This is a genomic window from Pelagovum pacificum (genome assembly GCF_016134045.1).
In the GTDB taxonomy this organism is placed as follows: domain Bacteria; phylum Pseudomonadota; class Alphaproteobacteria; order Rhodobacterales; family Rhodobacteraceae; genus Oceanicola; species Oceanicola pacificus_A.
Window position 1 is genome coordinate 1 of the sequence record NZ_CP065915.1, and the last position, 222,686, is coordinate 222,686.

Genomic DNA, 222,686 nt, shown 5'->3' on the forward strand with positions numbered 1-222,686 from the left:
ATGACGAAGGAAGAGTGGAGCGAGCTGAAGCAGGAATTGCGTGGCGCGGTCGGGGACAGCAACTATTCCCACTGGATCGAGCCTCTTTCCTTCAGCTCGCTGAATGATGGTGTTTTCACGGTTGCGGTGCCGACGACGTTCATCGGCAATTACGTGACGCAGAACTTCTCCGAACAGATCATCTACCAGCTCAACCGCGTCGGTAAGGACGTGGAGCGCATGACCTTCGTCGTGCGGGCCGCCGATGTCGCCAACACCGGGGCGGCCCCTGTTGCGGCCCAGCCGAAGAAACCGGACTCCGAAAGCGCCAAGCTCGACCAGCGGCTCACCTTCGACACCTTCGTCGTCGGCAAGCCGAACCAGCTCGCCCATGCCGCCGCGCGCCGCGTCGCCGAAGGCGCGCCCATCGTCTACAACCCGCTGTTCCTGTACGGCGGCAACGGCCTCGGCAAAACGCACCTGATGCACGCGATCGCCCACGAGATGCGTCAGAACCAGCCCGACCTGGACGTGCTCTACCTCTCGGCCGACCAGTTCATGTATCGCTTCGTCACCGCCCTGCGGGAGCGGAAGATGATCGATTTCAAACAGATTTTCCGGAACGTCGACGTGCTGATGGTCGACGACATCCAGTTCTTCGCCGGCAAGGACAGCACGCAGGAAGAGTTCTTCCACACGTTCAATGCGCTCGCCGACCAGGGCAAGCAGATCGTCATCTCCGCCGACCGCGCGCCGGGAGAGATGAAAGACATCCAGAACCGGATCATGTCGCGGCTGGCCAGCGGCCTCGTCGTCGACCTCCACCCGACGGATTACGAGCTTCGCCTCGGCATCCTGCAGTCCAAGGTCGAGGCCTACCTGCGCGACTACCCGCAGCTCGAGATCGCGGATGGCGTGCTCGAGTATCTGGCCCACCGGATCAGCAACAACGTTCGCGTGCTCGAAGGGGCGCTGACCCGGCTGTACGCCTTCGCGTCTCTGGTCGGTCGCAAGATCGACCTCGAGCTCACGCAGGACTGCCTGTCGGATATCCTGCGGGCGTCCGACAAGAAGATCACGATCGACCAGATCCAGCGCACCGTGTCCGAGCATTACAACATCCGCCTCGCCGACCTGATCGGCCCGCGCCGGATGCGCTCGCTTGCGCGGCCGCGGCAGGTGGCGATGTGGCTGTCCAAGCAGCTCACCAACCGCTCCCTGCCCGAGATCGCCCGCCGGTTCGGCGGCCGGGATCACACCACGATCATGCACGGCATCCGCAAGATCGACGAGCTGCGTCAGACCGACAGCGGCATCGCCGACGACCTGGAAATGCTGCGGCGGTCGCTGGAGGACTGAGCGTCGCTTGACGGCGTTGCAACACTTGCCGACTGTCACACAAAACCGCTTGAGCCGGTGGGGGATTAAGGTAGCTTTGCCCTCCCGGGACGGACGGTCCGGCAACGACGGAGCGAGGGCATGAAATTCTCCATTGAACGCGGCGCTCTGCTGAAGGCCGTCGCCCAGGCGCAATCGGTTGTCGAGCGCCGCAACACGATCCCGATCCTTGCCAACGTGCTGATCGAAGCCGAGGGCGAGGCGGTCCAGTTCCGCGCGACCGATCTCGACATCGAGGTCGTCGATCGCGCTCCGGCGCAGGTTGAGCGGGCCGGCGCGACGACGGTATCGGCGGTGACGCTGAACGAGATCGTCCGCAAGCTGCCCGACGGTGCGCTGGTCACCCTGTCCGAGGACGGGGCGAGCGGTCGCCTGCAGATCATGGCAGGCCGGTCCAACTTCTCGCTGGCGACGCTGCCGCGCGAGGATTTCCCGGTCATGGCCTCGTCGGAATACACGACGAACTTCGCCTGTCCGGCCCCCGTTCTGCGGCGGCTGTTCGACAAGTCGAAATTCGCGATCTCGACGGAAGAGACGCGCTATTACCTGAACGGTGTCTACATGCACATCGCCGAGGGTGATGGCGGCCGTGTGCTGCGCTGCGTCGCGACCGACGGCCACCGGCTGGCACGGATCGACGCAGAGCTTCCGGCGAGTGCCGAGGACATGCCCGGCGTGATCGTGCCCCGCAAGACGGTGGGCGAGCTGCGCAAGCTGCTGGATGACGACGAGATGGAAATCGCCGTGTCCGTCAGCGAGACGAAGATCCGCTTCGCGACGCCCGACATCACGCTGACCTCCAAGGTCATCGACGGTACGTTCCCGGACTACAGCCGCGTCATTCCGAGCGGCAACACCCGCAAGCTCGAAGTCGATGCCAGCGAGTTCGCCAAGGCCGTCGACCGTGTCGCCACCGTCTCGTCCGAGCGGAGCCGCGCCGTGAAGCTGAGCCTCGACGAGGACCGACTCGTGCTCTCGGTGAATGCGCCCGACAGCGGCAATGCCGAGGAAGAGCTCGCCGTCGCCTATGCCGACGAGAAGCTCGATATCGGGTTCAACGCCAAGTACCTGCTCGAAATTGCCAGCCAGGTGGACCGCGAGAACGCCGTGTTCCTGTTCAACTCGTCCGGCGACCCGACGCTGATGCGCGAGGGCAGCGATACCTCCGCCGTCTACGTCGTCATGCCGATGCGGGTCTGACCAGGTGTCCGCTTGCGGACAGCCGTCTGACCTTATGACAGCCAGCGAAATCCCGATCCGTCGGGATTTTTGCTGAGCGCCGCATGGGCACGCTCGCCGTCACCCGGCTGACCCTCAGCCATTTCCGCAGCCACAAGCGGGCCGTGGTCGAAACGGACGCGCGTCCGGTTGCGGTCTACGGTCCGAACGGCGCGGGCAAGACCAACCTCTTGGAGGCGGTTTCGATCCTCTCTCCCGGGCGCGGGTTGCGCCGTGCGAGCGCGGAGGAGATGACCCGCCGTCCGGAGGCCCTCGGCTGGAAGGTGACGGCGGAACTCGACGCACCGGGTCGCCCGCACGAGGTGGAGACATGGTCCGAAGGCGGAGCCGCGCGGCAGGTCAGGATCGACGGCAAGGCCGCGCCGCAGGTGGCGCTGGGCCGGATCGCGCAGGTGCTCTGGCTGATCCCGTCGATGGACCGGCTCTGGATCGAGGGGGCGGAGGGACGGCGGCGCTTCCTCGACCGTGCCGTGTTGAGTTTCGAACCCGACCATGCCGCCGAGACGCTGACCTACGAGAAGGCGATGCGGGAGCGGAACCGCCTTCTGAAGGACGAGGTGCGCGACATGCACTGGTACGGCGCGCTCGAGGCCCAGATGGCCACCGCAGGGGCGAAGATCCACGCGGCCCGGCTGGCGACACTGGAAGAGCTCCGCGCGGCGCAGGACGGGGCTGACACGGCGTTCCCTGCTGCCGCGCTGTCGCTGATCCAGCCCGACGGCGGCCTGCCAGGCGACGAGGAAGACCTCAGGCGTGCGCTTGCGGACAACCGTCCGAGAGACATGGCCGCCGGGCGCACGCTCCTTGGCCCGCACCGGACCGACCTCGCGGCGGTCTACGAAGCGAAGGGCGTCGACGCGAAGGATTGCTCCACCGGCGAGCAGAAGGCGCTGCTGATCTCGCTGATCCTCGCCAACGGTCGGGCCTTGGCCGCGCGGACGGGCGCGCCGCCGCTGTTGCTGCTGGACGAGGTGTCGGCCCATCTGGACGCGACACGGCGGGCGACGCTTTATGACGAGATCGTTGCGCTCGGCGCGCAGGCGTGGATGACAGGAACCGGCCCGGAGCTGTTCGAAGAGCTTGGCGACCGGGCGCAGAGGATCGAAGTCCGTGAAACGGACGGTATCAGCGAGGTAGGCACGCCATGAGGGCGGTGTTGGAGCATTTTGGCCTGTCCGGCCCGCCGCTCGGAGAAGGCGGGGAGGCGCAGGTCTGGGCACTGGACGAGGCGCGCGTGCTGCGGGTCTGGCGCGGCGGCGGCTTTGACGACCAGACCGAGCGGCGCAAGGTGCTGCACGATGACCTGCAGCCGGGCGCTCGTGCGGCGGGCATTGCGATTCCGGACGTGCTGGAGACCGGCGAGACGGATGGCCAGTACTGGACAGTCGAAAGCCGCCTGCCGGGCCGCCCGCTGAGCGTGGTTCTTGAGGGCGATTGCGACCGGGAGGCGCTGGTCTCCGGCTACATGGAGACCGCCATTCGGTTGGGAGACCTGCTGGGCGGCACGACCCACCGCGAGATCTGCCACGAGGCGCCGCTGTCCTCCGATAACGGGCCGACATTCCTGCGGCTGCTGGCGGAGCGGTCGCTGACGGCGTCGCCACTGGACATCCCCGCGCCCGATCCGGGGCTCGGCGACGGGCCCGTCGGGCTGGTTCATATGGATTACTACCCGTCGAACCTTATGGCGACGGAGACGGAGATCACCGGCGTCCTCGATTTCGGCTATGGCTGCTTTCTGTCGGACCGGCGGCTGACGCCGCTTGTGGCGGCGGTTGCGCTCAGCCGCTACGTGACACCGGGCGCAAGGGAGGCCGACCGTGCGTTCGCCGTGCGGTGGCTTGAGGCGCGTGAACTCGGACACCTGACCGTCAAGGTGCAGCCGTGGATCGCCGCCTATTGGGCCTTCGCGATGAACGACGAGCCGGTGGTCGAGCGGTGGATCCCGGCGATGCTGGAAGGGAGAGGTCTGGATGAAGATTGAACGGATCGAAGAGATGCGGCTGGATCGCGCCAAGGAAGCCGAAGCGGAGTCGCTGATCCAGCTTTGCTTCCCCCGCGCCGGGTTCGGCGGGCGCAGCTTTCATGGTCAGCGGCACCATGTCCGCATCCTCGCCTGGGACGATGGCCTGGTCGGGCACATGGCGATGACTTACCGCGCGATCCGCGTCGGCGACCGCCTGGTGGACATGGTCGGGTTGGCCGAGGTCTGCACTCATCCCGACCGCCGGGGCGAGGGGATCGCGGGTAAGATGCTGGAGGCCGCCATAGCCGAGGCGAAGGCCAGCCCCGCCTCCGTCTTCCTGCTGTTCGGGAACGCCGGGCTTTATGCCGCGAACGGTTTCGTGGCGAAGCAGAACCCGCTGCGATGGCTCGATCGCACGGGCGCGCGCACGAACGAGGTGAAGGAAGGCCCGTCCGACGGGCTCATGGTCATGGCGCTGGACGACACGCCGTGGGACGACGACGCGCTGGTCGACGTGGCCGGCAGCATGTTCTGAAGAGCGTGAGATGACCGTCACCGCCTCGCAACTCGCCCTCTATGCCGGGGCGCTGTTCATACTGTTCCTGACGCCGGGGCCGGTGTGGGTCGCCCTCGCCGCGCGGGCGATGTCGGGCGGCTTCCGCGCCGCGTGGCCACTGGCGCTTGGTGTGGTCGTGGGCGACGTGCTCTGGCCGTTCCTCGCCATCCTCGGGGTGACGTGGATCGTCGGCGTGTTCGCGGGTTTCATGACCGTGCTGCGCTGGGTGGCCTGTGTGACGTTCCTCGTCATGGGCGTGCTCGTCTGGCGCAATGCGGACAAGAGTATCGCAACGGACAGCCGTCTGACGCGGCCCGGGATGTGGGCCGGGTTCATGGCCGGTGTCGCGGTGATCCTCGGAAACCCGAAGGCCATCCTGTTCTACATGGGCGTGTTGCCGGGGTTCTTCGATCTGACGGCCCTGACCATCGCCGACATGGCGGCGATCGCGGCCTTGTCGGCCATCGTGCCGCTGCTCGGCAACCTCGCGCTCGCCAGCATGATCGACCGGGCGCGGCGGCTTCTGACCTCGCCCACGGCGCTGCGCCGGACCAACCGGACGGCGGGTGGAATGCTGATCGCCGTCGGCCTCGTCATCCCGTTCACCTGAGCCGCGGAGAGGGCTCTCGGAGGGCCTTCCGCGGTGTCGGCCGGGCGTGGCGCGGATCTACCAAATATTGTGTAGTTCGCGTGACAATGCCGCCCGGAAATCGTATATGATGGGCAGTAATAACAAGGACGACCAACATGGCAGAACCGGAGCGCATACCGGAAGAATACGGCGCTGATTCCATCAAAGTTCTCAAGGGCTTGGAAGCCGTCCGCAAACGTCCGGGCATGTACATCGGTGACACGGACGACGGCAGCGGTCTGCACCACATGGTGTACGAGGTCGTGGACAACGGCATCGACGAGGCTCTGGCCGGTCATGCCGACCATGTGAAGGTCAAGATCCACGCGGATTCCTCCGTCTCTGTCTTCGACAACGGGCGCGGCATTCCGGTCGACATCCACCAGGAAGAAGGCGTCTCGGCGGCCGAGGTCATCATGACCCAGCTCCACGCCGGCGGTAAGTTCGACCAGAACAGCTACAAGGTGTCCGGCGGTCTGCACGGCGTCGGCGTGTCCGTCGTCAATGCGCTGTCCGTCTGGCTGGAACTGCGCATCTGGCGCAACGGCAAGGAACACGTCGCCCGGTTCGAGCATGGCGAGACCGCCAAGCACCTCGAGGTGGTCGGCGAAGCAAAGGGGCTGACCGGGACCGAAGTGCGGTTCCTCGCCTCGACCGACACGTTCTCCAACCTCGACTACTCGTTCGAGACGCTGGAGAAGCGCCTGCGCGAACTCGCGTTCCTGAACAGTGGCGTGCGTATCATCCTCGAGGACGAGCGCCCGGCGGAGCCGCTCCGCAGCGAGCTGTTCTACGAAGGCGGCGTGAAGGAGTTCGTGAAGTATCTCGACCGCTCCAAGACCGCGATGCTGCCCGACCCGATCCACGTCGAGGGTATGCGGGACGACATCACCGTCGAGGTCGCGATGTGGTGGAACGACACCTACCACGAGACGGTGCTGCCCTTCACCAACAACATCCCGCAGCGCGATGGCGGCACGCACATGGCGGGCTTCCGGGGCGCGCTGACGCGGACGATCACCAAGTACGCGACCGACAGCGGCATCGCCAAGAAGGAGAAGGTCAGCTTCACCGGCGACGACATGCGCGAGGGGCTGACCTGCGTGCTGTCCGTGAAGGTCCCCGATCCAAAGTTCTCCTCCCAGACGAAGGACAAGCTCGTCTCCTCCGAGGTCCGGCCTGCGGTCGAAAGCCTCGTCAGCGAGAAGCTTTCCGAGTGGTTCGAGGAGAATCCGAACGAGGCGCGGATGATCGTCGGCAAGATCGTCGAGGCGGCGCTGGCCCGCGAAGCCGCCCGCAAGGCGCGCGAACTGACCCGCCGCAAGACGGCGATGGACGTGAACTACCTCGCCGGCAAGCTGAAGGACTGCTCCGAGAAGGACCCGACGCTCACCGAGCTGTACCTCGTCGAGGGTGACTCCGCCGGTGGCTCCGCCCAGACCGGCCGGGACCGGCGCACGCAGGCCATCCTGCCGCTCAAGGGCAAGATCCTGAACGTTGAGCGGGCGCGGTTCGACAAGATGCTCGGCAGCCAGGAGATCGGTAACCTCGTTATGGCGCTCGGCACCGGGATCGGGCGGGACGAGTTCGACATCTCCAAGCTGCGCTACCACAAGATCGTCATCATGACGGACGCCGACGTCGATGGGGCGCACATCCGCACGCTGCTGCTGACGTTCTTCTTCCGCCAGATGCCGGAGCTGATCCTCAACGGTCACATCTACATTGCGCAGCCACCGCTTTACAAAGTGACGCGCGGCCGGTCGGAGGTCTACCTCAAGGACCAGCCGGCGATGGACAACTACCTGATCGAGCAGGGGATCGAGGGCGCCGCCCTCCGCCTCGGCTCGGGCGAGGAGATCGTCGGGCAGGACCTGCGGCGCGTCGTCGAGGACGCACGGTCGCTGCGCGGGGTGCTGGGGTCGTTCCCGACGCACTACCAGCGGCACATCCTCGAACAGGCCGCCATCGCCGGGGCCTTCGTGCCCGGCGCGGTAGATGCCGACCTCCAGGGCGTGGCCAACGACGTGGCCGCCCGGCTCGACCTGATCGCGCTCGAATACGAGAAGGGCTGGCAGGGGAGGATCACGCAGGACAAGGGCATCCGTCTTGCCCGCATCCTGCGCGGCGTGGAAGAGGTCCGCACGCTTGACGGCCCGATGCTCCGCTCCGGCGAGGCACGGCGCACCGGCAGCTTCACCAAGGCGCTGCAGGACGTCTACAGCGTGCCGGCGACGCTCTTCCGCAAGGATCGCAAGCAGGTGATCTACGGGCCGCTCGACCTTCTGAAGGCGATCCTCGAGGAAGGCGAACGCGGTCTGACGCTTCAACGCTACAAGGGTCTGGGCGAGATGAACCCGGAGCAGCTCTGGGAGACGACGCTCGATCCCGATGCGCGGACCTTCCTGCAGGTGAAGATCGGCGACAGCACCGAGGCCGACGACATCTTCACCAAGTTGATGGGCGACGTGGTGGAGCCCCGCCGCGATTTCATCCAGCAGAACGCGCTGTCGGTGGAGAACCTGGACTTCTGATGCCGGGACGCACGGCGCACATCGGATGATGGGGGCGAGTGCGTATCGGATGACGGGGTGGGGTGCGCATCAAGCGCGCACCCTACGATTTGTTGCGACGACCCGGGACACGTAGGGTGCGCGTTCAATGCGCACCCCCGAATGCCGACCAAAGCGCCTCGGGACGATGCCGATCTGACGGGTAGAGGCACAGATGCAGGACACCTCGGGCGCGGGCGCCCGCGCCACGATTTCCCTGACACTCGCCGCGCTGTTCTGGTCGGGCAATTTCATCGCGGGGCGGGCGCTTGGCGGAAGCGTGCCGCCGCTCGAGTTGAACGTGATCCGCTGGCTCATCTGCCTCGCGCTGCTGCTGCCGTTCACGCTGCCCGCATTGGTGCGCCATCGCGCCGTGATCCGGCGGGACCTGCGGCTCATCCTGCTGCTCGGCCTTACCGGCATCGCCGGGTTCCATACCCTCGTTTACCAGGCTCTGCGCCTCACCCCGGCGGTCAACGCGCTGCTGATCCTGTCGCTCGCGCCGGTGGTCACTGTCGTGGGCGGAGCGATCTGGAACGGTTTCCGGCCAAGCGCGATGCAGATCGCGGGGCTGGTGGTGTCGGCGATCGGGGCCCTCGTGATCCTGCTGTTCGGCAGCGGCGGGCAGGACCAGCTGGGCCGGTTAGATACCGGGACACTCTGGATGCTGGCCGCGATCGTCGTCTGGGCCGCCTACTCGCTGCTGCTCCGCCGGCGACCACCGGACTTGCCGCAGGACGTGACACTGGCGGCGAGCATCATCGCGGGGCTCGCCATGATGGTGCCATTCTGGCTGTTGTTCGGAGTGCAGCGGTTCGAGCCGACCTTCGGCGTGGTCGCGGCGATCCTCTACATCGGGATCTTCGCGTCGCTGCTCGGGTTCCTGTTCTGGTCGTGGGGTCTGGCGCGGATCGGGCCGGAGCGGGCGGGCCAGTTCATCCACCTGATGCCGGTCTTCGGTGCCGTTCTTGCGGTGGTCCTGCTGGGCGAGCGGCTGCTGCCTGCACATGGACTCGGCGCCGCTCTGGCGGTCTGCGGCATTGTCCTGGTGAACCGGAGACCAACGCCGAAGTCTGGGTAAGTCCCTGAAAAGAAAAGCGGCGCCGGGGTAACCCGACGCCGCTTTCCGGATGGTCTGACGATTACTCGCCGGCGCCGAAGACGGCGTGATGCATCACGTGGAACAGGACGTTCTGCTCGAGCGTGCCGGAGACGAGGTGCGCGAACGGACCCTTGGCGTAAGCGGCCACGTCGACGCCCGAGTGGGTCTCGGACGACATCGGGACCAGCGCCTGCTGGAGGTAGTCGGGGTCGGTCACGGTCTCCTGGTCGACGTCCGGACGCTCACCGGAGAAGGTGCCGTCTTCCTGTTCGATCAGGACGGAGCCGGCGCCGTTCAGGTAGCCCACGATCGAGTAGGGCTTGCCGTCGGCGGCGAGGACCAGCTCGTCGGTGTGCTCGATGCCTTCCTGCGCGATGTCGTAGCAGAGGCCGGTGATGTCCGAGCCACGGCCGCAGTAGCCGTTGAACGCGATGGCGTGCTCGTGGTCAGCCGTGACGATGAGCAGCGTGTCCTCGTCATCGGTCATCTCGTCGGCGATGGCCACGGCCTCGGCAAAGGCGACGCCGTCGGTCAGGGTCCGGTAGAGGTTCCCGGCGTGGTTGGCGTGGTCGACGCGGCCAGCCTCGATCTCGAGGTAGAAGCCGTCTTCGTTGGTGGAGAGATACTCGATCGCGGCGGCGGTCATCTCGGCCAGCGAGGGCTCACCGGTGCGGTCGTACTCGTACATCATGTGGCTGTCTTCGAAGAGGCCGAGCACCGGGGCGGAGCCGTCGAGGGACAGGGCGTCGAACTCTTCCTGGTTGGACGCGAACTGCGCGCCGAGGTCCATCGCACGAGCCACGAGGTCGCTGTCATCGGCGCGGCTGCCGGTGATCTCGCCGTGGGCCGTTCCTTCGGGCGCGAAGTAACGGCCACCGCCGCCGAGCGCGAAGTCGATGACGCCGGCTTCCATCTGGTCGATCAGCTGAGTGGCGATGTCGCGGGAGCTCTCGCACTCTTCCGGCACGGCGTCTTCCCAGTTGCGGTTCGCGGTGCGGGCATAGACTGCTGCCGGGGTCGCGTGGGTGATGCGGGCAGTGGAGACGATCCCGACGGATTTGCCGGCTTCGGTCATCATCTCGGAGAACAGGTCGAGCCCGTTGTCGGCCTCGGTCGTGCAATCGTCGTGGATCGCGTTCTCGCCGAGGTTGATCAGGTTGAAGCGCTGCTTCACGCCCGTGTTCAGCGCACCGGCGGTCGGCGCGGAGTCCGGCGTCTGGGCGTTGATATTGTAGGTCTTCACCAGCGCGTTGTAGAAGTCGTTGCCTTCGTAGGGCAGGACGTAGTCCTCGCCGAGGCCGCCTTCCTGCTGACCCATGAAGAGCCGCGTGGCATAGTTGGTGGAGACGCCGTTGCCGTCGGCGACGAGGACGATCACGTTGCGTGCGGTGTTGGTGTTCGGCTGACGGTCCAGGATTTCCTGGATCGTTGTCTGGCCGGCGACGAACCAGTCGCTGCCGGACTGGGCGAGGTCCTGGGCGTTGGCCGACGTGGCCGCGGTGAGGGCCAGCGCGGAAACTGCAAACCTGATGTTCATTTGATTTCCCCTGCAGAATGTTGCCCGGGCGGAATAGGCCCGTGACCTCTCAGGTTGGCGACAATGATGTAACAAGAGGGTAACGGTCCGAAAAAAGTCCCGTTATGTTATAATGTTACGTGATGGGGTGCCTTCTTCGCGACCCCACTGTAGACAATGTCAGAGGGCCGGAGGAGGAGCCGCAAGATCATGTCGAACCCCTGCATCATCTGTGTCGCGATCACTGGCTCCCTGCCGAAGAAGGCGAACAACCCGGCGGTGCCGATCACCGTCGCCGAACAGGTCGAGAGCGCGCAGGAGGCCTTCGAGGCGGGCGCAACGATCTGTCACGCGCATGTCCGCAACGATGATGAGACGCCGTCCTCCGATCCGGAGAAGTTCGCGCGTCTGAAAGAGGGGCTTGAGGCGCATTGCCCCGGAATGATCGTTCAGTTCTCGACCGGAGGCCGGTCCGGTGCCGGTCAGGCGCGCGGTGGGATGTTGCCGCTCGGCCCGGACATGGCGTCTCTTTCGGTCGGATCGAACAATTTCCCGACGCGGGTCTACGAGAATCCGCCGGATCTCGTCGACTGGCTGGCGTCCGAGATGGCGATGCACGGCGTCGTGCCCGAGGTCGAGGCGTTCGACCTGTCACACATCCTGAGAGCGGCGGAGATGGCAAAGGCCGGGCAAATCCCGCCCGTCCCCTACGTACAGTTCGTGATGGGCGTGAAGAACGCCATGCCTGCCGACCGGGAGGTGTTCGACTTCTACATCCGCACGGTTCATCGTCTTTTCGGCGATGACGCGCCGTGGTGTGCTGCCGGGATCGGGGCGAACCAATTGCTTCTGAATGAATGGGCGATCTCGTCCGGTGGTCATGCGCGGACCGGGCTTGAGGACAATGTCCGGCTCGATCGGGAAACTCTGGCACCATCGAACGCGGCGCTGGTAAAGCGGGCGGTCGAGATCTGCGACAGATACGAGCGGCCGGTCGCTACGCCGGCACAGGCGCGCGAGATCCTCGGCCTGCGCCCGATCGCCTAGCAGCGGCGGTATTCGGTCACGTAGTCCGGCAACAGGATGACGAGGTCGCCTTCGTCGTCGGTCATCAACAGCATCCGTGTCGTCCACTCGTAGCCTTCGCCGGAGCAGGTCGCATCGAAGACCTGGCTGTTGCCGAGGCCGGGGATCGGGGTGAGCGGGGTCAGATCGCAGGCGCTTTCCCACCACGCGATGTGGTTCTCGGTGATCGTGACCTGCCCGTCGCTCGTCGCGCTGCAGGCGCCGGACAGATCGTAGAACCCCTTGAGGTCGGTCGTTTGTGCAGTCGCACTGGTGGCGATGGTCAGGGCGGCGACGGCCGCAATGAAATGTCTCATGCTGAAATCCCCTTGGTCTGGGCACAGGTTACTGGTGACCGGCGCGCGCTCAAACGGCGGTTTTCCCGACCCGAGGCTGACAGTGGCGATCCGATGGTCGATACAGGCCCGAACGAGAGGGAGACCCGGATGCTCAAACTTGCCGACGTGATGGCCGCGCGGAAACGGATCGCCGGCATCGCGGATCACACGCCGCTCGTCCCGTCGCCCTCCCTGTCGGGGAAGACCGGGCAGGAGGTGCTGCTGAAGCTGGAGCTTGCCCAGCCGACCGGCGCGTTCAAGCTGCGCGGGGCGCTGAATGCGGTCGGCGGGCTCGGCGGGGACGTCGCCGGGGTGACCTGCTGTTCCACCGGGAATCACGGTCGGGGCATCGCCTATGCCGCGCAGCAACGGGGCATCCGCGCCGTCATCTGCATGTCGAGCCTCGTCCATCAGGCCAAGGTCGACGGCATCCGGGCGCTCGGTGCAGAGGTCCGCATTCATGGCAGGAGCCAGGACGAAGCGCAGGAGGAGTGCCTGCGGCTGGTGGCGGAGGAGGGGCTGATCGAGGTGCCGCCGTTCGACGATCCGCTGGTGATCGCCGGGCAGGGGACCATCGGGCTGGAGCTGCTGGAAGCGCGACCGGACCTGTCGGCGATCCTCGTCCCGCTCTCCGGTGGCGGCCTCGCGGCGGGCGTCGCGCTTGCCGCAAAGGCAATCCGGCCGGACATCCGGCTGATAGGCGTGACGATGGACCGGGGGCCGGCGATGTATCACTCGATCCGCGCCGGAGCGCCCGTCGACGTTGAAGAAGTGCCGAGCCTCGCCGACTCGCTCGGCGGCGGGATCGGGGAGGACAACCGCTGGACGCTGCCGATGTGCCGCGACCTGCTCGACGAGACCGTGCTGGTCACGGAGCAGGAGATCTACGACGCCGTCCGCGTCCTCTATTTCGAGGACCGGCTGGTGGCGGAGGGCGCGTCCGTCGTCGGCTCCGCCGCACTGCTGACCGGGAAGGTTTCGCTCGACGGGCCGGCCGCGGTGCTGGTTACGGGGCGCAATGCGGACATGGCGCAGCACGCGCGGATTATCGCGGGCGAGCGGGTGGCGCTTGGTGACATCGACGTCGGCGGACCAGCGGCCGTCTGACACCTGCGCCGAAGCGTCTCGACGCTCTGCCGGGGACGTGCTTTGCTCCCGCCCGGAAGAGGAGACTTGCCGATGGATATGCCGAAGAACGCCTTCAAGGCCGCGCTGAAAGCCGGGAAACGCCAGATCGGCCTGTGGGTCACCGTCTCCGACCCCGCCCAGGTCGAGATGCTTGCGGCCTGCGGTTACGACTGGCTGATGCTCGACACGGAGCATTCGCCCGCGCAGGTGCCGGATGTCCTGTCGATGATGCAGGCCGCCGCCCCCTATCCGGTGTCCTGCGGCGTCCGGCCGGGCTGGAACGACACGGTCGAGATCAAGCGCTTTCTCGATGCGGGGGCGCAGACGCTGCTGATCCCCTACGTCCAGAACGCCGAGGAGGCCCGTGCCGCCGTCGCTGCCGTGCGCTATCCGCCCGAGGGCGTTCGTGGTGTGTCCGGTGCCTCGCGGTCGAGCCGGTTCGGCATGGTGAAGGGCTACCTCGACAAGGCCGCGGAGGAGATTTGCCTTCTGGTGCAGGTCGAGTCGGTCGAAGCACTCGGCAAGATCGAGGAGATCGCCCAGGTCGAGGGCGTCGACGGGATCTTCATCGGTCCCGCCGACCTCGCCGCGTCGATGGGCCATGTCGGTAATGCGTCCCATCCCGATGTGAAAGCCGCGGTGCTCGACGGTCTGCGTCGGATCAAGGCGGCGGGAAAGCCACCGGGGGTCCTGACTCTCGACAACAGTTTCCTCGGCGATTGTGCCGAGGCGGGCGCTCAGTTCATCGCCGTCGGGCTCGACATGATCCTGCTGCGCGAGGCAGCCCTGTCGCTGCGCGCCGAGTGGGCGGACTGAGCTAGACCACCTTTCCGCGTGCCACGACCGGCGCCGGGACGAGCGGCGTACCGGAGCGGTGAAGCTGCACTTCGTCCATCATGTTGCTGACGACGCAGCAATGGTTCGGGATGATGCGGAGCCGGTCGCCGACCTTCAGCCCGATGGTATCGGCGCGCAGCACGCCGTGTTCTTCCGACAGTCCCGCGATCCGCAAGTCGGGCCGGCCGAGCACATGCCCGTGCCCGTCGAGGCCGAGCAGGTCCGACGTCAGCACCTTCGAACCGGCGTCGATCACGGCGCGATCCGCGGACGGGACGGAGACGACCGTGACCAGCACCGTGAGGGCGCAATCGTCGATGGCGCAGGTGCCCGCTTCGACCAGAGAGCGGTCGTTATAGACGTAGGTGCCGACCCGGTATTCGGTCGCAACCGGAGCTTCGTGCGCCCGCCACATATCGGGGGAGCCGCCGCTCGACACCGTTTCGGGTGGCAGGCCGGCGTCGGTCATGGCGGTGACGATGGCCGACAGCTTCTCCTGCGTGCCGGCCGTGTCGCGCTTGGGCGGGTAGGTCATGATCCCGCCGAAGGTGAGGTTCGGCGCGGCGTCGATGCGGCGGGCAAGCTCGACCGCCTTTTCGGGCGACGTCACGCCGCAGCGCTCCGCCCCGGTGTCACACTCCACGAGGACCCGCAGCGGGGTGGCCCCTTCGAACCCCGCGTCAAGCCCGTCGATCACCGCGATACTGTCGGCGACGGAGGCGAGCGTCACGCGCTCCGCCAGCGCGCGCAGCCGCGCGACCTTGGCCGGGCCAAGGATCGGATAGGTGATGAGCACATCGTCGATCCCGCCCTCGGCGATCATCACTTCGGCTTCCGAGAGCTTCTGGCAGGTGATCCCCCGCGCCCCCGCGGCGACCTGTTGCCGAGCAAGGAACGGCAGCTTGTGCGTCTTGATATGGGGGCGAAGCGCGATGCCATGCTCGTCGCAATAGGCCTGGTAGGCGGCGATGTTGCGCTCCGCGATGTCGAGGTCGACGAGGACGGCGGGCGTGTCGATGTCATCGAGGGTCATGCGTGCGGATTCTCCACGATGGGCCACAGCGGCCTTGTCAGGTTGCGGTACTCGGTCTTCGCCGGGTCGCTGGGGTAGGGCCCTTCGACGGCGGCGTAGTAGATTGCGCTGGCAACCGGGGCGAAGGCGCCGTGAAAATGGTTGGTCGACTTCACCACGAGGATCTTCGCGTCGTCGATCCCGAGGTTCGTGAAGAGGTCGGGGGAGAACGCCTGCGCCCGGTTGGAATTGAGCACGACCCGGATGCCGTCCCAGCCGATCACCGCCGCATCGCCGAGCGGCACGACCGAGGTGCCGAAGCTCTGCGTCGCCGCCCGTTGCAGGCACAGGACCCGGACGCGGGCATCGACGGGCGCGCCTCCTATCGCGGTGGTCTTGCCGCCGAAGCGCAGGTCGAGCTCTGCCCCTTCGCCGGCGGCGAAGCACAGGCGCACCGCCATCGGGTCCCAGATCGTGCCGAAGGCGATGGAGGTGAGACCCTGCCGGATCGCCTCGTGCAGCATCAGCGTCGAGTCTCCCGACGTGCCGCCGCCCGGGTTATCCCAGACATCTGCGACAACGACCGGTCCGGTGTCGTGCGTCGCCGCCTTCGACAGGGCGACGTCCGGCGCCTGCATGTCGAGCCGGGTGGTTCCCCGGAACGACCAGAGCTCCTCGGCCAGCCGCTTGGCGAGGGCGGCGCCCTCGTCCGCCTTGCCGTCGGTGATGGTGATGATCTTCGCGCCGAGGTTCGGGCTGTCGCCCGCCATGAACCCGTGGATCATCGAGACGGACAGCGCCTCGCCCGCCGCTTCGAGCGCCTTCATCCGGTCGACGAAGCCGCGCATCGGCTGGATCGAGGTCGGGAACATGTCGATCATTTGGGGGTCTGCGACCGACAGGACCGGTGCGATCTCACCCCGCGCGGCGGCGAGCGTAAGGTCGACGCAGGCCTCGCCGGTTTCGACGAAATCGGTGTGCGGAAACTCCTTGAACACCGTGATGATGTCCGCGTTTTCCACCCGTTGAGGTGAAAGGTGACTGTGCGGATCGAAGGTCACGCCGATCTTCGCGTCCGGCGCCAGCCGGCGTGCTGCCGCGATCAGCTCGCCCTCAGGGTCGAGGCATCCGTCCGCCAGCATCGCGCCGTGCAGGCCGAGCACGACGGCATCGACCGGCAGCGCCGCCTCGAGTTGACCGAGGATCTCGTCCCGCAGTCGGGCCCATGTATCGCGGTTCAGCAGACCGCCCGGCTCCGCCCAGGTGGCCGTGCCCTCGACCAGGTCGATCTCTCCGGCCGCGGCCCGCCGCCGCAGGGCGGGAAACACGGCGGAGCAGAGCGTCGGCGTCTCCGGGTGCTCACCGGGCGGGGCATAGAAGCTCTCCGCGAAGTCGGTGAAATCGGTCCGCAGTGGCGAAAAGGTGTTCGTCTCGGTGGCGAGGGAGGCGACGAAGACGCGCATGTCAGGGGTCCTTCGAAAGGCAGTTGCCTATCGCTATGGGCAGCCGGGCCGGGTTGCAACGGCAAGGGGCTTTCGCCGGGGCCGTGATGGGCTAAGCTGCCGACATCGCATCAGAGGAAGCATCTCATGGCCAAAGTGTCCGGCTACTCGCGGCAACAGATCGCGCTTCACTGGGCCGTGGTCGTCCTTGTCGGGTTCCAGTTCGTCGCCCACGACGGCATGGAACATGCGTGGCGGGACGGCACGACCGGACTCGGCGCCATTGCCCATGTCGCGGTCGGCCTGACGGTGCTCGTTCTCATGCTGGTTCGCCTTGCCATCCGGTTGCGTCGTGGCGCGCCGCCGCCCCCGGAAAGCGACAAGAGCATCTTCAGGATCGCGGCAGATGTGACCCACTGGGCGTTCTACGCGCTTCTCATGCTGATCCCGCTGTCGGGTGCGTTGGCGTGGTTCGGCGGTCTGGAAGCCCCTGCGGAAGGGCATGAAGTCATGGGCAACCTGCTGCTCGCCGTGATCGCGCTCCATGCCTTCGCGGCCGTGTTCCACAAGCACATCACCGGAACGCGCGTGCTCGACCGGATGGTCTATCCCTCGGACTGAGCGCCGATGTGCCGCTCGCCCCGGGCGCGGGCGAGGGCGATCTGCCGCTGTCGCTCCCGGAACCGGGCCTTGTCCGCCGCAGAGGTCTCATCCACGCAGTGATGGCAGGAGACGCCCTCCTCGTACCCGTTGCGGGCGCGATCCTCGGGCAACAGGGGGCGACGACAGGCATGGCACAGGATGTGGGGGCCTTCCTTCAACCCGTGCCCGACCGATACCCGACCGTCGAACACGAAGCATTCGCCGTGCCAGAGGCTGTCGTCCTTCGGCGTCGTCTCGAGGTACTTCAGGATGCCGCCCTTGAGGTGGAACACGTCCTCCACGCCCTCGGACAGCAGGAAATTGGTCGATTTCTCGCAGCGGATGCCGCCCGTGCAAAACATCGCGACGCGCTTGCCCTCGAACCGTTCCCGGTTCCGGCGCCACCAGTCGGGGAAGTCGCGGAACGACGCGGTGCCCGGATCGATCGCGCCCTCGAAGCTGCCGATGGCCACCTCGTAGTCGTTGCGCGTGTCGATGACGGCCACGTCCGGGGCCGAGATCAGCGCGTTCCAGTCCTCGGGATCGACATAATGCCCGACCGAGGCGGTCGGATCGACGTCCGGCTGGCCCATTGTCACGATCTCGCGCTTCAGCCGGACCTTGAGCCGGTTGAACGGCATCTCCTCGGCCGTGCTTTCCTTCCACTCGAGCGCATCGCAGCCGGGCAGGGCGCGCACGGCCCTGATCGCTGCATCGATCCCCTCGCGTGTGCCGGCGATGGTACCGTTCACGCCTTCCTTTGCCAGCAACAGCGTGCCGCGCACGCCAGCCGCCTCGCACGCGTCGAGCAATGGCCCCCGCAGCGCTGCTGGATCGGCGAACGGGGCGAAACGGTAGAGGGCTGCGACGATGACCATGCGCGATGCTTTAGATCGGTTCACCATCAGAACGAAACCCCGTTTGGGGAGGATGCGTTGATCGTGATACAAGGGAAAGACGGAGGAAAAATCATGAAACACGTCGCAGACAAGTCTCACCATCAGGCTCCCGCTCAGCGGATGCGCCAGTACCTTCGCATCCAGACGTCCCGTCACCCCGACCGGGCGAGCCTCATGCTCCAGCGTCGGCTTCGTAAGTCCGACACGTCGCGCCTCACGCGGGAATTCCTGCGCATTGAGCGGGGCGAGTACGCCTAAAGCGTCACCGACATCCCGCCGTCGACGAACAGCGTCTGACCGTTGACATAGCTCGAGGCGGCGGAACAGAGGAAGACGCAGGCGCCGCGCAGTTCCGGCAACTGGCCCCATCGGCCCGCCGGCGTGCGGCGCCCGATCCATGCCGTAAACTCTTCATCGGCGACGAGTGCGGCATTCAGAGGCGTATCGAAATATCCGGGCGCGATCGCGTTCACCTGAATATTGTGCTGCGCCCAGTCCGCCGCCATCCCCTTGGTCAGATTGGCAACTGCCCCTTTCGACGCCGTGTAGGGCGCAATCGTCTGACGGGCCAGTGCCGCCTGAATCGAGGCGATGTTTACCACCTTGCCCTCCCCCCGCGCGATCATGTGCCGCGCGCAGGCCTGCCCGACGTTGAACACGCTGGTGACGTTGGTCCTCATCAGCCTGTCGAACGCGTCTTCGGGAAAATCCTCGAGCGGCGCGCGATGCTGCATTCCCGCGTTGTTGACCAGAATGTCGATCGGGCCCTCAGCGGCTTCGTACTCATCGACAGCCCTGCGTACCGCGGCATGATCGGTTACGTCGAACGACAGTTGAGCGACGTAATGCCCTTCTGACGCAAGTCTTTCTGCCGTCGTCGCCAGCTTCTCCGAATCCCGTCCGTTCAGGATCACCTTGGCCCCGGCCTCCGCCAGTCCGGTGGCGAGCGACAGCCCGATTCCCTGCGATGACCCCGTGACGAGCGCCGTGCGCCCTTCGAGGGAAAAGATCGAATTGGTCATGAAGCTGTCCTCCCGGACGCTAATCATGGCCTCGTGTTCATCATTTCGAAAGACCCTGAGGGCAGAAACACCCAGGATACCTCGCAAGGGAACGGATGATATGACGGTGCCGGTTTCTCCTGGTGATTTCGCCAGCCACTCGAGGCTCGCCGCCGGTGAGGTTCCGTTCGCGATAGAGGAACTGTTCTTCTCTCGCACCGACGGGCGCGGGATCATCAAGGGTGGCAACGAGGTCTTTCAACGGGTGTCCGGCTATCCCTTCGAAGAACTCATCGACGCGCCGCACAGGATCGTCCGGCATCCAGACATGCCGAAGGGCGTCTTCCACCTCCTGTGGGCTCGGCTGAAGCGCAATCTGCCGACAGGCGCCTACGTGAAGAACCTCTGCAAGGACGGCCGGCACTACTGGGTCTATGCGCTCGTCTCCCCGATCGAGGGGGGATACCTGTCCATCCGGCTGAAACCTTCCAACCTGCTGCGGCCTAAGATCGAACAGATCTACGCGACCATGCTGGAAGAAGAGAACGCGGGTGCGACCCCCGAGCAATCCTCCGAACGTCTGCTGGACCTGCTGCGTGACGCCGGGTTTTCCCGATACGATGCGTTTCAGGCCCGTGCCATCGGGCTCGAATCCGAAGCGCGCAATGCCGCGACCGACCGCCTGGTGGATCATCGCCTGCAACGGTTCATGGCGATGTCCGACGCTATCCGCGAGGTCGAGACGGAATCGGAAGGCATGATGCGGGCGTTCGAGGCGATCCGCACGATCCCTCTCAACATGCGCATCCTCGCCTCCCGGCTGGAAAGCGCCGGCGGCCCGATCAGTGCGATCTCCGTCAACTACGGATCCATGTCGGACGAGATGGCCGCATGGGTCCGCGATTTCGTGACCGGTGACAACAGTGCCTTCGCCCGCATTCAGGGGGCGATCCTAAACGGGTTGTTCCTGCATGGCGTCAGCCAGCTCACCGATGAGATGGCCGCGATCTACCGGAATGAGGAAAACCGGAACGACGCGGTCGATCCGGAGCTAGAGGTCGCGACCCTCGAAGCGCTCAAGCGGCACTACGCGGAGCAGGGCGCGGCGGAGCTGAAACAGATCGAGCTAGAAGCCGGACGACTGTCGCGCAGCGTTCTCGACATGAAGCGGCACATCACCGGCCTGAGCTCGACGCGCATGATGTGCAAGATCGAGAGCGCGACGTTGTCCAAGTCGGGCGAAACGCTTGTCGGCATCGTCGATCAGCTCGACTCGAGCCAGGACGGTATCGAGGAGCGGCTGGCGCGGATCACGGAACTCAACCACCTGGTGCAGGCGAACACCTCAATGCTGCGCGCCGGGATGGGGCGGGTCTGACGTTTCGCCTCGGCTGTGAACCGGGACAGTGTGTGGCAGCCGGTGTGTATGGCACCTGACTTTGTAGGTCTCTTTGAAGGCGTCGATGTGCGTGGCGGAAGGTTTGGGTTATCCTGCGGTCCTTGACCCGGGGTGTTGCAACGCGGGATGGCAGAGGTCGCGGGGCGGATGGCAGAGCATTGCTCGCTCAGCTCGCCACACTATCAGAAAACTCCGCTCACCACGTCACGCCACTGAAGATCGCTGCCTTCTCGGCTCATCGCGCCCCGGGTTAGGTCGCGCGTTGAGGTCATCAAGCGACAAGAGACGGCGTCGGCTCACCGCGTCACGTCGAAAAGCAAAACGCCGCCCGCTCAGTGCGGACGGCGTTACAGACCTTGGCGTTCGACCAATGGATCAGGCGCGGACCAGTGCCTCGTAAGAAGTGACCATGTCCTTCGCGAGCGCGCCGACTTCGAAGTTGTAGTCGCCGATCTTGCCGACGGGGGTCACTTCCGCGGCGGTGCCGGTCAGCCAGCATTGCTCGAAGCTCTCCAGTTCGGAGGGTTCGATGTGGCGCTCGACGACTTTGACCTGGCGCTCCTGCAGCATGCCGATGACCGTCTGGCGGGTCAGGCCGTTCAGGAAGCAGTCGGGCTTCGGGGTGTGAACCTCGCCGTCCTTCACGAAGAAGATGTTCGCGCCCGTCGCCTCGGCCACGTAGCCGCGATAATCGAACATCATCGCGTCGGAACAGCCCTTCGCCTCGGCCTCGTGCTTGGACATGGTGCAGATCATGTAGAGACCCGCCGCCTTCGCCTGGCTCGGTGCGGTTTCGGGCGAGGGGCGCTTCCAGCGCGCGATGTCGAGCTTGGCGCCCTTCATCTTCGCGTCGCCGTAGTAGGCGCCCCATTCCCACGCCGCGACGGCCATGCGGACCGGGTTCTTGCGTGAGGCGACGCCCATGTCCTCGCCCACACCGCGCCACGCGACGGCACGGACGTAGGCGTCGGTCAGGCCGTTCGCCTGCAGAACCTGCTGCTTGGCGGCGTCGATTTCATCGACGGTCCAGGGGATTTCGAAGTCCAGAAGCTGTGCCGAGGTGCGCAGTCGCTCGGAATGCTCACGGCCCTTGAAGATCACGCCGTTGTAAGCGCGCTCCCCCTCGAACACGGAGCTCGCATAGTGCAGGGCGTGGGTCAGAATGTGCACATTCGCCGCACGCCAGTCGATCAGCTCGCCATCCATCCAGATCTTGCCGTCGCGATCGTCGTACCCGCCCGCCATCATTTCCTCCTGCGGAAGTTTGCGTTTGTTTCGCGCTTAGGTCCGGTTCGGACATAAAGTTGCGTGAAATCGACGACTCGCTACCAGTGCCCCCTTGGAATGTCAACAAGGCTGACGTATTGTCGCGACAAAATTGACCAAAGCGGAGACGACATGTCGACCACCGATCCGGCGCGCGAAGGAGAGAGCCTGCTGTTCCTCACTGACGAGCAGCTGCGCAAGGGTATCGAGGCCATGTTCTTCGCCTACCGGGGCTTCACCGCCGATCCCGACCGCATCCTTGCGGAGCTGGGGATGGGCCGGGCGCACCACCGGGCATTGCATTTCATCCATCGTTCGCCGGGCACGACGGTGAATAACCTGTTGTCCATCCTCGGTGTTACGAAGCAGTCTCTCAATCGTGTGTTGCGGTCGCTGGTCGAGGACGGTCTGGTCCAGAGCAAGGTCGGGGACAGGGACCGGAGGGAACGTCATCTGCAACTCACGCCCGAGGGCCGCGCGCTGGAACAGCAATTGTCCAACGCGCAGCGCGAGCGTATGCGCAGCGCCTACCGTGCCGCGGGACCGGCCGCGGTCGCGGGCTTTCGGCAGGTGCTCGAAGCGATGATGGACGATGACGTGCGTCCCTACTACGAGGCACTGAGGGATCGGGGAGGATGAGCCGTTGGACGACGCGCATATCCTGATAGTGGATGACGACGAACGGATCCGGGGACTTCTGCAGAAGTTCCTGGCCCGCAATGGATTTCTCGTCAGCTCGGCCCGTGACGCCGCCCATGCCCGCCGCCTGCTGGCGGGGCTGGAGTTCGACCTGATCGTGCTCGACGTCATGATGCCGGGCGAGGATGGCGTCAGCCTCTGCCGCGATTTGCGCACCAGGATCGTCACGCCGATCCTGCTGCTGACGGCCAAGGGCGAGACGGGCGACCGGATCGCGGGGCTCGAGGCCGGGGCGGACGATTACCTCGGCAAGCCGTTCGAGCCGAAGGAGCTGTTGCTGCGTATCAACGCGATCCTGCGCCGGGTGCCGGCGGCGGAGCCAGCGGTGGTCCTGCCGAAGGTGCTCCAGCTCGGCCCCTGCCGGTACGACATCGAGCGGGGAGAGATGTGGCGCGGCGAGGACCTCGTCCGGCTGACCGCGACCGAGAACCAGCTGATGCGCATCTTCTCGGGTCGTCCGGGCGAGCCGCTGAGCCGCACGACACTTGTGGAGGAACTGGGCCGGTCAGGCGGGCAGGCACAGGAACGTGCGGTCGATGTGCAGATCACCCGCCTGCGCCGCAAGCTCGAGAATGACCCGAAACAGCCGCGCTACCTTCAGACGGTGCGTGGTGCGGGATACATGCTCGCGCCGGACTGACGTCCCGAACGCGCTTGCACCCGGACGGCGATTGCCGTTCCCTCCGCCCCATGTCCACGGCTCTCATCACACACCCCGACTGCCTCAACCACATCACACCGCCCGGCCACCCCGAGCAGGTCGCCCGCATCGACGCGGTGCTGAACGAGCTGGAGGAGTTCGATCTTGTCCGGGTCGGCGCCCCGCTTGTCGCCGAGGATGACCTCCTGCGCGTTCATCCCAAGTCGCATGTCGACGCCATCCGCGAGGCGATCCCCGAAAGCGGGCTCGTGTCGCTCGACGCTGATACGCATGTCACGCCGGGCTCTCTCGCCGCGGCCTTTCGCGCGGCGGGGGCAGTGGTCAAGGGCGTCGACATGGTCATGGCAGGCGAGGTGGCAAACGCCTTTGCCGCCGTCCGTCCACCCGGCCACCATGCCGAGCGGGAGACGGCGATGGGCTTCTGCCTGTTCGGCTCCGTCGCGGTCGCGGCGAAGCACGCGCTCGACCATCACGGGCTGAAGCGGGTCGCGATCATCGACTTCGATGTTCACCACGGCAACGGTACGCAGGATCTGGTCGAGGACGACCCGCGCATCCTGTTCTGCTCGACCCATCAGTCGCCGCTTTATCCCGGCACGGGCGCGGCGGACGAAACGGGTGCGCATGACAACGTGGTGAACGTGCCGCTGCCGAACGGCACCGGCTCCGTCCCGTTCCGGGCGGCGATCGAAGAACATGTCCTCCCCCGGATCGAGGCCTTCGCTCCGGAACTTCTGCTGATCTCGGCAGGGTTCGATGCACACGCTCGTGACCCGCTCGCCGGTATGAGGTTGTGGGAAGAGGATTTCGCATGGGTCACGCACCGGATATGTGACATTGCCGACGCCTGTGCGGGCGGCAAGGTGGTCTCTGCCCTCGAGGGCGGTTACGATCTGTTCGCCCTTGGCCGCAGCGCGAGGGCCCACGTTAAAACGCTGATGGAGCGAGGCGAATGAGTGACAAACCCGTCGAGGAGATGACCTTCGAAGAGGCGATGAAAGAGCTCGAAGCCGTCGTGTCGCGGCTGGAGCATGGTGACGTGCCGCTCGAGGAGTCGATCTCTTTGTACGAGCGCGGCGCGGCCCTGAAGGCGCGCTGCTCGGAAAAGCTGAAGGAAGCCGAAGAGAAGGTGGCCAAGCTGACGCTCGACGCCGACGGCCGCCCGAAAGGCACCGAGCCTCTCGATGCCGGCTGACATCGACGCGGGCCTCGCCTCGGCCCGAGAGGTCGTGGCCGGGGTGATCGCCGGACGACCCGATTTCGGTCCCGAGCCGATCGACGCCGCGATGCGCTACGCACTGGACGGCGGCAAGGGGATGCGGGCGTTCCTCGTGATCGAGGGCGCGCGGCTGTGCGGGACCGGGGCAGGGGCGTCGGGTCCCGCGGCGGCGGCGATCGAATGTATCCACGCCTATTCACTGGTCCACGACGACCTGCCCTGCATGGACGACGACGATCTGCGCCGGGGGCGCCCCACGCTGCACCGCAAGTGGGACGAGGCGACGGCGGTTCTCGCCGGTGATGCGTTGCAATCCCTGGCGTTCGAGCTGGTCCTCGACGCGGGCTGCGACGACGCGACGAAGGTCACGCTCACCCGCTCGCTGGCCGAGGCCGCGCGTGGCATGGTCGGGGGGCAGGCGCTCGACATCGCGGCGGAAGAGGCGGAAACGCCGCTGACGCTCGACGAAATCGAGGCGTTGCAGGCGCTCAAGACCGGCAAGCTGATCAGATGGTCGGCTACCGCCGGGGCGCTGATCGCCGGTGCCGACGCCGCGCCGTTCGACGCCTACGGGCAGGCGCTGGGTCTCGCGTTCCAGATCGCGGACGACGTGCTCGATGCGACGGGGGACGCGGCGGAAGTCGGCAAGGCGGTCGGCAAGGACGCCGCCGCCGGGAAGGCCACGTTCGTGTCGCTGCTGGGTGTCGACGGTGCGAGAGACCGGGCGCAAGCCCTTGCCGACGCGGCGGTCGCTGCCCTTGACGGCTATGGCCCGGAGGCAGATACGCTCCGCGACCTCGCGCGCTTTACCGTGACGCGGCGATCCTGACCTTTCCGCACCAATCGATTATGCTACATTTCAAGGCACCATGAACACACGCCCGGAAACTCCGACCCTCGACAAGGTCCATCTGCCCGCCGACCTGCGCCGCCTGTCCGACGCCGATCTGCATCGGGTCGCGGACGAACTGCGGGCCGAGACGATCTCTGCCGTAAGCGAGACGGGCGGTCACCTCGGTGCCGGCCTTGGCGTGGTCGAACTCACGGTCGGCATCCACGCGGTGTTCGACACGCCCCGGGACAAGCTGATCTGGGACGTGAGCCACCAGTCCTATCCGCACAAGATCCTGACCGGTCGTCGCGACCGTATCCGCACCCTGCGCCAGAAGGACGGGCTCTCGGGGTTCTGCAAGCGGTCCGAGTCGGAATACGATCCGTTCGGGGCCGCGCACTCCTCGACCTCGATCTCCGCGGGCCTCGGCTTTGCCACGGCACGGGACCTCGGCGGTGATCCGGGCGACGCAATCGCCGTGATCGGTGACGGGGCGCTGTCGGCCGGGATGGCCTACGAGGCGATGAACAACGCCGGCCACATGGGCAAGCGGCTCATCATCATCCTCAACGACAACGAGATGTCCATCGCCCCGCCGGTCGGGGCCATGTCATCCTACCTGTCGCGCCTCTATGCCGGCGCGCCCTTCCAGGAATTGAAGGCCGCAGCCAAGGGCGCGGTCAGCTTCCTGCCGCCGCCGTTCCAGGAGGGCGCGAAGCGGGCGAAGGACATGCTCAAGCACCTCGCCGTCGGTGGCACGCTGTTCGAAGAACTGGGGATTTCCTACCTCGGCCCGATCGACGGCCATGACCTCGACCAGGTGCTTGCCGTGCTGCGCACCGTGAAGGCGCGCGCCGACGGGCCGATCGTGATCCACGCGATCACGAAGAAGGGTAAGGGCTACGCCCCGGCCGAGGGTGCCGCCGACAAGGGGCACGGGGTCGGCAAATTCGACGTGGTGACCGGGGAGCAGAAGAAGGCGAAAAGCAATGCGCCATCCTATACCTCGGTCTTCGCAAAGGCCCTGACCGCCGAAGCGGAGAAGGACAGCAAGATCGTCGCCGTCACCGCCGCGATGCCGGACGGCACCGGCCTGAAGAGCTTCATGGACCGGTTCGCCTCGCGCTGTTTCGACGTCGGCATCGCCGAGCAGCACGCCGTGACCTTTGCCGCCGGCCTCGCCGCCGGTGGGATGAAGCCGTTCGCGGCGATCTACTCGACCTTCCTGCAGCGCGGCTACGATCAGATCGTGCATGACGTCGCGATCCAGCGGCTTCCGGTGCGCTTCGCAATCGACCGCGCCGGTCTGGTCGGGGCCGACGGTGCGACGCACGCGGGCGCGTTCGACGTGGCATTCCTGTCCAATCTGCCCGGGTTCACCGTGATGGCCGCCGCGGACGAGGCGGAGCTGGTGCGCATGGTTGCCACCGCCGCCGCGCACGACGAGGGCCCGATCGCCTTCCGCTTTCCGCGCGGTGAGGGGGTCGGGGTCGAGATGCCGGTCGACGCGAAACCGCTGGAAATCGGCAAGGGCCGCATCGTGCGAGAGGGGAGCCGCGTTGCGCTGCTGTCCTTCGGCACCCGCCTTCAGGAAGCCGAAGTCGCCTGCGAGAAGCTCGCGCAGCGTGGGATCACCCCGACGCTGGCCGATGCGCGCTTCGCCAAACCGCTCGACCGGGAGATGATCCTGTCACTGGCCCGCGACCACGAGGCGCTCATCACGCTGGAAGAGGGCGCGGTCGGCGGCTTCGGCAGCCACGTGGCGCAGCTTCTGGCGGACGAAGGCGTGTTCGACCGGGGGCTCGCCTACCGCTCCATGGTGCTGCCTGACATCTTCATCGACCAGGCCAGCCCGCGCGACATGTATGACGTCGCGGGCCTGAACGCCGAGCAGATCGAGGCGAAGGTGCTCGCGGCGCTGGGTGTGGAAATGATGTCGAAGCGGGCGTGACACGGAAGGTGCGGACGATGGGTGCGCATCTGGCGCGCACCCTACGGTAGTCGCTTCTCGATCGCTTCCAGACGGGACAGGACCTCGTCCCGGTAGGTGTCGGTGCGCAGGTTGTCCTCTTCGGAATGGGCGTCCTGCATCGAGTTCACGATCAGGCCGACCAGCAGGTTCACCACCGCGAAGGTCGTCAGCAGGATGAACGGCACGAAGAATGCCCAGGCGTGGGGGTAAACCTCCATCACAGGGCGCACGATGCCCATCGACCAGCTCTCCAGCGTCATTACCTGGAACAGCGAATAGGCCGACTTGCCAAGCGAGCCGAACCACTCGGGGAAGGCCGCGCCGAACAATTTCGTCGCCATGACCGCGCCGATGTAGAAGATGATCCCCATCAGCAGGAAGACGCTGCCCATGCCCGGCAGGGCGGTCACGAAGCCCTCGACCACGCGCCGCAGGCGCGGTGCGGTGGACATGACCCGCAACACCCGCAGGATGCGCAGGGCCCGCAGCACCGAAAGGCCCTGTGTCGCCGGGATCAGCGAGATGCCGACGATCACGAAGTCGAAGATGTTCCAGCCGTCCCGGAAGAAGCGTCCGCCGTGCGCATAGAGCTTCGCCGCGATTTCCAGCGTGAAGATGGCGAGGCAGATCCGGTCCAGCGTCAGGATCAACGGACCCGCGACCTCCATCGCCTCGGACGAGGTTTCGATCCCGAGGATGACGGCGTTGAAAAGAATGACCCACAGGATGGCAGTCCGTACCTTCGGCTGGTCGAGAAAGGCGGCCAGTCGCGCGCGTGATGTCATGGGGGTCCCCTGCTGTGTTTCCCGTTATCTGGAGAGGTCAGTGCTCGGCTTCAAGGAGGGCGCGCAGACCAGTCCGGTAGTCGGGGTAGAGCAGCGACACGCCGAGCTCGCGCTTGATGCGGTCGTTTCGCACCTTCTTGCTTTCTGCGTAGAAGGAGCGCGCCATCGGCGTCATGTCCGCCGTCTCGAACGGTTCTTCGGGCGGCAGGGGCATCCCGAGCAGCTCTGCCGCGTAGGCGATCACGTCCTGCGGTGGGGCCGGGTCGTCATCGCAGACGTTGTAGGCCGCGCCGGGGTTGGGCTGGGCGATGGAGGCCGCGACGGTGCGGGCGATATCCTCGACATGGATGCGGGAGAAGACCTGTCCCGGCTTCACGATCCGGCGCGCCGTGCCTTTCCTCACCTTTGAAAAGGGTCCGCGCCCCGGCCCATAGATGCCGGCAAGCCGGAAGAAGTGCACTGGCAGCCCGGTGTCGCGCCACTGTGTCTCCGCCAGAACCCGCAGGCGCCCCCGGCGGGTCGAAGGGGTCAGGGGCGTCTCCTCGTCGATCCAATTGCCGCCGTGGTCGCCGTAGACGCCGGTCGTCGACAGGTATCCGACCCAGTCGAACCGGTAGGGCGACAGGTCATGGTCCCTGAGCAGCGGATCGCCGTTCTCGTCCGGCGCGGCCGACAACAGGAGGTGACTGGCCTCTGCCAGATAGGACGACAGGTCAGTGCCGGGCCAGATCAGCGGCGTCACGCCCTCGGCTTCGAGGCGCGCAGCTTTCTCTTCCGAGCGGGTCGTTCCGACGATGTGCCAACCCTCCGGGATCAGGAGGCGGGCGAGAGCGGATGCGGAATAGCCGTGGCCGATGGAGAGCAGAGTTCGTGTCATCCCGGTCGAGATGGCGCGGAACCCCGCGCCTGGCAAGGTGTCGTTCCGGAAGCCGCGCTGCGCAATGGCATGTTTCCGGGTCAGAGCATCGCGAGCGTGCGGTCGCAGCGGTCACCGTCGTAGAACGCCTCCAGCACCTCGCCGAAGACCTCCGGCGTGCCGGGAAGCGCGTCGAACAGGGTCATCGAGCTCCGCAGCTTCAGCGCGTCGACCTGTCCGAAGATCGTCGCGGCCGGTGTTCCCTCATGCGGCAGGATCACGGTCGCCATTTCGACCAGTCGCGGACCGAGCATCGGATGGGCGAAATAATCGACTGCCTCGTCCCGGTCCTCGATTCCGTAGAATCGACCGGTTTCCGATCGGCCGAGGCCGCGGAGTTGCGGATAGATGAACCACATCCAGTGGCTGCGCTTCCGTCCAGCGATGATTTCCGCCCGCGCGGTCTCATACGTGTCCTGTTGCGCGGAGAGAAAGCGGGAGAGGCCGGGCATGGTCACACCGACAGCAGGCAAAGCAACGCGCGCTCTGCCTGCCTTAGCTCTGCCCGCTCGGGCAGTTTTCGGGACAGGCGCAGCCGCTCCTTGTCCTCGGCCTCGGCCAGCGCGATCACCTCGGGGTGGATGTAGCTGTTGCGGGCGATGGTCGGCGTGTTGTGCAGCCGCTCGGCCGCCGCCTCCGACATGGCCCGGATCGTCAGTGGACCTTCCTTGAGCGCGACGATCAGGGCCGCTTCCGAACCGGCCCATGTCCGGAAGGTCTTGGCGGTGAAGCCCTCCGTCCCGGTGATCTCCGCCAGCCGCGCGTTGACGGCCTCGGAACTCACTTCGTGCGCCGTACCGTCAGGGCCGACCCAGCTCGCCAGCGTGGCGCCGGGCAGATCGTGCAGTTTGCCGAGCACTTTCATCAGCCGCGCGTCGCGAAGACGGCGATCGACAAGCTGCCCGCCCTTCGCACGGTACTTCAGGTGCAAGGTGCCATCGTCGAGCTCGATATGACGGTTCTTCAGCGTGGTCGCACCGTAGGTCTTGTTCTCCCGCGCCGAGTCGGGCGCGCCGATCCGGAGCGACAGCCGGTCGATCATCGCGATGACGGCGGCGATCGCGTAGTCCCGGTCCCCCACTTCGCCAGCGAGGTCGGTGCGAACGCGTCGCCGGATCGCAGGCAGCGCCTCTCCGAACGCCGCGAGGCTTTCGAACTTCGTCGCCTCCCGCCATGCCCGCCAGTCGGGATGATAGCGGTATTGCTTGCGCGACCGCGCGTCGAGGCCGGTGGCTTGCAGGTGCCCATTGGCGCGCGGCGAAATCCAGACACGCTCGTACGCCGGCGGCACGGCAAGCGCCTTGATCCGGTTGCGCTCCGCCTCCTGATCGATGCGGGTGCCGTCCGGCGCGATGTAGGTGAAGCCCCGGCCTTTACGATGGCGACGAATGCCGGGACGATCATCAGGGTAGTAGATGAGGGCGGGACGCGGTGTCATGGTGAGCCGCAAACCCCCGAAGCGGGGCGGGGGTTCCCGCCGCTGTCTTGTCCCTGTCGTCAATCTGGGGGAGAAATACCGAACCGATTTGATTGAGAGCCGCATGCACACCGACCAATCCCTGCCAGTCCTGTCCCCCGACGTTCCGCCCGCCGAAGGTTTCACCGACGCCGAGGCCGCCGTCGCGCGACTGGAAGAGCTCTACCGGGCCTCGGTCGATTTCCTGTGCGAGGCGTTCAACCGAACGATGAAGGACGGCAAGCCCGACCGGCGCTACCGCGCCTTCTATCCCGAGGTGCGGTTCGTCTCGTCGAGCTACGTGTCCGTCGACAGCCGCCTGTCCTTCGGCCACGTCAGCCAGCCCGGCGTCTACGCGGCAACGATCACGCGGCCCGACCTGTTCGCGAGCTACCTGAAGCAGCAGATCGACCTGCTGATCCAGAACCACGAGGCCGCGGTCACGATCGGCGTGTCGACCACGCCGATGCCCGTTCACTTCGCCGTGTCGAACGATTCCAGCATTTCCGTCCCGCAGGAAGGTGCGGCGGATTTTACGCTGCGCGACGTCTTCGACGTGCCGGACCTGAACACCACCAACGACGACATCGTCAACGGCACCGGCTTCACCTACGACGACGGGGCGCACCCGCTTGCCCCGTTCACCGCGCAACGCGTGGACTATTCGCTCGCCCGGCTGAGCCACTACACTGCAACCGACGCGAGCCACTTCCAGAACCACGTCCTGTTCACAAACTACCAGTTCTACGTCGAGGAGTTCGAAGCCTTCGCCCGTGCCGCGCTTGCTGATCCGTCGCTCGGCTACACGTCCTTCGTGTCGACCGGCAACGTGGAGATCACGGACCCCGACACCGAGATCCCGATCCCGGCGAAGATGCCGCAGATGCCGTCCTACCACCTCAAGCGCGAGAACGGCATGGGGATCACGCTGGTCAATATCGGCGTCGGACCTTCGAACGCAAAGACCGCGACCGACCACATCGCCGTGCTGCGCCCGCATGCGTGGCTGATGGTCGGGCACTGCGCCGGCCTGCGCAATTCGCAGCGGCTCGGCGATTTCGTCCTCGCCCACGCCTACCTGCGCGAGGACAAGGTGCTGGACGACGACCTTCCCGTCTGGGTGCCGATCCCGCCGCTCGCCGAGATCCAGGTCGCGCTCGAAACCGCGGTCGCCGCCGTGACCGAGTACGAGGGCTACGACCTCAAGCGCATCATGCGGACCGGCACCGTCGCCAGCCTCGACAACCGGAACTGGGAACTGCGCGACCAGTCCGGCCCGGTGCAGCGTCTCAGCCAGTCCCGCGCCATCGCGCTCGACATGGAAAGCGCGACGATCGCCGCGAACGGTTTCCGCTTCCGGGTGCCCTACGGCACGCTGCTGTGCGTTTCCGACAAGCCCCTGCACGGCGAGCTGAAGCTGCCCGGCATGGCGTCCGATTTCTACAAGACACAGGTCGCGCGGCACCTGATGATCGGCATCCGGGCGATGGAAATCCTGCGGGATATGCCGCTTGCGCGGATTCACAGCCGGAAACTGCGATCCTTCGAAGAGACGGCGTTCCTCTGAAATCCGGCGTCGTTGGGCGGAATAACGCGTATCTTGCGTCTCTTCTCGGCCACAGAACGCCGGATCAAGGGCTGAAAACGCAAGTTTTCTTGGAAAAAACGCTTTGGCGACGTTGTGTGCGCCCACTACATGCCGTTAGATACCGCCACCGAGGCCCAATTTATCGGGCAGTGTAGGAGACAAGAACATGGCGAAACCCATGACCAAGACCCAACTCGTCGCCGCTCTGGCCGAAGAGATGGGCAGCGACAAGAAAACCGCGACCGCCGCGCTTGATGCCGTGACCGGCGTCATCACCAAGGAAGTGTCCGGCGGCGGTGCCGTCACGCTCCCCGGCGTTGGCAAGATCTACTGCCGCGAGCGCCCCGAGCGCATGGTCCGCAACCCGGCCACCGGCGAGCAGATCAAGAAAGACGCGGACAAGGTCGTCAAGATGACCATCGCGAAGGCCCTGAAGGACAGCGTCAACAGCTGAGCCTCGAGGCAGAGAATTTTCGGGAAAGGGTCGCCTTGGGCGGCCCTTTTTCGTTTGGGCTGCTTGCACGCAGGACCACCCTCTCCCCCTCACCCAACCCACTTCCCCTCACCCAACCCTCTCCCCCGAGGGGAGAGGGCTTCGGTTGTGCCCGATTGCCAGGCGATCGCTCCCCTGGGGGAGGGCTTCGGTTGTACTCCATCGCCAATCCATCGCGCCCCAACCCTCTCCCCATGGGGGAGAGGACAGGGTGAGGGGACGCCCCCACCCGACACCCCAGAACCAAATTCCCCTCTCGCCTCTTTCCTTTTCGAGCCGGCTCCGTCAGAGCCGACCTGCAAGACGAAGAGGTGTGAAGATGGACAGGCGCGCGGTCGCGATGGGAATTTTGTTCGCGTTGATGTGGGCCTCTGCCTTCACCTCGGCGCGGATCATCGTGCAGGCGGCCCCGCCGCTGACGGCGCTGGCGCTGCGCTTCCTGATCTCCGGCCTCGTCGGCGTGATCTGGGCAAAGGCGATCGGCCAGAGCTGGCACCTCACCCGCAAGCAGTGGATCGCCGTCGCGGTCTTCGGCATCTGCCAGAACGCGCTCTACCTCGGCATGAACTTCGTTGCGATGCAGACGGTCGAGGCCTCGCTCGCCTCCATCATCGCCTCGGCGATGCCGCTTTGCGTCGCGCTGGCCGGCTGGGCGCTCTTCGGCCAGAAGCTTCCGATGCAGGGCCTGCTGGGCTTGATCGCAGGTGTGGCCGGGGTCGTCCTCATCATGGGCACGCGGCTGTCGGGCGGGGCTGACCTGACCGGCGTGATCTTCTGTCTCATCGGGCTTGCGTCGCTTTCCACCGCGACGCTGTCCGTGCAGGGGGCCTCTTCGGGCGGCAATTACCTGATGATCGTCGGGCTGCAGATGCTGATCGGCTCTGCTGCGCTCTGGGTTCCGGCTATCGCGCTCGAGACCTTCAGCGTCGATCTGACATGGCAGGTCGCGGTCGCTTTCCTCTACACCACGCTGGTTCCCGGCCTTGCGGCGACGCTGGTCTGGGTGATGCTGGTCAACCGGATCGGCACCGTGCGGGCCTCCGTGTTCCACTTCCTGTCGCCCTTCTTCGGCGTCGCCATCGCAGCCGTCGTGCTGGGTGAGGCGATCGGCGCCTCGGACCTCGTCGGCGTGGCGATCATCGCGGCCGGCATCCTCGCCGTGCAGCTGGCACGGCAGAAAGGCTGACGCCGGCCGCCATGGCTCAGGCGGCGCGTGCCTGCGTGTCGCGCGCGACGACGTTCTGCATCGATGCCCGCGCGGTGACCCGCGCCACCCAGTCCCGGAAGGCGGGGATTTCGGGCACTTCGTCAGGGAAGTAGGTGTAGGGCGAGACCACCAGGAGGTCGGCCACCGTGAAGCCCTGCTTCAGCAGATATGGACGTCCGTCCGACAGGGTGTCGGCGATCCGGGCGTTCATCTCCTCGACACCGCGAAAGCCGGCCTGGAAGATCGGCCCGTCGACCTTCGCGGCGTGAACCATGAGGACCGGCTCCATCACGTCGCCATACCATGCCAGCCAAGTCAGGAAGGCGCCGCGTTCCGCCGAACCCGGCGCCGCGATGGCGGGCGCATCGGGAAACACCTCGCTGAGGTAGGACAGGATCGCTGGCCGCTCGGTGACGATCTGGCCGTCGTGGTCGAGCGCGGGCACCTTGCCGTCGGGGTGGGGGTTCGCCGGGTCGCGGCCGCCGGAGCCGTCCTGTCGCCGGATATCGACGATCCGGATTTGGACCCGGTCGAGCAGGTCCATCTCTTCAACGGCCGCCACGATGGCGGACGAGCGGGAAAACGGGGCGTGGTAGAGCGTGATCATCTTGACCTCCATTCGATCTCTGGGGTCACTATGCACCGACACCCCTGACAATTTCCGACAGGACCGAGATGGCCCGAAGCGATCGCCTGTTCCGCCTCATGCACTTGCTTCGCAGCCTGCCGCCACCGGTGACGGCGGAACGGCTGGCGCGGGAAACCGGGGTCTCGGTCCGCTCGCTCTATCGCGACATCGACACGCTTCGCGCCTCGGGCGCGCGGATCGAAGGCGAATCGGGCTACGGCTACACGCTCGCCGAAGACCCGGCGCTGCCGCCGCAGGCCTTCACCCGGCTGGAGCTCGAAGCGGTGTTGATGGGACTGCAGGAAGTCCGCCAATCCGGCGATACAGAGCTTGGCGCTGCCGCGGAAACGGCGATGGCAAAACTTGTCGCCCGCCTGCCCGACCGTCAGCAAATGGAGGCGCATCACGCGGTGCAGCATCTCTGGCGCAGCGGACGCCGCGACATTCCCGCACAACCGACCGCCGTGCTGCGGCAGGCCTGCTGGGACGAAGTGGCGGTGGACCTCGAATATTCCGACAAGCAGGGGCGGGTCACGCAGCGGCGCATCTACCCGATGACCCTGGTCTACATGGATGAAGTGTTGAACGTCGTCGGCTGGTGCTGCCTGCGGCAGGATTATCGCGAGTTCCGCACCGACCGCATTCTCAGCGCCGAACGAACCGACGAAAGCTTCCGCCCCCGCCGCGTCGCCATGCTGCGCGAATTCGTGGAGCGTGTCACCGCGGCGCGGGCGGCACAGCGGTGAGCCGCTGCGCGGCTCGCCGGTTTCCGGAACGCTTTGCGGCGTGAGCCAGCCTGTCGACCGTGGACCTTTTGAGCGGGTCGCCCAGCCTCCGGCGGGAATATTTGCAGGCCCGAAGAAGATCAGAACTTTCTCAACCTATCGGACGTAGGACCATCGCCACGGTACAGGCGGGAACGCCGATGACCGTGCCCGAAGAAGGCCCCCGGTACGGCGCATGGCGACCCACTGCCGGGGGCTGGACCTGAACTTATTCGGGCCGGAAATATTCTCGGGCGTGAATTGCGGCAGCAAGAGGGGCTGAAAGCACCCTGCACGTGGATCATGGGCGCCGCAGGCGCGCTTTTGAATCAGCGCCCGGCTGTCAGCTCGGCCCGATCTTGCCCCGGATGCCGCCGGTCTGCCCCCGGTCGAGCAGAATGTGGTCGAGGATGACGGCCGCGACCATCGCTTCCCCAACCGGCACGGCGCGGATGCCCACGCAGGGATCGTGGCGACCCTTGGTGACGACCTCGATCGGCGTGCCGTCCTTGCGGATCGACTGGCGCGGCGACAGGATCGAGGACGTCGGCTTCACCGCAAAGCGCAGCACGATATCCTGACCCGTCGAGATGCCGCCGAGGATGCCGCCGGCGTGGTTGGTGCTATATTCCGGGCCGTTCTCGCCCATGGTGATCTCGTCGGCGTTCTCGCGTCCGGTGAGCGCGGCAGCGGCCATGCCCTCACCAATCTCGACGCCTTTCACCGCGTTGATCGACATCGCCGCCGCGGCGAGATCCGTGTCGAGCTTGCCATAGACCGGTGCGCCGAGGCCGGCGGGCGCACCGCGAACCACCACTTCGATCATCGCACCGACGGAGTTGTGGTCCTTGCGCCGCAGGTGGTCGAGGAAGTCGGCCCACTCGCCGACGACACCGGCGTCGGGACACCAGAAATCGTTGTTCTCGATCTCCGCGCGGTCGAACCGGTTCCGGTCAATGACCTTCGGGCCCATCTGGACCATGTAGCCAAAGATCTCAACCTCGGGCGCGAGCTGCTTCAGCGCCTGCCGCGCCACGCCGCCGGCCGCGACGCGTGCTGCCGTTTCGCGGGCGGAGGACCGGCCGCCGCCGCGATAATCGCGGATGCCGTATTTCTGCCAGTAGGTGATGTCGGCGTGGCCGGGGCGGAACGTCTCGGCGATCTCGCCGTAATCCTTGGACCGCTGGTCGGTATTGCGGATCATCAGCTGAATCGGGGTGCCGGTGGTGCGACCCTCGAACACGCCGGAGAGGATCTCCACCGAGTCCGGTTCCTGCCGCTGCGTGGTGTGCTTGGACCGGCCCGGTCGGCGTCGGTCGAGCCAGAACTGGATATCCGTCTCGGAAAGTGGCACGTTCGGCGGGCAGCCGTCGACCGTTGCCCCGAGGGCGGGCCCATGGCTTTCTCCCCATGTGGTCACGCGGAAGAGGTGTCCGTAGCTGTTCAGGCTCATGAGCCGGCGCTCCATCTGTCTTCGGTTGGCGCGTAGCCGAAGTGCAGCCGCGAGGCAAATCGGAAACGCTTTCCGGCGAGTTGCCGAAGACCGTTGACAGGCCGGTCGTCATTGATTGACCTGTCAGTCAATATTCGCGGACCCGGCTTTCTGCGCCTCGGGCCGGGCCGTTCACCCTCGTGCGAGGTCGCAGGGAGACGATATGAATGACAAGATAAAACAGGAGAAGTTGTGGATATTCCCGAAGGTCCACAAACCGGTATTCGGGATCTCGGCCCTTCTCATCGTGGCCTTCATCATCTTCGGCGCCGTGTTCAACGATGCCGCGAACGCACTTTTCGGCGGTCTTCAGGGCTTTCTCGCGGGCAAGTTCGGCTGGCTGCTGATCATCGAGGTGAACGTGCTGCTGGCCTTCGTGATCTTCCTCGCCCTTGGTCCTTTCGGGGACGTAAGGCTTGGCAAGATGGACGAGGACCCGGAGTACGATCTCTTCAGCTGGACCTCCATGCTGTTCAGCGCAGGCATCGGTATCGGCCTCATCTACTGGGGCGTCGCGGAGCCGATGTATCACTACTTCGCCGCCCCCCTTCAGGAGCCGGAAACGGTCGCCGCCGCGCAGGAGGCGATGTCGATCTCCTTCATGCACTGGGGCTTCCACGCCTGGGCGATCTATGCCGTCGTGGCCCTGGCGCTCGCCTACTTCCACTTCCGCAAGGGCCTGCCCCTGTCGATCCGCTCGGCGCTCTATCCGCTGATCGGTGAGAAGATCTACGGCTTCTGGGGTGACCTGGTTGATATCGTCGCCGTCTTCGGCACGATGTTCGGGATCGTCACCTCCCTCGGCCTCGGCGCGATGCAGGTGAACTCCGGTCTCGAGGTTGTCTTCGGCGTTCCGGTCAACACCGGCGTTCAGATCCTCATCATCGCGGGCATCACCGCCATGGCGACCATGTCGGTCGTCGCGGGTCTCGACGGCGGGATCAAGCGGCTGTCGAACATCAACGTCATCCTGTCGATGGTTTTCCTTGCTTTCATGGTGATCGTCGGCCCGACGCTGTTCATCTTCGACACCTTCGTCGACAATTACGGCAACTACCTGAAGGACCTGATCCGTCTCGGCACCTGGAATGAGGGCTGGGTCGGCGGCAACGATGCCGGTAACTGGCAGAACGCCTGGACCATTTTCTACTGGGCCTGGTGGGTCAGCTGGGCGCCCTTCGTCGGCGTGTTCATCGCGCGGATCAGCCGGGGCCGCACGGTCCGGGAGTTCATGTTCGGCGTGATGCTTCTGCCCTGCACGATCATGTTCTTCTGGTTCACCGCTTTCGGCGGCACCGCGATCGACATCTCGCTCGGCGGGGACCCGACGCTGGTGGAGGCCACGCAGGAGAACTACGCCAACACGATGTTCGCCCTGCTTGAGTACTTCCCGTTCTCGGGCCTGACATCGCTGTTCGCGACCGTGCTGGTCATCATGTGGTTCGTGACCTCCTCGGACTCCGGCAGCTTCGTCATCGACATGCTGACCGCGGGCGGGGACCCCGATCCGCCGAAGATCCAGCGGATCTTCTGGGCTGTCACCGAGGGTGCGGTGGCGTCCGTGCTGTTGGTCGCAGGGGGGCTGAACGCGCTCCAGGCGGCGGCCGTGGTGGCGGGCTTCCCGTTCGCCGTCGTGCTGGCGCTGATCGCGATCGGCCTTTGGAAGGCACTGCGCTGGGACAGCCTCATGGTCCACCGGCACCGTCAGCGGTTCCGCAACGACAGCGAGGCCGACCACAACATGCCCAACGACCTGCCCGGCGTGCTTGGCGCGCAGCCCGAGGTGGCGAACAAGCCCTCGCGCGGCGGAGAGCAGTCTCCGGCAGAATAAGACAGGCGCCGGGACGGGGTATCTCCCTCGTCCCGGCGCAGGCCAGGACTGCGGACCGTGCCATTCCTGCCCGAATATCAGGCGTTCGCCCTCGCATGCGCCATAGCGGTTTTGCGATTATGTAACCTCGTGCCATCCTGAAGTCCCTCAACAGTGGAGTCAGGCCGATGGCTGATATTGCGAGCAAGGGAGGCGGCGGCGCCTCGCTGACGACCAAGATCATGGTCGGGATGGGAGCGGGCGTCGTGCTCGGTGTCATCCTCAACCAGATCGGATCGGAGTGGATCGACACCTACATCGTGGAAGGCCTCTTCTGGATGGTCGGCACGATGTTCGTGAACGCGCTGAAGATGCTCGTCGTGCCGCTCGTCTTCTTCTCGCTCCTGTGCGGTGTGACCGGTATCGGCGACATCCGGGTGCTTGGCCGGGTCGGGTCGCGGTCCTTCGGGCTTTATCTGCTGACCACGGCGATCGCCATCGCGGTGGCCATCACGCTGGCGCTCATCATCGGGCCGGGCAAGGGCTTCGACATGACCGGCGTCGACACGTCCGGTGTCAGCGCGGCCGAGGCGCCGTCCGTCTGGCAGGTCTTCGCAGGTATCGTGCCGACCAATCCGATCGCCGCCTTCGCCAACGGCGAGATGCTGCAGGTGATCTTCTACACCTGCGTTCTCGGCATCGCGGTGCTGATGATGGGGGACCGGTCGGAGCCTTTCGTCGCGGCCTGCGAATACATGAACGAGGTGATGATGAAGATCGTCGCCATCGTGATGATGTTCGCGCCCTACGGTGTCTTCGCGCTCATCTCTCGCACCTTCGCGGAACAGGGGATCGAGCTGTTCGTGCCCGTGATCCTCTACGTGGTGACACTCGTCGGGGCGCTGCTGCTCCACCTGTTCGGGACGCTGTCGCTGCTGCTGAGGACGCTGGCGGGCCTGAACCCGATCACGTTCATGCGGAAAATGCGCCCGGCGCAGATCTTCGCCTTCTCCACGGCGTCGTCCAACGCGACGATCCCGGTCACCTACCGCAGCGTGACGGAACGGATCGGCGTCGACGGGTCGGTTGCGTCCTTCACCGTTCCGTTCGGCGCGACGATCAACATGGACGGCACCGCGATCATGCAGGGCGTGGCGACGGTGTTCCTCGCCAATGTCTACGGCATCGACCTCGGCATCGCGGGCTACCTGACGGTCATCGGTATGGCAGTGCTCGCCTCCATCGGCACGGCGGGTGTGCCGGGCGTCGGCCTCGTCATGCTGACGATGGTGCTCACCCAGGTCGGCTTGCCGATCGAAGGTGTCGCGATCATCCTCGGCGTCGATCGTCTGATGGACATGATCCGCACAGCGGTGAACATCACCGGCGACGCGGTCGTCTCGACCATCGTGGCGAAGGGAGAGGGCAAGCTCGACATGGCCGTCTTCGACAACCCGGACGCCGGGGTGATCTACGACGGCGCCATCGGCGTCGACCCGGAGGCCGAGGCGCGCCTTGCCCGTGTGGCGCACAAGCCGGCCGAGTGACGCTCGTCCATGGCATCGCCGGCCATGCGTCGGCGATGTCGTGGCGCGACCGACGCGGCTGCCACTTGAAGGTCTGCTGCGGGCGCTCTAGGTCTCTGCCTACCTCGGGGGGCCCGGTAAACCGGGCTGAGATTGCGCGTGCGACGCGCTGACCCGTTGAACCTGAACCGGCTCGCACCGGCGGAGGGAAGGTAACGGGCAAAGTCCTTCACGCCTTTTTTCCGTCCGGCGATTGGAGGATTTGATGCTGAGAGCGACCACCATCGCGGGACTGACGTTTGCTGCCACGACAGCAGGCGCGGAAACCCTGACCATCTACGCTTACGATTCGTTTGTCCCCGACTACGGGCCCGGCCCCGCCGTGGCAGAGGTCTTCGAGGAGCAATGCGGCTGCGAGGTCGAGTATGTCGCCGCCGGCGACGGCGCGGCGCTTCTGTCCCGGGTCCGGCTCGAGGGCGCGCGCAGCGGCGCCGACATCGTGCTCGGCCTCGACAGCAACCTAGTCGCGCAGGCGCGGGAAACCGGCCTCTTCGCGCCCCATGGCGTCGATGCAGAGTTCGATCTGCCCGTGACATGGGACGACGATACCTTTCTGCCGTTCGACTGGGGCTACTTCGCCTTCGTCGGCAATGAGGGGACCGAGGCGCCGTCCAGCCTGCAGGAGCTTGCCGACAGCGACCTGCAGATCGCCATTCAGGACCCCCGGTCCTCGACACCCGGCCTTGGCCTCGTCCTCTGGGTCGAGCAGGCTTATGGCGAGGAGGCCGGCGCGCTCTGGTCCGACCTCGCCGACAACGTGCTGACCGTGACCCCCGGTTGGTCCGAGGCCTACGGCCTGTTCCTTGATGGAGAAGTCGACGCGGTGCTGTCCTACACCACTTCGCCTGCCTACCACTCGATCGCGGAAGAGGATGACAGCAAGGTCGCCTGGGCCTTCGACGAAGGGCACTACGTTCAGATCGAAGTCGCGGCGGTCCTCGAGAGCTCCGACCAGCCCGAACTGGCCCGCGAGTTCATGGCCTTCATCGCCTCCGACGGCTTCCAGTCCGTAATCCCGACGACGAACTGGATGTACCCGGTGATCGAACCGGAAGGCGGCCTGCCCGACGGTTTCGAGGCGCTCGCCCAGCCCGAAAGCGCGCTGCTCTACCCGCCGGAAGAGGCACAGGCGGTGCGTGAGGCAGCCATCGACACGTGGCGCGGGGCGCTCGCGCAATGAGCCTGACGCGGCCCGGTCTCTGGGCCGCCGGACTTCTTCTGCTCCTGACGCTCGGCACCGTGGGTGCCGTCGCGTGGCGGGCGGAGTGGTCCGGCGCTTTCGGCCCGGCGGACTGGGCCGCGATCCGCTTCACGTTGCTGCAGGCGCTGGCCTCGGCCGCGTTGTCGGTGCTGTTGGCGGTCCCGGTCGCCCGCGCCCTGTCGCGGCGGCGTTTTCTGGGCCGCAGCGTGCTGGTCACACTGCTTGGCGCGCCCTTCATCCTGCCGGTCGTCGTCGCGGTGATGGGCCTGCTCGCGGTGTTCGGACGACGCGGACTGGTGAGCGACGGGCTGGCCCTCATCGGGCTGCCTCCGCTCGACATCTACGGCTACGAGGGCGTCGTCCTTGCCCATGTTTTCTTCAACCTGCCGCTTGCCACACGGATGCTGCTGCAGGGCTGGCTGTCGATCCCGTCCGAACGGTTCCGTCTTGCCGCGTCGCTCGGCGCGCCGGTGGGGCGACTGCTTGAATGGCCGATGATCCGGTCGGTCGCGCCGGGGGCGTTCCTCGTGATCTTCCTGATCTGCCTGTCGAGTTTCGCTGTCGCGCTGATCCTCGGCGGTGGTCCCCGCGCGACGACGGTCGAGCTCGCCATCTATCAGGCGGTGCGCTTCGATTTCGATCTCGAGCGGGCGGCGCTGTTGGCTTTGGTGCAGTTCGCAATCTGTGCGGCGGTCGCGGCGGTCGCTTTCGCGGTGACGGTGCCCGACGGGCTCGGCTCCGGCCTCGACCGGACGGTGAAACGCTGGGACGGGAGCCGCTGGGCCGACGCGTTCTGGATCGCGCTCGCCGCGCTGTTCTTGTTGTTGCCGCTGGGCGTGATCGTTGCCGGCGGGATCGCCGGACTGCCGGACCTGCCTGGCAGCCTCTTCGCCGCCTCGGTTCGGTCGGTGTGCGTCGCGCTCGCCTCTACCGTCATCGCGCTGGTGCTGTCGCTGGCCCTCGCCCTGCGGAAAGGGCCGGTCTCGTCCCTCGCCGGGGTGCTCCCGCTCGCTGCGTCGCCGCTGGTCGTGGGGACCGGCCTGCTCATCGTGATTTACCCGCTCGCCTCGCCCGCCAGTGCGGCACTTGCGATCACGGCGCTCGTCAACGCGCTGATGGCCGTTCCCTTCGCCGTACGCATCGTGACGCCCGCTGTCCGGCAGGCGGAGGCCTCCTACGGGCGCCTTGCGGATGCGATGGGGCTCACTGGCTGGGCGCGCCTGCGCATCGTTCTGCTGCCACGCCTGAGACGCCCGCTCGGCTTTGCCGGGGGGATCGCGGCTGCGTTGTCGATGGGCGACCTCGGCGTGATCGCCTTGTTTGCAGGGCCCGGTGAGGAAACGCTGCCCCTCGCGATGTATAGACTTATGGGCGCGTTCAGGACCGACGCCGCCGCCGGTGCGGGGTTGGTCCTGTTCGCGCTGAGCCTCACGTTGTTCTGGGCCTTCGACAGGGGAGGGCGCGTCGATGCTGACGCTTGAAGATATCACCGTGACGCTCGGGGACTTCACGCTCCGCGCAGACACCAGTGTGCCGCAAGGTATCACCGCCGTGATCGGCCCCTCCGGCGGCGGCAAGTCGACCTTGCTGTCGGCGATCGGCGGCTTCGCCGAGGTCGAGGGGCGGATCTATGTCGATGGTCAGGATATTACCGGGCGACAGCCAGCCGAGAGGCCCGTCGCGACCCTGTTTCAGGACCACAACCTGTTCCCGCACCTCACCGTCGCGCAGAACGTCGGGCTTGGCCTCGTGTCGAAGCTGACCCTGCCGACGGGTGTGCGTGAGGAGGTGGACGAAGTGCTGCGCCGCGTCGGCCTGTCGGGGATGGGCGACCGGAAGCCCGGTGCGCTGTCGGGTGGCCAGCAAAGCCGGGCCGCACTGGCCCGCGCGCTCGTGCAGGACAAGCCGGTGGTGCTGTTGGACGAACCCTTTGCCGCGCTCGGGCCGGCCCTCAAGGCGGAAATGCTGGACCTCGCGCGGTACGTGCTTGCCGCGCCCGGCAGAACACTGCTGATGGTGACCCACGATCCCGGCGATGCGGAGCGCGTTGCGGAGCATGTGTTGCTCGTCATGGACGGCGCGGTTTCCGGTCCCCATGATCGCGCGGCGCTGATGGCCGATCCGCCGGAGGCGCTGCGCACCTATCTCGGAGGGTTTGAATGAGGGCGTTCCTGTTGTTGCCGATGCTCGCCGGTTGCGCGTCTACGGCCGAGCCGGAGCCGCCGGCCTATGCCGTGCCGGCCCCCCTGTCGGCAATGTCGCTGGAGACGGACTGCGTCGCCGCGGTTGCGGACGCGACCGACAACTCGCAAAGGGCGCTGCATGTCACGGCGATCACGCCGCTCGAAACCGGAGTGGAGGTCATCGTGGAAGCGCCCGCGGAGGTGTGGGTCTGTCGGACAGGTGGCGGCCGGGAGCCGGAGTTGAGCCGGCGCTGAGAGGACCGGGGCGCAGGTCGGTGGAACCAGTCGAATTCGAGGCATCTCGTCAGTAATTCAGTGGATCAAATCGACCGAAAACAATCTTTTCTCAATACCTTCTCACCCAAAATTTTCGTCGAAAATTTTTGGACTGGCCCGAATGAAAACTGGCCCGGATGAAAACTGGTCGGGATGAGGAGCGGGCGTGTGCGATCCTCAATGACCACGAACAAAGAATCGCCTTGTCCCGCAATCATTTCGCCGCGCTAAGACATCGGCGGCTGCACCATTCGATGCAGCCGCCAGTCCGTCGGTCAATCCTACGGTTCAATCCGCAAGAAAGCCCAACAGCGCACCGTTGAAGGCGTCCGCGTGGCTCGTGTTGCAGCCATGCGGTGCGCCGGGCAGGACGACCAGCCGGCTTCCGGCGATCGCCTCGTGTGTCCGTTGCCCGGCCCCCTCGAGCGGCACGATCCCGTCGGAATCGCCGTGCAGGATCAGCGTCGGCACGGTCACTTTCTTGAGGTCCTCGCGGAAATCCGTTGTCCCGAATGCCTCCATGCAGCCGAGCGCAGCTGTCTGGTCGGACTGCCGGCACAGGGCTATGGCCTTCTTCCGTTCGTCCTCGGACACTTGCAGCGTGTCACCGGCAGAGAAGAAGTTCTTGGTGAACCCATCGAAGAAGACCTCGCGACTGTCGCGCAGCCCACGCTCCATCTTCTCGGCGGTTTCGCTGTCGAGCGGTCCGTTCGGATTGTCGTCCGACTTCATCATGAACGGCGGTACGGCCGCAGCGAACACGATGGAATGCAGCCGATCCTCGCCGTGGTTGGCGACGTAGCGGGCAACCTCACCACCGCCCATCGAGAAGCCGACCAGGGTAACGTCACTCAGGTCCTTCTCTTCCAGCAGGTGCGCGAGGTCGGCGGCAAGCGTGTCGTAATCGTATCCGCTGTCGGGCTTCTCGGACTGGCCGAAGCCGCGACGATCATAGGTGATGACGCGGAAGCCGGCTTCGACGAGGTCGGGCACCTGCTTCTCCCATGCCGCACCGGAGAGCGGCCAGCCGTGGATCAGCACGATCGGACGACCGGAGCCGCCGGTATCTTCGACGTGGAGGCGAACGGGGGTGTGGGACGTATCCATCATGGGCTCTCTCTCCAGAGTTTCATGTCTGGCCGTTGAACGAGAGCGGACGCTCCGCTGTTCCGTCACGAAACCGGGCGCGGCAAAGCAAAAGGCCCGCCGGAGAGGCGGGCCTTTTCGAAGTTCGCGCAGTGGAAAGCTCAGCTTTCCTTCACGGCTTTCTTGTGCGGCGCCCAGATGCGCTTGTTCGTCAGGTAGAGCAGCACAGACAGGATCACGAGGAAGATGACCCCGGTCAGGCCGGCCTGCTTGCGGGCGACGAGCTTGGGCTCAGCGGTCCACATCAGGAACGCGGCGACGTCCTTCGACATGGACTCGACGTCGTTGGCGTGGCCGTCGGCAAACTCGATCGCGCCGTCGGACAGCGGCGGCGCCATGCCGATCCAGCTGCCGGGCACGGTGCGCTCACCGTCTTCGTCGAGGCAGCTCTCGGGGTAGCCGCCGGGTTCGAACACGGTGTTGTAGTAGCCGCTCATGTTGGCGTCGGCGGCACATTCCGGCGTTTCCTCGTAGTGGGCGAGGAGCGACGCGATATATTCCGGACCGCCCATGCCCTTGAGGAACTGGTTGACGCCGAGGCCGTAGGGACCGTGGAAGCCGGCGCGGGCCTTTGCCATCAGCGACAGATCGGGCGCGCCCTGCGTGTGGTTCCGAGGGAACTTGTCCGTCGGAGTCGGCTCGCGGAAGTCGCCGGTATCGGGGTCGATCAGCTCGTCGTTGTTGTCGGCGTCGGCAATGAAAAACTGCGCCGCGTAGGCCCGCATCTGATCCTCGGGGAGGGCGGGGCCGCCCTCGTCCGAAAGGTTGCGGAAGGCGACGTAGTGCAGACCGTGACAGCCGGCGCAGATCTCGGTGTAGATCTGCAGACCGCGCTGCAGCTGGTTGGTGTCGAAGCTGCCGAACGGCCCCTCGAAGGGGAAGTCGTAGTCCGTGACGTGAGCCTCTCCGCCTGCGGCGGTCGCCAGGCCCGGGGCGAGGAGACCAAGTGCCGTGGCGGCGGTCAGGGTGAGCTTGCGAAGCATCGTGGCGTCCTTTCTCACTCGGCCGGGTTCACGACGGTCTTGGTGCCGCCGGACTTGGAGTAGTGGTTGGCGAAATCTTCTTCGATCGTCGCGGGCGTGGCGACCGGCTTCTCCAGCACACCGAGCAGCGGCAGGATGACCAGGAAGTAGCCGAACCAGTAGACCGCACCGATCAGCGCGATGATCGGGTAGATGCCTTCCGCCGGCATTGCGCCCGCCCACATCAGGACGATGAAGTCGACGCAGAGCAGCGCGAACCACCACTTGAACATCGGGCGGTAGCGGCCCGAACGGACGGTCGAGGTGTCGAGCCACGGCGCCAGTGCCATGACCGCGATCGCGCCGAACATGGCAAGCACGCCGAAGAACTTCGCATCGACGATGCCGAAGGTGATCCAGTTCGTGAACATCACGACCCAGACGTCGGCGGTGAAGCAGCGCAGGATCGCGTAGAACGGCAGGAAGTACCATTCCGGGACGATGTGGCTCGGCGTGGCGAGCGGGTTCGCCTCGACGTAGTTGTCGGGGTGGCCGAGGAAGTTCGGCATGAAGCCCACGATCGCCATGAACACCACCAGCACGATGGCCAGCGCGAACAGATCCTTGATCACGAAATAGGGCCAGAAGGGCAGGGTGTCCTTGGCCGCTTCCTCTTTCGAGCCGCGGCGGACCTCGACGCCCGTCGGGTTGTTGTTGCCCGTCGAGTGGAAGGCCCAGACGTGAACGATCACGAGACCGAGGATCACGAACGGCAGCAGGTAGTGCAGCGAGAAGAAGCGGTTCAGCGCGGGCTGACCCACGGCGGATGCGCCGAGCAGCCACGTCTGGATCGACTCGCCGATGAACGGGATGGCGCCGAAGAGGCCGGTGATGACCGCCGTGCCGTGGAAGGACATCTGGCCCCAGGGCAGAACGTAGCCCATGAAACCGGTCGCCATCATCAGCAGGTAGATCAGCATCCCGACGATCCACGTCACCTCGCGCGGGGCCTTGTAGGACCCGTAGTAGAGGCCGCGGAAGATGTGCATGTAGACCGCGAAGAAGAACAGCGAGGCGCCGTTCATGTGGAAATAGCGGATCATGTGGCCGCCGTTCACGTCACGCATGATGTGTTCGATGGAGTTGAACGCCATGTCCACATGCGGCGTGTAGTGCATCACCAGAACGACGCCGGTCGCGATCTGAAGCACCAGCGTGAAGACGAGAACGATCCCCCAGATCCACATCCAGTTGAGGTTCTTGGGGGTCGGGATCATCAGCGTGTCGTACATGAGTCCGACGACGGGAAGCCGCTTGTGCAGCCACGTCTCGATGCCCGTCTTCGGCTCGTAGTGATCGTGCGGGATACCAGCCATGTGCCGCTCTCCTTAACCGAGTTGGATCGTGGCTTCGTCGACGAACTCGGCGACGGGCACGGGAAGGTTGCGGGGCGCCGGGCCACGGCGGATGCGGCCGGCAGTGTCGTAGTGCGACCCGTGGCAGGGGCAGAACCACCCGCCGAAGTCACCGGATTCGCCGAGCGGCACACAGCCGAGGTGGGTGCAGACACCCATCTGGACGAGCCATTCCTCGGGGTTGTCGGAGCCTTCGCCGAACGGGGCGAGCGCCCGGTTCGCGTCCGTCGCGGGGGCGGAGGCATCGAGGTTCTCGTTATTGGCGAGCGGATCGGGCAGCGACGACGGGTCGACCCCGTTCGCGGCCTCGATCTCTTCCGCCGTGCGGCGGCGGATGAACACCGGCTTGCCCTGCCAGAGCACCGTCAGCTGCGAGCCGGGCTCGACCGTGCTGATGTCGACGCGGATCGAGGACAGGGCCTGCACGTCGGCAGACGGGTTCATCTGGTTCACGAGCGGCCAGACAGCGGCACCGGCGGTGACGGTCGCAGCGCCGGCGGTTGCATAATAGATGAAGTCGCGGCGGGTGCCCTGGGCTTCGTCTGCGTGTGACACGTCAAACATCTCCGTAGTTGCGGGCCCGGACGGGCCACGGACGGCTTCGGCAGGCGCGAAACTCCGCCGACCGGTCGGGCCGGGTTCTACATGCCGCCCCCTGAGCCGTCCAGCGTGGAAAGCGGTTCACTATGTCGCATTGGGTCAATTTCCACCCTCGCGCAAGCCCGCGTGATACCGGGCGAGTTTGCCATGTTGCCGATCGGTCCGTAAGGGGGAGCGATGTCGCGCTTTGCCTTCCTTCTCATCCCGATCGGACTGGCCGGTCCACTCCAGGCCGAAACCGAACTCGCCTTTCACCTAGGTGCACAGGGCGCAGCACCGGGTGACGTCCGGATCGACGATCCGGTCGCGGGACGCGACACGCTCGGCGTGGATTGGGAGGGGCGGTCGGCCTCGGCGCCCGTCTATTATGGCCTTCGCCTGACCCGATGGTCGGAAGAGACGGGGTGGGGCGTAGATTTCGTCCATGCGAAGGTCTACGCGCCCGCAGACGATCGAGCCGCCGGCGGCTACGACGTGCTGGAATTCACCGACGGCCTCAACCTTTTGACCCTGAACGCCTATCGGCGCTGGCCGGACGCGCTCGGGCCGGCAACGCCTTACCTCGGCGGTGGCATCGGTATCGCCGTGCCGCACGTCGAGGTCACGCGCGGCGGTTCCGTCACGGAAGGCTATCAAGTCACCGGTCCGGCAGCGACGTTGCTCGCCGGACTGCGGCTGCCGGTCGGCGACCGCTGGACCGTGTTCGGCGAATACAAGGCAAGCTGGAGCGACAACCGCGCTGACCTCTCCACCGGTGGTACGCTCGAGGCGGAGATCGTCACGCACGCTCTGAACGCCGGCGTCGCCTGGCGGTTCTGACGGATCAGGCGGGGGGCTTCGTGTCGACCATCGCCGGCCGCTCGGAGAAGGCGGCTTCCCAAGCGGCAAGTTGCGGACGGGTCGCGCGCCAGTCGCGGCCCGGATGGCGAAGATCGAGATAACCGAGCATGCAGGCCACCGCGACCTGCGCCATGTCGACCGGTCCGTTCAGGTGGCTCATCCAGCGGGCTTCGAGCGCATCCAGCGCGCGCGCCACCTTCTGCCACTGTGCTTCGATCCAGTCCGCGCTCTTGCCGTCGGTCCCCTTGAAGCGGGCCTCGTAGACCATGCCGACCGCTGCATCCATCGCCCCGTGCGCAGTCGCCTCCAGCGTCAGCACTTCCCAGAGCCGCGCCGTCGGGTAGAGCCCGGCGTCCGAGATCTGGTCGAGGTAGCGGGCGATCACCCGGCTGTCGTGCACCGCAGGCCCGTCGGGCCGCGCCAGCGTCGGGATCTTGCCGACCGGATTGGCGGCCGCGAGCGCGGCATTGGTATCGAGCGCGTTGGTGCTGATCTCAAGCTCCTCGACCATGTCGGTGATGCCGGCCTCCCGGATCATCACGCGCACGGTACGCACGAAGGGCGAGGCGGGAGACATGAAGAGCTGCATGGGCTGCATTTACGGGCCTTTCATTGAAGTTGCGCCGATCCTGACCGCCCCGCGACCGGGAGTCGAGCGGTCAGCCCTCGCGCATCAGCCGGGAAAGCGCGCCGACCTCCACTCCGAATCCCTCCGCCAGCCGGTCGGCAGCGGCGTGGCGCACCTCCTCGGCCTTGTTCTGGCCGAGCTTGAAGGTCGAATCGATCCGCTCGATCGTCAGCCGGAATGGCAGGATCATCCGCAGGAAACGCGTCAGGACCTCGTCGGACATCTTGTCCATCGTCCAGGGTGTCTTGGGCGCGAGGCGGGATTCGTAGGCCGCCGACTGACGCGCCAGCAGGTCCGGCATCGTCTCGGGCGGCAGGGGCTCCAGCCGCCCGCGCAGATGGATGGCGACGTAGTTCCATGTCGGCACCTGGTCCTCGATCCCGTACCAGTCGGGTGAGACGTAGGCATCGGGACCCTGCACGGCGATCACCGCCTCGACCGAACCGAGCCGGGCGATCGGGTTCGACCGGACGAGGTGCAGATCAGCCCTCGCCCCGTCCTCCGCCAGAAGGAAGGGGACGTGCGACAGAAGCGGTCCGCCGTCGTGGTTCACCGCCAGCGTGCCTAAAGCGCGATCCCGCGCGAGATCGAGCGCACGGGCTTCGGATTCGGAACGGAAGATCGGGTTGGGATGCATGATCCGCCTCCGGCGGGAGGTATTTGTGGCCAGATGAGAGAGCGGTTGCCCTCAGGCGGCGAGCTGGTGCCCCTCGACCGCGCGGATGGTCGCGGGGACGATGCGGCTCTCGGGCTGGTCGGCCGAAAAGGTGACTTCGGCGAACTGCTCGGTCCGGCCCATGCGGGCGTTTTCCATCAATACCATGTGCTGACGGCCCACCTGCCCGCCAAGGTGACGCGCCACGGCGGCGTCCCCGGCGGCGCGCAGTCGCGCGGCACGCTCCTTGATGAGCTTGCCGTTCACCGCCGGCATCCGGGCCGCGGGCGTGCCCTGCCGGGCGGAGTAGGGAAAGACGTGGAGCCAGGTGAGGCTGCAATCCTCGACCAGCTTCAGCGAATTCTCGAAATGCGCCTCTGTCTCGGTCGGAAAGCCGGCGATGATGTCGGCACCGAAGGTCATGTCGGGCCGCAGGCGCAGAGCTTCTTCGGTGAAGCGGATCGCGTCGTCGCGCAGGTGGCGGCGCTTCATGCGCTTCAGGATCAGGTCGTCGCCATGCTGCAGGCTGAGGTGCAGGTGGGGCATCAGACGCGATTCGGTCGCGATGGCGTGCATCAGGTTCTCGTCCACCTCGATCGAATCGATCGAGCTGATCCGCAGGCGTGGCAGGTCCGGCACCAGCTTGAGGATCCGCATGACGAGGTCGCCCAGCTTCGGCTGTGCCGGCAGGTCCGCGCCCCAGCTGGTCAGGTCGACGCCGGTCAGCACGACCTCGTTGTATCCCGATTGAACCAACCGCTTGATCTGGTCGACGACGACTCCCGCCGGAACCGAGCGAGAATTGCCGCGGCCATAGGGGATGATGCAGAAGGTGCACCGATGGTCGCAGCCGTTCTGAACCTGTACGTAGGCGCGCGACCGCGTGCCGAACCCGTCGATCAGGTGGCCCGCCGTTTCGCGCACCGACATGATGTCGTCGACCGCGACTCGCTCCGTGTCGCCGATCAGGTCGGGAGTCATGGAGGCCCAGGTCTCGGGCATCATCTTCTCGGAATTGCCGATTACCCGAGTGACCTCGGGCATGTCCGAGAAGGTCTCGGGCTCGGTCTGCGCGGCGCAGCCGGTGACGATCAGCGGCGCGTCCGGGTTCTCGCGGCGCAGGCGGCGGATCTCCTGCTTGGCCTTGCGCACGGCCTCTGCCGTCACGGCGCAGGTGTTCACCACCATCGCGTTGGTCAGACCCGCCTGTTCGGCGAGCGCCTTCATCGCTTCCGTCTCGTAGGCGTTGAGACGGCAGCCGAGCGTCGAGAACCGCGGCGCGGTCATCCGTACCAGACCCCGTCGTACACGTGCGCGGCGGGGCCCTTCATCCAGACCCCGTCGTCGGACCAGCGGATCTCAAGCTCTCCGCCGTCGAGCTCGATCGTGACCTGCCGTCCGGTCAACCCGCGCCGGGCCGCCGCGACGGTCACCGCACAGGAGGAGGAGCCGGACGCCTCGGTGATTCCCGCGCCACGCTCCCAGACCCGCATCCGGATCCGGCCGTGGTCGAGGACCTGAGCGATCTGAACGTTGGTGCGTTCGGGAAACAGCGGGTGATGCTCGATGGACGGGCCGAAGGTGGCGAGGTCGATGGCGCTCACGTCCTCGACGAAGAAGGTGCAGTGCGGATTGCCCATGCCGGTGGCGACCGGGTCGCCTTCGATCGGCAGGTGCAGCGAATCAACCTCTTCGGACAACGGGATGTCGCGCCAGTGCGTATCCGGGTGGCCGAGATTCACGGCGACTTCGCCGTCGGGGCGTCTCAGTGCGTGCAGGATGCCGCGTTCGGTGGTCATGCGCAGCATGTCCTGCCCGGTGCGGTTCATCATCTGCGCCGCGACACAGCGAGTCGCGTTGCCGCAGGTCGCCGAGCGGCTGCCGTCGGAATTCCAGAAAGACAGGTGAAAATCGCCGCCCTCCTCGGACGGGCCGATGATGACAAGCTGGTCGAAGCCGATTCCCCGGCGCCGATCGGCCATCGCTGAGAGAATCTCCGAATCCGCCTCGACGGCACCAGCACGGCCGTCGATCACGACAAAGTCGTTCCCGAGCCCGTGCATCTTCATGAAAGGCAGACCTGATCTGGCAAGCGTACGCATGCCGCTCATATAGATGAGCGATCATGTTGAATCCAAGACCATTCGTTTCCGGGCTTGACCGCAGAAATTGCTTTTTCTATGGAGGCGCCTCGTGGGCCGTTAGCTCAGTTGGTAGAGCAACTGACTTTTAATCAGTGGGTCGCAGGTTCGAATCCTGCACGGCTCACCACTGAACCTCCCGGAACAACTTCGCGGTTCGTTCGCGCGAAATGTCGGCGAGGCCGCTTTTCGAATCACAAAGCCGCACCGCCGCCCGGGTCATCGCGCATTGATGCCCCGTGCGGCGGCGCGCCCTGTTATTTGTCGAGTGTCGCGGCGGACAGCTCGACCGCCGCCTCACAGTGCAGGTCGGCCGAGGACAGGCCGGCGTACAGCTTGTAGGTGCCACCGGTGATCCGCCATTTTCCCGCGTCGACGTCGAACCATGCGAAGGCCCGCGGCGCTAGCGGGATGGTCAGCTCCTCCGACTCACCCGCGGCGAGCACGACCTTGCGGAACGCCTTCAGCTCCCGCGCCGGGCGGGGCAGCGGCGCGTCGCGCTCTCCGACGTAGAGTTGTACTACCGTGCTGCCGTCGCGCTCGCCCGTGTTGCGCAGCGAGACGGTCGCCTCCACCCCGTCGCCAGAGGCCGAGACGGTCAGCCCCTCAACTGCGACCGTGCTGTAGCCGAGGCCGAAGCCGAACGGGAACAGCGGCGTGGTGCCCTGCTGCTCGTAATGGCGATGGCCGATGAAGACGCCTTCCTCGTAGCGCACCTTGCCGTCGAGACCGGGGTAGACTTCCGGATCCTGGCTGTGGGTCGGGTTGTCCGACCACCGGGCCGGGAAGGTCTGGGGCAGTCGGCCACCCGGTTCGACGTCGCCGGTCAGCACATCGGCGATGGCGTTGCCGCACTCCTGCCCCGGATACCACGCCTGAAGCACCGCCGGGACCTCGTCGAGCCACGGCATCTCCACCGGGCCACCGGTCTGAAGCACCACGACGGTCGAGGGATTGGCCGCGGCGACCGCGCTCACCAGTTCGTCCTGCCGGCCCGGCAGCGCGATGCCGTCGAGGTCGGAGCCCTCGGTGTCCCACTCGCCGGAGCGACCGACGAAGACCAGCGCCACGTCCGCGTCCTTCGCCGCCTCGGCGGCGGCGGCGATGTCTGCATCGCCGAGCCGGCGCGACACGCCGAAGCGCCAACCGGTCAGGTGCAGGTTGTCGGCAGGCTTGGTGCGCATCTCGACCACGATCTCCACCGTCTGGCCGGCGGCCAGGTCGCGAGTCGCGGTGATTTCGTCACAACCTTCCTCGAAGAAGGTGCGCCCCTTGGTCCAGCTGTCCCAGACGTCGATCGCTTCCTCGCCGTCGATCAACATCCGCGCATAGGCCGCGGCATGCAGGCCGAAGCTGTAGGTCCCCGCCTCCTCGGCGGTGAAACGGGCAGTGATACGGGCGGAGAAATGCTTCGCGTCGACCTTGCCGGCGGCCACACCCTCCAGCCAGAAGGCGACGGAAGGGCCCATCGTCTCGCTGTGGACCGGCTCGCCGGACAGCGATTCGTTGTCGAAGAAGTCGACCGACAGCCCGTCCTCGATCAGCGGCTCCCATCGGTGGTTCTGGCAGCCCTGCGCGAAGGTCAGCGCCTTCGCCCCGAACCGCTCGACCAGCCCGTCCCACGGCGAGATGCGGTAGTGCGGGTTCAACTGGGCCGAGCCGCCGCCCATGATCTGCGCAACCTTCGCGTTCGGCCCGATCACCGCCACCCGCTTCGGCGCGGCGAGCGGCAGTGTGCCCTCGTTCTTCAGCAGCACGGCACCCGCGGCCCCGGCTTTGCGGATCAGCGCGCGGTGCTCGGCCTTGTCCTCGGCCCGTTCCGTCCACTCCGTCCGGTCGTCAAGCGCACCGGTCCGCTCCATCAGGCGCAGCACGTTGAGCGCCCGTTCCCGCACCATCGCGGCGTCAACCTCGCCCGCCTCGACGGCGGCGACCAGCTTGTCGCCCCGGTCACGCGTCGGGCCCGGCATCTCGAGGTCGAGGCCCGCGTTCACCGTCGGCGCGGTTGAGCGCGACCCGAACCAGTCCGACATGACAACGCCGTCATAGCCCCACTCCTGGCGCAGCACGGTAGTCAGCAGCCATTCGTTCTCGGCCGTGTAGGTGCCGTTCAGCTTGTTGTAGGAGGACATGATGCCCCACGTTCCGGCCTCCTTCACCGCCGCCTCGAACGGGCGAAGGTAGATCTCGCGCAGGCTCCGCTCGTCCACCTCCGAGTTCATGGTCGTTCGCTCGATTTCGGACTCGTTGCCGGCGAAGTGCTTGATCGTCGCCGAGACGCCACCCTCCTGCAGCCCCCTGACATAGCCGACGGCCAGCGCGGCGGTCAGTTCGGGGTCTTCCGAGTAGCATTCGAAATTTCGGCCGTTGGTGACGGAGCGGTGGATGTTCACCGTCGGCGCGAGCGAAACATGCGCGCCTTTGGAGTGGACCTCTTCCGCCAATGCGCCGCCGATCTGCTGCGCCAGCGCAGGATCCCAGGTCGCACCGATCGCGATACCGACGGGGAAGGCCGCCGCCGTCACGCCGCCCACCAGTGACCCGCCGCCGCGCGCGCCGTTCGGCCCGTCGGTGACCCGCAGCTTCGGAATGTCGAGCCGCTCGATGGCGGGCAGGGACCAGAAGTCCTCCCCGGACAGGAGCATCACCTGCTCTTCGAGGGGCATGCGGTCGACGAGATCTTCGATGCGGTTCGACATGGCGTGGCCTTTCCCGGTCGTTCGCCCCGGTGTGCGACATGCCTTCAGCCTGTGCAACGCCGTCTGCCTGTGCGCATGTCGTGTGCCGCCATGATGTCATTCAAACTTCATCATTTCGGGGCGGGCGGACACTCGCACTTTCGTGGCGAGGGGGGTAACTTGGCGCCGACCGAAAGGAATGCCCATGCAACGTCGCCATTTCCTGTCCTCCGCCCTCGCCACCCTCGCCACGCCGGCCCTTGCGCAGAGCGTGGCGACGACCGACGGTATCCGGCTGAGAGAGCTTTACGACGGTCACGACCTGTCCCCCCTCGCGCAGGAGCTGATGGGTCAGCGAGTCTCCGTGATGGGCTTCATGGCCCCGCCGCTGAAGGCTGAGTCCCAGTTCTTCGTGCTGACCAAGATGCCGATGGCCGTCTGCCCGTTCTGCGAGTCGAGCGCGGACTGGCCGAACGACATCCTCGCCGTCTACACGAAGCGGACCGTCGACGTGGTGCCCTTCAACGTCGGCATCTATGCCGAGGGTATCCTCGAATACGGCGAATACCGGGACCCCGAGACCGGCTTCGTCAGCATGGTCCGGCTCGTCGACTCCGTCTATGCCTGACAGCTCCGGCCCCGCGCTGGATGTTCGCGACCTCGTCGTCACCGGCGAGCGTGGGCGCAACATCCTCGAGATCGACCGGCTCGACCTCGCCCCTGGCACCGCGCTCGGGATCGAGGGGCCGTCGGGCGCGGGCAAGTCCACGTTGCTCTTCGCGCTCGCGGGGCTGGCGGAGCGGGCGACCGGCAGGGTCAGCTGGAACGGCACCGACCTGCTGTCGCTGTCCGCCGATCGCCGCACACGTTTCCGGGCCGAAAGCATCGGCCTGATCTTCCAGGACTTTCTGCTGTTCGACGAACTCGGCCCCGCTGCCAATGCCGGGCTCCAGTCGCTGTTCGCGCCGAAGGCGAAGCGCGCCGGACTGAAGGACCGCGCCGCCGCCGTTCTCGCACGCCTCGGCGTGCCGTCCGAAGCCCGGACCGTCGCCAGCTTCTCCGGCGGGGAACGTCAGCGAGTCGGCATCGCCCGCGCGCTCGCCCACGACCCTGCGATCCTGCTGGCGGACGAGCCGACCGCGAACCTGCACCGCGCCGCCTCCGACGCGCTGACCGATGACCTGCTCGCCGACGTGCGCGAACGTGGCCGAACCCTGATCGTCGTCAGCCACGACGAACGGCTCTTGTCGCGCATGGACCGGCGGCTGCGCATCGCCGACGGGAGACGCGTGGCATGAGGGGAGTCTGGCTCGACCTTCCCGCCACGGCGCAGGACATCCTGATTCTCATCGCGCTCCTGCTCCCGGCGCTGCTTACCGCGCTGATCGTGCTGCGCGGCTTCGCGCCCGGTTCCCTTGTCAGGGCGCTGCTCTGGCGGTTCCGCTGGGCGAACGCGGTCTTCGTCGCGCTGATCGCCATCTCCGTCGGTATGGGCATCGGCCTGATTGCGCAGGAGCGTGGATTGCGCCGCGGCACCGCGCAGGCGGCGGACAAGTTCGACATGATCGTCAGCGCGCCCGGCTCCGAGATGACGATGATGCTGGCCGCCGTCTTCCTGCAACCCTCCGCCGTGCCGCTGCTCGACGGCGACACATACAACGCCGTCTCGACGAACCCCCGCGTCGACGTCGCCGCCCCGCTCGCCTTCGGCGACAGCCACGACGGATCGCCGGTCATCGGCACGACGGCGGACTTCGTCACCTACCTCTCCGAAGATCAGGTCGAGGGCCGGATGTGGACCGACACGTTCGAGGCGATCGTCGGCGCGGGCACCTCGCTCGAGATCGGCGACAGCTTCGTGCCCGCCCATGGCCACGGTGATGCGGCTGACCACGGCGCACACGGCGACAGCTACACGGTCGTCGGGAAGATCCCGCGCAACGGCTCACCGTGGGATCGCGCGATCATGGTTCCGGTCGAATCCGTCTGGGCGATCCACGGTCTTGCCGACGGCCACGCGCCGGATGCCGAGGACCGCCTCGGCCCGCCCTATGACGCCGACTTTTTCCCCGGCACGCCTGCCATCGTGGTCCGCGCCACCAGCCTGCCGGACACCTACGCGCTGCGGTCGGAGTTCAGCCGCGACGGCGAGACGATGGCCTTCTTCCCCGGCGCGGTGCTCGCCAACCTCTACCGGATCATGGGCGACGTGCGGCAGGCGATGTCGCTGATGACGCTGGTCACGCAGGTGCTTGTCGCGGCGAGTGTCCTGCTCGGTCTCTTCATCCTGTCCCGCCTGTTCCAGCGCCAGCTCGCGCTGCTGCGCGCCATCGGCGCGCCGGCGCGGTTCGTCATGGCTGTGGTCTGGTCCTATGCGGCGGGACTGCTCGCGACGGGCTCGATCCTCGGCCTCGGCACCGGCTATCTCGCCGCCGCGATCCTGGGTCGCGTGGTGACCGCCCGCACCGATATCCTCGTCACCGCGTCGATCGGGTGGAGCGAAGTCCACCTTGTCGCTGGCTTCCTGTCGGCCACGGCGGTGCTGTCGCTCGTCCCGGCGTGGTCGGTGCTGCGCGCCCCGGTGATGCGGGCGATCAGGTCCTGAGCAGCGTCTCGCCGGTGCTCAGCGTCGGCGTGAGCTCTTCCTTCACCGCCTCGGCGGAGGGGTCCTCCTGCCGCGCGAGCACCAGCCGCGCCGCCCGTTCGCCGATCTGGCGGCGGCACGCGTCCATCGTGGCGAGCCGCTGCGGCAGTCCGTCGATCAGATCGACCCCGTTGAACCCCGCAAGCCCGACCTGCCCCGGCACGTCGATCCCCTGGTCGAGCAGGTGGATCAGTCCGCCGGCACCGATCATGTCGTTGCTGTAGTAGATGAAGTCGAGGTCAGGCGTCCGCGACAGCATCGCCTGCGTCAGCTCACGCCCCTTGGCGAGCGCGGAGCCGCCCGAGTAGAACTCGCTGTCCGCGATCTCGAGGCCCGCCTTGGCGAGCGCCCGCGTGAAGCCCTCGAACCGCTTCCGGGCGCGGTAATCCAGCGGCATCTTCGTCCCGATGAAGCCGACCCGGCGATAGCCCGCCTCGACGATGCTCTCGCCCATGATCCGCCCGGCCCGGCGGTGCGAGATGCCGACGCAATTGTCGATCGGCTCTCCGTCGGTATCCATGATCTCGACAACGGGGCAATCGGCGCGGGCCAGCATCGCCCGGCTCGCCTCGCTGTGCTCCAGCCCGGCAACGATCACGCCGGACGGCCGCCACGAGAGCATCTCGAACAGGACCTTCTCTTCCTTCTCGGGCAGGTAGTCGGTGAGCCCGACGACCGGCTGCAACTCGCTGTCCTCCAGCGCCTCGGAGATCCCGGACAGAACCTCCGGAAAAACGAGGTTCTTGAACGACGGGATGACCACGGCGACAAGGTTCACCCGGCTCGACGCCAGCGCCCCCGCGATCTTGTTCGGCACGTAGCCGAGCGCCTTGGCCGCCTCGCGCACCCGCTCGCGCGTCGCCTCGCTGACGTCGCCCTTGTTGCGCAGCACCCGGCTGACGGTCATCTCGCTCACGCCCGAGGCTTCGGACACGTCCCTCAGCGTCAGCGGTCGTCTCGGCGGCTTGTTCACGGTCTTGCCCGTCCTTCTCCCTTGGTCGTCCGCACCTTACCGCTACCCCAAGGGCCTTGTCCAAACGATCCGCGACATGCCGATTTGCACAGGCGCGCCGCAATCCACGGCGTGACGACGCCTCACGCGTTGACCGATCGCCCAGAACGGGGCAATCAGGGGCCCGGCGGCCCCGTGGCTCAACTGGATAGAGCAGCCCCCTCCTAAGGGGCAGGTTGCAGGTTCGAATCCTGCCGGGGTCACCATCCGGACGACGCGGCCGGACGGGCGCGGTCGACCGGGATGAGGAGAAGGAAGGTCCATGAACCGTTTGGCGAGCATGTTCTCCGGCAGGGGCCGGCTCTTCACGGACGAGGACCGGGCCGGGTTCTTCGCGCTCGATGACATCGCGCAGGTGCGCGCCGGCACCATCCGTGGCCCGTTCAAGGACTGGACGGTCTCGGGCAAGGTACTCTGTGGCGGCTACACCAGCATCAATGGGGTGCTGAACGCGCGCGGCGACGTGACCTTCGGGCGTTACTGCGCGTTCGGGCGCTACAATTCCTTCATCTCCGGCAACCACCGCACCGACATGCCGAACCAGCAGATCTGGCTCAGCCAGCGCTTCGGGTTCGAGGTCCCGGCCGAGAGCAAGGGCCCGATCGAGATCGGGCACAACGTGTGGGTCGGCGACAAGGTGAACGTGTTGTCCGGCGTTCAGGTCGGCCATGGCGCGGTGCTGGCCGCCGGTGCGACCGTCACGAAGGATGTGGAGCCCTTCACCATCGTCGGCGGCAACCCGGCGAAGCCGATCCGCAAGCGCTTCACCGACAAGACCATCGCGCAACTGCTGAAGATCGCGTGGTGGGACTGGGACGATGAGCGGATCTCGCGCAACAAGGACTTCTTCGAGACGTCTATCCCGCACGACCGCAACGTCGATCTGCTGTCGATCGTGAAGGCCTGAGGTCCGGCGCCCGCGAGGGCGTCAGACCATCTTGATAACGCCCTTGTCGATGGCGAGCATGTAGCCCTGCCGCGCGATGTTCTTCACCAGAAGCTCGGAGATCATCTGGTTGCCCAGACTGTCGCGCAGCCGCTTGATCCGCGTCGCGCCGGCGGCTTCCTCGCAATCCGATTCCGACCGGCCGGAGATCACGGATTCGATCTGCGCCCCGGTCATCACCTCGTCGTCGAGCCGAGCCTCGGCAAGCACCGACAACGTCTCGATCGCGGCGGCGGTCAGCTTGAACTCGAAATTGTTCAGATAGACGAGGTTCTGATCCCGCGCGATCATCAGCGAGTTCACCTCGATGCCCTTTTGCTCGATTTTGCCCATCCGCCGGTTCAGCACGATCAGCATGACGAGGAAGGCGACCGCCGCGATCAGCAGCGCCGTCGCGAAGACGAGCAGGACGAAGATGACGAAGCGATAGCTCGTCAGCGTCTCCGAAAAGGCGGTCCCCGACTGCGCGATGATCTCGAGCAGCTTGATTTCCGCCTGGTTGGTCAGATCGTCGTTTTCGACGAAGAGTTGCTCGACGCGAGCGTTGAAGGCGTTCGCGTCGGGCAGGTTCACAAACAAGAGGACAGCGGCAGCGCCGAGGATCAGCACGATCGCCGCGATACCCGCAGTGACCACCTTTACCCCGGTCTGACGTGTCTCAATAGCGGAGGTAGAATTCTCCCGCATTCGCTCTCCTGGATTCGGCACCGGACTGGTCGAAAGTGCCGAGGACTTCAAGCAGTTGCCAGCCCGCAGAGGCGAGTCGCCCCTCGAGTTCCGACGTGGCATCGCTCACAGTACACGACCCGTTGATCTCTGCCACACCGTATTGGAGGCGGAGCGGATCGTCCTGTTTTGCCTTGTAATCAGCGAAACATTCCGCACTCGCGGTCGTCGCGCCGAGGAGAACAAACGTAATGATGAGTAGTATGTTTTTCATGGCTCGACCCTGACGTCAGCCGCGATGCTATTCAATATCCCGGCGCGTTCAACGGGCATGATAGGGGATAGCAGGTCCGTGATATTGCCCGCAAAAGCGCTTCGCCCCATCTCTCTCCTCACAGAAGCGGCTGCATCCGCGGCGGGCAGGGCACCACTCCGACCTGAACGCCGAAGCTGCAGGATTTTTCTGCCGCGGCGTTCCGGCGCCGCATTTTCAGACCCTGGCGCCTGACGCGCCGCGGACATTTCAGGAAGACCGGGCCTGCGTCACTCCGCAGGGTCCGACATTGGAGACCGGGGAGCGGCCATTACACGCCAGCCGCTCCGGGCATTCGGTTTCGAGCAGTGACGCGCCGTCGAAGGCGCGCCGCAGGAGCGGTGGGGGGCTCGGACATGGTCCCCCACCGTCTTGCCTTCGCCGGGCGTCCCCGGCAGATGAGGGGCATGACCATGATCCCCGACCTTTCGTTCGAGACGCTCGCCCTCGCGGGCGGATCGTTGCGCGTGGCCGGCGTAGATGAGGTGGGGCGCGGGCCGCTGGCGGGTCCGGTGACGGCAGCGGCGGTGATCCTCGACCCGGCGCGCATTCCCGCCGGTCTCGCCGATTCCAAGACCGTGCCGGCCGGACGCCGCGCGGCGCTTTCCCTCGAACTGCACGAAGTTGCGCTCGTCTCCATCGCCCACGCCACCGTGGAGGAGATCGACGAGCTCAACATCCTGCGGGCCAGTCACCTCGCGATGGTGCGCGCGCTCAACGCGCTCGAGGCCGACCACGCGCTGATCGACGGCAACATGTTGCCCCGGGATCTCGCCTGCAACGGGGAGGCGATCATCAAAGGCGACGCCAGATGCCTGTCCATATCCGCCGCGTCGATCGTCGCCAAAGTGGCGCGCGATTGCATCATGGTGGACTTGGCGCAACAGCACCCCGGCTACGGCTGGGAGACGAACGCAGGGTACGGGACGAAAAGCCACATATCTGCGCTCCAGAATCTCGGCGTGACCCCACACCATAGGCGATCTTTCGCGCCCGTCCGCAATATCTTGTGGCAAGCGGAAACGCCAAATCCTTGATTCAAGAAAGTTTTTGACAGCGAATCGAGGCTGAATCATCTTGAGGCCAACCAACGAGCGGGCAAATCCGCCGGGGACGAGGCAGACGGATGAACATGACGGTAAAGGGCGCTTCGGCGCTCCCATTGAACACGATCCTGGCCGGGGACTGTATCCAGATGATGCAGTCGCTTCCGGCCGCGTCGATCGACCTGATCTTCGCGGATCCCCCCTACAACCTGCAACTCAGGGGCGATCTCCATCGTCCCGACAACAGCCGCGTCGACGCCGTCGATGACGAGTGGGACCGCTTCGCGACGTTCGAGACGTACGACGCCTTCACCCGTGCCTGGCTCGCCGAAGCGCGCCGCCTGCTGAAGCCGAACGGGGCGATCTGGGTGATCGGCTCCTATCACAACGTGTTCCGCCTCGGCGCCGAACTTCAGAACCAGGGCTACTGGATCCTGAACGACGTGGTGTGGCGCAAGTCGAACCCGATGCCGAACTTCCGCGGCAAGCGGCTGACCAACGCGCACGAGACGCTGATCTGGGCCTCCAAGTCCGAGGGTGCGAAATACACCTTCAACTACGAGGCGCTGAAGGCGCTCAACGAAGGCGTCCAGATGCGGTCCGACTGGGTGCTGCCGATCTGCACCGGTCACGAGCGTCTCAAGGATTCCGCCGGCGACAAGGCGCATCCGACGCAGAAGCCGGAATCGCTGCTGCACCGGGTGCTGCTCGGCACGACAAACCCCGGTGACGTGGTCCTCGACCCGTTCTTCGGCACCGGCACGACCGGCGCCGTGGCCAAGATGCTCGGCCGCGACTGGATCGGGATCGAGCGCGAGGCCGCCTATCGCGAAGTGGCCGAGAAGCGTCTCGCCAACATCCGCAAATACGACCGTGACGCGCTCGCCGTCACAACGTCCAAGCGCGCCGAGCCGCGCGTGCCCTTCGGCCAGTTGGTCGAGCGCGGCATGCTGCGCCCCGGTGAAGTGCTGACCTCGCTCAACGGCCAGAAGTCCGCAAAGGTGCGGGCCGACGGGACGCTGATCGCCGACGATATAAAGGGCTCGATCCACCAGGTCGGAGCCCACCTGGAGGGCGCCCCCTCCTGCAACGGCTGGACCTACTGGTGCTTCAAACGAGACGGCAAGACCGTTCCCATCGACCTGCTGCGCCAGCAGATCCGCGCCGAGATGCTAACACCCTGAACACCGCCTGTGCCTGCGGCCGCCGCCGCTATGGCACTAACTTCAACCCCGCCGGCGCCTTCAGCGGACCGGCGGGGCTTTTTCGTTTTTGACCTCACGAATCCGTGATTGATCGTCACGTGAGGCGCTGCCCGGGCATCGAGCGTTGCGTTAAGATCTTGTTAATAAACGGAAAATGTTTCGCGCGCGAAACATTTCAGCCGCGCGGCAGCGGCAGGGTGCCCCGTTTGTAGGGCTCCCAGTCGGTGATCTCCGGGTAATACATCTGCCGCCAGCGCCGCACTTTCGGGTTCATGATCCGCCGCCAGACCGGCGGGATCATCGCGAACATCGCCATCAACGGATAGCCATAAGGCAGCTGCGGCGCGTCCGCCTCGGAGTAGCTCTGCAGCAGCGGGAACCGCCGGTCGGGCTTGTAATGGTGGTCGGAGTGGCGCTGCAGGTTGATGAGCAGCCAGTTCGTCGCCTTGTGGTTGGCGTTCCACGAATGGCGCGGCATGACGTGCTCGTACCTGCCCTCGCCCAAGTGCTTCCGCGTCAGCCCGTAATGCTCGACATAGTTGGTCAGCTCCAGCGTCCAGATCGCGGTGCCGGCCTGCACGATGAACAGGAGCAGACCGACCCAGCCGCCAACGATCAGCGCCAGCAGCAGCGCCGCGCCCTGAAGCGCCCAGTAACGCCAGAACGGGTTCGACCGGTCGTGCCACGGCAACTTCTTGCGGGCCAGCATCGCCTTCTCCGCCCGGAAGGCGGAGACGAGCGACTGGTACAGCACGCGCGGATAGAACCGGTGAAAGCCCTCGTTGTAACGCGCCGTCACCGGGTCGCGCGGCGTGCCGACGTGGCGGTGATGGACCAGCAGATGTTCGGAGCGGAAATGCGAATAGAGCACCATCGCCAGCAGCAGGTCGCCAAGCCACCGCTCCAGCCGGTTCCGCTGGTGGAGCAGCTCGTGCGAGTACACGATGCCGACAGTCCCGGTCAGCACACCGGTGCCGAAGAAGACCCAGAACTTCTCCCAGCCGGTCAGGTGCTCGGCGCGCGGCACGTAAGCCAGCAGCGAGAACAGCAGCAAGAACTGCACCGGCGCCCAGATCATGACGATCAGCCGATACCAGAACAGCTCGCGCTCCTCGGTCATCGGGTCGACGTTGTCCTCGTTCAGCCCGGTCAGGCTGTCGATCAGCGAAAACAGGTACCAGGTGCAGACCGGCGCGAGCGCAATGGTCCAGCCGCCGAAGACCGCCCCGATCCACGGCAGCGGCACGAGCGCGAGCGAGAGCCAGAAGGGCAGCGCGTTGGACAGCCGGGCAGGAACGGAAATGTCGGTCATGGAACGGTCCGGTCAGTTGGCGACGGGACCTTAGACCGGACCCCGCAGCGCCTCAATCGGTCAGTTCAGCGCGGGCGAGGTCGAAGACCTTGCGCATCACGGTCGGCAGGTCGGAGGGGCGGAAGTCGCCTTGTGCGATGAACATTCCGCGCTCGGGCACCGCGTCGACGGGCGCGCGCGCCACCCGGATCGCCAGTCGCAGATGGAAGTGCGTGAAGGTGTGTCGCGCCTCCGCGCCGGCATCCTGCCAGTCCGCGTCGAGCGGCGGTGCCGGCTCCGGGGCCTCGCCCCAGTCGCTGCCCGGCCAGCCCAACATGCCGCCGAGCAGCCCGCTGTCGGGCCGCCGCTCCAGCAGCCAAGCCCCGTCCTCCCGCCGCGCGACATAGGCGATGCCGAGCCGCACGGGCTTCGCCGCCTTCGGCAGCTTGCGCGGCAGCGTTGCGGCGATCCCGTCCGCTCGCGCGACGCAGGGCTCGCGCCACGGGCAGATGCCGCAGGCGGGCGAGCGGGGCGTGCAGATCGTCGCGCCGAGGTCCATCACCGCCTGCGCATAGTCGCCGGGCCTCTCTTCCGGCGTGTGTCCGGCGGCGAGCGCAGTGAGCTCGCCCTTGGCGGTCGGCAGCGGAGTCTCGACGGCATGAAGCCGCGCCATCACCCGCTCGACGTTGCCGTCCACCACCGTGGCGGGGCGGTCGAAGGCGATCGCCGCGATCGCCGCCGCCGTGTAGGGCCCGATGCCGGGCAGGGCGCGCAGCCCCTCGACGCTGTCTGGAAAGGTGCCGCCATGCTCCGCCGCCACGACCCGCGCACACTTCAGCAGGTTGCGCGCGCGGGCGTAGTAGCCAAGGCCGGCCCACGCGGCCATGACGTCGCCATCCTCGGCCGCTGCAAGGTCGGCGACGGTCGGCCAGCGTGTCGTGAAGGCGGCGAAGTAGGACTTCACCGCCGGCACGGTGGTCTGCTGCAACATGACCTCGGACAGCCAGACGCGGTAGGGGTCCGGCCGCTCGCCGGCGGCCCTCGCGGCGGGGCCGGTGCGCCACGGCAGGTCGCGCGCATGGACGTCGTACCAGCCGAGAAGTTCGTCGCTCAGAGAGTCACGCATTCTTTATGCCGCCCCGCTTTGTTCCTCTGGTCCCGCAGCGCGGATTCCCCCAGACTGACGCTGCCATGACACAAGCGCGCCGATACAGCTCGACCAAGGGGTTTGCCCGTGCCGCCAGCCTGATGCAATCCCGCATCCGGACGGCCTCGGAATCCCGCGGCTTCGCGGTGTCGCGCCTGCTGACCCACTGGGCGGAAGTCGTCGGACCGGACACGGCCGCGATCTGCCGGCCGGTGAAGATCAACTTCGGCCGCGGCAAGGAGCTCGGCGCGACGCTCGTGGTGCTGACGACCGGGCCGCAGGCCCCGATGCTCGAGATGCAGAAGGACCGTATCCGCGAGAAGGTGAACGCCTGCTACGGCTACGGCGCGATCAATCGGGTGCAGATCACGCAGACCGCGCCGACCGGCTTCGCCGAGGGGCAGGCGGTGTTCTCACCAGACCGGCGCAAGCGGGATGCCGAGCCCGATCCGGGCGCCGTGGCCTCCGCCCGGCAAAGCACCGACAGCATCGAGAGCGAGGAATTGCGCCTTGCACTCGAACGCCTTGGATCCAATGTCATTGCGAGGCAGGCCAAAGGGCCGGACAGACGCCAGAACAGGAAAGACGAGACATGAACAAGATCATCGCCATCGCCCTCCTTGCCGCCGTACTGGTCGGTGGGGGCTCGTGGGTCCTCTCCAAGGGCCTCGGCAACGACGACCCCCTTCTCGGCGCCGCCGTGGGCCAGGAATCCGCGGAAGAGGTCGACGGGGCGGAGATCGACACCTCCAGCATCGTCGACATGAAGGTGGGCGAGGATGACGCCCCGGTGACGGTGGTGGAATACGCCTCCTTCACCTGCCCGCACTGCCGGGACTTCCACAACGAGCTCTACCCCGAGATCAAGCAGGACTACATCGACAGCGGTGAGGTTCAGATGATCTACCGCGAAGTCTACTTCGACCCCTACGGTCTCTGGGCCTCGATGGTCGCGCGCTGCGGCGGCGAGATGCGCTTCTTCGGCATCGCCAGCATGATCTACGAGCGCCAGCAGGAATGGACGCAAGGTGACACGCCGAACGCGATCGCCGAGAACCTGCGCACCATCGGCAAGACCGCCGGCCTGTCGGACGAGGACCTCGACGCCTGCCTCACCGATCCGGCAATGGCCCAGACGCTGGTGCAGTGGTACGAAGAGAACAAGGAAGAGGACAACGTGACCTCGACCCCGACCTTCTTCATCAATGGCGAGAAGTTCGAGGGCAACTGGTCCAGCGAGCTGGTCGACGCGATCGACGCCGCGGTCGGCGAAAACAACTGATCCCTAAGCTTTTCGGTAGACGTCAGGGCGGGGGAGACCCCGCCCTTTTTCGTAGGATGGGGCAGGCCCCATCCTGCCAGTTCCGCCTAGAGCCCGATCCGAGCGAGCGCTGCTTCCAGCGGTCCGTCGTCGCTCAGCGACAGGCGCACGGGAAGGGTCAGCACCTTGCTGCGGAACGCGTCGGGCAGGCGTACGGCGTCTTTCTCCGTCGTCACCATCTGTGCATTGTGCCGCCGCGCGTCGGCCTCCAGCCGCGCCATCAGCGACGGCGTCAGCGGCTGGTGATCGGACAAGGGCTCTGCATGGATGATCCGCGCGCCGAGGCCCCGGAGCGTGTCGAAGAACTTCTCCGGGTGACCGATCCCCGCGAAAGCAAGCACGGGCAGATTGCCCCACGGCATTCCCGTGGCGAGTGGCGCGAGCTCTCCCCGGAGGCGGGGCAAGCCGTCCGGCACCTCCGCGCCCCAGGTTGCATCGAAGCGTGCCTGCGCCGCTGCGTTGCCTAGCGACAGCAGCAGGTCGGCGCGGGCGAGACCCGCCGCGACCGGCTCCCGCAGCGGGCCGGCGGGCAGGCAGCGGCCGTTACCGAACCCCCGCGCGGCATCGACCACGACGAGCGACAGGTCGCGCGCCACGGCGGGGTTCTGGTGGCCGTCGTCGAGCAGGATCGCTTCCGCCCCGGCCTCGATGGCGGCGCGCGCGCCCGCAGCGCGATCCTTCGCGATCCATGTCGGCGCGAAAGCGGCAATCAGCAGTGGTTCGTCCCCGGTCTGCGCCGCGCCGTGGATGGCGGGGTCCACCCGCTCCGGCCCGGCCAGTGTGCCGCCGTAACCGCGCGTCACGACATGGACCGCGATGTTGCGGGCGATCAGGCGCTCGGTCAGCGCGATCACCGTGGGCGTCTTGCCGGTGCCGCCGGCGTTCACGTTGCCGACGCAGATCACCGGCACGCGCATCGTCTCACCCGGCTGCGCAACCCGGCGGGCCGTCGCCCGCGCATAGAGCGCTCCGAGCGGGGAGAGCATTCGCGCCCGCAGCGACCCGCGGCGCGCCCAGAAGGCAGGTTCGCGCATCGTCAGGCTCCTGCCGTGTCGAGCGTGTCGCGGATCAGCTCCATCACCCGGTTCGTCACGATCGCGCCGGAGGAAATCTCCTGCCAGGCGGCATGGGCGAGGGCAGCCGTCGAATCCGGGGCGAGCATTTCGACCACGCGCGCGCCGAGCTCCGCCGCGCTGGCCGCCTGTCGCGACGCGCCGGCGCGCTTTAGGCGGCGAAAGGCGGGCTCCCAGATGCCGGTGCTCGGCCCATGCAGCACGGCAGAGCCGAGCGCGGCCGGCTCCAGCGGGGAGCGGGTGCTGCCGCTGCCGACGGAGCCACCCATGAAGGTGATCGGCGCGAGGCGATACCATGTGCCGATCTCGTCCGGATCGTCGGCGATGATCGCCTTGCACTCCTCCGTCGGGTCAAACCCTTCGGATCGGAGTGCGGCGGGAAAACCGAGCGCATCCAGAAGCTCCGCCAGCGCGGGCCCGGATTCGGAGGTCTTGGGTCCCACGACCAGCAGCAGGCGGTGCGCGTGGCGGATCGCCTTGCGGTGCGCCTCGCCGATCAGGGGGATCTCTTCCGGCTCGACGCCCGGTGCGAACCAGACGGGCCGCCCGCCGAGCGTGGTCGCCAGCCCGGCGCGCAGACGCTCGTTGCCGGGCCGCGGGATCGCGCCCTCGTCCAGTACGCCGGAAAGTTCGATCTTCGAGTCGTCGAGTCCGGCGCGACGCAGGCGGGCCACCGCTTCGGCATCGGCGGCGAGCACGTGGTGAAAGCCGCGCACCGAACTGCGGGGGCCGCCACCGAGCCACGACTTCCGCATGGAGCCGAGCGCGGCGGCGTCGGCCTCGACCAGCAGGCGTGGGATATGGCGGTGGTCGGTCTCGTTCAGGACGGAGGACAGGAAGCGGCCGCGCATCCAGACCAGCAGCGACGGATCCCACTTGTCGAGGAACGCCCGCGCGCCTGCGGCACTGTCGGGCGGCGCGGCCACCTGCAGCGACAGGTCCGGCATGTCCGGCCCGGAGCCGGTCACGATGAAGTCGAGGCCGTCATCCTCGGCCCGGAGGCGGCTCAGCAGGGCCGACAGCGCATCGACGTCCGTTTCGGGGGCACGGTGAATCCATACGAGATCACCGCCCGGCGGGCGGCGATAGGTGTCACCTGCGGGCCCGGTGGCCCGTTCGATGCCGTCCCCCATGTCCCCTCCAGAAGGTGCGCCGTCAGGGGTCCAGCTCCTCCGTCGGCGAGGCCTCACGTTCCTCATCGCGCAGCCTGTGGATGTGCGCGATGAAGTAGCGCATGTGCGCGTTGTCGACGGTGCGCTGCGCCTCCGCCTTCCAGGCATTGTAGGCGGTCGCGTAGTCGGGGAACATGCCCACGATATGAATATCGTCCACGTCCTTGAACGCGTTCTTGGACGGATCGATGAGCTCTCCTCCGAAGACGAGATGCAGTCGTTGGGTCATGCGGACCTCCTGTCTGGCAAGCGCGCGGCGAACTTACAGGGCGACGGGTTACCGTCAAGTTCACCGGGGACCCGGCACATCCAGCCGGGCGATGATTTCGGCGTGCGCGGCCGGCGCGGCGGCGATCATGCCGTCGATCTGCGGCGGAGCGCGATTGAAGATGGCCGGCCGGTCGTTGCGGTCGGTGACGATGCCGCCCGCTTCGGCAACGATGATGGCACCGGCGGCGACGTCCCATTCCCAGCTCGGGCGCAGCGTGACCATCGCGTCGAACCGTCCGGTCGCGGCGAGGCACAGCCGATAGGCGATGGAAGAGCGGAAGTGCCGCTCGCCCGGCGGGGTGCCGTCACGCCAGAACCGGCCGTCGAAGGCGGGGCGGTTGGCAAGCACGCGCATCGTCCCGTCCGACGGAGCGGCGACCGAGATCGGCGTGTCGTTGGAGAAGGCACCGCCGCCCTTGCGCGCCCAGTAGGTGATGCCCCGCACGGGGACGTGGACGACGCCGGCGATGACCTCTCCCGCCTCGGCGAGCGCGATGGAGATCGCCCAGTCCTTCTGACCGGCGATGAAGGCGCGGGTGCCGTCGATCGGGTCGACGATGAACTGCCGCGTGGTCGACAGCCGGTCGGTATCGTCCTCGGTCTCCTCCGACAGCCACCCGTGATCGGGCCGGGCGGTGAGCAGGCGGTCTTTCAGCATGCCGTCGACGGCCAGATCGGCCTCTGTCACCGGGCCGGCCTCGTCCGGCTTGTGCCAGACCTCCGCACCGTCGCGGGCATAGCGCAGCGCGATGTCGCCCGCGTCGCGGGCAGCCTGTTTCAGCAGCGCGAGATCGCTGTCGGGATCAGTCTCCGGCAAGCGTGAGCCCTTCGACCAGCAGCGACGGCACCACCGTCGAGAGGTGCTCCCGCGCGTCGTTCGCCGGCGTCATGTTGCGGAACATCTCGAGCAGGTTGCCGGCGATCGTGATCTCGTTCACCGGATAGGCGAGCTCTCCGTTCTCGACCCAGAAGCCGGACGCGCCGCGCGAATAGTCGCCAGTATTGGGATTTATAGTCGAGCCGATCATCGACGTGACGAGCAGGCCGGTTCCCATGTCCTTCATCAGCTCTTCGCGGCTCTTGTCGCCCTGCGTGAGTGCGAGGTTCGAGGTGCCGGGCGAGGGCGGCGCACCGGGGCTGCGCCCGGCGTTCGCGGTGCTCTCCAGCCCCAGCTTCCGGGCGGTGGCGAGGTCGAGCACCCAGCCGGTCAGAACGCCCTTGTCGATGAGCGCGCGTTTCGCGGTCGGCAGGCCCTCGGCGTCGAACAGGCGGGAGCTGCCGGTGCGGACGCGGTGCGGGTTCTCGATGATGGACAGGCCTTCGGGAAGGATCGTTTGCCCGAGCGCGTTGCGCAGGAAGCTCGCGCCGCGGGCGATGGCGGCGCCGTTGATCGCGCCGACAAGGTGGCCGACGAGGCTGCTTGCGACCCGTTCGTCGTAGATCACCGGGTAGGCGCCGGTCTTCGGTCGCCGCGCGCCGGACCGCGCCACCGCGCGTTCACCGGCGATGCGGCCGATCTCTTCGGCGTCCCGCAGGTCGGACTGGTAGATTCGGTTGTCCCACTCGTAGTCGCGCTCCATCTTCGTGCCTTCGCCGCTGATCGCGACGCAGCTGAGCGAGCGGCTGGAGCGGTTGTAGCCTGCGGTGAAGCCGTTCGTCGCGGCAAGGTGGATGCGCCGCCGCCCGTACCCGGCAGAGCCGCCGATGGTGCGGGTCACGCCCTCGACCGACAGCGCGGCGGCTTCGGCGCGGCGGGCGTCCTCTTCCAGGGCAGCGGGATCGGGTTCGTCGCTCGGGTCGAACAGGTCGAGCTTCGTGGTGTCGGTATCGGTGGCGAGCTGGTCGGGGCTGGCGAGGCCGATCCACGGATCGTCCGGGGCCTCTCGCGCCATGGCGACGGCGCGGGCGGCCATCTCGGCGATGACGTCGGCACTGGTGTCGGAGGCGGAGACGCTGGCCTGCTTCTGGCCGATCAGCACGCGGAGGCCGATCTCGACCCCTTCGGAGCGCTGCGCCTCTTCCAGAGAGCCCCCGCGCGTGTCGATGGAGACGTGGGTGCCGTCGACCGCGACGGCGTCGGCGGCGTCCGCCCCGGCCGATTTCGCGGCGGAGAGGATCTGGTCAGCGAGCGCGGCGAGGTCTGTGGTCATTCGGTTCCCTCCGGACAGGTCTGCCCGGAGGTAGTCCCCGCCGCGCCCGGCTGCAAGTCAGCGCATACGCTGGCCGTTGACGATCAGCTGACCGTCGTCGGTCGTCTCGACCGTGGTTTCGAGCGCGTCGTCACCCGTCGCCTCCGCGATCATGGCGATCCCGGCGCGGGCGCCCATGGCGTCGCTTTCGGACACCAGCCCGATGGTGATGAGCCGGTCGAGCAGCGCGTTGACGCCGGTCGCGGCGAGCGTGGCCGAGCCGATCGGCTTCGGCATGCCGGGATAGGTCGTCATGTCGGTGAAGTCGAAATCGAACGCCCCGGTGGTCGACAGGGTCGCGCCCGCGGCGGACGCGTCGAGCGCGTTGATCGTGAGGCTTTCCAGCTCTGCCGGGATTTCCTCGTTCTCGATCATCGGCATCAGCGCTTCGAAGTCGAACAGGTCGACCAGCAGCCGGACATCTGCGGTGAGGTCGATGTCGAGCGAGACCGGATCACGCGGCAGGACGGCGGAGGGATCGAGCAGCGCCCAGATCTGGTCGCTCACCGAAAGCCCGTCGACAGCCACGGCATAGACCACGGGGGCCGCCGATTCGGTGCTGAGGACCGGCATCGCGAAATCGACGGACGCGCCTTCGATCTCGGCCTCGATCGGGAACGGCAGCAGTTCGGCCATCGAATAGCTGAAGTTGCTCGAGCCATAGGTGCCGGAAATCGCCAGACCGTCCGCGTCGAACATGATGTTCGAGGTCACATCGGTGGAGGAGGACCGCTGTTCGGAAGCCGCGCCCTCGATCGGGGTCAGGCTGGCGGAGTTGCTCGAGGCCACCGACGAGCTCGATTCGATCGACAGCCCGTTGCGAAGCTCGTTGCCGAAATCCATCCAGTTGATCCCGGAGGCGGGTATGGTGATCGAGGTCGTGGACCGCGTGCCTTCGCTGTTGCCGGAATTTTCCAGGAACCGGTCGCCGGTTTCCGGATCGGTGAAGACCATCGAATAGATCATCGAGCCGACATCGCCCTGCGTATCGACGGTCGTCATGCCGTCGACGGTGCGAATCCGGCTCTGGCTGTTCATGCCCGAGAATTCGAAATTGATGTCGAAGATCGAGGCGTCGATCTCCGGCTCTTCGGAGAAGGACAGATCGGTCAGCGACATCGACATCGTCTCGACGGTCGACTGGAGCGCCAGATCCTCGGCGGTTCCGGCGGCGATCGTCTCGTTCCCGGTGATCGCATAGCTGACGGTCGCGCTGCCGGAGACCTGATCGCCCATCGGGCCGATGGTCATGTCGAAGACCATCTCGGACTGGTCGGGATACTCGAACGCGACGGTGCCATCGCCACGGTCGGTGAGCGAAATGCCGTCCATCGACATGTCGATCGTCCCGAAGCCCTGCGGCAGCGTGATTCCGAAGTTGATGTCGGACACTTCCAGCACGTCGCCATTGCGGACGGTGCTGGCGGAGACGTCGATGCCGTAGGCTTCGACGTAGGATTCATAGACGTTCCACACCTCTTCGGGGGTGACGTCGGCGATGGCCTGGCCCGTCAGTACGACGGTGGCCGGCAGGGCGGCGAGCAGAGCGGAGCGGCGTGACACGGGATCCTCCTCGAATGAGTCACTGTCTGTGAAGTGAAGAGGGCCGCACGACATGTCGAGCGGCCCTCGTCAGAACGTCTTGGCGCAGAGGTTACTGGATGCGCTGGCCGTTGGCGATGACGTGGCCCTGCTCGTTGATCTCGAGCGTGGATTCCAGCTGGTCTTCGCCGGTCGGCGTCGCGAACATGCCGAGCATCATGCGGGCACCCATCACCTGTTCCTGCGGCAGAAGGCCCATATCGACCAGCGTGTCGATCAGCGCGTTCGCACCGTTCACCTGCAGGTTCAGCTCGCCCATCGGGCGCGGGATGCCGTTGAAGGTGGCGAGGTCCTCGTTGTCGAAGGTGAAGGCCCCGTTGCCGAGCACTTCGGCCCCGACCAGCTGGATCGTCAGGTCGTCGAGGTTCAGCGACAGGATGTCGCCGGGCAGGGCACCGGACATCAGCTCCATCGAGTTCGCCGGGTCGAGCAGGTCGTAGTCGAGCTGCACTTCGCCGGAAAGGTCGAGGTTCACCGTCGCCGGGTCATGCGGCAGCGCGCCACCCGGATCGACCATGCCCCACACCATGTCGTTCACGGCGAGGTTGCTGATCAGCAGGTTCAGGCCGAACGGCGTCGGCTCGTCCGACTGACCGAGCGGCAGCTCGAGCCCGTAGGAATATTCATCGAGCGAGATGTCGATCGGGAACGGAACGTCGGACCCCTCGAACGAGACCTGCGGGTCCGACGCACCGCCCGAAAAGGAGATGCCGTCGATGCCCATGGAGATGAACAGCTCGCCACCGGAGGCGCTGGCGGAGCCGGAGGTGTTGTCGCTCCGCTCGGCGAATTCGAAGCTGTATTCGGTCGCACCGTAGGAATAGCCGGCGTCGACGGACAGACCATCCACGAACACCGTTTCCGGTGCTTCGGGGTCGATGTCGGCGGGCATGTCGACGACGCTCTGCGTGGCGAGGCCGTCGATCGAGCCGCTGAAGGTCAGGATGCCGGGGCCGCCGTTCTCGCTGATGTTGAAGGTGGCGAGCACCTCCTGCACCGTCATGGAGGATTCCATGTGGCGCACGTCGCCGTCGGTCGACGTGGTGGCCGCCTGCAGGCCGTTGAAGGCGAGGCTGATCTCTTCGAGCATGACTTCGTCCTCACCCTCGATCGAATCGACGGAGGCGGTGACGGAATCGGCGCTCATCTCGTAGTTCAGGGCGCCCGGATCGCCGGAGACGTCCATGGCGTAGTTCGACATGCCGATCGTGCCCTCGACGGTCACCGGGTCGCCATAGGTCGGCGAGGTCACCACGGTCATCGGCATCGACTCGGGAACGCTCACGGTGACGGTGCCGTCGCCGTTCTCGGCCAGGCTGATCGGGCCCAGCTCGAAGGTCAGCTCCATCTCGTCGTTGACGGAGGACAGGGTGACGGTCTCGATGGTCATGGTGCCACCATCCATCGACTCGCCGTCGGTCGTCAGCGTCACCTCGCCGTACATATCCATCTGCGCGGTCCAGTCGTCCCAGACCTGCTGTGCCGTAACGTCGGCATGGGCGGCGGTACTGCCGAGGAGTGCTGTAATAAGCGCGGCACGACCCGTGCATTTCAAAGTGGCCATTTCGGACCCTTCCCTGTTGAAATTTATGGCGTCAGGTTCCCTTGCTGGATGCGCGAGGTCAAGGTGAGGAAAACTGGACCCGACAGACCCTTGCGGGGGATGCGGACGCTTCTATGGACAGGGATCGAAACATGGACATGACAGGCAAGGTGGTCCTCATCACGGGCGCGAGCCGCGGCATCGGCGCTGCGGCGGCCGAGGAATTCGCGGCTGCCGGCGCGAAAGTCGCGCTGCTGGCCCGGCATGGCGACAAGGTCGCGGAGATCGCCGGCCACATCGGCGAGGCCGCGCTGGCCGTGCCGTGTGACGTTTCGCGCTGGTGGGAAGTGCAGGCCGCGATCGAGGCGGTGGCCGACACGTTCGGGCGGATCGACGTCCTGATCGGCAACGCCGGCGTGATCGAGCCGATCGCCCCGCTGGCGGAAGCCGACCCCGAGGCGTGGGACCATTCCATCGACATCAACCTCAAGGGCGTCTTCCACGGTGTGCGCGCGGTTCTGCCGGTCATGCTGACGCAGGGTGGCGGGACGATCATCACCGTGTCCTCGGGCGCGGCGCACAACCCGGTCGATGCCTGGTCGGCCTATTGCAGTGGCAAGGCGGGCGCTTTCATGCTGACCCGGATGGCTGACGCGGAGTACCGCGAGAAGGGCATCCGAGTGCTCGGCCTGTCGCCCGGCACCGTGGCAACCGACATGCAGCGCGCCATCAAGGCTTCGGGTGCGAACCGCGTCAGCAAGCTGGAGTGGAGCGATCACATCCCGCCGGAATGGCCGGCGAAGACGCTCGTCTGGATGTGCGGCGCGGAAGCGGACGGCTGGCTCGGCGACGACGTGTCGCTGCGCGACGAGGACATCCGCCGCAAGGTCGGGCTTATCTGACGCGAATCGGTCAGCGGCGGCGCTTGCCCGGAACTTTCGAGCGGAACCCCGGCGGACGCTTGCGGACCCACGCGATGAACTTCGCCAGCCGCGGATGGGTGCGGAGCGCCTCCGTCGTATTGTAGTCGCGGGCGAGCTCCGCCTCGGTGAGGGTGGCGTGGATCTCGCGGTGGCAGATGTGATGAAGCAGGACGGTCGGCCCGCCTTTGCCGCCTTTCAGCTTGGGGACGAGGTGGTGCAGGCTCTGCGGCACGTCCGGCGGAATCGGCCGGCCGCAGAGGCCGCAGACTGGGTAGTCGTCGCTCTTGTCCATGCTTGCCCTCGCCGCTGCCGCAGGTCAGGAGACTGGTATGGAGACGGAAAAGGACAAGCCTGACGCGCTGATCGTCGGCGCCGGGCCGGCGGGCCTGATGGCGGCGGAGGTCCTGTCCGGCGCCGGGCTGTCCGTTCTGGTGGCGGAGTCGATGCCCTCGCCCGGTCGCAAGCTCCTGATGGCGGGCAAGAGCGGTCTGAACCTGACGCGGGAGGCGGAAGGGTTCCATGAGGCATATGGCGAGCTTGCCCCCGCGTTGCGGACGGCGCTCGATGCCTTCGGTCCGGCGGAGGTCCGCGCATGGGCCGAGGGGTTGGGGCAGACGTTGTTCACCGGCAGCACCGGGCGGGTCTTTCCGGTCGTGATGAAAGCCTCGCCCCTGTTGCGGGCATGGCTCGCGCGGCTGGAGGGGCAGGGCGTCGAGTTGCGCCGCCGCTGCCGCTTCGTCGGCTGGGAGGCTGGCGCCGTGCTGCTGGAGGACAATGGCGCGCTTCAACGGCTGCGTCCCGAAATCACCGTGCTGGCCGCCGGGGGCGCGAGCTGGCGGCGGCTCGGCTCCGACGGCAGCTGGGCGGCGGCCTTTCGGGCGGACAGCCTTGCGCCGTTCGCGCCGGCGAATGCCGGTCTCCGGGTCGACTGGTCCCATCACATGGCCGCGCGGTTCGGCGACCCGGTGAAGGGCTGTGCCCTTCTGGCCGGGGGCGAGCGCAGCCGTGGCGAATTCGTCATCTCGGCGCGTGGGCTGGAGGGTGGCGGCATCTACGCCGTCAGCCGGGCCGTCCGGGGCGGAGCGCCGCTGTCGATCGACCTCGCCCCCGACCTGTCGGAGGCGGAGGTGCGTGCGCGGCTGTCGCGGTCGCGCGGCAAGGCGAGCCTGTCGAACCACCTCCGCAAGTCGCTTTCCCTCGATCCGGCGCGGCTGGCGCTGTTGCAGGAGTTCGGTCGTCCGCTGCCCGATGACCTTGCCCCCCTGGTGAAGGCGCTGCCGGTCCGGCACGCCGGGCTGAGACCGCTGGACGAGGCGATCTCCACCGCGGGCGGGCTGAAGTTTGCCGCGCTGGATGAAGGGCTCATGCTGAAGGACCGTCCCGGCACGTTCGCGGCGGGCGAGATGCTCGACTGGGAGGCACCGACGGGGGGCTATCTGCTGACCGCCTGTTTCGCGACCGGTCGGCACGCGGCACTTGCCGCGCTGGACTGGCGAGCGGGTCAGGCAACGCAGGAGTCCGCCGTCCCGTAGCCGAGCACGTCGAGGTCCCACGCGTAGTGGCTCCGGACATGCGCGATCGCTTCAGGGCCGTAATGGCCGAGCCAGTCGTCGGGATCGTCGGGCGGCACGACAGGGACCCCGCCGGGGGCGAAGCCGATGTCGGCGCAGACTTCCGCCAGATCCGTATCCAGCCGTTCGCGGCGGATCACATGGGTGATCTTGCCGCCGCACCAGTTTTCAGCCGACCACGCGCCGTAGCGCCGCCACAGCTGATCCGGCCGTCCGCCCGCGCCAGGGCCGTCGGGGCGGGTGGTGGCGAGCCAGCGTTGAAACCGCTCCGCCCGGTCGTGTCGGCGCAGACCGGTGAGAGGGCGCGCGGCATGGATCCGGTCGAACAGCGCCGCGAGACGGGGGAACGGATCGCGCACGCAGGTGATCCGGTGATACTTATAGAAATCGAGGCCCATCGCGTCGAACCGCCAGACGGCTTCGTCCGGGGGCATGTAGCGGTAGAACGGAGAGTCCGGGCCACGGCTGAAATAGTCCGTCGTTCCGACCTCGCAGAACGGCAGGAACAGTTGTTCCACCGCGAAACAGTCGGTCATCGGACTGGAAAAGTAGATGAAACGATGGCGGTGCGAGATGATCATGACGGACGGACTACCGCCGAACCCTTAACCGCCGGTTGAAGCCGCCGGTGTCTCCGTCGCAACATGGAAGGGAATGGCAAGTCTGCGCGAACGCTGCGCTTCAATCGCCCGGCGCATTGAAGTATGACCACTGCCAATGCCTGGAAGGCGGGGGCACCTGAATGAATTTGAGAACGACCACCATTCTCGCCGGCATGGCGTTCGCCGCAACCGGCGCGTCGGCCCAGTCGATGTGGGACACTGGATATACACTCTACGGCACGCCCGGTCTGATCGACATGCCATCGGGCATGGCGGACCGCGACGGACAGCTGGCGATCACCGCGAGCGGGTTCGACGACCAGCAACGCTTCACGGCGAGCTTCCAACTCCATGAGCGGGTCGGCGCGAGCTTCCGCTATTCCCGGATCGACCAGTTCGGCGGCGTGAACAACGATGCGACCTTCGACCGGAGCCTCGATATCCGGTTCCTGCTGCTGGAAGAGGGCACCTATGCCCCGGCGCTGACGCTTGGCCTGCAGGATTTCCTCGGCACGGGGCGCTACTCGGGCGAATATCTCGCCGCGACGAAGCACGTGACACCCGCGCTGCGGGTCACCGCCGGGATCGGCTGGGGCCGGTTCGGCAGCAACAACGGGTTCGACAACCCGCTCGCCGCGATCGACGAGCGGTTCGAGGACCGTCCGGTGTCGAACGAGGATTTCTTCGAGGAAGGTGGGCGCGTGTCGTCCGGCCTGTTCTTCCGGGGCGATGCGGCGCTGTTCGGCGGTGTCGAGTACCGGGTGACCGATACCCTGACCGGGATCGTCGAATATTCGTCCGACGGCTATGACTTCGAAGTCGATGGCGGCAGCTACGAGCACAACTCGCCGCTGAACCTCGGCCTCGCGTGGCGTCCGAAGCCGGAATACGAATTCAACGTCGCCTACCTGAACGGCCACACGATCGGCATCGGCGCGACCTTCACGGTGAACCCTGAGGACCGGCTGACATACGGTGGCCGCGACCTCGCCCCCGTGCCGGTCGCCGTTCGGCCCGCGAACACGCGCGCCGCGACGACGTGGGACCGCAACCAGATTCCCGAATCCGCGCTGCAGACCGGCCTTGTCCAGGTGCTCGACACCGAGGGCGTGAAGGTCCGCGGGCTGGAAATCACGGACCGGCAGGTCCGCATCCGCTACGAGAACACCCGCTACCGCACCGAGGCACAGGTGATGGGCCGCATGTCGCGGCTGCTGTCGCAGGCGATGCCGCCGTCGGTCGAGTTGTTCACCTTCGAGCCGCTGCGCGACGGCGTGCCGGCCTCGTCGGTGACCGTGCGCCGTTCGGATCTGGAGGCGCAGGAGAACGAGGTCGGCGGCAGCGATGCGCTGCTCGCCTCGACGACCTTCTCCGACGCCTACGGTCTGGACGAGGGGATCGTGCGCATCGACAACGGCGATCCGCGTTTCTCGTGGGGTCTTGGCCCCTACTTCGCACAACGGCTGTTCGACCCGGACAACCCCGTGAACCTCGAGGTCGGGGCGCAGCTGTCGGCGGACTACCTGATCCAGCCGAACCTGCTGCTGTCGGGCTCCATCCGGCAGCCGATCGCGGGCGAGGCGGAGCCGGACCGGCGCGATACTTCGACCAACATCCCCGTCGTGCGGACCGACAACAGCCTCTATGGCGAGGACGGCGGCCCGGTCCTGTCGGACCTGTCGCTCGCCCATTTCGGACGTCCGGGGCCGAACCTCTACAGCCGCGTCAGCCTCGGCTACTTCGAGAAGATGTACGGCGGTATCTCGACCGAGCTTCTGTGGAAGCCGGTGACGAGCCCGCTCGCGCTGGGGGCGGAGATCAATTACGTCGCCAAGCGTGACTACGACGGCTGGTTCGGCTTCCAGGATTACGAAGTCCTGACCGGCCACGCGTCGGCCTATTACGACACGGGCTTCGGCTATGTCGGGCAGCTCGACGTCGGCCGCTACCTTGCCGGCGACTGGGGGGCGACGATGTCGGTGACCCGCGAGTTCGACAACGGCTGGGCGGTCGGCGCCTACGTGACGCGAACCGACGTCAGCTTCGAAGATTACGGCGAAGGCTCGTTCGACAAGGGGGTCGAGATCTCGATCCCGACGGACTGGATTCTCGGCACGCCGTCCCGACAGGCCTATTCGACCAAGCTGCGCTCGCTCACGCGGGACGGCGGGGCGCGGCTGAGCGTGGACGGGCGTCTCTATCCGAGCGTCCGCGATGCGCACCTGCCCGAGATCGAGGACAGCTGGGGGAGGTTCCTGAGATGAGCATGAAAACCGCACTTCTGACGGGCCTCGTCGCGGCGACCGCCCTTACGGCCTGCGGGCCGAAATACGAGGACAGCGGCGAGGTGTTCAGCGCCCTGTCGGCGAGCTTGCTTGACCGCGGGGGCGAAGAGGCCTCGGCAGAGGAGGCCGCCGTCGCGCAGCAGGCGCAGGTGAACGCAGCCGCACAGGCGATCGCATCCGGGGAGACGTTGCTCTATGCCTCGATCCCCAGCCGCGAGGCCAACGCCTACGTGCAGGAGGTCGGTCGCAACGGGAGCGAAGTGACCTGGCTCAGCCCGGATGGCATCACCGTGACCTACGAGAACGGCCTGCTTGTCGCGACCCGTGGGCTCGGGCCTGATCTGATGGCTGCAAACGTATCCGGAACCGTTGCCGCAATACGACAGGGTGGGGGCTCCGTAACCCGCAGCCACGAATATCTTGACGGTCTCGATCACCTCGTTCGGCAGGACTATTCCTGCACCGTCACGCGCGTCGGAAATGAGCCGATCGAGATATTTGAAGTGGCTCATGCCACTGTAAAATATGAGGAAAGCTGCCAGTCGGCAGGGGCCACCTTCACCAACACCTATTGGGTCGACAATTCAGGTGTTGTTTGGAAGTCGCGCCAGCTGATCTCACCGCCTGTGGGCTATCTTGACACCTACCGCCTCTAAGTGGAAGTAGCGGATATAGCTTGAGTTTCGGGAACCCGATGGATACACAAGCTTTGGGTCTAAACGACACGCACCTGTTGGAGTATATTTGATATGCGCCCCACCACCTTCACCGCAGCGGCCTTCATGACCGCCTATGGTGTCGACGTGTCGGCCGGTTTCCAAAAGGGATCGGTCACGCCGGTTGCAGCGATGGGTTCGCTCGCTTCCGGGTCGATGGGTGGCGTCGCCGTAAGCCAGTGGCTCGGTGGCTCCGATGGTTCTGGAGAATAAACCCAAGAGAGAAGAAAACCGACTGGGCGTGTCGGACGCTCGCCCCGTCAAAAAGTAGACTAGCTGCTGGAGACTTGAAAACATGCGCATCACGACGCTTATCGCTGCGGCCCTTATCGCCGTGTCCGGTTCCGCCTTTGCAGGCGGCTATGACGACGGCATCGTCGTCGTTCCCCCGGCTCCGCTTCCGCCCGAGCCCGCCGGCTCTTCGCTCGGCTCCCTCGGCGGCGGCGCTGCTGCTGTCCTCATCCCGCTCGGCCTGATCGCTGCGATCGCCGCTGCGAACGAGGACGACGATGATGATGATGATGAAGTCGTCACCACGACCAACTAATCATCTCTGATGATTTCGGGAAAAGGCGGGCCTCTGGTCCGCCTTTTTCTTTTGGGTTGAACGGCCTTGCCCGGACCGGACAGCCAGACGCGCGAAGCCGCGCGCGTGGACGCCCCGAGGGGCGCGAGGGCAATCTGAAAGATCGGGAACGCGCCGCTCAGCGGCGGGCGAGCATCGCAAGGCGGATCAGTGCGCGCTCCATCACCGCGTGCGCTGGCGCGCTGGAGGCGGAGCGGAGCTGCAGGTCGGTGTCGGTGAGGATGGTCAGTCCGGTCTCGAGCCGGTGCATCCCCCAGTGCTGCGCCTGGCGCATCAGCTTGTCCCGACGCGGCCCGAAGACGGGCGGGCGCAGCTTGGCCACGCCAGCGCTCGCCCCGCCGGGGTCGGAGGCCGCGGCGTGGAGCTGGCGGAAGTGGCGCACGGCACCGATGCAGAGCGTCACGGGGTTCACGCCCTGCGCGTAGAGGCGGCGCAGCACTGGGCCGAGCTCCGACGTGCGGCCGCTTGCCACAATCTCGAGCGCGTCATCGAGCGCCGCTTCGGAAGAGCGCGGCGCGATCAGCGCCACTTCGTCAGCGGTGACCGGCGTGGAATCACCCACCTTGAACAGGGCGAGCTTTTCGACCGTCTGTCGGAAGTCACCGGGTGGAAGGTCGCGCGAAAGGGCGAGCAGGGCGTCGGTGGCGTCGCGGGGCACGTCTTTCAGACCGGCGTCGGCGATCATCCGCTCGACTTCGTCCCGGCCGGGCGGATCGTTGTAGATCGCGGCGGCATAGGCCGTGCGATGGCCCTCGAACAGCTTCCTCAGCGACGAGCGCGCGGTCAGCAGGCCGGCGGTGACGACGATCTGGGCGTCGCCCTCCTGCCAGTCCTCCAGAGCGGCGGAGAGCGCCTGTGAGAGGCCGTCCGTCGCGCTCTCGACATGGACAGCGCGGGCACCGGGAAAGAAGCCCTGCGCCTTCACCGCGTCGATCAGTGCGGCGGTGTCCTTGCGCAGCTCGTTGGCGGGCAGTCGGGTGAGGCGCATCTCCTCCTCGGCATTTGGGCCGAGCAGGGCGGAGAGAACTTCCTGCCGTCGGGCCGCGACGCGCATGGCGTCGTCGCCGTGGATCAGGAGCCCGGGACGCTTCGGATCCGGGGACCGGAAATAGGCCGAGGCGTCACGGGGGGAGAGTTTCATGGCGTGTCCGTCACCAGCGCGAAGAGCCGGGTGACCAGCAGGTCGGCGAGAGACACGGCGAGCCGCTCGCGCGCGTTCTCCGCAGCCGCCAGCGTCGAGGCACCGGTCGTGGTGGTAGAGTAGCTCGTGAAGGTGTCGACCGAGCCCTGCAGGACGAGCGCACCAGTTGCCACGTCGATCAGCGTGAAGCTGGCCGCGCCGGGCAGGTTGTTGCGCGTCGTGACCTGTTCCTCGGTGACAGAGACGGCGCTGTCCTCGATCTCCAGGTCGACGGAGAGGTGGTAGGCTTGCGCGTCAGCGGTGCCGAGACGCTCGATCAGCCGCTGGCGCAGGATGAAGCCCTCGGTCGTCGCCGGAGCTTCGACCGACACGCGACCACGCAGCGCCTCGGCAGAGCCGCCGGGGCCGTAGACGGGCGAGAAGCCACAGGCCCCCAGCGTGAGGCCGGCGAGGGCGCCCAGCAGGGCACCCCGACGTGTCAGGCGGTCAGACGACCACATTCACGATCCGCCCCGGCACGACGATCAGCTTCTTCGGCGCACCGCCATCGAGTGCGCGTTTGACGTTCTCGTCCTGAAGCACGAGCTTCTCGATTTCGTCCTTGGCCATGTCCTTGGGCACCGTGATCTCGGAGCGGCGCTTGCCGTTCACCTGGATCGGCAGGGTCACGTTGTCCTCGACCAGCATGGACTCGTCGGCGACGGGCCAGGTGGCGTCGGCCAGCAGGCCCTCGCCGCCGAGCAGGTGCCAGACTTCCTCCGCAAGGTGGGGGGTCATCGGTGCCATGAGCTGGGCCAGCGTGCGCGCGGCTTCGACCTTCGCGGCCTTGCCGGCCTCGGACTTCTGAAGCACCGCGGTGAAGCCGTAGAGGCGCGCGATGGCGGCGTTGAAGCCGAAGCTCTCGACGCCCTGCGTCACTTCGAAGATGCACTTGTGCATCGCCTTCAGCAGCGCCTCGTCGCCCTTGCCGGTCGTGCCGTCCTCCATTGCCGCGATGTCGGCGGCGATGCGGTGGACGCGGGCGAGGTGCTTGCTCGCCGCTTCGGCGCCGGCGGCGGTCCATTCGACGTCACGCTCGGGCGGGCTGTCGGAGAGCACGAACCAGCGGGCGGTGTCGGCGCCGTAGTTGCGGACGATGTCCTGCGGATCGACGACGTTGTTCTTCGACTTCGACATCTTGGCGGAGGGGATCACCTCGACCTCCATGCCGCTGTCCTTGAGGACTGCCTTGCCGTCCTTCATCTCCACTTCCTCGGGGTAGTGGTAGATGGCGCGGCCGTCCTGCGGGCGCTTCGTCTGGTAGATCGCGTGGGTCACCATGCCTTGCGTGAAGAGCGCGTTGAACGGCTCCTTCGCGGTTTCGGGCAGGTGTCCGGTTTCGATCATCGCGCGGGCGAAGAAGCGGGAGTAGAGCAGGTGCAGGATCGCGTGCTCGATGCCGCCGATATACTGGTCGACGTTCATCCAGTAGGCCGCGTCGTCAAGATCGGTGGGCGTCGAGGCGCGGGGCGCGGTGAAGCGGGCGAAATACCACGAGCTGTCGACGAAGGTGTCCATCGTATCCGTCTCGCGCTGTGCCGGGGCGCCGCACTTCGGGCAGGGGACGTCGCGCCATGTCGGATGGCGGTCCAGCGGGTTGCCGGGCACGTCGAAGCTGACATCGTCGGGCAGCCGGACCGGCAGGTTCTCCTTGTTCTCGGGCACCACGCCGCAGGTCTCGCAATGGACGACGGGGATCGGGCAGCCCCAGTAGCGCTGTCGGGACAGGCCCCAGTCGCGCAGGCGGAACTTGGTGACGCCCTGACCGACGCCGTGGCTTTCGCAATAGTCGACGGCGGCCTCGACGGCGGCGTCGCCGGTCTGGACCTCCTCGCCCGCGAAGCCCCGGACGTAGGTGACCTTGTCGGACTTGCCGGGCACGTAGGCTTCGCCCTCGACCGGCTCGCCGTCTTCGGGGGCGAAGACGGGGATGATCGGCAGGCCGTACTTCGTGGCAAAGTCATGGTCCCGCTGGTCATGCGCCGGGCAGCCGAAGATCGCGCCGGTGCCGTAGTCCATCAGGATGAAGTTCGCGATGTAGACCGGCAGTTCCCAGTCGTTGTCGAACGGGTGGCGCACGGTCAGGCCAGTGTCGAAGCCGAGCTTCTCGGCCTTTTCGAGCGCCTCTTCCGTCGTGCCGCCGCGCCGGGCCTCGGCACAGAAGGCCGCGACCTCGGGCGAGTGCCGCTCGAGGTGCCGCGCCAGCGGGTGATCGGGGGAAATGCCGACGAAGCTCGCCCCCATCAGCGTGTCGGGGCGGGTGGTGTAGACCTCGATCCGGTCGAAGCCGGCAGGCGCGTCCACGGTGGAGAAAGCGAACTGGAGCCCGCGCGAGCGGCCGATCCAGTTCTGCTGCATCAGCTTCACCTTGGCGGGCCATTCGTCCAGCCCGTCGATCGCGTCCAGAAGCTCTCCGGCCATGTCGGAGATCCGGAAGAACCACTGGGTGAGTTCACGGCGCTCGACCTCGGCACCGGAGCGCCAGCCCTTGCCGTCGATCACCTGTTCGTTGGCCAGCACGGTCATGTCGACCGGGTCCCAGTTCACCACGGCGTTCTTGCGGTAGACGAGGCCCTTCTCGAGGAAGTCGAGGAACAGCGCCTGTTGCTGACCGTAGTATTCCGGGTCGCAGGTGGCGAACATGCGCGACCAGTCGATCCCGAAGCCGAGCGGCTTCATCTGGGCGACCATCGTGTCGATGTTGTCGTAGGTCCACTGCTTGGGATGCCCGTTCGAGGCCATCGCGGCGTTCTCGGCCGGCATCCCGAAGGCGTCGAAGCCCATCGGGTGCAGGACGTTGTGGCCGGTCGCCATCTTGTAGCGCGCGATCACGTCGCCCATCGTGTAGTTCCGCACGTGGCCGATGTGGATGCGGCCCGACGGGTAGGGGAACATCTCGAGCACGTAGTACTTCGGCTTGTCGCCCTCGCGCGTGGCGCGGAACGTCTCCGCCTCTTCCCAGGCGGCCTGCCATTTGGGTTCGATCAGGGAGGGCTCGTAGCGGGACATCTTCGGGTCCTTCATGTGACAACGCCGGGCGCGATGGCCCGGCGTCCTGTTAGCCCCTGAGAGGCCGGGATTCTAGAGGTTGCCGTCCGCGATGCGGAGCTGGCGCGCGCGGCTGAGGATCGCGTCCTCGACGGCGCGCTGCGTCTCGGCCGCGACCGGCCCCCCGCGCGTGGCGATGGCCACGTTCAGCGCGCGTGCGTCCAGCGCCGGGTCGGACACGTAGATCGTCGCGCGGTAGGCGGTGCCGCCGCCGGGCGGGGTGCCGTAGCCGGTGACGATGACGCCGGTGAACGGGTCGATGGTCTGGATCGGCAGGAAGCTCAACACGTCGAGCGAGGCATTCCAGAGGTAACGGTTCACGGCGACCGTCTCTCCGCCGCGGACGCGGGAAGGCGCGGTGGTGGCCGCGGTCGGCGTCCGTGCGCCGCTTCCGAGCGATCCGAACGGGCCGGAGCCGATCGAGCCGAGCGAGCCGCCGCAGGCGGTCAGCGCCGAGAGCGCGAGGGCGGCCAGGGTCAGGCGCACGGTCGTCTTGGTCTTGTTCGGCACGTGGGCCCCCACTTCCGGTTTCCTGCCGGAATGTCTAGCGGAGCACCCCGGCCCGGACAAGTGCCGCAGGGCGGCGTGTCGGTCGGGCGGACTCCATTGCCACAAAAGGAAAGAGCGGCCCCGGGGGACCGCTCTGACCTTGGTTCGATTTCGGGTTCGATCAGAACTCGAAGGTGAACTCGACAGTGGTGCCTTCCTGGAACTCGGGGCTACCAATTTCGTCTTCTTCGGAAGAGTCGTCGTCTTCCGCGTAGGAAGCAACGATCATCGCGCCGCCGCCGAGGTCGTATTCACCGGCAACGTAGTAGTCCAGCTCGTTGGTGTTGTCTTCGCCACCGTGCAGACCGGCCAGGATGGCCAGCCCGGAGCCAACGTTGTAGCGGCCGTCCAGGGAGTATTCCTGATCGGTTCCGTCTTCGTTGTCGGAGTAGGAGAAGTCAGCCGTTACTACATCGGTGGAATAGCCAACGGACAGCTCGTAGGTGTTCGCAACGTCGGAGTTGGAGACGTAAGCGAAGCCTGCGACGACCGGACCGATCGGGTAGCTGACGCCGAAGCCGAGCGAGTTCTCATCGACGGTGTTGTTCTGGGCGAAGGCCAGGGACACGTCAGCACCGGCGAAGGAGGTCATGCCGTAGATACCGAAGATCTCGTCAGCGGAGATGTCGCCGTTGTCGTTGTAGATGACTTCGGAGTCGGCACCGTTGATGAGACCATCATCGTTGGTGTCTTCGTTCAGGAGACGGGTCGACAGGTTGCCGTTGTCGATTGCTTCCTGGTAGGCCATGCCAACGCTGAACTGACCGAATTCGGCAGTCGCACCCAGCGAGAGCTGAACAACTTCGTCACCGTTACGAGCGAAGGCGTCTTCGTCGTTGCCGAAGTCGCCATCGGCGTCGGAGTCGGCGCGGAAGTTGAGGTCGGCGGACACATCATCGTTGATGATGTAGGAGGTGCCGAACGTCACGGAGCCGAAGATGACTTCGGAACGCAGGACGGTTTCACCGTCAGCTTCCGAGAACCCATCGTATTCCATGTCGCCAACGCCCATCCAGTAGGTCTGGGCAGCGAAGTCGGTCTTGCCAAAGTACATGCCGCCGGACTCGGAGGTCAGCGACAGGACGTAGTCGGCGGCTTCAAGGTCGGAACCGAGATCGCCATCGACAGCGTCGAAGTTGAACTCAACGGCGGCGGTGAGGCCGTTGTCGAGCTCTTGCGACAGCATGACGCCGATGTTCACGTCCCAGTAGTAGCCGACGTTGTCGTCGTCGATGGTGTCGAAGCCGGTTTCGATCGCGGGAGCGGTCGAAGGATCGTCACCAGGAAGGACTGCGTCGGTGTCGTTGTAGCCAAGAGTCGCCGAGCCCGTGAAGGTCACTTCGGCCGCGGCGGCGCCGGCGAAGGCGACGAGCGCGGAAGAAGCGAGGAGGATGCGTTTCATGATATTCCCTCGTGTTTGCATTCCCGAGAATGCCAGTTGCACTAGCATTGGGAGTGTCTTTGCTCCGAACCCCGTGCACACTCAAGTCCAATGGACCGGCGAAAAGGACAGCGCCATGGAAATGATGCAGGAGCGCCACACAGTCGGGGCGGGGCCGTGGCCGGATGGGGGCGGTGGCCTTCACGGCAGACTACAGCCTTGAAATAAAAGCGTCACAAGGGGGATCCGCTCATGGCGTACGATGAAATCACGAGTCGGGTGAAGGCGGCGGTGGATAGCTCCGGGCGAGCGCCGGACGAGGTGAAACTGATCGCGGTCTCCAAGCTTCAGCCGCCGGAACGGGTGGTCTCGGTCCTTGGTGCCGGCCACCGGCTTTTCGGTGAGAACCGGGTGCAAGAGGCCGCCGGCAAGTGGCCTGGCTGGCGGGAGCAGTTCGATGGTGTCGAGGTGCATCTTCTCGGGCCGCTGCAGAGCAACAAGGCCCGTCAGGCGATGGAGTTGTTCGAGGCGATCCACTCGCTCGACCGGCCAAAGCTGGCGCGCGCCATCGCGCGTCTCGCGCAGGAGATGGGCCAGTGTCCGGACCTCTTCATCCAGGTGAATACCGGGGAGGAGCCGCAGAAGGCCGGGGTCACTCCGGCGGAGGTCGACGCGTTCGTCGCGGAGTGCCGGTCGCTCGACCTGCCGATCGCGGGATTGATGTGCATCCCTCCGGTCGAGGAGGAGCCGACACTGCATTTCGCGCTGCTCGCCAAGCTGGCGGCGCGCAACGGGCTGACCGGCCTGTCGATGGGGATGAGCGGTGACTTCGAACGCGCCATCGCGCAGGGCGCGACCCATGTCCGGGTCGGATCGGCGATTTTCGGAGAGCGGCCCTACGGCGAGGCCGGCTAGCGGACGAGGACCCGGGTGCCGGGGCGAATTGCTTCGGCGATAACCCGGAGGTCCCGCCGGGCGAAGGCGATGCAGCCGGCCGTCGGGTATCCGGGGCGGCGCCATTGATGCAGGAAGATCGCCGACCCCCGACCCGGCGCGGCGGGGTCGGTGTTCCAGTCGCTGACCAGCACGAGGTCGTAGAGCGGATCGGCTCGGCGCAACGCCTCGTGGGAGAATTTATAAGGACGACGCACGGGCTGATTGTAATGAACGTCGCCCGCGTCGTCGGACCAGAGGTCGCCGACCCGGATGGGACGCGCCCACGGGGCGGGCGCCGCGATGCGGTCGGGCCGGTAGAGCATGTCCGTGATGTGCCACGTGCCACGCGGTGTGGCCATGTCACCTTCGCGCTTGTCGGCGGTGAGGCCGCCGCGCCCGATCACGCAAGGAAACCGGCGTCCCAGAAAACGGACGCCGGTCGGGGTCAGAACAAGGTCTTCGGGGCTCACGCCGCGACGCTCGACCCGATGCCGGCCATCGCCTGCGCCGCAATCTCGAAGCTGCGGAGGCGCGCGGCGTGGTCGTGGATCTGGCCGGTGAGGATCACCTCGTCGGGCGCGTAGCGGTCGATCAGCTCACCCAGTTGCCGTCGGACGGTGTCCGGCGAACCGACGGCAGAGATGCGCAACGCGTGGTCGACGCCGGGCATCACGGCCTCGGGAATCTCTGTCGAGAGGTCCTCGACCGGCGCGGGCAGCTTGCCCGGGCGACCGGTGCGCAGCCGCGCGAAGGCAAGTTTCATGGTGCTTTGCAGGAAGCGGCCCTCTTCGTCCGTCGGTGCAGCGAAGACGTTGACCGCCAACATGAATTTTGGCTTCGGATTGCGCTTCGTCGGCTGGAAGTAGCGCCGGTAGATCGTCGAGGCGTCATCGAGCGCGTCCGGCGCGAAATGCGATGCGAACGCGTATGGCAGGCCGAGCTGGGCGGCGAGTTGTGCGCCGAACAGGGACGAGCCGAGAATCCAGATGGGGACCTCCGTGCCCTGACCGGGGTGCGCGGCGACCTGGGCGCCGGCCTGCTCCGGGCCGAGATAGCCGAGCAGTTCGATCACCGACTCGGGGAAGCGCTCCGCAGCTTCGCGGGTGGCACGCAGGGCGCGGGCGACGGCCATGTCGCCACCGGGTGCGCGGCCGAGGCCGAGGTCGATGCGGTCGCCGTGGATCGTGGCGAGCGTGCCGAAGGCCTCCGCCACGGCGAGGGGCGCGTGGTTGGGGAGCATGATGCCGCCTGCGCCCACGCGCATCGTCTTGGTCGCGTCGGCGACGTGGCCGATCAGCACGGAGGTCGCCGCCGAGGCGATTCCGGGCATGTTGTGGTGCTCCGCCATCCAGTAGCGGTGATACCCCCAACCCTCGGCCTTTTGCGCAAGGTCGACGGTGTTGGCGATGGCTTGTCTGGTCGTCTGCCCCTCGGGCACGGGCGACAGGTCTAGGACGGAATAGTGCATCCGCTGATCCTCCGGGCTTTTGCCTTAGCTAAGAACCCGACAGGGATTATAGAAGGTGTCCGGACTTCTTTGCCTTTGTGGCGAGGTAGTGGTGATTGAACCGGGTCTCGCCCACCCTAAGCGGCACTCGCTCCGTGACGGTCACGCCGCACCCGGTGAGGCGGGCGATCTTGGCGGGATTGTTGGTCATCAGCCGGACCTTGGAGAAGCCGAGCCGGTCGAGCAGCGCCGCGCCGAGGCGGAAATCCCTCTCGTCATCCTCGAAGCCGAGGCGGTGGTTCGCCTCGACCGTGTCGAACCCCTGATCCTGAAGGGAGTAGGCCCGCATCTTGTTGGCAAGGCCGATGCCCCGGCCTTCCTGGTTGAGATAGAGCAGGACGCCTTCGCCCGCCTCGCCCATCTGGCGCAGCGCGGCTTTCAGTTGGGGGCCGCAGTCGCATTTCAGCGAGCCGAGCAGGTCGCCGGTGAAACAGGCGGAGTGCAGGCGGCACAGCACCGGCTTGTCGCGGTCGGGGGCGCCGATTTCGATCGCGTAATGCTCTTCCGCGCCGTCGTCCGGGCGGAAGATGTGGAGGCGAGCGTGCTCGGCCAGCTCCAGCGGCACGCGGGCGGAGACGATGCGCTCCAGCGGGGAGAGCCCCTCGGGCGCGACGTCGGTGGCGGGCACGATGGTCAGGTTTTCGGCAGAGGCGAAGGCGGCGGCGTCGGGCACGGGCAGGACCAGCGCGGCAGGCAAAAGGCGGGAGGCCTTCATCAACGCGATGGCGGCACGGTGGAGATCGGCGCTGCCCTCGCGATCGGTGCGAAGCGGGCCTTTCATCGGCGCGGTGAGGTCGTCGGCGGGGTCGGCGATGGAGGTGACCCAGGCCACATCGGCGTCGGAGGGCATCACGACCCGCGCGACGTCGCCGTCATAGGCGCGGGCTTTCAGCGTCTCCGCCCGGCGTCCGGTGATCGCCAGCACGGGCCGACCAAGCGCAAGCAGCGCCGAGAGGCGGGCCGGACCGAGCGTTTCCGCCGACAGCACAACCGCGCCGCCGGTCTCGGACGTCAGCACGACGGGCACGCCCATGCGGAGGTCGCTGCGAGCGCGGGCGAGCCGCTCGGTGATGTCGGGTGCAAAACCCATGTCTGCCTCGCCAATCGTTTCAGAACACGGCCCCGGAGGGCGAAGTTGAAACATAAGCCTTTGTCACGACACGACAGCGTGAGAACATCGCCACAAATCTTGTCCGTGTCGTGTCTGCACCACATTTCACGTCAAGGTGATAAGGAGGCAGCCCCAGATGGGACAACTCAAGAAGATACTCCTCGTCGATGATGATGACGATCTCCGCGAGGCGCTGAGCGAGCAGCTCGTCATGACAGAGGATTTCGACGTGTTCGAAGCCGCGAACGGCGCGGACGCGATGACGAAGGCCAAGGAACAGCATCATGACCTCGTCATCCTCGATGTCGGCCTGCCCGACACGGATGGGCGCGAGCTCTGCAAGCTGATGCGCAAGCAGGGGGTGAAGTCACCGATCCTGATCCTGACCGGCCACGATACGGACAGCGACCAGATCCTCGGCCTCGACGCCGGGGCGAACGACTACGTGACGAAGCCGTTCAAGTTCCCGGTCCTGCTCGCCCGCATCCGCGCGCAGCTGCGGACTCACGAGCAGTCCGAGGACGCGGTGTTCCAACTCGGCCCCTACAGTTTCCGTCCGGCGCAGAAGATGCTGCTGACCGAAGAAGAGCGGAAAATACGGCTGACCGAGAAAGAAACGAACATTCTGAAGTTTCTTTATCGGTCTACGGAGGGTGTCGTGCCCAGAGACGTGTTGCTGCACGAGGTCTGGGGCTATAATGCCGGTGTGACGACGCACACTCTCGAGACGCACATTTACCGCCTCCGCCAGAAGATCGAGCCCGACCCATCGAATGCGCGGCTCCTCGTGACGGAAAGCGGTGGCTACCGGCTGGTGGCCTGACGGTCATCTCCAGCAGGCGCCCTTCGTCCAGGGCGTGGAGATATAGGGGGCGGTCCCTGGGGGCCGCCCCCTTCTCGTTCTCCGGGGGCTTGCCCGGGACTTTTCGCGCTCATTTGGCAGAAAATCGAATTCGCACCGGAACAGAAGCCGTCGGCCCGTGTTCTTGTGCCGAAGCCCCTGATGACGGGGAGAAGTCATCCGTTCGACACGTCGGACAAGCCCGGGCCATCGCGTGCCCGGGCTAATAAGTTCAGCCCCCCCGAATACGCGTTCTGCTAGCGTGACGGCATGACCGGGGCCGCGTCCTATCAGTTCAGACCCGTGACGATGGACGACCTGCCGCTGCTTGCGGCTTGGCGGTCGACAGCGCACGTCCGGCAATGGTGGGGCGCGTTCGAGCCCTACAGCCCGGAAGCGCTGTCCGACGCGCGGGTCGCGCGATGGATCGTCTCGACCGCTGGCCGTCCGTTCGCCTTCATTCAAGACTACAGCGTGCACGGCTGGGACGATCACCACTTCGCCGCCCTGCCGGAAGGATCGCGGGGGATCGACCAGTTCATCGGTGATCCCGCGATGGTCGGTATCGGGCACGGCACTGCCTTCATCGGCGCGCGGATTCGGGCGCTCTTCGAGAATGGCGCGCCCGTCGTCGCGACCGACCCGCATCCCGACAACGCCCGCGCCATCGCGGTCTGCCGCAAGCTGGGCTTCGTGCCTTCCGGCCCGCCGCAGGAGACGGCCTGGGGACCTATCCTGCCGATGCTGGCCCGGCGACCCGGTCAGTAGCGGTCACGGATCCCGTTGCAGAGCGAGCCGGCCCAGTCCACGGCCGCCCGACTGCCGGAGGCCGACAGGATCACCTGCCCGCCCGGAAGGTCCGCGCTGCGCACAACCAGCTGGCGCGCGCGCTTCACATCGTCCACCGCAGTTTCGCTTTCGAGGTAGAAGTAGGCGGCCTCGATCGCGGGGCTGAGGAGGAGCGGTTCCGGGCTGTCGACGTCCATGACCGCCGATCGCCCGTTGCCGAAGTCCACGCTCACCGAGCTGTCGTCGAGGTCGACGGGGCTGTCGAAGTAGAAGACGTTGTCGCGCCCCGTCGAGTCGCCGTCGCCCCAGACTTCGCAGAGGTAGCCGAAGGTGTAGGCGGTGTCGGGGCTGCGCGTGTACGCGAAAGCGCCCCAGCCCAGGTCGGCCACCTGCCAGTTGCCGAAGGTCCGGTCGCTGCGGTCGGTGCGATTGACGGCGGCATCGGCGATGGCGACTTCTGTCGCGAAGCCGCTGGCGATCGACGGCCAGTCCCCCGACAGCGCCGTCAGCGGGTCGGAGCCTTCGGCGCAACGGGCGAGCACCGGCGCCGCGGCGAGGCCGAATTCAGCGAGGCGCTCGCGCACCGGGAAATCGAGCGTCCGGTAGATGCTGGAGGTCGTGGCGAGCCCCGCGCGCATCCGAGTCAGCCCCGCAAGGGCGGCATCCTGGCGTGAGACATCCGCCGCCGCCGTCGGGCGCTGCGCGGAGAGGCTGGCCTCGCACTCGGCAAGGTAAGGAAAGACCGGCGCCGTGCGGAAGGTATAGTTGCCCTCCATCGCCGCATGGATTTCGAGCGCGGTGTAGGGGTCGCCGATCTCGAGCCCGATCTCCTGCAGGCGCAGCATGTCGGGATAGTAGAGACTGCCGGTGCCGGAGTCGTAACAGGGGGTGTTGTCGAGCAATAGTTCCCGGACCCGGTCGTGCAGGACGCCCCAGCTCTTGACCGGACCGGACAGGCTCTCCCCCTCCCAGGCCCGCAGCGTGCGGTAGAAGGCGTCGCCGTCGCAGGTAACCCGCAGCGTGATTTCGCTGGAGGCGCCGGTGCCGCGCGGCGTCAGATCGTAGGTGCGCTCTTCGAGAAGCGCCGCTTCGTCGTAGTCGGGCTCGGGCAGGGGGTCGCCGTTGCTCCACGCGACCACGGTTTCATAGAAGCTGACGTCGAGGTCTTCCGCGCGGTCGTGCAGGCCTTCGAGTTCGGCCAGAAGCTCCGGCTCCATCGGGCAATTGCGTGCGGCGTACCACTCGGCCTGATCGGCGACGGAGGAGGTCGGCCGGTTCTGATCCCACGCGAAGTAGGTCGCATCGATCGGGCCGGTCGTGCAGTTCGCCGTTGTGTCGACCGAGTGGTAGACGTCGCCGTATTCGGCGCGGAGCCGCTCGACCTCGCCATCGGGCAGGGAATCACCGCCGTAGGTATCGGCAAGGCGGACCGTCAGCAGCGCGGATTCCCGTTCGTGGCCGGGCCAGCCGGCGTCCCGGGCCGGGTCGGCGTTCCCGGCCCAGAGGTAGGTGTTGTAGGCGGCGATCAGCGCCTCGTCCGTCTCGCCACGCTCTTCCAGCCAGAAGACGTAATTGCGCCCGCCGATCGGATCGCCTGCGGCGTAGGCGGCGGCCAGGAGGTCGGCCAGTTCGGTCTCGGAGGCCGGAGCGATGGTGCCGGACTCGATCGCCGAGATGAGGTCGAAGCGGATGTCGTCGTCGTGCGGCGCGAGACCGCGCAGCACCGCGGCGCCGAACGTGCCGTCCGGATCGTCGAGCCTGCCCGTGTCGAGCCAGTCCTTCAGCGCGGTCCATGCGCTGGGCAGACCGCCCTCCGCCGCGCGCTTCATGTATTCGGCGGCGCGCGACATGTCGGTCTCGACCCCGGACCCTTCCGAGTAATGATAGGCGAGGTTCATGAGGGTGAGCGGAAACGCTTCGCCCTCGAGGATGCGGTAGAGCTGCAGCGCCGTCTCCGCGTCGCCGTTGGCGGCAAAGGCGCGACCGGCGGTGAAGGCGACGCGCGGTGACAGGGTGCCGGTCGCGATCGCCTCGGCGAGCGCGTCGTCGCAGGCCGCCTTCGCGTCGGCGCCGATGCTTTCGAACGCCACGCCGGGCACGCCTGGTGGCAGGCCGCCGTCGATGTCCGACCCGGCTAGGCGATAGCAGGAGAGCTCCGCTTCGGTCTGGGCGGTGGCGGGCGCGGCGAAAAGGCTCGTGATGAGGAGGGCGGCTCGGAGGGCGGTGATATCTTGTTGCATATGACGTCGATCAATAAGGCTCTTGGAAACAATCCGGATGGTAAGGGCCGCTTGTGCGGGCTGTAAACTACCGAGAATGACGTAAAGGCAGGTCTCGCATGAAAATCGAACCATTCGGCGTAGAGCAGTGGATGAACGCGTGGGAAACGCGGTGCGAGCTGAACCTCGCGGAGACCTGTGTTCACTCGCTCACCTTGGAAGAGCTGCTACAGATGGCGGGCCGCACGCAGGCGATGCCGTCCGAGCTTGCCGCGATGCACCTGACCTACGGGCCGATCACCGGGTCGGAGCGGCTGCGCACCTTGGCCGCGGGTCTTTACGACCGGCAATCGGCGGAGACCATCATGGTGACGCACGGCACGGCCGGGGCGAACATGCTGGTCTATCAGGCGCTCGTCGGGCCGGGCGACAAGGTGGTCGCGCTGACGCCGACCTACCAGCAGCATACCTCGATCCCGCGCTCCATCGGGGCGGAGGTGGTCGAGCTGCCGCTGCGGGCGGAGGATGGCTACCTGCCGGATCCGGAGCGACTGCGGGCGGCGATGACGGGCGCAAAGGTGCTGGCCTTCACCAACCCCAACAACCCGACCGGGGCGTTGATCCCACCGGCGCTGATGGAGGAGATCGTCGCGACCGCCCGGGCCGAGGGCGCGTGGATCCTGTCCGACGAAGTCTATCGCGGCACGGCGCAGGATGGGGACGGCAGGTCGGCCTCGGTCGCGGACCTCTACGAAAAGGGTATCTCGACCTGCGGCATGTCGAAGGCGTTTTCGCTCGCCGGGCTTCGGCTCGGCTGGGTGGCGGGACCCGCCGATCTGCTGCGCGAGGTCGAGCTGCACCGGGACTACTCCACGATCAGCGTGTCGATGATCGACGATTACTTCGCCGCGATGGCGCTGGAGGTGTCGGACCTTATCCTGGAGCGGAGCCGGCGGATCACACGCGGCAACCTCGCAATGCTGGCGGAGTGGGTCGATTCCAAGCCGACGCTCGACTGGGTGCGGCCGGCGGCGGGAACGACGGCGCTGATCTCCTACCGCAGCGATGAGCCGTCCTACCCGCTGGCCGAACGGATGATCCGCGAAACCGGAGTCATGGTCACGCCAGGCTCGGTGATGGGGATGGAGGGGGCGTTGCGCTTCGGTTACGCCTGCGCGCCGGAAGTCCTGCGGGCCGGCCTCGACCGGCTGACCGGCTTCTTCGACTTGAGCCCCGGAGGATCCGTTGGCATCAGGGACGCGCCTGAGCCGGGAGCCCGCACATGACCTTCACCCTCGCCACATGGAACATCAACTCGGTCCGCCTGCGGGAGGACCTCGTGCTGCACCTGCTCCAGACCGAGGCGCCAGACGTGCTGTGTTTGCAGGAGTGCAAGTCGCCGCTCGACAAGATCCCGCTCGAGGGGTTCTCGGCGCTCGGCTATCGCTACATGGTCGGACGGGGACAGAAGAGCTACAACGGCGTGGCGATCCTGTCGAAGCTGCCGATCCGTGAGGTCGCGGCCTATGACTATGCCAGTCTCGGCCATGCACGCCACATCGCTGGCCAGCTCGACAACGGCGTGACGATTCACAATTTCTACGTGCCCGCCGGTGGCGACAAACCTGACCGCGAGGTGAACGAGAAGTTCGGCCAGAAGCTCGACTACCTGACCGCGATGCGGGACGCGTTCCATGCCGAGGCGCCGGAGACGTCGATTCTCGTCGGCGATCTGAACATCGCCCCGCGCGAGGATGACGTCTGGAACCACAAGCAACTGCTGAAAGTGGTGAGCCACACGCCGATCGAGGTCGAGCACCTGGGCGAGACTCAGGATGCCGGGCGTTGGGTCGACGTGACCCGCGCGGACATCCCCGAGGGGCAGCTCTATTCCTGGTGGTCCTATCGCTCGCCCGACTGGGACAGCGCGGACAAGGGGCGGCGGCTGGACCATATCTGGGCAACGCCCGATATCGCGGGTGCGGCGCATTCGAGCCGCATCCTGCGGAGCGCGCGCGGCTGGGAAAAGCCGTCCGACCATGCGCCGGTCTTCGCGACTTTCGATCTTTAAGCGACTTAACGGAATTTGGACGAAATTCCGATATCGATTTTTCGGCGAAAAATCGGGGGCGTCAAAGGGCGAGAATCGCTTTCGCCACGGCCTGTCCCAGGGCGTCGTGCTCGGGTTCGTTGAAGTGGATGCCGTCTAAAGGGCTGACCTTGATGACGTCGTTGGCGTCCAGGAAGCCGCAGCCGTTGGCGTGTGCCAGCGCGGCATATTCTTCCGCGAGGCCGGTCATCGCTTCTGTCGCTCCGTGGAATTCCGCAGCGAAGGGGCCGACTTCCTCGACGATCGGCGGACAGATCAGAAGGATCGAGAAACCGCCGTGCCGATCCTGCTGATCCCGGCTCCGCGCCACGTCGACCAAGCCGGCGATGCCGGCTGTGATCCGTTTCGGCGTTGGCGCGAAGCGGCACTTCGCATCGTTCGTCCCGAGCATGATCGCCAGTACGTCCAGCGGCCCATGGCTGTTGAGCGCCATTCGCAGCGCCGGCCGCCCGTCCATGTGGGCGCCCATCACCGGGTCCTCGAACTGCGCGGTGCGGCCGGGCAGGCCCTCTTCCACCAGCTCCCAGCCCTCGCCGAGCGCCCGGGCACAGACCGACGGCCAGCGTACGCCGGGGCCGAACCGACGCGCAAGACCGGGCGCACCGATGACACCGGTGGCAGGCGCGCCCCATGTGTTGCTGTCCCCGAAGCAGAGCAAAGTCGGCATGGCGTGGTCCTCCCGTTCCGTCGCGCGACGCTATGCGGGACAGGGCCGGCGTGGCAAGCATTCACCCTTTTCCTCGCGGCACCGCTCACCCATATAGGCGGGGAAACCGGATCGACGGGATGAACGACATGATTGAACTCGGCACAACCGACACGAACGCGGCCCCCGCTGGGGACCTCATCAAGGACGGCAGCGACCAGACCTTCATGCAGGACGTCGTCGAGGCGTCCCGCACGGTCCCGGTCATCGTCGATTTCTGGGCGACCTGGTGCGGTCCCTGCAAGCAGCTCGGCCCGGCGCTCGAGGCGGCGGTGACGAAGGCAAACGGCGCGGTGAAGCTCGTCAAGATCGACGTCGACAAGCACCAGGGCATCTCCGGCCAGCTTCAGGTCCAGTCGATCCCGACGGTCTATGCCTTCTGGCAGGGCCAGCCGGTCGACGGCTTCCAGGGCGCGCTGCCGCCGTCGCAGATCGACCAGTTCATCGCGAACCTCATCAAGACCAGCGGCGGCGCCGAGGGTGCCGGCGAAGAGGCCGGCGGCCTCGAGGAGGCGATCGAGGCAGCCGAAGCGATGCTCGCCGAAGGCGCGGCGTCCGATGCGGCGGAGACCTTCGCGGCGATCCTGCAGGAAGACGGTCAGAACGCGGCCGCCTACAGCGGGCTGGTGCGGTCCTACCTCGCGCTCGGGGAAGTGGATCAGGCGGAGGCGATCCTGAACGGCGCCCCGGCCGAGATCTCCGCCACGCCGGAGATGGAAGCCGCCCACGCGGCGCTTCAGCTGGCCAAGCAGGCGCAGAACGCGGGCCCCGTGGCCGATCTCCGCGCGAAGGTGGAGGCCGATCCCGCCGATCTTCAGGCGCGTTATGACCTCGCCACCGCGCTCCAGGCCAGCGGCGATTCCGAGGGTGCCGTAGATGAGCTTCTGGAACTGTTCCGCCGCGATCGCGAGTGGAACGACGGAGCCGCCAAGACGCAGCTCTTCACCATCTTCGACGCGCTCAAGCCGACTGACCCGATCGTGTTGAGCGGACGGCGGAAACTGAGCTCACTTATATTTGCCTGAGGCCCCGTCCGTCCTAGCTGACCGGGTATGATCCAAGCCGCAGATCTACCGGAAGTCATTCCGATATTCCCGCTTCCGGGCGCGCTGCTTCTGCCACGCGCCCGGCTGCCGCTGCACATCTTCGAGCCGCGGTATCTCGCGATGCTCGACGACGTGCTGAAAACGCCCGAACGGCTGATCGGAATGATCCAGCCGTACAGTTCCGGACAGGGTGAGAAGCTGCACGCCATCGGCTGCGCCGGACGCCTGACCGCGTTCTCCGAGACGGAGGACGGGCGCTACATGGTGACCCTGTCGGGCATCAGCCGCTACCGCGTCCGGCAGGAGATCGAGGGCTTCATGCCCTACCGCCGTTGCGAGGTCAGCTGGACCGGATTCGACCGCGACCTCGGGCCGCAGGAAAAGGACGGCGACTTCGACCGGGATTGCTTCCTGAAGAACCTCGGCCGCTACTTCGCCGATCAGGGCCTGTCGACCGACTGGGATTCGCTGAAGGATGCGGAGGACGAGCTTCTCATCAACTCGCTCTCCATGCTTTGCCCGTTCGAGCCGGAGGACAAGCAGGCGCTGCTCGAGGCGCCGTCTCTGGTCACCCGGCGCGAAACGCTGGTAACATTGATCGAATTCGCCCTGCATGGCGGACCGGGAGACGATAGACTGCAATGACCGACACCACCGCACCGGCCTTCGACCGCCGCATGCTCGAGGCTCTGGTCTGTCCGCAGACCCAGGGGCAGCTGACCTACGATCCCGAGCGGCAGGAACTCGTCAGCAAGGCGGCGCACCTCGCCTATCCGATCCGGGGCGGGATTCCCGTGATGCTGGTCGACGAGGCACGGCAGCTCGACTGATCAGGGACGCATCAGCGAGGGCAGGTCGCCGCTCAGGCCGGCTGCTTCGCGGATGAAGGCGCGGCGCAGGCCGGGAACTGCGTTCACCGCGCCCATGCCGATGTCCCGCGCCGCACGTAGAAGCGGATTGTCGTTCGAGAACAGACGGTTGAACCCGTCGGTCGCCATGGCGAGGGACGCGGTGTCGAACCGCCGCCACTGCCTGTAGCGGCGCAGGACGGGCGCTGTGCCGATGTCCTCTCCCCGTGAGCGCGCATCGCCCAGAACGTCGGCGAGCGCCGCCACATCGCGCAGCCCGGCGTTCAGGCCCTGTCCGGCGATCGGATGCAGGCCGTGCGCCGCGTCTCCGACGAGCGCGACGCGATCGGCGATGAAATCGTCCGCCAATGACAGGCCGAGCGGGAACCCGAACCGGGCACCGGCAAGGGTGATCTCGCCGAGGAACGAACCGAAGGCTGGCCGTAGCGCGTCGAGGAATGCCGCCTCGTCGAGCGCCAGCAGGTCTGCCGCGCGCTCCTCGCTCTCCGACCAGACGATCGAACAACGGTTGCCCTTCAGCGGCAGGATGGCGAGGGGGCCGGTGGGCATGAAAAACTGGTGGGCGACGCCGTTGTGCGGCTGCTCGTGGGCGACGGCGCAGACGACGGCGGTCTGTCCGTAGCCCCAGCCGGTGCGGCCGATGCCGGCGCGTCTGGCGGTTCCGCTGCTGCGCCCGTCACACCCGACAAGAAGCCGGGCCTTCAGCACCTTGCCGTCGGCCAGCGTCACGGTGGCACCGGCCGGTCCGGTCTCCTGGCTGACGACTGTCACGCCGCCGACGTGGCGGATGTGATCGTTCGCCGCGATCGCGTCGAGCAGGGCCGGGCGGAGGTGGCGGTCCTCCACCATGTAGCCCATCGGGCCTTCCTCGATTTCGGCATGGTCGAAATGGATGAAGAAGGGCGAGGGACCTTCGCCCGCGCGCCCATCGGTCACCTTGATGTCGAGCATCGGCTGGCTGTCGTCGGCGAGCGCCGTCCAGACGCCGATCCTGCGCAACAGCCGCTGAGAGGTGAGCGCCAGCGCGTAGGAGCGGCCATCGAAATCGGGATCGCGGTGCACCTCGGCAGTCTGTGAGTCCACAAGGGTCACGGTGAAGCCCGCCCCGGCGAGCGCGAGCGCCAGCGCGGGGCCGTTGAGCCCGCCGCCGACGATGAGGATATCCGACGTCTCGTCCATGGTTCGACTATGGTCCGGCAAGCGGGATTGTCCATGCCGCGTCACGCCGTTACCGTCCGCCGCGTCAGGAGGGCGCACATGGAAGACTGGCTCTGGGCCTCGGCGGCCGAACTCGGACGAGGCATCGATGAGGGCCGGATTGATCCGGTCGCCCTCACCCGGATGTATCTGGAGGCGATCGACGCGCATCCGCTGCGCGACCGCATCTATGTCCGTGTCACGGCGGAGCGTGCCATCGCGGAGGCCGAGGCGGCCGCGGCGCGCGCGGCCGCAGGGCTGCGGCGATCGCCGCTGGACGGGGTGCCGGTCAGCTGGAAGGACCTGTTCGACACGGCGGGCGTGGAGACAGAAGCAGGCACGGCGCTGATGAAAGGCCGCGTCCCGGCGCAGGACGCGGCGGTTCTGAAGTCTGCGACGGCGATGGGGCTGGTCTGCCTCGGCAAGACGCACCTGTCGGAGATCGCCTTTTCCGGACTTGGCCTGAACCCGATCACGGCGACTCCGCCCAACCGCAACGACCCCGACGCTGTGCCCGGGGGCTCGTCCTCCGGTGCGGCGGCGTCGGTGGCCTTTGGACTCGCCGCGGCGGCGGTGGGGTCGGACACCGGCGGCTCGGCGCGCGTGCCGCCCGCGTGGAACGACCTCGTCGGATTGAAGACCACGCACGGGCTGTTGTCGACGGTCGGCGCGGTGCCGCTGTGCGAAACCTTCGACACGGTCGGCCCGATCGGCCGGACGGTCGAGGATGTGACCCTGATGCTGGCCGCGCTGGGTGGACCGACCGTGGACCTCGGCGGTGCCACGTTGACGGGGCGGCGGTTCCTGATCCTCGAGACCGTGCTGATGGAGGATGTCGAGGACACGCCGCGCGAGGCGTTCTTCGACGCCGTCGCGAAGCTTGAAGCGGCGGGTGCGACCGTCGACCGGGGAGAGTGGGGTCCGCTGGAAGAGGCCTATGCCATGGCCGGCGGCCTGTTCACGGCCGACGCCTGGTCCTTCTGGAGCGAGTTGGTCGAGGCGAACGGCGAGGTGATGTTCCCGGCGATCCGGGACCGCGTGAGCGCCGGCAAGGGCATCGCCGCGTCGGACTACCTGCGGGACTGGCGGCGGCTGCGGGCGCTGCGCGGCGACTACACCGCGCGGGTCGCGGGCTACGACGCCGTTCTGTCGCCGACCGCCGCGCTGATGCCGCCGAAAGTGGAACGTCTGCTCTCCGACGACGAGTATTACCGGGTGACGAACCTCAAGACTCTGCGCAACACGCGACTGGCGAACCTGATGGGGCTGAGCTCGCTCACGGTGCCGACAGGCACGCCGTCCACGGGCCTCATGCTGAGCGGGGCGCCGGGAGGAGAGGCGGGGTTGCTGCGGCTTGGCGCGGCGATTGAGCCGCTCTTGGCCTAAAAGCCACATGACCCTCCGCCAAGCTGCCGAAATATCGTCTGGATTCTGGACAGGGCAGGCGCGGACCGTCTAGTCTCCGGATCAAACGGGGCGACAAACGACCCCGATCCAGAGGCAGTGATGCAGTTTCCAGAGAGGTTTTCGGACCTTCCTCCTTACGCGTTCCCGCGTCTCCGCAGCCTGCTCGACCACCATGAACCGGGGGGCGAGCCGCTGGCGATGACGATCGGCGAACCGCGCCACCCGATGCCCGGCTTCGTCGCCGAGGTGCTTGCGGGTGCCGTGGAGCAATTCGCCAAGTATCCGCCGAACGAAGGCACGCCGGAGCTGCTCGACGCGATTTCCGGCTGGCTTGGCCGGCGTTACGGCGTCGATGTTGCACCGGATCGGCTGACGGTGCTGAACGGCACGCGCGAAGGGCTCTACAATGCCGCGATGGCGCTGTGCCCGGAGACGAAGAACGGCGCGCGCCCAGTGGTGCTGATGCCGAACCCGTTCTACCAGGTCTACGCCGTGGCCGCGCTGTCGGTCGGGGCCGAGCCGGTCTACCTGCCCGCGCGGGAAGAGACCGGGTTCCTGCCCGACCTCGACGCGATCCCGGCGGAGCTTCTGGACCGGACCGCGATCTTCTATCTCTGCTCGCCGTCGAACCCGCAGGGCGCCGTTGCGGATGAGGCCTACTGGACCAGGCTGCTCAACCTCGCCGAAGCGCACGACTTCAAGGTCTTCGCCGACGAGTGCTACTCTGAGATTTACCGCGACGTGCCGCCGCCCGGCATTCTCGCCGTCGCGCAGGCAATCGGAGCCGACCCCGAACGGGTCGTTGCGTTCCATTCACTGTCGAAGCGGTCGAACCTGCCGGGCCTGCGTTCGGGCTTCGCCGCGGGCGGGCCGGAGAGCATCCGCCGCCTTCGCCAGCTTCGCAACTACGCCGGGGCGCCGCTGCCGCTGCCGCTTCAGCGAGTGGCCGAGGCCGCCTGGTCCGATGAGGACCATGTCGTTGAAAATCGGCGGCTTTACGCAGAAAAATACCACGCGTCTGACGCAATTCTGTCCGACATTGGGCGCTATCATGCCGCGAAGGCCGGATTTTTCCAGTGGCTGCCCGTGGAGGACGGGGAGTCCGCCGCGTTGACGTTGTGGAAGGAAACGGGCGTGCGTGTGCTGCCCGGCGCCTATCTTGGGCGAGATGACGGGACGGGCAACCCCGGCACCGGATACATCCGGGTGGCCATGGTGGCCCCGTTGGACGAGACGCAGCGCGGGCTCGAATTGATCCGCAACTGCCTGTACGATTAAGGGAGCAGGAATGGCCTATCAGACCCGCCAGCGAGATCCGCTACTGGACAGCAACATGCAGGCCGCGCTCGAAAAACGCGGCGCGGAGCTGATCGGCATCGTTCTCGTGCTGGCGGGCCTCGCCTTCTTCGCGCTGCTCTGGAGCTACACGCCCGACGACCCCTCGTGGTTCTCCGCCACCGATGCGCCGGTGCAGAACTGGCTGGGCCAGACGGGTGCCGCGATCGCCGCGCCGATGTTCATGATCGTCGGCTGGGGCGGGATCGGCATCGCCGTGCTGCTGATCGCATGGGGCCTGCGCTTCACGCTGCATCGGGGACAGGAGAGGGCCATCGGACGGCTGATCTATGCGCCGATCGCCGTCGCGCTCGTGTCGATCTACGCATCCTCGCTGGAGCTCCCCGCGGGCTGGAGCCACAACACCGGCCTCGGCGGCAGTTTCGGCGACACCGCGATGTCCATTGCCCTGACGATCGTGCCCGTGAGCGCGACGATCGGGATCAAGATCATGTCCTTCATCTTCGCGCTGTTCCTGCTGATGCTCGGGCTGTTCGTCCTCGGCTTCACCCGGGACGAGGTGACATCCGGCCTGCGCTTCATGGCCGTCGGTCTCGTGATGACCTACGCGATGATCCTGCGTGGCCTTGGCCAGGGCGCCCGCGCCGCCGCGACGGGCACCGCAGCGATGCAGGCGCGTCGTGCCGAAGCCCGCGCGACCCGCGAGGTCGAGGAGCCGATGGTCGAGCCGTCGCTGCAGGGATCCGACCGGGTCGCCGCCGTGGTCCGCGCCAAGCGTGCCTCGATGGAGCAGCAGACCGCCCCCGCGCCCGAAGAGGCGGAGGACAACGGCGGTTTCGGTCAGGTCCTGCGCGACCGGATGGAGGGCCGCCAGGGCCTCCTGTCCCGTGTGGGTCTGCGCAAGCGTCCCGAGGCGGAAGAGATCGACAACGACGAGGACATGACGCTCGTCGAGGACGACAAGGATGCCGGCGACGACCGTATCCGCTCGCGCATCAGCGACGTCATCAAGTCCCGCGTGCGCGGTCCGCTGACGGCCGGGTCGTCTCGCGTGGAAGCGGCCGTGCGCCAGCGTGGCGGACCCGCACCGCTGATCTACAAGGCCCGCGAGGAAACGCCCGAAGTCGAACGCGTCGAGCCCCCCGTGACCGGCACGGGCCGAGTTGCGCCCTCCCGCGTGCGGCCGGCCGCCGCTGCGCCGGCGGGTGACGACGATCAATCCGACATCATGAGTCGTGTCGCGGCGCAGGCGATCGATCCGCGCACCGCGCCCGAGGACGAGGATTTCGATCCCGAGACGATGATGATGCCGCAGTCGGAGCTGGTCGACGGTCCGCCGCCGAAGCTCGATCATCCGAAGTTCGCAGCCCAGCATGTGCCGCGCTCGCCCGCCCCGCCCGCGCCGCAGGAGCCCGAGCCGCCGCGCGCCACGCAAGACGCTGCCCGCGTGCAGCAGACGCCGCGCAAGACAGTCGGCAAGTCCCGGCAGGCGATGGCCGAGGCGCAGCCCGGGCTTCGCTTCGACGAGAGCCAGGAGGCCTACGAGTCACCGCCGCTCAATCTTCTGACGAGCCCCGACAACATCACGCGCCACCACCTCGCCGACGAGGCGCTGGAGGAGAACGCGCGGATGCTGGAGAACGTGCTCGACGATTACGGCGTGAAGGGCGAGATCACCTCTGTCCGTCCCGGCCCCGTCGTCACGATGTACGAACTCGAGCCGGCGCCGGGCCTCAAGGCCTCCCGCGTGATCGGGCTTGCCGACGACATCGCGCGGTCGATGTCGGCGCTGTCCGCGCGTGTCTCGACCGTGCCGGGCCGCTCGGTCATCGGGATCGAACTGCCCAACGACAACCGCGAGATGGTGGTCCTGCGCGAGATGCTGGCCTCCCGCGATTTCGGCGACGGCAACCAGCGCCTGCCGCTGGCGCTCGGCAAGGATATCGGCGGCGATCCGATCATCGCGAACCTCGCCAAGATGCCCCACCTGCTGATCGCGGGGACGACCGGTTCGGGCAAGTCCGTAGCGATCAACACGATGATCCTGTCGCTGCTCTACAAGCTGACGCCGGAAGAATGCCGGCTGATCATGATCGACCCGAAGATGCTGGAACTCTCCGTCTACGACGGCATCCCGCACCTGCTGTCCCCTGTCGTGACCGACCCCAAGAAGGCCGTCGTCGCGCTGAAGTGGACCGTGGGCGAGATGGAGGACCGCTATCGCAAGATGTCGAAGATGGGCGTCCGCAACATCGAGGGTTACAACGGCCGCGTGAAGGACGCGCTGGCGAAGGGCGAGATGTTCTCGCGCACCGTGCAGACGGGTTTTGACGACGAAACCGGCGATCCGGTGTTCGAAACCGAGGAATTCGCCCCCGAGGCGATGCCCTACATCGTCGTCATCGTCGACGAGATGGCCGACCTGATGATGGTCGCCGGCAAGGAGATCGAGGCCTGCATCCAGCGCCTGGCGCAGATGGCGCGGGCGTCGGGTATCCACCTCATCATGGCGACGCAGCGTCCGTCGGTCGACGTCATCACCGGCACGATCAAGGCGAACTTCCCGACCCGGATCTCCTTCCAGGTGACCTCGAAGGTCGACAGCCGCACCATCCTCGGCGAGCAGGGTGCGGAACAGCTGCTCGGCCAGGGCGACATGCTCTACATGGCGGGCGGCGCGAAGATAACCCGCGTGCACGGGCCGTTCGTCTCGGACGAGGAAGTCGAAGAGATCGTCTCCCACCTCAAGCAGTTCGGTCCGCCCGACTACAAGTCCGGCGTGGTCGAAGGCCCCGATGAGGACAAGGAGAGCGACATCGACGCCGTGCTCGGCCTCGGTGGCAGCGGGAGCGGCTCCGATACGGAAGATGCGCTCTACGACACGGCGGTGCATATCGTCGCGAAGGACCGGAAGTGTTCCACGTCCTACATCCAGCGCAAGCTTGCCATCGGCTACAACAAGGCCGCGCGCCTTGTGGAGCAGATGGAAGAGCAGGGCGTCGTCAGCCCGGCAAACCACGTCGGCAAGCGCGAAGTGCTGGTCCCCGAAGTCTGATCCAGTTGGGAGGGCGGGGCTATCCCGCCCTTTTCAGTCGGTCCGGCGCGGGCGGAGTGCCTTTTCCTCCACCCTGATGCGCAAAGTCAGCATCGCCGCGTTCAGCAGGCTGAAGATCAGAGCCACCCACGTCAGGCCAAGGACGAGCGGCGCGACCGCGATCTCGGCGACGACCAGCGTGTAGTTCGGGTGTTTCAGCCAGCGGAACGGGCCCGAGGTGACAAGCGGCGTGTCGGTGAGGATGATCCGTGTCGTCCAGCGCCGGCCGAGCGTGGCGAGGATCCAGATCCGCAGCACCTGCAGCAGCGCGAAGATGAAGAGCCAGCCGGGGCGCACGATTTCATCCCACCCCGTCACAACGATCGCGGCGAGCCACGCGGCGTGGAGCGCGACGATCAACGGGTAATGCCCCGCCCCGATCTCTGTCGCGCCCTCGGCCAACAGGCGTCGCGTGTTCGACCGGGCGAGCACGAGTTCGCCGAGCCGCTGGAAGAGCAGAAAGCCCAGGAAGAGTGTGGTTGCGAGCGTCATGACGTCGCCTTGTCCGTGATCGAGAGCGGCAGGAACGAGGCCGTGAACCCCGGGCCGAGGGCGCAGGTCAGCGTCTGCCCCCTGAGCCCGTTGGCCAGCGCCGCCTCGAGCACGAAGAGCACCGTCGGCGCCGACATGTTGCCGTGCTGACGCAGGACGTCGCGCTCCTCTGCAAGGCTGCCGGGCACGATGTCGAGCGCCGCTTCGATCGCCTCCACCACCCGGGCCCCGCCGGGATGGCAGATGAAGCGGTCGATTTCGGACCGGTCGAGCTCGTTGGCGGCCAGCGCATTATCGGTGGCTGCCGCGAACTCCCGGTTCACGAAGTCCGGGATCGAGCGATGGAAGATCACGCCGAGCCCCGTGTCGTCGACGTCCCATCCCATGATGTCGAGCGTATCGGGCCAGGTCTTCTGAACGGGCCGTCCGGCACGTATGTCAGGGCCCGTGGCGGCGGCATCGGTCGACAGGCAGGCCGCGGCCGCGCCGTCGCCGAACAGGATGGCGGCGATGAGATCGGCCTTGCCCATGCGGTCGGGACGGAACGAAACCGTGCAGGCTTCGATAACCACCAGCAGAACCTTGGAGCCGGGGCGGGCGGTGGCGAGTTCGGACGCGACCGAAAGGCCGGAAACGCCGCCCGCGCACCCAAGCCCGAAGACCGGCACGCGCATCACGTCATCGCGGAATCCCATCTGCCCGGCGACCTGCGCCTCGAGCGTCGGTGTTGCGATCCCGGTCGAGGAAACGGTGACGATCGTGTCGACCTCCTCCGCCTGCCATCCCGCCCGCTCAAGCGCGGCGCCCGCCGCATCGAAAAAGAGAGCCCGTGCGCCGTCGAGATACAGCGCGTTCCGCTCTTTCCAGCTTCTGGGCTCGCGGAACCAGTGAAGCGGCGCCACGGAATGGCGCGTCTCGACTCCTGACGTCCGGAAGGAGCGGGACAGCCGGTCGAACTCGGGGAATGTCTGGCCGAAGATGTCGCGGGCAGTGTCTGCCACCACGTCTTGCGGCATGAGGTGTGGGGGGACCGCCGTTGAGACGGAATGGATACGGGTCTGCACTGTGCCTCTCAGGGACTGCTCGGAAGGACTCCGTCGCGATCTTCGATGCACTGACCCGCGCCGGCATGATGCCGGGTGCCGCCAAGATCCTTGACGATGGAGAAACGGCGGAACCCTCGTGAGGTTCCGCCTTGGTCATGACCTCTCAGGTGGCGTCGGCGTGGGCGCCGATGAACCAGGCGTCCTTGTCGATCTGGCGGCTGACCTCGGTGAAGAGATCGCCGGTGTCGACGTCGCCGGCATCTTCGCTCGCCTCGATGGCCTTCCGGAGCTTTTCGCCCACGGCCATGAACCGTTCCTTCAGCGCCTCAATGTGGCTCTCGATCGGTTCGAGGTCGGTGGGGTAGGGCTCGAGCCGGGACTTCTCGGCCGCGGCCTCGACCGTGCCTTGCGGGTAGCCTCCGAGAATCGTGATCCGCTCGGCCATCAGGTCGGCGCCTTCGCGCAGCCGGTCGGCGACCTCGTCGAGCAGTTCGTGGAAACCGATGAAGCCGCGTCCCTTCACCGTCCAGTGCGCCTGTTTCACCGCGAGGGTGAGCGCGACCGTGTCGGCGAGGTTTTCGTTCAGGAGCTCTATGACCTTGTGGCGGGCCTGCGTGGACAGGCCGGAAACGAAAGATTCGGGCATTGTAGTATTCCCCTTGCAGCTTGGTTCAGCGCCCGTCTGTTCGGGCATGTCACCTGACAAATGCGGCGACGCGGGGGGAAGTTCCGCCAGACGTGATTGCCTCGAACGCGGCGTGATATCGCTTAACACGGGAAAATCGGCACAGTCGGACCTATCTGGATGCCAGACATCCGAAATGACCAAGGATTAAACCATGAAGACCTTTCGCTACCTGCTGCTGATGGTGCCGCTGATGCTCGCGGCCTTTTCCAGCGCCGGGCATGCGCAGCAGCAGCTGAGCCTTGCGCAGATCAGCCAGTACTTCAATTCGTTCAGCACCGCGCAGGGGGAATTCACCCAGATCAACGCCGACGGGACGATCTCCACCGGGACGATGTTCATGAAGCGGCCCGGTCGCGTGCGGTTCGAATACAACCCGCCCGAGCGGTCCATGGTGCTCGCCACCGGTGGTTCCGTCGCAATCTTCGACCCCCAGTCCAGCCAGAACCCGGAGCGCTACCCGCTGTCCGAGACGCCGCTGAACATCATCCTCGAGCGGAACGTGGATTTCAGCCGCGCCAACATGGTGACGAACCACACCTACGACGGGCAGGCCACGACTGTGACCGCACAGGACCCGGCGCACCCTGAGTACGGCAACATTCAGTTGAAATTCACCTCCGACCCCGTCGAGCTGCGTCAGTGGATCATCACTGATGACACGGGCACGCCGACGACGGTCGTGCTGGGCGACCTCGCCAAGCAGGTGCAGATCAGCGACAGCAACTTCAACATGCAGTCGGCCATCCGCGACTTCGGCAACTGAGCTTCGCGGGCGATTGACCCTCTCCCTCCCGTCGGACAGTCTTTTCCGGACTGCCGACGGGAGGCCCCTATGAACATCATCCAGAGCCAGGCCGACTGGCTCGCCCGCGCCGCCGAGGTGCTGCCGGGTGGCGGGTTCGGCAATTTCTCCAACGACATCATCATCGCGCGTGGCGACCGTGCGCGGGTCTGGGATCAGGACGGCAAGGAATATGTCGATTACCTGATCGGCTCCGGGCCGATGCTGCTCGGCCATGGCCATCCCGAGGTGATGGACGTCGTGCTGCAGCAGCTCCCGCAGGGGCTGACCTTCTTCACCAACAACACGCTCGGCATCGAGCTGGCGGAGGAGATCGTGAGAGCGGTCCCCTGCGCCGAGATGGTGCGCTTCGTCTCAACCGGCGGCGAGGCGGACATGTACGCGATCCGGCTGGCCCGTGCCTTCATGGGGCGCGACAAAATGGTGAAGTTCGAGGGAGGCTATCACGGCATGTCGGCGGAGGCGCAGATGTCGCTGTCGCCGGCCCGGCAGGTGAACTTTCCGCAGGCGGTGCCCGACAGCGCCGGCATCCCGCAGTCGGTCGCGGACGAGATGCTGATCGCCCCGTTCAACGACCTCGACTACCTCGCCTCTCTGCTCGACGAGCATGGGTCAGAGGTAGCGGGCATCATCATGGAGCCGCTCCAGCGCGTCGTCCCGCCCGAGCCAGGCTTCCTGCAAGGCGTGCGCGACCTCTGCGACAAGCATGGCATCCTGCTGATCTTCGATGAGATCGTCACCGGTTTCCGGCTCGACTACGGTGGCGCGCAGGAGCGGTGGGGCGTGACGCCCGACATCGCGACCCTGGGCAAGATCATCGGCGGTGGCTTTCCGCTCGCCGCAACGGTGGGGCGGGCCGACATCATGTCCCATTTCGACAAGGCGAAGGTCGGTGCGGACAAGTGGCTAATGCAGCTCGGTACCCTGTCTGGCAACCCGATCGCCGCCGCTGCGGGGCTGAAGACGATGGAGGTGCTCCGCCGTCCCGGCCAGTACGACCAGCTCAAGGCGACGGGCAAGCGGCTGATGGAGGCGCACGACAAGGCGCTGACGGAGGCCGGAGTCGACTTCCGTATCGTCGGCGACGCGACGCTGTTCGACGTGGTGTTCGCCGAAGGGCCGATCCGCAACTACCGCGACACGCAGCGCAACGACCTCGGCCAGCTGGGCGCGTTCAATCGCGTCCTGCGAGACAAGGGCATCCTGAAAGCCCCGACGAAACTCTACCCGTCGCTTGCGCTGACCGAGTCCGACCTCACGATCACCGAGGCCGCCATCGAAGCGGCAGCCTCGGCCCTCTGAGCGGTCAGAGCCGGCGCGGGCAGGTCGACAGCTGCGCCTCGTAGAGCTGCGCGCGGGTCGAGATCTCGCCCGAGACGCGCATCAGCCAGCTCTTCTGCAGGTAGCTCTGCCGGGAATAGCCGGTGCGGCCCTCGTGGTAGGCGAGGTACTGGTTGCGCACGTCGTCCAGCGGAATGCCGAGGTTGTCGCGGCTCAGGGTCATGTACCACCCCATGAAGTCCACGGCGTCCCGGATGTCGTCCCGCCGCGCGCCGCGACGCCCGAGCGCCTCGACATATTCATCCCACGTGCCGTCCAGCGCCTGGCTGTAGCCGAAGGCCGAGCTTTGCCGGCCCATCGGAATCACGCCGAGCGCATAGGTGTGCGGCGGACGGTTGTTCGAGATGAATTTGCTTTCCTGATAGATCATGGCCATCAGCACGTGCGGCTTGACGCCCCACTCGCGTTCGGCCGCGCGGAAAGCGCGGGAATAATGTGGTCTCTCCGCGAGAATCGCGCACGCGTTCTCGAGGTTGCTCGGTTGACTGGCATTACGCCCGCCGCAGCTGCCTAGCGCGACGAGAATCACCAGTGCGAGAATGAGTCTGCTCATCTGCCTCTCGCTATGTTCTTTGTTATTAACCTCAGCTTACCTCAAAAAGTGCGCCGAGGGAACGCCCGAGCTGTGCATCTTTGACCGGCATACACCTGATTATCGCTGGTTTTCGACAATCTGTTTCCCTCGAATCGCCCTCCCGGCTGTGGACTCCTTGGGCCGGGGACGGTTACGCATTCGAAAAGGGGCGAACTATGACCATGCTGAAGACACGCGCCAAGTATCACCTTGGACAGGTCGTGCGGCACCGCAAACACCCGTTCCGCGGCGTGGTGTTCGATGTCGATGCGATGTTCAACAACACCGAGGAATGGTACGAGTCGATCCCCGAGGACAGCCGTCCCGCGAAGGATCAGCCCTTCTACCACCTGCTCGCCGAGAACGATCAGAGCTACTACGTGGCTTATGTGTCAGAGCAGAATCTGATCGCAGACTATTCCGGCCGCCCCGTCGACCACCCCGAGATCGAGGAAATCTTCGGGCCGTTCGAAGACGGGCAATACCCGCTTCACGTCCAGCTCAACTGACCCGTCAGTAGCCGAGCGCGCAGCCGTCCTTGCGCGGATCGCTACCCGCTTCGAGCACGTTTTCCGCATTCACGCGAATCGCCTGCGCGCCGCCGATCGGCGTATCGGGGAACCGCACCTCGTGCCCAAGGTCGGCGAGACCCTGCCTCACGTCGTCGGCATAGCCGCGCTCGACCGTCAGCGCGCCGCCAGCTTCGGGGAAGGAGCGGGGGCCGTCGATGGCCTCCTGCGGGTCCATTCCGAAGTCCAGCATGTTGGTCAGCAGCCGGGCATGACCGTTTGCCTGGTATTGGCCGCCCATCACGCCGAAGGGCATCACGACCTTGCCGCCCGACGCCAGCATCCCTGGAATGATCGTATGCATCGGTCGCTTGCCGGGGCCCGCCTCATTGGCGTGGCCCTCCTCCAGCGTGAAGCCGCAGCCCCGGTTCTGGAACAGGATGCCGAACTTGTCCGACGCGATGCCCGACCCGAAGCTGTGGAAGATCGAGTAGATCAGCGACACCTTCATCCGGTTGCGGTCGACGACGGTGATGTAGACCGTGTCCTTGTGCGCATTCTCGGCCCCCGGCAGATCGATGGGCAGGGCGCGGTCCTTGCGGATCAGGCCGGCGAGCTTTTCTGCCGTCTCGGGCGCGATCATGTGCTCGAGCCGCGCCATGTGGTCGGGATCGGCGACGAACCGGTTGCGGGCGTCGTAGGCGAGCTTCGTCGCCTCTGCTTCGATATGCGCACGCTCGACGCCGTAGGGGTCGAGATCGCCGATGTCGAAGTGGGACAGGATGTTGAGCAGCAGGAGCGCCGTCGCGCCCTGACCGTTCGGCCGATGCTCCAGCACGTCGTGACCGGAGTAATGGGTGGAGACCGGCGTGCCGATGTCGCAGGCGGTCGCGGCGAAATCCTCCATCGTGTGGATGCCGCCCATGGCGCGGAGCGTGGCAACCATGTCCTCGGCGATCTCGCCCTCGTAAAAGGCCTCCCGCCCGTCGAGCGCGACACGGCGCATGACTTCGGCGATACCGGGGCGGCGGAAGACCTCGCCGATGCGATAGGCCGCGCCGTCCTTCAGGAAGATGTCCCGCGCCTTGTTGCCGAGGTCGGATACCTGCGCCCAGTCGGCGCCGGTGCGCTGCGAGACAGGGACGCCGGCTTCTGCGTAATGGATCGCGGGTGCGAAGAGGTCGGCGATGCTTCGGGTGCCCCACTCCTTCGCCATGCGGCAGAAGGCGTCGATGGCGCCGGGGATCGTCACTGCAACGGCATGGTTCGCGGGAATGGAGGACAGCCCCTCGCCGCGCAGCGCCTCGGCCGACAGGCCGGCGGGCGCGCGGCCCGATCCGTTGACCGCAATGACGTCGCCTTCGGGCGGTGCGATCAGCGCGAAGCAGTCGCCGCCGATTCCCGTCATCATCGGTTCGCAGATCTCGAGAAGTGCGGCCCCGGCGATCGCGGCGTCGACGGCATTGCCGCCCGCCTCGAGCATCTGCACCGCCACTTTCGCAGCCAGCGGATGCGAGGTGGCGCACATTCCGTTCATCGCGAAAACGGGCGAGCGGCCGGGCAATTGCAGATCGCGCATGGGGTCTCCTCCTGTATTGCCGGACGGACACTACGGATGCGCGGGAGGTTTGCAATCGGGGGGAGGTAGACCTCGACGCCGCGTACTGGGTGGGGGCTGTTACACGCGGCGCCGAGGGAAGCTATATGCAGCTACAAGACAATGTATGTCGTTCCATTCGGGCTCGGGTTAGGAGCCTTTGGGGCGTTCGTGAGGCACGAGGGAAACAACCATGTCCGAAATGGCAACAATCGACCGGATCGACTACGACCGGATCTCTCCCGTGATCGCTTCGCTCACGGAGGGCGAGGATGACGTGGTCGCGCTGATGGCGACCGTGGCGTGTGAACTGCATCACGCCGACTCGCGCTTCGACTGGACGGGGTTCTATCGCGTCACTTCGCCCGGCCTGCTGAAGATCGGTCCCTACCAGGGCGGGCACGGCTGCCTCGTCATCCCGTTCGAGCGTGGCGTCTGCGGCGCCGCAGCCCGCACCGGCGAGGTTCAGCTGGTCGACGATGTCGAGTCCTTCCCCGGTCACATCGCCTGCTCCTCCTCCACCCGGTCGGAGATCGTGCTGCCGGTATGGAATGGCGCGGGCGAGCTGCTTGGCGTTCTCGACATCGACAGCGACCGGCCCGGTGCCTTCGATCAACGCGATGCGGACGGGCTGACCGCGATCCTGAAGGCGACGTTCGGCCGCCTGTGATGGACGACGTCTACCGCCCGCCCGACGTGCCGCTTTCGGTGCTGCACGAGGATCACGAGCTGCTCTTCGTCGACAAGCCCGCCGGCCTTCTGTCCGTTCCCGGCAAGGGAGAGCACCTGGCTGACTGCCTGATGAGCCGTATCCAAGCGGCCTTTCCGACGGCGCTGCTGGTGCATCGGCTCGACAGGGATACGTCCGGCGTGATGGTCTTCGCGCTCTCGCCCCATGCGCAGCGCCACCTTGGGCTCCAGTTCGAGAAGCGTCAGGCGAAGAAGACCTACGTCGCGCGGCTGCACGGGCGGCTCGAGGAAAAGACCGGGACGGTGGATCTGCCGATTGGCGTCGACTGGCCGAACCGCCCCCGGCAGATGGTCGATCACGAAAACGGCCGTGCGGCGCAGACCGGATGGCGCGTTCTGAAGCAGTCCGAGGCGGAGACGCGGGTGCGCCTGATGCCGAAGACCGGCCGCTCGCACCAGCTGCGCGTACATATGCTGTCGCTCGGGCACCCGATCGTGGGCGACCCGCTCTATGCCGCCGAGACCGCCGGTCGGTACGAGCGCATGATGCTGCACGCCGAGGAGCTGCAGCTGCGCCATCCCGACGGCGGGCGCGGCATCCGGATCAGGGCGAAGGCGCCCTTCTGAGCGCCTCTTCGACGGCAGTGCCTTCATCGGGCCGAATCTCGTGGCCGCCCTCGTGCCAATGCAGCTGAACGTCGGCCCCCTGCGACCGGTACCAGTCCGCAAGGCGCGACGTCAGGTCCGGCGGGCAGATCGGGTCCCGCTTGCCTGCCGTGATGAGCACATCGCGGCCCGCGAGCGCGGGCGCGTCATCAGGCGTGAAGGGGATCAGCGGGTGCAGCAGGATCAGCCGGTGCACCAGCTCGGGCCGGGCGAAGGACACGGAGGCGAGGATGTTCGCACCGTTGGAGTAGCCCATGCCGATGACGTGGGTCGCGCCGGTCCGGGCGATTTCGCCTTCGATGAACTCCGCCATCGCCTTGGTCCGCGCGGCTAGGTCGGCCATGTCATAGACCCCCTCGCCGGTGCGCCGGAAATACCGGAGCGCGCCGCCCTCCGAGACGTCGCCGCGAGGGGAGGACACATGCGCACCCGGCACGGCGGCTGAGGCGAAGTCATGGAACTGCGCCTCTGTCCCGCCCGTGCCATGGAAGGTGAGGAGGAGGGGCGCGCCGGGCGCGCCCTCCGTTCTGGCTGTGACGTAGGTCATCCGTCGATCGGCTCGAGGTGTTTGACCAGCTCGCTGCGCAGGTGCTCGTGCTGGCTCGGCAGTTTGAGGCCTTCGCCAAGGTGATCGCGATCCTCGTCCCGGTCGAAGCCCGGATCGTTGGTCGCCACTTCGAACAGTACGCCGCCGGGGGTGCGGAAGTAGATCGCCTTGAAGTAGTCGCGGTCGATCACCGGAGTCACCTGGAAGCCGGCATCGGCCAGCGCTTCGCGCACTTCAAGCTGACGCGCCCGGTTGTCGACGGAGAAGGCGATGTGGTGCACCGACCCCGCGCCTTGTCGCGCTTGCGGAGCGCCCGGTGCGGCCTCCAGGTCGACGACGTTCGCTGCGTTGCCGTCCGGGCGAACGAAGCGGGTCACGTCGCCTTCGGTCTCTGATGCCTCGTATCCCATGAAGCGGAGCAACTCCGCCGTTGGGCCCGTGTCGGCGAGGCGCAGCGACACGGAGTGGAATCCGCGGATCGCCATGTCGTCGGGCAGGACCTTCGTCCACGGTGTGCGGTCGTCGTCGACCTCGACAAGCGCCAGTTCATCGCCGTCGGGGCCATGAAAGCGCAACTCGGTCGCGCCGAAGGTTGTCACCTGCTCCAGCGCTTCCACCCCGAACGTACCGAGCCGATCGGTCCAGTTCGCGGCGCTGCCGGTCGGGATCGCGAACCGGGTCAGGCCGACTTCGCCCGTACCGTGCTTGCCGCGCCCGGCGTTCGGGAAGGGGAAATAGGTCATCACCGTGCCGGGGGAGCCGACGCCGTCACCGTAGTAGAGGTGATAGACATCGGGGGCGTCGAAATTGACCGTCTTCTTCACGCGACGCAGGCCGAGCAGGTCGGTGAAGAAGGCGTTGTTTTCCACGGCGGAACTCGAGATCGAGGTGACGTGGTGGAGTCCGTTGATCTGTCTCAGCATGTCGAGGGTCCTTTCCGGTCCAACGTTCGTCTGACAACATATCCGCCCCTCGTCCGCACAAAAGGCGAGTTTCCGAACCGGTTCTGTGCATTTCTGCCCGCGGCGGCTTGTGCCTTCTCTTCAAGCCCGTCATGCAAGGCTCGAAATTCCGGCGGGGCGGACCTATCTGCCGGAGTAAGTGAGACAGGCGACAAGGAGAGTTCCAATGAGCTTGCGTATCAACGACACCATTCCCGACCTCACGGTCACCACCGATCAGGGCGAATTCTCGCTGCATGAGTGGATCGGCGACAGCTGGGCGGTCCTCTTCTCGCACCCGAAAGACTTCACGCCGGTCTGCACGACCGAATTCGGTGCCGTGGCGCAGCTCTCCGATGAGTGGGAAGCCCGTGGCACCAAGGTGATCGGCGTGTCCGTGGACGGCGTCGAGGACCACAAGAAATGGAAGGGCGACATCGAAGTCGTCGCAGGGCGGCCCGCCGGTTTCCCGATCATCGCCGATGACGGTCTCGAAGTGTCGAAGGCGTTCGACATGCTCCCGGCCGAGGCCTACCTGCCTGACGGTCGAACGCCGGCCGACAGCGCGACCGTGCGGTCCGTCTTCATCATCGGGCCGGACAAGAAGCTGAAGCTGTCCATGACCTACCCGATGACGGTGGGCCGGAACTTCGCCGAGGTTCTGCGCGCGCTCGATGCGCTTCAGACGAGCACCAAAGAGGGCGTCGCCACGCCGGCCAACTGGGCCCCGGGTCAGGACGTCATCGTCCCGGTCGCCGTTTCCGACGACGACGCCATCGCGAAATACGGCTCGATCGACACCGTTCTTCCCTACCTGCGGAAGGCCAAGCTGCCAGCGTAAGTCGGCGGGTTGACCGAGCGGGACCGGACCAGTCGCCGTGCGGTGACCTGGCCGGGTAGCCTTCGGATAGAAAACGAGATCAGGGGCGCCTCCTTACCGGGGCGCCCTTCTACTTTGGCCCGACGCCGCTGCCTTGACCGTTTGCGACGCTGCCCGCTTGTCTGTCACCTGAGCGGGATCCGGGCGTTCCCACACCATTCAGTCAACACTCCGGCGCTGAGGACCGCGGCCCAAAGAAAAAGGCCCGATCGCGAAGATCGGGCCTTTTTCTTAAGGTTTGGAGTGGATCAGTGCGCGGTGACGGTCGCGCCGATCTGAACCCGTTCGTAGAGGTCGATAACGTCCTCGTTGTACATCCGGATGCAGCCGTTCGACGAGGACAGGCCGACAGTCCAGGGCTGCGGCGTGCCGTGGATACGGTAAAGCGTATCGGCGCCGTCCCGGTACAGGTACAGGGCGCGCGCGCCGAGCGGGTTGTCCGGGCCACCCGGCACACCGCCAGCGTACTGGCTGTATTTCTCGGGATCGCGCGAGACCATGCTGGAGGTCGGGGTCCACGTGGGCCATTCGGCCTTGCGACCGATGGTGGTCGCACCGCTCCACTGCATGCCGAGCTCACCGACGCCGATCTTGTAGGCCATCGCGCGCCGACCCGGCAGGATGAAGTAGAGGTTATGGCTCTCCTTGTAGAAGTGGATGTCACCGGGGGTAAGATCGGTGTTCAGCTCCACTTCTTCCCGACGCATATCGGCGGGAATCACGAAACCGGTGTTCGCAATAGCGGGTGCCGCCAATACGGACGCGGCGGCTGACGTCATGAAATGACGGCGAGTCAGCATGAGTGTCTCCTTCGACTATCGAATGATAATGCCGTTAAACGCGGGATTCCGCCAGTCAACTATAGGAGAACGACGCGGGTTCCCTGCGGCACCTGGTCGTAGAGATGCATGATGTGGCTGTTGATCAGCCGCACGCAGCCGTTGGACACGCGGGCCCCGATCGTCCGCGGCGCCGGGGTGCCGTGGATGCGCAGGTAGGTGTCGCCCCGGCCCGGCTGGAACAGGTAGAGCGCGCGCGCGCCGAGCGGGTTGTTCGGACCACCGGGCATGCCGTCTTCGTATTGGGCGTAGCTGCCGGGATCGCGCTCGATCATCTCGGGCGTGGGTGTCCAGGACGGCCACTCCTTCTTGGCGCCGATGTAGAATTCGCCATTCTCGTAAAGACCTTCGCGGCCGATACCGACGGCGTAGCGGATCACGGTGCCATCGCCGCGCGGCAGGCTCCAGTAGAGGCCGAAATCATTCGGGAAGACGTGGATTTCGCCCGGAGGAAGCGGATCGGCCAGGCGGTACATCCGCGGCATGACGACTTCGGGGACGACATAGTCCTGAGCTTGGGCAACAGTGCCCAGCGGAACGGCGGCGCCCGAGGCGAGGGCAGTGGCGATAAAAGAACGACGGGTCAGCATGGGGCAGCGGGTCTCGTCAATGGATCTGGATTTCAGGCGGTGTCCCGAGCAGCGGGAACATCAGCGAATCTATGCCGCTGCCGCAGCGGGTCCAAGAGAATCACTTCCGGTCAGGCGATTGTTTCGCGGTCTGTTGCTTTCCGACAGCCACGGGCGTGTTACCGATCTGTCGTAACGGTCACGTCTTGGCGGGCCGGGACCCAGGCTCGGACCGGGACAAGAAAAAAGCCCCGGTGTCTCCACCGGGGCCTTCAGTCTCGGGAATGGGGGAGCCTTATTCGGCCGCCTCTTCCTTCTTGATCTCTTCGCCGGTCTCCTGGTCGACGATCTTCATCGACAGGCGAACCTTGCCGCGATCATCGAAGCCGAGCAGCTTGACCCACACTTCCTGGCCCTCTTTCAGGGCGTCGGAGGGGTGGTTCAGACGCTTGTTCTCGATCTGGGAGACGTGGACGAGGCCGTCGCGCTTGCCGAAGAAGTTCACGAAGGCGCCGAAATCGACGATCTTCACGACCTTGCCCTTGTAGACGCCGCCTTCTTCCGGCTCCGCCACGATCGAATAGATCATGTCGTAGGCCTTCTTGATGGCTTCGCCGTTCGGCGAGGCGATCTTGATGACACCGTCGTCGTTCACGTCGACCTTGGCACCGGACACTTCCACGATCTCGCGGATGACCTTGCCGCCCGAGCCGATCACTTCACGGATCTTGTCGGTCGGGATGTTCATCGTCTCGATGCGCGGCGCGTGGACGGAGAATTCACCCGCGGTGGAGATGGCTTTCGACATCTCGCCGAGGATGTGCATCCGGCCCTCCTTCGCCTGGGCGAGGGCCTTTTCCATGATCTCGGGCGTGATGCCGGCGACCTTGATGTCCATCTGGAGCGAGGTGATGCCGTTCTCGGTGCCCGCGACCTTGAAGTCCATGTCGCCGAGGTGATCCTCGTCACCGAGAATGTCGGTGAGGATACCGTAGGAGCCATCTTCTTCCAGCACGAGGCCCATGGCCACGCCGGCGACCGGGGACTTCAGCGGAACGCCGGCGTCCATCATGGACAGCGAACCACCGCAGACCGACGCCATCGAGGACGAGCCGTTGGACTCGGTGATCTCGGAGACGAGGCGGATGGTGTAGGGGAAGTCGGTCGCGGCCGGCAGGACGGCCTGAAGCGCGCGCCATGCGAGCTTGCCGTGGCCGATTTCACGACGACCGGGGGAGCCGACACGGCCCACTTCACCGACCGAGTAGGGCGGGAAGTTGTAGTGCAGCAGGAAGTTGCTGCGGAAGTTGCCGTGCAGCGCGTCGATGATCTGCTCATCGTCGCCGGTGCCGAGCGTGGTCACGACCAGCGCCTGCGTTTCACCACGGGTGAACAGCGCGGAGCCGTGCGTCCGGGGCAATATCTGCGTTTCGGCCACGATCGGGCGGACTTCGTCGAGCGCGCGGCCGTCGATACGGCGGCCGTTCTTGACGACGTCACCGCGAAGCACGCCGGATTCCAGCTTCTTCAGGGCGGAGCCGAGGTTCGGATCGGCCTGCTGCTCTTCCGAAAGACCCGCGATGATCTCCTGCTTGACGGTGGAGACCGCGTTCACGCGTTCCTGCTTGTCGGTGATCGCGTATGCGGCGCGCATCTTCTCTTCACCGGCGGCTTTCACGGCATCGTAGAGCGCCGAGTAATCCGGAGGCGTGAAGTCGAAGGGCTCTTTCGCGCAATCCTCGGCCAGCGATATGATGCAATCGAGAACCGGCTGGATCTGCTCGTGAGCGAAGTTCACGGCGCCGAGCATCTCGGCTTCGGTCAGCTCGTAAGCTTCCGACTCCACCATCATCACGGCGTCCTTGGTGCCGGCGACGACGAGGTCGAGACGCTGGTCGGGGTTGTTGCGCAGCCCCTGCATGTCGTCGACGGTCGGGTTCAGCACGTATTCACCGTCCTCGAAGCCGACGCGCGCGCCGGCGATCGGACCCATGAAGGGCGCGCCGGAGATCGTCAGGGCCGCGGAGGCGGCGATCATGGCGACGATGTCGGGATCGTTGACGAGGTCGTGGCTCAGCACGGTGCACATCACGAGGACTTCGTTCTTGAAGCCGGGGACGAACAGCGGGCGGATCGGACGGTCGATCAGGCGGGCGGTCAGCGTTTCCTTCTCGGTCGGCCGGGCCTCACGCTTGAAGAAGCCGCCGGGCACCTTGCCCGCGGCGTAGTATTTTTCCTGGTAGTGGACAGTAAGGGGGAAGAAGTCCTGCCCCTCTTTCTGTTGCTTGGCGAAAGTAACGTTCGCCATGACCGAGGTTTCGCCCAGAGTGGCGATGACGGTGCCGTCGGCCTGACGGGCAACCTTGCCCGTTTCCAGTGTCAGCGTTTCTTCGCCCCACTGGATGGATTTCTTCGTTTCGTTGAACATTCAGCGTATCCTGTCTGGAGGCTCCCACGGGCGGATCCCGTGTCCTCCTGTCACAATGGCGGCCCCATTGCCGCCGACCCCTTCATCATTCCATGCGCCGGGGTCCGGGCGTCACGTCTCAGATGCGCTGCCCTTATAGGAAAAAGGGGCGATTGGGAACCCGCTATGCGCGAGTGCCACAGGTGAGCATTTCACCGCTTCCCGGGCTGGCCGAGGCTGGCGATTTCCGCCGAATGGAGCTTCCAGATGCCGCCGCTTTCGCTGCCCTCGACGTTCGAGCGGCGCAGCACGATATCACCGCCGAACCGCTGCCGGGTCCCGTCATTGAGCTCCGCCTCGATCCGAAGGGGCACGGTCGCGTAGATCGACCCCGCCGCGCCCTCCAACGTTCCCGGCGCAGTGAAGACCCTGACCTCGGCGGTATCGGCATATCCGGCTTCGAACTGATCCAGCGTCTGACCGCTGGCCGCGCCGCCGTCCTCCCAGAAATCGTAGGCGGCAGCATACGACCCCCGGTTAATGGCGGCGAAGTAATCTTCGACCGTGGCACGGGCTTGCCACTGGTCCTCGGGCGTCTGGGCGATGGCGGTGAGAGGGCAGAGGACAAGGAACAGGGCGATGATAAGACGGGTCATGCAGGCCTCCGGTGGAGCGATACCCGGGCAACGTCGATGCCGTTCGGTCAGGTTCCGCAGGCGAAGGTCTCGACCGAGTTCACCGGCGGCTGAGCCTCGGCAAACCGGGCAAGGGCGTCGCGAAGCGCCTCCTCGCTCTCGGGCTCGATCAGGAAGAATTCGACCGTGCCGGAGGCTGCGGTCTCCCTTGGCGTGGTGAGCTGCGCGATGCGGCACCATTCCGCCGGGATCTGGCCGGGGAACCATTCCTCATAGATCATCGCGTAGGTCGCGCCGCTGCCGGCAACGAGGTCGGCCATCCCCTCCGGCGTGCGCTGACCGGAAGCGGCGAGCTTGCGGGCCTCCTCCGAACCGAGCCCCCATAGGTCGAGCACGTAGTCATCGTTGTCCCAACTCGTCCAGCCGAGGTCGTTTACGGCGACGGGTCCGGGGTAGAACTCGGTCACGAAGCGGTGGAGCTGGTATTGCTGCACCTCGACGTTCATCGCCGCGGCCGGCGTGCGCAGCGTCGTGTCGAGGTAGGGCGCGCCGGTGAAATAGAGCGCGCAGATCAGGGCCAGTACCTTGACCTGTCCGCTGAGGGCCCGGAAGGGGCCACGCCACACGATCAGCAGTGCTATGGTGACGGCGGCCACGATGTAGACCTCGTAGCGTGAGAACCATCCGAAATCGCCGACGATCATGTGCGCCAGCGCGGCGATGGCGACGGGCATGGCGACGATCTGCTCCGCCCGCCCGCGCGAGGAGGCGAACAGCAGCAATGCGATGCCGAGTCCGAGGCCGAGCGCCTGCGGACGGATCGCCGACTGACGGATGTTGGCGGCGATCGCCTGCACGAAGTTCCCGCCTTCTGAGGCGACGGCGGCGGAGGCCGCGCTCTTCACCATGACGGAGGAGGGCAGGACCGGCAGCCCGAGCCGCAGCATCGTCGTGACGAACAGCCCGAAACAGATCACCAGCAGCGCCGCCGGGATCAGCGCCGCCTTGCGGTGACCGGTGACCCAGAGCGTGACGATTGCCGTACCCGCCAGCGCCAGCCCCTCGAACCGCAACAGCGGCGCGGCGACGATGGCGGCGATCAGCGTCCAGTCCGCCACGTCCTCAATTGCGACGCGGGCAAGCCCGGTCACGATCAGCAGGCTGGCCAGCACGTGGAGCGTATGCTCCATCCCCGTGTAGGCAAGGCCGAAGCCGTTCACGACGAGCAGCAGCATCAACCCCGAGACGAGCACGATACCGATCCGCCCCTCGAGCAGGTCGTGAAGCACGCCGCCCAGCAACCACGCCACGCCGAGCGAGGCGACGATGTTCAGAACCAGCGGCCCGTACTCTCCGAGGCCGAGCGCGAGCGTGCCGGCGAGCAGGATTGGATAGAGGATGGAAGAGGAGGGAGAGGCGACTTCGCCCGAATTGATCCCGTAATGTCCCTGCAACAGGTTCTCGGCCAGTGCGAGGTGAATGTAGGGATCGTCGAGGGCATAGACAAAGTGGCCCCCGGTCGCGCGGATCAGCGCGAAGTAAAGCCAGACCAGCCCGAGTCCGCAGAGCAGGACCAGGGCGGCCTGGGACCGGGCCCGGCCATTGGAGGCAAGACCCGGCGCGTTCACCTTAGCGGCGGATACCGAGGCGCTTGATGAGGTCCTTGTAACGGTCCTCGTCGTTCGCACGGAGGTAGTCGAGCAGCTTCCGGCGGTGGGCAACCATCTTCAGCAGGCCGCGACGGCCGTGGTTGTCCTTCTTGTGCGTCTTGAAGTGCTCGGTGAGGGTGGCGATGCGCGACGTCATGATCGCGATCTGGACCTCGGGGGAACCGGTGTCACCGTCCTTGGTGCCGTATTCCTTGATGAGCTTCGTCTTCTCGTCAGGCGTAATCGACATCGGGGTCTCCTGTCTGTTGAGTGTCATGGCGCAGGCCGGGATGTCGTCCAGCAAGGCCCGTGGAGGTTCCCGCGGCTCATCCGCGAGAGCCCGCCGCATAAGACAGGATTGCCGTGAAGGGAAGGAAAAATTGCCGCTCAGCCCTTCAGGAGCGTGATGCTGTGCGGTTCGAGCGTCTCCACCCCGTGCAACCGGACGATGAAGCTGTCGTCGGCATAGACTGACAGGCCATCGTCGTCGGCTTCGGTCGTGACCTCTGGCGGCGTCTCGCCGTCGTAGAGGATCTCGAGCCGGTCCTCCTCGGGGTCGAAGTCCATCACTTCCGCGGCGAAGCCTCCGGCATCGAGGGCGAAGACATCCGCCCCGGTCCCGCCGGACGCGATGTCGCCGCTGCCTGCTCGGATCAGGTCCGCCCCGTCTCCCCCGTTCAGGTAGTCCCGCGCCCGGTCTCCGTGTCCGTCGAGCCGATCGTCGCCGGCCCCGGCGTGCATCACATCCTCGCCCGGCCCGCCGTGGAGACTGTCGTCGCCTTCCCCACCGAGCAGCGAATCCGCGCCATCGCCGCCGAACAGGAGGTCGTTGCCGCCACCCCCGGTCAGCCGGTCGTCGCCCCCGCCGCCATCGAGACGGTCGTCCCCGACGTGACCGAACAGGCTGTCGTCGCCCTCCGCCCCGTCGATCGCGTCATCGTGGCGACCGCCGTGCAGCTCGTCGTCGCCGGCGCTGCCCCTGAGGATGTCGTTGCCGTCCTCGCCGTGAATGTAGTCGTCGCCCGCGCCCCCATCGACCTCGTCGTCGCCGCTGCGGGTGAAGATCGTGTCGATTCCATCGGTGCCGTCGATCTTGTCAGCCCCGTCTGTCCCGGCGATCCGTGTCGCAACGCTGCCGTCGGCACCGGGAACCTCCCAGATGCGGACCGTCCGCACGGGATCGTCCTCCCGATCTTCTTCCGGCAGGAGGTCCTCCGCCTCTTCGGTGTCGAGCGATACGAAGCTGCCGCCCAGCAAAGCAATGCCGAGCAGGCCGAGCAATCCCAGCATGTCCAAAGTCCCCGGTGAAACGAGGCTCTCGACATATCACGGGCGCACGTCTTCCGGCCGGCAATTCTTACCAAATGGTTAATCGGCCAGCCACGGCTCGGGCTGGACGCCGTAGCCGATATAGAGCGGATGTTTCGGGTGCCCCGCCTTGCTGAGGCCGAGGTGCGTCAGCTCCCGCCCGGTGTCGCGCAGCAGCCGCTCGACCGTCGGCCCGCGATCGAGATGCGCCCCGTGCGTGCCCCAGGCGCAGACCACCCGGTCGCCGCCTTCGCGGATCCATGCCAGCGCGCTTTCACGGATCGCGTCGTCGTTGCCGGGGCCAACCGGATCGCCGGCGGCCCGCATCACCTTCGGATCGGTTGCGCGAAAGGCGAAGATGTTGGTCACCCTGAACGCCCCGAACCCGAGCGTCCGCGCCCGGCGCTCGCAGCGCTCGACCGTCGGATCGTTCTGCACTTCGGTCGCGGTGGAGGGATTGAGCATCACGAACAACGCCCGCGCCCCCGACGGATCCCACGTCCGCGTCAACAGGTAACGGTAGGTCTCGCAATCCGAATAGACGGCGACGGAGGCGGCATCGCCCTTCTGGAAACTGCGCTCGATCATGCGGCCGCGTGTAGCGCGGGGCAGGGGCGTGTGAAAGTGGACTCCGGGCGGAACGACATCGCGAAATGCCGTCGAAGTGTGATCCAACCAGCCCCCTCCGACCGTAGGTTAACCATGCCGGACGTGACCGCATCACCGACGCCACGTTCGCGATGCCGCGTCGATAAGAGCTTTTTAACTCGCCAAACCTTGCCAGCGAGACCGCATGATACACCTCGCAAGTTTCATGAGGATGACAATACGATGACGCCAATGGACACCCATCGCCGGAAAGGCGACGAGGTTGTCGCCCTGCAGGGCGCAGCCGTGTCGGGTGCCATCGGGGCGTGGCTCGGCCTTCTCGTGCCGATGGTCCTTGTTGCGGTCCTGCTGCCGGGTCTCGGCATCGTGTTCACGGGCCTTCTGGCCATACTTTGGCTTGCGATCGGCGCTTTGGCGATTGTCGGGCTTTCCGAGTATCATCCCTACGCCCGGTTCGGCGCGGCCAACGTCACGACGGCCGCCCGGGCGGCTGGAACCCTCCTTCTGGGGGCCGTATCCATTGCGTTCGACCGGTTGCCCGACGAAGCGCCGCAGGCAGTCGCGGCGGCGGGGCTCGCCATCATTTCGCTCGACGGCGTGGACGGGTTTATTGCACGGCGCACAGGTCTGGCATCCCGCTACGGTGCGCGGTTCGACATGGAGGTCGATGCCGGTCTCACACTGGTCCTGTCGTTCGCGGCCTGGCAGGCGGGTGCAGCGCCGCTGGCGATCTTGGCCCTGGTCCTGCCGCATTACCTGTTTTCGATGGCGAAGCCGTTCGCCCCATGGCTCGATCGTCCGTTGCGGCCGAGCCTCGTGCGCAAGGCGATCTGCGTGCTGCAGATGGCATTGCCGGTCGTGCTTCTCGCACTGCCTGTCCTGAGGGATCAGGGCGTGCTGCTGACTTGTGGTATTCTCGCAGCTGTCGTTGGATCCTTCCTGCGCGACATCGTCTATCTCGCCTCCCGCCGGTCGGAGGCAGAATGAGGTCGCATCAAGACGTAAAGACCCGGCAAGGCGCCGGCGAGGTTCACGACGGCAAAGAGCAGCGATGCCGCCACGCCAGCTTCCGCCGCGAATCCAGCTATCGGCCAGAGCGCTGCGGCGGCACCTTCGCGCAGGCCGAGGCCGCCGATGCCGACGGGAACCAGCATCGCAGCAAGGCAGATCGGAAAAAGCACGAGTGCGGTCGTGAAGCGGACTGGCGTGCCGACCGCGATCGCGCACAGCCAGAAGCAGCCGATCAAACCAGAGATCACGGCGATGTTCAGCAAGAGCAGCGCGAAGAGGCTCGCCCGGCGACCCGCCAACCGGCGGAGATCGGAGGACAGCCCGCCCAGCGCCCGTCCCGCGCGGCCGGGCAGGGTCCCGCCAGCCCAGAGCACGAGGACGATCATGAGCAGACCGACGATGAAGGCCGCAGCGAGTTGATCCGTGCCGCCGGGAGTCGCGCCGACGATCAGTCCGGCCAAGAGCACGAAGGCGAGTGCGACCTGCCCGGACAATCGCTCGATCATCACGCCGCGCAGTACCGGCGCGGTCGTGGTCGCCTCCCGGACGCGGAAGACCCTTGCCGCATCACCGCCGACGCCACCCGGCAGGATGATGTTGAGCAAGCTCGACACGTAGTATTCCCCGATCGCGCGGCGCACGGGCAGGGTCTGGCCGAGCGCGGTGACCGTCACGTGCCATCGCAGCGCGGAAGCTACGATCACGACTTGAGACAGGACCAGTGCCCCGATCAGCGGCAGGCCTCGCGCGTCGCGCAACTGCTGCAGAGTGTCCTCGAAATCGACGACCGCGATCACGAGGGCGAGCGCGGCCACGGGAAGCAGCGTGCGGATCATGCGCAGGACTTGGCGGCCCGATGACATCGCTCAGGTTCCTTCCCGGGCCTTGGCCGGGCCTCTTGGGTTTGCTGCTCCTCTGGGCGCTGGCGCTGGTGCCGGCGCGCCCCGCCGGGGCGGAGCATCTGCTTCAGTTACCACTCGAGGTGCCGCTGGTCGCCTTGATACTGGCGCTGGCGCCAGTGTCCATCGGACGGGTCGTAGCGGCGGTGATCGCGGTGGTCGCTGTGTGGCTTGCCATGCTCCAGGCAGCAGACCTGGGCATGCGGCTGGCCTTCCGCCGACCGTTCGATCCTGTTCTCGACCTTTACGTGATCCGTCCGGCATGGGAACTGGCGACCGGCACGTTCGGAACAGTGACGACTTTCGTCGTCGTACTCGCGGTTGTCGTCGCTATCATCCTGATTGGCTGGGCTTGCTACCGGGCCCTGGCGTCGCTCTCCCGCCACTCGGGACGGCGATCGGCCATGGCTGCCGGCGTGTTCCTTGGTCTCGGCCTGCTGGTGCCGGTCGGCGGCTTCACTTTGTTACCTGAAGTGCCTCAGCGTGCCGAGAGATTCGCCCGCTCACTGCGCGAAGAGTCGGAGTTCGTCCGCGATCTGGGGCGGCGCGAGACGGCGGAAGCCCCCGATTTCGCGGCGCTGGAGGGCAGGGACGTCTATCTTTTGTTTGTCGAGAGCTATGGCCAGAGCTGGCTTCAGGAGGACCTGTACCGCGACGATGCGCTGGAACGTCTGACCGCTGTGGAGAGCCGCCTCGGCGACGCAGGCTTCTCGATGCGGTCGGCGTGGCTGACGTCGCCGACGCAGGGCGGGCAAAGCTGGCTGGCACATGCGACTGCCCTGTCCGGCCTCTGGGTCAGCAGCCAGCGCCGCTACGACGCACTCATCGGGTCGCAACGCACCTCCCTCAACCGGCAATTCCGGGCGGCGGGCTGGCAGACGCTGGCGGTCATGCCCGCGATCTCCCGCGATTGGCCCGAGGCGCGCTGGTACGGCTACGACGACCTTCGCGACAAGGAGCGTATGGAGTACCGGGGCTTGCCGTTCGAGTGGGTGACGATGCCTGACCAGTACACCCTGTCCCGGACCACCGATCTGGTCTCCGAAATGGACGGGCCGGTGATGGTCGAGGCGGCGCTCATCACCTCCCATGCGCCGTGGACGCCGTTGCCCGACATCCTGCCGTGGGAGGACATCGGCGACGGCAGCATCTACGACGGCAGCCATCGCGAAGGAGGGACCCCCGCAGAGGTCTGGGATGACTACGACGACGTGCGCGTGGCCTACGGCAAGACGCTCGACTATTCGCTGGAGATCATCGGCCAGTGGGTCGAGCGGAGTGCAGACGATTCGCTCGTTGTCGTACTCGGCGATCACCAGCCCGCCCCGCTCATCGCGGGTGAGGAAGCAGGGGCGGCTGTGCCTGTCCATGTCATCTCCCGCGATCCGGACCTGCTGGAAATGCTGCCCGGCGCGTGGACACCTGGCTTGTTGCCCGACCCGGAGCTCGCCGAACGCCCCATGACCGACCTGCGCGGGATCCTGTCGTCCTGCATGTCCTCGCTCGGCTGCGACGACACCCAGCTCGCAGAGAATTACTGATGGCTCGGCTCGAGCTGAAAGGTCTCACCCGGCGGTTCGACGAGAGCCGCGCCGCGGTAGATGGCATCGACCTCGCAATCGAGGATGGCGAGTTCGTCGTGCTCGTCGGCCCATCGGGTTGCGGCAAGTCCACAACGCTGCGACTCGTCGCCGGTCTCGAGCAACCGGACGCCGGTGAAATTCTCGTCGACGGGCGGCCGGTCCAGGGCCTCGAGCCGGGCGCGCGGGATGTCGCGATGGTCTTCCAATCCTACGCGCTCTACCCGCACATGAGCGTGGCGCGGAATCTCGGCTTCGGCCTCCGCAAGCGGGGCCTCTCCAAATCCGAGCGCGCGGCGCGCGTTGCCGAGGTGGCGGACCTGCTGGAACTGGGCGATCTGCTGTCGCGAAAGCCCGCAGCCCTGTCGGGCGGTCAGCGCCAGAGGGTGGCGATGGGTCGGGCGATCGTCCGCGATCCTGCCCTTTTCCTGTTCGACGAACCGCTCTCCAATCTCGACGCCCGCCTGCGCACGCAGATGCGGACGGAGATCAAGCGGCTGGCTCGCGTGGTCAGCACGACCTGCATCTACGTCACGCACGACCAGGTAGAAGCGATGACGATGGCCGACCGTGTCGTCGTCATGCGCGATGGCCGGATCGAGCAGGCCGGAACCCCGATGGAGGTCTACAACCGTCCCGCCACGCGCTTCGTCGCCGAATTTCTCGGCGCGCCGTCTATGGCCGTGGTGCCGGCACGGGTCTCCCGCGATGGTGCAACAGTCTCGGCGTTCGGGGCCGACCTCGACGTACCGGAGGACCGGCGGGCGGACTTCGCGGGATTGGCGGCACAGACCATCGACCTTGGCCTCAGACCCGAGGACATCCGGCTCGGCCCTTCCGTGTCGGCACAGGTAGAAGTGGTCGAGGCGCTTGGTGTCGAGACCCTCATCCATGTCGTCCTTCCCGATGGAACGCGCGCCGCCTCACGAATCGCGCCAGGCCGAGCGCCCCGCACCGGCGACCGGATCGAGGTCACTCCCGATCTCGGTCGCGCCCACATTTTCGCCCCCGGGTCCGGCAGGTCTCTGTCGTCCCCTCCCGAGCATCAGCCCTCCCAGACTGGAGACTTCCCATGACTGCCAAGACGACCTTCAGACTTGCCGCGCTCTGCAGCGCCATCGCCGTGCCGGCCATGGCGCAGGACGACCTCGTCACCCGCAACCGCGTCGGACCGGCGGATGCGCCGAACGCCATGACGTTCCGGCTGACGGCGTTCGACCTCTACGCGCAGGACCCCGAGATGAGCGCGACGTTCGGTGACCTCTTCATCGAGATGCTCGAGGACTTCCCCGACTGGCGCATCGACACGCAGCTGCAGACCAACGACATCGGGCAGGAACAGGCCCGGATGCTGGAACAGGCCCGCAGCGGGCGTGGTCCCGACTGCGCGATGATCGACAGCTCCTCGCTCGGCGCCTACAAGGCCGCCGGCGTGCTGTCGCCCATGAACGACTACTTCAGCGAAGAGGACATCGCCGACCTCTTCCCCTTCGTGCGTGAGGGCGTGACCGACGACGAGGGCAACCTGCTCGCCTACTGGTGGTTCACCGACCTGCGCGTGATGTACCGCGACACCCGCGTGGTGCCCGAAGCGCCCCAGACGTGGGACGAGGCGATGGCCGCCGGGCAGGCCAGCGCGGACGCCGGTTATGAAGGGCTGCTGTTCTCCGGCGGTCGGTGGGAAGGGACCGCGCTCGACTGGCTCGGCAACTTCTGGGCCGCCGGTGGTAACCTCGTGGACGAGGATGGCCGTCCGGTCTTCGGCGAGGGCGAGAACCGCGAGGCGTTCGTCGAGGCGCTCACCTATTACGCCGACCTCGTCGAGAGCGGCGCCAGCCCCTCGCGCGTGGCCTCCGTCACGAACTACGACGACTTCCTCGCTGCGGCTGCGGCGGGCAGCACCGCGATGTTCGTGGGTGGTTCCTGGCAATATGAGCAGCTCCGCGCGACCCTCGCCGAGGAGGACTTCGAGGCGTGGGAAGTCTCCGAGCTTCCGGGCCCGACGGCAGACCAGCGCGCGGCCGGTGCCGGCGGCTGGACCATCGGTGCGATGAGCGATGATCCCGAGAAGGTCGAGCTCTGCGCCGCGATCGCCAAGCTCTATGCCGGTCCGGGCAACGTCGTTCAGGGCCTGCTGCCGACGGCGACGGCCTACTACGAGGAGGCGGAGATCTTCTCCACGCCGACGAACCTCGCCTATTCCGAGTTCCTCGAGAACGGCCGGCCGCGGCCGGGCGTAGCGGTGTATCCCGAGATCGCCAACCAGATCCAGATTGCGATCGGTGACGTGCTGACGGGCGGCGACCCGGAAGCGGCCACCGATACGGCGCAGGAAGCGGCGCTGGCCGCGTACGAGCGTCTGTGATCCGCGAAGGTCGCCCCTGGGGCTGGCTGGCCCCGGCCCTCCTGTTCCTGGGGGCGATCTACCTTTGGCCGCTGCTCGACGCGCTGCGGCTGGCGTTTACCGATGCGACGCTGCTGCGCGGGGCCACGGAATATACCACTCGTTCCATCACCAGTGCGCTCGGTGATCCGGCCCTGCCGGGCATCCTTCGGGCGACCCTGATCTTCACCGGTGCCAGTGTTGTGCTTCTCCAGGCGGCAGGGCTTGCCATCGCTCTGCTTGTTCATCGCGGCGATCAGCGGAAGCTCCCGGGCATGTCGGCGCTTCGGGCATTGGTGCTCGCGGCGTGGGTCGTGCCTGGTATCGCCAACGGCCTGATCTGGCAGATCGTTTTCTCCGAGGCTCCGTTCGGCGGCCTCAATTCGATCATCGCGCCGCTCGGCATCGGTCCCCTGCCGTGGTTGTCCGATCCGACGCTGGCGATGGTTTCGGCGGTCATCGCCAACATCTGGCAAGGGACGGCCTTCTCGATGATCCTCTACTACGCCGCGCTCAAGGGGCTCGACCCGGCGCTGCAGGAAGCTGCCAAGGTCGATGGCGCGACGCCGCTGGACCGATTCCTTCTGGTGACGCTTCCGCAACTGAGGGGCGCGATGCTGGCCGCTTCGGTCCTGGTGACGATCCAGACCCTGAATACGTTCGATTCGATCCTCGCGTTGACCGGCGGCGGTCCCGCACAGGCCACTGAAGTCCTCGCGCTTTATACCTACAACACCGTGTTTCGGGGCTACGACCTCGCCCGTGGAGCGGGCCTCGCGCTGCTCCTGATGGCGCTGAGCCTGCTTGCCGCGTTCCTCTACGCGTTGATCCTGAGGGAGCGCCGCTGATGCGACGGGCGGGAGACATCCTCACCTACGTCGCGTTGCTGTTGGTGGCGCTGTTCTTCCTCGGCCCGTTCGCGTGGCTTGTCTCGTTGTCGCTTCGCACCCCGGCAGAAGTCTACCGCGGGTCGGCGGCGTTCATTCCCGACGAGCCGACCCTCGCGAACTTCGCGCAGATCCTGTCCGACGGCGCCTTTGCGACGTATCTCTGGAACGGCGTGAAGCTCTCCGTCGCGGGTGCAGCGCTTGCGACCCTCACCGCCGCGCCGGCCGCTTGGGCGTTCGCGCGGCTGCGCTTCAAGGGACAGGGGGCGCTGCTATGGGCGATTCTCGCGGTGCAGATGGTGTCGCCGCTCATCATCCTGATCCCGCTCTACCGCTACCTCGACCGGCTCGGCCTGTTGGAAAGCCACACCGCGGTCATCGCCGTCTATGCCGCGATCGGTATCCCGCTGACAGTCTGGCTCCTGCGCGCCGCGTTCGAGCGGATCCCAGTGGAACTGGAAGAGGCCGCCCGCCTCGACGGCAATTCGCGGCTGGAAGTCATGGCCCTCATCACCCTACCGCTTGCCGCGCCGTCGATGGCGGCGGCCTTCGTCCTGAACGTGGTGATGAACTGGGGCCAGTTCCTCGTACCGTTCGTGCTGCTGACGGCGGACCAGAAATGGCCGATCTCGGTCGCGATCTACCGCTTCGCCGGCTCAACCAGTGCGTCCACGACTCAACTCCTCGCCGCCGCCTGCCTGATCGCGCTTGTGCCCGCGATCGTAGTTTTCCTCGCGCTCCAACGTTTGCTGACGCAGGCCCTCACCGCCGGTGCGGTGAAGGGCTGACCTCAGCTCACGAACACGCGCGAGGGATGCAGTTCGCCGCCTTTCCAGCGGCCGACGGCGATGGGCTTGCCCTCGAAGCTGGCCCAGACCTCGTCGCCGTATTCGACGTCTCCGGCGATACAGGCGGCGGGGTTGCCGTTCTTCAGGCGGCCGACGCTCTCGGCGAGGCAACGCACCTCGGGCAGGTCGGCGAGGCCGACCTCGAGCGGCAGCAGCAGCTCGTCGAGCGCGGGATCCCCGGCGAGGCGCCGGACTTCGTCGAGCGACACGCCGTCCTCCACCACGTCGAACGGGCCGGACCAGACGCGGCGCAGCTCCTTCACGTGGCCCAGACAGCCGAGCACCCGGCCGAGATCGCGCGCGATGGCGCGGACATAGCCGCCCTTGCCGCAGGTCATCTCCAGCACGGCGCTGTCGGGGGAGGGGCGGTCGGTCAGCAGCAGTTCCTCGACCCAGAGCGGGCGGGCGGCGAGCTCGACCTCCTCGCCGTCGCGGGCGCGCTTGTAGGCACGCTCCCCGTCGATCTTCACGGCGGAGAAGGCGGGCGGCACCTGCATAATGTCGCCGACGAATCCGGACAGCGCGTCCTTGATCTCGTCGTCCGTCGGGCGGCTGTCGGAGGTTTTCACCACTTCGCCCTCGGCGTCGTCAGTGTTGGTCTCCGTGCCGAACGTGACGGTGAAGCTGTAGGCCTTCATCGCGTCGGTGACGTAGGGCACGGTCTTGGTCGCCTCGCCCAGCGCGACGGCAAGAACGCCCGTCGCCTCGGGATCGAGGGTGCCCGCGTGGCCGGCCTTCTTCGCGTCGAACGCGCGCCGGACGATGTTGACGACATGAGTCGAAGTGGGACCCGCGGGTTTGTCCACCACGAGCCAGCCGGAAATGTCGCGCCCCTTGCGCCGCCGTGCCATGAAACCTCCGCGTCCTGAAGAAGGCGCGGAGTTAGCCGCCGGACCCGGCTCCGTCAAGAACGCCGACGATCGGACCCATCGCAAAGCCGGCGTCCGACCGCCCGATTTCGGGCGCGTGCAGACGGCTGACCTTGCCGTCGAAGTAGAGCGCGTTCGGCACGCCGAGCCCGTCACGGAAGAAAGTCGCGAAATCGTGGAAGTTCACGACCTCTTCGGAGATCACGAAGACGACCCGCTGGCCGTCGGCGCTGGTGCCGACACCGTTTCGGATGTGGCGGCTGTTGGAATTCGGCAGGAAGCGCGGGTGCAGCTCCCCGTCGATCACCAGCATCGGCCCGGACTGGGTCGCGAAGGTGCAGTCGCCCCCCTCACGCTCGAAACGCAGGGTTTCGACCACCACAGCACTGCCGTCGCGGACGCAGAAGACGCCGTTCGGCAGCATCCCGAAGTTGCCGGGGCCGGCGTTCGGAATCACGCGCATCTTCTCTTCGCCGTTCTCGACGTAGAGGCCGACGGGCGACAGGTCCTGGTGATACATTCCGGCGTTCATCGCGAAGCTGAGCTCGCCCAGCTCGCTCTCGATCGCGCGGAAAGAGCCGAACCGCCGGCCATTCTCGTCGTCGAGGAACAGGCGGATCGGTTCTTCCGCCGGGTTCACCTCGCACACGGTGAATCGCGTGTTCCGCCAGTCCACCGCGTTGCAGGTCACCGCCGCGGCGGGACCGGCAAGCAGGACGAGCAGGGCGGCAAGCCGGATCATTCGTCGAGATCCTGACGCACGTGATCCTCGTTCAGCATGCGCCGCGTCTCGTCCATACGATCGAACGTCTCGTCGATGCGGAAGCGCAGGTCGGGCACGAACTTCAGGTTGGTATCCTTGCCGAGCAGGCGGCGCAGCTCGCCCTTGTTCCGCTTCAACGCCTCGATCGCGGCTTCACGGTCGTTGCCGCCGAGCGGCAGCACATAGGCCGTCGCGATCTTGAGGTCGGGGCTGACCTGAACTTCGCCGACGGTGATCGACATGCGCGTCAGATCGGGGTCGTGCGTGTCGCCACGCATGAGCACGTCGGACATCGTCCGCCGGATCAATTCGCCCACCCGAAGCTGTCGCTGAGTGGGTCCGCTGCCTTCGAATCTGTTCTTCGCCATGTCCGCGATGTAAGCCCCGTGGGCAGGCTTGCCAAGCGAAGTGACGTCGCGGCCGGTCGGAGAGTCGAGCAAAAGAAGGAGCGGTCATGGACGACAAACCCGGAATCGTGATCACCGGCGCCTCCGGGCGCATGGGGCGGATGCTGCTGGAGACGGTCGCCGCCTCCGATGATTGCAGGCTGGTCGGCGCGCTTGTCCGGCCCGGTCACGACTGGGAAGGCCGCGACGTCGGTGAAGCAATGGGCGGTGCCGCGCTTGGCGTCACCGCGACCTCCGACGCGCTGGAGGTCTTCGCCAAGGCGCAGGCGGTCATCGACTTCACCACGCCCGAAGCGACGGTGGAGTTCGCCGAGCTTGCTGCACAGGCCCGCGCGGTCCACGTGATCGGCACCACCGGCCTTGCGGATGACGACCTGAAGAAGCTCGAGGCCGCGGCCCGCCACGCGGTCGTCATCCGTGACGGCAACATGTCTCTCGGCGTGAACCTGCTGGTGAACCTGGCGCGCAAAGTCGCCGCCGCCCTGGGCGAGGAGTTCGACATCGAGATCACCGAGGCGCACCACCGCCACAAGGTGGACGCGCCGTCGGGCACGGCGCTGATGCTTGGTCAGGCGGCAGCGGACGGGCGCGGCGTGACGCTCGACGAGGCGGCGGTTCGGGGCCGGGACGGGCACACCGGCGCGCGGCCGGACGGGGCCATCGGCTTTTCCTCCGTGCGCGGCGGCGACATCGTCGGCGAACATGACGTGCTGTTCGCCGGCCCGGGAGAGCGGGTGATCCTGCGCCATGTCGCGACCGACCGGCGCATCTTCGCACTCGGCGCGCTGCGGGCGGCGCTCTGGGGGCAGGACCAGGCGCCGGGTCAATACGGCATGGCCGACGTCCTCGGCCTCTGACGCCACGCGACAGTTTTCGCGACAAGTTGATGCTGAACTTAAATCACTGTCAGAGCGTTCTGACTCCTGTTGAACCGGAGTCCCAACCATGGCTTGGCCTATCGCCGCCGTCCCATTGATGTTGCTCATGGCCGTCTCGCAACCGACGGAGGCGAGCGCAGAGTACAGCCCCGTAACGAGCCGGGCCGATTTCGTCGGCGCGGTCGGCGGCCGGACGATGGTCGCCCCGATGTTGGGCCTGTCGCTCAGGATCGGTCAGAGTGGCGGCGTGGGTGGCTCGGCGCAGGGCCGGCAGCTTGAAGGTTCATGGGATTGGCGCGGCAACGCGCTGTGCCTTGACCTCACGATCGACAGCGACCTGCCGTCGAACTGCCAGTCCGTGGAGTTCGACGGAACGCGGCTACGGCTGACGCCGAACTCCGGCGGCTCGCCGGTGGTCTTCATGCTCGGCTGATCCGGCCGGGCGTGCGGCCCGCCTCAGAAATCGATGGCGAGGCCCTTTTTCTCCCAGTCGCCGTAGCGCACCGGCTCCGGGCCGTCACGGCCGCCAAGTTCGGTCGGAAGCGGCGCATCGCCCTCGGCGGCCTTGCGGCGGGCCTCGGCCTCTTCCAGCGCGCGGATGGCGGCGGGCGGCAGGTCTTGTCTCTGGTCGGTCATGGCAGGCGTCTCCTTGCCCGGTGTTCTCCCCTGATATACGTCCCGTCCGATCCGCAGCAAGAGAGGCGCCCGTGGCTTCACCCCGACAGACCGACGCCCGCCCAACCGATGACAACGGCCTCGCGCCGCGCCGTGCGGCATGGCAACTGCTGAACGGGGTCACGTCCGAAAAGCGATTGTTGTCCGAACTCGATGGCACGCTCGAGAAGCTGGCCCCCGAAGATCGCGCCCGCGCGATGCGCCTTGCCGTCGCGACGCTCCGCGCGTCCGGTCGGGCCGACCGGATCCTGAAGCCGCACCTGCGCAAGCGGCCGCCCGAGATCGTGATGAACGCGCTCAGGCTCGGCGTGGTCGAGGCGGCAGGTGGCGCGCCGGCACATGGCGTGGTCAACGCCTGCGTGTCGCTGGTCGGAGACAGCGCACGGCTCAAGACCTTCCGGGGCATGGTGAACGCCGTGCTGCGCAAGGCGGTCGAGATCGAGCCGGCGGAATGGGACAAGCTGCCGGTCCCGAACCTGCCGAAGTGGCTCCGCCGTCCGCTTTCCGCCGCATGGGGCGACCGGACGGTGCAGCGCATCGAACATGCGCATTTCGCCGGGGCGCCGCTCGACCTCACCGCCAAGGGCGACCCGGCGGTGCTGGCCGAACAGGTGTCCGGTGAACTGCTTCCGACCGGAAGCGTGCGGCTGTCCGACTACGGACAAGTGTCTGCTCTGCCCGGCTATGCCGACGGCGACTGGTGGGTGCAGGACGCCGCGGCGGCGATGCCGGTCAGGCTGCTCGACCCGCAACCGGGGGAGCGTATCCTGGACCTCTGCGCCGCGCCGGGTGGCAAGACGCTGCAACTCGCCGCTGCCGGGGCGGAGGTCACCGCGCTCGACCTGTCGGACAGCCGTCTGGCACGGGTTCGCGAGAACCTTGACCGGTGCCGCATGACGGCGAACATCGTCGCCGCCGACGCCACGACCTTCGAGGAGGACGGCTGGGACGCGATCGTGCTGGACGCGCCATGCTCTGCCACCGGAACGATCAGGCGGCACCCGGACCTGCCCTTCGCCCGGGACGGCAGCGAGTACTTCCAGCTTTTCGAATTGCAGGCCCGCCTGATCGACCATGCCATCGGCCTGCTGAAGCCCGGCGGGCGACTGCTCTACTGCACCTGCTCATTGTTGCCCGACGAGGGCGAAGCGCAGCTCGAAGAGGCGCTCGAGCGGCATCCCGACCTCGCGGTCGCGCCCCTGCCGGAGGCCGGCTGGATCGAGGCGGAGTGGCACGCCGACGGCGGCGGACTGCGTCTGCGCCCGGATTTCTGGAGCGAGCGCGGCGGCATGGACGGCTTCTTCGCGGCGGTCCTGACAAAGCCGGGGTGACTTGAGGGGTGGCGGCGGCTATCATCCCCGGCAAGAACGACGGGGGAAACCTCCCCGCGACGAGGCAGCAGTCATTGGCCCGGACCCGGACGTTGAAAGCGCGCCAGGCGCGATTGATGAACGCGATCCACGCGCGTCTTGCCGCGCGCGGTGGAGCGGTCGCGGCGTTCGTCTCGCAGCCCGAACCGCGCTCCATCGGACATTACGCCAAGGGCCGCCAGCTTTGCGCGGGCAACATCCGCTTCGCCGGGCAACTGATCGAGCTGAACGGAGAGGACCTCTGGCGGATCGAGCCGCCCGACTCGGCTTTCGCGGAAGAGATGCATGGCTTCGGCTGGCTCGATGACCTCGCCGCGGTCGGCGACGGCAAGGCACGGGCGGTCGCGGGCCGGTGGGTCTGGGACTGGATCGACCGTTACGGCAGCGGCTCCGGGCCGGGCTGGGCGCCCGAAATCGCGGGCCGCAGGCTGATCCGCTGGATCAACCACGCCCTTTTCCTTCTGCGCGGCAAGTCCAAGGACCAGTCCGCCCTGTTCTTCCGCAGCCTCGGGATGCAGGCGCGCTTCCTCGCCCGCCGCTGGCCGGCGGCGCGGGACGGGCTGCCCCGCTTCGAGGCGCTGGCGGGCACGATCTATGCCGGGCTGGCGCTCGACGGGCAGCAGTCGCTGGCCGAGCCCGCCGTCATGGCGCTGGCCCGCGATTGCGAGCGAGGGATCGCGGCGGACGGCGGCATCGTCACGCGCGACCCGGAAGAGGCGGTCGAGGTGCTGACGCTGCTCAACTGGACCGTCGAGGCGCTGGAGAGCGCCGACCGCGAGGTCCCGACCGAAATCACCGCCGCCATCGCCCGCATGACGCCCGCGCTGCGCGCACTTCGCCACGCCGACGGCGGCCTCGCCCGATTTCACGGTGGTGCACGCGGGGTCGAGGGCCGGCTCGACCAGGCGCTCGCGGCGTCGCGGGTGCGCACGCGACCCGATCCCGAAGCGCTGCACATGGGGTATGCCCGGATGACGGCAGGGCGCACGTCGCTCGTGCTCGACGCCGCGCCGCCGCCGAAGGGGCCGGCGTCCTACAACGCGCACGCGTCCACGCTGGCGTTCGAGCTGACCTCGGGCCGGCGGCAACTGATCGTCAATTGCGGCTCGGGTGCGCAATTCGGGGCGGAGTGGCGGCGGGCCGGCCGCGCCACGCCAAGTCACTCGACCCTCGGCATCGACGGCTTCTCGTCCTCGCGCCTCGGCATGCCGACGCTGCTCAACGGTCTGCGACAGGAACTGCTGGAGGATACGCCCTCCGAAGTGCTGTTCGAGTTCTCGCAGCTTCCCGACGGCAACCGGCTCGAAGCGGCGCACAACGGCTATCAGGCGACGCATGGCCTGACCCACGCGCGGATCATCGACCTCGCCTACAACGGCCGGGGAATCGCCGGGCAGGATCTGCTGACGACCCTGTCGGACGGAGACGAGCGCCGCTTCGACCGCGCCGTTGACGCGACGGGAGGGGAGGGCGTGCCCTATTCGGTCCGCTTCCACCTGCACCCCGACGTCGACGCCGAGATCGACCTCGGCGGCAGCGCGGTGAGCCTTGCGCTCAAGTCCGGGGAGATCTGGATCTTCCGGCACGACAACGTTGCGACGCTCAGCCTCGAGCCGTCGGTCTATCTGGAAAAGAACAGACTGCGACCTCGTTCCACGCGACAGGTGGTTTTATCCGGTCGCGCCATGTCCTATGCGACGCGCGTCCGCTGGTCGCTGGCCAAGGCACAGGACACCCCGAACGCCGTCCGGGACGTGTTCGAGACCGACTTTTTCGCGGGCTCCGATGAGCAGGAGACAACTTGAGATGACCGACCTCGCCCCCCTCAGCCGCGCCCTTCTGTCCGTCTCGGACAAGACCGGCCTCGTCGAGCTTGCCCGCGCACTCGCGGATCGCGGCGTCGAGCTTCTGTCGACCGGCGGCTCCGCCAAGCTGCTGCGGGACGAAGGTCTGTCGGTGCGCGATGTCTCCGACCTCACCGGCTTTCCCGAGATGATGGACGGTCGCGTGAAGACGCTGCACCCCAAAGTTCACGGCGGCCTGCTGGCGCTGCGGGACGACTCGGGCCACGTCTCTGCGATGGAAGAGCACGGGATCGTGCCGATCGACCTCCTGGTCGTGAACCTCTACCCGTTCGAGGAGACGGTCGCCGGCGGTGCCGACTACGACACCGCGATCGAGAATATCGACATCGGCGGCCCGGCGATGATCCGGGCGGCGTCCAAGAACCACGGTCACGTGACGGTCATCACCGATACCGAGGATTACGGTGCCCTGCTGGACGAGTTGTCGGCGAACGACGGCCAGACGACCTACGCCTTCCGCCAGAAGATGGCGCTGACGGCCTATGCGCGCACCGCGGCCTACGACACCGCCGTGTCGACCTGGATGGCCAGCGCGATCGGTGAGGCGACGCCCCGCCGCCGCACCTTCGCCGGCACGCTGGCACAGCCGCTGCGCTATGGCGAGAACCCGCATCAGGCCGCGGCGTTCTACAGCGACGGATCGGGCCGGGCCGGCATCGCCTCCGCCACGCAGTTGCAGGGCAAGGAGCTGTCCTACAACAACATCAACGACACCGATGCCGCGTTCGAGCTCGTGAGCGAGTTCGCCGACCGTGGCCCGTCCTGCGTGATCGTGAAGCACGCCAACCCCTGCGGCGTCGCCACCGGCGCCACGATGAAAGAGGCCTATTCCCGCGCCTTCGACTGCGACCGGACCTCGGCCTTCGGCGGGATCATCGCGCTGAACGGGCCGCTGGATGCCGAGACCGCCGAGGCGATCACCGAGATCTTCACCGAGGTCGTCATCGCGCCGTCGATCCACCAGGACGCGAAGGACATCTTCGCCAAGAAGAAGAACCTGCGCCTTCTGCTGGCGCCGGGCCTCGCAAACGCGGCGGAGCCGGGGCTGGCCGTGAAACAGGTGTCGGGCGGCTTCCTCGTCCAGGACAAGGACAACGGCCATATCGCCGAGAGTGATCTGAAGGTCGTGACCAAGCGCGCCCCGAGCGAGCAGGAGATGAAAGACCTGCTGTTCGCATGGACCGTCGCCAAGCACGTGAAGTCGAACGCCATCGTCTACGTGAAGGACGGCGCGACCGTCGGTGTCGGCGCCGGCCAGATGAGCCGTGTCGACAGCACCCGGATCGCCGCCCGCAAGAGCGAGGACATGGCCGAGGCGCTCGACCTGTCCGCGCCGCTCACGCAGGGATCGGTCGTGGCGTCGGACGCCTTCTTCCCGTTCGCGGACGGCCTCATCACCGCGGCCGAAGCGGGCGCGACGGCGATCATCCAGCCGGGCGGCTCGATGCGTGACGACGAGGTCATCGCGGCGGCGGACGAACGGGGACTGGCCATGGTCCTGACCGGCATGCGACACTTCCGGCACTGAACTGACGAGATGATGAAACTCACTTACTGGACGGCCTTCTGGGTCTTTATCGTGGACCAGGCGACGAAATACATCGTCGTCCACTGGATGGATCTCGTCAGCGAGATGAGGATCGACATCTGGCCGCCCTTCCTGACTTTCCGCATGGCGTGGAACCGGGGCGTGAACTTCGGCCTGTTCTCCGGCTTCGACGCGCGGTGGGTGCTGGTCGGACTGGCGATCGTGATCTCGCTCGCCGTGCTCTGGTGGATCCATCGGGACGGCGGCAGCCGGATGGCGCGCTTCTCCGCCGGGCTGCTGGTCGGCGGCGCGATCGGCAACGTCGTGGACCGGGTGCTCTACAGCGCCGTGGCGGATTTCATCAACATGACCTGCTGCGGGATCGAGAATCCCTACGCCTTCAACATCGCCGACATCGCCATCTTCATCGGGGCGATCGGCCTCGCCTTCTTCACGGGCAAGAGCGACCACAAGCCCGCGGAACGGCGGAGAAAGAACGCGTGACCTGCCCGGTCGCTTCGGATATTCGTCGACCGCAACGGTGAAGTACCGGTCTGGAGACACATGCGCGCCACTTTCGCGATCCTCTGCGTGACCACGCTGCTCGGCGGCTGCGGCCTCGGCGATCCGACGCTGCACGACCTCGAGTCAACTGGCGGCGGCCCGGACGAGTTCTCGGTCCTGCCGACGAACCCGCTCGAGATCCCGCCGCTCGCGGTGCTGCCGCAACCGACGCCCGGCGGCACGAACCGCACCGACCGTAACCCGATTGCCGAGGGGATCGTCGCGCTTGGCGGGAACCCGGCGGCGGCTTATGCCGGCGGCGTTCCGTCGTCCGACGCGGCCCTCGTCGCCGCGGCGCAGGGCAACGGCGTCGATCCGTCGATCCGCACCACGCTCGCCAGCGAGGATGCGCGCTTCCGCCGGATGCGTTCGGGCATCACCAGCGGGCTGTTCGGCGGCGACCCCTACTACCGCGCCTACAGCGGTCAGAGCCTCGACGCCTACGCCGAACTCGGGCGCTTCCGTCAGAGCGGCGTGCCGACCCCGACCGCGCCGCCGCAGGCCCGGTGACGGGTCGCTGACGCGCGCTCACATCGCCGTGGACCGGCTTGCGCGCCCGGCGCACAGGCGTAGCTTCACGTCATCTGACACGAACCACGGATAAGCCATGCGCCGACTGATGCTCGCCCTACCGCTCCTGTCGCTGCCGCTTCCGGCCGCCGCGCAGACGGACAACGTGACGACCTACACGCTCGACAACGGGCTGGAGGTCGTCGTGATCGAGGATCACCGCGCCCCGGTCGTCAATCACATGGTCTGGTACAAGGCCGGCTCCGCGGACGAACCCGTCGGCCAGTCCGGTGTCGCGCACTTCCTCGAACACCTGCTGTTCAAGGCGACGGACAACCTCGAGTCCGGCGAACTGTCGGCGACCGTCGCCGCCAACGGCGGCTCAGACAATGCCTTCACCAACTACGATGCCACGGCCTATTACCAGCGGGTCGCGTCAGACCGGCTCGAGCTGATGATGTCGATGGAATCGGACCGGATGAACAACCTCCGCCTCACGCCGGAGGATATCGAGACCGAGCGCGAGGTCATTCTGGAGGAGCGCAACCAGCGCACCGACAGCAACCCCGGCGCGCTCGCGTTCGAGCAGATCCGCGCCTCGCAATACCTGAACCACCGCTACGGTGTGCCGATCATCGGCTGGCGTCACGAGATGGAGACGCTGTCGCTCGAGGATGCGCTGTCCTTCTACGATCTCTACTATTCGCCAAACGACGCGATCCTGATCGTCGCCGGAGACGTCGACCCCGAGAACGTGCTGGAACTGGCCGAAACCTATTACGGCCCGATCCCGAGCGAACCCGAGCTGCCCGAACGCATTCGCAGCCAGGAACCGCCGCAGACCACGCCGCGCCGGGTCTACTTCGACGATGAGCGCGTTTCGCAGCCCTACATGGTCCGCAGCTACCTCGCCCCCGAACGCGACCCCGGCGATCAGGAGACGGCGGCGGCGCTCGTCTACCTCGCCGAGCTTCTTGGCGGTTCGCCCTTCACTTCCGAGCTCGGCAAGGCGCTGCAGTTCGATGAGCAGATCGCGGTCTACACCGGCGCGGGCTACGACGCGCTGTCGCTCGACGACACGACCTTCACCGTCTCGCTGCTGCCCTCGCCCGGCGTCACGCTGGAAGCGGGGGAAGCCGCCGTCGACGAGGTGATCGCCGAGTTCCTCGAGACCGGCCCGGACGAGGACGACATGGAGCGTCTGCGCACGCAGCTCAAGGCGGGGGAGATCTACCGCCGCGACAATGTCCAGTCGCTCGCCAACATGTACGGCAGCGCGCTCACTACCAGCCTGACCGTCGAGGACGTGCAGGCCTGGCCGCAGATCCTGCAGGAGGTGACGGCGGACGACGTCCTCGCCGCCGCGCGCGAAGTGCTGCGGCCCGAGGGCTCCGTCACCGCCTACATCACCGACGGCAGCGATCCCGACCCGGAAGAGGCCGAGGGCACCGCCGCCGGAGCGGCCACCGCCGCCGCCATGGAACAGGCCGAAGAGGCCGAGCAGGCAGAGGAAGTCCAGCAATGATGATGCGCCATCTGTTCGCCGCCGTCGCCGTCCTGTGGGCCGGCTCGGCCTCCGCCCAGATCGACGTGCAGTCGGTCACCTCGCCCGAAGGGATCGAGGCATGGCTGGTCGAAAGCCATGAGATCCCCTTCGTCGCGGTCGAAGTGCTGTTCCGGGGCGGGGCCTCGCTCGACGCACCCGGCAAGCGCGGCGCGGCCAACCTGATGACTGCGCTGATCGAGGAAGGCTCCGGCGACATGGACGCGCAGGAGTTCCAGACCGCGCGCCAGTCTCTCGCCGCCGAGTTCAGCTTCGGCGCGTTCGACGACGCGATGCGCGTCTCGGCAAAGTTCCTGACTGAGAACCGCGACGAAGCGGTGGAGCTGCTGAATGGCGCGCTCACCGATCCCCGCTTCGACGAAAGCGCGATCGAACGGGTGCGTGAACAGGTGCTCGCCAACATCCGTTCGTCCGAGCGCGATCCGACCGACATCGCCGCCACCCGCTTCGACGAGGATGCCTTCGGCGATCATCCCTACGGCTCCGACTACAACGGCACCGCCGAAAGCGTTCAGGCGCTGACCCGCGATGACCTGATCCAGTCGCACGCGGACATTCTCGCCCGCGACCGCATCTACGTCGGGGTCGTCGGGGACATCACGCCGGAAGAACTCGGCCCGATGCTCGACGACCTGTTCGAGGGCCTCCCCGAGACGGGGGGCGAGATGCCCACCGCCGTGGATCCCGACATCGAGCCGGGGATCGAGGTGATCGACTATCCATCGCCGCAATCCGTTGTCTATTTCGGCCAGCAGGGGATGGAGCGCGATGACCCCGACTATTTCGCCGCCTACCTGCTGAACGAAATCCTTGGCGGGTCCGGCCGGCAGAGCCGCCTGATGGAAGAGGTCCGCGAAAAGCGCGGGCTGACCTACGGGATCTCCAGCTTCCTCGTGAATTACGACCACGCGGACCTGTTCCTCGGCTACTTCAATTCCGCCAACGACAAGGTCGCCGAGGCGATTGACGTAGCGCAATCCGAATGGGCGCGGCTCGCCGAAGAGGGCGTGACGGAGGAAGAACTGGAAACCGCGAAGACCTACGTCACCGGCGCCTACCCGCTGCGGTTCGACGGCAACGGGCGCATCGCCGACATCCTCGTGGGCATGCAGTTCACCGACCTGCCGATCGACTATATCGAAACCCGTAACGACCGGATGAATGCCGTCACGCTCGAGGACATCAACCGCGTGGCCTCCGAACTTCTGACCCCGGATGCGCTGCACTTCGTCGTTGTCGGCCAGCCCGAGGGGCTGGAGGACGACGCGACGGTCGAGGGCGAACAGACCCAATAAGCCGCTCGCAGAATCGGACGTGGCCATGCTATCTCTGGTGGCATGGCCATGCTCGACCCCAAGATAAGCGAAACTCGTCCAATCATCCGCCAGCTGGATGAAGCTGCGGTCAACCGTATCGCGGCGGGTGAGGTGGTCGAGCGTCCCTCGTCCGCGATCAAGGAGCTGGTCGAGAACGCCATCGACGCCGGCGCGACGCGGATCGACATCGCCTATGCCGACGGCGGCAAACGGCTGATCCGGGTGTCCGACGACGGCTGCGGCATGACGGCGGAAGATCTGCCACTCGCGCTCTGCCGCCACGCGACCTCGAAGATCGACGGCAGCGACCTGCTGAACATCCACACCTACGGCTTCCGGGGCGAGGCGCTGCCCTCGCTCGGCGCGGTCGGTCGGCTGACGATCACCAGCCGCGCCGGCGACGTCGGCTCCGTGATCGAGGTCAACGGCGGCCGGATGGAGCCGGTGAAGCCCGCTGCCCTGTCCCGCGGCACGCGGGTTGAGCTGCGCGACCTGTTCCACGCCACGCCCGCACGCCTGAAGTTTCTGCGCAGCGATCGGGCCGAGGCGCAGGCCATCGCCGAGACCGTGAAGCGGCAGGCGCTGGCGGAGCCCTTCATCGGCTTCACGCTGACCGATGTCTCCGGCGACCAGCCGCGCGAGCTGTTCCGCGCCGACGCGCAGAGCGGCGACCTGTTCGACGCGCTCCACGGCCGGACCGCGCAGGTGCTCGGCCGGGCCTTCGCAGAGAACGCGATCCCGCTCGACGCGGAGCGGGAGAGCCACCACCTGACCGGCTTTGCGGCTTTGCCGACCTACTCGCGCGGCTCGGCGGTGCAGCAGTTCCTCTTCGTGAACGGCCGTCCGGTAACGGACAGGCTGCTGATCGGCGCGCTCCGCGCGGCCTATATGGATTTCCTGTCCCGCGACCGGCACCCGGCGGCGGTGCTGTTCATCGACTGCGAGCCGAAGCTCGTGGACGTGAACGTCCATCCCGCCAAGAGCCAGGTTCGCTTCCGCGATCCGGCCTCGGTGCGGGGGCTCATAGTCTCCGGCCTGCGGCACGCGCTGGCCGACGCGGGCCATCGGGCGTCCTCGACCGTCGCGGGCGAGACGCTCGGCGCGTTCCGGCCCGAAGCGGCGTCCGTGGTCGAGAACGATGCGCCCCGTGTCTACCAGATGGACCGCCCCGTTGCGCGGCCCTGGACGCCGCCGCAGCCCGTGACGACGACTCCGGGCTTCGCGGAGATGCCGGTTGCCTCCGCTCGGGTCGAGCCGGTGGCGGAGCAGGATACCCCGCAGGAGGCGCTGCCGCTTGGCGCGGCGCGGGCACAGGTCCACAAGAACTACGTCATCGCCCAGACCGAGACGGGCATTGTCATCGTCGACCAGCACGCCGCCCATGAGCGACTGGTCTACGAGAAGCTCAAGCGACAGATGTCCGAGAACGGCGTCGCCAGCCAGGCCCTGCTGATCCCCGAGATCGTCGAGCTGTCCGACACCGAGGCGCGGCTGCTGCTCGACCACGCGGAGGGCCTCGCCAGCCTCGGCCTCGTGATCGAGGCGTTCGGTGGCGGCGCGGTGGCGGTGCGCGAAACCCCGGCGCTTCTCGGACAGGTGGACGCTGTCGCACTGGTGACCGACATCCTCGACGAGCTGTCCGACCTCGGCGACAGCACCGCGCTGCGCTCGCGGATCGACGCGATCCTGAGCCGCGTCGCCTGCCACGGCTCCGTCCGGTCCGGGCGACAGATGCGCGGCGACGAGATGAACGCCCTCCTGCGCGAGATGGAAGCGACGCCCCATTCCGGGCAATGCAACCACGGGCGCCCGACTTACGTGGAACTCAAGCTGTCCGATATCGAACGGCTGTTCGGAAGATCATGATCCAGATCGGTGACCAGACCTACGCCTTCAGCGATCCGCTGATCCTCGGCCTTGCCGGCGGGGCGCTTTTGCTGATCCTGCTGTTCGCGCTGCTCATCACCTCTGTCCGGCGGGCCGGACATTCGGCAATCGTGGCGGAGTCTCTCGCGCAGCAGATGGGCGCGATGAGCAACCGGGTGCAGGGGTTGTCGGACGGGCAGCACCAGCTGTTTGGCGGCCTGAACTCCGTCTCCGAGGCGCAGGCACAGCAACAGGCCCGCACACTGCAACTGATGGAGCAGCGGCTGGCCAACGTCACCGAGGCGATGAACACGGCGCTCGGTTCCACGTCGCGGAACACGGCGCAATCGCTGGGAGAGCTGCAACAGCGGCTGGCGGTGATCGACAAGGCGCAGGCCAACATCACAAAGCTGTCGGGCGACGTGCTGTCGTTGCAGGACATCCTCAGCAACAAGCAGACCCGCGGCGCGTTCGGGGAGATCCAGCTTACCGACATCGTCGGCAAGGCGCTGCCTTCGGACAGCTACAAGCTGCAGGCGACCCTCTCGAACGGGAAGCGGGCGGACTGCCTGATCCACCTGCCGAACCCTCCCGGGCCGATCGTCGTGGACAGCAAGTTCCCCCTGGAAGCCTACGAGGCGCTCCGCCGGGCGGAGACGGAGCACGAACTGAAAGAGGCCGTGCGCCAGATGAAGACGGCGGTACGCAGCCACATCAAGGCGATCTCGGAGAAATACATCATCGAGGGCGAGACGGCGGACGGCGCATTGATGTTCCTGCCGTCCGAGGCGGTCTATGCCGAACTCCACGCGAACTTCCCCGAGATCGTGCGCGAGGGTTTCGAGAAGCGGGTCTGGATCGTCTCGCCGACCACCTGCATGGCGACGCTGAACACGATGCGCGCGATCCTGAAGGACGCCCGGATGAAAGAGCAGGCCGGTGCGATCCGCAAGGAACTGGGCCTGCTGTTTCAGGATGTCGATCGGCTCGGCACGCGGGTCGAGAACCTCGACCGGCATTTCGGACAGGCGTCCAAGGACCTGTCAGAGATCAAGATCAGCGCCGACAAGGCCGGACGCCGTGCCCGGCGACTGGACAATTTCGATTTCGAAGAGCTTGCTCCGGACAGCGAAGAGTCCCGCGTGGTGCCGATCGCCGCGCCGAAAGGATAGGAAAGACGCCATGTTGAACCGTATTGCCCTCCTCACCCTCGCCGCCATCGGCCTGACCGCCTGCGCCGAGCCGCAGGAGCTTGAGGTCGACAGCATCCGTGCGTCGGTCGAACAGAACTACCAGGGGATGCCCTTCGCGGAGGGGGCGATTTCCGTCATCGCGCCGGACCGTCGCCATCCGACGACCTACAAGCTGGTGCCCTGCCGGAATGGGACGGCGATCTGCGCCGGATCGCTTCATGGCCATGCCGGCACGGTCAGCAGAAGCCGCGATTTCACCCATGTCAGCGGGGCCTACTACGGCAGCACCTTCTACCTATCGCCGGGCGGGGACGGCTTCATGACGCGGCACGGCCAGCAGCTGCCGATCGCGTGGGCGCCGGCCTACTGACGCAGGCTGCCCGCGTAAGGCGCTAGGCTGCGGAGGAATTCGCGGATCTCGCCGTGTTCGGGGCTCCACAGGAACTCCCACGCGGCTTCCTTTTCCCAGACTTCGCCCTCGGGAAGCAGCGCCTTGGCGTGGCGCTGACGTTCCGCCTCCACCCGCGGGGGCAGGGGGAGTTTCTCGGCCTCGCGCAGCATCCCGGCGAGCTCATGGATGCGGACGATGTCGGCGAAGGCCTCCATCATCGGCATCAGCAGCGACGGATCGTCCTGCCAGCTCCGTCCGTCGAACATCTTCTCGACAACGTATTGTCCGGCGCCGCCGCAGTCGTAGCGCACACACCCCCGGAAGCCGCTCGGGATCAGCTTGTCGTGGATCGAGCAGAGGTTGTTGTCGGCGAGGTTCGGGCAGGGCACACCCGCCGGCTTGTCGATGGCGAAGGCGGCGGACTTCTCGAAATGAAGCGCCACGCAGCACAGTGCCGCGCAGCGCATGCAATCGGCGCCTTTTTCGAAGTGGTCGAGGGGGTCGGACATGGCGCCCTTGTCGCGTCCGTGGGACACGAACGCAACCGGATCAGATGCGCATGATCCGCCCGGCGAGGCGCGGAATCCAGCCGTGGAACCGGAGCCGCGCGTCGGTGGCGGCCAGGCAGATGCAGTCGGCACCGGGCTCGGCCACGGGCTGGTGATCCACGTCCTCGTCCGCGACTTCGATGTCGCCGGGGCCGAAGCGGTCATACTCGTCCGCGAACGCGCCCTTCAGGACGAGCGTCAGCTCGGTGCCGGCGTGGCCGTGATCCGGAACCGACGCGCCGCCGGGAATGCACAGCAGGCGCGCGGTCGCGACTCCGTCGTCATGCAGCAGCGCCTGCTTCACGCCGCCGCCCACGGGCTTCCATCGGATCGACGCGAGGTCGCCGCCGACGTAGTCGCGCACCGGCGCGGGCAGGTCGGACTTGACCGGCGGGGCGCGACGCGCTTCGGGCTTGCTGCCCCGGATCCGGCCGAGCGCCTTCGCCAGCGCATCGGCGGACATCTCGGCACGGCCCTCTTCGAGGATCGCGCCGCCGATGGCGTCAAACGTCGCCGCCTGCGCGCGGCATTCGTCGCACATCGACAGGTGCGCGGCCACGGCGATGGAAAACGCTTCCGGCAACGTGCCGGCAGAGTAGCTCATAAGGAGCTCGTCGGTCAGATGATGGTTAATCTCGTACATCGTCATTTCATCTGGTGTCTCAGCCGCTCCAGCGCGAGGCGGATGCGGGATTTTATCGTCCCGAGAGGGAGGCCGGTCTCGGCCGCGATCTCGGAATGGCTCAGGTCTCCGAAGTATGCACGTTCGACAAGCTCCCGTTGTTTCGCCGGAAGCTGCCGCATCGCGTCGCCCAGCCGGTCACTGTCCTGCTGAAGTGCGAGCGCGTCGTCCTGGTCCGGTTCGTTCTCGGGCCCCCAGGGGAGGTCTTCGGGTTCGGGGCGCCGCTGGCGGCGGATCGTGTCGATCCGACGGTTGCGGGCGATGGTGTAGACCCATGTGCTGACGCTGGCCTTCGTCGGATCGAACTGGGCCGCCTTGCGCCAGAGCGTGGTCATGACGTCCTGCGTGATTTCCTCCGCCATGTCGGGCGCAGAGCCCGATCGGACGAGGTAGGCCTTCACGCGCGGCGCGAAATGCGCGAAGAGCGCCGTGAAGGCGGTTTCATCCTGGTGGTCGCGTATCGCGGCGACTTCCTTCGCCCAGGACTGGCGCAGGTCGGTCTCTTTGATCTCGGTCACGTGGCCGGGATACTCCTTGCCAACAGGCATCAGTCGCACGCCGCGGAGGGCGCGTGCGGGGTCATCCCAAGGTTTGGATCCGGCGACGGCAGAGGTCAACATGACAGGTCTACGCGCCCGTCCCCTGACCGGATCACATCGGGGTGCGAATTTCGAGGGTCTCGAATTCTGAGACTATTTGCCGGCGGAGTCCGTGTCTCCGACGACTGCCCAGAAACAGACGGGCGCAGGGCAGGGGACACGTGTCGGGACATCCCCCGATTAATCCGCCTGCCGCGCCGGTGCGTAACAGACTACAGACAAACATCGGGAACTTGCTCATGCCATTCGAAACCGGCGCAAACGCGCCTCGCAGCATTGCCGTCATCGGTGCCGGCATTTCCGGCCTCGGCGCGGCCTATGCCCTGTCAGGGACTCACAGGGTCGTGCTGTTCGAGGCGGAGCCCCGGCTCGGCGGGCATGCGCGGACGCGCACGGCGGGGCGGGGCGGCGACCTGCTGGTCGATACCGGCTTCATCGTTTTCAATTACGTGAACTATCCCAACCTCACGAAGCTGTTCGACGAGATCGGCGTGCCGGTGCGGCTGTCGAACATGAGCTTCGGCGCGAGCTTCGACCGGGGCGCATTCGAATTCGGGCTCGACGGGCTCGGCTCGCTCTTCGCGCAGCCGAAGAACCTGTTCAGCCCGCGTTATCTGAAGATGCTGCGCGACCTGCTGCGCTTCAACCGCGAGGCGCTGGAAGCCGCGCAGGACGAGGGACTGACCATCGAGGGGCTGTTGCAGAAGCTGGAGCTCGGCGACTGGTTCCGGGACCGCTACCTGCTGCCGATCTCGGGCGCGATCTGGTCGACGGAGAAGGAGGGTATCCTCGCCTTTCCCGCGCGGACGTTGGTCCAGTTCTTCGACAACCATAACCTGCTGCAATCCGCTGGCCAGCACGACTGGTACACGGTCGAGGGCGGATCGGCCCAATATGTCTCGCGCCTCGCGCGGGTGCTGGAGGATCGCGGCGTCGAGATCCGGACCGGCACGCCGGTCGCAGGGGTCCGCCGCAACCCGATCGGCGTCGAGGTGCGCGGGCAGGGCAGCGAGTGGGAAGCCTTTGACGAGGTCGTCTTCGCCACCCACTCCGACGATTCCCTGTCGATGCTCGAGGACCCGACGGCGTTCGAGCAGCACACGCTCGGCGCCGTGCGCTACCAGCCCAACGACATCGTCCTGCACGGCGACGAAAGCCTGATGCCCCGCCGCAAGCGCGCCTGGGCCAGCTGGGTCTACACCGAAGAGGAAAACCGCCGTCCCGACCGGATCGAGTTGACCTACTGGATGAACTCGCTTCAGCGCTGGCTGAAGGGCGAGAACGTCTTCGTCACGCTGAACCCCAACCGGCCGATCGACGAGAGCCTGATCTGGGACCAGGTCACGCTGCGCCACCCGGTCTTCGACAATGCCGCCGTCGCTGCGCAGTCGCAGATGAGGCTCGCCAACGGCTGCCACCACACGTGGTATTGCGGCGCGTGGATGGGCCACGGCTTCCACGAGGACGGCCTCGCCTCCGGCCTCGACGTGGCCGAGCGGATCAATGAGCGCGCCGTGGCTGGCGTCGCTGCCGAGTGACGTGAGCGCCCGCGTCGATCATATCCGTGGTTCGACCTTTCATGGCCGGAGAGGCGGGACGCGCAATGCGTTCCGCTACGGGATCGACTACGTGCTCTGCGATGCGGAGAAGCCGCTGCGCACACCGGCGCTGTTCTCGCGCAATGGGCGCAACCTGTTTTCGCTGAGGGACCGCGACTTCGGCGGGCCGCCGGGCGAGGGCTCCGGGCCCGAATGGGTGCGGCGCACGCTCTCTGATCACGGGCTCGAGGCGCCGGTGAGGATCGAGCTTCTCGCGCAGCCGCGCGTTCTCGGACACCTGTTCAACCCGGTGAGCTTCTGGCTCTGCCGGGACGAGGCGGGCGCTTTGCGCACGGTGATCGCGGAGGTGACGAACACCTTCGGCGACCGCCATTCCTACCTCTGCCACCGCGAGGACCGCGGCGTCATCGGACCGACCGACCGGGTGCGGGCGACCAAGATCTTCCACGTCTCTCCGTTCCAGCCGGTCGAAGGCGAATATACCTTCCGCTTCCGGATCGATCCGGGCGAGATCGACATCGTGATCGACTACCGCACCGGCGACGGCGGAGTCGTGGCGACGCTGACCGGCGCGCGGGTGCCGATGACCAACCGCACCATTCTCGGCGCCTGCCTGCGCCGGCCCTTCGGATCGCGGCGGGTGCTGGCGCTCATCCACTGGCAGGCGCTTCGCCTGTGGTGGAAACGTGCGCCCTACCGCCCAAGACCCGAGCCCCCGGCACAGGATGTCAGCCGATAGGCCGGCTGGCGGAAATCCGGACTGGACCCGGGGCGGTCATGGAACCGACACTGACGGGCGACATTCTGAAATGGATGGCCGCTGCGACGCGTAACCGCGGCGGATGAATGAAATTTGCAATAGAGAGCTGCGGCTGGCGCCCTACATTGGTTCCCGACTGCATCTGAAGGAGGTCGAACGTGAGAGATTGGCAGGGGAAGACGTACTGGATCGTCGGGGCGAGTGAAGGACTGGGCCGGGCACTGGCAATGACGCTGAGCCGCGTCGGGTGCGGGCTCGTGGTCTCGGCGCGCAGCTCGGACCGGCTCGACTCCCTCGTCGCCGAGCTTCCTGGACGCGCCCGTGCCGTCACGATCGACGTGAACGACCCCGAAAGCGTGAAGAAAGCCGCTGCCGACGTCGGCGAGATCGACGGCCTCGTCTACCTTGCCGGGACCTACGACCCGATGAGCGCGACCGAATGGGACACCGAGAAGGTCGTCCAGATGATCGAGACGAACGTCGTCGGCGCGGTCCGCACGGTGGGTGCGGTGCTTCCGGACATGATCGCGAAGGACAAGGGGCATATCGTGCTGACCGGCTCGCTCGCCGGGTTCCGGGGGATGCCGGGCAGCATCGGCTACGGATCGTCGAAGTCCGCCATCATGACGCTGGCCGAGGGGATGTATATCGACCTCAAGGGCAGCAACGTCGAGGTTCAGGTCGTCAACCCGGGCTTCGTGAAGACCCGGCTCACCGACAAGAACGATTTCAAGATGCCGCAACTCATGGAGCCGGACGACGCAGCGCGGGAATATTTCGAGCACATGAACTCTGACGAGTTCAAGAAGAGCTTCCCGTTCGCCTTCGGCACGGCGATCCGCCTCGGCCAGCTTCTGCCCGACTGGCTCTATTTCCCGCTCTTCAGCCGGAAGTCGTAAGTCCGTTTTCCGACAGGTGTGCGCGGAAGGTCTCTTCCGCGCGGGCCCAGACCCCGCCATCGTCCGTGCCGAGCGCGGCGAGGTGGGGCAGCAGGGCCGTGGCGAACTCCTCCGACGCTTCGCGGGGCAGGAGCGAGGGCAGGTTGTCGATCGCCATGATGTCGAGCGGCGGCTCCCCGTGCACGCGGAGCGCCGGGGCGTCCCAGCTTGTCACGTCACCGTAGAGCGGGATCGGGTTGTAGGGTGTGCCCGGGTCGCAGGCGACGTCGCCGATCACCCGCAGAGCGCGGTCGGTGGCGAGGATGTCCGGCCCCGCGAAGACCGGGACGCCCGGCATTGCGAGCACGGCGTTCACCAGTATCTCGTGACGGGCGACCTCGGGGAAGGGGCCGCCGGAGCGGGTCTCTTCCATGTCCCAGCGGGTCGGGCTGATGTTCAGGGCCCCGAACAGGTCCGCAGCGCCCATACCGACGCGGCCCTTCGCGCCGATGATGAGGGCGGCGGGCATGTCGCTGCCGAGCGCCCCGGCGACGTCCTCGCGCATGGTGGCGGAGTCCGCCCACGGGTTGAGCGCGTCGAGTGAAGTGCCGCGCTTCTGCGCTGCGTAGACCAGCAGGCTGACCGCAGCCCCGACATACCCCGCCCAATAGCCGAAGGCCGCGACGCGACGGCCAGTCCCATCGACCAGATATTCGAGGTCCAGAAGCGTGCCGCCGCCGTCCGCGAAGCGGGTGAGCACGGGAATCGCCCCCGGCTGACCCTTGTAGGCGTGGGCAAAGAAGATGTGGCGGTGCGTCAGGGGTGCATCGCTGTCGGGCAGTTCCTTCAGGCCGAGGATGATGGCGTCACGCGGCGCGTCTGGCCAGCTTCCGGTATCCGCGAGATCGCAGCCCGCGTCCGAATAGGCGGCATCGGAGATCACGCGGGTCGTGCTGCGCTCGACCGTGATGCGCGCGCCGTCGCGGATCAACTGAGCCGCCCCGTCGGGGAGGAGCGGTGTCCGGCGTTCGGTCGCGCGGGCCTCGGCCCGGAGCCAGATATGGGTCATGTGCGGACCTCAGTAATGGGTGCGGGCGTCGACGCGATCGGCGCGTTCGAGATGCGGGATCGCGTTGAAGCCGGCCAGGATCGTCGCCTCGGGGCGGACATGCATCCGGTGGATCGAGCTGTTCCAGATCGGCAGCAACATCTGCGCCGTCCGGGCGAGGTCGAGGCCGAGCAGGTGGCGGATCGCCATGCCGATCACGCCGCCGGACGTGACGCAAAGGACGTTCACGCCTGGCTCCGCCGCTTCCATGATGACTGAGGTGACGCGGGCCTCGAAGCTCTCGAAGGTCTCGTTGCCCATGATGGCAGCCGCGTTCCACGCCTCGAGCACCTGCGGGATGTGGGCGGCGAACTCGTCAGGCCCGGGTGCGGGCACGCCGAGCGTCTCCTGCAGCGCGCGGCTGAGGTTCAGGTAATCCATCTCGTTCAGGCGGGCGTCGGCCTCCGCGTCGGGGAAGCCCATCGCCTCGGCCGTGGCGCGGTGGCGCAAGAGCGTGCCGCTGAGGACGCGGTCGAAGGTCATGTCCTGCTCGCGCATCCACTCGCCGAGCCACATCGCCTGCTGGCGGCCCAGGTCGGAGAGCCGGTCGTACCCCGCTTCATCGGTGGCGGAGGAATTGGCCTGTCCGTGCCGGACGAGGATGATGCTGCCCATGTCGACCTCCTGTCTGTCGGGGTCGGCTTAGTGCGGCGTCGCGCCCGCCGCAACCGGGGACGCTTTTGCGGGAGCGGCGGTCGCGCGCGGGCTTTGTCGGAGGCTCGCAACCGCGCTAGTGTCCCGACGAGCGGAGGAAATTCCATGACCGACAGTATCCGATTCACCCTCGACGGCCGCGAGGTCGAGGCCGCGCCGGGGGAGACCATCTGGCAGGTCGCGAAGCGGGAAGGCACGACCATTCCGCACCTCTGCCACAAGGATGCGCCGGGCTATCGCTCGGACGGCAACTGCCGCGCCTGCATGGTCGCGATCGACGGGGAACGGAACCTCGTCGCGTCCTGCATCCGCGAGCCGTCCGCCGACATGAAGGTCACCACCGGAGAGCCGCGTGAGGTGCAGGCTCGCAAGCTGGTGATGGAATTGCTGATGGCCGACCAGCCAGAGCGGGACGCGGCGCACGACCGGTCCTCGCACATGTGGGAGATGGCCGAAGCGCAGGGCGTGGAACAGAGCCGTTTCCCGTCGATGGATGCCGACCACGTGCCGCTTCTCGACGACAGCCACGTCGCGATGCGTGTGAACCTCGATGCCTGCATCCAGTGCGGGCTTTGCGTCCGCGCCTGCCGCGAGGTGCAGGTCAACGACGTGATCGGCATGGCGGGCCGGGGGCACGAGGCCTTCCCGGTGTTCGACATGGACGACCCGATGGGCGCATCGACCTGCGTGGCCTGCGGCGAGTGCGTGCAGGCCTGTCCGACCGGCGCACTGATGCCGTCGAGCGTGCTGGACGAGCGCCAGATCGGTGACAGCGCCGACTATGATCGCGAGGTCGACAGCGTCTGCCCGTTCTGCGGCGTCGGCTGCCAGGTGTCGCTGAAGGTGAAGGACGACCGGATCGTCTATGTCGACGGCATCGACGGCCCCGCCAACGAAGGGCGGCTCTGCGTGAAGGGGCGCTTCGGCTTCGATTACATCCACCACCCGCACCGCCTGACCCGGCCGATGATCCGGCGCGAGGATGCGCCCGCGAAGGGGCTGAACGTCGATCCGGCAAACCCCTGGACCCACTTCCGCGAGGCGACGTGGGACGAGGCGCTGGAGTTCGCTGCTGCCGGGCTGTCGTCGCTGAAGGCGGAGCGTGGCGGCAAGGCGGTGGCCGGGTTCGGCTCTGCCAAATGCACGAATGAAGAGGCCTATCTCTTCCAGAAGCTGATCCGGCAGGGCTTCGGGCACAACAACGTCGACCATTGCACGCGGCTTTGCCACGCCTCTTCGGTCGCGGCGCTGATGGAGAATGTCGGCTCCGCCGCCGTGACAGCGACGTTCAACCAGATCGAGAAGGCGGACGTCGCCATCGTCATCGGGGCCAACCCGGTGGAGAACCATCCCGTCGCGGCGACCTACTTCAAGCAGTTCACCAAGCGCGGCGGCAAGCTCATCGTCATGGATCCGCGCGGCGTCGGGCTGCGGCGCTTCTCGTCGCACATGCTGCAGTTCCGGCCGGGGGCCGACGTGGCGCTGCTGAACTCGATCATGCACGTGATCGCGGAAGAGGGGCTTTACGATCAGCAATATATCGACGGCTACACCGAGAACTGGGAGGCGGAGAAGGCGCACCTCGCCGGGTTCCGCCCCGAGGACATGGAGAGCCTGACCGGGATCGACGCGGATACGATCCGCGACGTGGCCCGGACCTTCGCCGGGGCGGAGAAGGGGATGATCTTCTGGGGCATGGGGATCAGCCAGCACATCCACGGCACCGACAACTCGCGCTGCCTGATCTCGCTGGCGCTGATGTGCGGGCATGTCGGGCGTGAGGGCACGGGTCTGCACCCGCTGCGCGGGCAGAACAACGTGCAGGGCGCGTCTGACGCCGGGCTGATCCCGATGTTCCTGCCGGACTACCAGTCGGTGACGGACGACGGCGTCCGCTCCGCCTTCTCGGAGATCTGGCACTCGGGCGACTTCTCCGCCGAGAAGGGGCTGACGGTCACCGAGATCATGGATGCCGTGCACGACGGGCAGATCGCGGGGATGTATGTCCTCGGCGAGAACCCGGCGATGTCGGACCCGGATGTCGACCATGCGCGCGACGCGCTCGCGAAGCTCGACCACCTCATCGTGCAGGACATCTTCCTGACCGAGACGGCGAACTATGCCGACGTGATCCTGCCCGCCTCGGCCTTCGCCGAGAAGACTGGGACCGTCACCAACACCAACCGGCAGGTCCAGATGGGTCGGCCCGCCGTCGCGCCGCCCGGCGAAGCCCGTGAGGACTGGCGGATCACAGTCGATCTCGCGAAGCGTATCGGACTGCCGTGGGACTACGGACACCCGTCCGAAATCTACGAGGAGATGGCGCGCGGGATGCGCTCGCTCGACAATATCACCTGGGACCGGCTGGAGCGTGGGGCGGTCACCTACCCGTCGCTGTCGCCGGACGATCCCGGACAGCCGATCGTTTTCGGCGATGGCTTCCCGCGCGAGGGCGGACGGGCGAAGTTCACGCCGGCCAGTGTCATTCCACCGGACGAAGTCCCGGACACCGAGTATCCGATGGTGCTTACAACGGGGCGGCAGCTGGAGCATTGGCACACCGGGTCGATGACCCGGCGATCCCGTGTGCTGGACGCAGTGGAGCCTGAAGCGAACTGTTCCCTGCACCCGTCGACCCTGCGCAAGCTGGGCGTTGCGCCGGGGGACATGGTGCGTCTGAGCACGCGGCGCGGTTCGATCGAGATCATGGCGCGGGAAGATCGGGCTGTGTCGCCTGACATGGTGTTCCTGCCGTTCGCCTATGTCGAAGCAGCGGCAAACCTGCTGACGAACCCCGCGATCGACCCGTATGGCAAGATTCCCGAGTTCAAGTTCTCTGCCGTGAAGGTCGAAGCGGTCGGAAACAGCGTCGCGGCCGAGTAGCGTTGCAGTTGACGCAGCGTCCGGTTCCATCACAAAGACAAGAGGTTGCGTGATGGAAACGTTTTTCAGCCTCAAAGCCCTGTAAAAAAGGGGTTCTGGTGCTGCGGTGTGTCATTGCTGCACCCCCGTAGTGCAACTGCAGCGCCCGCAGGAACTGCTTATTCCGCCGCATGTTCCTATTTCGTCAGTCCGGCGGCACTGCACCGCCAAGGAACGAAAAAGGATACAAAGATGCGGAAGATGACCAACATCGTGCTGTCCGCCTCCGCTCTCGCGATTGTCGCGGGCGGTGCGATGGCCCAAGACACTGTTTTCACCGGCGCGAACGCCGTCGAAGACCGTAACGAAGCGCTGAACGAGCAGATCGAAGACGACTTCGAGCGGGACGTCGAGCCGTTCGGCAACGAAGGCCGTCCGCTCGGCTTCACCGGCTCCATGTCGCTGCGCGCTGCCACCTCGAACGGCAACACCGACAAGACCGACATCGGCATCGGCGCCAACTACGGCTTCTACGACGGCACGAACGGCTTCGAGACGCAGCTGTCCTACAGCTACGGTGAATCCGAAGGCACGCGGACCGAAGAGAGCCTGCTGTACGATCTCGAGTACACGCGTGACTTCTCGCCGCGCTTCTACGGCTACGCCAAGCTTCAGGGCTCGATCGACGAGTTCTCCAGCTTCGAGACCGACACGTTCGCCGGCTTCGGTGCGGGCTACCGCGTGATCGACACGGCCACGACCCAGTGGTCCGTCGCTGCCGGTCCCGGCTACCGCTTCGCCGAACTTTCGGACGTTGCCAGCACGGACTTCGAAGAAGCGGCCTTCTCCGTTTCGTCGAACTACATGAACCAGATCTCCGACGTCGTCGCCATCACGAACGACACGGACGTCATCACTTCCGAGTCCGACACGGTCGTCTACAACGACCTCGGCCTCAACGTCGCGATGACGAACACGCTGGCGCTGCGTACGAGCCTTCAGACCGAGTACCACTCCGACCCGCTGCCGGGTCTGGAAGACACCGATAACACCTACGGTGTGTCGCTGGTCTACTCGTTCGACTGATCCCGATATTTGCATTCCCGGGATCGAAGGCGGGGGCTTATGGCCCTCGCCTTCTTTTTTTGTGCAGGCGCCGGGCGCACTAGGGGCAAGACGGCCGTGAGGCTTTGTTCACAGGGGCGCGGCTGATAGTCAGGGGGCCGGAGGTGCCCTGACATGATCGAACCCGACGTCGACCGTTTCCTCGCCGATCTTCGCCATCTTAGGACCTTCGGGACCGCTGGCGTGCTGAAAGGCGTGTCGCGGCCCGCCTACGGCCGTCCCGACATCGAGGCGCGCGAGTGGCTGGCCGGGCGGATGCGCGAGGCGGGGCTGACGCCGCACTTCGACCCGATGGGCAACCTGTTCGGGCTCGGCGACGGGCCGGGGCTGCTGCTCGGGTCGCATTCCGACAGCCAGCCGGAGGGCGGGTGGCTCGACGGGGCGCTGGGCGTCATCGCCGGGCTGGAGGTCGTCCGCGCCGCACGGGAGGCGGGGATCACCAACCTGTCCTGCGTGTCCTTCCAGGACGAGGAGGGGATGTTCGGCGTGACCACGGGCAGCTCGGTCTGGGCGGGCCACCTGTCGCTGGAGGAGGCGGACAAGCTGACCGACGGCAATGGCGAGACGCTGGCCGACTCGCGGGCCCGGATGGCGCACCTTGCCGGGGACTTCCTGTCGCCGGACCAATTCACCGGGTTCCTGGAGATGCACATCGAGCAGGGACCGGTGCTCGACACCGAGGGCGGTACGGTCGCCGTCGTCAGCCATATCGTCGGAATCCGGGACATGCGGGTATCGCTCGCCGGGCAGCAGAACCATGCGGGCACCACGCCGATGCGGTTGCGCCGGGATGCGTTCCAGGGACTGGCGGAGATCAATGCCAAGCTGGTCGAGCGGTTCGATGGCGTGGTCACGGCGCAGACGGTCTGGACGGTCGGGCGCGTGACGCTGCACCCGAACGCCGCGTCGATCGTGCCGGGCAAGGCGACCGTCTCGATCCAGTGGCGCGACAGCGAAACAGCACGGCTGGCGGAGATGGAGCAGATCATCCGGACCACGGTGGAAGAGGTCGCCACCGCGCGCGGTTTGTCGTTCGAATTCGGGCCGATGTTGGGGCTTGATCCGGTCGACATGGACCGGGGTCTGCGCGATGCGCTGGAGGGCGCGGCAGAAGAGGTCGTGCCCGGTGATTGGCGGGTGATCCCGTCGGGCGCGCTGCACGATTCGACGAACGTCGCGAAGCACTTGCCCGTTGCGATGCTGTTCGTGCCGTCGATCGGCGGCATCAGCCACGATTATGCCGAGGATACCGACGAGGCCGACCTTGCGGCGGGATTGCGGGTGCTGGCGCGGGCGGCGTCCCGGCTCATCGGCTGACCGGCGACGATCGGCTACGCCATCGCGCCGCCCGCCGTCTCGCGGTGCTTGCGTGATACCGACCGACTGGTATGTACGTGTCATGCCACGCAAGACGCTCAGATCGCCCGAACGCGGCGCCGCACGGACCCGCCTGCTGGAAGCGGCGCGGGACGTGATCCGGCGCAAAGGCTATTGCGCCACCACGGTCGACGACATCTGCCGCGAGGCGGAGGTCACCAAGGGCTCCTTCTTCCACCATTTCGACAGCAAGGAAGCGCTGGGTGTCGCTGCGGCGGACTTCTGGGCGGAGACGACTAGCCAGTTCTTCGAGGCCGCGCCCTACCACACGCCGGACGATCCGGCGGAGCGGGTGCTGGCCTATGTCGCGTTTCGACGGTCGCTCATCGAAGGCCCGATCGAGGGGTTCACCTGCCTCGTCGGCACCATGGCGCAGGAAGTGCATGCCATGTCCCCGGACATCCGCGACGCTTGTGGGGCGAGCATCTTCGGCCATGCGGCAACGCTGGAGGCCGACTTCGGCGCGGCCCTGGCGGCGCGGGGTGCCGGGGACCTTTCGGCGGCGAGCCTCGCGCGGCACACGCAATGCGTGATCCAGGGGGCGTTCGTCCTGACCAAGGCGGCGAACGACCCGGCGCTCGCACGGGAGTCGCTCGACCATCTCGAGAGATATTTCCGACTGATCTTCGATATGCCCCAGAGGGAGGAGACCCCGCGATGACCAGCCTGTCCTGCAACTGCGGCACTGTCCGGCTCGAGGTGAGCGGCCCGCCCATTCTGGCTGCCGACTGCTGCTGCACCTCGTGCCGCAGGTCGGCGGAGGAGCTGACTGCGAACCATGGTGCGCCGGAGATGCTCGACCGCTACGGCGCGACCTCCTACGTGCTGGTCCGAAAGGACCGGATCAGCTTTGTTGCGGGGCAGGAGCGCATGCGAGAGCATCGGCTGTCGCCCGATGCGAAGACCCGCCGGGTGGTTGCCGGCTGCTGCGGCACACCGCTGTTCCTCGAATTCGCGGCCGGCCATTGGATGAGCGTCTACTCGGCGCTCTGGCCCGAGGAGGCGCGGCCCGCGCCGGAGCTTCGCACGATGGTGTCGGACCTGCCGGACGCATCGGTGCTGCCCGACGACATCCCGAACGCGAAGCGGCAGAGCGCGGGCTTCATGTGGCGGCTGCTGAGCGCCTGGGCCGCGATGGGTTTCCGCAATCCGAAGATGCCGGAGGTTCAACCGATCGGTCGCTGAGGCGGCTATCGGCGCGGGCCGGATCGTGGCTATGATCGGAACAGGGAAACAGGCCCCGTTTCCCTGTTCTGTCTTGATGATCCGGTTGCTGGAGCCCTCATGCCCGTCATTTCCCTGCTGTCCTACCTGTTCGCGATCCTGTCCGCTGCCGGGGGCGGCTACCTGCTCTGGCTTGCGGGGGCGGGGGAGGCCGGCGCGGCGGAGGACATCACGGCGACCGGCGCGTTGCTGAGCCAGCTCTACAGTTACGGGCCGGGCGTGGCACTGATCGCGACGGCGTTCGGTTTCTGGGTGATCGGCTTCGTCTGTCACCGGCTGCAACAGATCCGGAACGCGATCCGCGAGGAATACACGATCAACGAGGGCTGAAACGACAACTGCCGGCCCCAAGGAACCGGCAGTCGTTCTTGCGTTGCTGTCGGCTTACTGGGCCGGGACGTAGCGTTCCATCACCAGCCGCAGGCGCGGGCTGCTGTCGGAGATGTCGGTCAGCGCCAGCAGGTAGGTGCCGGGGAAGACCCGCGCGGCGATCTGGCTGTCGAGGCCCTGGCCGTAGTCGTCGTTGTAGCCGATCTCGCGGCCGACATCGTCGAACAGACGGATCACCGGGTCGCCGTTGCTGACGGCGATCGCCTCGATCAGCAGGAGGCCGGTCTGGGTGACTTCCAGCGAGTACCAGTTCGCCGTGTCGCCGGACATCTGCGCATCGGTCACCGTGCGGCCGGCAAGCGCGCCGAGCTCGGTGATCGGGTAGCTGCCGTCGAGCGGCGGCGCGACTTCACCCTGATCGTAGAGCGCCATCGCCGCAGCGGCCGGATCGTAGCCGGTGAGCGCGACGGTCACGGGCAGGTCCCCGTCCGACAGGGCTTCGAGCTGGAGGCAGTAGGTCCCCGCCTGAAGCGGCGTCGTCATGTCGATGCGGCTGTTGAGGCCATCGTAATCGTCGTTCTCGGCCAGATACTCACCCGCTTCGGAGGTGAGGGTAAGGACCGGGTCGGCATCCTCGTTCTCGGCCGTGAGGGTCAGGCTGGCGGACGAGCTGAGCTCGAACGCGTAGGTCGGCACGCTGTTGATCGAGTTGGTGGCGCTGACGCCCGCGTCCAGCATCGCGTCGACCGGGCCGGAGCCGAGCATCATCGCGCCGCCACAGGCGTCGGTGTCCGTCATCGCTGTATCGAGCGGCGGCGGGTCCATCGTGGTGTCGGTGTTGTCCGTCGGTTCGGTCGTGTCCGTGGTGTCGGTCGTGTCGACCCCGGCGTTCATGCCGCCCTCGGTCAGCGCTTCCTGATCGGAGCGGCCGATGCGGACGGTCGCCGTCAGGGGCGCACTGTCGTAGCTCGTGGTGCGCATGCAGTACTGGCCCGGCTGCAGGCTGAGCATCGCCATCGACGAGGTGCCGCCGCCGCTGTCGTCGTCGGAGCCGACCACGGCGCCGGACCCATCGAGCAGTTCGATCACCGGGTCACCGGTGCCACGGCCCTGCGCCTCGATCCGGACATCGGTCGGGGCGGACAGGCTGAAGAGGGACACGTGCGCATTACCGAGCAGCACGAGGGCGAGCTGTTCGCGGTAATCGTCGGCAGAGGTGATGTCGGAATTGGCTTCGTTGCCGCCGATCCAGGCGCCCGAGGCAACCTGTCCGCCGCAATAGTCCTGCGCCGCTGCCGGGAGCGCGAACGCGCAGGCCGCCACAGAGCCAAGAATGGAACGAGAAATGAGCGTCATGAAATGAGACCCCCCCTTAGGTTATGAATCGTTCTTACGTGGAGGGAGCGTAGTTTCAAACCGGCCCGGTTGGCTAGCGAATGCTGCAGCAGGCGCACAGGAAACGAGGGCGGGAAAACCTGACCCCTGAAACGAAAGAAGCCGCCCGGAGGGGCGGCTTCGTATCGGTCGATCCGATGGAATCGATCAGCCCTGGCGGGCTTTGAACTTCCGTTGGGTCTTGTTGATCACATAGACCCGGCCCTTGCGGCGCACGACGCGGCAATCGCGGTGACGCTGCTTGAGCGAACGGAGAGAGTTACGAACCTTCATGGCGTTCCCTCGTCAGTCGCGGCGCGGCGATGCGCCTGGGGTTTCAGTTCTGCGCCATCGGTGTTGGCGCGGTGAATTCATGGTGGGCGATACTGGGATCGAACCAGTGACCCCTTCGATGTCAACGAAGTGCTCTACCGCTGAGCTAATCGCCCGTACCCGACCGTTTCCGCACCCCTAGAAAAAAGGAAGACGCGGCGAACCGCGTCGGGTGAGCGGTCTCTAAAAGGAGTCGACGGCAAGATCAAGGGCTTTTGGAGGACAACTATTCCAGTCTATTATTCGGCCCAAGAGGATCATCGATGTCGCAGGCTCCATACCAGCTTTTCAGCCCGGATGTTCGTACGACATCGGTGTCATTCGCGTCGCCGCACAGCGGCCGCGATTACCCTGCGTCGTTCCTCGCGTCGACGATTCTCGACCAGGATCAGGTCCGCTCGTCCGAGGACGCGTTCGTTGATCGGCTGTTCGATTGTGCGCCGCGCCACGGTGCGCCGCTTCTGGTGGCCGGTGCGCCGCGCGCCTTCGTCGATCTTAACCGTGCGGCGGAAGAGCTTGATCCTGCGCTGATCGACGGGGTGCGCCGTGCCTCGCACAATCCGCGCACGGCGAGCGGGCTCGGCGTGATCCCGCGCGTGGTGGCCAATGGGCGGGCGATCTATCGCGGCAAGATCCCGATCAGCGAGGCGCATCGCCGGCTCGCCGAATACTGGACGCCGTACCACGGCGCGCTGCAGGCTATGCTGGAGCAGAGCCATGCAGCCTTCGGCGAAGCGATCCTGATCGACTGCCACTCCATGCCGCACGAGGCGCTGGAGCATGTCGGGCCAGCGGGCTCTCCGCGACCGGACGTGGTGATCGGCGACCGGTTCGGCGCCTCCGCCAGCACGGCGGTGGTCGAGCGTGTCGCAGCGGCCTTCACCAACGCCGGATTCCGGGTGGCCCGCAACATGCCCTTCGCCGGTGCCTACATCACCCAGCATTACGGGCGCCCCTCGCGGCGGCAGCACGCGGTGCAGGTGGAGATCGACCGCTCGCTCTACATGGACGAGGCGAAGATCGAGCCGACCGCCGATTTCGAAGCCGTGCGCCATGCGCTCGACCTCGTGGTCGAAACGATCGCGGACTTCGGGCGTGCCCGCGACCTGCCGGTCGCGGCGGAGTAATCCGGGACTTTCGGTAACGGTGTGACTTCGGCGGGGACCGGGCCGGTCAGGTGTCTTCGCTTGCGATCTCGCGCAGAGTGTCGCGCAGCCGGTCGCGTCCGCCGGGCCTCCATCCGAGCGCCGTGAGCGGATCAGTCGTCATCTCGTTGAAGGCGGACGCATCCGCGCGCTCCGGAAGCCGGCCGGACTGGCCGGTCACCCCGGCCCAGTCCGCCAGCAGGTCCTGCCGGTCGAGCAGGACGTCGGAGACATTGCAGATCGGCGGAGCTTCGGCGGGTGGGGTGTCGAGCAGCAGGCGAATGGCGTGGGCGAGGTCCTTGCCGTGGACTTCGCTGCCGACTCGGGGGGCGGTCTGATCGCCCCGCGCGAAGGCTTCGAACAGCTCGCGCCACTTGTTGGCCCATCCTGCGCCATAGACGCCTGTCGCGCGGAGGCTTGTGCCGGGCACGCCGCTCTCGGCCAGCAAGCGCTCTCCCTCCAGCTTCACCTGGCCGTAAAGCGTATCCGGCCGGCAGGCCGTGTCCTCGGACAGCGGGGCGCCGGGGGGCTTGGGGCCGTAGACGGCGCGACTCGACAGGAACAGGATGCGGGTGACACCGGCGCGGGCGGCCGCCTCGAACAGTCGGGCGGTGCCGTCGACATTGGCGCGGCGAAAGCCGTCGGGATCGTCGCCCTCCCCGCCGCGATAGCGACCGGGCTTATGGAGCAGCGCAGCGTGGATCAGCACGTCGATGCCGCAGAGGTCGGGGGCCGGGCCGTCGAGGCTCCAGTCCCTGAAGCTGGACGCGTCCCCCGGCGCAGTGCGGCCAAGCGCGAGGACATCGTCACCGGCGGCCAGCGCCTCGTTCAGGATGAAGCGCCCGACGAGGCCAGTCGCGCCGGTGAGCGCGATCTTCATTCCGGGTTCGGCATCTTGGCGAGGTCGGGCAGGGGGCCACCCTCGGCGATCGTGGTCCAGAGGTCGATCAGCGGGCGCAGCTGGTCCGCCTTGCCGTGCGGCGTCTGCCAGGGCTTTTCGTATTGGAAATGCAGGATGTGCATCGACTTCCAGTTCCAGAGTTTCGGCAGGTTGAACCACACGTACTGCAGCACATTGTAATGGTGCGGCAGGCCATGCCAGTCGGTAAAGTAGGTCTGCAGGAACGTCTGGTCTGTGCGCCGCCAGAAGGCGTCCGGCACGTCGAGCGTCTCGAACATGTGGTCGAAGGTCGCCTGCGACGGCCGCGCGGTGAAAACGCCGGAGTTCATCCGGTGAAAATCGGCCTCGGATTCGTAGACGTTCGGCGCGGCGCAGAATTCCGGGTATTCGAACAGCCGGTCGCAGTTCTGCATCGCCAGCGCGTCGGCGTCGATGAAGGTGCAGCGCGCATAGTCGAGCTGCCAGAGCCGGAGCTTCGTGAAATTGTCGAGCGGCGTGTGAAGCGGCGGCTTGTCGCCCTTGTCGAACGGCGCGACGCGGTGCAGCACCTCGCGGGCGTGGGCGTTGTTGAAGGCGGCGCTGGTCGGCAGGAGGTCGACTCCGCAAAGCCGGACGCCGAGGCGTTCCAGCTCCTCCAGACGGCCGCTGCTGACGCCGCCTGTGTGGAGCACGGCGATGTCGGCCTCGGTGCCGGTCTGGTTCAGGGAGCGGATAAGGGCGTTGGCCCCGGTCGCGTAATCGTCGCTGGTCACGAGAGTGACGTAGGCGCGGTCTCCCCTCGGCGGTCGGCTGGCGTGGATACCGGTCATGTCTGTTCCGTCCCGTCCGGCACGGCCCCTGTCGTTGCGGGTCTGTCGGCCGGTCGGGCCGGCTGGGCGCTCTATGGCAGGTTTCTGTGAAGCGGGAAAGACATGCCCCGCGTGCGGCTTGCGCGGGATCAGCGCAGGGCGCGGCCCTTCAGGATCGCGTCCTTGCCGAAGCGTTGCCGGATCGCGTCCGCCGCCCGTTCGGTCGCCGCGCGACGGCCCGCGTCGGGGTCGAGCAGATCACCTTCGAGATCGGCGCGGTCGGCGGAGGTAAGCTCTGACAGGCCGACGCCGAGCAGGCGATAGGGTCCCGCGTCGCCGAGCTGATCGAACAGGTGCCGCGCGTTCCGGTAGATCGTGTCGGCGAGCTGCGTCGGTTGCGACAGCGAGGTGCGTCGGGTCAGCAGCTTGTGGTTCGCGCGCTTCAGCTTCAGCGTGACAATGCGGCCCGCCGTTTCCTTCGCCTTGGCGCGGGAGCTGACCTTCTCGGCCATGCGCCAGATGTGGCCGTCGAGGATCTCGGCGTCGGCGGTGTCCTCGTGAAACGTCGTCTCGTTGCTGATTCCCTTGACCGGCGTGTGGGCGGAGATACGGCGGTGATCCTCGCCCCGCGCGAGATGCCAGAGCCGGTCGCCCATGCCGCCAAAGCGCTGGTGCAGCGCGTCGCGGTCCCATCGGTGCAGGTCGTTGAAGGTGCGGATGCCGGCGGCCTCCAGGCTGTCCTGCGCGGCGGGGCCGATGCCCCAGATCAGCCGCACCGGCCTGGGGCGCAGGAACTCCACCGTCTCTGCCTTGCCGATGATGGAGAAGCCGCGCGGCTTGTCGAGGTCGGAGGCGACCTTTGCGAGGAACTTGTTGTGCGACAGCCCGATGGAGCCGGTGAGTCCGAGCTCGTCCTTCATCCGCTTCACCAACCGCGCCAGCATCACCGCCGGGGGGCGGCCGTGCAGGCGCGCGGTGCCGGTGAGGTCCATGAAGGCCTCGTCCAGCGAGAGCGGTTCGACGGTCGGTGTGAGCTCGTCCATCATCTCGCGGATCGCGCGCGACGCCTCGACGTAGGCTTCGAACCTCGGGCGCACGACGATGGCGTCGGGGCAGAGCTTCAGCGCCTGGAACATCGGCATCGCGGAGCGGACGCCCCGGATGCGGGCAACGTAGCATGCGGTGGAGACCACGCCGCGCCGGCCGCCGCCGATGATGACGGGCTTGCCCTCGAGCTCGGGATTGTCGCGCTTCTCGACCGAGGCGAAGAAGGCGTCGCAATCCATGTGCGCGATGGAGAGTGTCTCGAGCTCGGGATGCGAGAGCGTGCGCGGCGACCGGCAGGACGGGCAACGGGCGCCGTCCGGGAAGGTGGTCAGGCAGTCTCGGCACAGGGCGGGCATGGCCGGGATATAGCACCTCGCCCGGGCCTTGGGGAGTGTGCCGACGTGGGCGGAGATGGCGTTCAGGATTTTGTGTAGGGTGCGCATCGAGCGCGCACCCTACTCGCGGCTGGCGACGGGGCGCGGTAGGGTGGCGAGGCAAGGGAGTTGTCATGGATCACAGGACCTTCGTCGCATCGCTGTCGCCCGAGGTACGGGGCGCGTTGACCGAGACTTCGGACCGGGCGGGCTTGTTTCATCTCGCCGGGCACTGGGCCGCGATCGTCGCTCTTGGCGTGCTGATCGCCGCCGGAGTGCCGGGCTGGTGGCTCTTGCTGCCGGTGCAGGGCGTCCTGCTGGTCTTCAACTTCACGCTGCTGCACGAGACGGTGCATCGCACGCCGTTCCGGTCGGAGTGGTTGAACATCTGGGTCGGGCGGGTATGCGGCGTGCTGCTGCTGCTCGGGCCGGTGTGGTTCCGCTACTTCCACCTCGCCCATCACAAGTTCACGCAGATCCCCGGCAAGGATCCCGAGCTCGCCTCGCCCAAGCCCGAAACCTGGGGTGAGTACCTGCGCCACCTGTCAGGCATACCGGTCTGGATCGGCGAGGCCCGCACGCTGGTCAGGAATGCGCGCGGCCGGTGCGACGACAGCTGGGTGCCAGCCGGCCGGCGCGATGATGTGGCGCGGGAGGCGCGGTGGATGCTGGCCCTCTACGCGCTGCTGGCGGTGATCAGCGCGGCGGCGGGGTCGACGCTCCTTCTGTGGGTCTGGGTGATCCCGGCGATCCTCGGGCAGCCGGTGTTGCGGCTCTACCTCATGGCGGAACACGGTCGCTGCGCCTTCGTGGCGAACATGCTGGAGAACTCGCGCACGACGCTCACCAACCGGGCCGTGCGGTGGCTGGCCTGGAACATGCCGTTCCATGCGGAGCACCATTCCTGGCCGACGGTGCCGTTCCACAAGCTGCCGGAGCTGCACGCGCTCGCCAAACCGCACATCGCCGAGATCGAAGACGGCTACGTCGCCTTCCACCGCGGCGGGGCACCGGACATGCGGGGCCGTCCGGCTTGAGCGAGGCGGCGTTCCACGGCTGCAAGGTGGCGCTGTTCTTCGGCGACCGGCTGCTCATCACGCTGCGCGACGACCGGGCGGACATTCCCTTTCCGGCGCACTGGGACTTGCCGGGCGGCGGGCGCGAGCCGGGTGAGACCCCCTGGCAGACGCTGGCTCGGGAAGCGGAGGAAGAGGTCGGGCTCGACCTCGACCGGGCGGAGGTTCTGTGGCGGGTCTGCCGGGTGGCCACGCACATCGCGGATGCGATGGTCTGGTTCTACGTCGCGGCGATGCCGGAGGGCGCGGAGCGGGACATCCTGTTCGGTGACGAGGGCACGGCCTGGGCGCTGGTGCCGCCGGAGCGGATCTTCTTGCTGGACAAGGTCGTGCCCTCGCACTTGTCGCGGCTCGAGCAGTATCGCACGCTGGTGGCCGACTGGGGCGGCGCGGTGGACCGGGCGCACTGGGACTGAGCGCCGGTCCTGCAGACACGGGCCGAAAGGGGGCGTCCCGCCCCCTCCTGGCCTGCGGCCAGTTCACCCCCGGGGAGGTATTTGTGGCCAGATGACGGGGAGCGGCGGTGCGCTGTCCCCGAGATCAGTTCATCAGGCCGGCGTGGATCATCGCGTCCTTGATTGCGATGCGCGTGCCCTCTTCCGGGGTGGTGAGCGGCGAGCGGACCTCGTCCCGGCAGAGGCCGAGCAGCGACATCGCATATTTCGCACCTGCGACGCCGGGCTCCATGAAGATCGCGATGTGGAGCGGCATCAGCCGGTCCGTGATCTCCAGCGCGCGGGCATAGTCGCCGGCGAGCGTGGCGTCCTGCATCTCCGCGCAGAGGCGCGGCGCGACGTTGGCGGTTACCGATATGCAGCCGACACCACCGTGGGCATTGAAGCCGAGCGCGGTCGCGTCCTCGCCCGAGAGCTGGACGAAGTCATTGCCGCAGGTGATCCGCTGTTTCGGCACGCGGGACAGGTCGCCGGTGGCGTCCTTCACCCCGATGATATGCTCGTGCCGGGCGAGTTCGCCCATCGTCACCGGGGTCATGTCGATCACCGACCTGCCGGGAATGTTGTAGATGATGATCGGCAGGCCGCAGTCGGCGGCTTCGGAGTAATGGGCGATCAGGCCGCGCTGGGTCGGCTTGTTGTAGTAGGGCGTGACAACGAGCGCGGCATCCGCGCCGGCGGTGCGGGCGGCATTGACGAGGCGCACCGTCTCGGCGGTGTTGTTCGACCCGGCCCCGGCGATGACCGGGATCCGGCCGGCGACCTGCTCGATCACGGTGGCGACGACGGCGTCGTGCTCCTTGTGGGTCAGCGTCGGGCTTTCCCCGGTGGTGCCGACGGGGACGATCCCGTGCGAGCCCTGGTCGATGTGCCAGTCGACGAGTTTCTTCAGCGCGTCGAAGTCCACTTCACCGTCCGCGAATGGGGTGACAAGGGCGGGAATGGACCCTTTGAACATGGTGACGCTCCTGCAGTGCGCGCCGCGCCTCGTGGCCCGGCAAAATCGCGCGGACCCTAGTCTCGTTTACCGACTTTGCCAAGTTTGTGAGTTGCACGGAATCATTGCATCAATAGGGTGCGCCACATGCCCAACCACCTGACCCCCACGATGCGCCGCCTGGCCCTTGTTTCATTGCTGTTTCTGCCCGTCGGCGCTGATGCGCAGGATGGCGTGGCGGATTTGAACGCGGCCTTCGCGGCCGCCGACCGCGAGGACTGGATGACGGCGGAGGAGCTCGCCACGCCGGGTGGCGAGACGGGGGCAGACCTTGTCGAATGGATGCGTCTGAGGGACGGCGACGGCACCTGGACCGAGTATCTGGCCTTTCTCGACCGGCGCGAGCACTGGCCGGGCACCGACGCGATCCAGGCCAATGCCGAGCGTATCCTGCCTGCCGATCTCGCCCCGGACGACGTGCTCGCGTTCTTCGAGGGGCGCGAGGTCCAGACCGGAGACGGCGTGGTCGCCAAGGCGCATGCGCTGGCCGAGGCCGGACGGCAGGACGAGGCCGACGCGCTGGTCGTCGAGTCGTGGGAGACGATGGTCTTCGACGATGCCGGCATGCTGGCGATGCGCGGGTCGTTCGGCGACCTGATCGCCGGTCATCATGCGGAGCGGGTCGACATGCTGCTCTGGCGGTGGCGAATCTCCGATGCGCAGGAAGTGATCCCGCTGCTCGACGACGACCAGAAGGCGCTCGCCGAAGCGCGGATCGCGCTGATCCGCAACACCTCGAACGCGACGGAGCTGTTCGAAGCGGTGCCGGCGTCGCTCGCCGACTCGCCGGGACTGGCCTACGACCGGTACAACTGGCTGGCCGACAGGGGCCGGCGCACCGATGCTTCCGAGTTGCTGGCCGCGCGGTCGACGAGCGCCGAGAGCCTCGGCGAGCCGTTCCGCTGGTCGGGATGGCGCCGTGTGTTGGCCCGCTGGGAGATGCGCGACGGCAACCCCGAGCGGGCTTACGATCTCGCGGCGAACCACTTTCTCGAGGAGGGGACCGAGTTCTCCGATCTGGAATGGCTGGCGGGCTTCATCGCGCTGCGGCTGCTGGATCAGCCCGAGGTCGCGTTGCGCCACTTCGAGCGGCTGGAGGAGGGCGTCTACACCCCGATCAGCCAGGGCCGCGCCTGGTACTGGATCGGTCGCGCGCAGGAGGCGCTCGGTGACGAAGCCGCGGCGCAGGCGGCCTATTCCGAAGGTGGCAAGCACCAGACAAGCTTTTACGGGCTGCTCGCCGCCGAGAAGGCGGGAATGAGCCTCGACCCCGAGCTCGCCGGTACGGAAGAGTTCGCCGACTGGCGCGAGCTCGGCCTGGACGACAATGACCTCGTGATGGCGGGACTTACCCTGCTGAAGGGCGGGGAGCGTGGTCTTGCCGTGCTGTTCTTCGCCGAGATGGGCCGCACGCTGGAGCGCGAAGAGCTCGGCGCGCTCGGCGTGTTGCTGGATCAGGAAGACGAGGATTATTTCGAGGTACTGCTCGGCAAGTCGGCGGCGGAGCGCCAGATCGTGATCCCGTCGATCTACTTTCCGGTGCATGACATGGCCGACCTCGACCTTCCGGTGAGCGCTGCGCTCGCTCATTCGATCGCCCGGACGGAGAGCGAGTTCCGCATTGATGCGGGCAGCTCGGTTGGGGCGCTCGGCCTGATGCAGCTGATGCCGACCACGGCGCAGCAGGTCTCCGGCTGGATCGACGAGCCCTACGAGCGCGCGCGCCTGACACGGGACTGGGCCTACAACGCGCGGCTCGGATCGGCCTACCTCGCCTACCTCACCGAGGAGTTCGGCAACTCGCCCGTGATGATCGCTGCCGGCTACAACGCCGGTCCGGGGCGTCCGTTCAACTGGATGAGCGAGCGCGGCGATCCGCGGCTCGGCGAGGTGGACGTGATCGACTGGATCGAGATGATCCCCTTCCGGGAGACGCGGAACTACGTGATGCGAGTGACGGAATCGATGCCGGTCTACCGCGCGCGGATTTCCGGTGAGGTCGGGGAGCTCGACTTCCTGTCGCTCCTGCAGGGGGGCAAGCCGGTGATCCGCCCGGTCGCCCGGCCCGACGGATCATTGGAGAACGAAGTGTCGGTCTCGACCGCGGCCATCGGCTCCTCCGAGGTGGCGCTGTCGGGTGTGAGCGAATTCGCACCCGAAGCCTCGATCCGCCCGGAAGAGCGCCCCGAGCGCGAAGTGCGGGTCATGCGGGGCGGCGTGAGCGGCCCGTCGGAGCCGGAAGGGCCGCGCACCGTCAGCCCGGTGAGCCGCCCCTCGACGGCAGGGTCACAATAGAACTTCAGGCCCGGCGGCGGGCCGCCATCCTCTCGCGCAGCAGCGTAAAAACTCCGGCGCCGACGACGATGGCGGCGCCGATCGCGACGTTCAGGCGAAGCGTCTCGCCGAACACCACGAAGCCGAGGGTGGAGGCGAAGACGAGCTGGAGGTAGGCGAAGGGCTGGACGGCGCTTGCCTCCGCCACCTCGTAGGTGCGGATCAGCAGGTAGTGCCCGAAGGCGCCCGAGACGCAAAGCAGTCCCATGAAGATCCAGTCCGTCGGGATCATCGGCTCCCAGAACCAGAGACCGATCGCGGTCATCGACACCGCGCCCGCCGTGCCGGTGTAGAAGAAGCTGGTCGCGGAGCTGTCCTTGCGCGCGACGTAGCGCGTCAGCAATCCGTAGAGCGCGAACATCACTGCAGCCGCGAAAGGAACGAGCGCGGCGGGGGAGAACACGCCGAAGCCCGGCTGGAGAATGATCATGACGCCGACGAAGCCGACGCCGATTGCCGCCCACCGACGCCAGCCGACGGACTCGCCGAGGATCGGGCCCGACAGCGCCGCGATGATCAGCGGGTAGCAGGCGAAGACGGCGTGGCTCTCGATCAGGCCAAGGAGGACGAAGCCGGCGACCATCACGCAGATCTCGAACGACAGCAGCAGGCCGCGGGCGATCTGCACGACCGGCTGCGAGGTCCGCGCCGCGTTGCGGATCGAGCCCGACTGACGGCGGGCGATGGCAATGACGAAGGCGGCGAAGAACCAGTAGCGGATCATCACCACCATCAGCACGTTGTAGCGCGAGCCGAGGTGCTGGGAGAGCCCGTCCTGAAGCGCGAAGACGAAGGTCGTCGCGATCATCAGCATGATGCCGAGGCGCGGGTTGTTGGTCATCTCAACCGTGCCCGCGTCATGTGCCACTTGCGACCGTAGCCCGGCGCGCGCACCACCTCGAACCCCGCGGCGTCGAGCGCGCGGCGGACGTGACCGGCGGCGGTGTAGCTCGCCGCCGTGCCGCCGGGTGCCGTGTGCGCCGCGACTTCTGTAAGCAGCGCGTCCTGCCACAGCTCGGGGTTCTTGGCGGGGGAGAAGCCGTCGAGAAACCACGCATCCGCCGTGCCGTCCCACGCGGGAAGGGTCTCGCGGGCATCGCCCTCGATCAGCTCGAGCCGGAGGTCGCCGAAGTCATGACGCCCCTCGCTCAGCCCGTTCAGCAGCTCGATGGCGAGATCCTCTGGCGCGCCGACCGCCTCGAGCGCGCGCGCCATGTCGGGAAGCGCCATCGGGAACGCTTCGAACGTTGTGAAGGTGATCGGTCCGTCGATCCCCGCCGCGCGCCACGCTTCCCAGCAGAGCAGCAGGTTCAGACCCGTCCCGAAGCCGAGCTCCGCCACACGGAAGCCGGGTGCGAAGCGGGCGGGCAGGTCGTTGCCGTCGAGGAAGACGTGCCGCGTCTCGGCCGCGCCGTCGGCCAGCGAGAAATAGGGGTCGTCGAACCGGGTGGCAATCGGCGTGCCATCCCGCCACGCGATCTCCGCGCTCTGGCCCATGTGGGGGATCTCTTCTAGGAACACGGCCGGACCATGAAGCGGAGGCCCGGGAATGGCAACGCCGGATCTGACGGTGCTCGGCGCAGGGGTGTTCGGCCTGTCAGTGGCCTACGCCTGCGCCTTGCGCGGGGCGCGTGTGCGCGTGATCGATCCCGCCGGCGTGGCCTCCGGCGCGTCGGGGGGTGTGGTGGGCGCGCTGGCGCCGCACGTGCCGGAGAACTGGAACCCGAAGAAGGCCTTTCAGCTGGAAAGCCTGCTGATGGGCGAAGATTTCTGGGCTGGCGTCGCCGAGCGGTCCGGCGTCGACCCCGGCTATGCCCGGTCTGGCCGGATCCAGCCCCTCGCCGACGACCGCGCGGCGGCGATCGCCCGCGACCGCGCGTCCGGAGCGGAGGAGCTCTGGCAGGGGCGGGCGCTGTGGGAAGTTCGCGGTGATGCCTGCGGCTGGGACCTCGTCAGCCCGACGGGATTGTTCGTGCACGACACGCTGTCGGCCCGCATTCACCCGCGGCAGGCGACGCGGGCGCTCGCCGGTGCCGTGCGTGCGCTTGGCGGTGAAGTCCTGCCGGATGGAGAACGGACCGGTCCCGTCGTCGAGGCGACCGGCTGGCGCGGTTTGCAGGCGTTGGGGCAAGAGACGGGACGCACCGAGGGCGTCGGCGTGAAGGGGCAGGCTGCGCTGCTGGACTTAGATGCGCACGTTCTGCCGCAGCTTTTCGTCGACGGGTTGCACCTGATCCCCCATGCCGACGGCACGCTGGGTGTCGGGTCCACGACCGAGCGGGACGTGGAGTCGCTGGAGGTCGATGCGGCGCTAGACGCGCTTCTGGAGCGGGCGCGCGAGCTTGTTCCGGCCCTGTCCGGTGCGGCAGTGATCGAGCGCTGGTCCGGGATGCGGCCCCGGTCGCGAAGCCGGGCGCCCGTGCTGGGTCGCCATCCGCTGCGAGAGGGTGTGTTTGTCGCCAACGGCGGGTTCAAGATCGGCTTCGGCGTGGCCCCGCTGGTCGGCGAAGTAATGGCCGACCTCGTGCTTGAAGGGCGTGACGAGGGGATACCGGAGGGGTTCCGGGTTCAGGGGGCGGAGCGGCCCTAAACTGCACTTCGTGTCGCAGTCGCCGCTTTTCACTGACCCAGCAAACTGTCGACCCGTTCGGGCTTCCGGAATTCGTCGCTGCGCCCAGACCCCAAATTTTCGCCGAAAATTTGATAATGGCGGGAAGGTTACGAAAGCGTTGAGGCCCCTTAGCTGAATGTCGGCAATTCGCCTTCATTGCTGTCCGATCCCGTGCCGCCGCCTCTCCCGCTTGCAACTCCTCCGCCTCCCCCTCACCTTCGCCGAAACGGACAGGGACCCAGCATGATGCGCCACGGCGGACGGATACTCGCGGATCAACTCGTCAAACTCGGTGTCGAGCGGGTGTTCTCCGTTCCCGGCGAGAGCTTCCTTGCCGCGCTCGACGGGCTTCACGACAGCGGCATCGCCAACATCGTCTGCCGTCACGAAGGCGGCGCCGCGATGATGGCAGAGGCGACGGCCAAGCTGACTGGCCGGCCCGGAGTCTGCTTCGTCACGCGGGGGCCGGGGGCGACCAACGCCTCTTCCGGAATCCACGTTGCCCGGCAGGACGGCACGCCGATGGTGATGTTCGTCGGCCAGATCGCGCGGGCGCACCGGGACCGCGGCGCCTTCCAGGAAGTCGATTACCGCGCGATGTTCGGTCCGCTGGCGAAGTGGGTGGCAGAGGTGGACCAGACAGAACGCCTCCCCGAATACATCGCGCGCGCGTTCCGTGTTGCGATGGCCGGGCGGCCCGGACCGGTCGTTCTCGCGTTGCCCGAGGACATGCTGTCGGCGCGCGTCGAGGTCGCCGACTTCACCGGTGTCGTGGACAGCCGCGTCGCCCCGGATCCCGGGGGCATCGCGAAGATCATGGAGGCTCTGGGCAAGGCAGAGCGGCCGATGGTCGTTGCAGGCGGCTCGCAATGGTCGGCACAGGCCGCCACGGACCTCGCCCGTTTCGCCGAAGCGCAAGGGCTGCCGGTCGCCGTCGACTTCCGCCGGCAGGATTACATCGACAACCGTCATCCGAACTACGTCGGCGATCTGAACGTCGGCGTGTCCCCAAAGCTCGCGAAACGGATTTCGGAGGCAGATTGCCTCCTGCTGCTCGGCGCGAAGTTCGGGGATATCGAGACGAAGGGCTACGAGACGGTCGACCCTGCCGATCCGGGTCGCACCATCCTGCAGGTCACGCCGGATCCCAACGACGTCGGATTGGTCTACGGCCCCGATGTCGCGCTGATCGGCCACGTCCCGGATGTCGTCGCCGCGCTGGCCTCGCAATCCGTCGTCCGGGGCTGGCCGGAACTCGTCGCGGAGTGCCGGGCCGAGTACGAGGCCTGGGCGACGCCGAAGGAAACGCCGGGTGATGTGAAGCTCGAGCAGGTGGTTCGCTGGTTGTCGGACAATCTGCCCGAAGACGCGATCGTCACGAATGGCGCGGGCAACTACGCTGCGTGGCTGCATCGCTACTTCGCGTGGAAGGGGCATGGTACGCAGCTGGCGCCGACCTCCGGTTCGATGGGCTATGGCTTCCCGGCCTCGGTCGCGGCGTCGGTCGCGCATCCTGGCCGGACGGTGGTCTGCATGGCCGGCGACGGCTGCTTCCAGATGACGCTGAACGAGATGTCGACCGCGATGCAACACGGCGCGACGCCGATCGTGATCGTCGCCAACAACGGCCAGTACGGCACGATCCGCATGCACCAGGAACGGCAATATCCCGGGCGCGTATCGGGCACCGCGCTCGCCAATCCGGATTTTTCCGCTCTGGCCCGCGCCTATGGCGGCCACGGAGAGACGGTCACCCGGACCGAGGATTTCGCCGCCGCCTTCAGCCGCGCGCAGGCTTCAGGGACCCTGGCGGTGATAGAACTCGCCCTCGACCCGGAAGCCCTGTCGCCCGGCGCGACCCTCTCGGAGGTCCGTGGTCCGGGGAGGTGATTGTATATACAAAAGATATGCATTAGGGCTGTCCCCGACGTCCGGACAGAGAGGGAGAGCATGGCGGATATCGAGAAAGTCAAAGGCGTGGGCAGTGTGCTCGCCTTCCATTTTCGCGAGCGCGGGATCGACAGTGCCCGGGCGCTTCTGGACGCGGGGCACGATGCTCTGCTCGACGTGCATGGCGTCGGTGCGGCGCGCGCGCGGCGGCTGATCCTGGCGGCGGAAGATGCCCTGGCGATGCCGGAGCCCGAGGTCGGAAGTCCGGCTGAAGAGGCTGTACCCGCGGCTCCTGAGCCCGCTGCGGCGCCAGTGAAGGCGACCAAGCCGAAAAAGGCGAAGGCCAAGGCCAAGAAGGCGAAAGACGCCAAGAAGGCCAAGGCGAAGACCTCCGGCGCCAAGTCCTCCAAGGGCAAGGCCAAGGCCGCCAAGCAGGAGGCGAAGGTCAGGAAGAAGGCCGTGAAAAAGGCCGACGCGAAGAAAGCCGAAAAGAAAGCGAAGAAGGCCGCTTCGAAAGACAAGAAGAAAAAGAGGTCGAAGAATAAGGGCTGATCCGCCGGCTTTGCCCCCGCGCATCAGCCCCGCCGCAGCAGGGGTGGCCCGCGATCCCGGTCGCCTTCAGTGATGGCGCCGGTCTTGGTGCGAAACCTGACGGGCCATCACTGCCGCGAAGAACCTCTCAGAACTCGACGCCCTTCTGGGCCTTCACGCCCGAGCGGAACGGGTGTTTCACCAGTTCCATCTCGGTGACGAGGTCGGCGATCTCGATCAGGTCGTCATGTGCGTTTCGACCGGTCAGGACCACGTGGGTCATGTGCGGCTTCTCGGTCGCCAGGAACTCAACTACCTCGTCGATCGGGATGTAGTCGTAGCGCAGCGCGATGTTGATTTCGTCGAGCAGCACCATGCCGACGGACTCGTCCCGGATCAGCTCTTTCGCCTTCTCCCACGCGGCGCGCGCCATCTCGGTGTCGCGGGTGCGGTCCTGCGTTTCCCAGGTGAAGCCTTCACCCATCGTGTGGAACTGGCAGAGGTCGGAGAACCTCTCGAGGATCAGGTCACGCTCGCCCGTCGACATGCCGCCCTTGATGAACTGCACGACGGCGCAGGGCATCCCGTGGGCGATGTGGCGGAAGATCATGCCGAAGGCGGCCGTGCTCTTGCCCTTGCCCTTGCCGGTGTGGACCACGATCAGGCCCTTCTCCTCGGTTTTGGTGGACATGATCTTGTCGCGGGCGGCCTTCTTCTTGGCCATCTTCTGCGCGTGGCGCTCTGCGTCGTCGGTCATGGCCTCTCCTCTCGGCGTCGGGTGGGGGATCCCGGACTGGACCGCCACCATCGCGCGGGGCACGCTTGCCGACAAGGGCCCGACTGCACGGAGGGGTGTGCGATGCCGAGCTACAACGACCTCAGACCCGATACCGACTTCGAAGACCGCGACTTCGCGAGGGTCTTCCCGCACATGACCGTGGCGGAGCGGATGCGCTGTATCGAGGGGCTCATGCGGCTCAAGACCGGCCTCAACACGAAGGTCCCGCCACGCCGGACGGAGGCGAACCTGCTATTGGCGAGCTGGAACCTGAAAGAGTTCGGCCACACCACGCAGCGTCTGCCCGAAGCCTACTTTTACATCGCCGAGATCCTTGCCGCCTTCGACCTGATCGCGGTGCAGGAAGTGAAGTCGACGCTCAAGGACCTCGACCTCGTGATGCGGATCCTCGGGTCCGACTGGCGCTACATGGTCAACGACATCACCGACGGGGCGGACGGCAATTCCGAACGGTCGGCCTATCTCTACAACACCAAGCGGGTGGAGCTGTCGGGCCTCGCCGGAGAGATCACGCTATGGGACGAGATCACGGCGGACTCCGACCTCAAGCAGCTCAAGCGCGCGCCCTACATCACCGGCTTCCGGTCCGGCTGGAAGCAGTTCGCGCTGGTCAACCTTCACCTGCAGCCAGACCGGACGGCGTCCGAGGCCCGGCTCAGGGCGGAGGAAGTGCGGCTGCTGCTGAAAGCGCTCGAGGCGAAGCGGAAGGGTCTCTGGTCGGACAACCTCGTGCTGGTCGGCGACATGAACCTCTATCGCTCTGTCGATCAGCCGGTGATCGACGCCTTCGCCGCTGCCGGCTTCGTCGAGTGCGGCGCGCTCGACGGGATGACGACCAACGCCAGCGGAAGCGAGGCCTATGACCGGATGTTCTTCCGACAGAACGATTACTTCCGGTTCGAGACGGACGAGGAGATGCGGGAGCAGGGCGGCGTCTTCGACTTCTTCGACCACGTCTACCGGGACGATGACTGGCCGCCCTACCGGGCGGAGATGGCTGCCGATCACACCAATCCGGACAAGGCAGCGCGGATCCCGACCGACGATGCGGTCGCGCGACGCTATTTCAGACATCCGTGGCGCAAGAACCAGATCTCCGATCACCTGCCGATCTGGGTCGAACTTGTCATCGACGATTCCGGCCGGTTCCTGTCGGAGAAGCTGTCGGAACTCGCGGCCCCGGTCTGACCGGCGGACCGCAACTGCCCCCGGTAGCGGATGAGAGGTCCGACCAGCGGCAGGGAGAGTGCGACATCGAAACTCGCTCGGGCGTCCTGCACCTCTTCGCGGGTGACGCTTTCGGGGAGCAGGCGGCGCGGTAGCGGGATACCGAGGAGGCTGCCTCCGGTCACTGGCCATGTCAGACCGGCCTCGTCCGGTCGCAGTGCGATCGTGAATCGCAGTGGGCCGAACCGTTCGATGATCTCTCCCGTGCCGTCCGCGCCCGAACGAAGATGCGAGCGGAACCGCCGCCCCGCGAAGTTGCGAGTCCAGTGTTCTACGGCGCCGGAGCGCTCCATCGTCACCGTGACCGGGATGCGGTCGCCGGACGCCGGAAATCCCATGACGCTACAGATCATCCGCGCGGCGAGGGACGGCCCCCGGTCGACGCGGGCGAGGCCCTGACAGGTGCGATGGTGCAGCACGGTGTGCAAGTCCCGGATCTGATCTGGCAAGCGGTCGAACGCGGGGCCGAGCGTCTGTCGGAAGATCGGGGTGACGTCGGTCTCTCTCCGCTCGAAGGTAATGCCGTGCGGGGCGCAGGTCACTTCGAACTCCGACAGGTCGAACAGGCCGAGTGCGGGGCGCGCACCGGGATCGAGCGCGCCGCGCGCGAGCTTCCGGCAGAGGATCGCGGCGGGAATGGCCGGGATCTCCGGCCCTTTGCCCGCGCCGGCGATAAGCCACCACTCGCGCTGCACGGATGCGCCATCCCGCGTCAGCCCGCTTACCGTCACGCGCATCGCGCCGGTATCGGTGCCGAACCGCTCCATCCAGTCGGCGATGCGTTTCAGCGGGCGTGCCAGCGGGGTCAGCGTGCCGAGCCCCGCACGAATGGGCAGCGACATGAACCAGAGGCCGAAGTGCATGATCTTCAGCTCTAGCCCCGCCCGAAACTCGACGGACCGGGCGGCGTAGTGTTCGGGGAACAGGGCGAGGTCCGGCGCTCCGATCAGGCAGGACCAGCGGCGCAGGGGGCCGACCCTTTCACGACGGGGGGCGGACCATCCGGGGACACTTCGTGTTTGGTCGCCGGTATAGATCCTGAGCGGTCTGCCGGCCTGTGCGAGGATCGCCTGCATCACTGAAAGACCGCGCGGCGCGCGGTTGCCCGGCAGTATGACCGATGAGATCAGGTGCAGGTCCGTGATCCCCTGCGAAAGTGCCTCCACCGCGGCAGAGGAGACGGCCGGTACGCTCGACGCGCCGGAGATCGCAACTCGGCCCGCGTCGAGAGCCACGCGGTCGAGTTCGGTGATCGAGACGGTGAACGCGGCATCATCCGACAAATCGACGTAGTGCGCCCCTGCCGACAGCGCGGTGCGGGCGACACGCAGCGGGTCGGTGCCGTAGGATTGGAAGGGGCCGGCGGCGTCCACCACGATGTCCGCGCCCGCCGCCGCGATGGCGGCGTGCAGGAGGTCACCGTCCCTGTCGACTTGCAGGGGGCGGCCGCCGTGGCGCGCCGTGTGTGCCGCCGCCTTCGACAGGGTCCGGCCGGCGACGATCACGTCGAACTCCGGCTCGTTTGCAAGCGCGATGGCCAGCCGTGCTCCGAACGCGCCGTAACCGCCGAGAATCAGGACGCTGGTCGTCACGCCGGGCTCCGGAAGGTGATCGAGGTGGGACGGTCGAAACCGGCGTGCGCCGTCCGTCCTGTTTCGATGAAACCGAGCGCCCGGAAAGTGGCGTGGTTTTCGACAAGCTCCACCCGTGATTGGAGTTCGAGCGCCGGCAGGCCAAGTGCCTGCGCTCGTTCCCGCGCGACCGAAACCAGATGGCGGGCGAGTCCCCGGCCTCGCATCGCCGGCGAGACCGCGATCTTGCCGAGGTAGAGTACGTCCTTGCGCGGCGTCAGCTGCATCGTCGCGACGGGCGGGTCTCCGATCACCCAGATCTCGGTCCGAGCGGCGCTTTCGGTGAGTGTTTCAATGGTCAGGCGATGCATGGACGAGGGCGGGTCGATCCGCCCGTCCATGTAGGAGAAGCTGCTGCGGATCAGCTCCAGCACGTCAGGCAGCGCCGCATCCTGCGCGTCGATCCGCCGACAGATCGGATTTTCCGGACTTCTGGCGGAGACATGCACGTTTTCTGCACCTCGGGCATGGATAACCGGACTCGCCGATTATCGGATGCCCGTCCAAACTCGCCCTATTCATTCAGCGTATTAAGGCCGATTCCACATGAAACTGTCCCCAGCCCTGTCGTTTGCTGTCCTCGGTGCCTTTCTGGCGGTAGCTGCCTTGTCCTCCCTGTTTTGAGGGACAGACGAACGCCTCGACATAGCGGGTCGTGACCTTGACGAGGTCGTCGACCGGCTTGCGGCTGTCCAGCCGTAGGATCGGGCAGGACAATGTCGACAGCCAGCGTTCGTGGGTCGCACGGCTGCGGCCGGTGAAAGCCGGGTCGTCGTAGCGTCGCGCCCAGTCGAGGAAGGCAAGATAACGGTCGCGCACCGGGCCGGGGAAGGTCGCGTCCCCGCCAAGGCGGCGCGCCTCGCGCTCGCGCAGACGGTCCATCCGGGTCGCGGGGTCGAGGGTCATGAAGATGACGATGTCGAAAGACGGTGTGATCGTATCGCCCCAGCCGAGCAGCGAGCCGGAGAGCACCCAGCCGGGACGTGGCAGAAACATCTGCTCCATCAGGTCCAGCCGCTGATGCGGGTCGCGCTTGATCGTGTAGGCGGGATCCGTGGGCAGCCAGTAGAAATCGTCCGTGTCGTGACACGGAACGGACCAGTCCTGCGCCAACGCCCGCCCGAGCGTCGTGGTGCCCGAGCCGGAGGCGCCCGTGATATGGACGCGAATTCCCCTCATGCCGCGGACAGTGCGAAACTGTCATAAAGGCGTCAAGTATTTAGCTCGGCGATCCTTTGCCGGGCGGAGTTCGATTTCGGCAGCCAGAGCCCCCGGTCGATGGCCTCCTGAAGCCGGTCGGCGATCTCGCGCAGGGCCGGGGCATTGTGGCGCTCGATGAAGTCGCGCGTGTCGTCATCTTCGAGGAAGGCCGATTCCACGAGGTCGAAGTGGTGATTCTTGACGGCGCGGGTCGTGGCGGCGAAGGCAAACAGGTAGTCGACGGTCGCCGCGATCTCGAACGCGCCCTTGTAGCCGTGGCGCTTCACACCCTCGATCCACTTCGGATTCACGACGCGGGAGCGGACCACGCGGGAGATCTCCTCGTCCAGCGTGCGCACGCGCGGTGATTCGGGGCGGGAGTGGTCGTTGTGGTAGATCGGGCGGTCCTCGCCCTGAAGCGTGGCGACCGCGGCTGCGGCGCCGCCCTCGAACTGGTAGTAGTCGTCGGAGTCGAGGATGTCGTGTTCGCGGTTGTCTTGGTTCTGGACGATGGCCTCCGTCTCGCGCAGGCGGGCCTCGAACCCTTCGCGGTCGCGGGTGCCGTCCTTGCCGGCGGAATAAGCGTAGCCGCCCCACTCGAGGTAGGCCTCGGCGAGGTCCTTGCGCTCCGACCAGATGCGTTCGTCGATCAGCGCCTGGAGGCCGGCCCCGTAAGCGCCCGGTTTGGCGCCGAAGACGCGGGGGCCGGGCGCGGTCGTGGCCTGATTCATGTCGGCGGGCTCATCGAGCTGCTGGATCGCGCGGGCGGCGCTGTCGAACAGGTCGATGAGCTGCGGGAAGGCATCGCGGAAGAAGCCGGAAATCCGCAAGGTCACATCGACGCGGGGCCGGGCGAGGGTCGAGAGCGGCAGCACCTCGAAGCCGGTCACCCGGCGGTTGGCGCTGTCCCACGTCGGCTTGACGCCCATCAGGGCGAGGCCCTGCGCGATGTCGTCACCGCCGGTGCGCATGTTGGAGGTGCCCCAGGCAGTCAGCAGCATGGCGCGGGGCCAGTCGCCCTCGCGCTGGAGGTGTGTGTCGATCAGGAGCGAGGCGCTCTTCCAGCCGAGCTTCCATGCGGTCGGGGTCGGGACCGCCCGGCTGTCGACGGAGTAGAAGTTGCGTCCGGTCGGGAGGGTATCGAGCCGGCCGCGCGTCGGAGCGCCCGATGGACCGGGCGGGATGGCGCGTCCGTTCAGCGCGGTGAGCAATGCCTGCCCCTCGTCCGGGCCGCAGGCCGTGATGGCGGGACGGATGGTTGCTTCGATCCTGTCGAGAACCGCCGCGCTGGCGGGGCCCGGTGGGAGACGCTCGGCTGCGCCGTCGCCCCTCCCGCCGTCCCGCAGGAGGCGTTGCGACAGGAGCTCGAGGCGCTCGACCGTGTCGCCGTGGGTGCGCCAAGTGTCCGTCGACAGGTCGGCGAGGTCGGCGGGTTTCTCCGCCGCCGGCGCGGCCATGTCGCAGTCGAGCGGGTCGATGGAGAGCGCGAGGTCGGCGGCCAGCGCACGCAGCAACGACGCGTCGCCCCCCTTGCCGTCCCCCCGGGGAACCCGGGCGAGCGCGATGGCGAGGTCGCGTTCCTGCTCGCCGGTCGGGCTGGTGCCGAAGACGTGCAGGCCGTCGCGGATCTGGGCCTCCTTCAGCTCGCACAGCCACGCGTCGAGCTTGCCGAGGTCTTGGTCGCGATCCCCCGACAGCCCGGCGTCAGCGGCGAGGCCGGTGGCCTCGGAGAGGGACAGGATCTCCTTGCCGAGCAGTTCGGTCCGGCGTGGGTCGACGCCGGCGGCCTCGTAATATTCGTCGACCAGCGCCTCCAGGTCGCGGAGGGGGCCGTAGCTTTCGGCGCGGGTCAGGGGCGGCGTCAGGTGGTCGATCACCACGGCGGCGGCACGGCGCTTGGCCTGCGTGCCCTCTCCGGGGTCGTTGACGATGAACGGGTAGAGGTGCGGCGTGGGCCCGAGCGCGACTTCCGGCCAGCAATCCGCCGATAGCGCGGTGGCCTTGCCGGGCAGCCACTCGAGGTTGCCGTGCTTGCCCATGTGGACCACCGCATGCGCCTGCCAGTGGTGGCGAAGCCAGAAGTAGAAGGCGAGGTAGTTGTGCGGCGGGACGAGGTCCGGGGAGTGGTAGGTATCCTCGGGGTCGATGTTGTAACCCCGCGCCGGTTGCAGCGCGACGACCGCGTTTCCGAAGCGATGGATCGACAGGGCAAAGTCCTCGTCGGCGAGGAACGGGTCCTGCTCCGGCGGGCCCCAGCGGTCAAGGACCTGTTGCTTCACGTCCCAGGGGAGCGCGTCGAAGTGCTGGCGGTAGGTCGTGAGCGCGAGGCGTTCGCCACCTTCGCGTTCCGCCCGGTCCGTGAGCCAGTTGGTCGGCCCGGCGAGGAGGTGCTGCATCAGGGCGTCGGCGTCGTCGGGGGCCCGTGTGTCGTATCCTGCGCCGGCCATCAGGCGCAGCGCGTTCACCGTGGCGGCCGGCGTGTCGAGGCCTACCCCGTTGGCGAGGCGGCCGTCCTTGTTGGGGTAGTTCGCAAGGATCAGCGCGACGCGACGGTCCTTTTCGGGGGTCGTGCGCAAGGTGCACCATGCGTGCACCAGCCGAGTGACCCAGTCGATGCGATCGCCCTGGGGAACGTAAGTGGCGATCGGGCACTCGGTCGCGTCGTCGAAATAGGCCTCGTCCTTGAAGGAGATCGCGCGGGTCAGGATGCGGCCGTCGACCTCGGGCAGGGCGAAGTTCATTGCGATGTCGCGAGGAGAGAGGCCCTGCGCGCTGTCCGCCCAGGCCTGCTCGGACGTGGCCGCGAGAACGGTCTGGAACACCGGGGCGCCGTTCGCGGCTGGGCCGGCGAGCGGGTTCTCGGCACCGCCGCCGTCGGGCGTGCCGGTGGCAAAGGCGGTGGCGTTCAGGATGACGGAGGGCGGGGCCTCGGCGAACAATTCGTCCAGCGTGGCGCGGGAGAGGTCGTCCTTCAGCGATGCGACGAAGATCGGCATCGGGTTCAGTCCGGCGCGCAGCAGGCTGCGGGTCAGCCGGTTCACCGGGGCGAGGCCGGCCCCCTGCACAAGGGCGCGGTAGAAGACGATCGGCACGACCGGCGCGCCATCGGTCCAGTGGGCGCGCAGCGTCTCGAGAGACGGCGCGGCCTCACCCGGCCAGACGAGGCCGGCGCGCAGCAGGGCGGCGGCGCGGGGCGGGCGGTCGGCCTCGTCGCGCGCCATGTTGCGGGCGGTGACAAGCGCGTTGGTCGCGTTCTGCGGACCACCTTCGACGAAGTACGACCAGAGCGCGTCGTAATCCTCGGCCGGGACGGTCGAGAGCTCGCGCAGCTCGGGGTCCGGCTTGTCGTCGCCGGGCAGGAAGGCGACGGGCACGCCGGCATCGTGCAGGCGGGCGGCATATTGCGTGAAACCGTAGCGCCAGTAGCCGGCACCGCCGAGCAGGCGGGCGACCACCAGCTTGCAACGGGTCGCGCAATTGTCGAGGTGGAGGTCGACGCTCATCGGGTGGCGCAGGTGCGCGAGGTTGGCGAGCCGCAGTGTCGGCGGGTCGTCCATCGCGGCGCGCGCTTCGGAGAGGGCGGCGAGTTCGGTATCTGCGGCGGAGATGACCAGCACCTCGGCGGGCGTCTGGCCGAGGTCGACGGGCTCCTGCCCGTCGTCGACGGTGCCGGGTGTGGCGGCGAGGAGATGCATTCAGACGAACCGTCGGGCTGGTGGATGCGAAGGGAGCCTCCGGCGGGAGTATTTCCGGCCAGATGAGAGAGCCGGGAACCCGTCGGGGGCAGTCGGGCTTGGGATGATATGACCGACCAGAAGAAAAATCCGCTCGATCGACCGGCGAAGCCTGAGGAGCATACCGCCACCGACGAGGCGAAGGAAAAGCCCGCGCGCGGGCCGGAGGACCTCGGCAGCGGTACGGGAAAGCGGAAGCACTATCCCGACGAGCCGAAAGCCGACGACTGAGCGCACCTCGCTCAAAGCTTCTTTTCCATGAAGATCGACGAGGCGGAGGCGCCGTAGTCGCCGAACGGTCCGCAGGGCACGAACCCTGCGCGGGCATAGAGCCGGTGCGCGGCCCCGAGGCTGTCGCCGGTTTCGAGCTTCAACACTGGGAGGTTCAGCGCGACGGCCCACTCCTCGATCTTCACGAGGATCATCGCGCCGATCCCCCGGCCCCGGGCGGCCTCGGCGGTGAACATGCTCTTCACTTCGCCGTAGCCGTCCTTCACCGCCAGCGCGCCGGTGCCGAGCACCTCGTCGCCTTCGGTCGCGGCGAAGAAGTGGACGTCCTCACCGGCGAGTTCATCGACGGAGAGGTAGAAGTTGTCCTCCGGCGGGAAGAGCGCCTGCATCATGGCGTGGCTCTCTTCCAGCAGGGCGCGCGGGCCGGGATCGCGCGGATCGGCGATGGCGACGCGGATCACGGCGCGAGCCCCGCGATGATCGCCTCCCTGTCGAGCCCGGTTTCGCCGATCACGACGAGGCGGGTTTCGCGCGGGCCGTCGATTGGCTTGTCGAAGTAGGTCTCGATCCGGGGGCCGACCGCCTGCAGCGTCAGACGCAGGGGTTTGCCCGCGACCGTGGCGAAGCCCTTCAGGCGCAGGATGTCGTGCTGGCGGATCAGGTCGGCGACTTTCTCGGCATAGGCCTTCGGGTCGGCGATCTCTCCGGTGGTGACGACGAAGCTCTCGAATTCATCGTGGTCGTGATGATGATCGTCGTCCTCATCGGCGTGATGGTGGTGGTGCACTTCGTGCCGGGCCTCGACATCGGTTTCCGCGGCGAGGTTCTGGCCGAGCAGGACCTCGACCGGCAGCACGCCCATCGTCGTCTTGATGACCTGAACGCCGGCGCGGCTTTCGGCCTTGAGCACGGCGGAGAGGTGGTCGCTTTCCTCTTCCCCCAACAGATCGCTCTTGTTCACCACGATCATGTCGGCGCAGGCGATCTGGTCGTCGAACAGCTCTGACAGCGGGGTCTCGTGGTCGAGATTGTCGTCCATCGCCCGCTGGCGGTCCACAGCGGCGGTATCATGGGCGAAGCGGCCCTCGGAGACAGCCTTGCCGTCGACCACCGTGACGACGCCGTCCACGGTGACCCTGGTCGAGAGGCCGGGCCAGTTGAAGGCGCGGACCAGTGGCTGCGGCAGGGCGAGCCCGGAGGTCTCGATCACGATGTGATCGGGGGGCAGGTCGCGGGCGAGCAGCTTCTCCATCGTCGGCACGAAATCCTCGGCGACGGTGCAGCAGATGCAGCCGTTCGACAGCTCCATCACGTCGTCGTCTGTGCAGGTCTCGTCGCCGCAGCCCTTCAGGATGTCGCCGTCGACGCCGAGGTCGCCGAATTCGTTGATGATGAGCGCGATCCGCTTGCCGTTGGCGTTCTGGAGCATGTTGCGGATGAGCGTCGTCTTCCCGGCGCCGAGGAAACCGGTGACGATGGTGGCGGGGATCTTGGCCATGTTCTGCCTTGTCGGGAAAAGGGTGCGGGCGGCCCCATCAGCAGGGCCGCCTCGTTGTCTGGTCGGATCAGGCGCCGGTCATCGCGGCGAGCAGCGGGCCTTCGAGCGTTTCGAGCGCGAGGAAGACGCCGACACCGGCCACCGCAGCGCCGGCGAGGCGGGCGTTTATGGACGATGCCTCGGTCGCGCCGAGCAGGCCGCGGGCGACGAACTGGGCGCCGAGCGCGATGGCGTACTGCGTGATGGCAAGGAAGAGCAGGTAGCCGACCAGCACCGCGCCACCGACGCCACCCTCCTGACCGGCGATGGAGCCGGCGAACGCGGAGCCGTGGAACAGGCCGAAGACGGCGAACAGCGCCACGGCAGTCGTCAGCGACAGCGCGCGACCGGCGAGGATCACGCCGCCCAGCACGAGCAGCGAGAGCACGATGACCGTCTCGACGGCGGGCAGGCCGAGGCCGGCGTAGGTCACGAGGCAGCCGACGATCATCGCGGCGACGTAGGCCAGCGGGGCCATAAGACGGGCCGGCGTGAAAGCGGCGGCGATGCCCATGGCGGCCACGAAGAACAGGTGGTCGAAGCCGAGCACCGGATGCCCGACGCCCGACAGCGCGCCGTGTGCGAAGGTCTCCATCGGCATCCCGCCAAGCGGGTGGTGCGCGAAGGCGGGCGTGGCGGCGAGGGTCGCGGCCGCGGCGGCGGTAAGGATACGTTTCATCTAGATTTGGTCCCCTTCGGTTCATCAAAGGGGGTTGTCTCGTCGGGAAGCCGGGCGTTGTCCTTGCGCGGCAGACCCCTACGGAACACCCCGTCCGTGTTGCAGTCTCCACGGGACCTCATGGTCCCGCGGTGCGCGGCAGGTCTCCTGGCTTGCGGGTCGTCACGGTTCGCCGCCTTCCCGGTTTCCCAGTGGCTTCGTGGCGAACCGCTCACCGCTTACAGTCGCGGGGGCGGCTGCGGCATTGGGCCTCCTGATTGGATCGGCCCTCACCGCATTCCCTATTCATCCCGGGGGAGTCCTGCGGACTCCGGACGGGAACCGAGCACGTTCTTCTTGCGGGCGGGGCAAGGGCGCTGTCAAGCGCCGCCGTTCGCGTCGGCCCCCTCCCGGCCGGGCGTCAGAGGCGGATCGGCTTGCCGGTGCGGATGCTCTCGTCCGCGGCGAGGCAGATGTGCAACGATGCGACCGCGTCGGTCATGTGCCGGTCGAGGTCCACACCCTCGGTGATCGCGCGGTAGAGGAAGTCCTGCTCCCGGTCGCAGAGGTCCTGGTGGCCGGGCTCGTCGGACATGTCGAGCCACTCGTCCTCGCGCAGCAACTGATCGTTGCCGTCCATCTCCGCATGGTGGACCCGGATACGGGAGGTCTGGGTGTGGGCGTTGATGTCGGCGGAGTGAGCGCTTTCCTCCATCACGATGGAGACCGCACCGTTCGGGGACATGACATCCTTCACGAAGTAAGCGGTTTCCGAGATCATCGGCCCCCACGCCGCTTCGTACCAGCCAGAGGACCCGTCTTCGAACAGCACCTGGAACTGGCCGTAGTTGTACATGCCGTCGGGCAGGCCCTTGGCGAGCGTCGTGCCCATGCCGCGTACCTCCACCGGTCGGGAGTCGGTGATCTGGCACATCACGTCGACGTAGTGGACGCCGCAATCGACGATCGGGGAGGTGGTCTGCATGATCGACTTGTGGATGCCCCACGCGGCGCCGGAGGATTGCTGGTTGAGGTTCATCCGGAACACGAACGGACCGCCGAGCTTGCGGGATTCCTCGATCAGACGCATCCACGACGGGTGGTGGCGCAGGATGTAGCCGACGACCAGCTTTCGGTCGTTGGCCCGCGCCGCCGCGACGACACGCTCCGCGTCCGCCACGTTGGCGGCGAGCGGCTTTTCCACGAAGACGTGCGCGCCGGCTTCGAGTGCGGCAACGGCAAAGTCGGCGTGGGTGTTGGTGTGCGTCGAAATCGACACGACGTCCGGCTTCAGCTCGTCCAGCGTCGCCATGAAGTCATTCATCACCGGGTAGCCGGACAGCTCCTGCGGCAGGGTTGGGGTCGAGCGGTTCACGAGGCCGACGATCTTGTAACCGGGGTGCGCGTGATAGGCGAGCGCGTGGCTGCGCCCCATCTGGCCAAGACCGACGACCAGGACGGAAAGGGGTTCGGTGCTCATCGGATGATCTCCGTTTCTTCTCAGACGCTGCGCTTTTCGGCAGCGATGCGGCGCGCGCCGAGGGTGGCGAGCGCGACGCTGTAGGGGGTCGGGTTGGTGGCGGTGATGGTCGGGATCACGCCGTTGCCGGCGACATGCAGGTTCTCGAAGCCCCAGACCCGGCTGTCACGGTCGCAGACGCTCGTGCCGTCGTCCGTCTCGCCCATCCGGATCGTGCCCTGGTAGTGCAGTGAACTGCCAATCGGCAGAACGGTGGCGGCGAGGCCTGGAACGGGGCGGCCGAGCAGGCTCGTGATCTCGTCGGACAGGGCGCGGCCCTGTTCGATCCGCGCGAGGTCGCCCTCGGTCGGTCGGGCCCTGATCGAGAAGCTCGGCAGGCCCTTCCAGTCGGTCTTGCTGTCGTCGAACACGATCCGGTTCTCCGGCGTGATGTCAGAGGCGACGAAGACGCCGATGAAGATCAGCCGATCCTCGACCGGCTCGTCGAGCGGGAAGGGAAGCTGCCGCTCTTCCGCGCCGGAAATGGTGACGGAGAACGGCCACGGATCAATACGGGGAATCCAGCTCATCGACCGCATCGGGCCGCCGAAGTCGCCCTGGATCAGTCGCGTGACCTGGTAATGGTCGTTGATGTTTCGGCCAAGCGCGTCGGGCCGGATGCCGGAGGCCCACAGAAGCTGCGGCGAGTGCAGTGAGTCGCAGGCCACCACGACCGAACCCGCCTTGACCTCGTAGGTGTCGTCGGTGCCCGGGCGGCAGAGCACGACGCCCGTCGCACGCCCGTTGTCATGGATGATGCGGCGGCACGCGGTCTCGGACAGGATGCGGAACGTTTCTTCGGGCTCGTCGAGCATGTCTCCGAGGATCGTTTCGATCCCGTGCGTGACGATACCGTACTGCGTCCGGTGCATGGCGAGCGGCATCGGCTGAACGCGACGATCCTGCGGCCGGCCGTCGTCGAAATGCTCTGCGAGCTTCGCGCGCAGGGCGTCGGCCGCCGGATCATTCGGGTTGATGTCAGGCTCTGACCCGAGAAGCTCGCTGGCGAGATGGAGGGCGGCGTCCATCTCTGAGGCGTCGATGAAGGGCGGGCGTTCGGCGAGCGACGGATGCGGACAGCCGGAGGTCCATTGCGTCGCCATGCCACCGACGGCGGCGGCGGCGAAACCGGCGAAGACGCCGTCTTCCGCCGGATCGTCGTTCGACATGAACAGCCCCTGCCGCCGCAGGAGGGAGCCGTCGTGGCTGCCGGCGTGACGCGCAAGCCATTCTTCCCGTGTGATCGGCGCGTAGGCGTCACGGGTCGGTCCCTGTGAGGCAAGTTCGGCGACAGCGCGGTCGCCGGGCGTCATGTTGGCGACGTGGGTACCGGGGCGCGGCGCGGTCTGCGGGCCGGCTTCGACCATCAGGATGCGCGCCTCCGGCCAGTCGCGTCGTATGATCCGGGCATAGGCGGCGCCGGTCGGGCCACTGCCCACAATGACGACATCGGCTGAATGGGGCTGCATGGATCGAATACTCCGGAGGCTGTCATGTTTCGTGCGAACAGGATGTCGCAATTGCTGTTTTGTCAATGCGCTTGCCGATGTGAAGGGCGATCTCTAGATTGCAGGAAAATCGCTTTGGATGCGAATTGAGGTTTCAGATGAAGATCGGCGTAAGTTCGTACAGTTTCCACCCCCTTCTGAAAAAAGGGGAAATGCAGATCGAGGAGGTGTTCGACTGGGTCGCGCAGAAAGGTGGCGAGCATGTCGAGCTTGCCACTTTTACCATCGGTCCGGGAATGCAGGACATGATGAGCTACCGACTGGCCGACGATCCCGAGGTTCTGAACCGGCTGACCACGGCCTCCGCGAACAGCGGTGTGCTGCTTTCCGGGCTCTGCATCTCGGCGAGCTTCCTCGGCAGCGCCGAGGAGCGACAGGCGCAGATCGACCGGGCTAAGAGCTACGTCGAACTCTGTGCTCACCTCGGCGTCGGGTTCCTCCGCTTCGACGTCGTTCCGTGGCCGCTGCGCCTTGAGAACTACGCACAATTTGAGCGCGAGTTTCCGAGTATCGTGGCCGTCTGCCGGGAGATCGCGGAGCACGGCGAGACCCACGGCGTGATGACGAGCATCGAGGACCACGGCTTCTTCATGAACGGAAGCGAACGCGTGCGCCGCCTGATCCACGCGGTCGATCATCCGTTCTTCCGGATGACGCTGGATGTCGGGAATTTCCTTTGTGTTGATGAGGATGCGCTGATCGGAACGCAGGCTTGCCTGCCCCATGCGGCCTTCGTTCACCTCAAGGATTTCCACATCCGCAAGCACGCTCCGGGGGAGGGCTGGCTTGAGACGTATCACGGCCGGCACATCCTCGGCTCCATCTTCGGGCACGGGGACATGGACACGCATAAGGTGATCGAGCTTATGCTGCGCTCGGGCTACGACGGGTTTGTCTCGCTGGAGTTCGAGGGTCTGGAATCGTCTCTCGTCGGCTGCGAGATGGGCCTCGCCAACATTCGTCGGATGGTCGACGAGGTCTCCGAAGAGATCGCCCGGGGCTGAGGCCCCGGACGACCGATCGGCTCAGAGCGCGCGAATCCGATCGGCCCGCGCACGCAGGTCGGCAAGCCGCTCTGGTCCGCCGCCCGGCATCTCGATGGACCCCCATCCGCGATACCCCACGGACTTGAGCGCAGCATTCACCGCCGCCCAGTCACAGTCGCCGTCCCCAAGCTCGACATCAAAGCCCTTCCATGGCCCTTCATCGTTCATGCGGTCGAGCGAATATTCCTTTACGTCTATTCGGAAAATCCTGTTTCCTAATTCCTCGATCCAATCCCTTGGATTTCCGATTTTCAGAACATTCCCAATATCCAGATACCAGCCGAGGTGAGGTGAATCGAATTCATCCAGGAATCGCGCCGCTTCAATGGGACTGAGAAGGAAATCATTCCAGACATTTTCAAGCGCGATCCGAACGCCTGTTCTTTCAGCATGCGGAATTAATTCCGCGATATGCGACAGGGCGAAATCGCAGGCGCTGCGGTAACTCGTCTGCGCATCGACCTTGCCGGGGACGAGGAGCACGGTGTCGGCGCCGACTGTCGCGGCATCCTCCATCGCGCGGATCATGCCGCTGCGCCCGGCGGCGCGAACCTCCGGATCCGGATCGGACAGCGGGGCTTTCCAGTGGACCGAGTTCACGGCGCCGGGGATGGCGACGCCGGTCTCCCGGCTGGCGGCCAGCATCTCGTCCAGATCGACGTCCCCGGGCAGATCGGGTTCGATCCCGTCGAAGCCCGCGTCGGCGGCCATGCGGAACCGGTCGAGCACGGTATCCGCGCCCTCGATCATCGACCACTTCAGGCTGATCTTTTCCAGCGGCAGGCTCATTTGGCGCGCGCCGACCAGAGCGCCTTGGGCGTGAAGTCGAAATCCTTCTGGAACGGATAGGTCGGCACAGGCGTGCGGCTGCGCGGCAGGCGTTCGACATCCTGATCGACCACACCCGGTGTCAGCGCCATGAGCGACGTCTTCGCCAGCGCTTTCATGTCGGGAGAGAGGTAGCCGGACTTCACCACCACGATCTCGGCCATCGTCGGGTCGAGTCCGAGCGCGGCGAAATCCGCGTCGTTGTGGTAGGGGCGGCGACGGGCGGCCACGACGAAGATGATGGTGCCGGTCTTCAGAACCGCCTGCCGCTCGCGCGGGGCTGTGCCTTCCGACAGATGCAGGACGCGAGCGGTGACAGTGACCCGCTCCGAGTTCTCGGTGTCGAGTGTGCCGCCGACCGAAACTTCGATTTCGGCGCCTTCGCCGGCGGCGAATGCGGCCTCCGTCGCGGGGAGGTCCGCGATGCCGGCGAGGATGACATTTTGCGCACCGGCCTCGACCAGCTTGCCCAGCACGCCGGCCCGGTCCCCGGCACCGCCTGCGGTCGGGTTGTCGCCGCTATCGGCCAGCACGACGGGTCGCGGGACGTCGCCCATCGCCTTGGCGATCAGAGCGTCGGCCGAACCGGTCTCAGTCCCGAAGGCAAAGTCGTCGCGGGCATCCCAGTAGCTTTGCGCCATCGCGGTCGCGGCCTGTTCCATCGCGTCACGGTCGGTCCCGGTGAGGACAGCGGCAGCGGTGACGCGCGGCTCATCAACCCAGACGTAGCCGACCATCAGCGCGGCATCCCAGATCCCGTCGGGCGCTTCGTGTTGCGGGATCGCGGCATAGAGCGAGGCGGCGGGCTCGTCTTCGGTCGAGGTCTTCTCGCCTGGCAGGGACACCGGGATCCGGGCCCAGCAGACCGATGGACGCTCACCGGTTTCGAGGCAGCGGACCAGTTGTTTCATGGCGCGGTGGTGCGTCTCGACCACGTCGATGTGCGGCGCGGTGCGATAGGCGGTGAACATGTCGATGCTGTCGATGATCCGCTGGCTGAGGTTGCCGTGCAGATCGTAGGAGGCGCAGATCGGCATCTCCGGCCCGACGAGCGCGCGGATCGCGGTGATGAGGTCGCCTTCGCTGTCGTCCATCCCGTCGACATGACTTGCGCCATGCATCGGCAGGTAGAGCCCGTCGAACGGCATCAGCGCCTCCAGCCGTTCGAGGATCTCGGCCTTGAATGCCTCGTAGGTGACCTTCGCGATGGGCGCGCCCGGCACGGCGCGGGCGTGGAAGGCCGGCAGGATCTCGGCGTCGTAGTCACCGAAGAAGGCGAACAGAGGGGAATCGAGCATCTCCTGGCCGCGGAGGATGTTGAAATCCTCGGTCCGGGTCAGGGTCGGGCTGTAGCTGGCGCATTCGATGTGCAGGCCGGCGACGGCGATCTTCATGGCATGGTCCTGTTGATCTGGTCGGGAGGGAGGAGGGCGAGGCCCTCGTCGAGCATGATGTAATCGGAGAGGATCTCTCCGCTTGCGGCGACTTGTGGCGGCAGGCCCAGCACGGCGCGGGGAATGTCGGTTGCCATCGCGATGGCCTGCGACAGCGGGATGCCGGCGTGGTGGTGGACGTTGCGGATACTGGTGAGCATGTCGATATGCGCCCCGGCGAGGGAGCCCTCGGCGTTGACGAGCGCCCCGTCGCGCACGTGGATCGTCTGGCCGTAGAGGTCGAAATGGTCGGGGCCGCCGACCGTCGCCATCGCGTCGGAGACGAGGTAGGCGCGGTCCTGCCGGGGCCGGGCGGCGAGCGCGATCCGCAGCATGTCCCAATGCACATGGATGCCGTCTGCGATGATCCCGAACGGCACCTCGGACAGGATCGTCGCGGCGAGCAGGCCCGGCGCGCGGGAGGCCATAGGCTCCATTGCGTTGTAGAGGTGTGTGACGTTCGACACTCCGGCCTCGAAGGCGGCACGGGCCTCATCGGCATCGGCCGCGGTGTGCCCGGCAGAGACGATGGCACCCGTCGCGACGAGTTCGGCCAGAAGCGCGGGGTCGGCGCGCTCGGGCGCCAGAGTGACCATCACTGTGAGTCCGGCTGTGCGCAGCCGTTCGACGGTGGCGAGCGTCGTCCGGTCGAGCGGACGGATCAGGTTCACATCGTGGGTGCCCTTGCGGGACGGGGCGAGGTGCGGGCCCTCGATATGCAGGCCGAGCTGGCCGGGCTCTCCGTTCACTTCGATCGCCGCATCGGCGGCGGCGTCGATCACGGCCGGCCGGTCGGTGATGACCGTCGGCAGGATCGCCGTGGTGCCGAGGGCGCGGTGCGCGGCGGCCATCGTCCGCAGCGTGTCCGGCGTCGGGGCGGAGTTCAGCATCACGCCGCCACCACCGTTGACCTGCAGATCCTGAGCGCCCGGCATGAAGACATGCGGCCTCAGGTGGCCGGGGCCGGTCGCAGGTGTCACGGCCGTGATCCGGTCGCCCTCGACATGGATCGCGAGACCCGGTTCGAGCGCGCCGTCGAGGTAAGTGAGATCCGGGGTGACGATCATGCTCATGCCTTCAGCCCCATCAGAGCCGCGCCGCGCGCGCCAGAACTGTCGCCGTGTTGCGCCACGGTGATGAGCGGCATCCGGGCGCTGCCGAGACGCAGCGCCTCGAGGCTGGTGGTGAGGCGGTCGGCGACGCCGGGCAGGTTCGAAAGCCCGCCGCCGATCACGATACAGTCCGGGTCGAGCGCAAGCTGGATCGTGTCGAGCACATCGCCCGCGATATCGGCCCAGATGTCGAGCACCTCGTCGAGCGCCGGCTCGGTGCCGAGCGCCTCCGCACCGTGGCGGGTGCCTGTCTTCCACTCGGCGATGTTCTTGAAGCCGGTGCCGGAGATATAGTTCTCCACACAGCCGAGCCGACCGCAGCCGCAGCGGAACATCGGCAGGCCGTGCCGCTCTATCGCGCGGTAGGACATGCCGATGTGTCCGACCTCGACCGCGAGGCCGGCATGGCGCGGCGGGATCGCGCCGTCGATCGAGACGCCGCCGCCGACGCCGGTTCCGAGGATCAGCCCCATCACGACGCGATGGCCGTCTCCGGCGCCGCCCTGCGCTTCGGAAAAGGCGAAGGCCATGCAGTCGTTCACGACCGGGATCGCCTCGCCGAAATGCGCCTTCAGCGCAGCGGGGATCGAATGCCCCGAAGCGGGGATGTTCGAGGCAAAGCTCTCCCCCGTGGCCGGGTCGATCACGCCGGGGATCGCGACGCCGACGGGCAGGGACGGGTCGCCCGATTCTGCGCGAAGCCAGTCGACCTGTCCGATGAGCGCGCTCATCAGCCCGTCGAAACTGTCGGTCGGGGTCGGGACGCGATGGACCTTCACGGTTTCCGCGCCCGCGCCTTCGAAGAGGCGGGCTTCTATCTTGGTCCCGCCGAGGTCAATGCCGCCAATCCGCATGGTCAGCCGTGGAACGGGTAGAGCTGCACGCCACTGACGACGCGCGTGAGGTTCTTGCCGGCGAACGGATCGTCGACATTGAAGCCGAGCTCCGCCGACCACCTGACCGACAGCACCTGCGCCGCCAGCACGTAAAGCACAGCCGTTCTCCGCGCGTCCGGCGACGGCGCGGGCAGGTCGATGTCGCCGCCGAATCCGATCGTCGTGACCGGGATGCCGGGGAACTGGCTGCGGATCTCGGCCGCGATGTCGGCGTCGTAGCGGCTGGTGTGCGGGTCGGGATGGATCATGGCGAAGACGTGCGTGTCCTCGTCCACGCCGGCCTTCGGGCCGTGGCGGTAGCCGAGGGTGCTGTCCCACTGGGTCAGCGTCTTTCCCGCGGCAAGCTCCAGCACCTTCAGCGCGCTCTCGCGGGCGATGCCTGTCAGCGCACCCGCGCCGAGGAAGACGGCGCGACCGGGACGCGGTGCGTCCATGCCCTCGACCGTCTCGAGGATCGGGCCGGCGGCCTCGGCCAGTGCCGGAAGCTCGTCCGGTTCGATCCCGCCCAGGCAGGCCAGCGCAGTCAGCAGCATCGTCGTAAAGCTCGACGTCATCGCGAAGCCCTGGTCGTGGCAGGCGTCGGGCAGAACGATCGTACGCGACTCGCCGGGGCCGGGCGCCGGCCGCTTGGCGAGGTCGGACTCCTTGTTGCAGGTGATGTTGAGCCGGTCGATGTCGGGCCGGTGAAGGTCGAGGAGATCGAGCATCCCGACCGTCTCGGACGAATTGCCGGAACGGCCGAACTGGATGGCAAGGATGGGGCCCTCGCTCTTCAGGAAGTCCTGCGGCGCGCCGACGAAATCCGTGGTCGGAACGACCTGCAGCCGGTCGTCGCCGGTGGCGATCACCTGCCCGACATAGGCGGAGGTGCCCGCGCCCGACAGCCAGATGCGGCGGTATCCCCGGGCCTCGATCCACGGGCGGATCTCGGCGATGTGCGCGGCGAGCGGTTCGGCCCAGTCACGCCAGATGCCCGGCTGGGCGGTGATCTCCTGCCAGGTGCTGCTCGATTGATAGGTGGTCATGTCAGGATCTCTTGCCGATGGCCCTCCAGCAGGATCACCTCGACACCGCGGGCGCGGATCGCGTCGAGCGCGTCCTCGTTCCCGGCGCGTTCCGTCACCAGGATGGACACGCGGTCGAGGTCGCAGATCTTGTGAAGGGCGGGTTTTGAAAACTTGGTGCCGTCGGCGAGGACGACGACACGGGATGCCGCCTCGACCATCGCACGGGTCTGGCGGGCCTCGTCCTCCCGGAAGGTGGAGAGGCCAAGCCCGGCGTCGATCGAGTCGGCGCCCATGACGAACGTGTCGAACCTGAGGCCCGACACCGATTGCTCGACGAGGCCGCCGGTGAGGCACATCTGGTTGGGGCGGATTCGGCCGCCGGTCATCATGACGGTGTGCTGGCCGTGGGTCATCGCGTTCTGCGCCACGATCAGGCCGGTGGTCATGATCGTCAGCGGCGCCACATCGGCGAGGCTGGCGGCGAAGAATTCCGCGGTCGAACCGTTGTCGATCAGGATCGTGCTGTCGCCCTCGATCAGCGGCACGGCGCGGCGCGCGATGGCGCGCTTGGCATCGAGGTTCACGGCACGCCGGTCGCTGCCGAGCGGCTCGACCAGACCGTTCCGGCTGGGCTGGCGGGCAAGGGACAGGGCAAGGTCGATCCGGAAGTCGGACAGGCCCGAGTGACCGAAGTGCTGGCAGAAGCGCAGAAGCGTCGGTTCAGACGTACCGAGCTCGGTGCAGATCTCACGCGAGGTGTTCCGGATGAAACGCTCGGTGTCGTCGAGCGCGGCGGCGCCGATCGCCCGGAGCTTCGGAGTCAGCCGCGGCAGGTCTTCACGAATCGCGCTCAGAAGGTCGCGGTCTGACACCATCATGCGGGCCGGCTCCAATCTAGATCGATCTCATAGTGTGGAGGGCAAAATATAAAGTCAAACAAAATACCCACGCCGAAAATTTTAGTTCAGGCAAAGTTTTTTCTTGAAGTGAGCCAAAATCGGTGCCTTCACTTTAACGAAGAAAAAGAAGCGGGGGGCAAGCACGAAATGCGGGGCGCACGGCGCTCCGGTTGTCGTGCGGTCCGCCAACACGGAGTTGGACGACGTATGAAGTATGGTGTCATCGGCCTTGGTCAGAGGGTCGCGCATCTCGTGGGAGAATTCGCCGCGGTCGATCCCGAGGCGGAGTTCGTCGCGGTCGCGGATCCCGATGCAACGCGCATGGTGACCCTCGCCGAGAAGGGGATCGAGCCGGTCCGCTACGAGAGCGCCGAAGAGATGATGGCCCAGCACGATTTCGACGTGCTCATGATCGGCACGCCGAACTCCATGCATCTCGATCACCTGAAGCTGGCCCTCGAGAGCAAGACGCCTTTCATCTTCACCGAGAAGCCCGTCGTCGCGACGATCCCCGAGACGATCGAACTGGCCCGCCTGATCCACAAGCACGATGGCAAGAAACGCCTGATGGTCGGTCTCGTGCTGCGGTACTCGACGCTCTACAAGCAGCTGCGCGAGGCGCAGGCCAAGGGCATGCTGGGCGAGATCATGTCGATCGAGGCGGCCGAGCACATCGCGCCCTACCACGGCTCCTTCTTCATGCGGGACTGGCGGCGGGAGAGCGAGATCTCCGGCGGCTTCATGCTCGAGAAATGCTGCCACGACCTCGACCTCTACCAGGGGGTGATGGGCGCGCGTCCGATGAAGATCGCAAGCTTCGGCGGTCGCAAGAAATACATCCCGAGCCGCCGCCCGGCAGCCGAGCCGGCTTACCTGACGGAGATGAGCCCGCGCTGGAACGGCATCAACGACGCGTTCTCCGGCTCCGGTGACCTGATCGACTACCAGGTCGCGGTGGTCGAGTACGCCAATGGCGCGGCGATGACCTTCCACACCAACCTCAACGTCCCGGACGAATACCGCAGCTTCACCGTGGTCGGCGTCGACGGGATGGCCGAAGGCGACTTCGTCCGCAATTACCTGCGCGTCACCTCTTCCGATACGTCCGAGCGGCTGGTCGAGGTATCGCCCGGCACGGGGCAGGCGAAGGGCCACTACGGCGCGGACGCCGAGATGGCCAAGGACATCACGGACTACCTGCACGGCCGCAGCAAGGAGCTTCCGCTCAGCGTGATCGACGCGCTCGAAGCGGGTGTCACCGCGCTGGCCATGGACGAATCGCGCACCACCGGGCGCATAGTCGAGCTCGAGCCGATCTGGGACGACCTCGACAAGGCGCTGAAAGGAGAGTCATGAGCGAGCGGGCAGACACCTACGACGCGACGGCGGCGGACCCGGACGGGGGCCTCTCGGCCCGGATCGACTGGTTTCCCTACCTGCTGCTCCTGCCGGCCTTCTTTCTGGTTGCGACAATCGTGGCCTGGCCGCTGGTGGAGACCTTCCGGCTGAGCTTCACCGACGCGTCGATGCGCGGCGAGGAATTCATCGGCTTCGAGAACTACGTTGAAATCTTCGACGACGACTTCACCGAGGTCATTCAGCGGACCTTCATCTGGATGTTCGCCAGTGTCGGACTGAAAGTCTTGCTCGGCATCTTCGGCGCGGTTCTGCTGAACGCGGCGATTCCCGGCCGGGTGATCTTCCGCATTCTGGTCATGCCGCCCTGGATCGTTCCGATCGCCATCGGCGTGTTCATGTGGGGCTGGATGTACAACGGCCAGTTCGGGATGATCTCGGGCCTTGGTCAGAACATCGGCATCCTCGACGGTCCGTTCGAGTTCCTCGGCTACCAGACCTCCGCCTTCATCGCGACGATCGTCACTGACGTCTGGATCGGCACGCCGCTCGTCGCGATCTACCTGCTGGCCGCGATGCAGAGCATCCCGACCGAGCTCTATGAAGCGGCGTGGACGGACGGGGCAGGGCGCTTCTACCGCTTCCGCCGGATCACGCTGCCGCTGATCGCGCCGTCGGTCGCGACCATGGCGCTGTTGTCGGCGATCTGGACCTTCAACTCGTTCGACATCATCTGGATCCTGACCGAGGGCGGCCCCCGCGGTGCCACCACCACCATGATCATCGACACCTACAAGACCGCCATCTCGCGGTTCCGCTACGGCGAAGGCGCGGCGCGCGCCGTGATGATCCTGATCTGCCTCAGCCTCTTCGCGGCCTGCTACCTCGGCCTGCTGTCGCGGCTCCAGAAACGGGGGAAAGCGTAATGATCAACAAGTACCGCTGGTGGGAGTTGTGCCTGATCTACACGGGCATGCTGATCTTCCTGGCCTTCGTGCTGGCGCCCTTCGTGGAAGCCTTCAAGGTGTCGCTGCGGCCGCTCGACGGGCTGTTCTCGATCCCCTACCGGTTCCTCGACGACGACATGACCTTCGCGGCCTACCGGGAAATGTGGACGAACGTTCCGAACCTGCTCCGCTACATGGTGAACTCGTTCTTCATCGCCTGTTCGGTGACGGTCCTGGCACTGCTCTGCATTGTCCCGGCCGCCTACAGTTTCGCCCGGTTCGAGTACCGGGGACGGGACTCGATGCTCGGCGCGTTCCTCGCGATCAACATGGTCGGCGCGGCAGTTCTCATCATCCCGCTCTACAAGCTGATGCTGACGCTCGGGCTGCTGAACTCCTACGCCTCGATGATCATTCCCGGTGCCGCGTTCAGCGTGCCGACCGGCATCTTCCTGATGCGCTCCTATTTCCTGCGCATCCCGAAGGAGCTGGAAGAGGCCGCATATGTCGATGGCGCGAGCCGTCTCTACACCCTGTGGCGGGTCATTCTTCCCGTCAGCCTGCCGGGCATGATGGTCGTCGCGATCGCGACCTTCATCACCGCCTACGCGCAGCAGTTCCTCTTCGCGCTGACTTTCAACAGCCGGGACGAGCTCAAGCCGCTGCCGGTCGGGCTCTATGATTTCTTCGGTCATCAGCAGGTTCGCTGGAACGAGTTGATGGCCGCAAGCCTGATCGGCATCGCTCCGGTGCTGATCGTCTACATCTTCCTGCAGAAATACATCGTCGACGGGCTGACCTCCGGCGCGGTGAAGGAATGATGAACCAACCGGTCGCAACAGGGAAACCGATATGAAAAAGACCCATCTCGTTCTCGCATCCAGCGCATTGGCGCTCTTCGCGGGTGCCGCCGCGGCGCAGCAGGAAATCCACATCATCAACTGTGGTGCCGGTGCCGACGAACAGAACCCCGTTCAGGAAGCCCACGCCGACGCATGGCTCGAGGATAACCCCGACTACACCGTCCGTTTCGAGTATGTGCCCTGGGGCTCCTGCCAGGAACGCGCGATCACGCTCGCCTCTGCCGGTGACCCCGCCGCCGCCGCCTACATGGGCTCCCGCGTGCTGCCGCAGCTGGCCGACAGCGGCCTGATCCTGCCGATCGACCTGACCGAGGAAGAAACGAACACCTACGAAGCGTCCGTCCTGTCCACCGTTCAGGTCAACGGCGAAATCTGGGGTCTGCCCCGCGCCTTCTCGACCAAGGCCCTGTTCTGGAACAAGGACCTGTTCGAAGAAGCCGGCCTCGACATGCCCGACGGCCCGACCACCTGGGAAGAGATGGTCACCGCCGCTCAGGCGATCTCCGAGAACACCGATGCCGCCGGCTTCGGCGTCCCGGCTGCCGACTTCGACAACACGATGCACGAGTGGCTGAACTTCGTGTACTCCAACGGCGGCACGATCCTTCAGGACGACGGCACCGTGACCTTCGACAGCCCCGAGGTTGTCGAGGCGCTCCAGCTGTACGCCGATCTCGCGCCGTACGTCGAAGAAGGCCCGCTGGCCTATGACCGTGGTTCGCTCGAGCCGCTGTTCGCCGAAGGTGCGATCGCCATGTACACCAACGGCGGCTGGGGCCGTCAGTCGGTCGGCGAAGACACGAACTACGGCATCGCGCCGATCCCGGCCGGCCCGTCGGGCGATAGCGGCACTCTGCTCATCACCGACAGCCTCGTCGTGTTCGACGGCACGGGTGTGGAAGAGGCCACCATGGACCTCATCACCTACCTGACCTCGCCCGAGCGGCAGTCCGAGTTCGACCTGGCCGGCGGCTGGACGCCGATCCGCCAGACCGAGGACACTGCTGCCCTCATCGAGGAAGACGCCTCCTGGGCGCCCTTCATCGAAGCGATCCCGAACGGTGGCCCGGAGCCGCAGCTGATCGACTACGTCTCGATGCAGGACGTCATCAACGAGGCTATCCAGGCCGTTCTGCTTGAAGAAGCGACTGCCGAAGAGGCCGCCGCCGACGCGCAGGAAGAACTGGTCGACCTCGCCGAGGAGTGATCCTCGAGAAACGACTTCCGGGGGCGGCACGCTTGCCGCCCCCGAACACAGATCAGAAAGGGCCCGGATGGGACATCTAGACCTCAAGGCGGTGACGAAATCCTTCGGAGACATGGAGGTGATCCGTCCGACCGACCTGCATATCGCCGACGGTGAATTCGTCGTCTTCGTCGGCCCTTCGGGCTGCGGCAAATCCACGATGCTGCGGATGATCGCCGGGCTGGAGGAGATCACCTCCGGCAAGATCGAGATCGACGGCCGCGTGGTGAACAACCTGCCCCCCGTCAAGCGGGCCATCTCGATGGTGTTCCAGAGCTACGCGCTCTATCCGCACATGTCGGTCTACGAGAACATTGCCTTCCCGCTGCGCGTCGCAAAGGCGCCCGAGGCGGAAGTGAAACAGAAGGTGCAGCGCGCCGCCGAGGTGCTCAAACTTACCGAACGGCTCGACCACAAGCCGGGCGCCCTGTCGGGCGGTCAGCGCCAGCGCGTCGCCATCGGCCGCGCCATCGTCCGGGAGCCGAAGGTCTTCCTGTTCGACGAGCCGCTGTCGAACCTCGATGCCGCGCTCCGCGCCGAGATGCGCGTCGAGCTGAAGCGCCTGCATGGCCAGCTCAAGAACACGATGATCTACGTCACTCACGACCAGATCGAGGCCATGACCATGGCCGACAAGATCGTGGTTCTCCAGGGCGGTGTGATCGAACAGGTCGGCTCTCCGTTGGAGCTCTATCACAAGCCGATCTCGCGCTTCGTCGCGGGCTTCATCGGCAACCCGAACATGAACTTCCTGCCCGCCGAGGTCATCGGCACCGAGGCCAGCGGCGTGCGACTTCGCTTCTCCGGTGGGGCCGAGGCCGTGCTGCCCGTCGACGGCAGCGCCCAGCCCGGCCAGACGGTAGAGGTCGGCATCCGCCCCGATGACCTGAAGCCCGGCGACGAGGCGTCCGCGAAGCTCACGCTCATCCCCGAGGTGGTGGAACGGCTCGGCAGCCAGACGGTCATCTACGCCAAGGACAAGGCCGGCACCGATATCAACGTCGTCGCGCAGGGCACCGTCCCGGTCACGCTGGGTGCGGAATCGGCTGTCAGTTTCGACCCGGCCGACGCGCACCTGTTCGACTCCAACGGACACGCCTTCACCCGGCGCGTCCGCCTCGAGGAGATGGAGCTGGCGGTCTGACATGCGCGTTCGCGTTCACGAAGATCCCGCCGCCGCGGCGGCGGAAGCCGCCGAAGTGCTGGCCCGTCGGCTTGCCGACCGGCCAGAGGCCGTGCTCGGACTCGCCACCGGCGGCACGATGGAGCCGCTCTACGAGGACCTGATCGGCCGCTACAAGCGAGGCGACCTCAGCTTCGCGAAGGCGACGACCTTCAACCTCGACGAATATGTCGGTCTCGCCCCCGATCACCCTCAGAGCTACCGTCGCTACATGGAGGAGCATCTGTTCCGCCATGTCGACATCGACCCCGCGCGGACTCATGTGCCGCGCGGCGACTTGCCCCCGGAAGAGGCGGCAGAGGCCTACGAGACGGATCTCGCCCGGCTCGGTCCGGTCGACGTGCAGCTCCTCGGACTAGGCCGCAACGGGCATATCGGCTTCAACGAGCCGACCTCGTCGCTCGCTTCCCGCACGCGGGAGAAGGCACTCACGGCCAGCACGCTGCGGGCCAACAGCCGCTTCTTCGGCGAGGGCGAGACCCAGCCGACGACCGCGATCACCATGGGCATCGCGACGATCATGGAAGCGCGGCATATCCTCGTGCTCGCCGTCGGGGCCAAGAAGGCCGAGGCGGTGGTCAACATGATCGAAGGTCCGGTCGCGGCCATGTGCCCGGCGTCGATCCTGCAGCACCACCCGTCGGTGATGGTGATCCTCGACACCGAGGCAGCGTGCCTCCTGAAGCTGCGCGAGCATTACACCGTGGCCGAACAGGGCGTCGCGCTCGTCTGACCGACTGCGCGGCGTCAATATCTTGGGGATAAGGCGGCGAGTCGGCGCAGATGCGGTAGCGTCGTCGTTGACTCAACCCCACTCGCGGCGGCAGGCTTTTCCGAAAGAGCAGAATCGGAAACAACCGCAGTGCGCTTCACACGGCTCAGGCTGAACGGCTTCAAGTCCTTCGTTGACCCGACCGACCTCGTCATCGCCGAGGGGCTGACGGGCGTCGTGGGGCCGAACGGCTGCGGCAAGTCGAACCTGCTTGAGGCGCTGCGCTGGGTAATGGGCGAGAACCGCCCGACGGCGATGCGCGGCGGCGGTATGGAAGACGTGATCTTCGCTGGTGCCGCCACCCGGCCGGCCCGCAACCATGCCGAGGTGTCGCTCGTCATCGACAACCAGGACCGCCTCGCGCCCGCCGGGTTCAACGACAGCGACCTGCTTGAGATCACGCGCCGGATCACCCGCGACGTCGGGTCCGCCTACAAGGTCGGCCCGAAAGACGTGCGGGCGCGCGACGTGCAGATGCTGTTCGCTGACGCCGCGACCGGCTCGACCTCGCCCGCACTGGTGCGCCAGGGCCAGATCAGCGAGCTCATCAACGCCAAGCCGAAGAACCGCCGCCGCATCCTCGAGGACGCCGCCGGGATCGCCGGCCTCTACCAGCGCCGGCACGAGGCGGAGCTGAAGCTGAATAACGCCGAGCAAAACCTCGCCCGCGTCGACGACGTGATCGAACAGCTCGCCGGACAGCTCGGCCAGCTTGCGCGGCAGGCCAAGCAGGCCGCCCGCTACCGGGAGATCGGCGAGGCGCTGCGCAAGGCCGAGGGCGCGCTGTTCTACCGCCGCTGGAAGGAAGCCGCCGCCGCGCTCTCGGCCGCCGAGGCGGGGCTTCGCGATGCCACCGTCGGCGCCGCGCGGGCCGAGACCGGCGCGCGCACCGCCACCAAGGCCCGGGAAGAGGCGGAAGCGGCCTTGCCCGCCCTGCGCGAAGAAGAAGCGATCGCGGCAGCCGTGCTGCAACGCCTCGTGGTCGAACGCGACGGTCTCGCCGACGAGGAAAAGCGCGCCCGTTCCACCATCGAGGCGCTCGAAGGCCGCATTGCGCAACTGTCGCGCGACATGGACCGGGAAGCCGGGCTGAACAAGGACGCGGGCGAAACGATCGCCGGTCTGGAGGCAGAGGCCGCAGAGCTCGCCAAGGCCGGCGAGGGGCACGAGGGCCGGCTGACCGAAGCGCAGGAGAAGGCGACCGAGGCCGCCAGCATCCTGCGCGATCGTGAGGGCGACCTCACCCGCCTGACCGAGGATATGGCCCGGCTCTCCGCCCGCCATCAGGCTGCGCACCGGCTGGTCGAGGACAATCGCAAGACCCTGACGCGGAGTGAGGCCGAAGCTGCCAAGGCGCAGGACGCAATGGACGGTGCCTCCAAGGCGCTCGCCGGGTCCGAGGACGCACTGACCGAAGCTCGCGCCAAGGAGGAGCAGGCACGCACGACCGCGCAGAACGCCGAGGAAACGCTGACCGCCGCCGACACCGCCCGCGCCGAAACGCAGGCCCGCGAGGCGGAGGCGCGCGCCGAACGTTCCGCCGCCGAAGGCGAGGCGAGCGCGCTGCGCGCCGAAGTCTCCGCGCTCACCCGGCTTGTGGACCGCGACTCCGCCGACGGCGCTCAGCTTGTCGACCAGGTCGAGGTCCGGCCGGGCTATGAACAGGCGTTGGGCGCTGCCCTCGCTGACGATCTCCGCGCCCCTGTCGTGGGCGAGGAGGCGGTCTCGGGCTGGGTGGCCCTGCCAGGATATGCCCGGCCCGAGACCCTACCGGATGGCGCGGTCGCGCTGACCAACTACGTTTCCGTCCCTGGTGTCCTCGTGCGCCGGATGGGGCAGGTGGGACTGGTGGACGCCGATGATGGTGCGCGCCTTCAGGCCGAGCTGAAGCCGGGACAGCGGCTGGTGTCGATCGAAGGCGATCTCTGGCGGTGGGACGGGTTTCGCGCCGGCGCCGCCGACGCGCCCTCCGCCGCCGCGCTGCGGCTGCAACAGCTGAACCGGCTCACGGAATTGAAGAAGGATCTCGAAGAGGTCACCGCCCGCGCCGAGGGCGCCGCGCGAGCCCACGAGTCGCTCTCCACCCGCCTCGCCGACCTGACCGCTGCCGACAAGCGGGCGCGCGAAGCGCGGCGCGAGGCCGATCGCAACGTCGCCGACGCCGCTCGCGCCCTCAGCCGCGCGGAAGCCGACCGCGATCTCGCCGAGGGTCGGGTCGAGAACCTCGGGCTCGCCCGCCGCCGTCACGAGGACGAAGCTCAATCCGCCCGTGCCGCGCTGGCCGAGGCCGAGGCGGCCCTCAAAGACCTCGGTGATCTCGACGCAGCGCGTGCCGAAGTGGAGGCGGTCAAGACGACCGTCGAAGCCGCCCGCATCGCGATGATGTCCCGCCGGTCCGCACTCGACGAACTTCGTCGCGAAGGGGAAAGCCGGGCCCGCCGGGCGCAGGACGTCGCGAAAGAGGTGAACAGCTGGCGCACCCGGCTCGACAACGCGTCGTCCCGCGCGTCCGAGTTGGCCGACCGCAAGGCGGAAGCGGAGGAAGAGCTCGCCTCTGCCGCCGGACGCCCTGACCAGATCGCCGCAAAGCGCGAGGAGCTGTCGACCGCTCACGCCGATGCGGATAAGCGCCGGCAGGCGTCGTCCGACAAGCTGGCCGAGGCCGAGACGATCCTGCGCGACGCCACACTTGCCGAACGTGAGGCCGAACGCGCTGCGTCGGAGGCCCGCGAAGGCCGTGCCCGCGCCGAAACCCGTGTCGAAGCGGCGAAAGAGGCTGTCGCCACCGCCGCCGCCCGCACCGAGGAAGCGCTTGAGATGGCCCCGCAGGCGCTGGTCGAAGCGCTTGGGCTGGACCCCGAGGCGCTCGGCAACGCAGAGGCCGTGGAAGCCGAGGTGAACCGGCTGAAACGCCAGCGCGACGCGCTCGGCGCGGTGAACCTGCGGGCGGAGGAAGACGCCAAGGAAGTGCAGGAGGAGCACGACAAGCTCGTCGCCGACAAGGATGACCTCGAAGAGGCGATCCGCACCCTGCGCAGCGGCATCGCCAGCCTGAACCGCGAGGGGCGCGAACGTCTTCTGACAGCCTTCGAGGAGGTGAACCGCAGCTTCACCACGCTCTTCACGCACCTGTTCGGCGGCGGTGAGGCGAACCTCGTTCTGGTCGAAAGCGACGACCCCCTCGAAGCGGGGCTCGAGATCATGTGCCAGCCGCCGGGCAAGAAACTGTCGACCCTGTCCCTGCTTTCCGGGGGCGAACAGACGCTGACCGCGCTTGCGCTGATCTTCGCGGTGTTCCTTGCCAACCCCTCGCCGATCTGCGTGCTGGACGAGGTCGATGCGCCGCTCGATGATGCCAACGTCACCCGCTTCTGCGACCTTCTGGACGAGATGACGCGCCGCACCGAGACGCGCTTCCTCATCATCACGCACCACGCCGTGACGATGAGCCGGATGGACCGCCTGTTCGGCGTGACGATGGGCGAGCAGGGCGTCAGCCAGCTCGTTTCCGTCGATCTCAAGCGGGCTGAGGCGCTGGTCGCCTGACGCCTGCGCGGCACGCCGCAAGGAAATGTCATCGAACATACCGTCGACGCGGAACGCGCTGCTCCGGGCGGCGTTGGCCGATGACGGGATGACCGCGACAGGAGACGAAATGTCCAATATGCTCAACATCGAAATCGACATGGAGTACGGCCTTGGCGGGCCAACCGACGTGCTGCTGTTCCTCGAGGCGGCGAATGTCGACGGGCAGATCGTCAAATCTCCCGAACTCATCCTGCCGCCGGCGTCCCACACCGCGCGAATTCCGGGTGAGGATGACATCGGCGAACGGATCTGGATGCAGACCAACGGACCGCTTCAGGTCACCTACCGGACCCAGGTCGAAGTGACACGTGAGGATGCCGACCTCTCCGGCCTCGCCTCGCAGCCGCCGCACCTGATGGACGCCGTGACGACCCGCTACCTCTTCGCATCGCGCTTCTGTCCGGCGGACGAGTTCCAGAGCTTCGTGAACGCAGAGTTCGGCAATCTCGCCGGTGGCGCGCGGATCGCGGCGATGCGGGACTGGATCCAGCAGGCGGTCTCCTATGTCCCCGGCTCCAGCGGGCCGCATACGACGGCGGTTCAGACCTTCATCGAACGACAGGGCATCTGCCGGGACTTCGCGCACCTCATGGTGACGTTGTCACGCGCCTCGGGCATTCCCGCGCGGATGGTGAGTGTCTATTCCCCCGATGTGACGCCGCCGGATTTCCACGCGGTCGCACAGATTTGGCTGGAGGACGGCTGGCACCTCGTCGATGCGACGGGGATGGGCAGCCCGTCCCGGACCGCGATCGTCGGCGTCGGCCTCGACGCTGCGGAGATCGCGTTTCTCACCCTCTACGGCAACGCGGTGTTGAACCGTCAGGTCGTGTCGGTGACCGCCGCCGGCTAACGCGCGCCTTGGGACGGCAGGTGACGCGCGCCTCCGGCGGCGCCCCACCCGCCGTCCCGCGCCATTTTGCCAAAGTGCGCTCAGTCCTCGGGTGCCCCGAAGCGGGCCTCGATCCTGCGGCGCAACTCCAGGCGCTGTTCGTGGATCAGCCCCTGGTCGCGTGCGATGGCGACCTTCTCCGGAACAGCGGTCTGAGTCTGATAATAGAACCTCTGGATGTCGATCTCGCTCGCGGTGCCGAGGAACTCCACCAGCGGATGATTGGTGCTATAGCCGCCGGCCACCCGGCGCGGCAGCTTGGCGAGCCAGTCCGTCTTGTCGTTGGCATGGAAATGCAGGATGCGCATGTCCTCGTTGAACGGCTGCCAGGGAAAGTCGGTGCGGATCGACCGGGACGGGCCGTGGATGCCGGGCCGCACGTCCTTGCCGCCGAGAAACGCGCACTTCCCCGCACGATGACCCAAAAGCCCGCGCGGCAACACGTCCCGATACGCCCCGAACATCCGCCGTAGCCAAGGGCGCGGCATGTTGCGCGGCACCTCCGCGCGGAAGACTGTCGCGGTGAAGATGTCGTCCTCGAGCGAGGAGTCGAACAGTGCTTCGAACGGGGCAAGGCGGATGTAAGGGACGTCCGTGCGCACCGTGTCGAGCAGCTCGTCGATCGGTGCGTCCCCGGTCAGGAACTCGTCGACATCGAGGTGGAAGAGCCACGGCACCCGGTTCTCGGCATAGAGCCGGCGAAGGTTAAGCCCCTGCCGCGGGCTGTGGTGATCGGGCCGCCCACCGAGCGCTTCCCACCACGCAGCATCGCAATGGATCACGGTGACCCCCTCCGCCCCGATGAGAAGGTCGCCAACGGGATCTTCCGGATCGTCGAGATGAAGCCAAATACGGCTCGCCCCGAGGTCGAGGTGCCACGCGACGAAAGCGAGCGTCTGCTCGACCGTGGCCTTCGCGGTCGTGCAGACCCCCCATTCCATCCCCGTCAGAGCCTGTTGAGCAGGTCCACGGTCGGCCAGGCATCCGGCGGCAGACCGAGGCGCATCTGCTCGGCCTGCACGGCGGCGCGCGTCTTTTCTCCGAGGATGCCGTCGACATCGCCGACATCGTGGCCGAGCGCGACGAGACGCTGCTGCAACGCGACCATCTGGTCGCCGTTCAGGCCGGGATCAGGATTGCCGGGATCGTAGACCGGTGCCCCTTCCAGCCGTGTGCCGAAGTAGGCGGCTGTGGTCACGTAGACGAGGCTCTGGTTCCACTCGAAATAGACGCGGAAATTCGGGTAGGCGAGGAAGGCCGGCCCGTTGCGCCCCATCGGCATCAGGACCGACGCGGGCAGACTCGAGGCGCCGAGGGCGCCGTTGCGCCCCGTGACGCCGAGCGACTGCCACTCGCCGACCGTCAGCTCGTGGTCGAGGCCAGTCAGCGTCATGTCGATCCCCTGCGGCAGGACGATCTCCTGCAACCACGGCTCACCCGGGCGCCAGCCCAGCGAAGACAGCATCGAGCCGCCCGACATCAGCGCGTCCTGCGCGGAGCCCTTTAGGTCGACATGTCCGTCGCCATCGCCGTCGCGACCGCTGGTGATGATGTCCTCGGGCAGCATCTGGACCTGCCCGATCTCCCCGGCCCAGGCGCCCGTGGTCGTGGCCGGGTCGAAGTCGCCCCGCTCGAACAGGGTCATCGCCGCGAAGATTTGCGGGCGGAAGAGCTCGGGACGGCGGCAATCATGCGCCAGCGTGACCAGCGCGTTCGCGGTGTTGAAGTCGCCCTGCACGGCGCCGAAGTCCGTCTCGAACGCCCAGAAAGCGAGGAGGACGCCGCGCGGAATGCCGTACTCCGACTCGATCCGGTTGAAGGTCGCATCGTATTGCGACGCGTTGGCCCGCGCCCGGTCGATCCGGTTCTGCGATATCAGACGGCGGGAGAAGTCGATGAAATCCCGCTGGAAAACACCCTGTCGACGATCGGCGGCGATCACCTCCGGGTCCTGCCGCACGCTGGCGAGGAAGGCGTCTGCGGTCGCCGGGTCATGGCCGCGCGAGACGGCCTCCTGCTTCAGGCCCTGCACGAAGTCGGGAAACGGGCCGCCGCATTGCTGCGCGGCGGCGGGCAGGCCGAGCGTGAGACCGGCGAGGGCGAGCGGGAGCGCGAGGCGAAATTTCATCTGGCGGTCATCTTCCGGGACGTTGGCATTCCGGCGGACGTTAACCTTTGGCAGGCGGGCGTGAAAGGCGCGGCGTCAGAACAGGATAAACGGAACGATCACGATCAGGCCAGCAGCCCACGCTCGCCAGAGGATCGTGACGGCGCGGTCGATCTCCTGCGGGCCCGGATCGCGCCGACCGTTGGGGTGAACGAACGGTGCCTCGATACGCTCGCCGGCGTAGCTGCGCGGACCCGACAGGGCGACGCTCAGGGCGCGGGCCATTGCTGCCTCCGGCCAGCCGGCGTTGGGCGAGCGATGCCGCCGCGCGTCCGCGACGAGGCCATTAGCGTCGGGCCAGCCGGCGGCGACCCGGATCAGCAGCGCGGACAGGCGCGCGGGGATCCAGTTCAGCACGTCGTCGAGCCGGGCCGCGGCCCAGCCGAACCGCTCATGCCGGGGCGTGCGGTGTCCGATCATGCTGTCGGCGGTGTTGATCGCCTTGTAGAGCAGCAGCCCCGGCAGGCCGCCGACCGCCAACCAGAAGGCCGGTGCGACGACACCGTCGGAGAAGTTCTCGGCCGCGCTCTCGATCGCGGCGCGGGCCACGTCCGGCTCCGTCATCGCGGCGGTATCCCGACCGACGATCATCGCCACGGACATCCGGCCGTCGCCGAGCGACAGCCGGAGCGCCTGCGCCACCGCAGCGACATGCGTGACGAGCGAACGCTGCGCCAGAAGGATCGCGCCGACGATGACTTCGGCCAGCGCGCCGGGGAGCGCCGCGAGCAACAGGCCGAGCGTGACGGCGAGTCCGCAAAGACCAAGGGTCGCCGCCATACCTCCCACGCGGGCGAAGCCGCCCCGGTTCAAAGCCCCGTCGAGCCAGTCAATCAATCGTCCCGCGATCACCACCGGATGCGGGACACGCGACCAGAGCCAACGTGGTTCTCCCGCCACCGCGTCAAGCAGCGCGGCGAGCAGAAGCGCGGTCATGTCCGCCGGGAGGCGCTCGGCTGCGCCGTCGCCCCGCCCGCCGTCCCGTCGAGCGCCGTCTCCAGCTGGCCGAACCGGTCGGGTGCGGGCAGCCCGAGGCGCAGCCAGCGCTTGGAATAGGGGAATAGGCGGGACCAGACATGCCCCTCCGCCAGTCGCTCCTGCATCGCGGCCGCGTCGCCGACGTCGTAAAGCCGAAACAGTGTCGTGCCGCCGACCAGCGCCGCCCCCTGTCCGGACATCAGCCGATCCAGCCGCGCCGAATCCCGCGTCAGCCGCGCACGCGTCGCCTCTGCCCAGGCCCGGTCCTCGAGCGCCTGCGCCCCGATCCGCAGCGCGGGACCGGCCACAGCCCAGGGGCCGAGCAGCTCCGCCAGCGGCCCAAGAGTCTCCGCATGGCCGATCGCGAAGCCGAGCCGCAGCCCGGCGAGGCCCCAGAACTTGCCGAAGCTCTTCAGCACGATTGGTCCCGGTCGCGCCGTGCGGGCGGTCTGCGTTGCCTCGGGCGTGACGTCGCAAAAGCTCTCGTCGACTACGGTAAAGCCGTCGTCCGGGCCGAACTCGTGCAGCCGTCCGTCGGGATTGTTCGGATGGACAACGACCCGGACCGGTGCGGGCGCGTCTTGGTCTCGGACCTCTCGCCCGGCCGCGCGGAAGGCCGCGGCATGTTCGTTGTAGGTCGGGCCGGGGATATGCACGGCGCCCGGTGGCGCGATGGCGGGCAATCGCGCGATCAGGGCCGACGCACCGGGCGCGGCGATGATATCCGCCCCCTCCGGCACCCCCCAGAAGGCGCGTGCCGCGCGGGTCAGGCGGTCGCTCGCGCCGCTGTCGGGCAGGGCCGTCCAGTCGTTCGAGGTCAGCCCCTCCACCGGGTAGGGCACCGGGTTGATACCGGTGGACAGATCAAGCCAGCCCTCCCGCGTGCCGCCCCACCGCGCGATGGCGGCGTCGAGTCCGCCGCCGTGGTCGCGCACGTCGCTCATTCCGGCAGCGGCGGGTGGCGGGTGACGAAGTGCCCCTTCACGCCCTGCGGCCAGTCGCGATAAGGCACCCGGCCGGTGTCGGAGTCCGAATGCATCCGGGCGTAGTCGAGGATCGCATGCGCCGCCTCCTCCGTCGGCTCGAAGCGGCCCAGCGTGTAGCAGAGCTTGCCCGCCGCCTGCACCGCGACGTTGCAGCCGTGGTCACAGCCCATCAGGCAGGAAACACGACGCAGGCGCACGTCCGGTCCTTCCGGCGCGGCGCCCTCGATCAGCTCGGCCAGCATCTCGCCGTGCGTCCGGCCGAGAGAGGCGTCCCAGTCCTCTCGCTTGCAGGTGTCGCAGATGGTGATCCAGGTGGTCATCCGGCCTCCGGTGCGTCTCGTTGCCGACGCTTGAAGCGGATCACGTCGCCGGGAACAAGGGCGCGTTTTTCCGCTGACGCCGAACGCCGGTAACCTTCCGTTAGGAATTCGGGCGCAGACATGACCTGCCGGGCGACTTGCCACGGCGGACTTCACCACGGGGGCAGTTTTTCGGAGGGCCGGTCATGCCGGGCAAGAGACGATGCGCGTGCTGATCGTCGAGGACAGCCGCCCACTTGGCCGCTTGTGGCAACGCCACCTCCAGCGCTCCGGGCTGGAGGTCGAGCTGCGCCACGATGCGCGCCGCGCGATCGAGGCGATCTCTCACCAGCCGTGGGACGTGATCGTGCTCGACCTCGTGCTCGGGGGCAGCAGTGCGCTCGCCGTCGCCGATTACGCAGAGATCCGGCGCCCCGAAGCGAAAGTGATCGTGGTGACCAACACCCGCTTCTTCGCCGACGGCTCGATCTTCGGGCTCAGCGCGAACGCCTGCGCCTTCCTGCGTAGTGGTATCCCGCCCGAGGACCTCACCGAAGTGGTTCGCCATCACGGACGGGTCGCCTGACCGGTCAGGGACAGCGGCCGAAGATGGCCACCGGCCAGCCTGCCCGGGCGAGCACGAGGATGTCAGGAGAGGGCCGGAATACCGCGGTCGAGCCGCGCCAGGCGCCCGACTGCAGCGTCGACAGGGCAAGCATGTCGGTCAGCGGGCGCTCCTCGATCCTCAGATAGGCCTGCACCTGCTCGGTCGGGGTGGAATAGATGTAGGTGTGGCCGCCGGCGTAATCGTAGCGCGTCTGAAGCGCACCGTCCTGCCGCGACAGGGTAAAGCTCAGCGGATCGTTCAGGGTGAATGTGATCGCGTGATCGGCGCAGACGCGCGCGACCACGTCCTCGGGCAGTGCACCACCGTCGGAGATCGGGTCCGCCGGAAACCACGTGCCCTCCGCCGAGGACAGAATCTCGATCTGCAGCGCGGCGATCTCCTCGGGCGCTCCGCCGGCGGCGAAGTTGAACGCCTCGGTGGCCGCGGTGAACTGCTTGTCCAGACCCTGTGCGGACAGCTGGCCGCCGGTGACGGCCAGCAACAAAACGGCAATAAATCGGATCGTCATGGAAACTCCTTCACTCTAATGTGAGTGAAGGGTCCCAAACCGATCACCTTAGGTCAACGCCCTCAGCCCCGCCCGTGCGGCGCTTCGAAGTCGAGGTCGGGTCCGATCGGAATGATCCGGTGCGGGTTCACCGTCTCGTGGCTGTAATGGTAGTGCCGCCGGATGTGATCGAAGTTCACCGTCTCCGCGACGCCCGGCCACTGGTACAGCTCGCGGGTGTAGCCCCAGAGGTTCGGGTAATCGACGATCCGCCGACGGTTGCACTTGAAGTGCCCGTGGTAGACCTGATCGAACCGCACCAGCGTGGTGAAGAGCCGCCAGTCGGCCTCCGTCAGACGGTCGCCCATCAGGTAGCGGTTCTCGCCGAGCCGGTCCTCGATCCAGTCGAGGCTTTCGAACAGCGGCCAGACGGCGGCCTCGTAGGCCTCCTGCGTGGCGGCGAAGCCGGACTTGTAAACGCCGTTGTTCACCGTGTCGTAGATGCGCTCGTTCACTGGCTCGATCGCCTCGCGAAGGTCCTCGGGCCAGAAGCGTTCATGGTTGCCGGTGATCTCGTCGAAGGCGCTGTCGAACATGCGGATGATCTCGGCGCTCTCGTTGCTGACGATCGTCTCGCGCTCCTTGTCCCAGAGGACAGGGACGGTGACGCGGGCGGTCACGTCCGGATCGGCCTTCACGTAGAGCTGGTGCAGGTAGTCGAGACCATAGAGGTCGTCGCCCGTCGCACCGGGATAGTCGGACGACAGGCTCCACCCCTTGTCCAGCATGTCGGGATGCACGACTGACACGCCGATATGCGGGGCGAGGCCCTTGAGCTGTCGGAAAATCAGCGCCCGATGCGCCCACGGGCAGGCGTAGGACACGTAGAGGTGGTAGCGCCCCGACTCGGCCTTGAAGCCGCCCTCGCCGCTCGGCCCGGCAGAGCCGTCCGCCGTGACCCAGTTGCGGAAGGTCGTCGCCTGCCGCTTGAAACTGCCGTCTTCCGAGGCGCCGATGCTGCCGTCTTGCCATTTGCCGTCAACGAGCTGGCCCATGCCGATCTCCCTAAATTCTGTGTCACTGGTTGAGCTAGTCTGATCGCCGGTGCACGCAAAGGCAGAGTTCCGCACGTCAGGCTCGGCATATGCGCACGGCGGCCGGTCGTCGCCGCGCGCCGCAAACCGCCGCTTTTGCGTTTGCGCCCCCCGGGCGGGGGGCCTATCAGGGGCTCGTGACGAAGTCCCGAAACGGGACCGGAAAGGTGGCACCAAGAGGTCGACCCATATCGGGGACCACGCGGCGCATCGTCCTGAAGGGCCACGCCTGGCTCCGGTCCCCCCGTATATCCGTGGAGGAGCCTCCCATGCGTATCCTGATTCCCCTCATGACCCTGCTCGCGCAGCCCGCACTGGCTCATCCCGGCCACATCGCGGAAGTCGCCGGACATGGACACTGGATCGCGCTGGGGGCCATCGGACTCGCCGCTGTCGTCGGGGCGCTCGGCGCCCGCAAACGCGCCAAGGAAAAAGCCGAAACGGCACCGGACCAGGAGGCGGACGCCGAGCCGTCCGCAGCATGAAGACCGGGGTCCTGATCTGCGGGCACGGCTCTCGCTCGCAATCCGCCGTCGACGAGTTCTCCACGCTGGCCGAGCAACTTCCGCCGCTGCTGCCGTCCGACTGGCTGGTCGATTACGGCTACCTCGAATTCGCCAACCCGGTGCTGCGCGACGGTCTCGACCGGCTGCGCGACGCCGGCTGCGACCGCATCTTCGGCGTGCCGGGAATGCTCTTCGCCGCGATGCACGCCAAGAACGACATCCCCACCGTGCTGTCGACCTACGCTGCGCAGAACGGGATCGAGGTCATGTATGGCCGCGAGCTCGGCGTCGATCCGAAGATGATCGCCGCCGCCGCCGCCCGGATCGAGGAAGCGCTCGAGGGCAAGGATGACGTGCCGCGCCACGAGACCTGTCTCGTCGTGATCGGGCGCGGGGCTTCGGACCCGGACGCCAACGGCAACGTCGCCAAGGTCGCCCGGATGCTGCACGAGGGCCTTGGTTTCGGCTGGTGCGAGGTCGGCTATTCCGGCGTCACTTTCCCGCTGGTCGAACCCTGCCTGAACCACGTGACGAAGCTCGGCTACAAGCGCGTCGTCGTGTTCCCGTGGTTCCTGTTCTCGGGCATCCTGATCGACCGCATCTACGGCTTCACCGATCAGGTCGCCGCCGCGAACCCGGACATCGAGTTCATCAAGGCCGGCTACCTGGGCAGCCACCCCAAGGTGCTTGAGACCTTCGCCGAACGCGCGATCGAGATGGACGGCGAAGTGCCGCCGCCGAACTGCGCGATGTGCAAGTACCGCACGCAGGTGCTCGGCTTCGAAGCGGAGGTCGGCGCGCCGCAGGAAAGCCACCACCACCACGTCGAGGGGCAGGGCGCGTCCGCGCCGGGATCCAACGTGGCGGATTGCAAATTGTGCTCCGATTTCTGCACCGGAGAGTGCAGGCTTGATATGGGCGACCACCATCATCACCACGACCATGCGCATGACCATGGCCATTCCCACGATCACGGCCACGACCACGCGCACGGCCATCACCACCATCATGACCACGATCATCATCACCACCATCACGCGCCCTATCCCCATGCGGACCACCCCCACGGTCCCGAGAGCGCGCGAAAGAAGCGTCCGTGATGCGACCCTACCTGCGTGATCCGGCGGCCATTTACGACGAGAGCTTTGCAACCGTCCGGCGGGAGGCGCGCCTCGACCGGTTTCCGGCCGCGATGGAGCCCGTCGTCGTCCGCCTGATCCATGCGTGCGGCATGATCGAGATCGCCGACCGCCTCGCGTTCTCGCCCGCGGCTGCCGAAACCGGCGGCCTCGCGCTCGCTGCGGGGGCCCCGGTGCTCTGCGATTGCGAAATGGTCGGCGCTGGCATCACCCGCCGCCTGCTTCCTGCGGAGAACGACGTGGTCGTCACGCTCAACGATCCGTCGGTGGCGGACATGGCCAAAGACCTCGGCACCACCCGCTCCGCCGCCGCGGTGGAGCTGTGGGAGGATCGCATCGAAGGCGCCGTCGTCGCCGTAGGCAACGCGCCGACGGCTCTGTTCCACCTGCTCGAAAAGCTAGACGCGGGCTGGCCGCGTCCATCCGTGATCCTCGGCTTCCCGGTCGGCTTCGTTGGTGCGGCGGAAAGCAAGGCGGAGCTCGCCGCCAATCCGCGCGGCAGCGACTTCATCGCCCTCAAGGGGCGGCGCGGTGGCTCTGCCATGGCCTCGGCCGCCGTCAACGCACTGGCGCTCGGCGCCTCACGAAAGGCCCTGCAATGAGTGACCCCTGGCTTCACGTCGTCGGGATTGGCGAGGACGGCATCGCCGGCCTCCAGCCCGCGACCCGCGCCGTCGTCGAGGCGGCGGACGTCATCCTCGGCGGGGACCGGCACCACGACCTTTCCGCAAATGTCACGGCCGAGCGCATCGCGTGGCCGTCGCCGTTCGACGCGATGATCGACACGATCCGTGGTCTGAAGGGCCGCCGCGCCGTCGTTCTGGTTACAGGCGACCCGCTCTGGTTCTCCGTCGGCGCGCGGATCGGGCGCGCCATCGACCCGTCCGAAATTGTCTATCACCCGCAGCTGTCCGCGTTCCAGCTCGCCGCCGCCCGCATGGGGTGGAGCCTTGCCGATGTCGAGACACTGACCGTTCACGGCCGCCCGGTCGAGCAGATGATCGCCTTCATCCAGCCCGACCAGAAATGTCTTATTCTGACAACGGGCGCTGAAACGCCAGCGAAGATCGCGTCGTTCTTGACGAAGCGCGGCTTCGGCAAGTCGACAATGACCGTTCTCGCCGCGATGGGCGGCGACCGCGAGCAGCGCTTCGACGGCATCGCCGAGGACTGGTCGCACGAGGTTCCTGACTTCAATACGCTCGCGGTCGAATGTATCGCCGCGCCCGACGCCGCCCTGGTCCCCCGCGTGCCAGGTCTGGCCGACGAGCTCTTCCGCTCCGACGGCACGATGACCAAGCAGGAGGTCCGCGCGGCCACCGTCGCCAAGCTGATGCCGATGCGGGGTGCGCTGCTCTGGGACATCGGCACCGGCTGTGGCTCCGTCGCGATCGAATGGATGCGCGCCGCCCGTTATGCCCGCGCCGTCGGGATCGAGCCTCGCGCCGACCGTCGCGCGATGGCGGCGGAGAATGCGCTCGCCCTAGGCACGCCCCGGCTCGAAGTGGTCGAGGGCGAAGCGCCCGCCGCACTCGACGGTCTCGACCCGCCCGACGCCGTGTTCATCGGCGGCGGCCTGTCGGACGAAGTCTTCGCTGCGGCCTGGGACGCACTGCGCCCCCTCGGGCGGCTGGTGGCGAACGCGGTGACGCTTGAAAGCGAGGCCGAGCTTATCCGGTTGCACAAGGCGCACGGGGGCCAGCTCGTGAAACTGCAAATTCACAGGGCCGAACCGATCGGCGACATGACCGGCTGGCGTCCGTCGATGCCGGTCACGCAGTGGAGCCTCGTGAAACGATGACCGGCACCCTCCACGGTGTCGGCGTCGGGCCCGGCGCGCCGGATCTGCTGACCCTCCGCGCCGCCCGCCTGATCGAAGGAGCGTCGGTCATCGCCTACCCGGTGGCACCCGGTCTCGACTCCTTCGCACGCCGCATCGTTGCCGAACTGGTCCCCGCCGGCACGGAAGAGATCGCCTTTCCGGTTCCCATGACGGTCGACCGTGGCCCCGCGCAGGCGGCCTACGATCAAGGTGCGGATCTGATCGCCGCGCGGCTCGATGCCGGTCGGGACGTGGTCTGTCTCTGCGAAGGCGACCCGTTCTTCTACGGCTCCTTCATGTACCTGCACGCCCGTCTGTCCGAACGTTACCACGTCGAAGTCGTGCCCGGCGTGACCTCCCTGACCGCCTGTGCCGCCCGAAGCGGGCGTCCGCTTGTCGCCCGCAACGAGCGGCTGGTCGTGCTGCCCGGCCCCTTGCCCGACGATCAGCTCGAGGCCCGCATGGCCGAGGCGGAGACGGTGGCGATCCTCAAGGTCGGCCGCCACCTTACCCGTATACGCGACACGCTGGCCCGGATCGGTCTGCTCGACCGCGCGATCTATGTCGAACGCGCGACCCTCGCCGAAGAGCGCGTCCTGCCGCTGGCCGAGGTCGGCGACAGCGCCCCCTATTTCTCCATGATCCTCGTGACGAAGGGAGCGGACCCATGGCTGTGACACCCGCCGTTCTGGTGATGACCCGTTCCGGCGAAGCGACTGGCCGCAGGATTGCCGATGCCCTCGGCGCTCCGCTACACGGCCGGTCTGGCCGAGTGGAGGCGGACGTCTTCTTCGACAATGCCCTCGATCATGCGAGAGACCTTTTTCTTGCCGGAACGCCCATCATTGGCGTCATGGCGAGTGGTATCTTGATCCGCGGCGTTGCGCCCGTCCTGTCGGACAAGCGAAGCGAACCGCCGGTCCTGTCGGTCTCCGACGACGGTAGTGTCGTGGTGCCGCTGCTCGGCGGGCATCGTGGCGCGAACCGACTCGCGCGGCAGGTCGCCGAGGCGCTCGAAGGCACCGCCGCCGTGACGACCGCCGGGGACAACATGATGGGCCTCGCACTGGACGAACCGCCGGAGGGGTGGGCCATCTCCAACGCGCACCTCGCCAAGGACACGATGGCGGCGCTGCTCGCCGGTGCCGCGCCGCAGGTCGGCGGCGACGCGCTCGACCTCGCAGCTTGGCTTGCGCCGCTGACCGACCGCACCACCGACACTGGCGAGACCGTGCCGATCGACGTCACGACGGAACCCGCAAGGCCCGACGTGCTGACCTTCCATCCCCGGCGCTACATCCTCGGCGTCGGCTGCGCGCGGAACTGCCTGGCGGAGGAGCTCGACGCGCTCGTCACCGAACAGCTCGCGCAGGCGAAGCTGTCGCCTGCCTCGCTCGCCGGGCTCTGCACGCTCGACCTCAAGGCGGATGAGCCTGCGGTCAACGCGCTGGCCCGCAAGCTGAACCTGCCGCTCCGCCTGTTCGACGCCACGACGCTTGAAGCCGAGACACCGCGCCTCGCAAACCCCTCGGACGTCGTGTTCGCCGAGGTGGGCTGCCACGGCGTCGCCGAAGCCGCCGCGCTCGCTGGCGGCGGCACAGGCGCAATGCTGCGCAGCGAAAAGGCCAAGACCGCCAACGCGACCTGTGCCATCGCCGAGGTGGCAGAGCCGATCGCCGTGCCGCATGGTCGCCCGCGCGGCAGGCTTTCGGTCGTCGGGATCGGCCCCGGTCAGGCCAGCTGGCGCACGCCCGAAGTCTCGCGCTTCGTCAGCCAGGCGGAAGAGCTGGTCGGCTATTCGCTCTACATCGACCTGCTCGGTCCGCTGGCGGCGGGCAAGAAGCGCAGCGACTTCCCGCTCGGCTCGGAAGAGGCACGCTGCCGCTACGCCCTCGAGCGCGCGGGGGAGGGGCGGGACGTCGCACTCGTCTGTTCGGGCGACGCGGGGATTTACGCGATGGGCGCGCTGGTCTTCGAACTGCTGGACCGCGATCCGGACGCAGGCGGCGTCAGCGATGCCGCACGCCGGGCGGAGGTCATATGCTCGCCCGGTGTCTCGGCCTTGCAGGGTGCGGCGGCCCGCGCCGGCGCACCGCTCGGCCACGACTTCTGCGCGATTTCACTGTCCGATCTTCTGACCCCGCGCGAGGATATCGTCAGGCGGCTCAAGGCTGCGGCGGAGGGCGACTTCGTGATCGCCTTCTACAACCCCGTCTCCATGCGCCGCCGCACCCTGCTGGCCGAGGCGCGGGACATCCTGCTTCAGCACCGCCCCGCGGACACGCCGGTCATGCTCGCCAGCAACCTTGGCCGGCCGGAGGAAGAGCTTCGCTATCGCCGCCTCGACGCGCTGGAGGTGGACGAGGTCGACATGCTGACCGTCGTCCTCGTCGGCTCGTCGCAGAGCCGCCTGGCACAACTCGGCGAAGGGCCGAGGATGTTCACGCCGCGCGGCTACGCGCGCAGGATCGACGGGGACCTCGCCGAGGGCTGACGGCCCCTCTTCCGGCCTCCTCTCCTTCAGGAGGAGGACGCAAGGG

217 protein-coding genes, 3 tRNA genes and 2 riboswitches are annotated in these 222,686 nt (G+C 66.9%); of the genes, 116 read left to right on the top strand and 104 right to left on the bottom strand.

Annotated features, from left to right (window positions below):
- The 8 genes from dnaA (at window position 1) to I8N54_RS00040 (ending at window position 9,402) form a co-directional block, all read left to right on the top strand.
- The gene (gene dnaA / locus I8N54_RS00005) at window positions 1-1,338 is read left to right on the top strand and encodes a chromosomal replication initiator protein DnaA (RefSeq protein ID WP_140194648.1); all 1,338 of its coding nucleotides are present in this window, start codon (window positions 1-3) and stop codon (window positions 1,336-1,338) included.
- Between the two features lie 120 nt (window positions 1,339-1,458).
- Complete coding sequence (gene dnaN, locus I8N54_RS00010) at window positions 1,459-2,577, top strand: DNA polymerase III subunit beta (RefSeq protein WP_140194646.1); 1,119 nt, start codon at window positions 1,459-1,461, stop codon at window positions 2,575-2,577.
- An 83-nt stretch (window positions 2,578-2,660) separates the two neighbouring features.
- The gene (gene recF / locus I8N54_RS00015) at window positions 2,661-3,764 is read left to right on the top strand and encodes a DNA replication/repair protein RecF (RefSeq protein WP_140194644.1); all 1,104 of its coding nucleotides are present in this window, start codon (window positions 2,661-2,663) and stop codon (window positions 3,762-3,764) included.
- Window positions 3,761-4,600, top strand: a complete 840-nt coding sequence (locus tag I8N54_RS00020) for a phosphotransferase (RefSeq protein WP_140194643.1) — start codon at window positions 3,761-3,763, stop codon at window positions 4,598-4,600. Before recF ends, I8N54_RS00020 begins: the two co-directional genes overlap by 4 nt.
- A complete protein-coding gene (locus tag I8N54_RS00025; protein ID WP_140194641.1) occupies window positions 4,590-5,117 on the top strand; it encodes a GNAT family N-acetyltransferase in 528 nt (175 codons plus the stop codon). The genes I8N54_RS00020 and I8N54_RS00025 overlap by 11 nt, the downstream gene beginning before the upstream one ends.
- Before the next feature lie 10 nt (window positions 5,118-5,127).
- The gene (locus tag I8N54_RS00030; RefSeq protein WP_140194639.1) at window positions 5,128-5,748 is read left to right on the top strand and encodes a LysE family translocator; all 621 of its coding nucleotides are present in this window, start codon (window positions 5,128-5,130) and stop codon (window positions 5,746-5,748) included.
- Between the two features lie 137 nt (window positions 5,749-5,885).
- Window positions 5,886-8,303 (top strand): DNA topoisomerase (ATP-hydrolyzing) subunit B, encoded by a 2,418-nt coding sequence (gyrB, locus tag I8N54_RS00035; protein WP_140194637.1) that lies wholly within the window; start codon window positions 5,886-5,888, stop codon window positions 8,301-8,303.
- A 193-nt stretch (window positions 8,304-8,496) separates the two neighbouring features.
- A complete protein-coding gene (locus I8N54_RS00040; protein ID WP_140194635.1) occupies window positions 8,497-9,402 on the top strand; it encodes a DMT family transporter in 906 nt (301 codons plus the stop codon).
- 61 nt (window positions 9,403-9,463) lie between these two features.
- Here the strand turns inward: I8N54_RS00040 and I8N54_RS00045 are convergent, their stop codons facing one another.
- Entirely contained in the window at window positions 9,464-10,960 is a 1,497-nt protein-coding gene (locus I8N54_RS00045) for an alkaline phosphatase (protein WP_140194633.1), read from the bottom strand.
- A gap of 189 nt (window positions 10,961-11,149) precedes the next feature.
- On the opposite strand from I8N54_RS00045, the gene I8N54_RS00050 reads away from it, so the two are divergent.
- On the top strand, window positions 11,150-11,986 hold the full coding sequence (locus I8N54_RS00050) for a BKACE family enzyme (protein WP_140194631.1): 837 nt from the start codon (window positions 11,150-11,152) through the stop codon (window positions 11,984-11,986).
- Here the strand turns inward: I8N54_RS00050 and I8N54_RS00055 are convergent.
- Window positions 11,983-12,321, bottom strand: coding sequence for a hypothetical protein (locus I8N54_RS00055; protein WP_140194629.1), 339 nt, complete (start codon window positions 12,319-12,321; stop codon window positions 11,983-11,985). The two genes, I8N54_RS00050 and I8N54_RS00055, sit on opposite strands and share 4 nt — an antisense overlap.
- 129 nt (window positions 12,322-12,450) lie before the next feature.
- On the opposite strand from I8N54_RS00055, the gene eutB reads away from it, so the two are divergent.
- Together eutB and I8N54_RS00065 are read left to right on the top strand one after the other, a co-directional pair.
- On the top strand, window positions 12,451-13,449 hold the full coding sequence (gene eutB / locus I8N54_RS00060) for a hydroxyectoine utilization dehydratase EutB (RefSeq protein WP_140194627.1): 999 nt from the start codon (window positions 12,451-12,453) through the stop codon (window positions 13,447-13,449).
- A 72-nt stretch (window positions 13,450-13,521) separates the two neighbouring features.
- The gene (locus I8N54_RS00065) at window positions 13,522-14,286 is read left to right on the top strand and encodes an aldolase/citrate lyase family protein (RefSeq protein ID WP_140194625.1); all 765 of its coding nucleotides are present in this window, start codon (window positions 13,522-13,524) and stop codon (window positions 14,284-14,286) included.
- Between the two features lies 1 nt (window position 14,287).
- On the opposite strand, the gene I8N54_RS00070 is transcribed toward I8N54_RS00065, so the two are convergent.
- Together I8N54_RS00070 and I8N54_RS00075 are read right to left on the bottom strand one after the other, a co-directional pair.
- A complete protein-coding gene (locus tag I8N54_RS00070) occupies window positions 14,288-15,340 on the bottom strand; it encodes a D-TA family PLP-dependent enzyme (protein WP_140194623.1) in 1,053 nt (350 codons plus the stop codon).
- The gene (locus tag I8N54_RS00075; RefSeq protein WP_140194621.1) at window positions 15,337-16,782 is read right to left on the bottom strand and encodes a M81 family metallopeptidase; all 1,446 of its coding nucleotides are present in this window, start codon (window positions 16,780-16,782) and stop codon (window positions 15,337-15,339) included. Before I8N54_RS00075 ends, I8N54_RS00070 begins: the two co-directional genes overlap by 4 nt.
- Window positions 16,783-16,908: 126 nt before the next feature.
- Between I8N54_RS00075 and I8N54_RS00080 the strand changes: the two genes are divergently transcribed.
- Window positions 16,909-17,382: a cytochrome b gene (locus tag I8N54_RS00080; RefSeq protein WP_140194619.1), complete on the top strand. Its 474-nt coding sequence runs from the start codon at window positions 16,909-16,911 to the stop codon at window positions 17,380-17,382.
- Here the strand turns inward: I8N54_RS00080 and trhO are convergent.
- Window positions 17,367-18,281, bottom strand: coding sequence for an oxygen-dependent tRNA uridine(34) hydroxylase TrhO (trhO, locus tag I8N54_RS00085; RefSeq protein WP_140194617.1), 915 nt, complete (start codon window positions 18,279-18,281; stop codon window positions 17,367-17,369). The two genes, I8N54_RS00080 and trhO, sit on opposite strands and share 16 nt — an antisense overlap.
- 93 nt (window positions 18,282-18,374) lie before the next feature.
- On the opposite strand from trhO, the gene I8N54_RS00090 reads away from it, so the two are divergent.
- The gene (locus tag I8N54_RS00090) at window positions 18,375-18,560 is read left to right on the top strand and encodes a hypothetical protein (RefSeq protein ID WP_140194615.1); all 186 of its coding nucleotides are present in this window, start codon (window positions 18,375-18,377) and stop codon (window positions 18,558-18,560) included.
- Here the strand turns inward: I8N54_RS00090 and I8N54_RS00095 are convergent.
- Window positions 18,557-19,324 (bottom strand): SDR family oxidoreductase, encoded by a 768-nt coding sequence (locus I8N54_RS00095; protein ID WP_140194612.1) that lies wholly within the window; start codon window positions 19,322-19,324, stop codon window positions 18,557-18,559. The two genes, I8N54_RS00090 and I8N54_RS00095, sit on opposite strands and share 4 nt — an antisense overlap.
- A 100-nt stretch (window positions 19,325-19,424) precedes the next feature.
- Here I8N54_RS00095 and I8N54_RS00100 point away from each other — a divergent pair, with 100 nt between their 5' ends.
- Window positions 19,425-20,681: a PAS domain-containing protein gene (locus I8N54_RS00100; RefSeq protein ID WP_140194610.1), complete on the top strand. Its 1,257-nt coding sequence runs from the start codon at window positions 19,425-19,427 to the stop codon at window positions 20,679-20,681.
- 396 nt (window positions 20,682-21,077) lie between these two features.
- Here the strand turns inward: I8N54_RS00100 and I8N54_RS00105 are convergent, their stop codons facing one another.
- The gene (locus tag I8N54_RS00105) at window positions 21,078-21,947 is read right to left on the bottom strand and encodes a branched-chain amino acid aminotransferase (protein WP_140194608.1); all 870 of its coding nucleotides are present in this window, start codon (window positions 21,945-21,947) and stop codon (window positions 21,078-21,080) included.
- A gap of 153 nt (window positions 21,948-22,100) precedes the next feature.
- Between I8N54_RS00105 and I8N54_RS00110 the strand changes: the two genes are divergently transcribed.
- Genes I8N54_RS00110 through dxs form a run of 6 tightly spaced genes read left to right on the top strand, consistent with a single transcriptional unit; the run spans window position 22,101 to window position 27,330 of the window.
- Complete coding sequence (locus I8N54_RS00110; protein WP_140194606.1) at window positions 22,101-22,607, top strand: MarR family winged helix-turn-helix transcriptional regulator; 507 nt, start codon at window positions 22,101-22,103, stop codon at window positions 22,605-22,607.
- Window positions 22,608-22,611: 4 nt separating this feature from the next.
- Window positions 22,612-23,307 (top strand): response regulator, encoded by a 696-nt coding sequence (locus I8N54_RS00115; protein ID WP_140194604.1) that lies wholly within the window; start codon window positions 22,612-22,614, stop codon window positions 23,305-23,307.
- Between the two features lie 50 nt (window positions 23,308-23,357).
- Window positions 23,358-24,284, top strand: coding sequence for a histone deacetylase family protein (locus tag I8N54_RS00120; protein ID WP_140194602.1), 927 nt, complete (start codon window positions 23,358-23,360; stop codon window positions 24,282-24,284).
- Window positions 24,281-24,523, top strand: coding sequence for an exodeoxyribonuclease VII small subunit (locus tag I8N54_RS00125; protein WP_140194600.1), 243 nt, complete (start codon window positions 24,281-24,283; stop codon window positions 24,521-24,523). Before I8N54_RS00120 ends, I8N54_RS00125 begins: the two co-directional genes overlap by 4 nt.
- Window positions 24,513-25,376 (top strand): polyprenyl synthetase family protein, encoded by an 864-nt coding sequence (locus I8N54_RS00130; protein WP_140194599.1) that lies wholly within the window; start codon window positions 24,513-24,515, stop codon window positions 25,374-25,376. The genes I8N54_RS00125 and I8N54_RS00130 overlap by 11 nt, the downstream gene beginning before the upstream one ends.
- A 40-nt stretch (window positions 25,377-25,416) precedes the next feature.
- Window positions 25,417-27,330: a 1-deoxy-D-xylulose-5-phosphate synthase gene (dxs, locus tag I8N54_RS00135; protein WP_140194597.1), complete on the top strand. Its 1,914-nt coding sequence runs from the start codon at window positions 25,417-25,419 to the stop codon at window positions 27,328-27,330.
- Window positions 27,331-27,371: 41 nt separating this feature from the next.
- Here the strand turns inward: dxs and I8N54_RS00140 are convergent, their stop codons facing one another.
- From I8N54_RS00140 to I8N54_RS00155, 4 genes are all read right to left on the bottom strand, one after another.
- A complete protein-coding gene (locus I8N54_RS00140; RefSeq protein WP_140194595.1) occupies window positions 27,372-28,136 on the bottom strand; it encodes an ion transporter in 765 nt (254 codons plus the stop codon).
- A gap of 37 nt (window positions 28,137-28,173) precedes the next feature.
- Window positions 28,174-29,013, bottom strand: a complete 840-nt coding sequence (locus I8N54_RS00145) for an SDR family oxidoreductase (RefSeq protein ID WP_140194593.1) — start codon at window positions 29,011-29,013, stop codon at window positions 28,174-28,176.
- 80 nt (window positions 29,014-29,093) lie between these two features.
- Window positions 29,094-29,504: a DUF1810 domain-containing protein gene (locus I8N54_RS00150; RefSeq protein ID WP_140194590.1), complete on the bottom strand. Its 411-nt coding sequence runs from the start codon at window positions 29,502-29,504 to the stop codon at window positions 29,094-29,096.
- Between the two features lie 2 nt (window positions 29,505-29,506).
- The gene (locus I8N54_RS00155; RefSeq protein WP_140194588.1) at window positions 29,507-30,490 is read right to left on the bottom strand and encodes a DNA topoisomerase IB; all 984 of its coding nucleotides are present in this window, start codon (window positions 30,488-30,490) and stop codon (window positions 29,507-29,509) included.
- Window positions 30,491-30,593: 103 nt separating this feature from the next.
- On the opposite strand from I8N54_RS00155, the gene I8N54_RS00160 reads away from it, so the two are divergent.
- The 3 genes from I8N54_RS00160 to I8N54_RS00170 all read left to right on the top strand — a co-directional run bounded on the left by I8N54_RS00160 (window position 30,594) and on the right by I8N54_RS00170 (window position 33,775).
- A complete protein-coding gene (locus I8N54_RS00160) occupies window positions 30,594-32,075 on the top strand; it encodes an AMP nucleosidase (RefSeq protein ID WP_140194587.1) in 1,482 nt (493 codons plus the stop codon).
- Window positions 32,076-32,262: 187 nt separating this feature from the next.
- A complete protein-coding gene (locus tag I8N54_RS00165) occupies window positions 32,263-32,550 on the top strand; it encodes an HU family DNA-binding protein (protein ID WP_140194585.1) in 288 nt (95 codons plus the stop codon).
- Between the two features lie 358 nt (window positions 32,551-32,908).
- Complete coding sequence (locus I8N54_RS00170) at window positions 32,909-33,775, top strand: DMT family transporter (RefSeq protein WP_140194583.1); 867 nt, start codon at window positions 32,909-32,911, stop codon at window positions 33,773-33,775.
- A gap of 16 nt (window positions 33,776-33,791) precedes the next feature.
- Here the strand turns inward: I8N54_RS00170 and I8N54_RS00175 are convergent, their stop codons facing one another.
- The gene (locus I8N54_RS00175; protein ID WP_140195706.1) at window positions 33,792-34,403 is read right to left on the bottom strand and encodes a glutathione S-transferase family protein; all 612 of its coding nucleotides are present in this window, start codon (window positions 34,401-34,403) and stop codon (window positions 33,792-33,794) included.
- 68 nt (window positions 34,404-34,471) lie between these two features.
- On the opposite strand from I8N54_RS00175, the gene I8N54_RS00180 reads away from it, so the two are divergent.
- Window positions 34,472-35,170: a helix-turn-helix transcriptional regulator gene (locus tag I8N54_RS00180; protein WP_140194581.1), complete on the top strand. Its 699-nt coding sequence runs from the start codon at window positions 34,472-34,474 to the stop codon at window positions 35,168-35,170.
- A gap of 361 nt (window positions 35,171-35,531) precedes the next feature.
- Here I8N54_RS00180 and aroC read toward each other — a convergent pair whose 3' ends face one another.
- Window positions 35,532-36,641, bottom strand: a complete 1,110-nt coding sequence (gene aroC / locus I8N54_RS00185; RefSeq protein ID WP_140194578.1) for a chorismate synthase — start codon at window positions 36,639-36,641, stop codon at window positions 35,532-35,534.
- Window positions 36,642-36,843: 202 nt separating this feature from the next.
- Here aroC and I8N54_RS00190 point away from each other — a divergent pair, with 202 nt between their 5' ends.
- The 6 genes from I8N54_RS00190 to I8N54_RS00215 all read left to right on the top strand — a co-directional run bounded on the left by I8N54_RS00190 (window position 36,844) and on the right by I8N54_RS00215 (window position 43,715).
- Complete coding sequence (locus I8N54_RS00190) at window positions 36,844-38,511, top strand: BCCT family transporter (protein WP_140194576.1); 1,668 nt, start codon at window positions 36,844-36,846, stop codon at window positions 38,509-38,511.
- A gap of 167 nt (window positions 38,512-38,678) precedes the next feature.
- Window positions 38,679-40,037, top strand: coding sequence for a dicarboxylate/amino acid:cation symporter (locus I8N54_RS00195; RefSeq protein ID WP_140194574.1), 1,359 nt, complete (start codon window positions 38,679-38,681; stop codon window positions 40,035-40,037).
- A gap of 95 nt (window positions 40,038-40,132) precedes the next feature.
- Window positions 40,133-40,243: riboswitch (TPP riboswitch) on the top strand.
- A gap of 38 nt (window positions 40,244-40,281) precedes the next feature.
- A complete protein-coding gene (thiB, locus tag I8N54_RS00200) occupies window positions 40,282-41,256 on the top strand; it encodes a thiamine ABC transporter substrate binding subunit (protein ID WP_197097561.1) in 975 nt (324 codons plus the stop codon).
- The gene (locus I8N54_RS00205) at window positions 41,253-42,758 is read left to right on the top strand and encodes an ABC transporter permease family protein (RefSeq protein WP_140194572.1); all 1,506 of its coding nucleotides are present in this window, start codon (window positions 41,253-41,255) and stop codon (window positions 42,756-42,758) included. The genes thiB and I8N54_RS00205 overlap by 4 nt, the downstream gene beginning before the upstream one ends.
- Window positions 42,745-43,440, top strand: a complete 696-nt coding sequence (locus tag I8N54_RS00210) for a thiamine ABC transporter ATP-binding protein (RefSeq protein WP_140194570.1) — start codon at window positions 42,745-42,747, stop codon at window positions 43,438-43,440. Before I8N54_RS00205 ends, I8N54_RS00210 begins: the two co-directional genes overlap by 14 nt.
- Window positions 43,437-43,715, top strand: coding sequence for a hypothetical protein (locus tag I8N54_RS00215; RefSeq protein ID WP_140194568.1), 279 nt, complete (start codon window positions 43,437-43,439; stop codon window positions 43,713-43,715). The genes I8N54_RS00210 and I8N54_RS00215 overlap by 4 nt, the downstream gene beginning before the upstream one ends.
- 309 nt (window positions 43,716-44,024) lie before the next feature.
- Here the strand turns inward: I8N54_RS00215 and I8N54_RS00220 are convergent, their stop codons facing one another.
- The 4 genes from I8N54_RS00220 to petA form a co-directional block, all read right to left on the bottom strand.
- Window positions 44,025-44,846: an alpha/beta fold hydrolase gene (locus tag I8N54_RS00220; protein ID WP_197097560.1), complete on the bottom strand. Its 822-nt coding sequence runs from the start codon at window positions 44,844-44,846 to the stop codon at window positions 44,025-44,027.
- A gap of 137 nt (window positions 44,847-44,983) precedes the next feature.
- Window positions 44,984-45,865, bottom strand: a complete 882-nt coding sequence (locus tag I8N54_RS00225; protein WP_140194566.1) for a cytochrome c1 — start codon at window positions 45,863-45,865, stop codon at window positions 44,984-44,986.
- Between the two features lie 14 nt (window positions 45,866-45,879).
- Complete coding sequence (locus I8N54_RS00230) at window positions 45,880-47,220, bottom strand: cytochrome b (protein ID WP_140194565.1); 1,341 nt, start codon at window positions 47,218-47,220, stop codon at window positions 45,880-45,882.
- Window positions 47,221-47,232: 12 nt separating this feature from the next.
- Complete coding sequence (gene petA, locus I8N54_RS00235) at window positions 47,233-47,814, bottom strand: ubiquinol-cytochrome c reductase iron-sulfur subunit (RefSeq protein WP_140194563.1); 582 nt, start codon at window positions 47,812-47,814, stop codon at window positions 47,233-47,235.
- A gap of 222 nt (window positions 47,815-48,036) precedes the next feature.
- On the opposite strand from petA, the gene I8N54_RS00240 reads away from it, so the two are divergent.
- Window positions 48,037-48,678: an outer membrane protein gene (locus I8N54_RS00240; protein ID WP_140194561.1), complete on the top strand. Its 642-nt coding sequence runs from the start codon at window positions 48,037-48,039 to the stop codon at window positions 48,676-48,678.
- Between the two features lie 4 nt (window positions 48,679-48,682).
- Here I8N54_RS00240 and I8N54_RS00245 read toward each other — a convergent pair whose 3' ends face one another.
- From I8N54_RS00245 to dapF, 4 genes are all read right to left on the bottom strand, one after another.
- Complete coding sequence (locus I8N54_RS00245) at window positions 48,683-49,288, bottom strand: glutathione S-transferase family protein (RefSeq protein ID WP_140195700.1); 606 nt, start codon at window positions 49,286-49,288, stop codon at window positions 48,683-48,685.
- Window positions 49,289-49,358: 70 nt separating this feature from the next.
- Complete coding sequence (locus I8N54_RS00250) at window positions 49,359-49,964, bottom strand: FMN-binding negative transcriptional regulator (protein ID WP_140194559.1); 606 nt, start codon at window positions 49,962-49,964, stop codon at window positions 49,359-49,361.
- A gap of 51 nt (window positions 49,965-50,015) precedes the next feature.
- On the bottom strand, window positions 50,016-51,269 hold the full coding sequence (gene mtaB, locus I8N54_RS00255; RefSeq protein ID WP_140194557.1) for a tRNA (N(6)-L-threonylcarbamoyladenosine(37)-C(2))-methylthiotransferase MtaB: 1,254 nt from the start codon (window positions 51,267-51,269) through the stop codon (window positions 50,016-50,018).
- Window positions 51,266-52,051: a diaminopimelate epimerase gene (gene dapF / locus I8N54_RS00260; protein WP_231592570.1), complete on the bottom strand. Its 786-nt coding sequence runs from the start codon at window positions 52,049-52,051 to the stop codon at window positions 51,266-51,268. Before dapF ends, mtaB begins: the two co-directional genes overlap by 4 nt.
- A gap of 126 nt (window positions 52,052-52,177) precedes the next feature.
- Here dapF and I8N54_RS00265 point away from each other — a divergent pair.
- Window positions 52,178-52,253, top strand: a tRNA-Lys gene (locus I8N54_RS00265).
- A 127-nt stretch (window positions 52,254-52,380) separates the two neighbouring features.
- Here I8N54_RS00265 and I8N54_RS00270 read toward each other — a convergent pair.
- Entirely contained in the window at window positions 52,381-54,822 is a 2,442-nt protein-coding gene (locus tag I8N54_RS00270) for a beta-glucosidase (RefSeq protein WP_140194553.1), read from the bottom strand.
- A gap of 184 nt (window positions 54,823-55,006) precedes the next feature.
- Between I8N54_RS00270 and I8N54_RS00275 the strand changes: the two genes are divergently transcribed.
- The 3 genes from I8N54_RS00275 to I8N54_RS00285 are packed head-to-tail and all read left to right on the top strand — an operon-like array spanning window position 55,007 to window position 57,406.
- Entirely contained in the window at window positions 55,007-55,429 is a 423-nt protein-coding gene (locus I8N54_RS00275) for a hypothetical protein (protein ID WP_140194551.1), read from the top strand.
- On the top strand, window positions 55,422-56,099 hold the full coding sequence (locus I8N54_RS00280) for an ABC transporter ATP-binding protein (protein ID WP_140194549.1): 678 nt from the start codon (window positions 55,422-55,424) through the stop codon (window positions 56,097-56,099). Before I8N54_RS00275 ends, I8N54_RS00280 begins: the two co-directional genes overlap by 8 nt.
- Window positions 56,096-57,406 (top strand): ABC transporter permease, encoded by a 1,311-nt coding sequence (locus I8N54_RS00285; protein WP_140194547.1) that lies wholly within the window; start codon window positions 56,096-56,098, stop codon window positions 57,404-57,406. Before I8N54_RS00280 ends, I8N54_RS00285 begins: the two co-directional genes overlap by 4 nt.
- On the opposite strand, the gene I8N54_RS00290 is transcribed toward I8N54_RS00285, so the two are convergent.
- Window positions 57,396-58,418: a LacI family DNA-binding transcriptional regulator gene (locus I8N54_RS00290; RefSeq protein ID WP_231592567.1), complete on the bottom strand. Its 1,023-nt coding sequence runs from the start codon at window positions 58,416-58,418 to the stop codon at window positions 57,396-57,398. The two genes, I8N54_RS00285 and I8N54_RS00290, sit on opposite strands and share 11 nt — an antisense overlap.
- 168 nt (window positions 58,419-58,586) lie before the next feature.
- Between I8N54_RS00290 and I8N54_RS00295 the strand changes: the two genes are divergently transcribed.
- Window positions 58,587-58,663 (top strand) — tRNA-Arg (locus tag I8N54_RS00295).
- Window positions 58,664-58,719: 56 nt separating this feature from the next.
- Window positions 58,720-59,364: a CatB-related O-acetyltransferase gene (locus I8N54_RS00300; RefSeq protein WP_140194545.1), complete on the top strand. Its 645-nt coding sequence runs from the start codon at window positions 58,720-58,722 to the stop codon at window positions 59,362-59,364.
- Window positions 59,365-59,385: 21 nt separating this feature from the next.
- Here the strand turns inward: I8N54_RS00300 and I8N54_RS00305 are convergent, their stop codons facing one another.
- Window positions 59,386-60,090: a winged helix-turn-helix domain-containing protein gene (locus I8N54_RS00305; protein WP_140194543.1), complete on the bottom strand. Its 705-nt coding sequence runs from the start codon at window positions 60,088-60,090 to the stop codon at window positions 59,386-59,388.
- On the bottom strand, window positions 60,062-60,343 hold the full coding sequence (locus I8N54_RS00310) for a hypothetical protein (RefSeq protein WP_140194541.1): 282 nt from the start codon (window positions 60,341-60,343) through the stop codon (window positions 60,062-60,064). Before I8N54_RS00310 ends, I8N54_RS00305 begins: the two co-directional genes overlap by 29 nt.
- Window positions 60,344-60,789: 446 nt before the next feature.
- Here I8N54_RS00310 and I8N54_RS00315 point away from each other — a divergent pair, with 446 nt between their 5' ends.
- A complete protein-coding gene (locus I8N54_RS00315) occupies window positions 60,790-61,419 on the top strand; it encodes a ribonuclease HII (RefSeq protein WP_140194539.1) in 630 nt (209 codons plus the stop codon).
- Between the two features lie 89 nt (window positions 61,420-61,508).
- Window positions 61,509-62,612 (top strand): site-specific DNA-methyltransferase, encoded by a 1,104-nt coding sequence (locus tag I8N54_RS00320; protein WP_140194537.1) that lies wholly within the window; start codon window positions 61,509-61,511, stop codon window positions 62,610-62,612.
- A 196-nt stretch (window positions 62,613-62,808) separates the two neighbouring features.
- Here I8N54_RS00320 and I8N54_RS00325 read toward each other — a convergent pair whose 3' ends face one another.
- Together I8N54_RS00325 and mutY are read right to left on the bottom strand one after the other, a co-directional pair.
- Complete coding sequence (locus I8N54_RS00325) at window positions 62,809-63,945, bottom strand: alkane 1-monooxygenase (protein WP_140194535.1); 1,137 nt, start codon at window positions 63,943-63,945, stop codon at window positions 62,809-62,811.
- A 52-nt stretch (window positions 63,946-63,997) separates the two neighbouring features.
- Window positions 63,998-65,050: an A/G-specific adenine glycosylase gene (mutY, locus tag I8N54_RS00330; RefSeq protein WP_140194533.1), complete on the bottom strand. Its 1,053-nt coding sequence runs from the start codon at window positions 65,048-65,050 to the stop codon at window positions 63,998-64,000.
- Between the two features lie 65 nt (window positions 65,051-65,115).
- Here mutY and I8N54_RS00335 point away from each other — a divergent pair, with 65 nt between their 5' ends.
- Together I8N54_RS00335 and I8N54_RS00340 are read left to right on the top strand one after the other, a co-directional pair.
- On the top strand, window positions 65,116-65,667 hold the full coding sequence (locus tag I8N54_RS00335; protein ID WP_140194531.1) for a DUF721 domain-containing protein: 552 nt from the start codon (window positions 65,116-65,118) through the stop codon (window positions 65,665-65,667).
- Window positions 65,664-66,353, top strand: a complete 690-nt coding sequence (locus tag I8N54_RS00340; protein ID WP_140194529.1) for a thioredoxin domain-containing protein — start codon at window positions 65,664-65,666, stop codon at window positions 66,351-66,353. The genes I8N54_RS00335 and I8N54_RS00340 overlap by 4 nt, the downstream gene beginning before the upstream one ends.
- 86 nt (window positions 66,354-66,439) lie before the next feature.
- Here the strand turns inward: I8N54_RS00340 and lpxK are convergent, their stop codons facing one another.
- The 7 genes from lpxK to I8N54_RS00375 all read right to left on the bottom strand — a co-directional run bounded on the left by lpxK (window position 66,440) and on the right by I8N54_RS00375 (window position 74,262).
- Entirely contained in the window at window positions 66,440-67,426 is a 987-nt protein-coding gene (gene lpxK, locus I8N54_RS00345) for a tetraacyldisaccharide 4'-kinase (protein ID WP_140194527.1), read from the bottom strand.
- Window positions 67,427-67,428: 2 nt separating this feature from the next.
- Window positions 67,429-68,598, bottom strand: a complete 1,170-nt coding sequence (locus I8N54_RS00350) for a 3-deoxy-D-manno-octulosonic acid transferase (RefSeq protein WP_197097559.1) — start codon at window positions 68,596-68,598, stop codon at window positions 67,429-67,431.
- A gap of 22 nt (window positions 68,599-68,620) precedes the next feature.
- A complete protein-coding gene (locus I8N54_RS00355) occupies window positions 68,621-68,866 on the bottom strand; it encodes a DUF4170 domain-containing protein (RefSeq protein ID WP_140194523.1) in 246 nt (81 codons plus the stop codon).
- 60 nt (window positions 68,867-68,926) lie between these two features.
- A complete protein-coding gene (locus I8N54_RS00360) occupies window positions 68,927-69,724 on the bottom strand; it encodes a 3'(2'),5'-bisphosphate nucleotidase CysQ (protein ID WP_140194521.1) in 798 nt (265 codons plus the stop codon).
- Window positions 69,711-71,057 (bottom strand): TldD/PmbA family protein, encoded by a 1,347-nt coding sequence (locus I8N54_RS00365; protein ID WP_140194519.1) that lies wholly within the window; start codon window positions 71,055-71,057, stop codon window positions 69,711-69,713. Before I8N54_RS00365 ends, I8N54_RS00360 begins: the two co-directional genes overlap by 14 nt.
- 57 nt (window positions 71,058-71,114) lie before the next feature.
- On the bottom strand, window positions 71,115-72,659 hold the full coding sequence (locus I8N54_RS00370) for a DUF2125 domain-containing protein (protein WP_140194517.1): 1,545 nt from the start codon (window positions 72,657-72,659) through the stop codon (window positions 71,115-71,117).
- Between the two features lie 91 nt (window positions 72,660-72,750).
- Window positions 72,751-74,262 (bottom strand): DUF2125 domain-containing protein, encoded by a 1,512-nt coding sequence (locus I8N54_RS00375; RefSeq protein ID WP_140194515.1) that lies wholly within the window; start codon window positions 74,260-74,262, stop codon window positions 72,751-72,753.
- 131 nt (window positions 74,263-74,393) lie between these two features.
- Between I8N54_RS00375 and I8N54_RS00380 the strand changes: the two genes are divergently transcribed.
- Window positions 74,394-75,143, top strand: coding sequence for an SDR family oxidoreductase (locus I8N54_RS00380; RefSeq protein WP_140194513.1), 750 nt, complete (start codon window positions 74,394-74,396; stop codon window positions 75,141-75,143).
- A 10-nt stretch (window positions 75,144-75,153) separates the two neighbouring features.
- Here I8N54_RS00380 and I8N54_RS00385 read toward each other — a convergent pair whose 3' ends face one another.
- The gene (locus I8N54_RS00385) at window positions 75,154-75,456 is read right to left on the bottom strand and encodes an HNH endonuclease family protein (RefSeq protein WP_140194511.1); all 303 of its coding nucleotides are present in this window, start codon (window positions 75,454-75,456) and stop codon (window positions 75,154-75,156) included.
- A gap of 37 nt (window positions 75,457-75,493) precedes the next feature.
- Between I8N54_RS00385 and I8N54_RS00390 the strand changes: the two genes are divergently transcribed.
- Window positions 75,494-76,696: a TIGR03862 family flavoprotein gene (locus I8N54_RS00390; protein ID WP_140194509.1), complete on the top strand. Its 1,203-nt coding sequence runs from the start codon at window positions 75,494-75,496 to the stop codon at window positions 76,694-76,696.
- On the opposite strand, the gene I8N54_RS00395 is transcribed toward I8N54_RS00390, so the two are convergent.
- Complete coding sequence (locus I8N54_RS00395; RefSeq protein ID WP_198571741.1) at window positions 76,666-77,316, bottom strand: hypothetical protein; 651 nt, start codon at window positions 77,314-77,316, stop codon at window positions 76,666-76,668. The two genes, I8N54_RS00390 and I8N54_RS00395, sit on opposite strands and share 31 nt — an antisense overlap.
- A gap of 161 nt (window positions 77,317-77,477) precedes the next feature.
- On the opposite strand from I8N54_RS00395, the gene I8N54_RS00400 reads away from it, so the two are divergent.
- The 4 genes from I8N54_RS00400 to I8N54_RS00415 all read left to right on the top strand — a co-directional run bounded on the left by I8N54_RS00400 (window position 77,478) and on the right by I8N54_RS00415 (window position 80,885).
- On the top strand, window positions 77,478-79,601 hold the full coding sequence (locus tag I8N54_RS00400) for a YjbH domain-containing protein (protein ID WP_140194505.1): 2,124 nt from the start codon (window positions 77,478-77,480) through the stop codon (window positions 79,599-79,601).
- Window positions 79,598-80,278, top strand: a complete 681-nt coding sequence (locus tag I8N54_RS00405) for a YjbF family lipoprotein (RefSeq protein WP_140194503.1) — start codon at window positions 79,598-79,600, stop codon at window positions 80,276-80,278. Before I8N54_RS00400 ends, I8N54_RS00405 begins: the two co-directional genes overlap by 4 nt.
- A 93-nt stretch (window positions 80,279-80,371) precedes the next feature.
- The gene (locus I8N54_RS00410; RefSeq protein ID WP_140194501.1) at window positions 80,372-80,551 is read left to right on the top strand and encodes a hypothetical protein; all 180 of its coding nucleotides are present in this window, start codon (window positions 80,372-80,374) and stop codon (window positions 80,549-80,551) included.
- Between the two features lie 82 nt (window positions 80,552-80,633).
- On the top strand, window positions 80,634-80,885 hold the full coding sequence (locus I8N54_RS00415) for a hypothetical protein (protein ID WP_140194499.1): 252 nt from the start codon (window positions 80,634-80,636) through the stop codon (window positions 80,883-80,885).
- 157 nt (window positions 80,886-81,042) lie between these two features.
- Here the strand turns inward: I8N54_RS00415 and holA are convergent, their stop codons facing one another.
- From holA to I8N54_RS00440, 5 genes are all read right to left on the bottom strand, one after another.
- On the bottom strand, window positions 81,043-82,065 hold the full coding sequence (gene holA, locus I8N54_RS00420; protein ID WP_140194497.1) for a DNA polymerase III subunit delta: 1,023 nt from the start codon (window positions 82,063-82,065) through the stop codon (window positions 81,043-81,045).
- Window positions 82,062-82,565, bottom strand: a complete 504-nt coding sequence (gene lptE / locus I8N54_RS00425; protein WP_140194495.1) for an LPS assembly lipoprotein LptE — start codon at window positions 82,563-82,565, stop codon at window positions 82,062-82,064. Before lptE ends, holA begins: the two co-directional genes overlap by 4 nt.
- Window positions 82,552-85,113: a leucine--tRNA ligase gene (leuS, locus tag I8N54_RS00430; protein ID WP_140195696.1), complete on the bottom strand. Its 2,562-nt coding sequence runs from the start codon at window positions 85,111-85,113 to the stop codon at window positions 82,552-82,554. Before leuS ends, lptE begins: the two co-directional genes overlap by 14 nt.
- Window positions 85,114-85,185: 72 nt before the next feature.
- Window positions 85,186-85,662, bottom strand: a complete 477-nt coding sequence (locus I8N54_RS00435; RefSeq protein WP_197097558.1) for a DUF3576 domain-containing protein — start codon at window positions 85,660-85,662, stop codon at window positions 85,186-85,188.
- Between the two features lie 160 nt (window positions 85,663-85,822).
- On the bottom strand, window positions 85,823-87,103 hold the full coding sequence (locus tag I8N54_RS00440) for a porin (RefSeq protein ID WP_140194493.1): 1,281 nt from the start codon (window positions 87,101-87,103) through the stop codon (window positions 85,823-85,825).
- A gap of 231 nt (window positions 87,104-87,334) precedes the next feature.
- Between I8N54_RS00440 and I8N54_RS00445 the strand changes: the two genes are divergently transcribed.
- Window positions 87,335-87,997, top strand: coding sequence for a YggS family pyridoxal phosphate-dependent enzyme (locus I8N54_RS00445; RefSeq protein WP_140194491.1), 663 nt, complete (start codon window positions 87,335-87,337; stop codon window positions 87,995-87,997).
- Here I8N54_RS00445 and I8N54_RS00450 read toward each other — a convergent pair.
- From I8N54_RS00450 to ribA, 3 genes are read right to left on the bottom strand one after another with little or no spacing between them, the layout of a single operon-like run.
- Complete coding sequence (locus I8N54_RS00450; protein WP_140194490.1) at window positions 87,994-88,488, bottom strand: L,D-transpeptidase family protein; 495 nt, start codon at window positions 88,486-88,488, stop codon at window positions 87,994-87,996. The genes I8N54_RS00445 and I8N54_RS00450 overlap by 4 nt on opposite strands.
- Window positions 88,485-89,486 (bottom strand): LLM class flavin-dependent oxidoreductase, encoded by a 1,002-nt coding sequence (locus tag I8N54_RS00455; protein ID WP_140194488.1) that lies wholly within the window; start codon window positions 89,484-89,486, stop codon window positions 88,485-88,487. Before I8N54_RS00455 ends, I8N54_RS00450 begins: the two co-directional genes overlap by 4 nt.
- A gap of 46 nt (window positions 89,487-89,532) precedes the next feature.
- Window positions 89,533-90,615, bottom strand: a complete 1,083-nt coding sequence (gene ribA, locus I8N54_RS00460) for a GTP cyclohydrolase II (RefSeq protein WP_140194486.1) — start codon at window positions 90,613-90,615, stop codon at window positions 89,533-89,535.
- A 157-nt stretch (window positions 90,616-90,772) separates the two neighbouring features.
- Here ribA and I8N54_RS00465 point away from each other — a divergent pair, with 157 nt between their 5' ends.
- Both I8N54_RS00465 and I8N54_RS00470 read left to right on the top strand, forming a co-directional pair.
- Window positions 90,773-91,459, top strand: coding sequence for a response regulator transcription factor (locus tag I8N54_RS00465; protein WP_140194484.1), 687 nt, complete (start codon window positions 90,773-90,775; stop codon window positions 91,457-91,459).
- 288 nt (window positions 91,460-91,747) lie between these two features.
- Window positions 91,748-92,245 carry a GNAT family N-acetyltransferase gene (locus I8N54_RS00470; protein WP_140194482.1) on the top strand — a complete coding sequence of 166 codons (498 nt, stop codon included), beginning with the start codon at window positions 91,748-91,750 and terminating at the stop codon, window positions 92,243-92,245.
- Here I8N54_RS00470 and I8N54_RS00475 read toward each other — a convergent pair.
- Window positions 92,239-94,506, bottom strand: coding sequence for an SEL1-like repeat protein (locus I8N54_RS00475; protein ID WP_140194480.1), 2,268 nt, complete (start codon window positions 94,504-94,506; stop codon window positions 92,239-92,241). The genes I8N54_RS00470 and I8N54_RS00475 overlap by 7 nt on opposite strands.
- Before the next feature lie 98 nt (window positions 94,507-94,604).
- Between I8N54_RS00475 and I8N54_RS00480 the strand changes: the two genes are divergently transcribed.
- Window positions 94,605-95,771: an aminotransferase class I/II-fold pyridoxal phosphate-dependent enzyme gene (locus I8N54_RS00480; protein ID WP_140194478.1), complete on the top strand. Its 1,167-nt coding sequence runs from the start codon at window positions 94,605-94,607 to the stop codon at window positions 95,769-95,771.
- Window positions 95,768-96,556, top strand: a complete 789-nt coding sequence (locus I8N54_RS00485) for an exodeoxyribonuclease III (RefSeq protein ID WP_140194476.1) — start codon at window positions 95,768-95,770, stop codon at window positions 96,554-96,556. The genes I8N54_RS00480 and I8N54_RS00485 overlap by 4 nt, the downstream gene beginning before the upstream one ends.
- A 61-nt stretch (window positions 96,557-96,617) precedes the next feature.
- Here I8N54_RS00485 and I8N54_RS00490 read toward each other — a convergent pair whose 3' ends face one another.
- On the bottom strand, window positions 96,618-97,262 hold the full coding sequence (locus I8N54_RS00490; RefSeq protein WP_140194474.1) for an SGNH/GDSL hydrolase family protein: 645 nt from the start codon (window positions 97,260-97,262) through the stop codon (window positions 96,618-96,620).
- Window positions 97,263-97,390: 128 nt separating this feature from the next.
- On the opposite strand from I8N54_RS00490, the gene I8N54_RS00495 reads away from it, so the two are divergent.
- The 3 genes from I8N54_RS00495 to I8N54_RS00505 are packed head-to-tail and all read left to right on the top strand — an operon-like array spanning window position 97,391 to window position 99,177.
- Window positions 97,391-98,326, top strand: coding sequence for a thioredoxin family protein (locus tag I8N54_RS00495; protein WP_140195692.1), 936 nt, complete (start codon window positions 97,391-97,393; stop codon window positions 98,324-98,326).
- A 27-nt stretch (window positions 98,327-98,353) separates the two neighbouring features.
- Window positions 98,354-98,992 carry an LON peptidase substrate-binding domain-containing protein gene (locus I8N54_RS00500; protein ID WP_140194472.1) on the top strand — a complete coding sequence of 213 codons (639 nt, stop codon included), beginning with the start codon at window positions 98,354-98,356 and terminating at the stop codon, window positions 98,990-98,992.
- Window positions 98,989-99,177: a Trm112 family protein gene (locus I8N54_RS00505; protein WP_140194470.1), complete on the top strand. Its 189-nt coding sequence runs from the start codon at window positions 98,989-98,991 to the stop codon at window positions 99,175-99,177. Before I8N54_RS00500 ends, I8N54_RS00505 begins: the two co-directional genes overlap by 4 nt.
- On the opposite strand, the gene I8N54_RS00510 is transcribed toward I8N54_RS00505, so the two are convergent.
- A complete protein-coding gene (locus I8N54_RS00510) occupies window positions 99,178-100,395 on the bottom strand; it encodes a UbiH/UbiF/VisC/COQ6 family ubiquinone biosynthesis hydroxylase (protein WP_140194468.1) in 1,218 nt (405 codons plus the stop codon).
- 78 nt (window positions 100,396-100,473) lie between these two features.
- Here I8N54_RS00510 and I8N54_RS00515 point away from each other — a divergent pair, with 78 nt between their 5' ends.
- From I8N54_RS00515 to I8N54_RS00525, 3 genes are all read left to right on the top strand, one after another.
- Window positions 100,474-101,799 (top strand): amidase, encoded by a 1,326-nt coding sequence (locus I8N54_RS00515; protein ID WP_140194466.1) that lies wholly within the window; start codon window positions 100,474-100,476, stop codon window positions 101,797-101,799.
- Between the two features lie 120 nt (window positions 101,800-101,919).
- Complete coding sequence (locus I8N54_RS00520; RefSeq protein WP_140194464.1) at window positions 101,920-103,098, top strand: aminotransferase class I/II-fold pyridoxal phosphate-dependent enzyme; 1,179 nt, start codon at window positions 101,920-101,922, stop codon at window positions 103,096-103,098.
- Between the two features lie 10 nt (window positions 103,099-103,108).
- Entirely contained in the window at window positions 103,109-106,171 is a 3,063-nt protein-coding gene (locus tag I8N54_RS00525) for a DNA translocase FtsK (RefSeq protein ID WP_140194462.1), read from the top strand.
- A 33-nt stretch (window positions 106,172-106,204) separates the two neighbouring features.
- On the opposite strand, the gene I8N54_RS00530 is transcribed toward I8N54_RS00525, so the two are convergent.
- The 3 genes from I8N54_RS00530 to dps all read right to left on the bottom strand — a co-directional run bounded on the left by I8N54_RS00530 (window position 106,205) and on the right by dps (window position 108,394).
- Window positions 106,205-106,702 (bottom strand): isoprenylcysteine carboxyl methyltransferase family protein, encoded by a 498-nt coding sequence (locus tag I8N54_RS00530; protein ID WP_140194460.1) that lies wholly within the window; start codon window positions 106,700-106,702, stop codon window positions 106,205-106,207.
- Window positions 106,699-107,817: a type III polyketide synthase gene (locus I8N54_RS00535; protein ID WP_408635335.1), complete on the bottom strand. Its 1,119-nt coding sequence runs from the start codon at window positions 107,815-107,817 to the stop codon at window positions 106,699-106,701. Before I8N54_RS00535 ends, I8N54_RS00530 begins: the two co-directional genes overlap by 4 nt.
- A gap of 94 nt (window positions 107,818-107,911) precedes the next feature.
- On the bottom strand, window positions 107,912-108,394 hold the full coding sequence (gene dps, locus I8N54_RS00540) for a DNA starvation/stationary phase protection protein Dps (RefSeq protein WP_140194456.1): 483 nt from the start codon (window positions 108,392-108,394) through the stop codon (window positions 107,912-107,914).
- Window positions 108,395-108,587: 193 nt separating this feature from the next.
- Between dps and I8N54_RS00545 the strand changes: the two genes are divergently transcribed.
- On the top strand, window positions 108,588-109,199 hold the full coding sequence (locus I8N54_RS00545; protein WP_140194454.1) for a LolA family protein: 612 nt from the start codon (window positions 108,588-108,590) through the stop codon (window positions 109,197-109,199).
- A 69-nt stretch (window positions 109,200-109,268) separates the two neighbouring features.
- Entirely contained in the window at window positions 109,269-110,540 is a 1,272-nt protein-coding gene (locus tag I8N54_RS00550) for an aspartate aminotransferase family protein (RefSeq protein WP_140194452.1), read from the top strand.
- A gap of 4 nt (window positions 110,541-110,544) precedes the next feature.
- Here the strand turns inward: I8N54_RS00550 and I8N54_RS00555 are convergent, their stop codons facing one another.
- Window positions 110,545-111,132 (bottom strand): transglycosylase SLT domain-containing protein, encoded by a 588-nt coding sequence (locus tag I8N54_RS00555; protein ID WP_140194450.1) that lies wholly within the window; start codon window positions 111,130-111,132, stop codon window positions 110,545-110,547.
- Between the two features lie 203 nt (window positions 111,133-111,335).
- Here I8N54_RS00555 and hspQ point away from each other — a divergent pair, with 203 nt between their 5' ends.
- Entirely contained in the window at window positions 111,336-111,662 is a 327-nt protein-coding gene (gene hspQ, locus I8N54_RS00560; RefSeq protein WP_140195690.1) for a heat shock protein HspQ, read from the top strand.
- Window positions 111,663-111,666: 4 nt separating this feature from the next.
- Here hspQ and ggt read toward each other — a convergent pair whose 3' ends face one another.
- Window positions 111,667-113,241, bottom strand: a complete 1,575-nt coding sequence (ggt, locus tag I8N54_RS00565) for a gamma-glutamyltransferase (RefSeq protein ID WP_140194448.1) — start codon at window positions 113,239-113,241, stop codon at window positions 111,667-111,669.
- A gap of 211 nt (window positions 113,242-113,452) precedes the next feature.
- Between ggt and I8N54_RS00570 the strand changes: the two genes are divergently transcribed.
- Both I8N54_RS00570 and I8N54_RS00575 read left to right on the top strand, forming a co-directional pair.
- The gene (locus I8N54_RS00570) at window positions 113,453-113,929 is read left to right on the top strand and encodes a GAF domain-containing protein (protein ID WP_231592563.1); all 477 of its coding nucleotides are present in this window, start codon (window positions 113,453-113,455) and stop codon (window positions 113,927-113,929) included.
- A complete protein-coding gene (locus I8N54_RS00575) occupies window positions 113,929-114,576 on the top strand; it encodes an RluA family pseudouridine synthase (protein WP_140194446.1) in 648 nt (215 codons plus the stop codon). The genes I8N54_RS00570 and I8N54_RS00575 overlap by 1 nt, the downstream gene beginning before the upstream one ends.
- Here the strand turns inward: I8N54_RS00575 and I8N54_RS00580 are convergent.
- Together I8N54_RS00580 and I8N54_RS00585 are read right to left on the bottom strand one after the other, a co-directional pair.
- A complete protein-coding gene (locus tag I8N54_RS00580) occupies window positions 114,554-115,162 on the bottom strand; it encodes an alpha/beta hydrolase (RefSeq protein WP_140194444.1) in 609 nt (202 codons plus the stop codon). The genes I8N54_RS00575 and I8N54_RS00580 overlap by 23 nt on opposite strands.
- Complete coding sequence (locus tag I8N54_RS00585) at window positions 115,159-116,085, bottom strand: ring-cleaving dioxygenase (RefSeq protein ID WP_140194442.1); 927 nt, start codon at window positions 116,083-116,085, stop codon at window positions 115,159-115,161. The genes I8N54_RS00580 and I8N54_RS00585 overlap by 4 nt, the downstream gene beginning before the upstream one ends.
- A 205-nt stretch (window positions 116,086-116,290) precedes the next feature.
- Here I8N54_RS00585 and I8N54_RS00590 point away from each other — a divergent pair, with 205 nt between their 5' ends.
- Window positions 116,291-116,944 carry a peroxiredoxin gene (locus I8N54_RS00590; protein WP_140194440.1) on the top strand — a complete coding sequence of 218 codons (654 nt, stop codon included), beginning with the start codon at window positions 116,291-116,293 and terminating at the stop codon, window positions 116,942-116,944.
- A gap of 287 nt (window positions 116,945-117,231) precedes the next feature.
- On the opposite strand, the gene I8N54_RS00595 is transcribed toward I8N54_RS00590, so the two are convergent.
- From I8N54_RS00595 to I8N54_RS00630, 8 genes are all read right to left on the bottom strand, one after another.
- Complete coding sequence (locus I8N54_RS00595) at window positions 117,232-117,783, bottom strand: L,D-transpeptidase (protein WP_140194438.1); 552 nt, start codon at window positions 117,781-117,783, stop codon at window positions 117,232-117,234.
- Window positions 117,784-117,842: 59 nt separating this feature from the next.
- On the bottom strand, window positions 117,843-118,412 hold the full coding sequence (locus tag I8N54_RS00600; RefSeq protein ID WP_140194436.1) for a L,D-transpeptidase: 570 nt from the start codon (window positions 118,410-118,412) through the stop codon (window positions 117,843-117,845).
- 274 nt (window positions 118,413-118,686) lie between these two features.
- Entirely contained in the window at window positions 118,687-120,819 is a 2,133-nt protein-coding gene (gene pnp / locus I8N54_RS00605; protein ID WP_140194434.1) for a polyribonucleotide nucleotidyltransferase, read from the bottom strand.
- A gap of 191 nt (window positions 120,820-121,010) precedes the next feature.
- Window positions 121,011-121,454 carry a hypothetical protein gene (locus I8N54_RS00610; RefSeq protein ID WP_140194432.1) on the bottom strand — a complete coding sequence of 148 codons (444 nt, stop codon included), beginning with the start codon at window positions 121,452-121,454 and terminating at the stop codon, window positions 121,011-121,013.
- Window positions 121,455-121,501: 47 nt separating this feature from the next.
- Complete coding sequence (locus I8N54_RS00615; protein WP_140194430.1) at window positions 121,502-123,061, bottom strand: hypothetical protein; 1,560 nt, start codon at window positions 123,059-123,061, stop codon at window positions 121,502-121,504.
- Between the two features lies 1 nt (window position 123,062).
- Complete coding sequence (gene rpsO, locus I8N54_RS00620; RefSeq protein WP_140194429.1) at window positions 123,063-123,332, bottom strand: 30S ribosomal protein S15; 270 nt, start codon at window positions 123,330-123,332, stop codon at window positions 123,063-123,065.
- 137 nt (window positions 123,333-123,469) lie between these two features.
- A complete protein-coding gene (locus tag I8N54_RS00625) occupies window positions 123,470-124,372 on the bottom strand; it encodes a calcium-binding protein (RefSeq protein WP_140194428.1) in 903 nt (300 codons plus the stop codon).
- Window positions 124,373-124,450: 78 nt separating this feature from the next.
- A complete protein-coding gene (locus I8N54_RS00630) occupies window positions 124,451-124,978 on the bottom strand; it encodes a DUF1643 domain-containing protein (protein WP_140194427.1) in 528 nt (175 codons plus the stop codon).
- A 114-nt stretch (window positions 124,979-125,092) separates the two neighbouring features.
- Between I8N54_RS00630 and I8N54_RS00635 the strand changes: the two genes are divergently transcribed.
- Window positions 125,093-125,986 (top strand): CDP-alcohol phosphatidyltransferase family protein, encoded by an 894-nt coding sequence (locus I8N54_RS00635; protein ID WP_140194426.1) that lies wholly within the window; start codon window positions 125,093-125,095, stop codon window positions 125,984-125,986.
- On the opposite strand, the gene I8N54_RS00640 is transcribed toward I8N54_RS00635, so the two are convergent.
- The gene (locus tag I8N54_RS00640; protein WP_140194425.1) at window positions 125,953-126,873 is read right to left on the bottom strand and encodes a lysylphosphatidylglycerol synthase transmembrane domain-containing protein; all 921 of its coding nucleotides are present in this window, start codon (window positions 126,871-126,873) and stop codon (window positions 125,953-125,955) included. The genes I8N54_RS00635 and I8N54_RS00640 overlap by 34 nt on opposite strands.
- A 35-nt stretch (window positions 126,874-126,908) precedes the next feature.
- On the opposite strand from I8N54_RS00640, the gene I8N54_RS00645 reads away from it, so the two are divergent.
- The 5 genes from I8N54_RS00645 to I8N54_RS00665 are packed head-to-tail and all read left to right on the top strand — an operon-like array spanning window position 126,909 to window position 132,547.
- Complete coding sequence (locus I8N54_RS00645) at window positions 126,909-128,450, top strand: alkaline phosphatase family protein (protein ID WP_140194424.1); 1,542 nt, start codon at window positions 126,909-126,911, stop codon at window positions 128,448-128,450.
- Window positions 128,450-129,565, top strand: a complete 1,116-nt coding sequence (locus tag I8N54_RS00650; protein WP_140194423.1) for an ABC transporter ATP-binding protein — start codon at window positions 128,450-128,452, stop codon at window positions 129,563-129,565. Before I8N54_RS00645 ends, I8N54_RS00650 begins: the two co-directional genes overlap by 1 nt.
- Window positions 129,562-130,854: an extracellular solute-binding protein gene (locus I8N54_RS00655; RefSeq protein WP_140194422.1), complete on the top strand. Its 1,293-nt coding sequence runs from the start codon at window positions 129,562-129,564 to the stop codon at window positions 130,852-130,854. Before I8N54_RS00650 ends, I8N54_RS00655 begins: the two co-directional genes overlap by 4 nt.
- Window positions 130,851-131,720 carry a carbohydrate ABC transporter permease gene (locus tag I8N54_RS00660; RefSeq protein WP_140194421.1) on the top strand — a complete coding sequence of 290 codons (870 nt, stop codon included), beginning with the start codon at window positions 130,851-130,853 and terminating at the stop codon, window positions 131,718-131,720. Before I8N54_RS00655 ends, I8N54_RS00660 begins: the two co-directional genes overlap by 4 nt.
- Window positions 131,720-132,547 (top strand): carbohydrate ABC transporter permease, encoded by an 828-nt coding sequence (locus tag I8N54_RS00665; RefSeq protein ID WP_140194420.1) that lies wholly within the window; start codon window positions 131,720-131,722, stop codon window positions 132,545-132,547. The genes I8N54_RS00660 and I8N54_RS00665 overlap by 1 nt, the downstream gene beginning before the upstream one ends.
- 2 nt (window positions 132,548-132,549) lie before the next feature.
- Here I8N54_RS00665 and truB read toward each other — a convergent pair whose 3' ends face one another.
- From truB to rbfA, 3 genes are read right to left on the bottom strand one after another with little or no spacing between them, the layout of a single operon-like run.
- Window positions 132,550-133,458, bottom strand: coding sequence for a tRNA pseudouridine(55) synthase TruB (gene truB / locus I8N54_RS00670; protein WP_140194419.1), 909 nt, complete (start codon window positions 133,456-133,458; stop codon window positions 132,550-132,552).
- Window positions 133,459-133,489: 31 nt separating this feature from the next.
- Window positions 133,490-134,218 (bottom strand): phosphodiester glycosidase family protein, encoded by a 729-nt coding sequence (locus tag I8N54_RS00675; RefSeq protein WP_140194418.1) that lies wholly within the window; start codon window positions 134,216-134,218, stop codon window positions 133,490-133,492.
- The gene (gene rbfA, locus I8N54_RS00680) at window positions 134,215-134,607 is read right to left on the bottom strand and encodes a 30S ribosome-binding factor RbfA (RefSeq protein ID WP_140194417.1); all 393 of its coding nucleotides are present in this window, start codon (window positions 134,605-134,607) and stop codon (window positions 134,215-134,217) included. The genes I8N54_RS00675 and rbfA overlap by 4 nt, the downstream gene beginning before the upstream one ends.
- A gap of 86 nt (window positions 134,608-134,693) precedes the next feature.
- On the opposite strand from rbfA, the gene dapB reads away from it, so the two are divergent.
- On the top strand, window positions 134,694-135,503 hold the full coding sequence (dapB, locus tag I8N54_RS00685; protein ID WP_140194416.1) for a 4-hydroxy-tetrahydrodipicolinate reductase: 810 nt from the start codon (window positions 134,694-134,696) through the stop codon (window positions 135,501-135,503).
- A gap of 88 nt (window positions 135,504-135,591) precedes the next feature.
- A complete protein-coding gene (locus tag I8N54_RS00690; RefSeq protein ID WP_140194415.1) occupies window positions 135,592-135,957 on the top strand; it encodes a hypothetical protein in 366 nt (121 codons plus the stop codon).
- A 23-nt stretch (window positions 135,958-135,980) separates the two neighbouring features.
- Here I8N54_RS00690 and I8N54_RS00695 read toward each other — a convergent pair whose 3' ends face one another.
- Window positions 135,981-136,160, bottom strand: a complete 180-nt coding sequence (locus tag I8N54_RS00695) for a DUF1674 domain-containing protein (RefSeq protein WP_140194414.1) — start codon at window positions 136,158-136,160, stop codon at window positions 135,981-135,983.
- 71 nt (window positions 136,161-136,231) lie between these two features.
- Here I8N54_RS00695 and I8N54_RS00700 point away from each other — a divergent pair, with 71 nt between their 5' ends.
- The 10 genes from I8N54_RS00700 (at window position 136,232) to I8N54_RS00745 (ending at window position 148,345) form a co-directional block, all read left to right on the top strand.
- The gene (locus I8N54_RS00700) at window positions 136,232-137,530 is read left to right on the top strand and encodes an RsmB/NOP family class I SAM-dependent RNA methyltransferase (RefSeq protein ID WP_140194413.1); all 1,299 of its coding nucleotides are present in this window, start codon (window positions 136,232-136,234) and stop codon (window positions 137,528-137,530) included.
- Between the two features lie 116 nt (window positions 137,531-137,646).
- The gene (locus tag I8N54_RS00705; protein WP_140194412.1) at window positions 137,647-139,374 is read left to right on the top strand and encodes a heparinase II/III family protein; all 1,728 of its coding nucleotides are present in this window, start codon (window positions 137,647-137,649) and stop codon (window positions 139,372-139,374) included.
- Between the two features lies 1 nt (window position 139,375).
- Window positions 139,376-140,962 (top strand): bifunctional phosphoribosylaminoimidazolecarboxamide formyltransferase/IMP cyclohydrolase, encoded by a 1,587-nt coding sequence (purH, locus tag I8N54_RS00710; protein ID WP_140194411.1) that lies wholly within the window; start codon window positions 139,376-139,378, stop codon window positions 140,960-140,962.
- Between the two features lie 12 nt (window positions 140,963-140,974).
- Window positions 140,975-141,466, top strand: coding sequence for a signal peptidase II (gene lspA / locus I8N54_RS00715; RefSeq protein WP_140195686.1), 492 nt, complete (start codon window positions 140,975-140,977; stop codon window positions 141,464-141,466).
- Between the two features lie 60 nt (window positions 141,467-141,526).
- Window positions 141,527-142,036: a DUF3035 domain-containing protein gene (locus I8N54_RS00720; RefSeq protein WP_140194410.1), complete on the top strand. Its 510-nt coding sequence runs from the start codon at window positions 141,527-141,529 to the stop codon at window positions 142,034-142,036.
- A 97-nt stretch (window positions 142,037-142,133) separates the two neighbouring features.
- Window positions 142,134-143,561 (top strand): M16 family metallopeptidase, encoded by a 1,428-nt coding sequence (locus I8N54_RS00725; RefSeq protein WP_140194409.1) that lies wholly within the window; start codon window positions 142,134-142,136, stop codon window positions 143,559-143,561.
- Entirely contained in the window at window positions 143,558-144,895 is a 1,338-nt protein-coding gene (locus I8N54_RS00730) for a M16 family metallopeptidase (RefSeq protein WP_197097557.1), read from the top strand. The genes I8N54_RS00725 and I8N54_RS00730 overlap by 4 nt, the downstream gene beginning before the upstream one ends.
- Window positions 144,896-144,937: 42 nt before the next feature.
- On the top strand, window positions 144,938-146,782 hold the full coding sequence (gene mutL, locus I8N54_RS00735) for a DNA mismatch repair endonuclease MutL (RefSeq protein ID WP_140194408.1): 1,845 nt from the start codon (window positions 144,938-144,940) through the stop codon (window positions 146,780-146,782).
- Entirely contained in the window at window positions 146,779-147,954 is a 1,176-nt protein-coding gene (locus I8N54_RS00740) for a DNA recombination protein RmuC (protein WP_140194407.1), read from the top strand. Before mutL ends, I8N54_RS00740 begins: the two co-directional genes overlap by 4 nt.
- Before the next feature lie 10 nt (window positions 147,955-147,964).
- Window positions 147,965-148,345, top strand: a complete 381-nt coding sequence (locus I8N54_RS00745; protein ID WP_140194406.1) for a hypothetical protein — start codon at window positions 147,965-147,967, stop codon at window positions 148,343-148,345.
- Here I8N54_RS00745 and I8N54_RS00750 read toward each other — a convergent pair.
- From I8N54_RS00750 to I8N54_RS00760, 3 genes are read right to left on the bottom strand one after another with little or no spacing between them, the layout of a single operon-like run.
- Window positions 148,339-148,875, bottom strand: coding sequence for a hypothetical protein (locus tag I8N54_RS00750; RefSeq protein ID WP_198571742.1), 537 nt, complete (start codon window positions 148,873-148,875; stop codon window positions 148,339-148,341). The two genes, I8N54_RS00745 and I8N54_RS00750, sit on opposite strands and share 7 nt — an antisense overlap.
- 40 nt (window positions 148,876-148,915) lie before the next feature.
- Complete coding sequence (locus I8N54_RS00755) at window positions 148,916-149,563, bottom strand: ChrR family anti-sigma-E factor (RefSeq protein ID WP_140194404.1); 648 nt, start codon at window positions 149,561-149,563, stop codon at window positions 148,916-148,918.
- Window positions 149,560-150,216, bottom strand: coding sequence for a sigma-70 family RNA polymerase sigma factor (locus I8N54_RS00760; RefSeq protein WP_140194403.1), 657 nt, complete (start codon window positions 150,214-150,216; stop codon window positions 149,560-149,562). Before I8N54_RS00760 ends, I8N54_RS00755 begins: the two co-directional genes overlap by 4 nt.
- A 218-nt stretch (window positions 150,217-150,434) precedes the next feature.
- Between I8N54_RS00760 and I8N54_RS00765 the strand changes: the two genes are divergently transcribed.
- The 3 genes from I8N54_RS00765 to I8N54_RS00775 all read left to right on the top strand — a co-directional run bounded on the left by I8N54_RS00765 (window position 150,435) and on the right by I8N54_RS00775 (window position 153,413).
- Window positions 150,435-151,733: an NAD(P)/FAD-dependent oxidoreductase gene (locus I8N54_RS00765; RefSeq protein WP_140194402.1), complete on the top strand. Its 1,299-nt coding sequence runs from the start codon at window positions 150,435-150,437 to the stop codon at window positions 151,731-151,733.
- Window positions 151,699-152,493, top strand: coding sequence for a DUF1365 domain-containing protein (locus I8N54_RS00770; RefSeq protein ID WP_197097555.1), 795 nt, complete (start codon window positions 151,699-151,701; stop codon window positions 152,491-152,493). The genes I8N54_RS00765 and I8N54_RS00770 overlap by 35 nt, the downstream gene beginning before the upstream one ends.
- Before the next feature lie 179 nt (window positions 152,494-152,672).
- A complete protein-coding gene (locus tag I8N54_RS00775) occupies window positions 152,673-153,413 on the top strand; it encodes an SDR family NAD(P)-dependent oxidoreductase (RefSeq protein WP_140194401.1) in 741 nt (246 codons plus the stop codon).
- Here I8N54_RS00775 and I8N54_RS00780 read toward each other — a convergent pair.
- A complete protein-coding gene (locus I8N54_RS00780) occupies window positions 153,397-154,461 on the bottom strand; it encodes a saccharopine dehydrogenase (protein WP_140194400.1) in 1,065 nt (354 codons plus the stop codon). The two genes, I8N54_RS00775 and I8N54_RS00780, sit on opposite strands and share 17 nt — an antisense overlap.
- A gap of 9 nt (window positions 154,462-154,470) precedes the next feature.
- Window positions 154,471-155,115 (bottom strand): histidine phosphatase family protein, encoded by a 645-nt coding sequence (locus tag I8N54_RS00785; protein ID WP_140194399.1) that lies wholly within the window; start codon window positions 155,113-155,115, stop codon window positions 154,471-154,473.
- A 144-nt stretch (window positions 155,116-155,259) separates the two neighbouring features.
- On the opposite strand from I8N54_RS00785, the gene fdhF reads away from it, so the two are divergent.
- The 6 genes from fdhF (at window position 155,260) to I8N54_RS00815 (ending at window position 162,072) form a co-directional block, all read left to right on the top strand.
- Window positions 155,260-158,037, top strand: coding sequence for a formate dehydrogenase subunit alpha (gene fdhF / locus I8N54_RS00790; protein WP_140194398.1), 2,778 nt, complete (start codon window positions 155,260-155,262; stop codon window positions 158,035-158,037).
- Window positions 158,038-158,268: 231 nt separating this feature from the next.
- Window positions 158,269-159,102, top strand: coding sequence for a DUF481 domain-containing protein (locus I8N54_RS00795; protein WP_231592558.1), 834 nt, complete (start codon window positions 158,269-158,271; stop codon window positions 159,100-159,102).
- A gap of 153 nt (window positions 159,103-159,255) precedes the next feature.
- The gene (locus I8N54_RS00800; protein WP_140194397.1) at window positions 159,256-160,458 is read left to right on the top strand and encodes a hydantoinase/carbamoylase family amidase; all 1,203 of its coding nucleotides are present in this window, start codon (window positions 159,256-159,258) and stop codon (window positions 160,456-160,458) included.
- 82 nt (window positions 160,459-160,540) lie between these two features.
- Entirely contained in the window at window positions 160,541-161,179 is a 639-nt protein-coding gene (locus I8N54_RS00805; protein WP_140194396.1) for a TetR/AcrR family transcriptional regulator, read from the top strand.
- Window positions 161,176-161,703: a GFA family protein gene (locus tag I8N54_RS00810; RefSeq protein WP_140194395.1), complete on the top strand. Its 528-nt coding sequence runs from the start codon at window positions 161,176-161,178 to the stop codon at window positions 161,701-161,703. The genes I8N54_RS00805 and I8N54_RS00810 overlap by 4 nt, the downstream gene beginning before the upstream one ends.
- Before the next feature lie 99 nt (window positions 161,704-161,802).
- Window positions 161,803-162,072, top strand: coding sequence for a hypothetical protein (locus tag I8N54_RS00815; RefSeq protein WP_140194394.1), 270 nt, complete (start codon window positions 161,803-161,805; stop codon window positions 162,070-162,072).
- Window positions 162,073-162,126: 54 nt separating this feature from the next.
- On the opposite strand, the gene I8N54_RS00820 is transcribed toward I8N54_RS00815, so the two are convergent.
- The 3 genes from I8N54_RS00820 to I8N54_RS00830 form a co-directional block, all read right to left on the bottom strand.
- The gene (locus I8N54_RS00820) at window positions 162,127-163,428 is read right to left on the bottom strand and encodes a PPC domain-containing protein (protein ID WP_140194393.1); all 1,302 of its coding nucleotides are present in this window, start codon (window positions 163,426-163,428) and stop codon (window positions 162,127-162,129) included.
- A 186-nt stretch (window positions 163,429-163,614) separates the two neighbouring features.
- The gene (gene ykgO, locus I8N54_RS00825; protein WP_007255499.1) at window positions 163,615-163,740 is read right to left on the bottom strand and encodes a type B 50S ribosomal protein L36; all 126 of its coding nucleotides are present in this window, start codon (window positions 163,738-163,740) and stop codon (window positions 163,615-163,617) included.
- Between the two features lie 80 nt (window positions 163,741-163,820).
- Window positions 163,821-163,895, bottom strand: a tRNA-Val gene (locus I8N54_RS00830).
- Window positions 163,896-164,042: 147 nt separating this feature from the next.
- Here I8N54_RS00830 and I8N54_RS00835 point away from each other — a divergent pair.
- Window positions 164,043-164,906: an N-formylglutamate amidohydrolase gene (locus I8N54_RS00835; RefSeq protein ID WP_140194392.1), complete on the top strand. Its 864-nt coding sequence runs from the start codon at window positions 164,043-164,045 to the stop codon at window positions 164,904-164,906.
- Between the two features lie 46 nt (window positions 164,907-164,952).
- Here I8N54_RS00835 and I8N54_RS00840 read toward each other — a convergent pair whose 3' ends face one another.
- The 3 genes from I8N54_RS00840 to I8N54_RS00850 form a co-directional block, all read right to left on the bottom strand.
- Entirely contained in the window at window positions 164,953-165,804 is an 852-nt protein-coding gene (locus I8N54_RS00840; protein WP_140194391.1) for an NAD-dependent epimerase/dehydratase family protein, read from the bottom strand.
- Entirely contained in the window at window positions 165,801-166,634 is an 834-nt protein-coding gene (locus tag I8N54_RS00845; RefSeq protein ID WP_140194390.1) for a glycosyltransferase, read from the bottom strand. The genes I8N54_RS00840 and I8N54_RS00845 overlap by 4 nt, the downstream gene beginning before the upstream one ends.
- Before the next feature lie 128 nt (window positions 166,635-166,762).
- Window positions 166,763-168,016, bottom strand: coding sequence for a DNA polymerase IV (locus I8N54_RS00850; RefSeq protein WP_140195678.1), 1,254 nt, complete (start codon window positions 168,014-168,016; stop codon window positions 166,763-166,765).
- Window positions 168,017-168,168: 152 nt separating this feature from the next.
- On the opposite strand from I8N54_RS00850, the gene I8N54_RS00855 reads away from it, so the two are divergent.
- Together I8N54_RS00855 and I8N54_RS00860 are read left to right on the top strand one after the other, a co-directional pair.
- Complete coding sequence (locus I8N54_RS00855; protein ID WP_140194389.1) at window positions 168,169-169,071, top strand: fatty acid desaturase family protein; 903 nt, start codon at window positions 168,169-168,171, stop codon at window positions 169,069-169,071.
- Window positions 169,068-169,526, top strand: coding sequence for an NUDIX domain-containing protein (locus I8N54_RS00860; RefSeq protein WP_197097554.1), 459 nt, complete (start codon window positions 169,068-169,070; stop codon window positions 169,524-169,526). Before I8N54_RS00855 ends, I8N54_RS00860 begins: the two co-directional genes overlap by 4 nt.
- 124 nt (window positions 169,527-169,650) lie before the next feature.
- Here the strand turns inward: I8N54_RS00860 and dapA are convergent, their stop codons facing one another.
- The gene (gene dapA, locus I8N54_RS00865) at window positions 169,651-170,523 is read right to left on the bottom strand and encodes a 4-hydroxy-tetrahydrodipicolinate synthase (protein ID WP_140194387.1); all 873 of its coding nucleotides are present in this window, start codon (window positions 170,521-170,523) and stop codon (window positions 169,651-169,653) included.
- A 126-nt stretch (window positions 170,524-170,649) separates the two neighbouring features.
- Between dapA and I8N54_RS00870 the strand changes: the two genes are divergently transcribed.
- Window positions 170,650-172,857 (top strand): lytic transglycosylase domain-containing protein, encoded by a 2,208-nt coding sequence (locus tag I8N54_RS00870; protein ID WP_231592555.1) that lies wholly within the window; start codon window positions 170,650-170,652, stop codon window positions 172,855-172,857.
- A 4-nt stretch (window positions 172,858-172,861) separates the two neighbouring features.
- On the opposite strand, the gene I8N54_RS00875 is transcribed toward I8N54_RS00870, so the two are convergent.
- On the bottom strand, window positions 172,862-173,737 hold the full coding sequence (locus I8N54_RS00875) for a DMT family transporter (RefSeq protein WP_140194386.1): 876 nt from the start codon (window positions 173,735-173,737) through the stop codon (window positions 172,862-172,864).
- Window positions 173,734-174,393, bottom strand: a complete 660-nt coding sequence (gene mnmD / locus I8N54_RS00880; protein WP_140195676.1) for a tRNA (5-methylaminomethyl-2-thiouridine)(34)-methyltransferase MnmD — start codon at window positions 174,391-174,393, stop codon at window positions 173,734-173,736. Before mnmD ends, I8N54_RS00875 begins: the two co-directional genes overlap by 4 nt.
- Window positions 174,394-174,445: 52 nt before the next feature.
- Between mnmD and I8N54_RS00885 the strand changes: the two genes are divergently transcribed.
- From I8N54_RS00885 to I8N54_RS00895, 3 genes are all read left to right on the top strand, one after another.
- Window positions 174,446-175,486 (top strand): NAD(P)/FAD-dependent oxidoreductase, encoded by a 1,041-nt coding sequence (locus I8N54_RS00885; protein WP_140194385.1) that lies wholly within the window; start codon window positions 174,446-174,448, stop codon window positions 175,484-175,486.
- Between the two features lie 267 nt (window positions 175,487-175,753).
- Window positions 175,754-177,397, top strand: coding sequence for a thiamine pyrophosphate-binding protein (locus tag I8N54_RS00890; protein WP_140195674.1), 1,644 nt, complete (start codon window positions 175,754-175,756; stop codon window positions 177,395-177,397).
- A gap of 60 nt (window positions 177,398-177,457) precedes the next feature.
- Complete coding sequence (locus I8N54_RS00895) at window positions 177,458-177,949, top strand: helix-hairpin-helix domain-containing protein (protein WP_140194384.1); 492 nt, start codon at window positions 177,458-177,460, stop codon at window positions 177,947-177,949.
- A gap of 127 nt (window positions 177,950-178,076) precedes the next feature.
- Here I8N54_RS00895 and cobO read toward each other — a convergent pair whose 3' ends face one another.
- On the bottom strand, window positions 178,077-178,685 hold the full coding sequence (cobO, locus tag I8N54_RS00900) for a cob(I)yrinic acid a,c-diamide adenosyltransferase (protein WP_140194383.1): 609 nt from the start codon (window positions 178,683-178,685) through the stop codon (window positions 178,077-178,079).
- Window positions 178,686-178,787: 102 nt separating this feature from the next.
- Here cobO and I8N54_RS00905 point away from each other — a divergent pair, with 102 nt between their 5' ends.
- On the top strand, window positions 178,788-179,915 hold the full coding sequence (locus tag I8N54_RS00905; protein ID WP_140194382.1) for an endonuclease/exonuclease/phosphatase family protein: 1,128 nt from the start codon (window positions 178,788-178,790) through the stop codon (window positions 179,913-179,915).
- On the opposite strand, the gene I8N54_RS00910 is transcribed toward I8N54_RS00905, so the two are convergent.
- From I8N54_RS00910 to cobN, 4 genes are all read right to left on the bottom strand, one after another.
- Entirely contained in the window at window positions 179,828-181,546 is a 1,719-nt protein-coding gene (locus tag I8N54_RS00910; RefSeq protein ID WP_140194381.1) for an SDR family oxidoreductase, read from the bottom strand. The genes I8N54_RS00905 and I8N54_RS00910 overlap by 88 nt on opposite strands.
- Window positions 181,543-182,001: a GNAT family N-acetyltransferase gene (locus I8N54_RS00915; RefSeq protein WP_231592661.1), complete on the bottom strand. Its 459-nt coding sequence runs from the start codon at window positions 181,999-182,001 to the stop codon at window positions 181,543-181,545. The genes I8N54_RS00910 and I8N54_RS00915 overlap by 4 nt, the downstream gene beginning before the upstream one ends.
- Window positions 182,002-182,107: 106 nt before the next feature.
- On the bottom strand, window positions 182,108-182,764 hold the full coding sequence (locus I8N54_RS00920; RefSeq protein ID WP_140194380.1) for a P-loop NTPase family protein: 657 nt from the start codon (window positions 182,762-182,764) through the stop codon (window positions 182,108-182,110).
- A gap of 32 nt (window positions 182,765-182,796) precedes the next feature.
- The gene (gene cobN, locus I8N54_RS00925; protein WP_140194379.1) at window positions 182,797-186,480 is read right to left on the bottom strand and encodes a cobaltochelatase subunit CobN; all 3,684 of its coding nucleotides are present in this window, start codon (window positions 186,478-186,480) and stop codon (window positions 182,797-182,799) included.
- Window positions 186,481-186,588: 108 nt separating this feature from the next.
- On the opposite strand from cobN, the gene I8N54_RS00930 reads away from it, so the two are divergent.
- Window positions 186,589-186,750, top strand: a complete 162-nt coding sequence (locus I8N54_RS00930; protein WP_197097553.1) for a hypothetical protein — start codon at window positions 186,589-186,591, stop codon at window positions 186,748-186,750.
- A gap of 11 nt (window positions 186,751-186,761) precedes the next feature.
- On the opposite strand, the gene I8N54_RS00935 is transcribed toward I8N54_RS00930, so the two are convergent.
- From I8N54_RS00935 to I8N54_RS00955, 5 genes are all read right to left on the bottom strand, one after another.
- Window positions 186,762-187,211, bottom strand: a complete 450-nt coding sequence (locus I8N54_RS00935) for a GNAT family N-acetyltransferase (RefSeq protein WP_140194378.1) — start codon at window positions 187,209-187,211, stop codon at window positions 186,762-186,764.
- Entirely contained in the window at window positions 187,208-188,248 is a 1,041-nt protein-coding gene (gene cobW, locus I8N54_RS00940) for a cobalamin biosynthesis protein CobW (protein WP_140194377.1), read from the bottom strand. Before cobW ends, I8N54_RS00935 begins: the two co-directional genes overlap by 4 nt.
- A 67-nt stretch (window positions 188,249-188,315) precedes the next feature.
- A complete protein-coding gene (locus tag I8N54_RS00945) occupies window positions 188,316-188,966 on the bottom strand; it encodes a HupE/UreJ family protein (RefSeq protein WP_140194376.1) in 651 nt (216 codons plus the stop codon).
- Window positions 188,967-189,086: 120 nt separating this feature from the next.
- A riboswitch (cobalamin riboswitch) is annotated at window positions 189,087-189,307 on the bottom strand.
- 59 nt (window positions 189,308-189,366) lie between these two features.
- Window positions 189,367-190,425 (bottom strand): Gfo/Idh/MocA family protein, encoded by a 1,059-nt coding sequence (locus tag I8N54_RS00950; protein ID WP_140194375.1) that lies wholly within the window; start codon window positions 190,423-190,425, stop codon window positions 189,367-189,369.
- Window positions 190,426-190,445: 20 nt separating this feature from the next.
- Window positions 190,446-191,933: a GMC oxidoreductase gene (locus I8N54_RS00955; RefSeq protein WP_140194374.1), complete on the bottom strand. Its 1,488-nt coding sequence runs from the start codon at window positions 191,931-191,933 to the stop codon at window positions 190,446-190,448.
- A 191-nt stretch (window positions 191,934-192,124) separates the two neighbouring features.
- Here I8N54_RS00955 and I8N54_RS00960 point away from each other — a divergent pair, with 191 nt between their 5' ends.
- Window positions 192,125-192,976 (top strand): sugar phosphate isomerase/epimerase family protein, encoded by an 852-nt coding sequence (locus tag I8N54_RS00960; protein ID WP_197097552.1) that lies wholly within the window; start codon window positions 192,125-192,127, stop codon window positions 192,974-192,976.
- A gap of 21 nt (window positions 192,977-192,997) precedes the next feature.
- On the opposite strand, the gene I8N54_RS00965 is transcribed toward I8N54_RS00960, so the two are convergent.
- From I8N54_RS00965 to I8N54_RS00990, 6 genes are read right to left on the bottom strand one after another with little or no spacing between them, the layout of a single operon-like run.
- A complete protein-coding gene (locus I8N54_RS00965) occupies window positions 192,998-193,807 on the bottom strand; it encodes a sugar phosphate isomerase/epimerase family protein (protein WP_197097551.1) in 810 nt (269 codons plus the stop codon).
- Window positions 193,804-195,240: a M81 family metallopeptidase gene (locus tag I8N54_RS00970; protein ID WP_140194372.1), complete on the bottom strand. Its 1,437-nt coding sequence runs from the start codon at window positions 195,238-195,240 to the stop codon at window positions 193,804-193,806. Before I8N54_RS00970 ends, I8N54_RS00965 begins: the two co-directional genes overlap by 4 nt.
- A complete protein-coding gene (locus I8N54_RS00975) occupies window positions 195,237-196,346 on the bottom strand; it encodes an N-acetylglucosamine-6-phosphate deacetylase (RefSeq protein ID WP_232790419.1) in 1,110 nt (369 codons plus the stop codon). The genes I8N54_RS00970 and I8N54_RS00975 overlap by 4 nt, the downstream gene beginning before the upstream one ends.
- Before the next feature lie 2 nt (window positions 196,347-196,348).
- Window positions 196,349-197,245: an ROK family protein gene (locus I8N54_RS00980; protein WP_140194370.1), complete on the bottom strand. Its 897-nt coding sequence runs from the start codon at window positions 197,243-197,245 to the stop codon at window positions 196,349-196,351.
- Window positions 197,246-197,247: 2 nt separating this feature from the next.
- The gene (locus I8N54_RS00985; protein ID WP_140194369.1) at window positions 197,248-198,312 is read right to left on the bottom strand and encodes an SIS domain-containing protein; all 1,065 of its coding nucleotides are present in this window, start codon (window positions 198,310-198,312) and stop codon (window positions 197,248-197,250) included.
- Window positions 198,309-199,172, bottom strand: coding sequence for a DeoR/GlpR family DNA-binding transcription regulator (locus tag I8N54_RS00990; RefSeq protein ID WP_197097550.1), 864 nt, complete (start codon window positions 199,170-199,172; stop codon window positions 198,309-198,311). The genes I8N54_RS00985 and I8N54_RS00990 overlap by 4 nt, the downstream gene beginning before the upstream one ends.
- Window positions 199,173-199,400: 228 nt before the next feature.
- Between I8N54_RS00990 and I8N54_RS00995 the strand changes: the two genes are divergently transcribed.
- The 8 genes from I8N54_RS00995 (at window position 199,401) to I8N54_RS01030 (ending at window position 210,001) form a co-directional block, all read left to right on the top strand.
- The gene (locus I8N54_RS00995) at window positions 199,401-200,549 is read left to right on the top strand and encodes a Gfo/Idh/MocA family protein (RefSeq protein WP_140194368.1); all 1,149 of its coding nucleotides are present in this window, start codon (window positions 199,401-199,403) and stop codon (window positions 200,547-200,549) included.
- Window positions 200,546-201,475 (top strand): carbohydrate ABC transporter permease, encoded by a 930-nt coding sequence (locus I8N54_RS01000; protein ID WP_140194367.1) that lies wholly within the window; start codon window positions 200,546-200,548, stop codon window positions 201,473-201,475. Before I8N54_RS00995 ends, I8N54_RS01000 begins: the two co-directional genes overlap by 4 nt.
- Window positions 201,475-202,317: a carbohydrate ABC transporter permease gene (locus I8N54_RS01005; protein WP_140194366.1), complete on the top strand. Its 843-nt coding sequence runs from the start codon at window positions 201,475-201,477 to the stop codon at window positions 202,315-202,317. The genes I8N54_RS01000 and I8N54_RS01005 overlap by 1 nt, the downstream gene beginning before the upstream one ends.
- Window positions 202,318-202,348: 31 nt before the next feature.
- A complete protein-coding gene (locus I8N54_RS01010) occupies window positions 202,349-203,566 on the top strand; it encodes an extracellular solute-binding protein (RefSeq protein WP_140194365.1) in 1,218 nt (405 codons plus the stop codon).
- Between the two features lie 67 nt (window positions 203,567-203,633).
- Complete coding sequence (locus I8N54_RS01015) at window positions 203,634-204,749, top strand: ABC transporter ATP-binding protein (RefSeq protein ID WP_140194364.1); 1,116 nt, start codon at window positions 203,634-203,636, stop codon at window positions 204,747-204,749.
- Window position 204,750: 1 nt separating this feature from the next.
- A complete protein-coding gene (nagB, locus tag I8N54_RS01020) occupies window positions 204,751-205,521 on the top strand; it encodes a glucosamine-6-phosphate deaminase (RefSeq protein ID WP_140194363.1) in 771 nt (256 codons plus the stop codon).
- Window positions 205,522-205,650: 129 nt separating this feature from the next.
- Window positions 205,651-209,106, top strand: a complete 3,456-nt coding sequence (gene smc, locus I8N54_RS01025; protein WP_140194362.1) for a chromosome segregation protein SMC — start codon at window positions 205,651-205,653, stop codon at window positions 209,104-209,106.
- A 109-nt stretch (window positions 209,107-209,215) separates the two neighbouring features.
- Complete coding sequence (locus tag I8N54_RS01030; RefSeq protein WP_231592553.1) at window positions 209,216-210,001, top strand: transglutaminase-like domain-containing protein; 786 nt, start codon at window positions 209,216-209,218, stop codon at window positions 209,999-210,001.
- A gap of 80 nt (window positions 210,002-210,081) precedes the next feature.
- On the opposite strand, the gene I8N54_RS01035 is transcribed toward I8N54_RS01030, so the two are convergent.
- From I8N54_RS01035 to I8N54_RS01055, 5 genes are all read right to left on the bottom strand, one after another.
- Entirely contained in the window at window positions 210,082-210,981 is a 900-nt protein-coding gene (locus I8N54_RS01035) for a glycosyltransferase family 2 protein (protein WP_140194361.1), read from the bottom strand.
- Window positions 210,982-210,986: 5 nt separating this feature from the next.
- Window positions 210,987-212,168 (bottom strand): lytic murein transglycosylase, encoded by a 1,182-nt coding sequence (locus I8N54_RS01040; protein ID WP_140194360.1) that lies wholly within the window; start codon window positions 212,166-212,168, stop codon window positions 210,987-210,989.
- A gap of 75 nt (window positions 212,169-212,243) precedes the next feature.
- A complete protein-coding gene (gene cbiB / locus I8N54_RS01045) occupies window positions 212,244-213,143 on the bottom strand; it encodes an adenosylcobinamide-phosphate synthase CbiB (protein WP_140194359.1) in 900 nt (299 codons plus the stop codon).
- On the bottom strand, window positions 213,140-214,129 hold the full coding sequence (locus I8N54_RS01050) for a threonine-phosphate decarboxylase (protein WP_140194358.1): 990 nt from the start codon (window positions 214,127-214,129) through the stop codon (window positions 213,140-213,142). The genes cbiB and I8N54_RS01050 overlap by 4 nt, the downstream gene beginning before the upstream one ends.
- Window positions 214,126-214,491 carry a DUF1636 family protein gene (locus tag I8N54_RS01055; RefSeq protein ID WP_140194357.1) on the bottom strand — a complete coding sequence of 122 codons (366 nt, stop codon included), beginning with the start codon at window positions 214,489-214,491 and terminating at the stop codon, window positions 214,126-214,128. Before I8N54_RS01055 ends, I8N54_RS01050 begins: the two co-directional genes overlap by 4 nt.
- 202 nt (window positions 214,492-214,693) lie before the next feature.
- Here I8N54_RS01055 and I8N54_RS01060 point away from each other — a divergent pair, with 202 nt between their 5' ends.
- Entirely contained in the window at window positions 214,694-215,056 is a 363-nt protein-coding gene (locus I8N54_RS01060; RefSeq protein ID WP_140194356.1) for a response regulator, read from the top strand.
- A gap of 4 nt (window positions 215,057-215,060) precedes the next feature.
- On the opposite strand, the gene I8N54_RS01065 is transcribed toward I8N54_RS01060, so the two are convergent.
- Together I8N54_RS01065 and I8N54_RS01070 are read right to left on the bottom strand one after the other, a co-directional pair.
- Window positions 215,061-215,606 (bottom strand): hypothetical protein, encoded by a 546-nt coding sequence (locus tag I8N54_RS01065; protein WP_140194355.1) that lies wholly within the window; start codon window positions 215,604-215,606, stop codon window positions 215,061-215,063.
- A 62-nt stretch (window positions 215,607-215,668) separates the two neighbouring features.
- Window positions 215,669-216,640 carry a glutathione S-transferase family protein gene (locus I8N54_RS01070; protein WP_140194354.1) on the bottom strand — a complete coding sequence of 324 codons (972 nt, stop codon included), beginning with the start codon at window positions 216,638-216,640 and terminating at the stop codon, window positions 215,669-215,671.
- A 308-nt stretch (window positions 216,641-216,948) separates the two neighbouring features.
- Between I8N54_RS01070 and I8N54_RS01075 the strand changes: the two genes are divergently transcribed.
- From I8N54_RS01075 to cobJ, 6 genes are read left to right on the top strand one after another with little or no spacing between them, the layout of a single operon-like run.
- Entirely contained in the window at window positions 216,949-217,164 is a 216-nt protein-coding gene (locus I8N54_RS01075; RefSeq protein ID WP_140194353.1) for a DUF6732 family protein, read from the top strand.
- Window positions 217,161-218,285, top strand: a complete 1,125-nt coding sequence (locus I8N54_RS01080; RefSeq protein WP_140194352.1) for a sirohydrochlorin chelatase — start codon at window positions 217,161-217,163, stop codon at window positions 218,283-218,285. The genes I8N54_RS01075 and I8N54_RS01080 overlap by 4 nt, the downstream gene beginning before the upstream one ends.
- Complete coding sequence (locus I8N54_RS01085; RefSeq protein WP_140194351.1) at window positions 218,285-218,926, top strand: precorrin-8X methylmutase; 642 nt, start codon at window positions 218,285-218,287, stop codon at window positions 218,924-218,926. Before I8N54_RS01080 ends, I8N54_RS01085 begins: the two co-directional genes overlap by 1 nt.
- The gene (gene cbiE, locus I8N54_RS01090; RefSeq protein WP_140194350.1) at window positions 218,923-220,125 is read left to right on the top strand and encodes a precorrin-6y C5,15-methyltransferase (decarboxylating) subunit CbiE; all 1,203 of its coding nucleotides are present in this window, start codon (window positions 218,923-218,925) and stop codon (window positions 220,123-220,125) included. Before I8N54_RS01085 ends, cbiE begins: the two co-directional genes overlap by 4 nt.
- Complete coding sequence (cobI, locus tag I8N54_RS01095) at window positions 220,122-220,823, top strand: precorrin-2 C(20)-methyltransferase (protein ID WP_140194349.1); 702 nt, start codon at window positions 220,122-220,124, stop codon at window positions 220,821-220,823. Before cbiE ends, cobI begins: the two co-directional genes overlap by 4 nt.
- Window positions 220,814-222,640: a precorrin-3B C(17)-methyltransferase gene (cobJ, locus tag I8N54_RS01100; RefSeq protein WP_140194348.1), complete on the top strand. Its 1,827-nt coding sequence runs from the start codon at window positions 220,814-220,816 to the stop codon at window positions 222,638-222,640. The genes cobI and cobJ overlap by 10 nt, the downstream gene beginning before the upstream one ends.
- The last annotated feature ends 46 nt before the right edge of the window (window positions 222,641-222,686 follow it).

Bases quoted from the DNA above. Each gene is read 5' to 3' on its own strand.
- dnaA (WP_140194648.1), top strand. From the start codon at position 1: ATGACGAAGGAAGAGTGGAGCGAGCTGAAGCAGGAATTGCGTGGCGCG.
- dnaN (WP_140194646.1), top strand. From the start codon at position 1,459: ATGAAATTCTCCATTGAACGCGGCGCTCTGCTGAAGGCCGTCGCCCAG.
- recF (WP_140194644.1), top strand. From the start codon at position 2,661: ATGGGCACGCTCGCCGTCACCCGGCTGACCCTCAGCCATTTCCGCAGC.
- I8N54_RS00020 (WP_140194643.1), top strand. From the start codon at position 3,761: ATGAGGGCGGTGTTGGAGCATTTTGGCCTGTCCGGCCCGCCGCTCGGA.
- I8N54_RS00025 (WP_140194641.1), top strand. From the start codon at position 4,590: ATGAAGATTGAACGGATCGAAGAGATGCGGCTGGATCGCGCCAAGGAA.
- I8N54_RS00030 (WP_140194639.1), top strand. From the start codon at position 5,128: ATGACCGTCACCGCCTCGCAACTCGCCCTCTATGCCGGGGCGCTGTTC.
- gyrB (WP_140194637.1), top strand. From the start codon at position 5,886: ATGGCAGAACCGGAGCGCATACCGGAAGAATACGGCGCTGATTCCATC.
- I8N54_RS00040 (WP_140194635.1), top strand. From the start codon at position 8,497: ATGCAGGACACCTCGGGCGCGGGCGCCCGCGCCACGATTTCCCTGACA.
- I8N54_RS00045 (WP_140194633.1), bottom strand. From the start codon at position 10,960: ATGAACATCAGGTTTGCAGTTTCCGCGCTGGCCCTCACCGCGGCCACG.
- I8N54_RS00050 (WP_140194631.1), top strand. From the start codon at position 11,150: ATGTCGAACCCCTGCATCATCTGTGTCGCGATCACTGGCTCCCTGCCG.
- I8N54_RS00055 (WP_140194629.1), bottom strand. From the start codon at position 12,321: ATGAGACATTTCATTGCGGCCGTCGCCGCCCTGACCATCGCCACCAGT.
- eutB (WP_140194627.1), top strand. From the start codon at position 12,451: ATGCTCAAACTTGCCGACGTGATGGCCGCGCGGAAACGGATCGCCGGC.
- I8N54_RS00065 (WP_140194625.1), top strand. From the start codon at position 13,522: ATGGATATGCCGAAGAACGCCTTCAAGGCCGCGCTGAAAGCCGGGAAA.
- I8N54_RS00070 (WP_140194623.1), bottom strand. From the start codon at position 15,340: ATGACCCTCGATGACATCGACACGCCCGCCGTCCTCGTCGACCTCGAC.
- I8N54_RS00075 (WP_140194621.1), bottom strand. From the start codon at position 16,782: ATGCGCGTCTTCGTCGCCTCCCTCGCCACCGAGACGAACACCTTTTCG.
- I8N54_RS00080 (WP_140194619.1), top strand. From the start codon at position 16,909: ATGGCCAAAGTGTCCGGCTACTCGCGGCAACAGATCGCGCTTCACTGG.
- trhO (WP_140194617.1), bottom strand. From the start codon at position 18,281: ATGGTCATCGTCGCAGCCCTCTACCGTTTCGCCCCGTTCGCCGATCCA.
- I8N54_RS00090 (WP_140194615.1), top strand. From the start codon at position 18,375: ATGAAACACGTCGCAGACAAGTCTCACCATCAGGCTCCCGCTCAGCGG.
- I8N54_RS00095 (WP_140194612.1), bottom strand. From the start codon at position 19,324: ATGACCAATTCGATCTTTTCCCTCGAAGGGCGCACGGCGCTCGTCACG.
- I8N54_RS00100 (WP_140194610.1), top strand. From the start codon at position 19,425: ATGACGGTGCCGGTTTCTCCTGGTGATTTCGCCAGCCACTCGAGGCTC.
- I8N54_RS00105 (WP_140194608.1), bottom strand. From the start codon at position 21,947: ATGGCGGGCGGGTACGACGATCGCGACGGCAAGATCTGGATGGATGGC.
- I8N54_RS00110 (WP_140194606.1), top strand. From the start codon at position 22,101: ATGTCGACCACCGATCCGGCGCGCGAAGGAGAGAGCCTGCTGTTCCTC.
- I8N54_RS00120 (WP_140194602.1), top strand. From the start codon at position 23,358: ATGTCCACGGCTCTCATCACACACCCCGACTGCCTCAACCACATCACA.
- I8N54_RS00125 (WP_140194600.1), top strand. From the start codon at position 24,281: ATGAGTGACAAACCCGTCGAGGAGATGACCTTCGAAGAGGCGATGAAA.
- I8N54_RS00130 (WP_140194599.1), top strand. From the start codon at position 24,513: ATGCCGGCTGACATCGACGCGGGCCTCGCCTCGGCCCGAGAGGTCGTG.
- dxs (WP_140194597.1), top strand. From the start codon at position 25,417: ATGAACACACGCCCGGAAACTCCGACCCTCGACAAGGTCCATCTGCCC.
- I8N54_RS00140 (WP_140194595.1), bottom strand. From the start codon at position 28,136: ATGACATCACGCGCGCGACTGGCCGCCTTTCTCGACCAGCCGAAGGTA.
- I8N54_RS00145 (WP_140194593.1), bottom strand. From the start codon at position 29,013: ATGACACGAACTCTGCTCTCCATCGGCCACGGCTATTCCGCATCCGCT.
- I8N54_RS00150 (WP_140194590.1), bottom strand. From the start codon at position 29,504: ATGCCCGGCCTCTCCCGCTTTCTCTCCGCGCAACAGGACACGTATGAG.
- I8N54_RS00155 (WP_140194588.1), bottom strand. From the start codon at position 30,490: ATGACACCGCGTCCCGCCCTCATCTACTACCCTGATGATCGTCCCGGC.
- I8N54_RS00160 (WP_140194587.1), top strand. From the start codon at position 30,594: ATGCACACCGACCAATCCCTGCCAGTCCTGTCCCCCGACGTTCCGCCC.
- I8N54_RS00165 (WP_140194585.1), top strand. From the start codon at position 32,263: ATGGCGAAACCCATGACCAAGACCCAACTCGTCGCCGCTCTGGCCGAA.
- I8N54_RS00170 (WP_140194583.1), top strand. From the start codon at position 32,909: ATGGACAGGCGCGCGGTCGCGATGGGAATTTTGTTCGCGTTGATGTGG.
- I8N54_RS00175 (WP_140195706.1), bottom strand. From the start codon at position 34,403: ATGATCACGCTCTACCACGCCCCGTTTTCCCGCTCGTCCGCCATCGTG.
- I8N54_RS00180 (WP_140194581.1), top strand. From the start codon at position 34,472: ATGGCCCGAAGCGATCGCCTGTTCCGCCTCATGCACTTGCTTCGCAGC.
- aroC (WP_140194578.1), bottom strand. From the start codon at position 36,641: ATGAGCCTGAACAGCTACGGACACCTCTTCCGCGTGACCACATGGGGA.
- I8N54_RS00190 (WP_140194576.1), top strand. From the start codon at position 36,844: ATGAATGACAAGATAAAACAGGAGAAGTTGTGGATATTCCCGAAGGTC.
- I8N54_RS00195 (WP_140194574.1), top strand. From the start codon at position 38,679: ATGGCTGATATTGCGAGCAAGGGAGGCGGCGGCGCCTCGCTGACGACC.
- thiB (WP_197097561.1), top strand. From the start codon at position 40,282: ATGCTGAGAGCGACCACCATCGCGGGACTGACGTTTGCTGCCACGACA.
- I8N54_RS00205 (WP_140194572.1), top strand. From the start codon at position 41,253: ATGAGCCTGACGCGGCCCGGTCTCTGGGCCGCCGGACTTCTTCTGCTC.
- I8N54_RS00210 (WP_140194570.1), top strand. From the start codon at position 42,745: ATGCTGACGCTTGAAGATATCACCGTGACGCTCGGGGACTTCACGCTC.
- I8N54_RS00215 (WP_140194568.1), top strand. From the start codon at position 43,437: ATGAGGGCGTTCCTGTTGTTGCCGATGCTCGCCGGTTGCGCGTCTACG.
- I8N54_RS00220 (WP_197097560.1), bottom strand. From the start codon at position 44,846: ATGATGGATACGTCCCACACCCCCGTTCGCCTCCACGTCGAAGATACC.
- I8N54_RS00225 (WP_140194566.1), bottom strand. From the start codon at position 45,865: ATGCTTCGCAAGCTCACCCTGACCGCCGCCACGGCACTTGGTCTCCTC.
- I8N54_RS00230 (WP_140194565.1), bottom strand. From the start codon at position 47,220: ATGGCTGGTATCCCGCACGATCACTACGAGCCGAAGACGGGCATCGAG.
- I8N54_RS00240 (WP_140194561.1), top strand. From the start codon at position 48,037: ATGTCGCGCTTTGCCTTCCTTCTCATCCCGATCGGACTGGCCGGTCCA.
- I8N54_RS00245 (WP_140195700.1), bottom strand. From the start codon at position 49,288: ATGCAGCTCTTCATGTCTCCCGCCTCGCCCTTCGTGCGTACCGTGCGC.
- I8N54_RS00250 (WP_140194559.1), bottom strand. From the start codon at position 49,964: ATGCATCCCAACCCGATCTTCCGTTCCGAATCCGAAGCCCGTGCGCTC.
- mtaB (WP_140194557.1), bottom strand. From the start codon at position 51,269: ATGACCGCGCCGCGGTTCTCGACGCTCGGCTGCCGTCTCAACGCCTAC.
- dapF (WP_231592570.1), bottom strand. From the start codon at position 52,051: ATGAAGATGCACGGGCTCGGGAACGACTTTGTCGTGATCGACGGCCGT.
- I8N54_RS00270 (WP_140194553.1), bottom strand. From the start codon at position 54,822: ATGTCGAACCGCATCGAAGATCTCGTCGACCGCATGCCCCTCGAAGAG.
- I8N54_RS00275 (WP_140194551.1), top strand. From the start codon at position 55,007: ATGCAACGTCGCCATTTCCTGTCCTCCGCCCTCGCCACCCTCGCCACG.
- I8N54_RS00280 (WP_140194549.1), top strand. From the start codon at position 55,422: ATGCCTGACAGCTCCGGCCCCGCGCTGGATGTTCGCGACCTCGTCGTC.
- I8N54_RS00285 (WP_140194547.1), top strand. From the start codon at position 56,096: ATGAGGGGAGTCTGGCTCGACCTTCCCGCCACGGCGCAGGACATCCTG.
- I8N54_RS00300 (WP_140194545.1), top strand. From the start codon at position 58,720: ATGAACCGTTTGGCGAGCATGTTCTCCGGCAGGGGCCGGCTCTTCACG.
- I8N54_RS00305 (WP_140194543.1), bottom strand. From the start codon at position 60,090: ATGCGGGAGAATTCTACCTCCGCTATTGAGACACGTCAGACCGGGGTA.
- I8N54_RS00310 (WP_140194541.1), bottom strand. From the start codon at position 60,343: ATGAAAAACATACTACTCATCATTACGTTTGTTCTCCTCGGCGCGACG.
- I8N54_RS00315 (WP_140194539.1), top strand. From the start codon at position 60,790: ATGACCATGATCCCCGACCTTTCGTTCGAGACGCTCGCCCTCGCGGGC.
- I8N54_RS00320 (WP_140194537.1), top strand. From the start codon at position 61,509: ATGAACATGACGGTAAAGGGCGCTTCGGCGCTCCCATTGAACACGATC.
- I8N54_RS00325 (WP_140194535.1), bottom strand. From the start codon at position 63,945: ATGACCGACATTTCCGTTCCTGCCCGGCTGTCCAACGCGCTGCCCTTC.
- mutY (WP_140194533.1), bottom strand. From the start codon at position 65,050: ATGCGTGACTCTCTGAGCGACGAACTTCTCGGCTGGTACGACGTCCAT.
- I8N54_RS00335 (WP_140194531.1), top strand. From the start codon at position 65,116: ATGACACAAGCGCGCCGATACAGCTCGACCAAGGGGTTTGCCCGTGCC.
- I8N54_RS00340 (WP_140194529.1), top strand. From the start codon at position 65,664: ATGAACAAGATCATCGCCATCGCCCTCCTTGCCGCCGTACTGGTCGGT.
- lpxK (WP_140194527.1), bottom strand. From the start codon at position 67,426: ATGCGCGAACCTGCCTTCTGGGCGCGCCGCGGGTCGCTGCGGGCGCGA.
- I8N54_RS00350 (WP_197097559.1), bottom strand. From the start codon at position 68,598: ATGGGGGACGGCATCGAACGGGCCACCGGGCCCGCAGGTGACACCTAT.
- I8N54_RS00355 (WP_140194523.1), bottom strand. From the start codon at position 68,866: ATGACCCAACGACTGCATCTCGTCTTCGGAGGAGAGCTCATCGATCCG.
- I8N54_RS00365 (WP_140194519.1), bottom strand. From the start codon at position 71,057: ATGACCACAGACCTCGCCGCGCTCGCTGACCAGATCCTCTCCGCCGCG.
- I8N54_RS00375 (WP_140194515.1), bottom strand. From the start codon at position 74,262: ATGGCCACTTTGAAATGCACGGGTCGTGCCGCGCTTATTACAGCACTC.
- I8N54_RS00380 (WP_140194513.1), top strand. From the start codon at position 74,394: ATGGACATGACAGGCAAGGTGGTCCTCATCACGGGCGCGAGCCGCGGC.
- I8N54_RS00385 (WP_140194511.1), bottom strand. From the start codon at position 75,456: ATGGACAAGAGCGACGACTACCCAGTCTGCGGCCTCTGCGGCCGGCCG.
- I8N54_RS00390 (WP_140194509.1), top strand. From the start codon at position 75,494: ATGGAGACGGAAAAGGACAAGCCTGACGCGCTGATCGTCGGCGCCGGG.
- I8N54_RS00395 (WP_198571741.1), bottom strand. From the start codon at position 77,316: ATGATCATCTCGCACCGCCATCGTTTCATCTACTTTTCCAGTCCGATG.
- I8N54_RS00400 (WP_140194505.1), top strand. From the start codon at position 77,478: ATGAATTTGAGAACGACCACCATTCTCGCCGGCATGGCGTTCGCCGCA.
- I8N54_RS00405 (WP_140194503.1), top strand. From the start codon at position 79,598: ATGAGCATGAAAACCGCACTTCTGACGGGCCTCGTCGCGGCGACCGCC.
- I8N54_RS00410 (WP_140194501.1), top strand. From the start codon at position 80,372: ATGCGCCCCACCACCTTCACCGCAGCGGCCTTCATGACCGCCTATGGT.
- I8N54_RS00415 (WP_140194499.1), top strand. From the start codon at position 80,634: ATGCGCATCACGACGCTTATCGCTGCGGCCCTTATCGCCGTGTCCGGT.
- holA (WP_140194497.1), bottom strand. From the start codon at position 82,065: ATGAAACTCTCCCCCCGTGACGCCTCGGCCTATTTCCGGTCCCCGGAT.
- lptE (WP_140194495.1), bottom strand. From the start codon at position 82,565: ATGTGGTCGTCTGACCGCCTGACACGTCGGGGTGCCCTGCTGGGCGCC.
- leuS (WP_140195696.1), bottom strand. From the start codon at position 85,113: ATGTCCCGCTACGAGCCCTCCCTGATCGAACCCAAATGGCAGGCCGCC.
- I8N54_RS00440 (WP_140194493.1), bottom strand. From the start codon at position 87,103: ATGAAACGCATCCTCCTCGCTTCTTCCGCGCTCGTCGCCTTCGCCGGC.
- I8N54_RS00445 (WP_140194491.1), top strand. From the start codon at position 87,335: ATGGCGTACGATGAAATCACGAGTCGGGTGAAGGCGGCGGTGGATAGC.
- I8N54_RS00455 (WP_140194488.1), bottom strand. From the start codon at position 89,486: ATGCACTATTCCGTCCTAGACCTGTCGCCCGTGCCCGAGGGGCAGACG.
- ribA (WP_140194486.1), bottom strand. From the start codon at position 90,615: ATGGGTTTTGCACCCGACATCACCGAGCGGCTCGCCCGCGCTCGCAGC.
- I8N54_RS00465 (WP_140194484.1), top strand. From the start codon at position 90,773: ATGGGACAACTCAAGAAGATACTCCTCGTCGATGATGATGACGATCTC.
- I8N54_RS00470 (WP_140194482.1), top strand. From the start codon at position 91,748: ATGACCGGGGCCGCGTCCTATCAGTTCAGACCCGTGACGATGGACGAC.
- I8N54_RS00475 (WP_140194480.1), bottom strand. From the start codon at position 94,506: ATGCAACAAGATATCACCGCCCTCCGAGCCGCCCTCCTCATCACGAGC.
- I8N54_RS00480 (WP_140194478.1), top strand. From the start codon at position 94,605: ATGAAAATCGAACCATTCGGCGTAGAGCAGTGGATGAACGCGTGGGAA.
- I8N54_RS00485 (WP_140194476.1), top strand. From the start codon at position 95,768: ATGACCTTCACCCTCGCCACATGGAACATCAACTCGGTCCGCCTGCGG.
- I8N54_RS00490 (WP_140194474.1), bottom strand. From the start codon at position 97,262: ATGCCGACTTTGCTCTGCTTCGGGGACAGCAACACATGGGGCGCGCCT.
- I8N54_RS00495 (WP_140195692.1), top strand. From the start codon at position 97,391: ATGATTGAACTCGGCACAACCGACACGAACGCGGCCCCCGCTGGGGAC.
- I8N54_RS00500 (WP_140194472.1), top strand. From the start codon at position 98,354: ATGATCCAAGCCGCAGATCTACCGGAAGTCATTCCGATATTCCCGCTT.
- I8N54_RS00505 (WP_140194470.1), top strand. From the start codon at position 98,989: ATGACCGACACCACCGCACCGGCCTTCGACCGCCGCATGCTCGAGGCT.
- I8N54_RS00510 (WP_140194468.1), bottom strand. From the start codon at position 100,395: ATGGACGAGACGTCGGATATCCTCATCGTCGGCGGCGGGCTCAACGGC.
- I8N54_RS00515 (WP_140194466.1), top strand. From the start codon at position 100,474: ATGGAAGACTGGCTCTGGGCCTCGGCGGCCGAACTCGGACGAGGCATC.
- I8N54_RS00520 (WP_140194464.1), top strand. From the start codon at position 101,920: ATGCAGTTTCCAGAGAGGTTTTCGGACCTTCCTCCTTACGCGTTCCCG.
- I8N54_RS00525 (WP_140194462.1), top strand. From the start codon at position 103,109: ATGGCCTATCAGACCCGCCAGCGAGATCCGCTACTGGACAGCAACATG.
- I8N54_RS00530 (WP_140194460.1), bottom strand. From the start codon at position 106,702: ATGACGCTCGCAACCACACTCTTCCTGGGCTTTCTGCTCTTCCAGCGG.
- dps (WP_140194456.1), bottom strand. From the start codon at position 108,394: ATGCCCGAATCTTTCGTTTCCGGCCTGTCCACGCAGGCCCGCCACAAG.
- I8N54_RS00545 (WP_140194454.1), top strand. From the start codon at position 108,588: ATGAAGACCTTTCGCTACCTGCTGCTGATGGTGCCGCTGATGCTCGCG.
- I8N54_RS00550 (WP_140194452.1), top strand. From the start codon at position 109,269: ATGAACATCATCCAGAGCCAGGCCGACTGGCTCGCCCGCGCCGCCGAG.
- I8N54_RS00555 (WP_140194450.1), bottom strand. From the start codon at position 111,132: ATGAGCAGACTCATTCTCGCACTGGTGATTCTCGTCGCGCTAGGCAGC.
- hspQ (WP_140195690.1), top strand. From the start codon at position 111,336: ATGCTGAAGACACGCGCCAAGTATCACCTTGGACAGGTCGTGCGGCAC.
- ggt (WP_140194448.1), bottom strand. From the start codon at position 113,241: ATGCGCGATCTGCAATTGCCCGGCCGCTCGCCCGTTTTCGCGATGAAC.
- I8N54_RS00570 (WP_231592563.1), top strand. From the start codon at position 113,453: ATGTCCGAAATGGCAACAATCGACCGGATCGACTACGACCGGATCTCT.
- I8N54_RS00575 (WP_140194446.1), top strand. From the start codon at position 113,929: ATGGACGACGTCTACCGCCCGCCCGACGTGCCGCTTTCGGTGCTGCAC.
- I8N54_RS00580 (WP_140194444.1), bottom strand. From the start codon at position 115,162: ATGACCTACGTCACAGCCAGAACGGAGGGCGCGCCCGGCGCGCCCCTC.
- I8N54_RS00585 (WP_140194442.1), bottom strand. From the start codon at position 116,085: ATGCTGAGACAGATCAACGGACTCCACCACGTCACCTCGATCTCGAGT.
- I8N54_RS00590 (WP_140194440.1), top strand. From the start codon at position 116,291: ATGAGCTTGCGTATCAACGACACCATTCCCGACCTCACGGTCACCACC.
- I8N54_RS00595 (WP_140194438.1), bottom strand. From the start codon at position 117,783: ATGCTGACTCGCCGTCATTTCATGACGTCAGCCGCCGCGTCCGTATTG.
- I8N54_RS00600 (WP_140194436.1), bottom strand. From the start codon at position 118,412: ATGCTGACCCGTCGTTCTTTTATCGCCACTGCCCTCGCCTCGGGCGCC.
- pnp (WP_140194434.1), bottom strand. From the start codon at position 120,819: ATGTTCAACGAAACGAAGAAATCCATCCAGTGGGGCGAAGAAACGCTG.
- I8N54_RS00610 (WP_140194432.1), bottom strand. From the start codon at position 121,454: ATGACCCGTCTTATCATCGCCCTGTTCCTTGTCCTCTGCCCTCTCACC.
- rpsO (WP_140194429.1), bottom strand. From the start codon at position 123,332: ATGTCGATTACGCCTGACGAGAAGACGAAGCTCATCAAGGAATACGGC.
- I8N54_RS00625 (WP_140194428.1), bottom strand. From the start codon at position 124,372: ATGCTGGGATTGCTCGGCCTGCTCGGCATTGCTTTGCTGGGCGGCAGC.
- I8N54_RS00630 (WP_140194427.1), bottom strand. From the start codon at position 124,978: ATGATCGAGCGCAGTTTCCAGAAGGGCGATGCCGCCTCCGTCGCCGTC.
- I8N54_RS00635 (WP_140194426.1), top strand. From the start codon at position 125,093: ATGCCGGACGTGACCGCATCACCGACGCCACGTTCGCGATGCCGCGTC.
- I8N54_RS00640 (WP_140194425.1), bottom strand. From the start codon at position 126,873: ATGTCATCGGGCCGCCAAGTCCTGCGCATGATCCGCACGCTGCTTCCC.
- I8N54_RS00650 (WP_140194423.1), top strand. From the start codon at position 128,450: ATGGCTCGGCTCGAGCTGAAAGGTCTCACCCGGCGGTTCGACGAGAGC.
- I8N54_RS00655 (WP_140194422.1), top strand. From the start codon at position 129,562: ATGACTGCCAAGACGACCTTCAGACTTGCCGCGCTCTGCAGCGCCATC.
- I8N54_RS00665 (WP_140194420.1), top strand. From the start codon at position 131,720: ATGCGACGGGCGGGAGACATCCTCACCTACGTCGCGTTGCTGTTGGTG.
- truB (WP_140194419.1), bottom strand. From the start codon at position 133,458: ATGGCACGGCGGCGCAAGGGGCGCGACATTTCCGGCTGGCTCGTGGTG.
- I8N54_RS00675 (WP_140194418.1), bottom strand. From the start codon at position 134,218: ATGATCCGGCTTGCCGCCCTGCTCGTCCTGCTTGCCGGTCCCGCCGCG.
- rbfA (WP_140194417.1), bottom strand. From the start codon at position 134,607: ATGGCGAAGAACAGATTCGAAGGCAGCGGACCCACTCAGCGACAGCTT.
- dapB (WP_140194416.1), top strand. From the start codon at position 134,694: ATGGACGACAAACCCGGAATCGTGATCACCGGCGCCTCCGGGCGCATG.
- I8N54_RS00690 (WP_140194415.1), top strand. From the start codon at position 135,592: ATGGCTTGGCCTATCGCCGCCGTCCCATTGATGTTGCTCATGGCCGTC.
- I8N54_RS00695 (WP_140194414.1), bottom strand. From the start codon at position 136,160: ATGACCGACCAGAGACAAGACCTGCCGCCCGCCGCCATCCGCGCGCTG.
- I8N54_RS00705 (WP_140194412.1), top strand. From the start codon at position 137,647: ATGAACGCGATCCACGCGCGTCTTGCCGCGCGCGGTGGAGCGGTCGCG.
- purH (WP_140194411.1), top strand. From the start codon at position 139,376: ATGACCGACCTCGCCCCCCTCAGCCGCGCCCTTCTGTCCGTCTCGGAC.
- lspA (WP_140195686.1), top strand. From the start codon at position 140,975: ATGAAACTCACTTACTGGACGGCCTTCTGGGTCTTTATCGTGGACCAG.
- I8N54_RS00720 (WP_140194410.1), top strand. From the start codon at position 141,527: ATGCGCGCCACTTTCGCGATCCTCTGCGTGACCACGCTGCTCGGCGGC.
- I8N54_RS00725 (WP_140194409.1), top strand. From the start codon at position 142,134: ATGCGCCGACTGATGCTCGCCCTACCGCTCCTGTCGCTGCCGCTTCCG.
- I8N54_RS00730 (WP_197097557.1), top strand. From the start codon at position 143,558: ATGATGATGCGCCATCTGTTCGCCGCCGTCGCCGTCCTGTGGGCCGGC.
- mutL (WP_140194408.1), top strand. From the start codon at position 144,938: ATGGCCATGCTCGACCCCAAGATAAGCGAAACTCGTCCAATCATCCGC.
- I8N54_RS00740 (WP_140194407.1), top strand. From the start codon at position 146,779: ATGATCCAGATCGGTGACCAGACCTACGCCTTCAGCGATCCGCTGATC.
- I8N54_RS00745 (WP_140194406.1), top strand. From the start codon at position 147,965: ATGTTGAACCGTATTGCCCTCCTCACCCTCGCCGCCATCGGCCTGACC.
- I8N54_RS00750 (WP_198571742.1), bottom strand. From the start codon at position 148,875: ATGTCCGACCCCCTCGACCACTTCGAAAAAGGCGCCGATTGCATGCGC.
- I8N54_RS00755 (WP_140194404.1), bottom strand. From the start codon at position 149,563: ATGACGATGTACGAGATTAACCATCATCTGACCGACGAGCTCCTTATG.
- I8N54_RS00760 (WP_140194403.1), bottom strand. From the start codon at position 150,216: ATGTTGACCTCTGCCGTCGCCGGATCCAAACCTTGGGATGACCCCGCA.
- I8N54_RS00765 (WP_140194402.1), top strand. From the start codon at position 150,435: ATGCCATTCGAAACCGGCGCAAACGCGCCTCGCAGCATTGCCGTCATC.
- I8N54_RS00770 (WP_197097555.1), top strand. From the start codon at position 151,699: ATGAGCGCGCCGTGGCTGGCGTCGCTGCCGAGTGACGTGAGCGCCCGC.
- I8N54_RS00780 (WP_140194400.1), bottom strand. From the start codon at position 154,461: ATGACCCATATCTGGCTCCGGGCCGAGGCCCGCGCGACCGAACGCCGG.
- I8N54_RS00785 (WP_140194399.1), bottom strand. From the start codon at position 155,115: ATGGGCAGCATCATCCTCGTCCGGCACGGACAGGCCAATTCCTCCGCC.
- fdhF (WP_140194398.1), top strand. From the start codon at position 155,260: ATGACCGACAGTATCCGATTCACCCTCGACGGCCGCGAGGTCGAGGCC.
- I8N54_RS00795 (WP_231592558.1), top strand. From the start codon at position 158,269: ATGCGGAAGATGACCAACATCGTGCTGTCCGCCTCCGCTCTCGCGATT.
- I8N54_RS00800 (WP_140194397.1), top strand. From the start codon at position 159,256: ATGATCGAACCCGACGTCGACCGTTTCCTCGCCGATCTTCGCCATCTT.
- I8N54_RS00805 (WP_140194396.1), top strand. From the start codon at position 160,541: ATGCCACGCAAGACGCTCAGATCGCCCGAACGCGGCGCCGCACGGACC.
- I8N54_RS00810 (WP_140194395.1), top strand. From the start codon at position 161,176: ATGACCAGCCTGTCCTGCAACTGCGGCACTGTCCGGCTCGAGGTGAGC.
- I8N54_RS00815 (WP_140194394.1), top strand. From the start codon at position 161,803: ATGCCCGTCATTTCCCTGCTGTCCTACCTGTTCGCGATCCTGTCCGCT.
- I8N54_RS00820 (WP_140194393.1), bottom strand. From the start codon at position 163,428: ATGACGCTCATTTCTCGTTCCATTCTTGGCTCTGTGGCGGCCTGCGCG.
- ykgO (WP_007255499.1), bottom strand. From the start codon at position 163,740: ATGAAGGTTCGTAACTCTCTCCGTTCGCTCAAGCAGCGTCACCGCGAT.
- I8N54_RS00835 (WP_140194392.1), top strand. From the start codon at position 164,043: ATGTCGCAGGCTCCATACCAGCTTTTCAGCCCGGATGTTCGTACGACA.
- I8N54_RS00840 (WP_140194391.1), bottom strand. From the start codon at position 165,804: ATGAAGATCGCGCTCACCGGCGCGACTGGCCTCGTCGGGCGCTTCATC.
- I8N54_RS00845 (WP_140194390.1), bottom strand. From the start codon at position 166,634: ATGACCGGTATCCACGCCAGCCGACCGCCGAGGGGAGACCGCGCCTAC.
- I8N54_RS00850 (WP_140195678.1), bottom strand. From the start codon at position 168,016: ATGCCCGCCCTGTGCCGAGACTGCCTGACCACCTTCCCGGACGGCGCC.
- I8N54_RS00855 (WP_140194389.1), top strand. From the start codon at position 168,169: ATGGATCACAGGACCTTCGTCGCATCGCTGTCGCCCGAGGTACGGGGC.
- dapA (WP_140194387.1), bottom strand. From the start codon at position 170,523: ATGTTCAAAGGGTCCATTCCCGCCCTTGTCACCCCATTCGCGGACGGT.
- I8N54_RS00870 (WP_231592555.1), top strand. From the start codon at position 170,650: ATGCCCAACCACCTGACCCCCACGATGCGCCGCCTGGCCCTTGTTTCA.
- I8N54_RS00875 (WP_140194386.1), bottom strand. From the start codon at position 173,737: ATGACCAACAACCCGCGCCTCGGCATCATGCTGATGATCGCGACGACC.
- mnmD (WP_140195676.1), bottom strand. From the start codon at position 174,393: ATGGGCCAGAGCGCGGAGATCGCGTGGCGGGATGGCACGCCGATTGCC.
- I8N54_RS00885 (WP_140194385.1), top strand. From the start codon at position 174,446: ATGGCAACGCCGGATCTGACGGTGCTCGGCGCAGGGGTGTTCGGCCTG.
- I8N54_RS00890 (WP_140195674.1), top strand. From the start codon at position 175,754: ATGCGCCACGGCGGACGGATACTCGCGGATCAACTCGTCAAACTCGGT.
- I8N54_RS00895 (WP_140194384.1), top strand. From the start codon at position 177,458: ATGGCGGATATCGAGAAAGTCAAAGGCGTGGGCAGTGTGCTCGCCTTC.
- cobO (WP_140194383.1), bottom strand. From the start codon at position 178,685: ATGACCGACGACGCAGAGCGCCACGCGCAGAAGATGGCCAAGAAGAAG.
- I8N54_RS00905 (WP_140194382.1), top strand. From the start codon at position 178,788: ATGCCGAGCTACAACGACCTCAGACCCGATACCGACTTCGAAGACCGC.
- I8N54_RS00920 (WP_140194380.1), bottom strand. From the start codon at position 182,764: ATGAGGGGAATTCGCGTCCATATCACGGGCGCCTCCGGCTCGGGCACC.
- cobN (WP_140194379.1), bottom strand. From the start codon at position 186,480: ATGCATCTCCTCGCCGCCACACCCGGCACCGTCGACGACGGGCAGGAG.
- I8N54_RS00930 (WP_197097553.1), top strand. From the start codon at position 186,589: ATGACCGACCAGAAGAAAAATCCGCTCGATCGACCGGCGAAGCCTGAG.
- cobW (WP_140194377.1), bottom strand. From the start codon at position 188,248: ATGGCCAAGATCCCCGCCACCATCGTCACCGGTTTCCTCGGCGCCGGG.
- I8N54_RS00945 (WP_140194376.1), bottom strand. From the start codon at position 188,966: ATGAAACGTATCCTTACCGCCGCCGCGGCCGCGACCCTCGCCGCCACG.
- I8N54_RS00950 (WP_140194375.1), bottom strand. From the start codon at position 190,425: ATGAGCACCGAACCCCTTTCCGTCCTGGTCGTCGGTCTTGGCCAGATG.
- I8N54_RS00955 (WP_140194374.1), bottom strand. From the start codon at position 191,933: ATGCAGCCCCATTCAGCCGATGTCGTCATTGTGGGCAGTGGCCCGACC.
- I8N54_RS00960 (WP_197097552.1), top strand. From the start codon at position 192,125: ATGCAGATCGAGGAGGTGTTCGACTGGGTCGCGCAGAAAGGTGGCGAG.
- I8N54_RS00965 (WP_197097551.1), bottom strand. From the start codon at position 193,807: ATGAGCCTGCCGCTGGAAAAGATCAGCCTGAAGTGGTCGATGATCGAG.
- I8N54_RS00970 (WP_140194372.1), bottom strand. From the start codon at position 195,240: ATGAAGATCGCCGTCGCCGGCCTGCACATCGAATGCGCCAGCTACAGC.
- I8N54_RS00975 (WP_232790419.1), bottom strand. From the start codon at position 196,346: ATGATCGTCACCCCGGATCTCACTTACCTCGACGGCGCGCTCGAACCG.
- I8N54_RS00980 (WP_140194370.1), bottom strand. From the start codon at position 197,245: ATGCGGATTGGCGGCATTGACCTCGGCGGGACCAAGATAGAAGCCCGC.
- I8N54_RS00985 (WP_140194369.1), bottom strand. From the start codon at position 198,312: ATGACCACCTATCAATCGAGCAGCACCTGGCAGGAGATCACCGCCCAG.
- I8N54_RS00990 (WP_197097550.1), bottom strand. From the start codon at position 199,172: ATGATGGTGTCAGACCGCGACCTTCTGAGCGCGATTCGTGAAGACCTG.
- I8N54_RS00995 (WP_140194368.1), top strand. From the start codon at position 199,401: ATGAAGTATGGTGTCATCGGCCTTGGTCAGAGGGTCGCGCATCTCGTG.
- I8N54_RS01000 (WP_140194367.1), top strand. From the start codon at position 200,546: ATGAGCGAGCGGGCAGACACCTACGACGCGACGGCGGCGGACCCGGAC.
- I8N54_RS01005 (WP_140194366.1), top strand. From the start codon at position 201,475: ATGATCAACAAGTACCGCTGGTGGGAGTTGTGCCTGATCTACACGGGC.
- I8N54_RS01010 (WP_140194365.1), top strand. From the start codon at position 202,349: ATGAAAAAGACCCATCTCGTTCTCGCATCCAGCGCATTGGCGCTCTTC.
- I8N54_RS01015 (WP_140194364.1), top strand. From the start codon at position 203,634: ATGGGACATCTAGACCTCAAGGCGGTGACGAAATCCTTCGGAGACATG.
- nagB (WP_140194363.1), top strand. From the start codon at position 204,751: ATGCGCGTTCGCGTTCACGAAGATCCCGCCGCCGCGGCGGCGGAAGCC.
- I8N54_RS01030 (WP_231592553.1), top strand. From the start codon at position 209,216: ATGTCCAATATGCTCAACATCGAAATCGACATGGAGTACGGCCTTGGC.
- I8N54_RS01035 (WP_140194361.1), bottom strand. From the start codon at position 210,981: ATGGAATGGGGGGTCTGCACGACCGCGAAGGCCACGGTCGAGCAGACG.
- I8N54_RS01040 (WP_140194360.1), bottom strand. From the start codon at position 212,168: ATGAAATTTCGCCTCGCGCTCCCGCTCGCCCTCGCCGGTCTCACGCTC.
- cbiB (WP_140194359.1), bottom strand. From the start codon at position 213,143: ATGACCGCGCTTCTGCTCGCCGCGCTGCTTGACGCGGTGGCGGGAGAA.
- I8N54_RS01050 (WP_140194358.1), bottom strand. From the start codon at position 214,129: ATGAGCGACGTGCGCGACCACGGCGGCGGACTCGACGCCGCCATCGCG.
- I8N54_RS01055 (WP_140194357.1), bottom strand. From the start codon at position 214,491: ATGACCACCTGGATCACCATCTGCGACACCTGCAAGCGAGAGGACTGG.
- I8N54_RS01060 (WP_140194356.1), top strand. From the start codon at position 214,694: ATGCGCGTGCTGATCGTCGAGGACAGCCGCCCACTTGGCCGCTTGTGG.
- I8N54_RS01065 (WP_140194355.1), bottom strand. From the start codon at position 215,606: ATGACGATCCGATTTATTGCCGTTTTGTTGCTGGCCGTCACCGGCGGC.
- I8N54_RS01070 (WP_140194354.1), bottom strand. From the start codon at position 216,640: ATGGGCCAGCTCGTTGACGGCAAATGGCAAGACGGCAGCATCGGCGCC.
- I8N54_RS01075 (WP_140194353.1), top strand. From the start codon at position 216,949: ATGCGTATCCTGATTCCCCTCATGACCCTGCTCGCGCAGCCCGCACTG.
- I8N54_RS01080 (WP_140194352.1), top strand. From the start codon at position 217,161: ATGAAGACCGGGGTCCTGATCTGCGGGCACGGCTCTCGCTCGCAATCC.
- I8N54_RS01085 (WP_140194351.1), top strand. From the start codon at position 218,285: ATGCGACCCTACCTGCGTGATCCGGCGGCCATTTACGACGAGAGCTTT.
- cbiE (WP_140194350.1), top strand. From the start codon at position 218,923: ATGAGTGACCCCTGGCTTCACGTCGTCGGGATTGGCGAGGACGGCATC.
- cobI (WP_140194349.1), top strand. From the start codon at position 220,122: ATGACCGGCACCCTCCACGGTGTCGGCGTCGGGCCCGGCGCGCCGGAT.
- cobJ (WP_140194348.1), top strand. From the start codon at position 220,814: ATGGCTGTGACACCCGCCGTTCTGGTGATGACCCGTTCCGGCGAAGCG.